This window comes from Pseudomonas sp. GW821-FHT04C07, from assembly GCF_059420325.1.
In genome coordinates, this window is record NZ_JBWKTM010000003.1 from 55,887 (window position 1) to 281,659 (window position 225,773).

Genomic DNA, 225,773 nt, shown 5'->3' on the forward strand with positions numbered 1-225,773 from the left:
GCTGAATGATCAGGAGCTGTTGCGCTATAGCCGGCAGATTTTGTTGCAGCATGTCGACATCGACGGTCAGTTGCGCCTCAAGAACAGTCGCATATTGATCGTCGGCCTCGGCGGTCTCGGTGCGCCGGTGGCCTTGTACCTGGCGGCGGCCGGGGTTGGCGAGCTGCATCTGGCGGACTTCGATACGGTCGATCTGACCAACCTGCAACGGCAGATCATTCATGACACGGACAGCGTTGGCCTGAGTAAGGTCGATTCGGCGATTCGTCGCCTTACAGCGATCAATCCAGAGATTCAGTTGATCGCCCATCGCTCGGCGCTGGACGAAGACTCGCTGGCAGCCGCTGTCGCTGCTGTCGATCTGGTTCTTGATTGCTCCGATAATTTCTCTACCCGCGAAGCCGTCAATGCGGCCTGTGTTGCGGCGCGCAAACCCTTGGTCAGCGGCGCGGCGATTCGCCTGGAGGGGCAGCTTTCGGTGTTCGATCCGCGTCGGCCCGAGAGCCCTTGTTACCACTGCTTGTATGGGCACGGCAGCGAAGCCGAATTGACCTGCAGTGAAGCCGGCGTGCTCGGTCCGCTGGTGGGTCTGGTCGGTAGCCTGCAAGCCCTTGAGGCGCTGAAATTGCTGGTCGGCTTTGGCGAACCGCTGGTGGGGCGCTTGCTGTTGATCGATGCCTTGGGTACGCGCTTTCGCGAACTGCGGGTCAAGCGTGATCCAGGCTGCGGTGTCTGCGGGCCAAAACATGCGTGAAGCGCCGATTGGTGTGTTCGACTCCGGTGTCGGCGGTCTGTCGGTGCTGGGTGAAATCCAGCGCCTGCTGCCCAACGAGTCGCTGCTGTACTTCGGCGACTGCGGCAACATTCCCTATGGCGAGAAGACTCCGGAGTTCATTCAGCAGCGCTGCAGCGTGATGGCTGAATTCTTCGCCCGGCAGGGTGCCAAGGCGTTGGTGCTGGCCTGTAACACGGCGACGGTGGCCGGTGTTGCGGACTTGCGTCGCGATTACCCGGACTGGCCGATCGTCGGTATGGAGCCAGCGGTGAAGCCGGCGGCGGCAGCGACCCGCAGCGGTGTGGTCGGCGTGCTGGCAACTACCGGGACCTTGCAGAGCGCCAAGTTTGCCGCGTTGCTCGACCGTTTCGCCACCGATGTGCGGGTCATTACCCAACCTTGCCCCGGGCTGGTGGAGCTGATTGAAGCGGGTGATCTGCACAGTGCCGTGCTTCGCCAGCTACTGCTCGGTTACCTTGAGCCCCTGTTGGCGGCAGGTTGCGACACCATCATTCTCGGCTGCACCCACTATCCCTTTCTCAAGCCATTGCTCAAGCAGATGCTCGCTGACGAGATCAGCCTGATCGATACCGGCGCCGCCGTGGCCCGGCAACTTCAACGCTTGCTCGCCGAGCGTGAAATGCTCGCCGAAGGCCCCGCACACGAAGCGAAATTCTGGACCAGTGCCAGCCCTGAGCATCTGAGAAATATCTTGCCGTTGCTATGGAATAAGTCTGGCGCTGTGCAAAGCTTCCCTTTGTAAAAAAATTAAAAAAAACGATTCAAAAGAGCTGAGCTTATACGTCAGCACCGAGTTCTATAGCTAGTCTGTTGAGTAGTACGAAAACCATACGAAATCGTTCGGAAAAGGATGTTTCTAATGAAGCGACTATTCTGTTTGGCTGCGCTTGCGGCCGCACTGTTGGGGCAAAGTTTTTCGGCACAGGCTGCTGGAGTGGAGTTCGCGATTGGCGAGACCAGCGACTCGACCCAGACCTACCGCCTGGGTATGCAACTGGATTGGGACAAGAGCTGGCTACAGAGTAATGTCGGTCGTCTAACCGGCTATTGGAGCGGCGCCTACACCTTCTGGAACGGCGACAAAAAGCCGAGCAACCACAGCCTGTCATTCTCTCCGGTACTGGTTTATGAGTTCGCCGGCGAAACCGTCAAACCTTATGTCGAGGCAGGGATTGGTGTGTCATTGTTCGCCCACACCGAGGTGGAAGACAACAAGTTGGGGTCGTCGTTTCAGTTCGAAGATCGCATCGGTTTAGGCCTGCGCTTTAGCGGTGGACATGAAATCGGTATTCGCGCGACTCACTATTCCAACGCCAGCATCAACAGCCATAACGACGGTATAGAGAGCTACGCGCTGCATTACACGATGCCGCTTTGATCTGAACACTGGCAAGGGAACTATTGTGGCGAGGGGCTTGCCTGCTCGCCACAAATGCTTACGTTTGAGATTCAACGATACGCGGTAGCAATCCCTTGGCGTTCGTTGATGCAATCCGCTTCACCCATCTCGAACTCCCGGCAGATCAGCGGGCGTTTCTCGTAGATGGTGCACATCATGCTGTTGCGGTCCAGCGCGGCGCACCAGCCATCATCCAGACGCAGCATGACTTCCCCGCCCCAATCGTCAGTGTCGATAAAGCGTTCAGGCACGCCGGTGTCGGTGATCAGCATGACTTCCAGTTGGCAGCAGCAGGCTGCGCAGGTGGAGCAGGTAATCGCCGGTTCGGCAATTTCGGTGAGGGGGATGTTGGTCATAGACGCGCAGTGTAAGGCAGTGGGCCCGTGCTGTGTGAAAGGCCTGACGGACGCCCGGTGAGCTAACGCTTGCCGAGCAGCGGTCGAGTGTCCACTGCCGATGATGTCGACATTTACGACTAGTCCTCGGTCGTCGGTCCGTTTCGGACCATGAGCTGGTCGATCGCCGGTTTCGTCTGGTTGGGAAGCGTTGACAGCGGCCAGAACTGCGCCATGAACAAGGCCGGAAAAGCGACCTCCAGGGGGCGATCCTGGATTTTCTCCAGGATATGCCGCGCGGCTTTGTCCACCGGCCAGCTCGTCGGCATGGGGACGTCGTTTTTATCGGCCAGTGGGGCGTCGACGAAGCCAGGACTGACCACGGTGACGGCGATGCTTTGCGGTGCCAAATCGACGCGCAGGGACTCGAACAGATAGCGCAAGCCGGTTTTGGACGCGCCAAAGGCTTCGGACTGCGGCAACGGCAGGTAGGTCACCGAGCTGGCGATGCCCACCAGGTGCGGTAAGTTCCCGGCGCGCAGCAGGGGGAGCGCAGCTTCGATGCAATAACTGCTGGCAAGCAGATTGGTGCGTATTACATGCTCGATGATCGATGCGTCTAACTGCCTGGCGTCGACGTATTCACAGGTCCCGGCGTTGAGGATCACCGTGTCGAGAGCCCCCCAAACCTCTGCGATGTGCTCGCCGACTTCCCGGACTTGCTGGCTGTTGGTGAGATCGGCGGGCACCAGCAGCACTTGCCCCGGGAAGCGCGTGGACAGTGCTTCCAGCGGCGCGACAGTTCGCGAACTGACAGCAAGATGCACACCGGACCTGAGCAGTTCTTCGGCCAACGCGGCACCGATTCCGCTGCTGGCCCCGGTCAGCCAGATACGACGTGCAGGTGTGCGACTCATCCCATTCTCCTTTTTAGCCATGCGATGGCTTGGCTAACCGCAGACAAAGTTTCATAACGCAGGGCCCTGGCATCGAAATAATATCACCATGACCATCCGCAGGCGGTTGTGCATCCATCCGGTTTCCAGCAATTGGCGCATGGCTGCGTCGATGATGGGTAACCCCGTCCGCGCCCGCTGCCAGGCGGCCAGTTCTTCGGGGGCTGCGATCAGTCGTGGCAGTGCGCCTTGCAGGCGGGAGTAGCAGACTTTGCGAAACTGGCTGAAGACCTGGAAATAAGTGCCCATTTTGGTCAGCACGCTGCCGGGCTTGAACAGCAATTGATCGAGATAGCTGTGAAAGGTGACGCCATGAGTTTGCAGCGCTTTGGCGACCGCCGCATCACGCTGGCTTTCATGAGTGCCGTATTCCTCGTTGGCGTGAACCGCGTCGATACCGAGTTGTTGGCATAACTCAAGTAGCACATGGGGTATTTGTGCCCAAGTAGGGGCATGGCGGATCAGCAAGGGGATATTCAGTTCGCCCAGGGCTTTGCCTAGCTCGTGTAGATTGCGCAGCCAGAAGTCGACTTTGCACGGAGCGTCGTCGTGGGCCTGCCATTGCTCCGGGCTCAGAAAGTACACGGCTACGGTCGGGCCGCACACTGCGGCGGCCGTAAGGGCAGTGTTGTCATGTAGGCGCAGGTCGCTGCGCAGCCAGATCAATTGCATGGTCGTTCCTTAAATTAGACCGCACTGAACCAGTCCCAGGTGAGTCGACAAAGGATCTTCGGCCAGGAATAAATCAGCAATTTCAGCGGTGCTTACGGACAACTCGGCGTGGTGGATGCACACCGTTGCTCCTGCAATGATTTTTGGGCAACTGATACCGTTCAAAATTTTCGGCAGTTGGCTCACATTCATGGCTTTGCTCGAATACAGCAGTACACCACGGGCTTGCAGATGATCGACTGCCATTGCCAGTTCGCCAGCGGGCAGTGGCCAATCGAAGACTTCCACGGGGCAATCGGCGCTGCTCACCAACCAGGCGGTGAGCCACAGATGGGGCTCCAGCGGCAGGTCCGAGTGGTTGATCAGCAGCAGCGGTGCCCCGCGCAACTGGCGGTTGTTGTGGTAGATCCTCGCGCCGAACTTGCTGCGCAGCCAGGAATAGAAAAACACCCGCTCCATCCGTGTACCGAACTGGCCCTGCCAACGCTGATCAAGTTCTGCCAGTAGCGGTATGAGCAGTTGTTCACACAACGTTCGCGGGGGATACAGCGACATGGCCTGGTTGAAGGTATCGTCGACCTGGCGTTCGGCCAACTGGCTGATGGCGTGCATCATGCTCTGACGCAGGGCGTGCCAATCGTTGTCGGCTGGCTGGGCGAAAGCCTGTGGGGTGTCGAGCAACTGCTTGACCTGACTGACGGCAACACCGCGATTGAGCCAGGTCAGAATCGTCAGAATGCGCTGCACATGCTCGGCCGAGAACAGCCGGTGACCTTTGGGCGTGCGCTGGGGCACGATCAAGCCGTAACGCCGCTCCCATGCCCGTAGCGTGACCGCGTTGACGCCGGTCTGGCGGGCGACTTCGCGAATCGGTAGCCAGCCTTCGTCCAGCGCCCTTTGGTAGTCGGGGGCAGGATCATCATTGGTTGTGGTGTCGGGCTTGGCCATGGTCTAAATCGCACTTTGCAGGCTGAGGTTTTCCGGGTGCGGTTGCAGATACACCTGCTGCGCCACATACGGATCGGGATGCTGGCGCAAGTGATGCTTGAGCAGCGTTAGCGGCACCACCAGCGGCACGATGCCGTGGCGGTACTGGCCGATGACATGCTGCAGTTCCTGCTTGTCTGCAGCGCTGATGGTTTGCTTGAGGTAACCACTGAGGTGTTGCAGAACATTGGTGTGGGTGCGGCGGGTGGCGCATTTTTTCAGCGCCACCATCAGCCCGCTGAAGTAGCGCGGGCCAAGCTGGCTGGGATCGCACTTGCCCATGCTGCCGAGCAGATTGCCCAGGGTTTTGTATTGCACCGGGTTATGGGCCATCAGCAGGTATTTGTAGCGCGAGTGGAACCCGGTCAATCCGTGGCGGCTCAGGCCGTCCTTGAGTAACTGCTGCCAGGCGGTATAGGCGAAAACCCGGGTCAGAAAGTTTTCTCGCAGTACCGCATCATTGAGGCGGCCGTCTTCCTCTACCGGCAAATCAGGGTGCAGCGCGCAAAACGCCTGGGCGTAAACACCGCGACCACCACCATTGATCGGCATGCCGTTGTCTTGATAGACCTTGACCCGTTCCAGCCCACAGGACGGCGACTTCTGCATGAAGATGTAGCCGCTGATGTCATTGAACACGAGCGCCATTTTCTGGCCGTAATCAGTCAATGGTTGGGTGACATTGATGTCGTGATGAACCGTGCCGACGGCGTGTGGTTGCCCAGGGTCACCTACCAATCGGACAGGTTCGCGGGGAATGCCCAGGCCAATGGCGACTTCCGGGCAAACCGGGATGAAGTCGAAATACTGAGTGAGGGTGCGACTGCACAGGTGCGACTGCTTATGCCCGCCGTTGTAACGCACCTCGGCACCCATCAGGCAAGCGCTGACAGCAATTTTCGGTCTGGTCGCAGCAAGGTCGCTGGGCATTGGAGAACCTCGGATCTATAGCTATACAAATCATTGTGTCTGTACAGCTTTTGTTCATCATAGATTCAAAGGTCTACAAGTCAAATTGTCTGTATAGGTATTTTTGTGGAGGTTTGCCGGGAGAGGTCGCGGTGGGCTGCTGTCCATTTCGACAGCAGCAATTTGCGCGCTTTGATGCGGTTTACTGCAGGTGTTCGTGCAAGCGTCGGGCGGCTTCCTGACCGCTGAGCCAGGCCCCTTCGACCCGCCCGGAAAGGCACCAGTCGCCACACACATACAGACCCAGATCGGCGTCGGCCAGCGCCCCCCATTCATGACTGCTGGCCGGCCGGGCATAGAGCCAGCGGTGGGCGAGACTGAAGGTCGGAGCGGGCATGGCGCTGTGCAGCAGTTCGGCGAAAGCGCCATGCAGTTGCTCGATCACTGCCTCTTTTGGCAGATCGATATGCTGCCGGCTCCAGCTACTCGTGGCGTGCAGTACCCAGGTATCGAGCGTGTTGTCGCGCCCCGGTTTACTGCGGTTGCGAGCCAGCCAGTCGACCGGGCTGTCCTGTATGAAGCAGCCTTCCATCGGGGTGTCCAGCGGTGTTTCGAATGCCAGGGCAATGGCCCAGGTCGGATCCATCTTCACCCCGGCAGCGACACCGGCCAGTTTCGGCGCGGAAGCCAGCAGGGCGGTGGCCTGAGGCGCTGGAGTGGCAATCACCACATGACTGAAAGGGCCATGGGTGAAGCCTTCGGCATCTTGCAGATGCCAATGTTGTTCGCCACGGTAGACCTCAGTGATGCGGCAGGAAAAATGCACTTCCATATCGCCGATCAGGGCACGGGTGATGGCGCTCATGCGTGGCGTACCGACCCAGCGAATCTGTTCGTCCGGCGAGGGGCTGAGCTGGCCGCCGTGGAAGTTATAGAGTTGCGGCAACCATACGGCGACCCAGCCATTGGCTTGCCAGCGCTGGACTTCGATGACGAAGCGGCGGTCGCGGGCGGTGAAATACTGCGCACCCATGTCCAGCGCGCCAGCGTCACTGCGCTTGCTCGACATGCGTCCGCCGCTGCCACGGCTTTTATCGAAAAGCTGCACTTCATACCCGGTATCGCGAAGTGCCTGGGCAGCTGAGAGTCCGGCGATACCGGTACCGATGATTGCGATGGGTACAGTCATAGGGGCCTCGCTTACCTTTCAGTACAGACTACGCCGTCGTTTAAACCTATACAATATTGTTTTTTGGTATAACTTTTGGCGTTCTCGGTCTTACAAGCTGTTCTAGATAGGTTGTCCTATTGTTAACCATAGGGCTTATCCGATTGAAAAGATCCCTGCTTATAAAAATAGACTAGTGATCCGGGTAAAACGCCATGCGAGGAAGATGTCATGCACATATTGCTGACCGGCGGTACTGGTTTGATAGGACGTCAACTCTGTCGACACTGGTTGACCCGGGGCCATCGTTTGACTGTGTGGAGTCGTCGACCCGACAAGGTGACCAAACTCTGCGGAGTCCAGGTACGTGGAATAGGTCGGCTCGAGGAAATCGGTCCGGATCCGGTCGATGCGGTGATCAACCTCGCCGGTGCGCCCATTGTTGATCGGCCCTGGACCCACAGGCGCAAGGCAAAGCTGTGGAGCAGCCGGATCAGCCTGACCGAAACCTTGCTCGCCTGGCTGGAAAGTCGCGAGCAGAAACCCCGTGTGCTGATTTCCGGTTCGGCGGTGGGTTGGTACGGCGATGGCGGTGAGCGTGTGTTGAACGAGGACTCGCCTCCGGTCAGTGAAGACTTCGCCAGCCAGTTGTGTATTGCCTGGGAAGAGACGGCACAACGTGCCGAGGCCATGGGCATTCGCGTGGTACTGATCCGCACCGGGCTGGTGCTGGCCGCCGAGGGCGGCTTTTTGTCGCGCCTGTTGTTGCCGTTCAAACTGGCGCTGGGCGGGCCGATCGGCAGTGGTCGGCAGTGGATGCCATGGATCCATATCAACGATCAAATCGCCCTGATTGATTTTCTTCTGAATCAGAATGATGCACGCGGTCCTTATAATGCCTGTGCGCCTGAGCCTGTGCGCAATCGCGAGTTTGCCAAGACCCTTGGCAGCGTGTTGCACCGACCGGCGATACTGCCGATGCCGGCCTTCGCTTTGCGAGTTGGCCTGGGCGAGTTGTCACTGTTGCTGCTGGGTGGCCAGCGGGCCATGCCGACGCGTTTGGTGGCGGCGGGTTTCACTTTCCAGTTCACTGATTTGCGCGCGGCCCTGGACGATTTATCCAGCCGCCTTTGAAATAGGACGTTGCATGACCGATCACGCGTTGCTCCTGGTCAACCTGGGTTCGCCAGCTTCCACTTCGGTGGCAGATGTGCGCAGCTACCTCAATCAATTTCTGATGGACCCTTACGTCATCGACTTACCCTGGCCGGTGCGGCGTTTGTTGGTCTCGCTGATTCTGATCAAGCGCCCTGAGCAGTCTGCCCAAGCCTATGCGTCGATCTGGTGGGATGAAGGCTCCCCGCTGGTGGTGCTCAGCCGCCGCCTGCAACAGGCGATGACCGAGCAATGGAAGCAGGGACCGGTGGAATTGGCGATGCGTTATGGCGAGCCGTCGATTGAAACGGTGCTGACTCGCATGGCTGCCCAAGGCGTGAAGAGCGTGACGCTTGCACCGCTCTATCCGCAATTCGCCGACAGCACCGTGACCACGGTGATCGAGGAAGCCAAACGCGTGGTGCTGGCTAAGAAACTGGCGGTGCAGTTCTCGATCTTGCAGCCGTTTTATGATCAGCCGGAATACCTCGACGCCTTGGTCGCCAGTGCCAAGCCGCATTTAGAGCAGGATTTCGATCACCTGCTGCTGAGTTTTCATGGCTTGCCAGAGCGGCATTTGAAGAAGCTTAACCCTGGCCATAGCTTCGAAGGGGGCGGGGATTGCTGCCGTGATGCACCGCCGGAAGTCGTGGCGACCTGTTATCGCGGCCAGTGTCTGCGCACCGCACAGGCCTTTGCGCAGCGCATGGGATTGCCGGAGGGCAAGTGGTCGGTGTCGTTCCAGTCCAGGCTGGGCCGCGCCAAATGGATCGAACCCTACACCGAAGCACGTCTTGAGGCGTTGGCGCAGCAGGGCGTGAAAAAAATTCTGGTGATGTGCCCGGCATTCGTCGCCGATTGCATAGAGACGCTGGAAGAGATCGGTGATCGTGGGCGAGAACAATTCCGCGAAGCGGGTGGTGAGGAGCTGGTGCTGGTGCCGTGTCTGAATGACAACCCGCAGTGGGCGCATGCGTTGAATGCGCTTTGCGAGCGGGCGCCGATTGTGTTGTAGGAGCAATGATCGTTCCCACGCTCCCGCGTGGGAATGCCTCACTGGACGCTCTGCGTCCGCTCTTACTGTGACGCGGAGCGTCACGGGCTGCATTCCCACGCAGAGCGTGGGAACGATCAAGGTTTAGAGCAACGACTCATCCGCCTTCTTGTGCTTCCAGCTATCGTTACCCGGCAGGATCAGGTTCAGTGCAATCGCCACCACGGCGCACAAGGCGATGCCTTTGAGGCCGAAGTCGTTCGGGCCTGTCCCGGTACCGATCAGCACGCCGCCAATCCCGAACACCAGGGTCACCGACACAATCACCAGATTGCGCGCTTCGCTCAGATCGATTTTGTGGCGAATCATCGTGTTCATCCCCACTGCGGCGATCGAGCCGAACAACAGGCAGAGAATCCCGCCCATCACTGGCACCGGAATGCTCTGCAACAACGCGCCGAATTTACCGATAAACGCCAGGCTGATGGCGAAGATCGCCGCCCAGGTCATGATTTTCGGGTTGTAGTTCCTGGTCAGCATTATCGCGCCGGTCACTTCGGCGTAGGTGGTGTTGGGTGGGCCACCCAGCAGTCCAGCGGCGGTGGTGGCGATGCCATCACCAAACAGCGTGCGATGCAGACCGGGTTTCTTCAAGTAATCACGGCCTGTAACACTACCGACCGCAATAACCCCGCCGATATGCTCGATGGCTGGCGCCAGCGCGACTGGAACGATAAACAGAATCGCCTGCCAGTTGAACTCGGGTGCGGTGAAGTGCGGCAGCGCGAACCACGGTGCTGCGGCAATCTTTGCGGTATCGACCACGCCGAAAAAGAACGCCATGGCGAACCCCACCAATACGCCGGAAATGATCGGCACCAGGCGGAAAATCCCCCTGCCGAACACCGCCACGATCAACGTAGTCAGCAGTGCCGGCATCGAGATCATCATTGCCGTCTGGTAGTGGATCAGCTCAGTCCCGTCGCCGGCCTTGCCCATCGCCATGTTGGCGGCAATCGGTGCCATGGCCAGACCGATGGAAATAATCACCGGGCCGATGACCACGGGTGGCAACAGTCGGTCGATAAAACCGGTGCCCTTGATCTTCACCGCAATGCCCAGAAAGGTATAAACGAAACCGGCCGCCATCACCCCGCCCATGGTCGCGGCGAGGCCAAACTGGCCCTTGGCGAGAATGATCGGCGTGATAAAGGCAAAGCTCGAAGCCAGGAACACCGGCACCTGGCGCCCGGTGGCTAGCTGAAACAGCAAAGTCCCCAGGCCCGCCGTGAACAGCGCGACGTTGGGGTCGAGGCCGGTAATCAGCGGCATCAACACCAACGCGCCAAACGCCACGAACAACATCTGTGCACCCGACAGAATCTGGCGCCAGAGCGGGTCGTTGAACTCGTCCTGCATGCTCAAGCGTCCTTCTGCTTGGTACCGAAAATCTTGTCGCCGGCATCACCCAGGCCCGGAATGATGTAGCCGTGTTCGTTCAGGCGCTCATCGATGGACGCGGTGTAGATGGTCACGTCGGGGTGAGCCTTCTCCACGGCAGCGATGCCTTCGGGAGCGGCGACCAGGACCATGGCGCGAATGTCCTTGCAGCCGGCCTTTTTCAGCAAGTCGATGGTCGCGACCATCGAACCGCCGGTGGCGAGCATCGGGTCGATGATCATGGCCAGGCGTTCGTCGATTTCCGGAACCAGTTTTTCCAGATAGGTATGCGCTTCGAGGGTTTCCTCGTTGCGGGCCACACCCACGGCGCTGACCTTGGCGCCCGGGATCAGGCTGAGGACGCCTTCGAGCATGCCGATACCGGCGCGCAGGATCGGCACCACGGTAATTTTCTTGCCGGCGATTTTTTCGACTTCAACGGCGCCGCACCAGCCTTCGATTTCGTAACTCTCCAGGGGCAGGTCTTTGGTGGCCTCGTAGGTGAGCAGGGCACCGACTTCCTGAGCAAGCTCACGGAAGTTCTTCGTGCTAATGTCAGCGCGGCGCATAAGGCCGAGCTTGTGGCGGATCAGCGGATGGCGGATCTCACGGATGGGCATGGGGAAAGGCTCCGGCGGCGGGCAAAAAAACCGGCCTAGGTTAATCTATCCGAGGGTGTTGTCCTATAGACATGCTGTACGTTAGTCCAGAAACGCTTGATCTGACTTCGCAGGATGCGTACCTTTGCCCGCTTTTCCGAAACAGCCACCCCCTTGGAGAACGCCATGTCCGCTGATCTCGAGCATATCCGTCAAATCATGCGAGAGGCTGACTGCCTGTACACCGAAGCTGAAGTCGAGGCGGCCATCGCCCGAGTCGGTGCGCAAATCAACTTCGAGCTGGCTGAGCGTAATCCAGTGGTTTTCTGTGTGATGAACGGTGGTCTGATTTTCTCCGGCAAACTGCTGCCCCATCTGAATTTCCCACTGGAAGCGTCCTACCTGCACGCGACCCGCTACCGCAACGAAACCAGCGGCGGCGACCTGTTCTGGAAAGCCAAGCCAGAAGTTTCGTTCATCGACCGTGACGTTCTGATCATCGACGATATCCTCGACGAAGGTCATACCCTGGGCGCGATCATCGACTTCTGTAAACACGCCGGTGCCCGTGCGGTGCACACCGCCGTGCTGATCGACAAGGATCACGACCGCAAGGCTCGCCCTGATCTGAAAGCAGATTACGTCGGCTTGCCGTGCATCGACCGCTACATCTTCGGTTACGGCATGGACTACAAAGGCTACTGGCGCAACGCTGCGGGTATCTACGCCGTCAAAGGTATGTAAGACATGGCGACAACGGGTTTTTTCGATCAGTCATTGTTCGCCGAGCTGGCCGAAAAAGCCGCGGCCAGCCCGCGCGGTCGCCATCACCACAACTTCCACCAGATGCAAGAACCCTGTCACCGCATGGCCATTGGGATGCAGCCGGGTACCTACGTCCCGCCGCACCGGCACCTGGGTATCGACAAAGCCGAAACCATCCTGGTGCTCAAAGGTTGCCTTGGTTTGCTGGTGTTCAGCGACTCGGGCGAACTGCTGAGCAAGCGTGTCATGCAGGCCGGCGGCGATTGCCTGGGTGTCGACCTGCCGCCGGGCGTGTTCCACAGCTTTGTGGTGCTGGAGGCCGATACGCTGATGTTCGAATGCAAGGCTGGGCCTTATCAACCCGTGGGTGAAGGCGAATACGCTGTTTGGGCGCCCCGCGAAGGTGAGGCGGGCGTGGCCGGGTATCTGGCCTGGATGCGCGCGCAGTTTGATTGAAGGCGGGCTGTGCAAACCCTGATTCCGCTCAGGTAAGGAATTTCTGGCTTCGCGTATTCCCCGTAGCAGCTGCCGAAGGCTGCGTTCGACCGCGAAGCGGTCGTAAAATCAGGCGTTGTGGTGTTACAGGTTAACCGCGGTTGCATGATTTGCGACTGCTGCGCAGCCGAACGCAGGCTTCGCCAGCTGCTACGGACCGCGTCGTCGCCTTAGCTGTCACGTCCCCACCCCTCCCGCGAACTCACCCCATCCACCAACCGTAAAATCCTCAACGGATTGGCGTTCTTCAGTGCATCCGGTAATAGCTCGTCCGGGCAGTTCTGATAGCACACGGGCCGCAAGAATCGATCGATCGCCAGGCTACCGACCGACGTCCCTCGTGCATCCGAGGTAGCCGGGTATGGACCGCCGTGAACCATGGCATCGCAGACTTCAACACCGGTCGGGTAGCCATTGAGCAGCAGGCGTCCGGCTTTTTGTTCGAGGATCGGCAGCAGGCTTGAGCACAACTCAAGGTCCGCCGGTTCGGCGATCAGGCTGGCGGTCAATTGTCCTTGCAGCGCGTGCAGTGCCTGTCTCAGCTCGGTCTCATCGGCCACTTCGATCAGGATGCTGGCAGGTCCGAAGACTTCCTCTTGTAGCAATTCATCGCCCTCGAGCAAGAGGCCGACATCGGCTTTGAACAGCTGTGGGCGGGCGTGGTTTCCTTGCGGGTCTTCACCGCTCAGCCGGCTGACCCGTGGATGCTGCAGCAAGCGTTGAACGCCTTGCTGGAAGCTGCGCAGCGTGCCGCTGTTGAGCATGGCCTGTGGCGGTTTTTCACGCATGTTCGCCGCGAGCTGTTCGCCGAAAGCGCTGAACGCCGACGAACGCAGACCGATAATCAGTCCCGGATTGGTACAGAACTGACCGCAGCCCAGCACGATCGACGCACTCAGCTCGCTGGCGATCGTTTCACCCCGTGCATGGAGAGCCGCCGGTAGCACCAGTACCGGGTTGACGCTCGACATCTCGGCGAATACCGGGATGGGTTGCGCTCTGGCTGCCGCCATGTCGCACAGTGCGCGGCCACCTTTCAGAGAGCCGGTGAAGCCAACTGCCTGGATCGCCGGGTGCTTGACCAGCGCCTCGCCAACGCCAGCTCCATAAATCATGTTGAACACGCCTTCGGGCATGCCACAGCGTTGGGCGGCGCGGATGATTGCCGATGCAACATAGTCGGCGGTTGCCATGTGCCCGCTGTGGGCCTTGAACACCACCGGGCAACCGGCGGCCAACGCGGCGGCGGTATCGCCGCCGGCCGTGGAAAACGCCAGCGGAAAGTTGCTGGCGCCAAACACCGCAACCGGTCCGAGACCGATGCGCCATTGGCGCAGGTCGACACGAGGCAGTGGCTGACGTTCAGGCAGCGCGCGGTCGATGCGCGCACCGAGAAAATCGCCTCGGCGCAAAACCTGTGCAAACAAGCGCAATTGACCGCTGGTGCGCGCTCGTTCACCCAGGATGCGGGTGGCGGGCAGGGCGGTCTCACGACAGACGATGGCGATAAAGTCATCGCCCAGGGCATCGATTTCCTCGGCGATGGTTTCAAGAAATCCGGCGCGAGCGGTGGCCCGCAGGTTGCGATAGCTCGGGTAGGCCCTGGCGGCGAATTGCGCAGCGTTGTTGACCTCTTCGGCGTTGGCCTGGCTGAAGCGATAGGGCAGGGCTTCGCCGGTGCTGGCGTCAAGGCTTTGCAGTTGCTGATCGCCCAACGCGCTGCGGCCGAAGCCGATGAAGTTGTGGCCGGTAATGATAAACATAAGCAGAAAATCTCGGCGGGGCCGCGCCCGGTGAGGCGCGCGGCGGTCAGGACGGATGTCGGTAAGCCAAGGCGCAGGTGGCGTCTTACAGACCAACGTCCGGCAGCGTTGGGCGGTTGGCGAGGGCAGTCTTGATCAGCGCCTGGACTTCGCTGCGTTCGTGGTCGAGCAAGCCCAGGCGTGGAGGGCGGGTCAGTGCCGAGCCACGGCCCATCAACTCTTCGCAGAGTTTGATGCACTGCACCAGATCCGGACGGGCATCGAGGTGCAGCAGCGGCATGAACCATTCGTAGATCGGCATCGCTTCCTTGAAGCGGCCATCGCGGGCCAGTCGGAACAACGTCTCGCCTTCTTTCGGGAACGCGTTGGACATCCCGGAAACCCAACCCACCGCGCCGACGGCGATGCTTTCGAGCACCACGTCATCGAGCCCGGCGAACAGCACGAAGCGGTCGCCGACCTCGTTGCGCACGTCAATGAAGCGCCGGGTATCGCCCGAGGAGTCCTTGAAGCAGACGACGTTGTCGCAGTCGGCCAGAGAAATCAGGATGTCCGGCGTGACGTCATTCTTATAGATCGGTGGGTTGTTGTAGACCATCACCGGCAGGTCGATGCTGGCGGCTACGCTGCGAAAGTGCGTGGCGGTCTCGAAGGGTTTCGAAGAGTAGACCAGCGCAGGCATGAGCATGATGCCGTCGGCACCAACCCGCTGGATTTCCTTGGCGACCTTGCTGGCGTTGGCGCTGGTGAACTCGGCGACGCCGGAGATCACCGGCACCCGACCGGCCGCGGCGTCCTTGGCGAGTTCTACCAGGCTGATTTTTTCTTCGGTGCTCAGCGAGGTGTTTTCGCCGACGGTGCCGCAGATCACCAGACCTGAAACACCGTCGCGAACCAGGCCGCTGATGACCTTGTGCGTGCCCTCGTAGTCGATGGAAAAGTCACTGTTGAATTGGGTCGTGACCGCTGGGAAAACGCCGCTCCAGTTAACGTGCTTGCTCATGTTGCCTCCGCTGATGGAATTTTAGTATTTCGTATACGTTAGTGTTGAGCACTGAAAGTGCCGTGTGGTTCAAAAGTCTTTGTCAGATTAGCGTGCTTCAGATGTTCAGTTCGACCGGCCAGGTATCGGACAGTCGATAACCGCCGGGCCAAGGGTCACTTGGGTCAAGCAGGTGCTGGTGAATGCCGGTGATCCAGGCGCGCCCGGACAGGCAAGGGACAATCGCCGGACGCCCGGCAATTTCGGTGATGGCGTCGATTCGGCAATGAAACTCTGAGCCGATGATCGAGCGCCCGATAAAGGCTTCGCCAACCTCAAGTTGACCTTTGGCATGCAACACCGCCATGCGCGCCGAACAGCCCGTCCCACAAGGCGAACGATCAATCTTTCCGGGGCGAATCACTACCGCGTTGGCAGCGTTGGCTACGCCATTGGCACGATTGACCGGTGCGGCGATCTGGCAGAAGGAAATGTGCTTCCAGTCCGGGTTCAGCGGATGGACGAAGCCCAGTTGTTCGTTGGCGGCCTGGGTGATTTTCAGCCCTGTGGCCACCAGATCCGCAGCTTCATCGGCGGTCAGCGAGAAGCCCAGGCGCTGAGCATCGACGATCGCGAAACTGTCGCCGCCATAAGCGGTATCGACCTGTACGGAGCCTAGCCCGGGGACTTCGATCCACGCGTCCAGTTTGTCGGCAAACGACACCACATTGCGCACTTCGACCCGCTCGGCTTTGCCATCACGGCATTGAGCGGTGACTTCGATCAGCCCGCCGGGCGCCTCCAGCACCAATCGGGTCACCGGCCCGGTCATCGGCAAAATCCCGCTGTCGAGCAGCACCGTGGCCACGCACAGGGAGTTGGAGCCGGACATCGGTGGTGTATCAGCCGGTTCCATGATGATCCAGGCCATGTCGGCTCGCGGGTCTTTGGCCGGAACCAGCAGATTGACGTGGCGGAATACACCGCCGCGCGGTTCGTTGAGGACGAAATTGCGCAGGGTCTGGTCTTGCGCAATCCAGCGCGATTGATCCCACAGGGTGGCACCGGGCGGCGGTGCGACACCGCCGACGATCACATCGCCGACTTCCCCTTCGGCGTGGCAACTCACCACATGAATGATCTTGCTTGAGCGCATGCTGGTCTCCTTTGAAGTCTCTGTGGGTTACACGACCGATTTGAGAAAGTCGGCGGTTTCCGGCCGTTGCGGCTGGCCGATCACCTGGTCTGGCGGGCCGATCTCATGGATCTTGCCGTTGCGGAAAAATGCCACGCGGTCCGAGACGTCCCGGGCGAAGCGAATCTCGTGGGTCACCAGCACCATGGTCATGCCTTCCTCGGCCAGCAGGCGCATGGTGTCCAGCACCTCGCCCACCAGTTGCGGGTCGAGGGCCGAGGTGGCTTCGTCGAAGAGCATGTAGTCCGGCGACATGGCCAGCGCCCGGGCAATCGCCATGCGTTGTTGCTGGCCGCCGGAGAGCTTGCTCGGGAAGACCTTGAGCTTGTCGCCGAGCCCGACGTGGGTGAGCTGGCGCACGGCGATCTCTTCGGCTTCCTGACGGCTTTTACCGAGGACTTTGCGCGGTGCGAGCATGACGTTTTCCATTACCGTCAGGTGCGGGAAGGCGTTCCATTGCTGGAAGACGATGCCGATCTTCTGGCGCAATTTGTTCAGGTCGGTCCCGGTGGCATGCACCGGTGTGCCGTCGACGCGGATCTGTCCACCCTGAATCGCTTCCAGGCCGTTGATGCACATCAGCAGGGTCGATTTACCCGATCCCGAGCCGCCGATGATCGACACTACTTCGCCTTTGTTCACCGTCAGGTCGACACCCTTGACCACTGCCAGATTGCCAAAGGACTTATGGACGTTCTCGATCTCAATCATTTTCCTGCCACCTCTGTTCGAGCCGCGCACCCAGACGGGCGATCACCAGGCTCATGACGTAGTAGATAAGGCCGGCCAGGGCAAGCACGAACAGCGGCTCCTGTAGCCGGGTGACAATGGTTTGCGAGGCACGCAACAGTTCGACGATGCCGATCCAGAGCACCAGCGAGGTGTCTTTCATGACCGCCAGGGTGAGGTTGATCCAGCCGGGAAACGCCACTCGGGTCGCCATCGGCAGGACGATGTGCAGCAAGTCCTGGGTGTGGCTCATGCCCAGCGAGCGCGCGGCACGGCGGGTGGTCGACGGCACCGAAAGCACGCCGCCACGGACGATCTCCGCGCAGTAGGCGGTGGCGTAGGTGCCGAGGATTACGCAGGCTACGCTGAAGGCGCTCCAGTTCAGGCCGATGATGGACTTGAACGAGTTGAGCAGAACGAACTGGATCAGCAACGGCACGCTGCGAAACACGTCCAGCACCCACGCCAGCGGCAGGCTCAGACGTGGTAACAGAGCACGAAACAAGCCGCAAACAACCCCCAGCAGTGTGCCGATAAACATTGCCCAGAAGGTCAGCAGCAGGGTGGTGCCAGCACCTTGCAGCAGGTACTGAACATCGCCCCAGGTCAAACTCGATGTGTACATGGTGGGCTCCTCAGTACCGGAACAAACGCCAGGCCAGCAGGCGGGCGATCAGCACCACCAGTTTGGCCAGGACGAAGTAGAGAACGGCGGCGATGGCGAAAAACTCGAACGTGCGGAACGTCTTCACGTTCAACGCCTGGGTGACCCCGGTGAGGTCGCTGGTCAGACCGACCACCACCCCGAGCGAGGTCATCAGCAGCGCCCAGACCATTTGATTGGTCAGCGGGTAAAACACCACGCGCAACAGCTGCGGCAGTACCACCAGGCGATAAGCTTGCGGTGCACTCATGCCCAGCGAGCGAGCAGAGCGCAGTTGGGTGTCGGGCACCGCGTTGAGGCCACCGCGAAAGGTTTCCGCCAGGTAGCCGGCGTTGTTGAAGGTGATACCGATCAGCAGCGCCAGCCACGAGCCCATATGAATGCCAAAGGCACCGAGGCCGAAATACAGGACGTAGACCTGGAACAGCGCCGGGGTATTGCGCGCTACGGATACCCAGCTGGCGGCAATCGCCCGAAACAGACGTCGGTGGGACTGCTGGCCGAGGGCGAGAAACATCGCGATCAGGGTGCCGCCGAGCATCGACAGCACGGCGATTTCCAGGGTGATCCGGGCGCCGTCGAGCATGTCCGGCAGCGCCTGAAAGGCCGCACGCCAATGGAAGGTGTAGTCGAACATCAAAGGAGTTCCTTGGGTTTCAACTGGTTTGGGCGTTGTCAGTTAAAGAAATGAGGTCCCTATGTAGGAGCGAGCTTGCTCGCGATGGGCGTTAACGATGACGCGTATTCTCTGAATCGACGCGCCGCCCATGAGTCCATCGCGAGCAAGCTCGCTCCTACACGAGGACAAACCCAATCCCACAGGTATTCGGTGCTTAGCGATACACCCCATTTGCCGTCAGCTCCGGCGCAGTCCCGCCGACCCACTGGGCGAACAACGCCTGATAGCGACCGGAGCGCACTTGATGGTTCACAAACAGGTTGAGGTAGTTGAGCAGACCGTACTCGCTGCGCTTGGCGCCCAGCGACACGTAGTCGATGTCATAGGGTGCGGTGCCCGCGACGCTGAGGCTTTTGTACTTGCCGGACTTGATCAGTGATGAGGCGACGGTGGAGGTCACGGTGGTGGCATCAATCTGCCCCTGGCTCAAGGCAAGTACGGCATCAGCCAACGATTGATAGGCGTGGAAGGCACCTTTGCCGTTGGCCCATTTCTTCACGTCGTTTTCCAGTGAGATCGCTTCGAACGTACCGGCCGGGCCGCCGACCGAGCGGCCCTTGAGGTCGTCGTAGGTTTTGATCCCGGCATCGGTGCGGGTCAGCACCACCATCTGGAAGGCGAAGTAGGGAATGGTCATGCCTACGGTTTTGGCGCGCTCCAGGGTGTCGGAGGTCGATGCCACGATCACATCGGCGCGGCCCGAAACCAGCGCTGGAATGCGGTCAGGGAAAGGCGTTTCGACGATCTCGGCTTTAACCCCGAGGGTTTTTGCCAAGTCATTGCAGTAGTCGACGTCGAACCCGGCCGGAGTGTTCTTCTCATCGCGGAACCCCATCGGCGGGAAGTCGAGCGTGACGGCGCAGCGCAGGCTGCCGGACTCAATGATGTCATCGAGTTTGTCGGCCTGGGCCTGGCCAATGAACGCAGTGCTCAGAACGGCGGTGAAGAGGACGGCGAATGCAGGGTTTTTCATAAGGGGCCTCGTTGTCGGATGGTGTCGAGCAGTGGGCAGTTCTTATCAAATTGGTATTTAGAATTTCGTATACGATATTTGATATGCACTGCGTGTGCCAAAAACACAGCGAAACCCCGGGACTGAATCCCGGGTTGGCTACGAAGCCCGAAACAGACGGCAAGAGAGAAAGTAAGGGATTACCGGGCCCGGTCAGGCAATCGGTGAGTGGACTGGGTGATGCGGCTACTCATGTCACAAAAGGGAGCAGGTTTGATCGGGGTGCTTCGTAACGGGTAACAGTCAACGATGGCTGTCGCGGTATTGGGTCGGGGAAAGGCCGGTGAGTGCCTTGAACTGACGGCTGAAAGCGCTGTGGTCGGTGTAACCGCATCGCAGAGCAATCTCGGTGATCGGCAGGTCGCCCGACAGTAACTGTGAGGCGGCGCCCAGCCGGGCCTTGTGGATCATCTGCCGGGGCGTCAACTGGAAGATGCGTTTGCAGTGCCGCTCCAGTTGCGCCACGGAAAACCCGGTGAGGGCGGTCAGATCGCTCAGCGCGATATTTTGCGCGTAGTGCTCGCGGATATGCCCGTCGACGGCGGCGAGTTTTTGATAGGCCGGATGATTGGACTGTGGCGCCAGCAGGTCATAGGAAATCCCCGCCATACCGATGATGATGCCTTGGGCATTGTGCAGCGCCAGCTTGTGGGTCAGGCACCAACCGGGCTCGCGGCCGGGGTATAGATGCAGTTCAAGCTGATCACTGAGTGGGCTACCGTCGTTCAGCACCCGGCGATCCTGTTCGGTGTAATGCGGGCCAAAGCGTGAGGGGAATACCTGCTCGGCCGTCTTGCCGAGCAACTCGCGGCCATCCCTGACACCGCAGCGCTGGGCCAGGGTTTGATTGATCAGCATGTAGCGCGCGGCGGTATCCTTGATGAAGAACACCACGCCGGGCATGGCGTCGAGCAGAGGCGCGATCAATTGCAGACTGCCCAGTAACTCGGGCAGATCTCGCGGGGAGGGCAACGACAGGGGGAACGTCATCAAGCAGCGGCCCTGGTGATGGAGGGCCTTACTCTACGGCGAGCGGATCCGGCTTGGGAAGCTCGGTGCTGTCGGCGAGTTGCAGCAAAGTGTCGATCCGCGTCGGAGAAAATGGCGGACGTGGCGCAGGTGTCGGCCAGTCGAACAGAAAACTCGTTGCCGCACCGCAGATCCGTCCCTGGCAGGCGCCCATGCCGCAACGGCTTTGGAGTTTGGCCTGGTTCCAGCCCGTGCAATCCTTGAGGGTGGAAAACGCTACGTCTTCACAACGACAAATCAGGGTGTCGGGTTCGGTCAGGTGCTTGAGCTCATCGCTCAAGGCGAAGGCACTGTTCAATTGATCGGCAAAAGACTGCCAGCGTTGACGCTGAGGCCAAAGGGCGCTGGCTTTTCGGGTTTCGCCGATTGCGTTCAAACCGGCGATGGTACCTTCCACCAACGCCAGTTCACTGCCGCCGAACCCGGTGCATTCACCGGCGGCAAAGTGATCGATCAGGCTGGTGGTCTGGGTGGCGTCAACGGCAATGGCCTGGTTCTTCAAGTCACATCCCAGCGCTTGAGCGAGCTGGGTGTTGGGGATCAGGCCGAAGCCGCAGGCCAATCGTTCGCAAGGGATTTCCAGCACCCGACCATTACGTTTCAGCCTGACGGCTTCAACGTGTTCGTCGCCAAGGGCGGCCAGCACATGGCTTGCGCAATGGTAATGGCGATCAAACAGCCGAGCGGCTTGCAGCAGTTTGCCTGGCCACTTCGGCAGATGCCGGGCGAACCCGGCGACGGCGCGCAATGGCGCTTGCTCGGTGATCTGCAGCACCCGGGCGCCGGCTTTTTTTGCGGTGGCGGCGCTGGCCAGTAACAGCGGACCGCTGCCGCCAATCACCAGACGTTCGCCTGCCACCGGCATCCCGCCCTTGATCAAGGCTTGCAGGCCACCGGCCCCGGTGACACCGGGCAAGGTCCAGCCGGGAAACGGCAGCAACAATTCGCGGGCGCCGGTGCAGAGAATCAGTTTCCGGTAATGAATTCGCCAGCCGTGTTCGGGGCCTTCCAACAACAGTTGCTTAGGGCCGGCAAGCGCTACCACTCGTGTCGAGTTGAACACCTGCACATTGCTCGCTGCGGCCAGTGCCTGGCGATGGCGCCGTGCATTGACCGGTAATTGCGCTTTCAGCCCATCGCGCCAAATCTGCCCGCCGGGTGCCGAGTTGTCGTCGATGATGACAATGTGTGCGCCACTGGGGGCGGCCGCTAGCGCAGCAGCCATGCCGGCCGGTCCGGCGCCGATGATCAGCAGATCAACCTTCATGCCCGGGTCTCCACGCACATACCGTTGCGGCACACTGTCTGGCAGGCGAGGCGGCGCTGGCCGTCGATCATCACCCGACACTCCTGGCATACACCCATCCCGCAAAACGGCGCGCGGCGCTGGCCGCTGACCGACGTCCGACTGTTGCCATCGCCACCGAGATAAAGCGCTGCAGCGACAGTGCTGCCTAAGTCGACCGTAACCGCCCGGCCGTCGAGCCTTAGTTCAATCATGAGGGGTTCAATCATGGGCGTAGCCCTTGTGTTGTGGATAAGAACCGCCCCGGCAGATACGGTGCTGGGTCGATAGCCGCGACGCTTTTGCACAACTGCGCCGCCAGCACGTGCGCGCTGCCGGGGGCGGTGGTGACGCCCAGACCTTCATGGCCGACCGCCAGCCACAAGCCCGGCTGTTGCGGATGTTCGCCGAGCAAGGGCAGGCCATCGGGCGTCGCTGCGCGCAGGCCGGTCCAGCTGCGGATGGCGTTCATCCCGGCCAGCTCCGGCAGATAGTCGAGGGCACGGCGCAACATACGCGCCAGCACAGCGCCTTCGACCTGCAGATCGGTGGTATCGAACTGACGGGAGGAACCAAGGAAAATCTGTCCGGTGGGCCGCGGTTGAGCGTTGAACGCAACCGAAGTGCCCTCGCTGGCGTGGGCACTGGTGACATATCCCAGTTCCACCAGTTGATGGTGGATCTTGCCGGGATAACGGTCAGTGATCAGTAGGTGGCCCTTCTTGGGGCGGATCGGCAGTTCCGCGCAGAGGTCGGTGGCCTGAATCCCGTTGGCCAGTACCACGGCTTCGGCGCGCAGGCGTTCGCCGGTGGTCAAGCGCAGCTGATTGCCACAGACCTCGGCGACTTCTACCGTGCGACGTGTGAGGCGTTTTGCTCCTTGTGTCAGCAACCATTGCGCCGCATTGGGTGCGTAAAGAATGCTGTCACCGCTGACTTTCAGCGCGCCACTCAAGCCCGGGCACAACATCGGCTCGGCGTTGTACAGCGCTCGGCTATCGAGCATCCGGCAGGCGATACCTTGAGCGCTGAGGGTCTGATGCTTGATCTCGGCGGCGGCCAACTCCTGCTCATTGGCCGCCAGCCACAGGGTGCCGCAATTGCTGTAGGCGCAACCGTCGTCCAGCCGCGGCGCCCATTGGCGCCACAGGTCAATGGAGTAGCGGCTCAGGGCCAGCTCCGCCGGATTGTCATCCATCGCCACCAAATGGCCCATGCCGACCGCTGTGGCGCCGCCGCGCTGGCTGTCGAGCACCAGCACGTCGAGGCCGCGTTGTGCCAGTTCATGGGCACAGGCGCTGCCGACAATACCGGCGCCGATGACGATGACGTCGGCATTCATGGACGAATGCCCCAGGCGAACGGATCGTCCTCTTCCAGCAACAAGTGGTTCTCACCGCTCATGTGGGCGCGGCCGCGAATGGTCGGGATGATGCGCTGCTCATCGAGTCGCTCATAGCTGGCTTCGAACTGGCTGCCGATGACGCTGGCCTGGCGCCAGACTTCGCCCGGCTGTAACTTGCCGTCCGCCGCCAGGCAGGCCAGTTTGGCGCTGGTACCGGTGCCGCAGGGTGAGCGGTCGTAGGCTTTGCCGGGGCAAAGGACAAAGTTGCGGCTATCGGCCTGCGGGTCGTCGGCGAACAGCTCGATATGATCGATCTCGCCCCCGTCCTCACCCCGAATACCCTGGTTTTCCAGGGCTTCGCGGACCGCCCGACTGTAGGCGGTGAGGGCGTCGAGATTGTCACTGGCGATGCGTTGGCCATGCTCGGCGATCAGGAAGAACCAGTTGCCGCCCCAGGCGATGTCACCACTGACCGCGCCATAGCCCGGCAGACTCAGCTTCACGGCTTTGCGATAACGGTAGGCCGGAACATTGCGCACGCTGACCGAGCGGTCCTCGTGCAAGGTCGCCTCGACCGTGCCGACCGGGGTTTCGATCCGGTGCATTCCGGGCTCAATGCGTTTGAGATACGCCAGTGACGCCACCAGGCCGATGGTGCCGTGGCCACACATGCCGAGGTAACCGCTGTTGTTGAAAAAGATCACCCCGGCGCAGGCGCTCGGGTCCTGGGGCTCGCAGAGCAGGGCGCCGACCAGCACGTCACTGCCACGCGGCTCCAGTACCGTAGCAGCGCGCCAGTCATCGTATCGCTCAGCCAGGCATTGTTTGCGTTCGGCCATGGAGCCGTTGCCGAGTTCCGGGAAACCGGCGATCACCAGGCGGGTCGGTTCACCGCCGGTGTGGGAGTCGAGGACATGGATGCGTTTCACGAGAGGCGCCACCTTGCACAGGAAATGTCTGTGCAAGACTGGCCTTTGAGGCGGCTTGCGGCTTGAGGGATTTACTCGGTGACGATGACGAAATCAGCACAGTGAGTCAGGTCCGCGCAGGTGCATTCGGCAGATGTTCATAGAGCGTGCGGCAGACGCCGATGATGTGTTGTTCGATCAGTTCGGCAGCCTTGTCGGCGTCGCCGGCACGGCAGGCCGCGAGAATGTCGCGGTGCTCATGGTCGGCGCGCTCCTTGCCTTCGGAGAGACTCATCTGCATACGCAGGTAGCGCTCGACCTTGTCGTGAATCGAACGAATCAGGTTGATCAGAAAGGGTCGTTGCGCGGGTTCGTACAAACAGGCATGCAAGGCCCAGTTCAATTCGGCCCAGCGACCGATATTATTTTCATCGATGAACTCGGCACAGATGCTTTCGGCGCGGGCGAAAGTGGCTTCGGTCATGTTCGGTACGGCGAGGCGAATAGCCTGGACCTCCAGCAGCACCCGGACTTCAAAGATCTGCGCCAGCTCAGGCTCGGAAATCTTCGTCACCACCGCACCCTTGTTGCGCTGGAACTGCACCAGGCCTTCAGCCTCAAGGCGTTTGAGTGCTTCGCGCACGGGAATTTTGCTGACGTTGAACAGGCGCGCGATATCGTCCTGCCGAATCGGCTCGTCTTCGGCGAAGTGCCCGCCGATGATCGCTTCACGTAAGTGTTTGGCGATGACTTCCGAGGCGGAAGGCGCAATGCCAAGATTGGGCGCATTGAAGCTCGGTAAAGGCAATTGAGTGAGTCCCGGCAGGCGTGGACGAATATTGTATACGAACACCGCAGGGCTCGACTCAGCGAATCAGTGCATCCTGCGTCAGCCATTGCTCGCTTTTACGCCTGGCTTGTTCAAGGGTTTGCACATAGACCAACCGACGTTGCTCTCGGTGAATCCCGGCACGGCGCAGCTTCAGACGGACACGTGGGTGGGTTGCCACCAGAATCAGGCCGATGCCATCGGCGCGGTAATCCTTGAGAATAGTGTCGAAGACTGACAGTGCGGTCATGTCCAGCATGGGGACAGCGCTCATTTCGACGATCACGACTTTGACTTCCGGGCTGAATTTGCGCAGTACGCTGAAGGCCTTTTCGGCGGCGCCAAAGAACAGCGGGCCACGTATTGCATAGCAGCGAACGTGCTCGGGCAAGTTGAGCAGTGCCTGATGGAAGTCACGGGGAAGTTCGGCGGTATCGGTCAGCTCGCTCATGCGCTTGATGAACAGTCCTGCCGCCAGCAGCAGGCCAACAGCCACGGCCAGCACCATATCGAACATTACCGTCAGGCTCAGGCAAGTCAGCAGTACCAGCACGTCGCTGCGCGGTGCGATGCGCAGCGTATGAATGACGTGCCTGGCTTCGCTCATGTTCCACGCTACCATCATCAACAGTGCCGCCAATGCTGCCATCGGCAGATAACTGAACAAGGGCGCGAACACCAGAATCGCGGCTAATACAACGCCGCTGTGAATGATGGCGGCAAGGGGCGAAAAGGCTCCGGCGCGCACATTGGTCGCCGTACGGGCAATAGCGGCGGTGGCGGTAATACCGCCGAACAGCGGTGCAATCAAATTGCCCAGGCCCTGGCCAAGCAGTTCGGCATTGGGGTCGTGTTTACTGCCGGTCATACCATCTGCCACAACGGCGCAGAGCAACGACTCAATTGCACCGAGCATGGCGATGGCAAACGCCGGGGCCATCAGTTGGCGGATCAAATCATAGGACAGCGGCAGCGACTGGCCATCGGCCCCAGGCAAGTTCCAGGGCCAGTCAAAACCTGGCAGGAACGGCGGAATGCCAGCATGGTTGACGCCGTCGACCAGATAACTGAAGCGTTCGCCAAGGGTGGCCACTGGCAGGCCATTTTTTTCCAGCAACACGCCCAGCAATGCGCCGACGGCCAGGGCAACCAGATGCCCGGGGATCTTTGGGACTACCCGTGGCCAGGCAATCAGAATGGCCAGGCAAGTGACGCCAGTCAGCCCGTCTCCAAGGTGCGCGCTGGGTAATGCCGCAAGCAGCGCACCAAGCTGTTCTACGTAGTGTTGCGGGTGGCTGGAGAGGCTAAGACCCAGAAAGTCTTTCAATTGCAATGTGGCAATGACAATACCGATCCCTGCGGTGAACCCCAGTGTGACCGGATAGGGGATGTACTGAATCAGGTGTCCGGCGCGAATAAGGCCGAGGGTGATCAGAATTACGCCGGCTAGCATTGTGCAAAGCAACAAGCCGCCAAGCCCGTATTGTTGGGTGATGGGCAGCAGTATCACCACGAAAGCCGCTGTCGGGCCGCAAACGTTGAAGCGGGAGCCACCGGTCAGCGCAATCAGCGGCGCCGCAACAAGCACCGTATACAAACCTTGCTGAGGTGCCACGCCGACGGCAATCGCTAACGCCATGGCCAGCGGAATGGCGATGATACCTACCGTCACCCCTGCGCTGAGGTCTCCGCGCAGGGCTTTGAAGGAGTAATTTGCGCGCCAGGTTTGGCGCCAGGCTGCAAATAACGGTGGAAAGGAGAACGCCATAGGTGCTCCGCGAGAAATGAGCTTCACCGCCAGTCGGTTGCTTGCAGTGTATGCGCGTATCGTCAAGTCAGCGTATTGATCCAGGTCGGTGGCGGGTGTGATCAGGCCTCGTGTAGAGTGTCTGGCCCCGTGTTCGGAACCTTATATGAGCCTTTTGATTCGCAAGGTGGTCACTTGTGTGCTGCTACTTGGCCTGCCACTGGCAGCTGCTCAAGCGTTGAGTGCGCCGATGCACGCGCAGTTCCTGCCGCCAGACGATCTGACCCTGCGTGACGCTCAGCCTGAGCAACAGCAACTGCTGCAAGTTACCGATTACTCGGTGGTGGTCGGCAGTCAGCGCCAGTCCAGTCAGCAGCCGATTCCGGTGACGTCACCGTTATTGATCCGCTTGAAGGGCAAACCGCTGAACAAGGGCGCGGCTATCAATCAGGTTCTGGTCAATTTCGATGGCGAAAGCAAAAGCCTGAAAAAGCCGGTATTCGACGACAAGACCAAGACCCTTACCCTGTATTACCCGCTGGTCCAATACCGCGCAGTGCTCGATCTGCTGCGCAACGACACGGTCTATTGCCAGTTCCTGAGCTATGCCAACGGGCATGTCTGGGCTGACTTGCACACCGGGGCCGTACGCGCGCGTTGAGCGCGAGGGCTGGCGAGGGGTAAACTGCCCGCCCCGTGAAAAGTCCGCGAGCTGGAGTCGGCAATGCGTAAAGATAAGAAACAGGTGATTGGTGACGAGATCGGCGATGCGCAGATCAAATTGTTCCTCGATTTTGAACCGGTCGACGCGACTTCACCGTCCTTGCACAAACTGATCAAGGCCTACCGTGGCCTGCGTATCGACGATTTCGAGCGCTTCCTGGTGTTCTTCATCGAAGCCGGTTTTGATCTGGATGGCAAAGACGAGCACGGCAAGGATTTCGTCGCGCTGATCCAGGATCAGCGTAACGCCGCCGACTACATCGAACTGATCCAGAAAGCTCGCGTGTAGGAGCCAGGCTTGCTCGCGAAGCAGGCGGCTCGACACTTCGGTATTGCCGGTGACAAAAAAACGCCCCGTTCTTGAAGAAGAGCGGGGCGTTTTTTGTGGGCGAAGACTTTAAGCGTAGCTTTCGGTCTCGCTGCTTTGTTCAACCAGTTCCAGGCTGAGGTTGTTCTGCGCGTTGATCTTGCGATACAGCGCAGCGTCGGTTTCCAGTACCTTTTCACGGGCCGGGAAGATTTCCTTGAGCTTGGCTGCCCATTCGCCTTTGGTCTTGCTCGGGAAGCAACGTTCAATCAGCTCAAGCATGATCGAAACGGTGACCGACGCACCAGGTGAGGCACCGAGCAGAGCGGCCAGTGAGCCGTCCTTGGCTGCGACCAGTTCGGTACCGAACTGCAGAACGCCGCCTTTCTTCGGGTCTTTCTTGATGATCTGCACGCGCTGACCGGCCACTTCCAGGCGCCAGTCTTCAGCCTTGGCTTCGGGGTAGAAGCGACGCAGCGAATCCAGACGTTGTTCCATCGACTGCATCACTTCGCTGACCAGATACCTGGTCAGGTCCATGTTGCTTTTGGCCACAGCCAGCATCGGGCCGATGTTGCCGACGCGAACCGACATCGGCAGGTCCATGAACGAACCGTGCTTGAGGAACTTGGTGGTGAACCCGGCGTAAGGTCCGAACAGCAGGGACTTATTGCCATCCACTACGCGGGTATCCAGGTGCGGCACGGACATCGGTGGCGAACCTACCGCTGCCTGGCTGTAGACCTTGGCCTGGTGATGTTTGACCACTTCCGGGTTGTCGCAACGCAGCCATTGGCCACTGATCGGGAAACCGCCGAAACCTTTGCTTTCTTCGATGCCCGAAGCCTGCAACAACGGCAATGCCGCGCCGCCAGCACCGAGGAAGACGAATTTGGCGTCGACATCACGGGAGTTGCCAGTATTCACGTCCTTGATGCTGACGGTCCAGCCGCCGTTGTTACGCTTGAGGCCGGTGACACGCTTGCAGTACTTGACCTGGGCATCGGCTGCGCTGGTCAGGTGCTTGAGCAATTGGTTGGTCAGGGCGCCGAAGTTGACGTCGGTGCCGTTCATCACGCGGGTTGCGGCAACGACTTCGTCAGCCGGACGACCAGGCATCATCAATGGCATCCACTCAGCCATTTTCGCCTTGTCTTCGGTGTATTCCATGTCCGCGAAAGCGTGATGCTTGTGCATCTTTTCGAAGCGTTTTTTCAGGAACGAAACGCCACTGTCACCCTGCACGAAGCTCAGGTGCGGCACCGGGCTGATGAAGGTTTTTGACGAGCCGAACGTGCTTTTACTGGTCAGATAAGACCAAAATTGCTTCGACACCTCGAACTGGGTGTTGATATGCACGGCTTTTTTGATATCGACGGTGCCGTCGGCGGCCTGAGGGGTGTAGTTCAGCTCACACAGCCCGGCGTGGCCGGTACCGGCGTTGTTCCATGGGTTGGAACTCTCCGCTGCACCCGAATCCATCAACTCGACGACTTCCAGCTTGATCGCGGGGTCGAGTTCTTTGAGCAGTACGGCGAGGGTGGCACTCATGATGCCCGCCCCAACCAATACTACGTCGACTGCTTCGTTATGCGCCATTAACGCGTCTCCAAAATCTGCAGCACCAAATTGACGGCATAGCTGCCAGGAGTTACGGGGCATGCTTCAAATAGAGCCCCAGGTCACCCATGGCCAGGATCGCCATGTCCGAATCTTCGCAATTTTTTGCAACTTCGACGGACGCTACCAACCGGGCCTGAGGTTCATATGAACTCACTTCAGTGCGGCGGAGGCAATTCGACTTATGGTCAAGGCGTCCGTTTGTGCAACCAAATCCGTAGCGGACAGGCTTCAGTCTCCAGTTCTAGAGGAGTGCTCGGTCCTGTGTGGTTGGGCTGTTGTAGACGCTAATAGTGCATTTTCAGACGCAAAGCTTTTCATTTGCTCGCCACACTCTTGTGAAGTTGTGAAAACCCGTTTTTTCACGCTCTTTTGAAGACGTGAACCTCAAAAAAGGGCTGCCTCAGCCTGGCACCGAGCCCGAGGAATAAATGCCGGCATGCAATACATGACAGGCAAAACGGGCAAACAACTCAGTGACCGAGCGCAATGGCAGCTCTGGCAGATTCGCGAAAAGTGGTGGATTGCAGGGTAAACAGCAAGCGCCGCCAGCTTCACTCGATCTGTGTGGGCGGCTCTCTGTGGGCGGTGCGGGGAGCTAATGCAAGCGCATTAGCGATGCTGCGAGGCCCGATCAGGAGACGTCCTTATAATCGGGGGGAGATTGTAGCGAAGAAACGTGGAGAAATGGTCCTGTTAAATGACTTTTATTAGCCGTTCGGTCAGGTGGTCAACACCTGTTGTAGCCGTGAGCGAGGAGTGCGCGGGCTGATACAGGCGCTGGCGGGTAGTGGTTTATGCAGCCAGTTGAGGCGAATTTCTTCGATTTCGAGCCAATCATCACCCATTGGCGGCAGGCTGCAGTGCTTGAAAGCCTGGCAGCACCCATCGCAGTCGAGCAGAGCGAAATAGCGGTATTGGCGTCTTGGGGTGAACAGTGACCAAAGGAATTGCTTGGCAACGTACCTGATGTCTTACTGCTTTGAAGCTTGCCAGTCTTGCATGACGTTGATGTTACGGGGGGGCCGCCAGGTATAACTTTGCAGATCTCTTCAGCAAGTGTTCAGGGTCGCTGGTTTGCTACGCGTGCCCACCGCTATACTGCGGGTCTGTGTGTGCCTGATTCTGGAGAGATGAGCATGTTGCAACGCCTGTTGTTCGGTTTGATCACTGTGACCAGTTTGACGCTGGTTGGCTGCGCCAACAGCCCGCAACAACTCAGCCCGCAACCGAAACTCACGACCCAGCTCGCACCTGTGGGTCAGGGGCAGCCGGTGGTGGTGAAAGTGGTTGACGGTCGTGCGTCGCAAACCCTGGGGACACGCGGCGGTCTGTACCCTGAAACCAGCGCCATCACCGTTGCCAGTGCCGACATCGTGCCTAAACTGCAAGCCCAGGCCGAAGCCGCCGTGCGTCTGCTGGGGTTCACCCCGAACCCGAACGCCCTGAATGCTCCGCAGTTGATCGTGACCCTGACCGAACTCAAGTATCAGTCGCCTAAAGAAGGCATGTATGTAACCGAAGCGACTATCGGTGCGATCTTCCGCTCCGATGTGTCGAACGCCAACCGTCGCTATAGCGGCCGTTATGGTTCATCTCTGGATCAGCGTTTCGGTATGGCACCGAACCAGGAAACCAACACCAAGCTGGTCAGTGACGTCCTGAGCGATGCCCTGACTCGAGTGTTCAAGGACCCGACCGTCGGCCAGATGCTGAGCCAGTAAAGCTCATCCAGGCGATATGCCCGCTACGAAAAAGCCCGGTTTCATCACTGAAACCGGGCTTTTTCATGGCTGTATGAATTCAGGCTGCTTCGACATAAAAATCGAGAATGCTCACGCCGGTCAGCAGGTCGGTTTCCGGCAGGTCGGCATGCTGATGGCCGCCCAGGGCGCAATACACCAGCCAATGGCGGTCCTGGACGTTGAAGGCCAGGCTGCCGACCAGCGCTTGTTGCTCATCGCTGGGGGAGATCAAATAAAGGCGATCCTGGTTTTCTGCGTGCAGCATGACAAGCTCCGTGTCGGTATCGAGGGGCAACAGACTGGCTTGTTTAGATGACGAGCGTGTGACGACATAAGTTAATCAGGCAATGGTTTGTTATTTGTCGGAAAAGGGCGGGCATGTGTCAGGGCTTCCGGTAGAATCCGCGCCGCGGGTGCTTGTTCGACGGCCCCTAAGGCATGTTTTACTCGAGGTTCATGATGTCGCTGCAACTGATTTGGTCCATGTTCAACGCCCACCCCGCCAAACTGATCAATGTCCTTGCCCTGCTGTTTGCCTGCCCAGGCGCCTGGCTGCTGCATGCGACCCGTCGCCGTGAACAACGCACGCTGGCCAGTCTGGAAGCGCAAAGCCAGAACCGCAGGCTCGACCAACCGGTGTTGCTGCCAGACGTTGCAACCTTGCGCATGAACCGTTTTTTCTACCGCTTCGGCTTCGCCTGCCTGGCGTTGGCGCTGCTGGTATCGTGGGTCAGCACCCGGATCTAAGGGCCGGCTAAGCCCTGTAGCAGTTGCCGAAGGCTACGTTCGGCTGCGCAGCAGTCGTGAAACCAGCAAACTCATTCTTCCTGATCAGGCGCGCTTTGCCATATTGCGACTGCTGCGCAGTCGAACGTAGCCTGGCGGCAACTGCTACGTTGGCCGCCCGCTCCAGAAAAAACAACGGCGCCCGAGGGCGCCGTTGTCGTATTCAGCAAAAGCCTTACAGCAGCAAACCCGCCTTGACCCGATACTGATTGCGTACCGGCGTTGCGTATTGCAGCACCAGAAACGGACGGTGCTCCGCCGGGCAGGCGTCCAGGCGGCGTTGCCATTCCTCCTGGGCCACGGCCAACTCCTCGGCCGGGAACACATCGGCTGCGGCCGGCACCTGCAATTGCGGGTCGGCGTCGCTCCATTGCGCGTAAGCGAGGTAGTGAACCGGGAACAAGCGATAGCCGCCGAGAATCTGCCGGTCCATTTCGATCGCCAGTTGCTTGGTGTCCTCGAAGAGCTCGGTGATCGGTGCGGCAAAATTCACATGCACGCGACCTTTGTAGCCGGTGATACCTTTGGCGATGCTGGCATCGTCCTCGCCCGGCACCTTGCTGTAAGAACCAGTGGTGGTGCGGATGTATAGTTCGCGGGCCTTGGCCTGGTCGCACGGGTCGTATTCGTAGCTGATCGACACAGGGGTCAGGTTCAGCGAACGGATGACCTCGGCGAACGGCTCGTCCTTGCGGCTCATGTGGAACATTTTGAGGATCGCCGACTCGGTGCGGTCATCCCCGTCCTTGGCGCGGCCTTCGGCCTGGGCGATCCAGATCGATTGGCAATCGTTGAGGATCGAATGGTTGATGTAGGCCGAAAGTAGCTGGTAGGCGGCCATCTTCTCGCGTCGGCCGTTGATCGAACGGTGCACGATAAAGCTCTTGTTCAGGCGCATCAGGTCGCTGACAAAGGGCTTTTGCAGCAGGTTATCGCCAATGGCGATGCGCGGTGTCGGCAGGCCGGCGTGGTAGATCGCGTAGTTGACGAAAGCCGGGTCCATGACGATGTCCCGGTGGTTGGCCAGGAACAGGTAAGCACTGCCGGACTTGAACTGCTCGACGCCAGTGTAGGTCACACCGTCAGTCGCACGCTCGATCGTGTGGTCGACATAAAACTCGACCTTGTCCTGCAAGGTGGCCACCGAAGTGATCCCGGCGAACTCACGGCGCAGCTGATGAGCTATAAGTGGTTTGAGCAACCAGCCGAGCAAGCCGGCAAAGCGCGGGAAGCGGAAGTGGGTGAGGATATCTAGAAGCGCCTTGTCACCGAGCAGTCGTGCCAGCACCGCTGGGACTTCGCTGTCGTCGTAAGGTCGGATGGTATCGAATTCGCCCATCATGCTCTCTTGTTGGAAACGGCTAGGGTAAGTAAAGGAATTGATCGAAACTGGCGGGGCACGGTTTGAAAATCAAGCTCTAACAAAAATGGCCCTGCAAATAGACCGGCGATTATACGCACAAGTCACTTGGAGACCGCGATGCTGGAAACTGCGCACTACGACTGCCCTTATTGCGGTGAAACGGTTGAGGCGGTTCTCGATCTTTCCGGGGGCGATCAGCAGTACATTGAGGATTGTCCGGTGTGCTGCCGGCCGATTGTTTTCACGCTGCAAACCGACGGTCAGGAATGGATGCTCGACGTTCACACTGAGAACGAGTGAAGGGTGAGCCTGTATGCAGCGAGTCTACGAACCGGAAAACCTGATGGAGGGCGAGTTGCTTCAGGGCATGCTGGCCAGCGAAGGTGTGGAATCCCATCTGGTGGGGCGGGATCTGCTGGGCGGTGCCGGTGAGCTGCCGGTGTTCGGTCTGCTGGGGTTGTCGGTGGATAACGATCAGGCGCAATACGCACGAGAACTGATCGCCGCGTACAATGCCGCACAGCCGCTGTCGGGCGATGAGCCGGAAAGCTTCCCTGGCGTTCTGGTCTGTTAGGCTGACGTTTGTTTTGTCCTGGAGTCGTGTTGCCCCATGTGTGGACGTTATGCCCTGTTTCGCTGGAACCCCGCTTTCGCGGCCTTGCCAGGATTCCCTGCGGATCAGCAGGCGCAATGGAATATTTCGCCCAACGATTCGGTGCTGATCCTGCGCGCGACCAACGGTCAGCGTGATCTGGCCCGCGCCCGTTGGGGCCTGACACCGCCGTGGTTAACCGATATGTCGCGTACTCCGGCCCATGCTCGAGCCGAAACCCTGGCCGAGCAGCCGATGTTTCGCGAAGCGTTTCGTTTACGCCGCTGCCTGTTGCCCGCCAATGGTTTCTACGAGTGGCGCGGGACCAGCCGCAAGCGCCCGTACTGGCTGACACCGGGGGAGGGCTCGGCACTGTACTTCGCGGCTATCTGGGAGGCTTATCCGGTGCAGGAGCAGGTCTGGTTGAGCACTGCGGTGGTCACTCAGGCCGCTTCGAGTCAGCGCCGCCCGCTGATTCTCGATGCCGCAGGCCAGGAAGCCTGGCTGAACCCCGAAACGCCACTGCACACCTTGCAGGCTTTATTAGCCAGCGAGCCGGCGCCTTTGCGCGAGCGGGTGCTGGCCAACCTGGTGAATGATCCGAAGCTCAATGCACCGGAGTGTTTGACGCCGGGTTGATTCAGCTTCAGACCGTGGTGCATTGATCGTTCCCACGCTCCGCGTGGGAATGCCGGCATGGACGCTCTGCGTCCGCTTCTGACGCTGTGACGCAGAGCGTCACGGGATGCATTCCCACGCGGAGCGTGGGAACGATCAGAAGCACGAGTGGGAGCAGAGATGTATCTGAAATGTACGTGTTACACGTCCGTTGTATCTGGCGCCGATACATTTCACCGCCTAGGATACGCGCCATGTTTTCAGGGAGCGTATTGATGAATAAGTCATTGGTTTTGTGTGCGCTGAGCGCGGCTCTGCTGCTCAGCGGTTGCGAGTCTGTCAACACCACCAACGGCGGCGCGGTGGGCGTTGAGCGCAAGCAGTACATGTTCAGCATGCTGTCGACCGACGAGGTCAACCAGATGTATGCGCAGTCCTACCAGAAGACGGTGGGGGAGGCGACCACGAAGGGAGTGCTGGACAAGACCAGTACCGAGGCCAAACGAGTCCGGGCTATTGCCGATCGACTGATCGCCCAGGCGCCGGTTTTTCGTCCGGATTCGGCCCAGTGGCAGTGGGATGTCAACCTGATCAGGAGTGACGAACTCAACGCCAACTGTGGTCCTGGCGGCAAGATCATTTTCTACAGCGGGCTGATCGACAGCCTGAAACTCACCGACGATGAAATCGCTGCGGTCATGGGCCATGAAATTGCCCACGCTCTGCGCGAGCATGGTCGTGAAGCGATGTCCAAGGCCTATGGCATTGAAATGGCGAAGCAGGGGGCCGGGGCGCTACTCGGTCTGGGGCAGGACAGCCTGGCCCTGGCGGACACCGTGGCCAATTACGGCATGACCTTGCCCAACAGCCGAAACAATGAAAACGAAGCGGATCTGATTGGCCTGGAACTGGCCGCCCGCGCCGGTTTTGACCCGAATGCAGCGATCACTCTGTGGAATAAAATGAGCAAGGCGTCGGAAGGTTCGCCGCCTGAATTCATGAGTACCCACCCGTCTTCCAGCAGCCGGATGGCTTCGTTGCAAGCGGCGATTCCGAAGGTCATGCCGCTTTACCTGAAGGCCAGGAAGCCCTGAGTCAATGATCGTTCCCACGCTCCCGCGTGGGAACGATCGGTGTATGTAATCAGACCCACCCGCTCATCTGCATCGCCTTGTACACCGCGACAACGGCAAGGATGAAGAACGCGGTGGCCGCCAGGCGACGGATCAGGGTCAGGGGTAGTTTGTCTGCCGCGAAGTTACCCGCCAGCACCACCGGTACGTTGGCAATCAACATGCCGAGGGTGGTGCCGATGATCACCAGCCACAGCTCAGGGTATTGAGCGGCGAGCATCACCGTGGCGATTTGGGTTTTGTCGCCGATTTCTGCGAGGAAGAACGCAATCAGCGTCGTCAGGAAAGGCCCGAATTTGCGGGCAGTGCTGGCTTCGTCGTCATCCATTTTGTCTGGCACCAGGGTCCACAGCGCCGTTGCGGTAAAGCTCGCGGCGAGGATCCAGTGCAGGGTGGCGTCCGAGAAGAAGCTCCCGAACCAGGCGCCGACCGCACCGGCTGCGGCATGGTTGGCCAGGGTCGCGGCAACGATACCGGCGATGATTGGCCAGGGCTTGCGGAAGCGCGCGGCGAGAATCAGGGCAAGCAGCTGCGTCTTGTCGCCGATTTCGGCCAAGGCAACGATTGCGGTAGGAACGAGTAGAGAATCCAGCATCAGGTATTTCCTAAGGGGCGGGTCGACACGGCTATGACACGTACAGCCTTCCCGCCCCGGGTAAGGTGTTCGTGTCATAGGTCTTGTCAAACCCTGCGGTCCGTCTGTGCGGACTCTGGGTCGCATACGCCATGGTCTGAGGACCAAGTATGTTGACGTATGCCGGACGAGCATGGCGCTCGTGGGAGACTACTCCCCTAGGACGGAGCGAATTCTGCCTAGGCAAAATCCATTCGGCAAGCCTTCTTTTCTAAAAGAGGTTTCAGCCGCGCTTGGCCCGATAGATGCGAAAGCCTTGTCCTTCGGCCTTGATCGAACACTGCCCCAGATGCTCTTCTATCAGTGGTTGATAACGCAGGAAGCTGTTGGCAACAAGGCGCAGTTCGCCACCTGTTTTCAGATGTTTTACCGCTTTTCGCAGCAGGTTTTCCGTTGCGTGATAATCGGTATGAACCCCGACATGGAACGGCGGATTGCTCAAGATCGCACTTAGACCCATGGGTGCTGCGTCGATTCCATCGCCGGTCAGAACCTCGGCTTCCAGGCCATTGGCGGCCAGAGTCAGCCGACTGCTGGCGGCTGCAAATGCATCGACGTCCAAAAGCGTGACGGTGTTGTGCGGATACCGACGTTTGACCGCGGCGCCCAACACGCCCGCGCCGCAGCCGAAGTCCAGCAAATGGCCGCTGGGCAGTTTGTCCAGATGCTCAAGCAGCAAGGCGCTGCCGCGATCCAGGCGACCGTGGCTGAATACACCGGGCAGGCTGATGACTTTTAGCGGTCCTTCGGCCAGCGGCAGTTCGTACTCTTGCGCAAGGCTTTCCAGCGTCACGGCTTGCGGCGCATTGGCCACGGTGACCTGCCAGAGCTGGCAATGCCGTGCGCTGTCGAGTTTGCGAGGTTTGCCGAAGGGGTTCAGTTGCTTGGCTGCGCCTTCGATACCGCTGCGTTTTTCACCGACCAGGTACAACTCGCGGCCGGCCAGGCGCGAGGCCAGGGCATTGAGCACGTAGTCGGTCAGGTCTTTGGATTTGGGCAGGAACACCACCGCTGTCTCGAACGGTTGTTGCGGCGCGTTCACACCAAAATGGCTGCGCTCGGCAAAGCGTGCGCCCAGCGCCGCCTGATCACCGGCATGCCAGCACCAGCCATGGGCGTTGGGCAATTTGCCCAGCAAATCATCGGCGGGTAAACCGGCCAGCAGCAGCGAGCCCTGGAATAACTCAGCCTGACGAAGCAGTACTTCACTGCGCGGATCCATGGTCTGCTCCTGAAAAAGTGGCGCAGTTTATCAATTGACGACCCGCAGCGCTGTACCGTTGAAAAACGCCTGGGCGTTTTCCGTCAACTGACCGACGATCCGCTGCCGTGCCTCGCGACTGCCCCAGGCGTTGTGCGGGGTAACTATCAGGCGTGGAATGTCGTTGGTCAGCAAGGGATTGCCGGCAGTCGGCGGCTCGACGCTCAGCACGTCGGTGGCCGCGCCGCCGAGGTGACCGCTGCGCAAGGCGTCGGCCAGAGCCTGTTCGTCGATCAAGCCGCCGCGAGCGGTGTTGACGATGAAGGCGCCGGGTTTAAGCAACGCCAGTTCGCGGGAGCTGATGAAGTTGCGCGTGTGTTCATTGAGCGGGCAGTGCAGGGTCAGCGCGTCGACTTGCGGCAACAGCTCCTCCAGCGGTAAACGATCGGCGCGGGCAGGGCGTCCGGGTAGTTGGCCGAGCAGTACGCGCATGCCGAAGGCTTCGGCCAGCCGCGCGACGGCGCTGCCCAGTTCGCCATGGCCCAACAGGCCGAGGGTCTTGCCCTCCAGCTCGACAATGGGGAAGTCCAGCAGGCAAAACTGCCTGGCCTGTTGCCAGCGGCCTTCGCTGACCGCTTTCTGATAGTCGCTCAGGCGCGTGGCCAGGGCCAGTAGTAGCATGATCGTGTGCTGGGCAACTGACGGTGTGCCGTAACCCTGGCAATTGCTGACGGTGATGCCATGGGCGCGAGCGGCGGCGAGGTCGACGTTATTGGTGCCGGTGGCGGCAATCAGGATCAGCTTCAGTTCGGGGCAGGCGGCTAACGTTTCGGCGTTGAGCATGATCTTGTTGCTGATGGCGACGTTGGCACCTTGCAGGCGTTCGATCACTTGATCCGGCGTGGTTTGTGCGCACAGCTGCAGATCGCTGAAACTGTTTCGCAGCGCACTGAGGTCAAGGTCGCCCAGGTCCAGGGAAGTGTGGTCAAGGAACACGGCGCGGCGATTGTTACTCATCAACTGTACCTTTTGTGCGGTTAACTGAAGGCGTAATGTGGCGAGCCTAACAGATGAAACAATTTGATACTCCCTGCCAAAAAGGAGCCCCCATGTACTGGACAGAGTTCTTGACCGTCGCCCTTATTCACCTGCTCGCTGTTGCAAGCCCCGGCCCGGATTTTGCTGTGGTGGTGCGCGAAAGCGTGACTCACGGTCGCCGTGCGGGTACCTGGACGGCCTTGGGCGTCGGTATGGCGATCTTCCTGCATGTGGGCTATTCATTACTGGGTATCGGCCTGATCGTGTCGCAGTCGATCGTCCTGTTCAATGCCCTGAAATGGCTGGCGGCCGCCTATCTGCTGTACATCGGTTTCAAGGCCCTGCGCGCCCAGCCGGCCAGGCCGGCGACTGAAGACCTGCACAAGGAAGCCGGCGAACGCACGGCTCGCGGCGCTTTCACCGCAGGTTTCGTGACCAATGGCCTGAACCCCAAGGCGACATTGTTCTTCCTGTCGTTGTTCACCGTAGTCATCAACCCGCAAACACCGCTGGCGATTCAGGCGGGTTATGGGGTTTACCTGGCCGTGGCAACCGGTTCCTGGTTCTGCCTGGTGGCCATGCTGTTCAGCCAGCAGCGGGTACGCGCCGGTTTCGCCCGCATGGGCCACTGGTTCGACCGGACCATGGGCGCGGTGCTGATCGCCATTGGCGTGAAGCTGGCATTCACCGAGATGCATTGATTGTACGACCGGAAATGAATGCTGGCGCAAGGCCAGCATTTGTACGGCTCTGCAAATCATTCCTTTGGCTGATTTGGCTGTCATAAAGGGGTTCTAAAGTGCAGATCTTTACAGCCAAGACCGTGCAGTCACAAAAGGGATTCTTATGTTGCAGACTCGCGTTATCCCGCCAGCCGAAGGCGCTTATCAATACCCGCTGTTGATCAAGCGGCTGCTGATGTCCGGCAGCCGTTACGAGAAAACCCGCGAGATCGTCTACCGTGATCAACTGCGCTATAGCTACCCGACCCTCATTGAGCGTGTCGCGCGGCTGGCCAACGTACTGACGGCAGCCGGGGTCAAGGCCGGTGATACCGTGGCGGTGATGGACTGGGACAGCCATCGCTATCTGGAGTGCATGTTCGCCATTCCGATGATTGGCGCGGTGATCCACACCATCAACGTGCGTCTGTCGCCTGAGCAGATTCTCTACACCATGAACCACGCCCAGGACCGCTTCGTGCTGGTCTACAGTGAGTTCACGGGGCTCTACCAGGCAATTGCCGGGCAGCTGACCACGGTCGAGAAAACCCTGCTGCTGACCGACGGAGCGGAAAAAACCGCGGACTTGCCGAATCTGGTTGGCGAGTATGAGCAACTGCTGGCCGCGGCCAGCCCGCAGTACAACTTCGAAGACTTCGACGAGAACTCGGTCGCGACCACTTTCTACACCACCGGCACCACGGGTAATCCGAAAGGGGTGTATTTCACCCATCGGCAATTGGTACTGCACACCATGGGCGTGTCGACGATCATGGGCAGCATCGACAGTGTGCGACTGTTGGGCACAAACGATGTGTACATGCCCATCACGCCGATGTTCCACGTACATGCCTGGGGCCTGCCGTATGTGGCGACCATGCTCGGGCTCAAGCAGGTTTATCCCGGTCGTTACGATCCGGAGTATCTGGTGCAGTTGTGGCGCAAGGAAAAGGTCACCTTCTCCCATTGCGTCCCGACCATCCTGCAGATGCTGCTCAATGCCAAGGCGGCCAGGGACACAGACTTCGGCGGCTGGAAAATCGTTATCGGTGGCAGCGCCCTCAACCGTGCGCTGTACGAAGCGTCCAAGGCCAAGGGTATTCAACTGACCGCCGCTTACGGCATGTCGGAGACCGGCCCGCTGGTGTCTTGCGCTCATCTCAATGACGAGCTGATGGCCGGTACTGAAGACGAACGCACCACCTATCGAATCAAGGCCGGTGTGCCAGGGCCATTGGTGGAAGCGGCGATTGTCGATGACGATGGCAACTTCCTGCCGGCTGATGGCGAGTCCCAGGGCGAGTTGGTATTACGTGCGCCATGGCTGACCGAGGGCTATTTCCGCGAACCGCAGAAGGGGGCTGAACTGTGGGCCGGCGGTTGGTTGCACACCGGCGACGTGGCCACCCTGGACAGCATGGGCGTGATCGATATTCGTGACCGGATCAAGGATGTGATCAAGACGGGTGGCGAATGGGTGTCGTCCCTGGCGTTGGAAGACCTGATCAGCCGCCATCCGGCGGTACGCGAAGTAGCAGTGGTCGGCATCCCGGATCCGCAATGGGGCGAGCGGCCGTTTGCACTGCTGGTAGTGCGCGAAGGGCACGCGATTGAAGCCAGGGAACTCAAGGAACATCTCAAGCCGTTCGTTGAATTGGGCCATCTCAGCAAATGGGCAATTCCTAGCCAGATCGCCCTTGTTACTGAAATTCCCAAGACCAGTGTCGGCAAACTCGACAAGAAGCGCATCCGCCTCGACATCACTGAGTGGCAGACCAACAACAGCACCTTCCTCTCGACGCTTTAAGCGTCCTTTGCCGTGCCCGAAAGGGCACGGCAAGCCCACCAAGCAAGCGCTTGGCTTGTCAAAACGTTATTTTCAGTCATCCTTGTCGTGCCGGCATCTGCCGGTTTGGCGAAAGGAGTGTTGCAGAGTGGGCGGGGCTGCAAATCACACTTTAGAGGGATCAAGCAGTACTACCTGCTGGCTATAGTCCGCTCAAGGATTTTTAAGAACGGGGCAAACGCACAAAACGGGGCGATGCAACTCTGACTGACTTTGGGACAACCTGGTTTCCTGTCACTCAGAGCGTTTTTAGAAGTGCTCACAGCCATAAAAATAAAGCACATGGAGTAGCGTCGATGACATCAGTAAACCAGTTCTGGCGCCGGGCGAAACTGCCCCTGGCGGTCAGTCTCGCCTCTACGCTTGCCGGGCCCGCATTCGGCGTCAGTTTCAACATCGGTGAAATAGAAGGTCAGTTCGACTCGTCTCTCTCCCTGGGTATGAGTGTGTCAACCCAGCAGCCGAACAAGAACCTGATCGGCGTCAACAACGGTGGGAAAGGCCTGTCCCAGACCTCCGATGACGGTCACTTGAACTTCAAGAGCGGGCAAGCCTTTTCGAAGATCTTCAAGGGCATCCATGACCTTGAACTGAAATACGGCGATACCGGCGTCTTCGTACGCGGTAAATACTGGTACGACTTCGCGCTGCAAAACCAGGATCTGGAATTCAAGAACGTCAGCAACGACGGACGTAAGGAAGGCGCCAAGTCGTCGGGTGGAGAAATCCTCGACGCCTTCGTCTACCACAACTACTCCATTGGTGACGAGCCGGGTTCCGTGCGTCTGGGCAAACAGGTCGTGAGCTGGGGCGAAAGTACCTTCATTGGCGGCGGTATCAACTCGATCAACCCGATCGATGTTTCCGCGTTCCGTCGTCCTGGTGCCGAGATCAAGGAAGGCCTGATCCCGGTCAACATGTTCTACATCTCGCAAAGCCTGACCGAGAGCCTGTCGGCCGAGGCGTTCTACCAGATCGGATGGGACCAGACCGTTGTCGATAACTGCGGCACCTTTTTCTCCCAGCCAGACATCATTGCCAACGGTTGCACCGACAACCTGCGTGTACTGAACAAGCGCTCCACTATCCCGGCAGTCGCATTGGGGCCATTGGCCGCCGCCGGCGTTGATGTCAACGAAGAAGGGGTGCTGGTTCGTCGTGGTGATGATCGCGAAGCCCGTAACAGCGGCCAGTGGGGCGCGTCCTTCAAGTACATGTTCGACCCGCTGGACACCGAGTTCGGTGCGTACTTCATGAACTACCACAGCCGGGCGCCGATCTTCAGTGCCACCGGGGCTCCGCAGTCGGTTTTCAACGGCGTCAAGGCCTTGCCGGGTCCATTCCAGGCCTTGGGGCCGCTGGTGGTCGCGGGTAACTCGCAGTATTTCGTCGAGTACCCTGAAGACATCCGCCTCTATGGTCTGAGCTTCTCAACCACCCTGCCTACCGGTACCGCGTGGAGCGGTGAGATCAGCTACCGTCCGAATGCCCCGGTGCAGTTGAACTCCACTGACATTCTGTTCGCTGGGGTTCGCCCACTGGGCGGTACGCTGACCAACGCCTCCTTGCTCACTGGCGTTCCGGGTGAAGACCTGCACGGCTATCGCCGCAAGGAAATCACCCAGATCCAGACCACCCTGACGCACTTCTTCGATCAGGTCATGGGCGCCCAGCGTCTGACCCTGGTGGGTGAAGTCGGCCTGACTCACGTCGGTGGCCTGGAAAGCACGTCCGACGTCCGTTACGGCCGCGATCCGGTCTTCGGCCCAGGCGAACTGCCAGCCACGGGTGGTCTGGACACCTGCTCGCAGATCCTCAACACCTCCACCATCAACGGTGCCGGTCCGGGTGCTTCGGCCAATAACCGTAGCAGCAACTGCAACAACAATGGTTTCACCACGGCCAACTCGTGGGGTTATCGCGGCCGCGCCATCTGGGAATACCCCGACGTGTTCGCCGGTGTGAACCTCAAGCCGAATGTGGCCTGGTCCCATGACGTCAGCGGCTATTCCCCTGGCCCTGGCGGTAACTTCGAAGAAGGTCGCAAGGCCGTGAGCCTTGGGGTCGATGCTGAATACCAGAACACCTACACCGCAAGCCTGGCATACACCAACTTCTTTGGCGGTAAGTACAGCACCGTGGATGACCGCGACTTCGTTGCGCTCAGCGTCGGCGTGAACTTCTAAGCACTGCATCTTGAGGACGAACAAAACTATGAAAATAACCAAGAGTCTGTTGCACGTCGGTGTCCTTGGGCTGTCGCTGCTGGCGACCAGCGTCATGGCAGCGGTTCCCGCGGCTGAAGCGGACAAGCTGGGCAAAAGCCTGACACCGATGGGCGCCGAGATGGCCGGTAATGCCGATGGCTCGATCCCGGCCTGGAAACCGATGGCCAGGAACGCCGGTAGCATCGACAGCAAAGGCTTCCTGTCCGACCCTTATTCCAGTGAAAAGCCGCTGTTCACCATCACCGCACAGAACGTCGATAAGTACAAAGAGAAGCTGGCTCCAGGGCAGTACGCGATGTTCAAGCGCTACCCGGAAACCTTCAAGATGCCGGTTTACCCGTCCCATCGCGGCGCCACTGTGCCGGATGACGTACTCGCCGCCATCAAAAGGAATGCCACCAACACCAATCTGGTCTCCGGTGGCAACGGTCTGGAGAACTTCGAGACCGCAGTGCCTTTCCCGATTCCAAAAAGTGGCGTTGAGGTTATCTGGAACCACATCACCCGCTATCGTGGCGGCAGCGTGACCCGTCTGGTGACCCAGGCCACGCCACAGCCAAACGGCTCGTACAGCATGGTGTACTTCCAGGACCAGTTCGTGTTCCGCGACAAGATGAAGGACTACGACCCGAAAAGCCCGGGCAACATCCTGTTCTACTTCAAGCAGAAAGTGACCGCTCCGGCACGTCTGGCCGGTGGTGTGCTGCTGGTGCACGAAACCCTCGACCAGGTGAAGGAACCTCGTTCGGCGTGGGTCTACAACGCCGGTCAGCGTCGCGTGCGTCGGGCTCCACAAGTGTCCTATGACGGTCCGGGTACCGCGGCTGACGGCCTGCGCACCTCCGACAACCTGGATATGTACAACGGCGCGCCAGATCGTTACGACTGGAAACTCGAAGGCAAGAAGGAGATGTACATCGCCTCCGACAGCTACAAGCTCGATTCACCGCAGCTCAAGTACACCGACATCATCAAGGCCGGTCACATCAACCAGGACCTGGCGCGTTACGAGCTGCGCCGCGTCTGGCATGTGGTTGCTACCCTGAAGGAAGGGCAGCGTCATATCTATGCCAAGCGTGACTTCTACATTGACGAAGACACCTGGCAAGCGGCGGTGATCGATCACTACGACGGTCGTAATCAACTCTGGCGTGTGGCCGAAGCCCATGCTGAAAACTATTACGACAAGCAAGTGCCGTGGTACGCCCTGGAAACCCTCTACGACCTGCAATCGGGTCGCTACCTGGCACTGGGCATGAAGAACGAAGAGAAACAGGCGTATGACTTCGGCTTTACCGCGACCACCAGCGATTTCACCCCTGCTGCACTGCGTCAGGATGGTGTTCGCTAATACGTTGTAAAACAGAGGCCGCATCCTCTGAACGCCCCGACTGGATCGGGGCGTTTTCTATTGGGCTCATCAAGGTAGGAGCGAGGCTTGCCCGCGAGGCATCGGCACAGGCGCCGAGGGGTTTCAGGTAAACCGCGTCGTCCCATTCGCGGGCAAGCCCGGCTCCTACGAAGAGCTATGCGGTTTTCTCTGGCTGGCCGGTGGTAACGGCAAACCGGCGCTGACAATTTTGGTTGTATTCTTTTTCTATCAATTTGTAGCGGAAATCTACAAAACGAGGCCTTTTACCGCTAGTCTGCGGACATCTGCAATGCCGACAACAGCACTTCAACAAGAGTTGGCTATGACTGACCTGTCCCGCTTACAAGGGCCTTCCGGTGTGGCGATTCCAGCACTGGAAGGGCGTTTTTACCGACCACCCTTGCCCGACGGCTATGTACTGCGGCCTCGCTTGTGCGAGCGCCTGAGTGCAGGCTTGAGCGGGCGCTTGCTGTTGGTCAGCGCGCCGGCCGGTTTTGGTAAAAGCTCCCTGGCGGTGGAGTTCTGTCAGAGCCTGCCTGCTCACTGGCAAAGCCTCTGGTTGGGACTGAGTCCTCGTGACAACGACCCCGGCCGCTTCCTCGAGCGCCTGCTCGACGGTCTTCAACAATATTTCCCGCAACTGGGCAGTCAGGCTCTTGGTCTGTTGAAAATGCGCCAGCGGCACCAGCCGTTTGCCTTCGAAGAATGGCTGGATGGTCTGCTGGATGAACTGGCCGAGCACCTCAGTGCGAGCAATCCGTTATTGCTGGTGCTGGATGACTACCATCTGGCCCAGGGACCGGTGCTCGATCGCTGCCTGCAATTTTTCCTCAATCATTTACCCGATGGCTTGCTGGTGCTGGTCACCAGCCGTCAGCGTCCGGACTGGCACCTGGCGCGTTTGCGGCTGTCCCGGCAATTGCTTGAGTTGCATGAGCAGGACCTGCGCCTGACTCACGACGAATCTCTGACATTGCTCGACAGGCACAGCAGTTCGCTGCGCGGTGAAGCCCTGGAAAGCCTGATCCAGCGCAGTGAAGGCTGGGTTGCCGGGCTGCGCTTCTGGCTGCTGGCGGCCTCCGAAGCCGGCAATGGCGGTGCTCTGCCTCAGGCGTTGCACGGCGGGGAAGGGTTGATTCGCGACTACCTGCTCGAAGAAGTCATCGATTGCCTGCCCGCCGAGGTGCAGTCATTCCTGTATGACACCGCGCCGCAGGAGCGTTTTTGCAGCGAGTTGTGCGACGCTGTTCGCGAAGCCCACGACAGCGCTGAAATTCTTCGGTATTTGCAGGCCCATCAGGTTTTTCTCGTGCCACTGGATGATCAAGGCCATTGGTATCGTTATCACCATTTGTTTTCCGACCTGCTGCGTACCCGCCCCACGACCAATGCGGTATTGCCGGCCGCCAGTCTGCACCTGCGGGCTTGCCGCTGGTTCAATGCCCAGGGCTTGCTCGATGAAGCGGTGGAACAGGCGTTGCGTGCCGGACACCTGGATGTGGCGGCGAATCTGGTGCAGAACCTTTCCGAAGAACAGCTGCTGGCCGAGCAAAACGTTGGCATGCTGCTGCGCTGGAAAATGGACCTTCCCGACAGCCTGCTGATCAGCACGCCGCGGTTGATCGTGCTTTATAGCTGGGCGCTTGGACTCGCCTGTCAGCTGGACGCCGCCGAGGAGCTGGCGAGTCATTTGAGTCGATTCCTGCCGGCACCTTCGGCGACCGCGCAGAAATCCATGCTGGCTCAATGGCTGGCGCTGAGCGGGATCATCGCCCGTGGTCGCGGTAACCGCGAGCTGACCCTGCTTTATTGCACGCAAGCGCTGGAGAGCCTGCCGCACAAGCGTTACGGGCAGCGCTTGATGTGTCTTTCGACGCTCTCCAATCTGGCAATTGCCGACGCCGACCTGTGGCGCGCCCGTGGTTTGAACCGTGATTCGCTGGAGTTGGCGCAACGCGTTGGCAACCCGCTTTTCGAAGCCCTGGCCCATTACGATCGGGCCCGGGTGCTGCAAGCCCGGGGGGAAATCCTCCGCGCGCTCGATGAGGTGCGCCAGGGTTTGCAACGCCTGCAGAAGTTGTCCCCGCAGCGGCTGTACGCAGTTCGCGCTCGCCTGACTCTGTATGAAGGATTTCTGCTGACCCTGCGCATGCAGCCCGAAGCCGGGCTCGCTCGATTGCAGGCCGGATTGGGCGAAGCGCGAGCCTGTCGGGATATCAGTGTGCTGATCGGTCATTGTGTGATCGCCAAGCTCGAAGGGCATAACGGCCAGTTCGCCAAAGCCTTTGCCGAACTGGCCGAAGCCGAGCGGTTGATGCACATCTGGGACGTGCCGCCGATCTACTACCTGGCGATGATCACCCTGGTCAAATGCGAGCTGTGGCTGGCTCAGGGCCGTACCGATCTGGCCGAAGCGTGGCTGGCGCGGCTAGGGCAGACCTATAACGGTGAAAAGGCGGCAGCGCCTCCGGAATTCCATCCACAACTGCCGATGCACATCGAACTGCAACAGGCCTCGCTGGACGTGATCCAGGGGCGGACCGCAGTGGCCGAGCAGCGGTTGAATACACTGGTCGAGCATGGGCAGCGAACCGGTCGGCAGATGCTCAGCGCGATGGCGTTGAATCAGAAGGTCACGTTGCTGCTCGGTAGCGGGCGCGAACCTGAAGCACGGCAAGCCTTGGCCCAGGCGTTTGAAGCGGCGGCGGGGGGCGTATTGCAACCTTTCGAGTGGTTGCTGGGTGGCCATCCCGACTGGCTGAGGGAGCAACTTCAGTTCAGTTCGCAACCTGCGCTGCGCCAAAGCTTGCTTGAGCGCTTGCCAGCGGCCGTAACCGTGGCCCGGGAGCCGGTCGAGCCGCAGCATCACACCGAAAGTCTGAGTGCCCGCGAAATGGCGGTCCTGCAATTGATCGCCCAGGGCTGCTCGAACCAGGAAATCAGCGATCGGCTGTTCATCTCCCTGCACACCGTAAAAACCCACGCCAGCCACATCAACAGCAAACTCGGCGTCGAGCGCCGGACCCAGGCCGTGGCCCGGGCGAAGGAATTGGGGGTGTTGGGGTGATCCAGAATGTCGGGCATGAACCCTGTGGCGAGGGAGCTTGCCCAACTTCCCGTAGCAGCTGGCGAAGCCTGCGTTCGGCCGCGCAGCGGTCGTAAATCCTGCCGCCACGGTTAACCTGAAAAAACGCGGTGCCTGATTTTACGACCGCTGCGCGGCCGAACGCAGCCTGGCGGCAGCTGCTACGGGCATGCGGGCAAGCTCCCTCGCCACAAGTGCTCGCCAGACCGGCATTGCTAAACCGCCTCCAACGCCTGTAACCCGCAAAATTTCCTCTGCGAATACGCCAGCGGCGCGCTTTCACTGCCATCACTTTGCCGATAAACACCGTGTGGGTGCCCAGGTCCATTTGGTGCTCGATGTGGCAATCAAAACTCGCCAGGGCATTGTCCAGTAGTGGCGCGCCCGTGGTGTGCGGGGGCCGGTGGCCCAGGTGTTCGCCGGGCAAAAAATAACTGGGTAAAACGCATCTTTACACCTCATCCAGACCCGCGATTTAAACGGGTCAAAAGGCTCTGCATCAGTTATTTATCTTCAATTACCAGCTTAATAATATTTTACCAATACAGGGGTGATCCCTAGTCTTGCGCCAAGAGATGACAAGCCATGTCCGACCTGAATCCAACTGCTTGTTAGAAGGGTGTAGAGATGACCATTGATAAAATAGAAATAGATACGCTTGTTGTTGGCGCCGGTCAGGCTGGGGTGGCCATGAGTGAACACCTGAGCAAACTCGGCGTGTCCCACCTCGTGCTGGAGCGCAATCGTATCGCCGAACGCTGGCGCACCGGACGCTGGGATTCGCTGGTTGCCAACGGTCCGGCCTGGCACGATCGTTTTCCGGGTCTTGAGTTCGACGATCTCAGTCCCGACGGCTTTGCCCCGAAAGAGCGGGTTGCGGATTATTTCGAAGCCTATGCCAGGAAGTTCAATGCACCCATCCGCACCGGCGTGGAAGTGAAGAAGGTAGAACGCAATGTTGGCCGGCCGGGCTTCACCATTGAAACCTCCGAGGGCGTGATCGAGGCCAACCGCGTGGTGGCCGCCACCGGACCTTTCCAGCGTCCGGTTATCCCGCCGATCGCTCCGAAAGATGAGCAATTCACACAGATCCATTCGGCCGAATACCGCAATCCAGCGCAGCTTCCCGAAGGGGCTGTATTGGTTGTGGGTGCCGGGTCGTCGGGAGTGCAGATTGCCGATGAGTTGCAGCGTGCCGGCAAGAAGGTTTACCTCTCGGTTGGCGCACACGATCGCCCGCCCCGCGCCTATCGCAACCGTGACTTCTGCTGGTGGCTGGGCGTTCTCGGTGAATGGGATGCGGCGGCCATGAAGCCGGGCAGGGAACACGTCACCATTGCCGTCAGCGGTGCCCATGGCGGCCGTACGGTGGACTTCCGCGGTCTCGCCCATCGCGGGATGACGCTGGTTGGCCTGACGCAAGCGTTCAATGGCGCCGTGGCGACCTTCCAGGCGAATCTTGCCGACAACCTGGCTCGCGGCGATGAGAACTACCTGGCGCTGCTCAATGCGGCTGACGCCTACATTGAGCGCAATGGTCTGGACCTGCCGGAAGAACCTGAAGCCCGCCATACCTTCGCGGATCCGGAGTGTGTGACCACGCCCATTCTTGAGCTCGACCTGGCCGAGGCCGGCGTGACATCGATCATCTGGGCAACCGGTTTTGCCGTTGATTACAGCTGGCTGAAGGTCGACGCCTTCGACGCCAACGGTAAGCCGCAGCATCAGCGGGGCGTTTCGAGCGAGCCTGGCGTGTATTTCCTGGGCCTGCCGTGGCAGTCGCGTCGTGGCTCCTCGTTCATCTGGGGCGTTTGGCACGACGCCAAGTATGTGGCTGACCATATCGCCACGCAGAGTAAGTACCTCGCCTACCGGGATGCCGCGCAACGTCAGGCAGAAGACTGCGAAACCGCCCCTACCGCCCCGGCCGTCAATAAAACAACCGTAAGCGCTTGATGCTCAAGATCCGCCCCGGCGGTTGAACCGCCGGGCCATATTTTGCCTTTCTTCCCCCAGGAGCGTCAGATGTCCAAGCCAACCCATACCCGTATTCGCATGTTCAACACCAAAGAAACCTACCCCAACCAGACCCTGGACAACGACCTCTGCCAAGCCGTCGTCGCCGGCAATACGGTGTATGTGCGGGGCCAGGTCGGCACCGATTTCGAGGGCAGGCTAGTCGGTCTGGGTGATCCACGGGCCCAGGCCGAACAAGCGATGAAGAACCTCAAACAGTTGCTGGAAGAAGCTGGCAGCGACCTGAGTCATATCGTCAAGACCACCACCTACATCACCGACCCGCGCTTTCGCGAGCCGGTCTATCGGGAAATCGGTAAGTGGCTCAAGGGCGTGTTTCCGATCTCCACCGGGCTGGTGGTTGCCGGCCTTGGCCAGCCTGAATGGCTGATGGAAATCGACGTGATTGCAGTGATCCCGGACCAGGAGGCGAGCAGATGACTTTTTCCATCGTCGGTCGTTGCGCTGAAACCGGGCAACTGGGAATTGCCATCAGCTCGTCGAGCATCGCCGTTGGTGCGCGTTGCCCCTGGTTGCGCGCGGGCGTCGGCGCGGTAGCGACCCAGAACATCACCTTGCCGGCCCTCGGCCCGGAAATTCTCGACCTGCTCGACGCCGGGGAAAGCGCCAGCGCGGCGCTGGACAAAGCCTTGACCCGCCACGGCTTCAGCCAATACCGCCAGGTCGCGGTGATCGATCATCACGGCGCCACGGCGCTGTTTACCGGCAGCCAGGCGCTGGGCGTGAACAACGCCGTCGCGGGTGAACAATGCGTGGCCGCCGGTAACCTGCTGGCGAACCCAGGGGTGATTCAGGCGATGGTTGACGCATTCGAAGTCACCGCCGGCGAGTTATTGGCCGATCGTTTGCTCGCGGCCATGCATGCGGCCATGGCGGCTGGCGGTGAGGCTGGACCGGTGCATTCGGCGGCGTTGTCGGTGGTCAGTGATCTGCTTTGGCCTATTGTCGATCTGCGGGTGGACTGGGCTGAACAAAACCCGATCGGTCAGCTTGATCAACTCTGGCAGGCTTATCGCCCGCAAATGGACGACTACGTCATCCGCGCGCTGAACCCGACGGTCGCGCCCAGCTACGGTGTGCCGGGTGATGAATGAGTGCCTTTAGAAGTCGTGCGTTGCTGGAGCGGCTGATCGGCTTCAATACCGTCAGCCGTGAGTCCAACCTGGCCCTGATCGAATTTATCCGCGACTACCTCGCGGATTTTGGCGTGGTCAGCGAAATGTTCTTCAATGCCGAACGAACCAAGGCCAACCTCTACGCCAGCATCGGCCCCACGGATCGACGTGGCATCGTGCTGTCCGGGCATACCGATGTGGTGCCCGTGGACGGTCAGCCGTGGACCGTCGAACCCTTTACCTTGAGCGAGCGGGAAGGGCGCCTGTACGGTCGCGGCACGGCAGACATGAAAGGCTATCTGGCTTGCGTGCTGGCGGCGGTTCCGGATTTTGTCGCTGCAGCGTTGCAGGTACCGGTGCATCTGGCGTTTTCCTACGATGAAGAAGTCGGCTGTCTCGGCGTGCGCTCATTGCTGGCCGAGCTTGCGCAACGCGACCCCAAGCCGCTGGCCTGCATCATTGGCGAACCCACCGAGCTGCGCCCGGTACTCGGGCACAAAGGCAAACTGGCAATGCGCTGCTGCGTGCAAGGCGCGGCCTGCCATTCGGCCTATGCACCGCAAGGGGTCAATGCCATCGAATATGCGGCACGGCTTATCGGCAAGCTGGGGCAGATCGGCGACGCGCTGGCGGAGAGTGAAGGCCTTGATCTGCGATTCGATCCGCCCTATTCAACCGTGCAGACCGGGGTGATTCGCGGCGGGACGGCGCTGAACATCGTGCCGGCGCAGTGTGAGTTCGACTTTGAAGTGCGGGCCTTGCCCAGCTTCAATCCGCAGCAGGTCGCGGACGCGTTGCAAGCCTATGCCGAGCAGGAATTGCTGCCGAAGATGCGGGTCGTACGGCCTGAAACGGCAATTCGCTTTCAGCCTTTGAGCGGTTATCCGGGACTGGCGACCGACCCCAAAGGTTTCGCGGCAGAACTCATCGCCCGGCTCAGTGGCTCCAGCGAATTCGGCACCGTGGCCTTTGGCACTGAAGGTGGGCTGTTCAGTCAGGCCGGGATTCCCACCGTGGTGTGCGGGCCGGGCAGCATGGACCAAGGTCACAAGCCGGATGAATTCGTGAGCGTCGAGCAGATGCAGGGCTGTGAGCAGATGCTGGAGCGGTTGGTGCAGTGGTTGCGTCAACCCACCTGAGTCTCGTTCCCACGCTCCGCGTACTGATCGTTCCCACGCTCCGCGTGGGAATGCAGCCCGTGACGCTCTGCGTCACATCCAGGAGCGGCAGCAGAGCGTGGGAACGATCATCAACCCTGTAGGAGCAGCCGGTCGACGCTCGATTGCTCGCGATGAGGGCCTAGAGATCACAAAGATCTTTCGGCCTTCGCTGTGAGCTGCTCCCGACAATAATCAGCAAACAGCTGCGCCGGTTTGGTCAGTTGCCCGCGCTTGAGCCAGGCTGCTACCAGACCTGAACCGGTGACGTCTTCGACGATATCCACGCACACCACTTTCTGCCCGTCATAGGTGCACTCCGAATGCGGCCGGGTCACCAGAATCGAAAAGCCGAAACCCTGGCCCACCATCCCCCGAACCATCTCGATCGACGGTGAGCTGAAGGCAATTCTGGGTGTCAAATCAAACTCTTCAAACAGACTGACGAAGTAGGTCCTGCTCGGCTGCACGTCCAGCAGAATCATCGGTTCCAGGCACAAGTCACGCAGGGAAACCTGCGCTTGCCGGGCAAAGCGATGGTCGGCCGGCAGCAATGCATAAGGTCGCTGCGCAGGCATCAGCGGTTCGGTCTGGATGGTGCCGTCCAGGTCGTGTTCATAGAGGATCGCCAGGTCAAAGGTGCCGGACGTCAGACCTTGCACCAGCTCCTGTTGTTCGCCGTCGCGGATACGGATCTCCACTCCCGGATAGAGCGCGGAAAAGCCTGCGATCAACTGCGGCAAATACAGCGGCGCCACGGTTTCGAAGCAACCGATATCGATCTGCCCGGCCACTACATCGTTGTCGGCCAGGGCGTTCTGTTCGAACTCCTTGGCCATGCGCAACAGCTCCTGAGCCTTGCGATAAAAGCGTGCGCCGCTGGGCGTCAGTGAAACCCCCTGGGCATGATGGCGGATCAGCAGTTGCACGCCAAAGCTGTCTTCCAGTCCCTTGATCGCCGTGGAGATCGATGGCTGTGCGATGTACAGCTTGCGCGAAGCCTCGGCGACGCTGCCGCATTCGACGGTGGTGATGAAGTACTTCAGTTGACGCAGATTGTAGGCAGCCACAGCGAACCTCGTTCTATGCCCCCGTTGCGGGGTGGGTGAATTCGAAGCCAGACATCTTCTGGCTCGACTTCTGTTGCTTAGAGCCTAAGCAAATTGCGCACCGCCACGTCCGCTTGGCGAGCGCTTTTCTTGTACCAGAACAATAACCACAAGGCGTGCGCTTGGGGTATTTAGCTGCCCAGTTTTTTCATGGCCTGCGAACACATATTTACTATTTTTCCTCGACCAAGGCCTGCGCCACTATCCACTCCAATAGTCAGCATCAGGGGAGTCTGAACGTGTTCGAGCTTGAATATTGGCAACGCCAGGCAGCCACGCTGCGCTTTCGTGATCAGGCACTGATTGGCGGCAAAAGCGTGTCTGCGCAGTCCGGGCAAACCTTTGCCGCGATCAACCCGGCCACCGGCGAGTGCCTGGCCCGGGTCGCCGCTTGTGGCAGCGAAGACGTTGATGCGGCGGTGCTCAGCGCGCGTCAGGCGTTCGAGTCCGGCAGTTGGTCGGCGCGCTCTCCCAGTGAGCGCAAGCAGGTGCTGCTGCGCCTGGCGGACTTGATCATGACCCACCGCGAAGAACTGGCGCTGCTCGACTCGCTAAACATGGGCAAACCGGTGATGGACGCCTACAACATCGACGTGCCGGGTGCCGCCGGCGTGTTTCGCTGGTACGCCGAAAGCCTCGACAAGCTCTATGACCAGGTCGCGCCAAGTGCGCAGAACGTGTTGGCGACCATCACCCGTGAAGCCCTGGGTGTGGTCGCGGCGGTGGTGCCGTGGAATTTCCCGCTGGACATGGCTGCCTGGAAACTCGCGCCGGCCCTGGCCGCGGGCAACTCGGTGATTCTCAAACCCGCCGAGCAATCACCATTCTCTGCATTGCGTCTGGGTGAACTGGCGCTGGAAGCCGGTTTGCCGGAAGGTGTGCTGAACGTGCTGCCGGGTCTTGGCGAACAGGCGGGCAAGGCGCTGGGTCTGCATCCGGACATCGATTGCCTGGTGTTCACCGGCTCCACCGAAGTCGGCAAGTATTTCATGCAGTACTCGGCGCAATCGAACCTCAAGCAAGTCTGGCTCGAATGCGGCGGCAAGAGTGCCAACCTGGTGTTCGCCGATTGCCAGGACCTGGAGCTGGCGGCGCAGAAAGCCGCGTTCGGGATCTTCTTCAATCAGGGCGAAGTCTGTTCGGCCAACTCGCGGTTGCTGGTGGAGCGCTCGATTCATGATGAGTTTGTCCAGCGCCTCAAGGCTCAGGTTGAACGCTGGCAGCCGGGCGATCCACTGGATCCTTCAAGCACCGCCGGGGCCATTGTCGACAGCCGTCAGACCGGGAGGATCATGACGTTTATCCAGGCCGCCGAACGGCAAGGCGCGCAACGCGTTTGCGGTGGTCAGCAACTGACCTTCAATGGGTCCCATAACTTTATCCAGCCGACGATCTTTACCGGCGTGAGCCCGGACATGCCGCTGTTTCGCGATGAAGTATTCGGTCCGGTGCTGGCAGTCACGGCCTTCGATGATGAAGCACGTGCCCTGCAACTGGCTAACGACAGCGTCTACGGTCTGGCCGCGTCGCTGTGGACCGATGATCTCAATCGCGCCCACCGCGTGGCGCGGCAATTGCGTGCCGGCACGGTTTCGGTCAATAGCGTCGATGCGCTGGACGTGACGGTGCCGTTCGGTGGCGGCAAGCAGTCCGGCTTCGGCCGCGACCTGTCGCTGCACTCATTCGATAAATACACCCAGTTGAAGACCACCTGGTTTCAACTGCGCTGACAATAAAAACGGAGAACTGGCGATGACCACCCTACGTGAAACCCGCGACTACCAGGCCGCCGATGCCGCGCACCACATCCATGCATTTGTTGATCAGAAAGCGCTCAACGACGAAGGGCCGAGGGTGATGGTTCGTGGCGAGCGCCTGCATTTGTGGGACAACGATGGCCAGCGCTACCTGGACGGCATGTCGGGTCTTTGGTGCACCAACCTCGGTTACGGGCGCAAGGATCTGGCCGCTGCGGCGAGCCAGCAACTGGAGCAGTTGCCGTACTACAACATGTTTTTCCACACCACCCACCCGCAGGTGATCGAACTGTCGGAACTGCTGTTCAGTCTGCTGCCGGGTCACTACAGCCACGCGATCTACACCAACTCAGGCTCCGAAGCCAACGAAGTACTGATCCGCACGGTGCGCCGCTACTGGACCATCCTCGGCAAACCCGAGAAGAAAATCATGATCGGCCGCTGGAACGGTTACCACGGCTCGACGCTAGCGGCCACGGCACTGGGCGGCATGAAGTTCATGCATGAAATGGGCGGGATGATTCCGGATATCGCGCACATCGACGAACCCTATTGGTTCGCCCATGAAGGCAACCTGACGCCGGCTGAATTCGGTTTGCGGGCGGCGCGGCAACTGGAGGATAAGATTCTCGAACTCGGTGCGGACAAGGTCGCAGCGTTTGTCGCAGAACCCTTCCAGGGTGCGGGAGGCATGATCTTCCCGCCGGAAAGCTACTGGCCGGAAATTCAGCGGATCTGCCGCAAATACGACGTGCTGCTGTGCGCCGATGAAGTGATTGGCGGCTTCGGTCGCACCGGCGAATGGTTCGCCCACAAGCACTTCGGTTTTGAGCCGGACACGCTGGCCATCGCCAAGGGCCTGACCTCGGGTTACATCCCCATGGGCGGGCTGGTGTTGTCCAGGCGCATGGCCGAAGTGCTGGTGGAGCAGGGCGGGGTGTTCGCCCACGGCCTGACTTATTCCGGTCACCCGGTGGCAGCGGCGGTGGCCATCGCCAACCTCAAGGCGTTGCGCGACGAGGGGGTGGTCACACGGGTGAAAGATGACATCGGCCCGTACCTGCAGCAGTGCTTGCGCGAGGTGTTCGGCAAGCACCCGTTGGTGGGTGACATTCAAGGTGTCGGCATGGTCGCCGCCTTGCAGTTCGCCGAAGACAAAACCACTCGCAAGCGCTTTGCCAACGAGAGCGACATCGCCTGGCGCTGCCGGACTCTGGGTTTTGAAGAAGGTGTGATCATCCGTTCGACCCTGGGCCGGATGATCATGGCACCGGCGCTGATCGCCAGCCGCGAAGAGATCGATGAACTGGTCGGCAAGACACTGAAAGCAGTGGATCGCACGGCGCAGGAGTTTGGCCGTCTCTGATATTGCCGAAGGTCCTGCGGACCTTATGATTGATCGTTCCCACGCTCCGCGTGGGAATGCATCCCGTGACGCTCTGCGTCACATCTCAAAGCAGACGCAGAGCGTCCATGGCGGCATTCCCACGCAGAGCGTGGGAACGATCTTCTTTTCCCCAAACCGCACCCACCCCGGGCGCCCCCGCCCACGGCGCCCTTTTGCCGTGCGCGCTACCGAGGTTTTTCATCGTTCCCGGCGACATATTTCCTCGTTTTCCTATCCCCGGGCTTGGGCCAACATCGACCACGCCAGTCAGCCGAACGCTGACCACTTCAAGGTCCAGACAGAGACCGCACGTTGCACCTGTTCAAGGCCGCTGGCCGTACTGCCCCGCAAGACAAAACTAAATCAATAGCTGTGGGAGTGCTTCATGATCAAGTCCTTGCTAATCCGTTTCGCCCATCCCCTGGCGATCACCGCCATCGCCACCTGCGTCGCCACCAGCGCCCAGGCCGGCACCCTGTCCATCGGCCATACCACCTGGGTCGGCTATGGCACCCTCTACCTCGCTCAGGATCTGGGCTACTTCAAGGAGAATGGCCTGACGGTCGAACTGCCAGTCGTTGAAGAGGCTTCGATGTACATGGCCGCTCAAGCTTCGGGTCAGCTGTCCGGCTCGGCCTCGACCATCGACGAAGTACTCAAGTACCGTCCGCAGTTCTGCTTCAAAGCGGTGGCGGCGCTGGATGAAAGCCATGGTGGCGACGGTGTGCTGGTCGGCAAGGACGTCAAGAATTTGCAGGAGCTCAAAGGCAAGGCCATCGCCGTGAACGAAGGCTCGGTGTCGCAGTTCTGGCTGTCGTACCTGCTGAAAAAGAACGGCATGAAAATGAGCGACCTGATCGTTCAGAACATGACTGCAGATGACGCTGCCACCGCGTTCATCGCTGGCCGAGTACCGGCTGCCGTGACCTGGGAACCCCATCTGTCGATGGTCCGTGACAAGCAACAAGGCAAGGTGCTGATCGACAGCAGTTCCACTCCCGGCGTCATTGTCGATGTGGTAGCGCTCAACTGCGCGGTCATTGAAAAGCAACCGCAAGACGTCAAAGCGTTGGTCGCCGGTTTATACAAAGCTGTGCAGTACACCCAGGAACATCCCGAAGAGGCCTACAAAATCATGGCCAAGGGTGTCGGCGGTTACCTGTCTGATCCCAAAGAACTGGCTGCCGCCGCCAAGGGTGTGCGCTTCTACGATCAGACTATGAGCGAGAAGCTTCTCGGCTCGCTGGGCAAACCGGGCGACAGCGCGGCGCTGATCAAACTGGCCAACGAAACTGCCAGCGAACTTCAGGGCAAACCCTACAACGTCAGTAATGACGACCTCGTGGACAACCGCTTCGTCACCCCGCTCTAGGAGGTCAGCATGTTCAAGCGAAATTCATGGTTGAGCCGCTGCGTCACGCCCAAGACCGGTCTGCCGGCGCAAATGATATTGAGTGCCAGCGCCATGGCCTGGGTGTTGTTGATCGGGTTATGGGCGGGACTGTCTTACGGCGGCGTGGTGCCGGGCATGTTTCTGCCGACCCCGGGGGCGGTGCTGGACGCCGCGCTGCGTCTGGGGCGCGACGGCACACTGGGGGTGCATGTGTGGGCCAGCCTGGAAGTGGTGATGGTTGGCTTCATCGTCTCGTCGCTGGTGGCAGTGCCCTTGGGTTTGCTGATGGGCAGCTTCCGTATCGTCCAAGCGTTCCTCGAACCCATGGTCAACTTCATTCGCTACCTGCCGGTGACCTCCTTTGTGCCGCTGTTCATCCTGTGGATCGGCATCGGCCTGGAGCAGCGGGTCTCGGTGATCATATTCGGGGTGTTCTTCCAGCAGCTGGTGATGATTGCTGATGTGTCAAAAGGCATATCGAAGGACCTGATCAATGCCTCCTACACCCTCGGCTCGAGCCGTCGCGATGCAGTGTTGCATGTCATCGCTCCGGCCTCGCTGCCGGGTGTGCTCGATACCCTGCGGGTCACCATGGGCTGGGCCTGGACCTATCTGGTCGTCGCCGAACTGGTGGCGGCCTCCAGTGGCCTGGGTTACCTGAGTCTGAAAGCCATGCGCGGCTTTCAGGTGGATGTGATCTTCCTGGCGATCGCGATCATCGGTCTGTTGGGCCTGATCACCGATCAACTGTTCCGCTTCCTTCGCTTGAGGATCGCCGCATGGGCTCAGTAACCGCTGCCAATCATCGCTTCGTCACCCCCGCTGCCACCCCGGTACAGGCCGCGCCACGGTTGCAAGTGGACAAGGTCAGCCTGCGCTACCAGAAGCCCGACGGCGGCATCTTCACCGCGCTGGAAAAGGTCTCGTTTGAAGTGCCGGACCAGCAATTCGCGGTGCTGGTGGGGCCGTCGGGCTGCGGCAAATCCAGCCTGCTGTACCTGACGGCCGGCCTGGCCGAACCCACGGAGGGGGAGATCTACGTGGGTGGTCAGCAAGTCGAAGGCCCCGGCGCCGATCGCGGCATGGTATTCCAGAGCTACACCTTGTTCCCGTGGCTGACGGTGCGGCAAAACGTCGAATTCGGCCTCAAACGTCGCGGCATGCCCGCTGCCCAGCGCAAGGAAATCGTCGACTACTACGTGAACGAAGTCGGCCTGACGAGCTTCGCCGACAACTATGCCAAGCAACTCTCCGGCGGCATGATGCAGCGCGTAGCCATCGCCCGCGCCCTGGCCAACGACCCGCAAATCCTGTTGATGGACGAACCCTTCGGTGCCCTCGACAGCCAGACCCGCTTGCAAATGCAGCAACTGTTGCTGCGGGTGTGGGGCAACAGCAAAAAGACCGTGCTGTTCGTCACCCACGACATCGACGAAGCCATCCTCCTGGGCGACCGGGTGTACGTCATGGGCGCAAAGCCCGGGCGAATCAAAAAAATCCTCGACGTACCCATCGACCGCCCGCGCACCCTGGACATGGTCATGGAGCGCTCGTTCATCGAAATGAAACGCGAGATATTCGGCTTGCTGCATGATGAGCTGGAGGAAGCGCACTGATCGGCTGCCCGCCAAGTACACGCATTGATCGTTCCCACGCTCTGCGTGGGAATGCCTTTGGGGACGCTCCGCGTCCCGTGACGCAAAGCGTCACAGCTGCATACCCACGCGGCAGCATGGGAACAATCATCAAATTCAACCGCAAGAAACGTAGTTCTTGCGGTTGAACCACAAATTATTGTGAATACGTCCTCTGACAAAGATGAACGATCGCCTTCACCGTCCAGCGACGTCTGAAGTGCCTGTCGGATCAAGGAGTCACCCATGTCGTACGTATTCAAACTGATGAACTCCCCCGTCGGCACACTCACCCTGGTGGCCAAGGGCAACAAACTCTGCGCCATCCTCTGGGAGAACGACAAACCCGACCGGGTTCGCTTCACCACCCTGCAAGAAGATATCCACAGCCCGGTTTTGCTGGAGGCCGAGCGCCAACTCAACGAGTACTTCGCGGGCAACCGCAACCGCTTTGAGCTGGAGCTAGACTTTGCCGGCACTGACTTCCAGCAAAAGGTCTGGCAAGCGTTGCTGACCATCCCGTTCGGTGAAACCCGCAGTTACAGTCAAATCGCCGTGCAAATCGGCAACCCAAAGGCGGTCCGAGCCGTCGGTGCGGCCAACGGTAAAAATCCCATCTCGATTGTCGCCCCTTGCCATCGAGTGATCGGCGCCTCGGGCAGCCTCACCGGGTTTGCCGGCGGTCTGGGCGCCAAGCAGTTTCTGCTGACACTGGAAGGCCAGGAGACGCCGCAACTGGCGTTCTGAAGGAGAGCGGCTGTGGATTCAGGATGAGTTCCGGCAGTCGCCTCGTGTTTTACCCATGGCGGCGAGCCCTGCGTGCTGTGCCAGAATAGGCCATCAATCTTTCCAGGAACGCCCATGGACGCTGCCAAACCCGCTCTCATCCGCGAAACCTTCCCCGTCGGCCCGTTGCAGTGCAACTGCACGATCATCGGCGACCCGATCACGAAAAAGGCTATCGTCGTCGATCCGGGTGGCAATCATGAGTTGATCCTGGCACGGCTCGATGCGTTGGGCCTGAAGGTGGTGAGCATTATCCATACCCACGCCCATCTCGATCATTTCCTCGCCTCCGGTCAATTGAAGGAAAAAACCGGCGCCACCTTGCATCTGCATAAAGAAGATCAGTTCCTCTGGGACAACCTGGAGATGCAGTGCAGCATGTTCGGCGTGCCTTACACTCCAGTCCCGTCGCCGGATCGCTGGTTGGCGGATGACGAAGAGCTGGCCTGTGGCTGCGGCGTTGCGCTGCACACGCCCGGTCATACGCCAGGTTCCATGAGCTTTTGGTTTTCTGAGGCTAAGCTGCTGATTGCCGGTGACACGCTGTTTCGTCGCGGAGTGGGGCGTACGGACTTGTGGGGCGGCGATCAGGCGACCATCGTGCGCTCGATCAAGCAGCGTCTGTATACCCTGGACGAGGAGGCGACGGTGATTGCCGGGCATGGTCCCGATACCCGTCTGGGTGATGAAATGCGGGAAAACCCTTTTGTGCGAGCCTGATTTTCTGGCGTGGACAGGCTTACGGAATTTTTACCGTCGGTCGTGTTCCAACGCCAGCACGGGTCTATTGCCAACGTCCGTTGCACCACAGAATGCAAAAAAGTAGGAGCTTTCCATGTTCACCTCGCGTCGTTTGATTATTGTCGCTACTGCCGTGGCCTTGTTGTCTGGCTGTGCGAACCAGAACCCGTATGACAACCAGGGTCAGGCCGACAGCTCCACAGGCTCCACGGGCATGAGCAAAACTGCCAAATACGGTGGTTTGGGAGCCTTGGCCGGTGCGCTGGCCGGTGCTGCCATTGACCACAACAACCGTGGCAAGGGTGCGCTGATTGGCGCCGCGGTGGTGGGTGCATCCGCCGCCGGCTATGGTTACTACGCAGATCAGCAGGAAAAGAAACTGCGTGCCAGCATGGCCAACACCGGGGTTGAAGTGCAGCGTCAGGGTGATCAGATCAAGCTGATCATGCCGGGCAACATCACCTTCGGCACCGATTCGGCGAACATCGCCCCGAGCTTTTATCAGCCGCTGAACAACCTGGCCGGCTCCCTCAAGGAGTTCAACCAGAATCAGATCGAAATCGTGGGTTATACCGACAGCACCGGCGGCCGTCAGCACAACATGGACTTGTCGCAGCGTCGCGCTCAAAGCGTAGCGACCTACCTGACGTCCCAGGGTGTCAGCGGTGCCAACCTGTCGGCTCGCGGTGCCGGTCCGGATGGCCCGATCGCCAGCAACGCCGACGTCAACGGCCGTGCCCAGAACCGTCGGGTAGAGGTCAACCTCAAACCGATTCCTGGTCAGCAGTATCAGCAGCAAGGTCAGCAGCAAGGCCAGCAATATCAGCAATAAGCCCTGACGCTCAGGTACAAAAAAGCCCGCCCGATCTTCAATAGATCGGGCGGGCTTTTTTTTACGCTTGAACCCTGATTATTTCTTCAGGCCGTAATGCTCATCGAGCATGCCGGGAGCGTTCGGCGATTTTGGCGCGTAATCTTTCGGCGCTTCCTGGCTGCGCGGTGGTGTCAGACGTTCCCGTGGCGCTTGTACCGAATCGGCGTGCAGAGCGGCCAGCAAGCGTTGGCGAGTCAGTTCGTCCAGGGCCAGACGGTTGGCGCCCTCGGCGAGATGCTCTTGTACGTCCTGATAGCTCTGAGTGAGCTTCTGTACCAAAGCTGCGGTGCTGTTGAAGTGGGTGACCACTTCATTTTGATAACTGTCAAAACGTTCCTGAATATCATCCAGCTGACGCTGCGTGCGGTTAGGCGCGGCATTGGGCAGCAGGCGAGCGACCAGGAATCCAATGACGACACCGGCAACCAGGGCAAGAGTCGGCAACAACCAAACTAAGAGCGAGTGTTCCACGAGTCCTTCCTCTATAAACGGCTTTGCTTTACGTTAACGGCTCGGACCTGCGCTGTATACCGCGACGAGATCGCAATCATGCCAGGCACAGACTTTTAGCTAGACGAGTCGACCCAATTCGAGGTCACGGAGTTCCTTCCTTGCTTATGCGCGAAACCCCTGTATTTATCGATGGCCCGGTTGGTCAATTGGAAGCCTTGCACCTGGATCAGCCCGACGCCCGTGGCCTGGCACTGATCTGTCACCCGAATCCGGTGCAGGGTGGCACCATGCTCAATAAAGTTGTTTCGACCCTGCAGCGCACCGCGCGTGACGCTGGCTTGATCACCCTGCGCTTCAACTATCGTGGCGTTGGCGCCAGCGCTGGCAGCCATGACATGGGCTGCGGTGAAGTCGATGATGCACTGGCGGCGGCACAATGGTTTCGGGCCCGGCATCCTGAGCTGCCCATCACCCTGTTCGGTTTTTCCTTCGGCGGTTTCGTCGCGGCCAGCCTTGGTGGTCGCCTGGAAGCCAAGGGTGAAACACTGGCTCACTTGTTCATGGTCGCACCTGCGGTCATGCGTCTGGGCGATCAGGATCAGTTGCCGCAAAACTGTCCGCTGACCCTGATTCAGCCAGAAACCGACGAAGTGATCGATCCGCAACTGGTCTACGACTGGTCCGATGCCCTTGATCGTCCCCATGAGCTGCTGAAAGTGGCAGAATGCGGACACTTTTTTCACGGCAAGCTGACGGACCTCAAAGATCTGATACTGCCGCGCCTTTCGAATTGATTGCAGTCTGACAAGCGATTACCCATGACTACTCGTACGCGTATCCTCACCGGCATCACCACCACCGGCACGCCGCACCTGGGCAACTATGCCGGGGCCATCCGTCCGGCGATCGTTGCCAGCCGCGACAGCAATGCCGATTCGTTCTACTTCCTGGCCGACTACCACGCCCTGATCAAATGCGATGACCCGCTGCGCATCCAGCGCTCGCGTCTGGAAATCGCCGCGACCTGGCTGGCCGGTGGTCTGGATGTGGATCGGGTAACGTTCTATCGCCAGTCCGATATCCCGGAAATCCCTGAGCTGACCTGGCTGCTGACCTGCGTCGCGGCCAAGGGCCTGCTCAACCGCGCCCACGCCTACAAGGCCTCGGTGGACAAAAACGTCGAAACCGGTGAAGACCCGGATGCCGGTATCACCATGGGCTTGTACAGCTACCCGGTGCTGATGGCGGCGGACATTCTGATGTTCAACGCGCACAAGGTGCCGGTCGGTCGCGATCAGATCCAGCACGTAGAAATGGCTCGCGACATCGGCCAGCGCTTCAACCACCTGTTCGGCCAGGGCAAAGAATTTTTCACCATGCCCGAGGCACTGATCGAAGAGAGCGTGGCCACGCTGCCAGGTCTCGACGGACGGAAGATGTCCAAAAGCTACGACAACACCATACCGTTGTTCAGCAGCGTCAAGGAAATGAAGGACGCCATTTCGCGGATCGTCACCGATTCCCGCGCCCCCGGCGAAGCCAAAGACCCGGACAACTCGCACCTGTTCACCTTGTTCCAGGCCTTCGCCACGCCGGCGCAGTCCGACGAATTTCGCAGCGAACTGCTGCAGGGGCTGGGTTGGGGTGAAGCAAAAAATCGTCTGTTCCAACTGCTCGACAACGAGCTGGGCGAATCCCGCGAGCGCTATTACCAGTTGATCGAGCGTCCGGCGGATCTGGAAGACATCCTCCAGGCCGGTGCCAGGAAGGCGCGCGCCATTGCAATGCCATTCCTCAATGAACTGCGTGAAGCGGTTGGCCTGCGTTCTTTCGTCAATCAGGTGCAAGTCACCACGACCACCAAGAAGAAAGCTGCGAAAGCCGCGCGCTTCGTCAGTTTTCGTGAAGACGACGGCAGTTTCCGCTTCCGTCTGCTGGCGGCTGATGGTGAGCAACTGCTGCTGTCGCGCAACTTTGCCGACGGTAAGGCAGCAGGCGCAGTGACCAAGCAACTGCAAGCCGGTCAGGCACTGGACCTGCGTAGCGACAACCTGAGCTTCAGTGTCTGGCTGGAAGGCGAGTGCGTGGCAGACAGCCCGACCTTCGCTGACAGCGCTGCTCGCGATGCTGCCATCGACGCCTTGCGGGTTGCTCTGACACCTGCGCAGGACTAATCGGAGGTCTGCCCGACTAAGGGTTGATTGCCATTCTCAAGGGCCGTCGCTACAGTGACGGCCCGTTTTTGTTGCCTTGCTAACGAATTATGAACCCCCTAGAACGATATCAAGCTGATCTGAAACGCCCGGAATTTTTCCATGATGCCGCCCAGGAAACTGCGGTACGTCATTTGCAACGCCTGTACGACGATCTGGTCGCGGCTTCGCATAGCAAGCCGGGCCTGTTCGGTAAACTGTTTGGCAAAAAAGATCAGGCGCCGGTCAAGGGGCTGTATTTCTGGGGTGGCGTCGGCCGCGGCAAGACCTATCTGGTCGATACCTTCTTCGAAGCCCTGCCGTTCAAGGAAAAGGTCCGCACTCACTTCCACCGCTTCATGAAGCGCGTGCACGAAGAGATGAAGACCCTCAGCGGCGAGAAAAACCCGCTGACCATCATCGCCAAGCGCTTCTCCGACGAAGCACGGGTGATCTGTTTCGATGAGTTCTTCGTTTCCGACATCACCGACGCCATGATTCTTGGCACGTTGATGGAAGAGCTGTTCAAGAATGGTGTAACGCTTGTTGCCACCTCGAACATCGTCCCGGACGGTCTGTACAAAGATGGTCTGCAACGTGCGCGCTTCTTGCCGGCTATCGCCCTGATCAAGCAGAACACCGATATCGTCAACGTCGACAGCGGCGTCGATTATCGCCTGCGTCATCTCGAACAGGCCGAGCTGTTCCACTACCCGCTGGACAAAGCGGCCAACGAAAGCCTGCGCAAGAGCTTCCGTGCCCTGACTCCGGAGTGCACTCAGGCCGTCGAAAACGATGTGCTGATGATTGAAAACCGCGAAATCCGTGCCTTGCGTACCTGCGATGACGTGGCCTGGTTCGACTTCCGCGAACTCTGCGACGGCCCTCGCAGCCAGAACGACTACATCGAGCTGGGCAAGATCTTCCACGCCGTGCTGCTCAGTGGCGTCGAGCAGATGACCGTCACCACCGACGACATCGCCCGACGCTTCATCAACATGGTCGACGAGTTCTACGACCGTAACGTCAAGCTGATCATCTCCGCTGAAGTCGAGCTCAAAGACCTCTACACCGGTGGTCGCTTGAACTTCGAGTTCCAGCGCACCCTCAGCCGTTTGCTGGAAATGCAGTCCCACGAATTTCTGTCGCGGGCGCACAAGCCGTAGGACGTTTCCGAAAATAAAAAAGGGCCTGCATTGCAGGCCCTTTTTTGTGCTGTGCGTCGCTCCAACTGATCGTTCCCACACAGAGCGTGGGAACGATCAGCTTGTTGGCGGGTGCTATGCCGCCTGCTGAAACTGCTGCCGATACTGATTCGGCGACAGCTCGGTGTGCTGGCGGAACAATCGAGCGAAGAAGCTGGCATCGTCATAGCCGACTTCATAGCTGATGGTCTTGATGCTTTTGCGGCTGGCCGAGAGCAGGCCCTTGGCGGTTTCGATGCGCAGGCGTTGCAGGTAGTGCAGCGGCTTGTCGCCGGTGGCGGTCTGGAAACGGCGCATGAAGTTGCGGATGCTCATCCCGTGTTCGCGGGCGACGTCCTCGAAGCGGAACTTGTCGGCGAAGTGTTCTTCGAGCCAGTGCTGGATCTGCAGGATGATCACGTCCTGGTGCAGTTTCTGCCCGCCGAAACCGATTCGGCCGGGGGCGTAGCTGCGTTGCACTTCGTAGAGAATGTCCCGGGCCACGGCCTGGGCGACGTTGGCGCCGCAGAAGCGCTCGATCAGGTAGATATAAAGGTCGCAGGCCGACGTGGTGCCGCCAGCGCAGTACAGGTTGTCGGCGTCGGTCAGGTGCTTGTCCTGATTGAGCTGGACCTTTGGGAAGCGTTCGCTGAAGGCATTGAAGAAGCGCCAGTAGGTGGTCGCTTCCTTGCCGTCGAGCAAGCCGGCTTCGGCAAGCCAGAACACTCCAGTGGCTTCGCCGCAGAGCACGGCACCGCGTGCGTGTTGTTCGCGCAGCCATGGCATCACTTGTGGATAACGCTGGCAGAGCGTTTCGAAGTCGTCCCAGAAGGCCGGGAGGATGATCACGTCGGTATTTTCCAGGCCGCCGTCCACCGGCAAAATCACATCGCTGAAGCTACACACCGATTGTCCATCGGGGCTGACCAGACGGGTTTCGAATGCCGGGGTCAGGCCGTGGCCGAGTTGTTTGCCATAACGCAGGCTGGCCAGATGGAAGAAATCCTTGGCTTGCATGAGGGTTGATGCAAAAACCCGATCAATAGCCAGGATGCTGACACGCCGCAGGGGCGTGGAGAGTTGGATAGACATAATTCAATTATTCTTATAGGGGAAAGTGGTCACCAAACGGCTGGATCGTCTTATTTTTTGTCGGATGTGTCCAGTGTCCTGTGATGGATAGGCGGCATAGGCTCTGTGAGTCAATCCCGGCTAACAATAATTACAGGTGTGTGCATGATCCCCAGAACCTTGTTCAGTTCCGAGCACGAACTCTTTCGCGACAGCGTACGTACCTTTCTCGAAAAAGAGGCTGTTCCGTTCCATGCGCAGTGGGAAAAGCAGGGGTACATCGATCGCAAACTGTGGAACAAGGCGGGGGAGGCGGGGATGCTCTGCTCGCATCTGCCGGAAGAATACGGTGGGCTGGGAGCTGACTTCCTCTATAGCGCAGTGGTGATCGAAGAGGTTGGTCGTCTGGGGTTGACCGGCATCGGCTTTTCGCTGCATTCGGACATCGTTGCTCCGTACATCCTGCATTACGGCAGTGAAGCCTTGAAGCACAAATACCTGCCAAAACTGGTTTCCGGCGAAATGGTCACGGCCATTGCCATGACCGAGCCAGGCGCCGGTTCCGACCTGCAAGGGGTGAAGACTACCGCGGTGCTGGACGGTGACGAGTACGTGATCAATGGCTCGAAAACGTTCATCACCAATGGGTTTCTTGCCGATCTGGTGATTGTCGTGGCCAAGACCGACCCCAAGGCCGGAGCCAAAGGTACCAGTCTATTCCTGGTGGAGGCGCAGACCCCGGGCTTCGTCAAGGGCAAGCGTCTGGAAAAGGTCGGCATGAAGGCCCAGGATACCTCGGAGCTGTTCTTCCAGGACGTGCGCGTACCCAAGGAGAACCTGTTGGGGCAGGCCGGGATGGGCTTCGCCTATCTGATGCAGGAGTTGCCCCAGGAGCGCCTGACGGTTGCCATAGGCGGTCTGGCGTCGGCCGAGGCGGCGTTGCAGTGGACCCTGGAATACACTCGCGAGCGCAAGGCATTCGGCAAGGCGATCGCCGATTTTCAGAACACCCGCTTCAAGCTGGCTGAGATGGCCACTGAAATACAGATCGGCCGGGTCTTCGTCGACCGCTGCCTGGAGCTGCACCTGCAAGGCAAGCTGGACGTGCCGACGGCGGCGATGGCCAAGTACTGGGGCACTGACCTGCAATGCAAAGTGCTCGACGAATGCGTGCAGTTGCATGGCGGTTACGGCTTCATGTGGGAATACCCTATCGCTCGCGCCTGGGCGGATGCGCGCGTGCAGCGGATCTATGCGGGGACCAACGAGATCATGAAAGAGATTATTGCGCGGTCTTTATAACGATCGTTCCCACGCGGAGCGTGGGAACGATCAGTGCTGAAAATTATGGCGCCGGGTTAGGGTGATCCTTGTGAATCGCCTCAATCCCTGCCAGGACTTCATCCGACAGCTTCAAATCGACACTGGCGATGTTGCTGTCCAGTTGCTCAAGGGTGGTGGCGCCAATGATGTTGCTGGTCACGAACGGCTGCTGGGTCACATACGCCAGGGCCATTTGCGCCGGATCCAGGCCGTGTTCGCGAGCCAGGGCGACATAACGGCTGCAAGCGGCTTCCGACTGTGGATTGAAGTAGCGGCTGAAGCGGCTGTAAAGGCTCAAGCGACCTTTGGCCGGGCGTGCCCCGCCTTCATACTTGCCAGAGAGGAAGCCGAATGCCAGCGGCGAATAAGCCAACAGCCCGCACTGTTCGCGGATGGCGATTTCCGCCAGGCCCACTTCAAAGCTGCGGTTGAGCAGGTTGTACGGGTTCTGGATCGACACCGCTCGCGGCCAGCCGCGGCTTTCGGCCAGCGCAAGGAATTTCATTGCGCCCCACGGGGTTTCGTTGGACAGGCCAATATGGCGGATCTTGCCAGCCTTGACCTGCTCGTCCAGCGCTTCAAGGATTTCCTCCAGTGGGGTGAAGTCTTCATTGGCCTTGTGCTTGTAGCCCAGTTGACCGAAGAAGTTGGTGCTGCGCTCGGGCCAGTGCAATTGATAAAGGTCGATCCAGTCGGTCTGCAAGCGCTTGAGGCTGGCATCCAGCGCTTCAACGATGTGCTTGCGGTTGTGCTTGAGCTGGCCGCCGCGAATGTAGTCGATTCCGTTGCCGGGGCCGGCGATCTTGCTGGCGAGCACCCAGTCGGCACGATCGCCGCGAGTCTTGAACCAGTTGCCGATATAACGCTCGGTGCTGGCATAGGTTTCGGCTTTTGGCGGCACCGGGTACATCTCGGCGGTGTCGATGAAATTGATCCCGGCACTCTTGGCCCGTTCGATCTGGGCAAAGGCCTCAGACTCGCTGTTTTGCTCGCCCCAGGTCATGGTCCCGAGACAGATGGCGCTCACATTCAGATCAGTTCGGCCTAGCTTGCGATAATCCATCGGGTGCTCCTTGGGCAAAACAATCATAAAAGCAGGTTGAAAATCTTTTCGCAATCTGCATAATTACGCACCTCTTTCTGCAGTGGAAGTGATGCGCCGCCGCCGAAGAATCTTGCCGTTGAACGGACGCGCCGACCCGAGCCCCCGAAAGCGTCTGTATCCGGCTGCCTTTGACTTGTCAAAGTACGCACTATTCAGTAAGATCCGCCGTCTAATTTACAGGGCGGCCCCTGAGGCTATAAAGAATGAAAACTTTTACTGCTAAACCGGAAACAGTAAAGCGCGACTGGTTTGTCGTCGACGCTGCTGGTCAGACCCTGGGTCGTCTGGCCACCGAAATCGCGAGCCGTCTGCGTGGCAAGCACAAGCCTGAGTACACTCCTCACGTTGACACTGGCGACTATATCGTCGTTATCAACGCCGAGCAGATCCGTGTTACCGGTGCTAAAACCACTGACAAAATGTACTACTCCCACTCCGGTTTCCCGGGCGGCATCAAGTCGATCAACTTTGAAAAGCTGATCGCCAAGGCCCCTGAGCGCGTGATCGAGACCGCGGTCAAAGGCATGCTGCCGAAGAACCCGCTGGGTCGCGACATGTACCGTAAGCTGAAAGTCTATGCGGGCGCTGTACACCCTCATACTGCTCAGCAGCCCCAAGAACTGAAGATTTAACGGAATAGTTCATTATGTCGGCGACTCAAAATTACGGCACTGGCCGTCGCAAGACCGCAACCGCACGCGTTTTCCTGCGTCCGGGCACTGGTAACATCTCCATCAACAACCGTTCCCTGGATAATTTCTTCGGTCGCGAAACTGCCCGCATGGTAGTTCGTCAGCCGCTGGAATTGACTGAGACTGTCGAGAAATTCGACATCTACGTCACCGTGATCGGTGGTGGTGTGAGTGGTCAGGCTGGCGCAATCCGCCACGGTATCACTCGCGCTCTGATGCAGTACGACGAAACTCTGCGTGGTGCTCTGCGCAAAGCCGGTTTCGTTACTCGCGATGCACGTGAAGTTGAACGTAAGAAAGTTGGTCTGCGTAAAGCGCGTAAGCGTCCGCAGTACTCGAAGCGTTAATTCGCTTTTGCGTTCAAAAGCGCCCAGTTTCCTCACGGAGCTGGGCGTTTTTTATGGGCGATGTTTTTTAGTGTGACAACTTGCCACATCCGTAGACCCCCTATACTACAAGGCTTGCCGCTGGGGCAGGATGGTAATTACCTTGTCAGAATAGGGGCTTTTCTTTACCATTCTGCAAAATTTTTATAAGTTCAGATTTTTACTTAGTAGATGCCTGATTTAACAGGCCACAAAGCTGATGGGAGAGGACTGAATGAGCAATGACGGCGTGAATGCAGGCCGGCGTCGCTTCCTTGTAGCAGCCACATCCGTTGTGGGTGCTGCAGGAGCGGTGGGGGCTGCGGTCCCGTTCGTGGGGTCGTGGTTTCCCAGTGCCAAGGCGAAAGCCGCAGGTGCACCGGTGAAAGTGAATATCAGCAAGATCGATCCAGGCCAACAGATGATTGCTGAGTGGCGCGGTCAGCCGGTATTCATCGTCCGCCGTACCGAGGAAATCCTTGGGAATCTTAAAAAGATCGAGGGGCAGCTGGTTGACCCGACCTCCAAGAACTCTACGCAACCGACCTATGTCGACCCGCAAACGCGGTCGATCAAGCCAGAAGTTCTGCTGCTGATCGGTATCTGCACACACCTGGGCTGTTCACCGACCTTCCGTCCGGAAGTGGCGCCAGCGGATCTGGGTAAGGATTGGGTGGGTGGCTATTTCTGCCCTTGCCACGGTTCTCACTACGATCTGGCCGGCCGCGTCTACAAGTCGCAACCTGCGCCGCTGAATCTGCCAGTACCACCGCATTCCTATGAGTCGGACAGCGTCGTTGTCATTGGTGTCGATACGGAGAAGGCGTGATGAGCAAATTCATGGATTGGATTGATGCACGCTTTCCCGCAACCAAAATGTGGGAAGACCACCTCAGCAAGTACTACGCCCCAAAGAACTTCAACTTCTTCTATTTCTTTGGCTCCCTGGCACTGCTGGTTCTGGTTAACCAGATCGTTACCGGTGTCTGGCTGACCATGAGCTACAACCCATCGGCAGAAGAAGCATTTGCTTCCGTCGAATACATCATGCGCGACGTCGAGTATGGCTCGATCCTGCGTCTGCTGCACTCCACCGGCGCTTCGGCGTTCTTTATCGTGGTCTATCTGCACATGTTCCGTGGCTTGCTCTACGGTTCGTATCAGAAGCCGCGTGAGCTGGTGTGGGTATTTGGCATGCTGATCTACCTGGCACTGATGGCTGAAGCCTTCATGGGCTACCTGCTGCCTTGGGGCCAGATGTCGTACTGGGGTGCTCAGGTGATCATCTCGCTGTTCGGTGCGATTCCGGTCATCGGCAACGACCTGACCCAGTGGATTCGTGGCGACTACCTGATTTCGGGTATTACCCTGAACCGCTTCTTCGCCCTGCACGTTGTCGCCTTGCCGATCGTGATTCTCGGTCTGGTGGTGCTGCACGTTCTGGCACTGCACGAAGTCGGTTCGAACAACCCTGACGGCGTGGACATCAAGAAGCACAAAGACGAAAACGGCGTACCGCTGGATGGCATTGCTTTCCACCCGTACTACACCGTGAAAGATATCGTCGGCGTGGTGGTGTTCCTGTTCATCTTCTGCTCGATCGTGTTCTTCTTCCCGGAAATGGGCGGCTACTTCCTCGAGAAGCCGAACTTCGAAGTGGCTAACGCCTTCAAGACCCCGGAACACATTGCGCCGGTTTGGTACTTCACGCCGTTCTACGCGATCCTGCGTGCGATTCCCGACAAGCTCCTGGGCGTTGTCGCCATGGGTGCTTCGATTGCCTTGCTGTTCGTCCTGCCCTGGCTCGATCGTAGTCCGGTCAAGTCCATGCGCTACAAGGGCTGGCTGAGCAGGATCTGGTTGTGGGTCTTCTGCATCGCCTTCGTGATTCTTGGCTGGCTGGGTGTCATGGCGCCAACTCCGGAACGTACGTTGCTGTCGCAGGTATGTACCTTCCTGTACTTCGCCTACTTCATTCTGATGCCGTTCTACACCAGGCTCGAGAAGACCAAACCGGTTCCGGAAAGGGTGACTGGCTGATGAAAAAGCTATTTGCTGTACTGATTCTTGCTGCTATGCCTGTATTGTCCTTCGCGGCCGAGCATGGTGGTCCTGAGCTGGAAAAGGTCGATATCGACGTCTCCGACAAGGCGGCAATGCAGGATGGCGCGCGTACGTTCGCCAACTACTGCATGGGGTGCCACAGTGCCAAGTTCCAGCGCTATGAGCGCGTCGCCGACGATCTGGGTATTCCTCATGATCTGATGCTCAAGAACCTGGTGCTCACTGGCGCCAAGATCGGTGACCACATGAGCACTGGCATGCAGCCTGCTGACGCAAAAGCCTGGTTCGGTGCGGCTCCGCCCGACCTGACCCTGGTGGCTCGCGTTCGTGGTACTGACTGGCTCTACGGCTACCTGCGTTCTTTCTACGAAGATCCGGCACGCCCTTGGGGTGTGAACAACAAGGTATTCCCGAATGTCGGTATGCCTAACGTTCTGGCGGGGCTGCAAGGCCGTCAGGTCGTAGGCTGCAAACAAGTTCAAATCGTCGAAAACGGCAAGAAGCAATTCGATCCGCTGACTGGTACGCCTTTGACTCATGAAGCGTGCGATCAGCTGACGGTATTGCCGAAAACCGGCACACTGAACCAAGAGCAGTTCGACGAGAAGGTCAAGAATCTGGTGACCTTCCTGGCCTATTCGGCCAACCCGGTGAAGCTGCAGCATCAGCGCATCGGTACGTACGTGTTACTCTACCTGGCCTTCTTCTTCGTATTTGCTTATCTGCTCAAGCGCGAATACTGGAAGGACGTTCATTGATAGAGCTGTAAGTAATTGCTGTTAATCGTGCGCGCCCAGGGGCGTCTCTAAACGTGTAACGTGTCTGGATCATCCAGGCGTTACGGGAGGCGCCCTTTGGGCGCGCTCGTTTTTCTGCTCCCGATAATTTCTACAAGCGAGGAGGACCGCCATGGGCGTGACCAATCGGTTGGCCTGTTACTCCGACCCCGCCGACCACTATTCCCACCGGGTACGCATCGTGCTCGCAGAGAAGGGTGTCAGCGCCGAGATCATTTCTGTAGAGGCGGGACGTCATCCGCCAAAGCTGATCGAGGTGAACCCTTACGGCAGCTTGCCCACCCTGGTCGATCGCGATCTGGCGTTGTGGGAGTCAACCGTGGTGATGGAGTATCTGGATGAGCGTTATCCACATCCGCCATTGCTGCCGGTTTATCCGGTGGCACGTGCCAATAGCCGTTTGCTGATTCATCGTATTCAGCGCGATTGGTGTGGGCTGGTGGATCTGATTCTGGATCCGCGCAGTAAAGAAGCCGCTCGCGTACAGGCGCGTAAAGAGTTGCGCGAAAGCCTCACCGGTGTTTCGCCACTGTTCGCCGACAAGCCGTTTTTCCTCAGTGAGGAACAAAGTCTGGTCGATTGCTGCCTATTGCCAATACTCTGGCGTTTACCGATTCTAGGTATTGAATTGCCGCGGCCAGCCAAGCCGCTGCTTGACTATATGGAGCGTCAGTTTGCGCGTGAGGCTTTCCAGGCGAGTCTGTCTGGTGTCGAACGCGATATGCGCTAAGGCTTAAGGAGCCGCTATGAACTCCAGTCGACCTTATTTGGTCCGCGCGCTCTATGAGTGGATTGTGGACAACGATTGCACCCCGCACATACTGGTCAATTCCGAGTACCCGTCAGTGCAGGTGCCTCAGGGCTTTGCCAGTGACGGACAGATTGTCCTGAACGTATCGCCCAGTGCTGTGAGGCATTTGCACATGGATAACGATGCGGTCAGCTTCGAAGGGCGTTTCGGCGGTGTGCCGCACACGCTTTACGTGCCTATAGCCGCCATCCTGGGCATTTATGCTCGCGAGAACGGCCAAGGCATGGTCTTCGATCTGGAATCGTCTATAGAGGACGATGACGAGGTTGGGCCGGATGATGACGGTTCGCCACCTGACAGCGAGCCACCGCGTCCAAGCGGTCGGCCAAGCCTGAAAGTGGTCAAGTAATAAAAAAGGCGATCCGCAAGGATCGCCTTTTTTATTACTGTAGGAGCACGGCTTGCCGGCGATGGCGATCTTCAGGGCGCTATCGCCGGCAAGCCGTGCTCCTACAGGGCGATGGCGATCTCAAGGACGTCATCGCCAGCAAGTCGGTGCGCAGATATCAGTCGATGTACTCGAACAACTTCACGATCTTCTGCACGCCGGAAACGCCCTGCACCAGGTTGGTGGCCTGGGCGGCTTCCTGTTTGGTTACCAGTCCCAGCAGATAGACGATGCCATTCTCGGTCACGACTTTGATGCGCGAGCCAGGAATGCTGGCGTCGGTAAGCATCTGGGTCTTGATCTTGGTCGTCAGCCAGGTGTCGTTCTGGCGCGCCAGGAGCGAGGAGGGCTGCAGAATTTGCAGCTCGTTGTGCACTGTCTTCACACGCTGGACAGAGCTGGCGGCTTGTTCGGCCTGGGCCTTGAGGTCGGCGCGCGGAGTCTGTCCGGCCAGCAGGACGACGCCGTTGAAACTGGTGACGACGATGTGTGAGTTGTTGTCCAGGTCCGGATTGGCCTTGGCGACGTTCACGCCGACCTTGGTTTCGATCAAGGAATCGTCGATCTTGCTGCCGATGGTGCGGGTGCCGCGATCATCTTCAATGGGTTTTTCGCGGCTGGCGCTAACCATCGTGGTGCAGCCGCTGATGCTCAGGCATAGAGTCAAGGCCAGTAGGCCGAGGCGATTAGGGGTCATTCTTCACTCCCGAACAGTTGGCTGTCGATCAAGTCGCAAAGGCAGTGGATCGCCAGCAGGTGGACTTCCTGAATACGTGCAGTGACATTGGCCGGTACGCGGATTTCGACGTCTTCAGGCAAGAGCAGCGAGGCCATGCCGCCGCCATCGCGTCCCGTCAATGCTACGACAATCATTTCGCGATCGTGTGCGGCCTGGATCGCTTGAATAATGTTCGCCGAGTTGCCGCTGGTAGAAATCGCCAGCAAAACATCGCCAGGTTGGCCGAGGGCGCGGATCTGTTTTGAGAATACTTCGTTGTAGCTATAGTCGTTGGCGATCGAGGTGATCGTCGAGCTGTCGGTGGTCAGTGCGATGGCTGGCAGGCTTGGGCGCTCGCGCTCGAAGCGGTTGAGCAGTTCGGAGGAGAAATGCTGTGCGTCGCCCGCAGAGCCGCCGTTTCCGCACGAGAGCATTTTGCCTTCGTTGAGCAGGGCGTTGACCATCACCTGGCTGGCTTGCTCGATGTGCGGTGCAAGTACGTCCATCGCCTGTTGCTTGGTATCGATACTGGCCTGAAAAAGCTGGCGAATACGGGATTGCATGTCCATCTGTGTGACCTTAAGTAGCGCGGCTTTCCGGCACATGAATGTGCAGCCCGCAAAGCAAAGAGCAAAATTGTTCAGTGAAAGTGTTCGGCTCGGCTTGAGCGCTTCGATCAGCTGTCAAAGGCATTCCGTAGCCAGTTCAAATGAGGTGCTGCGCCGGTGGTGCTGTCTATTGCGACCACATCGAAACGGCAGGGGTGATTGGCCCAGCGCGACTCGCGCAGCAAAAAATACTGCGCGGCGAGTATCAGCTTCTGGCGCTTGCGTGCATCGATGCTGCCGAGTGCGCCACCCCATTGCGTGTGTTGTCTATAACGGACTTCAACGAATACTACTGTATCGCCGTCAAGCATGACCAGATCAAGCTCGCCGCGTTTGCACAACCAGTTCTGCGCCAGCAGGCGCAGACCTTGTTGCTGGAGATGCTTGAGCGCCTGGCTTTCCGCATCTTTTCCGCTTTGTTGGCGTGACCTGTCAGGCATCAGTGTGGGGTATCCGGCAGGCGTTGAACCTGGCCGCTGACGAACTGGGCCCAGGGCAGCTGGCGCTGGACGCGTTGTGTCCGGCTCATGCTCAGGCTCCCTGACAGCCCTTCAATGCGGCTGTCTGGCAGTGACTTGAGCTGACCCAGGCGCGGCGCAAGGCGATAGGCATCGACGCCCATTGCGTACAGGCGACCCAGGCTGCCGCCGGCTTGTGGCCATTGTGCAGTCACTTGCTTGCGCAGTGGATCGTTGGCATCCAGCAGCCATGGTGTTTCGCAGAAGCGCACACCATTCATGTCGTTGTACTGGTTTTGATCGCCGCTGGCGCTGAATACGTGCGAGGTGGCGTAAACCGGCACATCACCTGCGTACTGGAAGTTCAGGGTCGGCTTGATCTGTTGGGCTTGCTGCGGGGTAGTGGCGAGGAAAATGAAATCGATGTCCTGGCGACGCGAAGGTTGTGCGGTCACCTGCGAACCTACAGTGTTTTGCAGGCTCTTGGCGCGACCTTCACTCTGACGCAGCTGGAACAGGTCGGCAATCTGCTGGGCCAGAGCAACCGGCTGGTCGACGTGTTCGACGCCGATCACGGTACCGCCGTTGGCTTCCCAATCCTGGCGGAAGGCTTTGAGTACGCGATCACCCCATTCACCTTTCGGCACCATGGCGGCAGCGCGATGCAGGCCATCGGCGCGGGCGCGGCGAGACACTTCGCGGGCTTCATCTTCGGCGGCAAGGCCGAACTGGAACAGCTGTGCCGGTCCTTGTTCGCTTTCGCTGTAGTTCAGAGCCAGAGTGGTGATCGGCAGTTGCGCACGAGCGCTGAGTTGTTTGACCAGCGGTTTTTCCAGCGGGCCGATCACCAGTTGCACGCCATCGGCCTGCGCCTTGCGATAGAAATCGTCCAGCGAGGTCAGGCGCGAACTGTCATAAAACTCGATGCTTGGCGGTTTCTGCCCGGCTTGTTGGGCCTGGTAGTGAGCAGCCACGAAGCCTTCGCGCAGAGCTTTGCCGACCGAGGCCAGCGGGCCGTCCTGTGGCAACAGCAGGGCGATTTTGCTCAGTGGTTGGCTGACCAGTTCCTTGAGCTTGGTCAATGGCAGTGGCAGTTGAATGGCGGCAGGGTGATTAGGGTGCTGCGCGCGCCATTTATCGATGGCGGCTTGTTGTTGTTCCAGAGTGCCGGCGTTTTTCACTGCCAGGGCCAGGCTCATCCAGCCACCGAGATCGTCATTGCTGGTGGGTTGCAATTGTTCGGCAGGCAGGGCGGCAATCAGGGCCCAGATCGTTTCGTGGTTTTTACTGGCGGCATCGCCGCTGAGCAACGGGGCGATGAGGGTGCGTTCCCGCGCGGCGGCCAGGGTCTGACCATCAGCCTCAAGCGCGAGAACGTGTACGCTGTCGGTGCGGATCTGTTGCTCGACCGGCAACTCGCCCAGACGCTGCAGACTTGGGTGGCCCAAAGCTGTCAGCGCCGCCTTGGGCTGGTTGCGGGTCATGGCCAGTTCGGCCGCCAGGGTGCTGGCGAAAACCTGTTGACCAGGCTTGAGTTGTTCCAGCGGGACTTGCGCAAGAATCTGCGCAGCCTGACCGGCCTTGTTTTGGTGATAGGCCAGGTCCGCCGCGCTCAAGCGCAGCAAGGCGGCTTTCTCGGGCGTTTTGTTGGCGGCGGCCTGTTCGAGCAACTGCTCGATACTGGCTTCCGGAGTTCGTGGAAGTTCGCCAAGGCTGGACGAGGGCGAGCTGGCGCAAGCCGCCAGCAGGGCAGCGAGGCAGAGGGCAGAGAACAGCCGCAGGCAAGCGATCATGTAAGTGTTCCTGATACTCGATCAAATTAGCGTGGAATTGTACCCAAGCACTGGCCGGGGCGCGATGTTACTGGCGTTAAACCGTTAAATTAGGTCGTGTAAATGTTGCAGGACTTCGGGAAAGACTGAAAAACGCAGGTCTACAAGGTGTCTGTGGAGCGCATTGCGAAGGCCTCAACAGGCTACAATGGCGCTTTTACCGATCAAGAGGTGTGCGCTTTGACTGCTCCAGGTGCTTTGAATTCCGCTGCTGGCTCGCTTTATGTGGTGGCGACGCCCATCGGCAACCTGGACGACATCAGTGCGCGGGCGCTGAAAATATTGCGCGAGGTGGCATTGATTGCCGCCGAAGACACGCGTCATTCCTTGCGGCTGATGCAGCACTTCGGTATTTCGACACCGCTGGCGGCGTGTCATGAGCACAATGAACGCGACGAAGGCAGTCGTTTCATTACTCGATTACTGGCCGGCGACAACGTGGCGCTGATTTCCGACGCGGGTACGCCGCTGATTTCCGATCCCGGCTACCATCTGGTTCGTCAAGCCCGGGCTGCCGGTATCAATGTGGTGCCTGTGCCGGGCGCCTGCGCGCTGATCGCCGCCTTGTCTGCGGCAGGTTTACCCTCTGATCGTTTTATCTTTGAGGGTTTTCTGCCGGCCAAGGCTGTGGGGCGTCGCGCTCGCCTGGAGCTCTTGAAGGAAGAGCCGCGCACACTGATTTTCTACGAAGCCCCGCACCGGATTCTTGAGTGCCTGCAGGATATGGAGCTGGTATTTGGCGCTGGGCGTCTGGCGTTGCTGGCTCGGGAGTTGACCAAAACCTTCGAAACACTCAAGGGTTTGCCGCTGGCGGACTTGCGGGCTTTTGTCGAAGGCGACAGCAATCAGCAGCGCGGTGAGTGCGTTGTGCTGGTGGAGGGGTGGTCCACGCCGGTAAGCGACGAGGCGGTCAGCGGCGAGGCGATGCGCATTCTCGATTTGTTGCTAAAAGAGATGCCGCTCAAACGAGCTGCGGCATTGGCGGCGGAAATTACCGGCGAGCGCAAAAATGTCTTGTATCAGGTTGCCCTGGACAAGCAGAAAGGCGAGTAGGTCGCAGGTCGCGGAGTGGCAAAAGGCTTTTAGCGCTTGTTCTTGAGCGGTTCTGCCGTTAATCTTTGCGACGGAGAGTCGATTGGACAGTCGCTGCCCTCTATGAAAATTAGGGGGGGGAGGAAAGTCCGGGCTCCATAGGGCGGAGTGCCAGGTAATGCCTGGGAGGCGTGAGCCTACGGAAAGTGCCACAGAAAATAACCGCCTAAGCACTTCGGTGCCGGTAAGGGTGAAAAGGTGCGGTAAGAGCGCACCGCACGACTGGCAACAGTTCGTGGCTAGGTAAACCCCACTCGGAGCAAGACCAAATAGGGTTCCAAGGCGTGGCCCGCGCTGGAACCGGGTAGGTTGCTAAAGATGTCCAGTGATGGCCATCGTAGACGAATGACTGTCCTCGACAGAACCCGGCTTACAGATCGACTCTCCACCTTTTTCCCTCCCTGCTTGGATCCATAGCAGAAGCGCTTTTGTAATACCAAAAAAATCTTACTCTTAACAAATCACTTTAACTTCTGATCGTAGCTTTATGAGCAGGTTGAAGTTAACGAGTTAAAACATCCGCCAAATTCTTTCTACCCCTCCCTTTAGTCTCCTAAATCTCCGATCTGTAAGGCTTTTCCGTCACTCCGCGCCTTGACGGTGTGGTGGGCGCATTCCTATAGTGTGCGCAAGTGGCGGAAAGTGGCATGAAGTGGGTTTTTTGAGCGCAAAACGCTAATATTTGGAGAAACGCTGACGTGTTTCGCGGAGCCAACGCTATCAGTCTCGATGCAAAAGGCCGTCTCGCCATGCCGAGCCGGTATCGTGACGAGCTCGTTTCGCGAAGTTCCGGGCAATTAATCGTCACCATCGATGCCGTTGATCCTTGTTTATGCGTTTATCCCCTCGATGAGTGGGAGCTGATTGAAACCAAACTGCGCGCACTGCCTTCGCTGCGCGAAGAAAACCGTCGCTTGCAACGTTTGCTGATCGGTAATGCCGTCGACCTCGAGCTCGATGGCAGTGGTCGTTTTCTGGTTCCGCCACGTTTGCGCGAATATGCCAGGTTGGATAAGCGCGCAATGCTGGTTGGCCAACTGAACAAGTTCCAATTGTGGGACGAGGATGCCTGGGACGCCGTTTCTGCTGCGGACCTGGCTGCCATTCAACAACCGGGCGCCATGCCTGATGAACTGCGTGATTTGATCCTGTGACTATTGATAGCGGCTTTAACCACATCACCGTACTGCTTGACGAAGCCGTCGAGGCTCTCGCCGTACGTCCTGATGGCTGCTATCTGGACGGCACGTTCGGGCGCGGCGGGCATAGTCGCCTGATACTCAGCCAGCTCGGCCCCGATGGTCGAGTGCTGGGATTCGACAAAGATCCTCAAGCGATTGCCACAGGGCAAGCGCTGGCGGCCGAAGACGGCCGCTTTGTCATTGTGCAGCGCAGCTTTGCCGAGATGGGGTCGGAAATTGCCGATCGCGGTCTGGCCGGCAAGATCAACGGCGTTCTGCTCGACCTGGGCGTTTCCTCGCCACAACTCGATGATCCAGAGCGTGGCTTCAGCTTCATGAACGATGGCCCGCTGGACATGCGCATGGACCCGAGTCGCGGTGTCAGCGCAGCCGAGTTTATCGCCACGGCCGCGGCGGAAGAAATCGCCCGGGTGTTCAAGGAATATGGTGAAGAACGTTTCTCCGGGCGCATGGCCCGCGCGGTCGTCGAGCGTCGTGTAATCAAGCCGTTCGAGCGTACCGGCGATCTGGCCGAAGTCCTGAAAGTCGCCAATCCGGCCTGGGAAAAGGGCAAGCACCCGGCTACCCGGGCGTTCCAGGGTTTGCGCATTCACGTCAATAACGAGTTGGGCGATCTGGAAACCGGCCTTGAAGCCGCGCTGGAAGCCCTTGAAGTGGGCGGCCGTCTGGTCGTTATCAGCTTCCACTCGCTGGAAGACCGCATCGTCAAACTGTTCATGCGTCGTCTGGTCAAGGGCGAAGCCGATAACCTGCCGCGTAACCTGCCGGTGCGTTTCGAAACCTTCGTGCCAAAAATCAAGATCCATGGCAAGGCGCAGTTCGCTTCCGAGGCCGAGCTCAAGGCCAACCCACGCGCTCGTAGCGCTGTCATGCGCGTCGCGGAGAAGCTTCGGTGAGCAAGCTCTTCGCCAAACCGCTTCCAGGCGGAAGCTTTTTCATGCTGCTGCTGTTTATAGGCGTGTTGGTGTCCGCGATTGCGGTGTCTTACAGCGCCCACTGGAACCGTCAACTGCTCAACGCCCTCTACAACGAGTTGAGCGTGCGCGACAAGGCGCAAGCCGAGTGGGGCCGGTTGATTCTTGAGCAGAGCACCTGGACCGCCCACAGCCGGATCGAAGTGCTGGCCTCCGAACAGCTGAAGATGCGAATTCCTGGCGCGGCTGAAGTCCGTATGGTGGCGCCATGATGAAACTCGAAGGCGCCCTTTATCCATGGCGCTTCCGCGTGGTGCTGGGTTTGCTGGCAGTGATGGTGTCGGCGATTGCCTGGCGCATCATTGACCTGCAAGTCGTTGACCGTGACTTCCTCAAGGGGCAGGGGGATGCGCGCAGCGTTCGTCATATTCCGATTCCAGCCCACCGCGGTCTGATTACCGACCGTAACGGTGAACCTCTGGCTGTCAGTACGCCGGTGACCACCCTGTGGGCCAACGCCAAGGAAATGCAACTGGCCAAGGACAAGTGGCCAGAATTGGCGGCTGCGATGGGGCAGGATCCCAAAGCGCTGAGCGAACGCCTCGAGGCGCAGGCCAATAAAGAATTTATCTATCTGGTGCGTGGTTTGACCCCCGAGCAGGGTCAGGCCGTGCTTGATTTGAAAGTGCCTGGTGTTTATGGCATCGAAGAGTTCCGGCGTTTCTACCCGGCCGGTGAGGTCACCGCGCACATGGTCGGCTTTACCGACATTGATGACCACGGCCGCGAAGGTGTCGAGCTGGCTTATGATGAGTGGCTGGCCGGTGTGGCGGGCAAGCGCCAGGTCATCAAGGACCGGCGCGGCAGACTGATCCAGGATGTCCAGGTCACCAAAAACGCCAAGGCTGGTAAGCCCTTGGCGTTGTCGATTGACTTGCGCCTGCAATATCTGGCCAACCGCGAACTGCGTAATGCCATTGTGGAAAACGGAGCCAAGGCCGGAAGCCTGGTGATCATGGATGTGAAGTCCGGCGAGATCCTGGCCATGGTCAACCAGCCCACTTACAACCCGAACAATCGTCGCAACCTGCAACCGATCATGATGCGTAACCGCGCCATGATCGATGTGTTCGAACCGGGGTCGACCATGAAGCCGATCTCCATGAGTGCAGCCCTGGAAACCGGGCGCTGGAAACCCAGCGATACGGTTGAGGTCTACCCAGGTACGTTGCAGCTTGGCAAGTACACCATTCGCGATGTTTCCAAGACTGAAGGGCCGGTACTCGATCTGACCGGCATTCTGATCAACTCCAGTAACGTGGGCATGAGCAAGGTTGCCTTCGATATTGGTGGTGAAGCGATTTTCCGCCTGATGCAGAAGGTCGGCCTCGGTCAGGACACCGGTCTGGGGTTTCCGGGAGAGCGTGTCGGCAACCTGCCGAACTATCGGGATTGGAAAAAGGCCGAGACGGCCACGTTGTCCTACGGCTACGGCTTGTCGGTGACTGCGATCCAGCTGGTTCACGCTTTCTCGGCGTTGGCCAACAACGGCCGGATTGCACCGCTGACCCTGATCAAGACTGACAAGGCTCCAGAAACAACCCAGGTGATTCCGGAGAAAGTCGCCAAAACCATGCAAGGCATGTTGCAGCAAGTGATTGAAGCGCCGCGTGGGGTGTTCCGCGCACAAGTGCCGGCTTATCACGTGGCCGGCAAGAGTGGTACCGCACGTAAGACTTCGGTTGGCACCAAGGGCTATGCCGAGAATTCATACCGTTCGCTGTTCGCCGGCTTCGGTCCGATGAGCGACCCGCGTTACGCGATCGTGGTGGTCATCGATGAGCCAAGCAAGGCCGGTTACTTCGGTGGTCTGGTTTCTGCGCCGGTGTTCAGCAAAGTGATGTCCGGGACCCTGCGCTTGATGAATATTTCACCGGATAACCTGCCGCCTGTGCAACAAGCGAATGCAGCACCAGCTAATGCAGCACCAGCTAAAGGAGGGCGCGGTTAATGTCTCTTAGCCTGAACAAGATTTTTGCCCACGCCGGTCGTGATCTGTTGATTCGCGAGCTGACGCTCGATAGCCGCAATGTTCGCGCAGGCGACCTGTTTCTCGCGGTCCCAGGCGGTAAAGTGGATGGCCGTGCACACATTGTCGACGCCTTGCAGCGCGGTGCGGCGGCCGTGGCCTATGAAGTCGACGGCGCTACTGTTCTGCCTATTACCGATGTGCCGCTGATTCCGGTCAAAGGCCTGGCGGCGCAGCTGTCGGATATCGCCGGGCGTTTCTATGGTGACCCGAGCCGCAACCTGAATCTGGTCGGTGTGACCGGTACCAACGGTAAAACCAGCGTGACCCAATTGGTTGCGCAGGCACTCGACTTGCTCGGCCAGCATTGCGGCATCGTCGGCACATTGGGTACCGGTTTTTACGGCGCGCTGCAAAGTGGCCTGCACACCACGCCCAATCCGATTGCCGTGCAGGCGACTCTGGCGGACCTGAAAAAGGCGGGTGCGAAAGCCGTGGCGATGGAAGTCTCCTCCCATGGTCTGGATCAAGGCCGCGTCACCGCTCTGGCGTTCGATGTGGCGGTGATGACCAACCTGTCCCGGGATCACCTGGATTATCACGGGACCATGGATGCCTACGCCGACGCCAAGGCCAAGCTGTTCGGCTGGGCTGATCTGAGCTGCCGGGTAATCAATCTCGACGACGATTTTGGTCGGCAACTGGCCGCCGAAAAACATGAGTCACGCCTGATCAGCTACAGCCTGGAAAATTCCAGCGCTTACCTGTATTGCCGTGAAGCGCAGTTCGACGACGAAGGCGTGCGCGCCACATTGGTCACACCTCAGGGCGAACACCATTTGCGCAGCACCTTGCTCGGTCGTTTCAACCTGAGCAACGTGTTGGCGGCTGTCGGCGCCTTGCTCGGTCTGGACTACGCGCTGGACGAGATCCTGCAAGTGCTGCCGAAACTCGAAGGCCCGGCCGGTCGCATGCAGCGCCTGGGTGGCGGCACTCAGCCGCTGGTAGTGGTCGATTACGCCCACACCCCGGACGCGCTGGAAAAAGTTCTGACGGCCCTGCGTCCTCATGCCAAGGGCAAGTTGCTGTGCCTGTTCGGTTGCGGTGGTGATCGCGATCGCGGCAAGCGCCCGTTGATGGCGCAAATAGTCGAGCGTCTGGCGGACGGTGTATTGGTCACCGACGACAATCCGCGCACCGAAGCTCCCTCGAGAATTTTCGACGATATCCGCGTCGGTTTCAGCGCTGTGGATAAAGTCACATTCGTGGCCGGTCGCGGCCAGGCCATTGCCCAACTGATTGCCAGTGCCTCGGCCGACGATGTGATCGTCCTGGCCGGTAAAGGTCATGAGGACTATCAGGAAATCAACGGCGTGCGCCATGACTTCTCTGATCTGGTGGAGGCCGACCGCGCCTTGACCGCATGGGAGGTGGCCCATGCTTAAAGCCTTGAAGTTGAGCGAAGTGGCCGGCCCGTTGGCCGGCCGTGTGCTGACTGCCGATTGCAATTTCGATGGCGTCAGCATCGACAGTCGGGCGATCAAGCCGGGCCAGTTGTTTGTCGCCCTGACCGGGCCGCGTTTCGATGGTCATGACTACCTGAACGACGTTGCCAGCAAAGGCGCGGTCGCAGCTCTGGTCGAGCGTGAAGTGGCGAACAGCACATTGCCGCAACTGCTGGTCAAGGATACTCGTCAGGCCTTGGGCGAACTCGGCGCGCTGAACCGCGCTGCGTATTCGAACCCGGTCGCGGCAATCACCGGCTCCAGTGGCAAAACCACGGTCAAGGAAATGCTCGCAAGCATCCTGCGCACGCGCGGGCCGGTACTGGCGACCCGTGGCAACCTGAACAATGACCTCGGCGTTCCGCTGACCTTGCTCGAGCTGGCCGCGGAACACACTGCGGCAGTCATCGAACTCGGTGCTTCGCGTATCGGCGAGATTGCCTACACCGTCGGCATGACCAAACCGCATGTGGCCGTGATCAACAACGCCGGGACTGCCCACGTCGGCGAATTCGGCGGGCCGGAAAAAATCATTGAAGCCAAGGGCGAGATTCTGGAAGGGCTGGACGCCGATGGCCTCGCCGTTCTGAACCTCGACGACAAGGCTTTTGATATCTGGAAGAAGCGTGCCGCCGGTCGCCAGGTGCTGACCTTTGCCTTGAACGACAGCCGTGCCGATTTCCATGCCAGCGATCTGGATCGTGACGCACGCGGTTGCCCGTCCTTCAAGCTGCACAGCCCGCAAGGTGTCGAGCACGTTCAGCTGAACCTGCTGGGCAACCACAACGTTGCCAATGCCCTGGCGGCGGCAGCGGCTGCCCATGCCTTGGGTGTGTCGCTGATCGGCATCGCCACGGGGTTGAATGCGGTGCAACCGGTCAAGGGCCGTGCCGTCGCGCAACTGGCGACCAACGGCATGCGCGTGATTGATGATTCTTACAACGCGAACCCCACCTCTATGTGCGCTGCCGTTGATATACTTGCCGGCTTTTCCGGACGCACCGTTCTGGTGCTCGGAGATATTGGCGAGTTGGGCGCGTGGGCGGAGCAGGGGCATCGTGACGTTGGCGCTTATGCCGCCGGCAAGGTTTCTGCGCTCTACGCCGTTGGGCCGATGATGGTTCACGCCGTGGCAGCTTTTGGCCAACAGGCTTATCACTTCGCCACTCAGGCCGAGCTGATCGAAGCGCTGGGTGCCGAACACGATACAAACACCACAATTTTGATCAAGGGATCGCGCAGCGCGGTGATGGAAAACGTCGTCGCGGCTTTGTGTGGTTCCAGCGGGGAGAAACATTAATGCTGCTGCTGCTGGCTGAGTATCTGCAACAGTTCTACAAAGGCTTCGCGGTCTTCCAGTACCTGACCCTGCGCGGGATCCTCGGTGTGCTGACCGCGTTGTCGTTGTCGCTGTGGCTGGGGCCATGGATGATCCGCACCTTGCAGAATCGCCAGATCGGTCAGTCGGTGCGTAACGACGGGCCGCAATCGCACCTGTCCAAATCGGGCACGCCGACCATGGGCGGTGCGTTGATCCTTTCCGCAATCGCTGTCAGCACACTGCTCTGGGCTGACCTGGATAACCGTTACGTCTGGGTCGTGCTGCTGGTGACACTGCTGTTCGGCGCGATTGGCTGGGTCGATGACTACCGCAAGGTGATCGAGAAGAACTCTCGTGGTCTGCCAAGTCGCTGGAAGTATTTCTGGCAATCGGTGTTTGGCCTGGGTGCAGCAGTTTTCCTATATATGACTGCGCCAAGCGCGGTTGAAACCACGCTGATCCTGCCAATGCTCAAAGATGTAAGCATTCCGCTGGGCGTCGGCTTCGTGGTGCTGACCTATTTCGTCATCGTCGGCTCGAGTAATGCGGTCAACCTGACCGATGGTCTCGATGGCCTGGCGATCATGCCGACCGTCATGGTCGGCGGCGCGCTGGGGATCTTCTGCTACCTCTCGGGTAACGTGAAGTTCGCCGAATACCTGCTGATCCCTTATGTACCGGGCGCGGGTGAGCTGATTGTGTTCTGCGGCGCGTTGATCGGTGCCGGCCTTGGGTTCCTCTGGTTCAACACCTACCCGGCACAAGTCTTCATGGGCGACGTCGGTGCGCTGGCGCTGGGTGCGGCGCTGGGCACCATTGCAGTCATCGTCCGTCAGGAAATCGTCCTGTTCATCATGGGCGGCGTGTTCGTGATGGAGACCCTGTCTGTCGTCATTCAGGTTGCTTCCTTCAAGCTGACCGGTCGTCGTGTGTTTCGCATGGCGCCGATTCACCACCACTTTGAACTCAAGGGCTGGCCCGAGCCGCGCGTGATCGTCCGCTTCTGGATCATCACCGTGATTCTGGTCCTGGTCGGCCTTGCCACCCTGAAGCTGAGGTAGAACGAGTGTCTCTGATCGCTTCTGACCACTTCCGCATCGTTGTCGGCCTCGGCAAGAGCGGCATGTCCCTGGTTCGCTTCCTGGCGAGTCGGGGGGTGTCGTTTGCTGTGGCCGATACGCGGGAGAATCCGCCGGAGCTGGTCACGCTGCGCCGTGATTACCCGCACGTGGACGTGCGTTGTGGCGAGCTGGACGTTGAGTTCCTGTGCCGTGCCGACGAGCTCTACGTGAGCCCGGGGCTGGCCTTGGCGACGCCGGCGCTGCAAGCGGCAGCAGCCCGTGGCGTGAAACTTTCCGGTGATATCGAGCTGTTCGCGCGTAACGCGAAAGCGCCGATCGTCGCCATCAGCGGTTCCAACGCGAAAAGCACCGTGACCACGCTGGTGGGTGAAATGGCAGCGGCGGCCGGCAAGCGTGTTGCGGTCGGCGGCAACCTTGGCACACCAGCGCTGGACCTGCTCAGCGACGACGTCGAGCTGTACGTGTTGGAGCTGTCGAGTTTCCAGCTTGAAACAACAGATCAACTCGGTGCGGAAGTCGCCACCGTATTGAACGTCAGCGAAGACCACATGGACCGCTACAGCGGTCTGCCGGCGTATCACCTGGCCAAACACCGGATCTTCCGTGGTGCCAGGCAGGTTGTGGTGAACCGTCAGGATGCCTTGACCCGTCCGTTGATGGGCGAGGGGTTGCCGTGCTGGACCTTCGGTTTGAGCCAGCCTGACTTCAAGGCTTTCGGTCTGCGTGAAGAGAACGGCGAGAAGTATCTGGCCTTCGAATTCCAGAACCTGATGCCGGTTCGCGAGTTGAAAATTCGTGGCGCTCACAATCAGTCCAACGCCCTGGCAGCCTTGGCCCTGGGGCATGCCGTGGGGCTGCCGTTCGACGCCATGCTGTCGAGCCTGCGCACCTTCGCCGGCCTCGAGCATCGCTGCCAGTGGGTCCGGGACCTGAATGGCGTGAGCTACTACAACGATTCCAAAGCCACTAACGTGGGCGCCGCTTTGGCCGCCATTGAAGGCTTGGGTGCAGACATCGCCGGCAAGTTGGTGCTGATTGCTGGCGGCGATGGCAAGGGGGCGGATTTCAAGGACCTGCGCGCTCCGGTTGCGGCCAACTGCCGTGCCGTGGTGCTGATGGGCCGTGACTCGGAGTTGATTGCCAAGGCGATCGGCGACGAGGTTGCGCTGATTCGCGTCAATTCGCTGATTGAAGCCGTTGAGCGCTGCAAGGCTGTCGCCGAACCGGGCGACGCTGTGTTGCTGTCTCCGGCCTGCGCCAGTTTCGACATGTTCAAGAACTACGAGGAGCGTGGGCACTTGTTCGCCCGGGCCGTGGAGGGCTTGAAATGATCTTTGCGAATATCATCAAGCCGTACCCATCGCCGATCATCACCGGTCGCGGTATCGACCTCGACTTCCCGATGCTTGCCGGTTGTCTGGCGCTGCTCGGTCTTGGCCTGGTCATGATCACATCGGCGTCCTCGGAAGTCGCCGCGGTACAGTCCGGCAACACGCTGTACCACATGATTCGCCACCTTGTTTATCTGGTCCTCGGCCTCGGTGCCTGCGTCGTGACCATGATGATCCCGATTGCAACCTGGCAACGTCTGGGCTGGCTGATGCTGATCGGCGCCTTCGGTTTGCTGGTCATGGTGCTGCTGCCCGGGATCGGTCGTGAGGTGAACGGCTCGATGCGCTGGATTGGTTTCAGCTTCTTCAACGTCCAGCCTTCGGAGATCGCCAAAGTCTTCGTGGTGCTCTACCTGGCCGGTTATCTGGTACGCCGTCAGAAGGAAGTCCGCGAAAGCTGGATGGGCTTCTTCAAGCCGTTCATCGTATTGCTGCCTATGGCTGGTCTGCTGCTGATGGAGCCGGACTTCGGGGCCACCGTCGTGATGATGGGCGCCGCAGCGGCGATGCTGTTCCTCGGGGGGGTCGGGCTGTTCCGTTTCACCTTGATGGTGGTGCTGGCGGTGGCTGCGGTGACGATTCTGGTTCAGGCCCAGCCCTACCGTATGGCGCGTCTGATTACCTTTACCGACCCGTGGGCCGACCAGTTCGGTTCCGGCTACCAGTTGACTCAGGCGCTGATCGCTTTCGGGCGTGGTGAATGGTTCGGCGTCGGCCTGGGCAACAGCGTGCAGAAACAGTTCTACCTGCCCGAAGCCCACACTGACTTCGTATTCTCGGTCCTGGCTGAAGAGCTGGGCGTGGTTGGCTCGCTGGCGACCATCGGCCTGTTCGTCTTCGTTTGCATACGTGGCATGTACATCGGGTTGTGGGCAGAAAAGGCCAAGCAATTCTTTGCGGCTTATGTTGCGTACGGCTTGTCGTTCCTGTGGATCGGCCAGTTCCTGATCAACATCGGTGTGAACGTCGGCTTGCTGCCGACTAAAGGTCTGACCTTGCCGTTCCTCAGTTATGGCGGCAGTTCCCTGGTTATTTGCTGCGCCTGCCTCGGTTTGTTGCTGCGTATCGAATGGGAAAGTAGAACTCATTTGGGCAGTGAGGAGATGGAGTTCAACGAGAGCGACTTCGCTGAGGAGCCGACTCATGGGCGCTAATGTGCTAATCATGGCTGGCGGTACAGGCGGGCACGTGTTCCCGGCGCTGGCCTGTGCCCGTGAATTCCAGACGCGCGGCTATACCGTGCACTGGCTGGGCACGCCACGCGGGATCGAGAACGAGCTGGTGCCAAACGCTGGTCTTGCCCTGCATCTGATCAATGTCAGCGGCCTGCGCGGCAAAAGTAAATTGTCCTTGCTCAAGGCGCCGTTCGTACTGCTCAAGGCGATCTGGCAGGCGCGCAAGATCATTCGTCAGTTGCAGCCGGTCTGTGTCCTGGGGTTTGGCGGTTATGTCACCGGTCCCGGTGGCGTTGCGGCCAAACTGGCTGGCGTGCCAGTAATCGTTCACGAACAAAATGCCGTCGCTGGTACCGCCAATCGGCTGCTGGTGCCGCTGGCTGCCCGAGTCTGCGAAGCTTTCCCGGATACCTTCGGGGCATCGAACAGCCGCCGGACCACCGGTAACCCGGTGCGTACCGAGCTGTTCCTCGAAACACCGCGCCAGGCTTTAGCTGGACGCAAGGCGCGTTTGCTGATCCTGGGCGGAAGCCTGGGGGCTGAGCCGCTGAACAAACTGTTGCCTGAAGCCCTGGCGCAAGTCTCTGTCGAGCTGCGCCCGGAAGTGTTTCATCAGGCTGGAAAAAATCATGATGAAGTGACCGCCGAGCGCTATCGCGCCGTTGGCGTCAATGCGCAAGTGCAACCCTTCATCAAAGACATGGCCCAAGCCTATGGCTGGGCCGACCTGGTGGTTTGTCGCGCAGGCGCGCTGACCGTCAGTGAACTGGCTGCCGCCGGTCTGCCCTCGTTGCTGGTGCCTTTGCCCCACGCAATCGACGATCACCAGACCCGCAATGCCGATTATTTGGCTCGTGAAGGCGCTGCCTTCCTGATGCCGCAAAGAACGACTGGCGCAGCCGATCTGGCTGCTCGCCTGACAGAGGTTTTGATGCAACCGGAACGACTCAATAGCATGGCGAGCGCTGCCCGTCGCCTGGCCAAACCCGATGCCACCCGTAGCGTGGTCGATATCTGCCTGGAGGTGGCCCGTGGTTGAGAATCAGAAAGCCATGCCTCAACCGGAAATGCGCCGTATCCGTCGTATCCACTTCGTCGGTATCGGTGGCGTCGGTATGTGCGGGATTGCCGAAGTGTTGTTGAACCTGGGCTATGAAGTTTCCGGCTCCGACCTGAAAGCTTCGCCGGTGACCGAGCGTCTCGAGTCTTTCGGTGCGCACATCTATATCGGCCACCGCGCCGAGAACGCGGCGAACGCCGATGTCCTGGTGGTTTCAAGCGCCGTGAACACTTCCAACCCGGAAGTCGCCACTGCTCTGGAGCGCCGGATTCCGGTAGTGCCGCGCGCCGAAATGCTCGCCGAGCTGATGCGTTATCGCCACGGCATCGCCGTTGCCGGTACTCACGGCAAAACCACCACGACCAGCCTGATCGCCTCGGTGTTCGCGGCCGGTGGTCTGGACCCTACCTTCGTCATCGGTGGCCGGCTGAATGCAGCAGGCACCAATGCACAGCTGGGCACCAGCCGTTATCTGATCGCCGAAGCTGATGAAAGCGATGCCAGCTTCCTGCACCTGCAGCCACTGGTAGCGGTCGTCACCAATATCGACGCCGATCACATGGCGACCTATGACGGTGACTTCAACAAACTGAAGAAAACCTTCGTCGAGTTCCTGCACAACCTGCCGTTCTACGGTTTGGCTGTGGTCTGCCTGGACGATCCTGTCGTGCGCGAGATCCTGCCGCAGGTCAAACGCCCGACGGTCACCTACGGCTTCAGCGAAGAAGCCGACGTGCGCGCGATCAATGTTCGCCAGCAAGGCATGCAGACCTTCTTCACCGTGCTGCGTCGTGACCGCGAGCCGCTGGATGTCTCGGTGAACATGCCGGGTAACCACAACGTATTGAACGCCCTGGCAACCATCTGTATCGCCACCGACGAGGGCATCAGCGATGAAGCCATCGTTCAGGGCCTGTCGGGCTTCCAGGGTGTGGGCCGACGCTTCCAGGTGTACGGCGAGCTGCCGGTGGAAGGCGGCAGCGTGATGCTGGTTGACGACTACGGTCACCACCCGACCGAAGTGGCCGCAGTGATCAAAGCCGTGCGCGGTGGCTGGCCGGATCGGCGTCTGGTGATGGTTTACCAGCCGCACCGTTTCAGTCGCACTCGTGACCTGTATGACGATTTCGTGCAGGTGCTGGCTGATGCCAATGTGTTGCTGTTGATGGAAGTTTACCCGGCCGGTGAAGAACCGATTCCAGGTGCCGACAGTCGTCAGCTGTGCCACAGCATTCGTCAACGCGGTCAGCTCGACCCGATCTACATCGAGCGTGGCGTCGAACTGGCACCGCTGGTCAAGCCGCTGCTGCGTGCCGGCGACATTCTGCTCTGCCAGGGCGCCGGTGATATCGGTGGTCTCGCACCAAAACTATTGATCAGTCCGCTGTTTGCGGGTGCCGTTGCCGCTGCCGGTCAGGGGAAGTTGAAATGACTGCTGCCTACGCTAACCTGTTCTCGACGATCGATCCGAAAGACTTCGGCCGCGTTGCCGTGCTGTTCGGTGGCAAAAGCGCCGAACGCGAGGTTTCGCTCAAATCCGGCAACGCCGTTCTCGATGCATTGCAAAGCGCGGGTGTGAACGCCTTCGGCATCGATGTCGGTGATGATTTTCTGCAACGTTTGCTGAGCGAGAAAATCGACCGCGCCTTCATCATTCTCCACGGTCGTGGCGGTGAAGACGGCAGTATGCAGGGCCTGCTCGAATGCCTGGGCATTCCTTACACCGGCAGCGGCATCCTCGCCTCGGCGCTGGCCATGGACAAGCTGCGGACCAAGCAGGTCTGGCACAGCCTGGGTATTCCTACGCCGCGTCACGCGGTACTGAGCAGCGAAGCCGACTGTATTTTGGCGGCGACGGAACTGGGCTTCCCTTTGATCGTCAAACCGGCCCATGAAGGTTCAAGTATCGGTATGGCCAAAGTGAATTCCACGCCCGAGTTGATCGACGCCTGGAAAGCGGCCAGTACCTACGATTCGCAAGTGTTGGTCGAGCAATGGATTCAAGGTCCGGAGTTCACCATCGCCACCCTGCGTGACCAGGTGTTGCCACCGATCGCCCTGGGCACGACCCACAGTTTCTACGACTACGACGCCAAGTATGTGGCTTGCGATACCCAGTACCGGATCCCGTGCGGCCTCGATAGCGCAAAAGAGCAAGAACTCATGGACCTCACGGCAAAAGCCTGTGAGGCGTTGGGTATTGCCGGTTGGGGACGGGCTGACGTGATGCAGGACGCCGAAGGGCAGTTCTGGTTTCTGGAAGTCAACACCGCACCGGGTATGACCGACCACAGTCTGGTCCCAATGGCAGCCCGTGCTGCCGGCCTGGATTTCCAGCAGTTGGTGTTGGCGATTCTGGCTGCAAGTGTTGCCAGTAACGCTGCCGGTAACAAAGAGCCGCGAGGTTAAGACCATGCAAGGCCACCAGCTACGTCATCCGCAACCCGCTCCTGGCCGTAAGCCGGTGCCGCGTGGTGCCAGCCGTATGGTGGCCAAAGAGCCGATGTCGGTGCGCCTGCCGAAAGCCAATTTCGGCTTTCTGAAAAGCCTGTTCTGGCCGGTGCTGTTGGTGGCTCTGGGCTTCGGTACCTACGAAGGCGCGCAGCGTTTGCTGCCTTATGCCGACCGGCCAATCACCAAGATCAACGTCCAGGGTGATTTGAGTTACATCAGCCAGCAAGCCGTGCAGCAGCGAATCGCCCCTTACGTGGCCTCGAGCTTCTTCACCATTGACCTGGCCAGCATGCGTACCGAGCTTGAGACGATGCCCTGGATTGCCCACGCCGAAGTGCGTCGCGTCTGGCCTGATCAGGTGGTGATTCGCCTGGAAGAACAACTGCCCGTGGCCCGTTGGGGCGACGAAGCACTGTTGAACAACCAGGGCGAGGCGTTCACCCCGCGTGAGCTGGCGAACTACGAACACCTGCCACAGCTGTTCGGCCCGCAGCGCGCTCAACAGCAGGTGATGCAGCAGTACCAGGTGTTGAGCCAGATGCTTCGGCCGATGGGTTTTTCGATTGCCCGTCTGGAGCTGCGTGAACGTGGCAGCTGGTTCCTGACCACCGGTGCCGGCAGCGCCGGTCCGGGGATCGAACTGTTGCTCGGTCGTGATCATCTGGTCGAGAAGATGCGCCGCTTTATCGCCATTTATGAAAAAACGCTGAAAGAACAGATTACGAACATTGCGCGCATCGATCTGCGCTATGCCAACGGCCTGGCCGTCGGCTGGCGGGAACCTGTAGCGCCCACGACGGCCCAACCCGCCGTCGCGAAGAATTAAGAAGAGGCAGGACCAATGGCTAATGTGCAAAGCGGCAAAATGATCGTCGGTCTTGATATCGGCACTTCCAAGGTGGTGGCACTGGTGGGCGAGGTCGCGGCCGATGGCACGCTGGAAATCGTCGGTATCGGCACTCATCCATCCCGTGGCCTGAAGAAGGGCGTGGTGGTGAATATCGAATCCACCGTGCAGTCGATCCAGCGCGCTATCGAAGAAGCGCAATTGATGGCCGGGTGCCGCATTCACTCGGCGTTCGTCGGTGTGGCGGGCAATCACATTCGCAGCCTGAACTCCCACGGCATCGTGGCGATTCGTGATCGCGAAGTCAGCTCGGCGGATCTGGAGCGGGTACTCGACGCGGCCCAGGCTGTGGCGATCCCTGCGGACCAGCGTGTCTTGCACACCTTGCCGCAGGATTACGTAATCGATAACCAGGAAGGCGTGCGTGAGCCTCTGGGCATGTCCGGCGTACGTCTGGAAGCCAAGGTCCACGTGGTCACCTGCGCCGTGAATGCGGCACAGAACATTGAAAAGTGCGTGCGTCGCTGCGGTCTGGAAATCGACGACATCATTCTCGAGCAGTTGGCCTCTGCTTACTCGGTGCTGACCGATGACGAGAAAGAGCTTGGCGTGTGCCTGGTGGACATCGGTGGTGGCACCACTGATATCGCGATCTTCACCGAAGGCGCGATTCGCCATACGGCGGTGATCCCGATTGCAGGCGATCAAGTGACCAACGACATCGCCATGGCGTTGCGCACTCCGACCCAGTACGCCGAAGAAATCAAGATTCGCTACGCCTGCGCCCTGGCCAAACTGGCCGGTGCCGGTGAAACCATCAAGGTCCCAAGCGTCGGTGATCGTCCGCCGCGCGAGCTGTCCCGTCAGGCCCTGGCTGAAGTGGTCGAGCCGCGTTACGACGAGCTGTTCACGCTGATCCAGGCCGAACTGCGTCGCAGCGGTTATGAAGACCTGATTCCGGCCGGCATCGTGCTGACCGGCGGTACTTCGAAGATGGAAGGCGCGGTGGAGCTTGCCGAAGAGATTTTCCACATGCCGGTCCGCCTTGGCGTACCCCATGGCGTCAAAGGCCTCGACGATGTCGTGCGCAACCCGATTTATTCCACCGGTGTGGGCTTGCTGATGTACGGGCTGCAAAAACAGTCCGATGGCGTGTCCTTCTCCGGGATCAGCAGCAACCGAGACAGCTACAGCAGTGACGAGGCCAAGACGCCTCTTTTCGATCGTCTCAGAAGCTGGGTTCAGGGCAACTTCTAAAGATTTACAGCAAGACAGTTTCAAAGTGGCAGCAGTAGGCGAAAAAACTAGAGAAATGAAAGGAGAGGGAAAATGTTCGAACTCGTAGACAACATCCCCGCAAGCCCGGTTATTAAAGTTATCGGTGTTGGCGGAGGCGGCGGCAACGCTGTCAATCACATGGTCAAGAGCAACATTGAAGGCGTTGAATTCATTTGCGCCAACACTGATGCCCAGGCGCTGAAGAGCATCGGCGCGCGGACCATCCTGCAACTGGGCACCGGCGTGACCAAAGGTCTGGGCGCTGGCGCCAATCCGGAAGTGGGCCGTCAGGCCGCTCTGGAAGACCGTGAGCGTATTGCCGAAGTGCTGCAGGGCACTAACATGGTGTTCATCACCACGGGCATGGGTGGCGGTACTGGTACCGGTGCTGCGCCGATCATCGCCGAAGTGGCCAAGGAAATGGGCATCCTCACCGTTGCGGTGGTGACGCGTCCGTTCCCGTTCGAAGGTCGCAAGCGCATGCAGATCGCCGATGAAGGCATCCGCCTGCTGTCGGAAAGCGTCGACTCGTTGATCACCATTCCCAACGAGAAACTGCTGACAATCCTCGGTAAAGACGCGAGCCTTCTGTCGGCTTTCGCCAAGGCTGACGATGTACTGGCCGGTGCCGTTCGCGGTATCTCCGACATCATCAAGCGCCCAGGCATGATCAACGTCGACTTTGCCGACGTGCGTACCGTGATGAGCGAAATGGGCATGGCGATGATGGGCACTGGCTGCGCCAGCGGTCCGAACCGTGCACGTGAAGCGACTGAAGCGGCGATCCGCAACCCGTTGCTCGAAGACGTGAACCTGCAAGGTGCACGCGGCATCCTGGTAAACATCACCGCCGGTCCCGACCTGTCTCTGGGTGAGTACTCGGACGTTGGTAGCATCATTGAAGCCTTCGCTTCCGAGCATGCAATGGTCAAGGTCGGTACTGTTATCGATCCCGACATGCGCGACGAGCTGCACGTGACTGTGGTTGCCACAGGTCTGGGTGCTAAAATCGAGAAGCCTGTAAAGGTCATCGACAATACCGTTCATACCTCCATGGCCGCTCAATCGCCAGCACCTTCGCGTCAGGAAATGCCGTCGGTGAACTACCGCGATCTGGACCGTCCAACCGTGATGCGCAACCAGGCTCAGGCCAGTGCTGCGACCGCGGCGAAGATGAATCCGCAGGATGATCTGGACTATCTGGACATCCCGGCATTCCTGCGTCGCCAGGCCGATTGATGGAATGTATCAGGGGTATTAGGGTGATTGGTGTTCAGCAAAGGCCTGGTCTGCTATTATCGCCAGCCTTTGTTGATACCAGTTCGCAATTTGCGCTGAAGCGGCCCAAGCCATGATTAAACAACGCACCCTGAAAAATATTATCCGTGCCACAGGTGTAGGTCTGCACTCCGGGGAGAAGGTATACCTGACCCTCAAGCCTGCACCTGTAGACACCGGCATTGTGTTTTGTCGTGCCGACCTGGACCCTGTGGTGCAGATTCCTGCTCGCGCGGAAAATGTTGGTGAAACCACTATGTCGACCACACTGGTCAACGGTGACACCAAAGTGGACACGGTGGAGCACTTGCTCTCGGCCATGGCTGGCCTGGGCATCGATAACGCCTACGTCGAGCTCTCCGCGTCCGAAGTCCCGATCATGGATGGTAGCGCTGGACCCTTCGTATTCCTGATTCAATCTGCCGGCCTGGAAGAACAGGACGCAGCCAAGAAGTTCATCCGCATCCTGCGTGAAGTGACAGTGGAAGACGGCGACAAGCGCGCCACTTTCGTCCCTTTCGAAGGCTTCAAAGTGAGCTTCGAGATCGATTTCGATCATCCGGTGTTCCGTGACCGCACTCAAAGTGCCAGCGTGGATTTTTCCAGCACTTCGTTCGTAAAAGAAGTCAGCCGCGCCCGGACCTTTGGTTTCATGAGTGATATCGAGTACCTGCGCAAGCACAACCTCGCACTCGGCGGTAGCGTTGAAAACGCCATCGTGGTCGACGCGGATGGTGTACTGAACGAAGACGGCCTTCGCTATGAAGACGAATTCGTGAAGCACAAGATCCTCGATGCAATTGGTGACCTCTACCTGCTGGGCAACAGCCTGATAGGTGAGTTCCGCGGCTTCAAGTCGGGGCATGCACTGAACAACCAGCTTCTGCGCAAATTGATTGAGCAGAAAGATGCCTGGGAAGTCGTGACCTTCGAAGATGCCAGCACTGCACCGATCTCTTACATGCGTCCCGTTGCGGCAGTGTAAGTAACACTCTCTTTCTTTAGTTTTTAAAGGCTGCCTTCGGGTGGCCTTTTTTTATGTCCGTAGGAGCGAGGCTTGCCCGCGATGGCGGCAAATCTGACACTCCGCGTCATCGTTCATCGCGAGCAAGCTCGGCTCCTACAGGTGTCCGCGTTTCCTTGCAGGCGCGAGGCTTGCCCTGGATGGGGCCGCTATTCGCAACGTGGATGTCAGCCTGTAACCACCCGATTTCGCCCACTGTATTTGGCCTGATAGAGCGCTGTGTCGGCAGCGAACAGCAGTGTCTCCAGGCTTTCCCCGGGCTCTCCCGACCAAGTGCCCAGGCCGATGCTCACGGTGATTGGCAAATTGTCGCCATTGATCGGTGCAAGCACTTCGACGGCGGCGCGGATGTTCTCGGCAATGCGCAACGCGCCAAGGGTATCGGTTTCGGCCAGGACCACGGCAAACTCCTCGCCGCCATAACGGGCGACAAGGTCCGCCGGGCGACGGATATGCTCGCTGATCACACTGGCGACCGTGCGCAGCGCCTCGTCACCGACCTGATGGCCGTGCCGGTCGTTGAAGGCCTTGAAATGATCCGCGTCGATCATCAGTATCGACAATGGCTTGCCCGAACGCTGTGCGTGAACCCATTCACGGTTGAGTACCTGATCCAGTGTTCTGCGGTTGGCCACACCGGTCAGTGCATCGGTTGCGGCCAATTGCGCCAGTTCCTGCTCGGCGTTGTGGCGCAGACGCAGCTCGCGGCACAGCAGCCAGGTCAGCCAGAGCAGGCCGATACAAAGCACGCCGGTGGCGCTGCTGATCAGTATTGTGGTGCGCTTCCATGAAGCAAGTACCTCATCGGTCGAGAGTGCTACCACGACGATTAATGGCAGTTTGCCAACCCGGGAGAAGGTGTACAGCCGCTGTCGGTGATCGAGGCTCGAGACACTGTTAAAGCTGCCATTGCCTTCTCGCAGAATGCGCATGAAGTTTGGTCGGTTACTGAAGTCCTTGCCGATCAGGTCATCGGCCAGGGGCGGCTCCTGGGCCAGCAGGACGCCGTCAGTGCTGATCAGATTGACCGAACTGTCACGATCGATACGCAAACTCCTGAACAGATGATTGAAGTAGCTCAGGCGCATGGCCGCTTGGGCGACACCGAGAAATTCGCCCTGTTGGGATGAAATGCGTCGACTGAAGCTGATGAGCCAGTCGTGATTGGCGCGTCTGGCCCTGAACGGCCGGCTGATAAACATTCCAGGGGCGGGATTGTTTACATGGGACTGAAAGTATTCACGGTCGGCGAAGTTACCCGTTCGAGGTTCAACTGAGGCCGAGTCGGCGAGGACGTCGCCGTGTTGATCGAGTAACAGAATGTCGCCTTTATGGGGGGCGGCAGTTGCTCGATCGAACATCGCCAGATGACGTATTTGCGGGGAAGCCGTCCTGAGGTCGGTACGCTGCGAAGCGGCAATCAATCCCAGCAAGGACAGGTCATAGAGCTCGACATTGCGCAGCACGTCGGCGTCGATCAACTGCACAATGTTGGAGGCAGCACGAGCTGCGGCTAACTCGGCACTACGGTGTTCGCGGATCAGCAGAAAGGTCACGATGCTCAGAATGGCAATCACAGTCAGCGAACTGCCGAGAATCAGGATCCACTCCGACCGGCTGACGGGGGGCGGGCGCGGGGATGTTGCACTGCTCACACTCATGGTTCTGACTTCTGCTGTCTGGGCGGTAATGAAGTTGTTGCGAGGGAAGCGGGCAGAGTGACAGAGACCTGTTGCGCCTATGGCGCATGTATAAATCCCGGGCATAAAAAAGGCCAGCAAAACGTGCTGGCCTTTTGCTTATATGAGCTTAGAACACATTCAACGGGTAATCGACGATCACTCGGTAATCGTCGACATCGCGCTTCCGGTGCCTGGCGTTCTTACCGTCGGCGCTGTACCAGGTCTTGAGCATCGAGCTTGAAGCAGGAACCTTCAACGAAGTCTTCGGTTGAGTCGTTTGCTGCATAGGCGTTTGGGGCGATCGTTACAGCAAGTGCAATGAACAGAGGGCTGAATTTGAATGCACGACTCACGTGAAGTAGAACGCCTTTGATCAATAATGGCCGTTGTTATTTTTTGCACCTGTATAAATACGGCGGGTGTTTCTCAAGAAAAAACCAGGCAGGTTGGTGTTTATACACAGCAAAAAAAAAAGCCGCTGATAGCAGCGGCTTTGAAGACAACTTCTCAGGAGAAAGAGCCCAGAGAAGTGTCGAGGGAAACAGAGCGATGGTGCTGATCAGCTGTCTTTCTCAACCTGTGGTTGCGCCTGATTGGCTGACGTTTGCCGGGATTGCTCAGGGTTTTGCGCCTTGGCAGTCAACTCGGCCTGGGACTTTTCGAAGGCATTGGCGCGTGCGGCATTTTGCGCAATGAATGCTGGAGACTCTTTGGCCATGGCGAAGGGTGACAGGAATAAAAAAGACAAAACGAAAGCGCTGGCAATACCCATGGCGTTGGACATCTTGAAGACCTTCTTGCAGAGCAAGTGTTAGTGAGTGCGGCAAAAGTAACGGTCTTCAAGGTCGGGAAAAAGAGCGGATTGCATAAAGGACTGTTGCCTTTACAGTAATAGTCAGGAGCCTGATCGTTCCCACGCTCTTGATCGTTCCCACGCTCCGCGTGGGAATGCGGCCCGTGACGCTCCGCGTCACAATCGAAGCGGACGCGGAGCGTCCAGTGAGGCATTCCCACGCGGAGCGTGGGAACGATCGCAACGATCATCAGGGGCTAAATCGGCAGGTAAATACCGAATGTATTCATTCCGTCATTGCTGCGCACAAACACATCACCGCCGTGCATCAACGCAATGGCCTTGACGATGGCCAGTCCCAATCCATGGTTGGCGCCGCTGTTGCTGCGCGAGGCATCGACCCGGTAGAAGCGTTCAAACAACCGCGACAGGTGTTCGCTGGCGATAGCCTTGCCGGGGTTGGCGACACCGATGGCAACCTGGTGTTCTTGCACCTCGATCTGTACACGGATGACTTGTCCGGGGGCGGTGTGTTGCACGGCATTGTTCAGCAGATTGATCAGCGCCCGACGCAGATGGGCTTTTTCGATTTGCACGTTGGCGTCGCCGCTGACTTCGACTTTCACCTGAGCGTCTTCGAGAATGAAGTCCAGATAATCCAGAGTCGTCGCGACTTCATCGGCCAGTGACGTCGGGGTGAGTTTGGTGGCTTTGCTGCCTTGGTCGGCGCTGGCCAGAAACAGCATGTCATTGATGATTGACCTCAGTCTCTCAAGCTCTTCAAGGTTCGATTGCAGGACTTCGAAGTAGTGCTCGGCCGAACGCCCGCGAGTCAGTGCGACCTGGGTCTGGCCAATCAGGTTGGTCAGGGGCGAGCGTAACTCGTGGGCCACATCGGCGTTGAACGACTCAAGGCGTGAATAGGCTTGCTCGACCCGTTCCAGTGTCGAGTTGAAGGCGCTGACGAATTGATTGAGTTCCGGCGGCAACGGTGACAGTTGCAGGCGTCCGGACAGCAACGGCGGCGCTAGACGTTGAGCTTCCTGGGACAACTTTATCAATGGCTTCAGACCGATCCGTGCGACCCAATAGCCCAAGACCGAGGCCAGTAACACACCGACGATGGCCAGGCTGATCAGGGCGATCAGCAAGTGATGCTGGGTCTGGGAGAAGGTCTCGGTGTCGATGCCGATCAGAAAGCGCAGCGGTGGTTGCTGGTCCTTGGCCGGGAGTTGGCTGACCAACACTTTCAGCGGATAAGGATGGTCCGGCAAGGTCAAGTCACGCATGCCCAAAGGTCCTTGGGCAAAGGCGCGAATTTGTGCGTCCGGGGCGCCATATTCATAGCTGGCATCACCGCTGACCACCCAGAAACGGATGCGTTTGTCTTCTTCGCCGAGCAGCTTGAGCTTGGCGTTGATCTTCACCCAGTGTTCGGGTGTGCCATCGCGGTTGAGGGCCGATTCGAGCACGCTGTAGCGCGCAACCAGTTCGGCTTCGGGCAGCAGGCCCAGGCCTTTGTCGACTTGTTGATAGAGCGCCCAGCCAATCAGCAGGAACACCAGCAAAGCCACCAGGGTGAACATGCCGCTCAGACGTAACGCAATGGAGTTAGACACCACGGCTCTCCAGCACATACCCCATGCCGCGAATGGTGTGCAGCAGTTTCTCTTCGAACGGTCCGTCGAGCTTGGCCCGCAGGCGTTTGATCGCCACTTCGACGACATTCGCATCGCTGTCGAAATTGATGTCCCAGACCATTTCGGCAATAGCGGTTTTCGAGAGGATTTCACCCTGACGCCGGGCCAGCACGCTGAGCAGCGAAAACTCCTTGGCGGTCAGGTCCAGGCGCGTGCCGGCCCGGCTGGCCTTGCGGCTGATCAAATCTATCCACAGGTCGGCGATGCTGATCTGCACCGGCTCATGACCGCCGCTGCGGCGGGTCAATGCCTGTAAACGCGCCACAAGTTCGAGAAAGGAAAAGGGTTTGCCGAGGTAGTCATCGGCGCCGTCGCGCAGGCCCTTGATCCGGTCTTCGACGCGCTCGCGGGCGGTGAGCATGATCACCGGGGTTTGCTTGCGCGCACGCAGCGCACGCAGCACGCCAAAACCATCGAGGCCGGGTAGCATTACATCGAGCACGATCACCGCGTAATCGCTTTCCAGCGCCAGGTGCAGACCTTCGACGCCGTCCCGGGCCAGGTCCACGGTGTAGCCTTGTTCGGTCAAACCGCGATGCAGGTAATCCGCGGTTTTGTCTTCGTCTTCGATAATCAGAACGCGCATGACCCCGCCTCAGTCAGTGGTCGCCAGCACTGGGGCTGGTTTGGGCCGATGGAATAGCCGCTCAAGCCACAAGTATATGACCGGTGTGGTGAACAACGTCAGCGCCTGACTCACCAGCAGTCCGCCAACCACGGCGATCCCCAGCGGCTGGCGCAGTTCGGCGCCGGTGCCATAGCCGAGCATTAGCGGCAGGGCACCGAGCAGCGCGGCGAGGGTGGTCATGATGATTGGCCGGAACCGGATCAGACAGGCCTGGTAGATGGCCTCTTGCGGCGCTAGCCCACCTTTGCGTTGGGCTTCGAGGGCAAAGTCGATCATCAGGATGCCGTTTTTCTTGACGATCCCGATCAGCAGCACCAGGCCGATCAACGCCATGACCGAGAAGTCCTGGCCCCAGATCCACAGCATCAGCAGGGCGCCAAGGCCGGCCGAGGGCAAGGTCGAGATGATCGTCAGTGGATGCACAAAGCTCTCATAGAGCACGCCGAGAATGATGTAGACCGCCACCAGCGCCGCGAGAATCAGCCATGGCTGGCTGGCCAGCGAGCTTTGGAACGCCTGGGCTGCGCCCTGGAAATTGCCAATGATCGAGGCGGGCACACCGATCTCGTTCTTCGCCTGGTTGAGCATGATCACCGCATCGCCCAACGCCACGCCGGGGGCGAGGTTGAATGACAAGTTGGCGGCCGGGAACATCCCGTCATGGGCAATGGACAGCGGCCCGACGGTGGGCGGATCGACCTTGGCCAGCGCCGACAACGGGACCATCTGGCCACTGAGGGGCGAACGCAGGTAGAAGTAATTCAGGCTTTCGGCCTTGCCGCGCTGCTTGGCGTCGAGTTCGAGGATCACGTTGTATTGGTTGGTCTCGGTCTGGTATTCGTTGACCTGACGCTGGCCAAACGCATCGTAAAGCGCTTGGTCGACATCGCTGGCATTCAGGCCAAAACGCGCTGCCGCGCTGCGGTCGATGCTGATGTGGGTAATGCTGCCGCCCAGTTGCAAGTCGTTGGAAATGTCACGGAACGCCGGGTTGGTTCGCAGTTTTTCCGTCAGACGCTGGGTCCAGGTATTCAGGGTTGGTCCATCGTTGCTCTTGAGCACGTATTGGTATTGGCTGCGACTCGGCCCAGAGCTGAGGTTGATATCCTGGCCGGCCCGCAGATAGAGGACGATCCCCGGAACCTTGGCCAGTTGCGCACGGATCCGGTCGATGAACTGGCTGGCGCTGACGTCGCGTTGACTGCGGTCTTTCAAGGCGATCCAGAAGCGGCCGTTGGCGATGGTCTGGTTGCTGCCGGTCACGCCCACGGAATGGGAGAACGATTGAACCGCCGGGTCCGCGTTGACGATTTTCGCCAGCGCCAGGTGTTTGGCCACCATGTCCGGGTAGGACACATCGGCCGCCGCTTCACTGGTCCCGAGCACGAAACCGGTGTCCTGCACCGGAAAGAAACCTTTGGGAATGATCACGTAACCGACGATCGCCATGGCGAACGTCAGGCCGAAAATCCCGAGCATCAGCCGTTGGTGGGCGAGGGCGCGCCGCAGGCCTTTTTCGTAGAGCGCCAGCAGTCGTTCGCCGAAGCCGGGTTTGGTATGGGCATTGTGTCCCGGGGCTCGCATGAACAGTGCGGCCAGGGTTGGTGCCAGGGTCAACGACACCACCACCGAAATCAAAATGGTCGAGGTCGCGGTCAGGGCGAACTCCTTGAACAGCCGTCCGACCACACCACCCATGAACAGCAACGGGATAAACGCCGCCACCAGCGAGAAGCTGATGGAGACCACCGTAAATCCGATCTCGCCGGCGCCCTTGATTGCAGCCTCGCGCATGCCGTCACCGGCCTCGAGGTGACGGTGAATGTTCTCCACCACAACGATCGCATCGTCCACCACAAAACCCACGGAGATCACGATCGCCACCAGGGTCAGGTTGTTCAGGCTGAAACCCATCGCGTACATCAGCGCTAAACTGGCGATCAGTGACACGCCAAGCACGCTGGAAACAATCATCGTCGCCGACCACTGGCGCAGGAACAGCGCCATCACCGCGATCACCAGAAACACAGCAATCAGCAGGGTGATTTCCACCTCATGCAACGAGGCGCGGATGGTCCTGGTCCGGTCCGAGAGTACGGTCACTTGCACCGTGGCCGGGAGCATCGCTTGCAGGCGCGGCAGTTCAGCCTGGATGCGGTCGACGGTCCCGACGATGTTGGCGCCGGGCTGACGGAAGATCACCAGGTTCAACCCTGGTTGATCACCGGACCAGGCCTGAACATAGGCGTTTTCCGAGCCATTGATCACCCGCGCGACATCTTTGAGGTGGACCGGTGCACCGTCCTTGTAGGAGACGATCAACTGCCCATACTCCTCGGGGTGAAACAACTGGTCGTTGGTCGACAGCGTGGAAATGCTCGACGGGCCGTATAGCGCACCCTTGGCCAGATTCAAGCTAGCCTGCTGCAGGGCTACCCGGATATCGGCCAGGGTCAGACCGACGGCCGCCAGTCTGTCCGGCGCGACCTGGACGCGGATGGCCGGGCGTTGCTGGCCAGTGACGTAGATCTGGCCGACACCGTCGATCTGGCTGAGCTGCCGCGCCAGCAGGGTTTCCACATAGTCGCTGAGTTCGGTGCCGGGCATCTGCGTCGAGCTGATAGCGAGGATCAGAACCGGGCTGTCGGCCGGGTTGAGTTTCCTCCAGGTCGGCAGGCTCGGTATGTCTTTGGGCAGCTTGCCGGAGGCGGTGTTGATCGCCGCCTGAACTTCCTGGGCTGCGGTGTCGATGCTTTTGTTGAGGGTAAATTGTAGCGTCAGGTTGGTAGAGCCCAAGGCACTGCTGGAGGTCATTTGGGTCATGCCGGGGATGGCGCTGAACTGTACTTCCAGTGGCGTGGCCACTGAGGAGGCCATGGTGTCCGGGCTGGCACCGGGCAACTGCGCAGTGACCTGGATGGTCGGAAACTCCGCTTCCGGCAACGGCGCGATGGGCAGTCGCGGGAAGGCGATCAGCCCCAGCAGCACCAGCGCAAAGGTCAGCAGAAGGGTAGAGACCGGGTGATCGATGCACCAGGCCGAAACCGAGCCATGGCCCTTCATGGTTGCAGCTCCGATTTCGCGGTTTGAATGACCGGTGTCGGCTCATTGAGTACCTCGATCCTGGAACCTGCCTTGAGCCGCGACTGGCCGTCGCTCACCAGCACATCACCGGGCTGCACACCCTTGATGATGTTCAGGTCACTGCCCTGATAAACCATCTGCACCGGCACCACTTCCACTTCGTCGGCTTTGACCCGATAGACGAAATACTGATCGAGCCCGCGTTGCACCACGGATGGCGGCACTACCAAGGCATCTTTGTCGAGGGCGGTCTGGATCTTGATGGTCACCAATTGCCCTGGCCAGAGCTTTTGCCCGGCGTTACTGAATTCGGCCTTGGCGCGAATGGTCCCGGTGTTGGTGTTGATCTGGTTGTCGATCAGGGTCATATGGCCTTCACCGAGCAAGTCGCCGGTTACACCATCGGTGTCGGCGCCAAGATAGGCGTTGACCTGGGTTTGGGTCTGGGCGCCGATCAGTCTTTGCAGGGTCGGCAGCATCTGTTGCGGCAGGGAGAACTCGACGGCGATCGGGTCGATCTGGGTCACTGAGAACAAGCCTTGGGTATCGCTCATGCGCAGAAAGTTGCCTTCATCGACGGAGCGAATGCCAACTCGACCGGTCACCGGAGAGTGAATTTGGGTGTAGGACAGTTGGACTTGCGCAGCGTCAATGGCCGCCTGATTGCCTTGCGCGGTGGCTTTCAACTGGTTCACCAGCGCCAGTTGCTGATCGTAGGTCTGCCTGGAGACGCCATCATCGACGCTTAGCAGTTTGTATCGCTTGAGATTGACCTCGGCCACTTGCAGCTGCGCCTGGTTTTGCCCCTGCTGAGCGCGGGCCTGATCGAGGCTGGCGCGAATCGAGCGATCGTCGAGGGTGGCCAGCAGATCACCGGTTTTTACCAGCTGGCCTTCCTTGACCCACAGTTTGGTCAGGATGCCATCGATCTGCGGCCGGATGATTACGCTGTGCAACGACAACACTGAGCCGATGCTGCTGACATAGCGTGGCACGTCCTTCTGCTCGACGCTGATCACCCGCACTGGAATCACGGTCGGCGCCGCCGGTTTGGCGGTGGTCGGCCCGGTCACAAACCAGGTGGCCATTGCGGCCAAGGCAATCAGCAATCCTGCGATCAACACCGTTTTTTTTTGAATACGCATGCTTGTAGGACGCCAGAGCAAAGTGGTCGAGGGATTTGGCCAGTATCAATGGCTTACTTATAGTCCTCAAACCCGGTCAGCAAAATGACTGCTAACTGACAACGCTGTCAGTAATGGCTGACCATTCGCGCGGTGCGCAGGTTAAAGATCGCAGTCGCACAGGTATACTGCCGGCTTCTGCGGCCCGTCACCCCGGCCAGATCCATTTTTACACCCTTGGAGCTTTCATGACTTCCCGTAAACAACCGCCTGCTGCTGACGTCCAGAGCGAGGAACAGGCTGACCTGCAAAACAGCGTCGACTCCAGCGCAGACACCGAAGACAAAGCCGCAATCCCAGCGTTCAAGTTCCCGTTCAAGCCGGGCGAGCTTGCCGCGGCGAAGAATGCCAGCCAGCCTTGGTATAAAAACGGTGCCAAGAACGGCCACACCAAGACTCCGGGCGCAGCGCCTCCCGGCACCCGTCGCTCGATGGGCAAGCGCTGAGTCATTGATCCGGATGGATCGTTGGATCGTTCCCACGCTCCTGCGTGGGAATGCCTCACTGGACGCTCCGCGTCCGCTTTCGGCAGTGACGCAGAGCGTTACGGCTGCATTCCCACGCAGAGCGTGGGAGCGATCACAGATGCATCAAGCCGCACGCAGCGAGATGAAGGCGTAGTTTGAAGGCTGCGTCGTTGCCACCTGCGCTCCGGCGGCCTGCACTTGTTCGGCGATATCTGTCCCGGATACATGGAACAACCACTCGCTGGTCGAACTCGCGGGTGGCTGCGCTTCAATCTGCTCGATGGCCATGGCGAACGCCGTCATGTCCGGCAGGTAAGCGGTAAAGCCGTCGCCCTTGAGCGCGGTAGTCCGAATGCCCAGCAGTTCGCAGATGGCTTCCTTGGTCTGGATGTCGTCCCGATCAGCCTGGCGCGAACGCTGGATCAAGCCGGCCAGTTCCCGGTCGACCAACTCGCCGCCAACAATCAGCTGCGGGCCTTTTTCCCAGGATTCTGGCGGGCAGTCCTTGGCGGCTGGCTTGAGTGCAATGTGTGGATTGATTTCCATGGGGTAAATGCGACACACCAAAGGCCGGCGTTCATAGATCCGGCAGAGGTTGTCTTCGTCAAGATTCCGGCAGGGGCCAACGTTGTACGCGGCGAAGGTGATCGCCACATAAGCCTCGGTCACACCGCTGGGCACCACACAGGAACGTCGTTCGGCATGCTCGCGTTGCTGCAAAGGCAAGCCCAGGCCATTGCCGAGAAAGCCTTCCACCAGCACGATCACGTTGCCGCCGTCAGCCGCCCACTGCCGGGCTTCGGCGAGGGTCAGGGGGACGTGATGGTCGGCGCAGCACTTGCCGCAACCTACGCAGGAAAACGTTGTATTCATTGAACGGCCGGCTGCAATTGATAGATGAGAGCGGTGACGGGATTACCCACAGAGTCACTGCAAAGGCCTGTTACGAAGCAAGTTATGCGCCAGTCATTCTTGGGTGGATCCCGGACCGCCAGGATCGCAGCCTGGGTTACGCTGGAACGAGTTCTCTGCGCACCAGACGCATGCCCGCGCTTTCATACAAGCGCCGGGCCCGATGGTTATCTTCCAGCACTTTCAAATCGACATACTCTTCGCGTTTTTGCTGGAAAACCCTGAATGCATGCAACAGCAAAGCCCGCCCAAGCCCTTGGCCTTGAGCCCTGGGATGCACCACCAGGTCTTTGATGTAGGCGCTTGTCCAGCACTGGGCGACGCCGACAATCCCTTGGGCGTGCGTGGCGATAAAACACAGGGCCGGGTCATACTCGGCATCGGTTTCGAAGCGTTCACGCCAAATGTCCAGTGCTGGCACGCTGCCGCCGCCCTGCCGATAACCCAGCTCCATCAGCCCATGAACCGTTTCGGCAAGCGGCGCACGGTAAACGGTCAGGCTGATGCCGGCCGGCCAGGCGACGGGCGGCAAAACCTTGGTGAGGTCTCGACGCAGCAGCAGGCAGTAGTCCTCGGCCAAGGCTCAAATACCCTGAGCCGCGACGGCTTTGGCGGCCTCGATCAGACACTTGGTGAGCTCCGGCGAGGAGAACTTGGTCAGCACCGCGTTGGCTCCGGCCAGTCGGGCTTTTTCGCTGTTCATCGCGCTGTCCAGGGAGGTGTGCAGCAGCACGTAGAGGTGTGCGAAGTCCGGGGTTTCGCGCAGGGTACGGGTGAAGGCGTAACCGTCCATCTCCGACATCTCGATGTCCGAGACGATCAGATTGATTTGCTGTTCAGTGCCCTGCAGGTCCAGCAAGCAATCGATGGCTTCCTTGGCGCTGCGCGCGGTGTGGCATTGCAGGCCGAGGTTGCGCAGGGTGTGCACCGATTGTTGCAACGCCACCTGGCTGTCATCGACCACCAGAATCCTGGCATTACCCAGCACTTCGGCATCTTCCATGCTCAGTTCGGTTGGTGCCATTTCGATTCGTACCGGGGCGATGCCGTGGATGACTTTCTCGATATCCAGTACTTGTACCAGGGTGCCGTCGACCTGGGTTACGCCAGTGATGTACGACTTGGCGCCGCTGGCACCGTAAGGAGGCGGGCGGATATCGGTGGTCAGGCAATGCACGATCTTGCTCACGGCCTGAACGTGCAGACCTTGCTTGGAGCGGCTGACGTCAGTGACGATCAGGCAGCCGCCGTCCGGGTCGACCAACGGTTTTTCACCAATCGCCCGGCTCAGATCGATCACCGACAGCGACGCGCCGCGCAGAGTGGCGATGCCTTTGACGTGCGGGTGCGACTCCGGCAGCTTGGTCAGCGGCGGGCAGGGAATGATTTCACTGACTTTCAGCAGATTGATCGCCATCAGCTTGCCACTGCGCAAGGTAAACAGCAGAAGCGAGAGTGAGTCTGCGCGGGCTTTATCGGAGGACATAAAAACCTTCTGTGGATAAGGTGGTTCGCGGAAACGGGGCCGTGAACAGCTATCGATAACGGGTTATCGACTTGTTCAGGGCTGGCTTTAGGGGTAATCCCGGTAAACCAGACCGGCGCGATCTTCGTAGCAGCTGCCGAAGGCTGCGTTCGGCTGCGCAGCAGTCGTAAAACCTGAAACCGTGGTGTAACAGGTAGAACACGGTGACCGTTTTGCGAGGACTTCGTCCTCGAACGCAGGCTTCGCCAGCTGCTACGGGGGATGTGTGTTATTTCATCCCCAGGCGTTTCGCCATTCGACCAAGGTTTGCCCTGTCCAGGCCTAGCTCACGGGCCGCGCTTGCCCAGTTGTTCTGGTGGCGCTCAAGGCAGGCGCTTATTAGCTGACGCTGGTAGTTCTCGGTAGCCAGGCGCAGATCCCCGGCGACGTCGGGTAAATCCACGGGGGCGCTGGCAGGCTCTGACGGGGATGCTTGCTGCGCGACATTCGGCAACTCCAGATCCGCCGCGCTGAGGCTGAGGATCTTCGGGCGCTCGCGGCAATTGCCCAGCGCCTTCAGCGCACTGCGACCAATCAAGTGTTCGAGTTCACGGACATTGCCCGGCCAGGCATAAGCCAGCAGCGCCGCCTGGGCATCGCTGGTCAAGCGCAAGCTGTTGAGGCCCATGCGCGAGCGGTTCTGCTCCAGGAAGAAGCCGCTGAGCAGCAGCACATCACGGCCGCGATCCCGCAGCGCCGGCACCAGCAGCGGGTAAACGCTGAGGCGATGATAGAAGTCGGCTCGATAGCGGCCGCTGCGCACTTCTTCGGCCAGATCGCGGTTGGTTGCAGCGATCAGGCGCACATCGACCTGATGTTCTTTATCCGAACCCAATCGCTGCAGCTGGCCGCTTTGCAGCACTCGCAGCAACTTGGCCTGAACGGTCAGCGACAACTCGCCAACTTCATCGAGGAACAGCGTGCCGCCATTGGCCAGTTCGAACTTGCCGCGGCGGTCGTTCATCGCGCCGGTGAAGGCGCCGCGCACATGGCCGAACAACTCGCTTTCCACCAGTGTGTCCGGCAGGGCGGCGCAGTTCAGGCTGATAATCGGTTTGTCGGCTCGCGGCGAAGCCGCGTGTATCGCCTGCGCCACCAGCTCCTTGCCGACTCCTGTCTCGCCGGTGATCAGCACCGTAAGGTCGCTGCCGCCGACCAGGCTGATCTCTTCCATCAGGCGTTTATGGGTTTTGCTTTGGCCGATCATTTCGCGGTTTTGCTGGCCGCTGGCCTGACGGTAAACCTCGGCACGCTGGTGTTCGTCCTCGACGCGCAGGGCCAGACGCTCCATACGCTCAGCGGCATTGACGGTCGCGGCGGCGAGGCTGGCAAAGGCCTGCAGGGCGTCCAGTTCGATGGGTTCAAAACGCTGCGGGTCCAGCGCATCGAGGGTCAGCAGACCCCAAGGGCGTTCGTCGATAAACAGTGGGCAACCCATGCAGTCGTGGACTTCCAGGTGTTCGTCGAGACCGTCCACCAGACCGTCGTAAGGGTCCGGCAACTCGCTGTCGCTGGCGAAACGGGTTGGCCCGGGACTGCTGAGCAACGCCTCGAAGCGCGGATGTTCGCTGACCTTGAAGCGTCGGCCCAGGGTGTCGGGGCTCAGGCCATCCACCGCCAGGGGCACCAGCCATTCGCCGTCGAGGCGCAAAAGGGCGGCGGCGTCACACGGCAGCAGAGCGCGCATGGCTTCGAGCAGGCGTCGATAGCGCTCGCCCTCCGGCAGTTCGCGGGACAGGTCGGAGACCAGAGGGAGCAGGGCGGTGAGCAGTGATTTTGCAGTCATATTGACTCCATATAGTCTTAATGACTATAAAGCAGGCATTGTCGATATGACTACTATTTTATTAACTTATTGATTTATATAGATTTAATTGTTGGCATGGAAACTGATAAGTAAAGGGTAGTCAGCTGGAAACCAAAAAGCTCAGGAGTTGCCCTTATGCTTAGCGTTCAAGACCGTGCCATCGTCAAATCGACCGTCCCTCTGCTGGAAAGCGGTGGCGAAGCGTTGATCACTCACTTCTATCGCATGATGCTTTCTGAATACCCGCAAGTGCGTCCGTTGTTCAACCAGGCCCACCAGAGCAGTGGCGATCAGCCTCGGGCACTGGCCAACGGCGTATTGATGTATGCGCGGCATATCGACCAGTTGGACCAATTGGGCGATCTGGTGGCGAAAATCATCAACAAGCACGTTGCCCTGCAAATCCTCCCTGAGCATTACCCAATTGTTGGCAGCTGCCTGCTGCGGGCCATTTCCGAAGTGCTCGGCAGTGAGATTGCCACCCCTGAAGTCATAAGCGCCTGGGGCGCGGCCTATAACCAACTGGCCGATATCCTGATCGGTGCTGAAACGGTGATCTATGACCAGAAGGCCGAAGCACCGGGCGGCTGGCGCGGTGAGCGGGAATTCAAACTGGTCGCGCGGGTCGAGGAAAGCTCGGAAATTACTTCGTTCTACTTCGAGCCTGCAGACAAGGGCCCGATTCTGGCGGCAGAGCCTGGCCAATATATCGGCATGAAACTGATCCTCGATGGCGAAGAGATTCGTCGTAACTATTCATTGTCGGCCCTGGCTGACGCCGGCCAGTACCGCATCAGCGTCAAGCGCGAAGCTGGCGGTCGTGCCTCGAATTTCCTGCATGACCGGTTCCATGTCGGCGCGAGCATCATGCTGTTTCCGCCATCCGGCGAGTTCACCCTGACCGCCAGCGACAAACCTTTGGTACTGATCAGTGGCGGTGTCGGCATTACACCTACTTTGCCGATGCTTGAAGCAGCTCTGGCGAGCAAACGCCCGGTGCACTTCATTCATTGTGCGCGTAATGGCGGTGTCCACGCCTTCCGTGATTGGGTGGATGGCCTGGCCGAGCGTCACCCGCAACTCAAGCGTTTCTACTGCTACGCCGAAGATGATGGCGTCAGTCCGGCGGCGCACCGGGTCGGGCTGTTGAGTCAGGATCAGCTTGCTGCCTGGATGCCTGAAGAGCGTGATCTGGACGCTTACTTCCTGGGTCCCAAAGGCTTCATGGGCGCAATCAAACGTCACCTCAAGGCGTTGGGCGTTCCGGAGAAACAAAGCCGTTACGAGTTCTTCGGTCCGGCTGCGGCGCTGGAGTAAACCTTTATTGAATGATCGTTCCCACGCTCTGCGTGGGAATGCAGCCCGTGACGCTGCGCGTCACAAAAGCGGACGCAGAGCGTCCGGTGAGGCATTCCCACGCGGGAGCGTGGGAACGATCAAAATCATCTCCAACGATTAATCCCCCGTTAATTCCCCTGCCGTTAATTCCTCCTGTTAAAACCACCGAACCGCCCGCGTGCGCTCACGGCCAGCGTGTAAACTTGCGGACAGACGAAAACCACCACTTTGGCAAAGGGATACGGGGATGAGTGACGAAATACTGCGTTTGGGGCGCGAGCGACGGTTTCTGGTCTTGCTGGGTGTGATCTGCCTGGCGCTGATCGGCGGTGCGCTGTACATGCAGGTGGTGCTGGGCGAAGCGCCATGTCCGCTGTGTATCCTGCAACGCTATGCCTTATTGCTGATTGCGATCTTCGCCTTCATCGGCGCGGCGATGCACACCCGCCGCAGTATTACCGTGTTCGAAGTGTTGGTGGTGCTCAGTGCCATCGCTGGCGCCGCGGTGGCTGGTCATCACGTCTACATCCAGTTCTACCCTGCGGTCAGTTGCGGAATCGACGTCCTGCAGCCGATCGTCGATGGCTTGCCGCTGGCTTCGATCTTCCCGCTGGGCTTTCGGGTCGACGGTTTCTGCGAGACGCCTTACCCACCCGTGCTGGGTTTGTCCCTGGCGCAGTGGGCGCTGGTGGCCTTCGTATTGACGGTGGTGCTGGTGCCGCTGGGTATCTCCCGCAATCGCAAAAACCTGCGCTGAAGTCATCCGCCACATCACATAGCGACACAAAAACGCCCTGGTCCTGCGTGTGAGGATCGGGGCGCTTTGCATTTCGGTGCCCTTGAAAAAAGAGTGTGGTTTGCAGCAGTGAAATGTGCGGCGCATGTGCGACACGTTGTCACACACCGGGTATGGCGAGACATTTCAAGTGGTCATGTTGGTGCTGTATGGCAGCCTGAATTTCTCCCCGTTCAGCGATCAAATTGCCGAAAGCCGCAAAACCCCATCAGGCAGATTTAACAGGCTCCAGGGAAACGCTGGAGGCCTTGTTTCAAGAGGTCTTGGGGCAAATTGAGGGGCAAGATCGGGCAGCGAAGCTGTCTAAAATGAGCGCATTAAGCCTACATTTTTTATGGTTATTGTTGCGAATGAAAAGCGATACGATCGCTGGGTGGTGCAATAATCGTTAATGATTATTGCCAGATCCGATAAAAATTATTTCGATATGAGACATGGTTTATAAAACGCTACATATCTACAATCGCACGCACTGAGTTTCCGGCGCTGCTCATTCTTCGTCAGGAGGGGAGGCGAGGGGCGGTTTGATTGCTCCATACGACTCCAGGTGTCGGCAACCTTCCAACTATCCGCACCAAATGGAATTGGTCTGTAACAAGGCCTTTGACCACGAATTCGAATAAGAATTACCGCTAGCCCAGGATTTGTCGATCAGCGTTTAGCGCGACGGGCAGGCCCTTATTCAATCGAAGAAAAAATGCCAACCCTTGGCAGGGTGAAGTGTTGGCGATCAAAACCCAACTGCATTGCGCAAGCTGCTTTAGAGGTCGTGAGATGAGTAAAAACAGGTACCCCAGATTCTTAGGCTTCTTGCCTCTGCTCGGCACGTTGTTGCTGGGTGGTTGCAATATGACCTTGCTCGATCCGAAGGGCCAGGTCGGCCTGGACGAGCGAAACCTGATCATCACCGCAACGCTGCTGATGCTGTTGGTCGTGGTGCCGGTCATCGTCATGACCTTCGCTTTCGCCTGGAAATATCGCGCATCCAACAAGGACGCGACCTACGCGCCGAACTGGTCGCACTCCACCAAGATCGAAATCGCGGTGTGGGCTGTTCCAGTGCTCATCATCATTGCCCTGGGTTACGTCACCTACAAGTCGACCCACGCGCTGGACCCGTACCGTCCGCTGGAATCCGACGTCAAGCCGATCACCATTCAAGTGGTCGCAATGGACTGGAAGTGGCTGTTCATCTACCCGGAACAAGGCATCGCCACCGTCAACAAGATGGTGTTCCCGGCCAACACGCCGGTTAACTTCAAAATCACCTCCGACACCGTGATGAACTCGTTCTTCATTCCGGGCCTGGGCGGTCAGATCTACGCGATGGCGGGCATGGAGACCAAGTTGCACCTGATCGCCAATCAGAATGCCGAGTTTGACGGTATCTCCGCCAACTACAGCGGTGCTGGCTTCACTGGCATGAAATTCAAAGCAATCGCCACCTCTCAGGCAGATTTCGATGCCTGGGTCAGTGATGTCAAGAAGGCACCTAAACAGCTTGAAAAAGCTGAATACGAAGCCCTTTCCAAACCAAGCCAGAACAACCCGGTTGAACTCTACTCCTCGTACGCGCCGAACCTGTTCCAGACCATCATCGACAAGTATGAAGGCATGAAACCGGGCCAGCCGATGCACCACGAGAAGGAAGGGAAGGAAGTGGCCGGTATGGAAGGGATGGACATGAGTTCGCATTCAGCTGCCGGGGCAGAGGAGTAAACGATGTTTGGTAAATTAAGTTGGGAAGCGATCCCGTTCCACGAGCCGATCGTGATGGTGACCATCGCCATGATCGCGCTCGGTGGTCTGGCGGTATTTGCTGCAATCACCTACTTCAAGAAGTGGACCTATTTGTGGACCGAGTGGCTGACGTCGGTCGACCACAAGAAAATCGGCGTGATGTACATCGTCGTTGCCATGATCATGCTGCTGCGTGGTTTTGCCGACGCGGTCATGATGCGCTCCCAGCTGGCCCTGGCCACCGAGGGTTCGCCTGGCTACCTGCCACCTGAACACTATGACCAGATCTTCACCGCTCACGGTGTGATCATGATCATCTTCATGGCGATGCCATTCTTCACCGGCCTGATGAACCTTGCAGTGCCGCTGCAGATCGGCGCACGTGACGTTGCCTACCCGTTCCTGAACTCCCTGAGCTTCTGGCTGCTGGTATCCGGCGTAGTGCTGGTCAACGTGTCCCTGGGTGTCGGCGAATTCGCCCGTACCGGTTGGGTTGCGTATCCACCGCTGTCGGAACTGGGCTACAGCCCGGGCGTGGGTGTGGACTACTACATCTGGGCACTACAGCTATCGGGTCTAGGGACGACGCTGACGGGGGTCAACTTCCTGGCCACCGTGCTGAAAATGCGTACCCCGGGCATGAAAATGATGGACATGCCGATCTTCACCTGGACCTGCACCTGGGCCAACGTACTGATCGTCGCTTCCTTCCCGATCCTGACCGCTACCCTGGCTTTGCTGACGCTTGACCGTTACATGGATTTCCACATTTTCACCAATGAACTGGGTGGAAATCCGATGATGTACGTCAACCTGTTCTGGGCCTGGGGGCACCCCGAGGTTTACATCCTGATTCTGCCGGCGTTCGGGATCTTCTCCGAAGTCATCTCGACCTTCTCCGGCAAGAAACTGTTCGGCCACCACTCGATGATCTACGCCAGCGGCGCGATCACGATCCTCGGCTTCATGGTCTGGCTGCACCACTTCTTCACCATGGGGTCGGGTGCCAACGTCAACGCCTTCTTCGGTCTGGCGACGATGCTGATTTCGATCCCGACGGGGGTGAAGCTATTCAACTGGCTGTTCACCATTTACCAGGGCCGTCTGCGTTTCACCAGCCAGGTGCTGTGGACCCTGGGCTTCATGGTGACCTTCGCCATCGGCGGCATGACCGGCGTACTGCTGGCCATTCCGGGTGCTGACTTCGTTCTGCACAACAGCCTGTTCGTTATCGCGCACTTCCACAACGTGATCATCGGCGGCGCCGTGTTCGGTTACATCGCCGGTTTCGGCTTCTACTTCCCTAAAGCGTTCGGCTTCAAGCTGCACGAAGGTTGGGGCAAGGCAGCGTTCTGGTTCTGGATCTCGGGCTTCTTCGTCGCGTTCATGCCGCTCTATGCACTGGGCTTCATGGGCATGACCCGTCGTCTGAACAGCACCACCAACCCTGAGTGGACGCCATACCTGCACGTTGCAATGGTCGGTGCGGTACTGATCGCCTTCGGTATTGCCTGCCAGTTGATCCAGTTGTACGTGAGTATCCGTGATCGCAAGCTGCCGCAGAACATGTGCGAAGCCGGCGACCCGTGGAATGCCCACACGCTGGAATGGTCGACCTCCTCGCCACCACCGTTCTACAACTTCGCTGTACTGCCGAAAGCCGACGGCATCGACCCGTTCACCGAAGCCAAGCAAAACGGTACTGCGTACAAGGCTCCGGCCCGTTACGAGCCGATCCACATGCCAAACAACACCGCGACCGGTCTGGTCATGGGTGCTCTGTTGACCGTGTTCGGTTTCGCAATGATCTGGCATATCTGGTGGATGGCCATCGCAGGTCTTGCCGGCACCGTGATCTATTTCGTGATCCACGCTGCCCGTGATGATCAGGGCTACATGGTGCCGGTCGATGTGATCGAGCGCATTGAAGCCGAGCAGCACAAGCGTCTGGTTGCGGCCAAAGCGATTCCGGCCACCGCCACCCGTGTTGAAACCTCGTTGGAACAGGCTTAAACCATGTCGAACTTAGTGACCAATGTTGGACACGCCCATGGTCATGACCATGGGCACGATGACCATCACCACGACTCGGGCGAGATGACCGTATTCGGTTTCTGGCTCTACCTGATGACCGACTGCATTCTGTTTGCGTCGATCTTCGCGGTGTACGCGGTACTGGTAAACAACGTAGCCGGTGGCCCGTCGGGCCACGACATCTTCGAACTGCCATACGTGCTGGGCGAAACCGCCTGCCTGTTGCTCAGCTCGATCACCTACGGCTTCGCCATGCTGGCGTTGTTCAAAGGCAAGAAGAGTCAGGTGCTGGGCTGGTTGGCCATCACCTTCCTGTTCGGTCTGGGCTTCATCGGCATGGAGATCAACGAGTTCCATACGCTGATCTCCGAAGGCTTCGGTCCGAACCGCAGCGGCTTCCTGTCCGGGTTCTTCACCCTGGTCGGTACCCACGGTCTGCACGTGACCAGCGGTCTGATCTGGATGGCGATCATGATGTATCAGGTCCAGAAGAATGGCCTGACAGCGACCAACAAGACCCGTCTGAGCTGCCTGAGCCTGTTCTGGCACTTCCTGGACGTTGTGTGGATCTGCGTATTCACCGTTGTTTACCTGATGGGGACTCTGTAAATGGCTAACGCAGCTCACTCACACAATGGCCACGATAGTCACGACGCCAGCCACGGCAGCGTCAAGTCGTACGGCATCGGCTTCATCCTGTCGGTGATCCTGACCATCATTCCTTTCGGCCTGGTGATGTACCCGTCGCTACCGAAAGACGTGACCCTGTTGATCGTACTGGCCTTCGCAGTGATCCAGGTGCTGGTGCACCTGGTCTACTTCCTCCACCTGGACCGCTCCGCCGCCCAGCGTAGCAACGTGATTGCGTTTGTTTTCGCGGCGCTGGTTATCCTCCTGCTGGTCGGGTTGTCGCTGTGGATCATGTACAGCATCCATTCCGTCATGATGGCGCACTGAGGAAAGTCCGGATGTCCCTAAAGCACTTTATCCAAATCACCAAACCGGGGATCATTTTCGGTAACGTGCTTTCTGTGGCAGGCGGGTTTTTCCTGGCCTCGAAAGGGCATGTCGACATCGCCCTGTTCCTGGCCGCAATGATTGGCACTTCGTTGGTGGTGGCGTCCGGTTGCGTGTTCAACAACTGCATCGACCGCGACATCGACCTGAAGATGGAACGCACCAAAAACCGTGTGCTGGTCCAGGGCCTCATCTCCCTGAAACTGGCACTGGTTTACGCCACCCTCCTGGGGGTCGCCGGTGTGGCTTTGCTGTACCGTGTGGCCAACCCGTTGGCGGCGCTGTTCGCGGTGATCGGTTTTGTCATCTACGTCGGCTTCTACAGTCTGTACCTCAAGCGCAAGTCGGTTCACGGCACGCTGGTGGGCAGTCTGTCGGGCGCGATGCCGCCGGTGATCGGTTACGTGGCCGTGAGCAACAGCTTCGACATGGCGGCGTTGACGCTGCTGGTGATGTTCAGCCTGTGGCAGATGCCGCATTCCTACGCCATCGCGATCTTCCGCTTCAACGATTACCTGGCCGCATCGATTCCGGTGCTGCCGGTCAAGCGCGGGATTGAGGTGGCCAAGCGGCACATCCTGCTCTACATCCTGGCGTTCCTTGTGGCGACCTTGATGCTGACCTTCAGCGGCTACGCCGGCATGAGCTACCTCGCCGTCGCCGCCGCCATGGGCATGTACTGGCTGTACATGGCCTGGACCGGCTACAAGGCCGTGGATGATCGAGTCTGGGCGCGCAAGCTGTTCGTCTTCTCGATCTTCACCATCACCGCGCTGAGCGTGATGATGTCCCTGGACTTCAAAGTGCCAAGTGAGTTGTTGCTGACTTACGCGCCTTGAGTTTGGACGCTGTACAAAAAGCCCCGCCTTCTATAGAAGCGCGGGGCTTTTTATTGCCATGAATTCGCGAGGTTTTGCCCCCCCCCCTGAGCTGCCGAAGGCTGCGATCTTTTGATCCTGGCGGCCTGACAGCCGACCAATCTTTCGCAGGTGTACATCAATTCAAACTGTGGGAGCGAGCTTGCTCGCGATGGCGGCCTGACAGCCGACCTATCTTTTGTGGATGTACATATCCATTCCTGCGGTAACGGCGGCTGGCGGTTTCGCCCTTACGGCGCCTCACTTTTTTACAAGCGCCTAAAAAAAGTAAGCAAAAAAACGCTCGCCCCAAGCGTCCGGCCCCTCGCCAAGGCTCGGCGTTCCCTCGCTCCGGCATTCATCCGGGGGCATCGCCTCCGGTCGGCTTCGCTTCGACCTCCTCTCGATGTATTCGGCTTCGCCGAACGGCGCTGCGCGCCTACCCCCTGATGAACACCTCCACTCGGCCTCCCGAAGGGGCGGGTAGATCAAGATCAAAAGCTGCAGGCGAGCTAACGCTCGGCCTGTTGAGTGGTGAAGGAGTATTCGATTTCTGTAGCTGTCGAAGGCTCGGGCCGCGTTCGGACGATCTTTTGATCCTTTGATCGTTCCCACGCTCCCGCGTGGGAATGCATCCTCTGACGCTCTGCGTCAGCTCACGAAGCGGAACGCGGAGCGTCCCTGGCGGCATTCCTACGCAGAGCGTGGGAATGATCAGCGTCAGCGGTTACTGCGCAGCGATGCTATAGCCATCAAACGCGGTCTGCTGTTGCAGAGCGGCGATAATGCTTTTTCGCGTGGCAGACTGTTCGGTGCCAGTGTTGTCGATGAATGTATCGGTTTCCAGTTCCGCTTGATCGCCTTCACCGACAAACGCAAAACCGAGGAATTCGAAGGCTTCACGGTCCATGTTCGGCTTGGAGCGAGGTGTGCGCAGGGGCAGGGTGACGCTCACGCCGTCCTTGCTGATGGAGAACACTTCGATTTCTTTCTTGGCGCGAGCCGTTTTGGTTTTGCCGCTGCTGGGGTTGCTGACCGCTTGATGGGTCTGGTTCAACACTTTCAGCGCCAGGCCATACACCAGCTCCTGGAACTCAGGATCGTCTTTGAAGCTGGACAGAATCCGGCTGATCGAGAACTTTGTGCTCAAGTCTTCCAGAGCGGCGATGTCGGCGGCCTCTGCGTCTTTAAGCTGTTTCAGCTCACCCATCAGTTCGTAGGCTTTGTCGTCGTCAAACTGGTCATGTGCCTGGCGAATCGCAATGCGTAAGTCACGAATCTGGTCGCTTTCCTTCGAGGTGTGAAAAGCATCGAGCACCATTTCACTGATGGTCTTGGCCTGCGGCACATGCTGCGAAAGATTGATGGCGTTTTCGTATTCCACTTTGGACGACAAGGTGATTACGGATTCATCGGTGTTGGATTCGGGCATTGAAATTTCACTACTTCATTTAACAAGGTTTGAGACGGGAAACGCGCCGGGCATTTTCAGGGTGCGTGTGCAGCGGCGTCAAGGAACCATGCCTGAGTGACGGTTTTTAACGGCTGTGCTGCCAGGATTGCGCTTGCAGTGATAACAACGCCCAATACAAGGTGATCGCCCGCCCGCAAAACAGACCGACCGTGAACCCCGAAGCCACTCCAGTCAGTGCCAGCATTTGCGTAGTCGCCGTCAACTCAGGGTGAACGGCATCCTGATAGCCGGTGTAGTACTTCACGGCGAAGAACAGCTGGGAGATAAGCAGGATCTTCAGGGTTCCGGGGACGATCAGCCCGTTGCCATCAGCCTCCAGTACGGTACCTTTGCGAGAGAACATGCCCATCGCCACCAGACTGCCAAGGGCCACGCCGCCCATCCAGAAAGCCGTCGACAAGGCGGTGTGATTCAGCGAAAACAGCGACCAGATAACCAGAATCAATGGGGTGATCAGCAACGATTTCCTGCTTTCCCTGCTGCTCGAGCAGGCCTTGAACCCGTAATAACAGAGCAGCAGATAAACAGCGAAAACCCACAGCGGCGTGCCTTGCAGGATATCGAGCATGAGTTATCCCCAGGGCGCTGAGCGAAGGGAGATCGAGAGGGCGCTACAGGTTTTCATCGTCAGCTTCCTTGCGTGGACGTTCAGTAAGGTGGCAACTGTTCGCGTCGCCGAGTGGAGAATGCCTGAAATCTGATGTTTGGGTTCAGTAGTGATATCGGCACATCAGTATCTGCATCTCATCGTCTTCTACCCCATAGACCAATCGATGTTCGGTCGTGATCCGACGCGACCAAAACCCGCTGAGGTTATGTTTGAGGGGTTCAGGTTTGCCGAGTCCGTCGAAAGAATCACGCTGGATCGCTTTGATCAAAAGGTTGATACGCTGGAGTCCGGCCTTATCGTTCTGCTGGAACCAGAGGTAGTCATCCCAGCCTTCAGGGGTAAAGAGAATCTTCATTCTTCAATCAGTTGCCTGGCTTTGGCTTTACCGGCGCGAAGGCTGTTGATCGATTTGATCAAGCGCTCGGCGTTGGCGGGGGAGCGGAGCAGGTAAGCGGTTTCTTCGAGGGCGTTGAATTCGGCCAGAGAAATCATGACGACCGGTTCGCCTTTTTGGCGTGTCACCAGCAGCGGAACACGATCTTCGTTTACTCGATCCATGGTTTCAGACAGGTGCGCACGGGCATTGGTGTAATTGATGGTTTGCATGACGGGGTCCTCGCTCAATGATTTAAACGTACAGAAATACGTACATATTGGCAAGGTGCTCCCTATGAGCGGTCGTTCTGCCGGGGAAGCGGGACTGGTCTGATCTTTCATAAGGGGACTTCGTGGAATTCAAAAAGAGGCTCAAAGACGCGCTTCAAGACGATGAAACCCAGCGTAGTACGGTGTGCGAAAGATATAAGGGGCTGACGTAGATCAGATTGTTGCGGGATATGCCGCCAGCCACAGCGGCCATGAGGTTCCTGCGTCGTTCACACTGCCTGAATATCCGCCAACCCCGCTTCCAATGTTTCACGAAGGCCACAGCCGCGGCGGGCGATGAACACCATTTGTACAGCGTGTTCCGGCGTTTGTCCGGTGGCCAGGCTGAACTGGCTGCGGGCACCGACATGTTGCAGCCAATAAGGCTGTTCGTTACCTTGCAGTTGCACCAGCCCCTTGAGGCGGAAGATATCTTTGGGAAGCCTGGCCAGCTATTCTCGCAGAGCTTTGGCCGGTGGCGGAGCGCGTGACTGTGCCGAAGTCCTGCAGCAACTGGCCGAGCGCCTGCAAGCGCCGGGGGCGTTGACGACGAATGCCCGGGGCTTGTTGCCGGTCGGCCATCCGTTGCTGCTCGACGGTGTGCAGTCGTCGGCCCATGGTCGGTCGCTGTTCGACGAGGCCGATGTGATCCTCGCCGTCGGTACTGAACTGGGTGAGACGGACTACGATTTTTTCGGCCTCGGGCCACTGAAATTCAAGGCGTCGTTGATTCGTCTGGACATCGATCCGATGCAGGTCATGGGCGTGCAGCGAGCTCACGTCGGATTGGTCGGCGATGCCCGCGAGGGCTTGCTTGCGCTATTGGCCAATGTTGCGGCGCCGGTTCAAAGTGGCCGTTGGGCGCTGGACAGTGTGCAGCGCGTCAACCAGTGCGAACGCGATAGCTGGACGGCCAAACAACAGGGGTTGCAAGGGCTGCTCGACCTGCTGCGTGACAGCCTGGTCGATCCGCTGATCGTCGGCGATTCCACGCAACCGGTGTATCAGGGCGCGGTGGGCTACCAGTCGCCGAAACCCAACAGCTGGTTCAACGCCGGCAGTGGCTATGGCACCCTTGGTTACGGCTTGCCTGCGGCGATTGGCGCCAAGCTGGCCAAGCCCGAGCGTGCGGTTGTCGCCCTGGTGGGGGATGGCGGCCTGCAGTTCTCCTGCGCTGAATTGATCGCTGCGCGAGAAGCGGGAGTGGGCGTCATCATGGTGCTGTGGAACAACCAGTGCTACGCCGAAATCCGCGACTACATGCAGGCCCGCGAGATCCCGCCACTGGGTGTAGACATCATGACCCCGGACTTCGCCGCCATGGCCCGCAGTTTCCACATCGACCACCATGCGCCGCAGGGGCCGGAGGCGTTGCGCACGTTGTTGCTGAAAATGGCGACCACCAAGGAGCCGGTGATGATTGAGCTGGATGCGGCGGTGTACCTGGCGTCATAGGGCGCTCATTCCCCGTAGCAGCTGGCGAAGCCTGCGTTCGGCTGCGAAGCAGTCGCCAATCAGGCCATTACGGTTAACCTGCAAAACTGCAGTGCATGATTTTACGACCGCTGCGCGGCCGAACGCAGCCTGTCGGCAGCTGCTACGGAGCGCGTAGCGGCTTAACTGACCGGTACCGGGGCAAGCCTCACTACTCACTATGTCTTGCGCGCTCTACTTCCCCGGCGAGTTCAAATTCATCGACCGAATCGCCAACTGAGCCGCTGTTTCCTCATCCACCGGCAGCGAGAAGCGGAAGGTCGCGCCCCGCCCGGGAACATCGATCAACCGGATCTCGCGACCATGCAGTTGCAGGATCCGGTGCACGATGCGCAAGCCCAGCCCGCCATCACGCCGTGCGCCACCGATGTTGAACGGGCGCAGGAACAACCCTTCACGCAATTGCGCAGCGATGCCCGGGCCGCTGTCGCTGATCGTCACGTCTACGAATGACCCTTGGGGCACGAGGCTGACTTCGACGTCTCCATTGATTGGCGTATGGCGCAACGCGTTGTCCAGCAGGTTGGTCAACACGCGTTCGATCAGGCCGAGGTCGGCACACACGGCCAACCCGCTAGGGGCGAAGTTGGCTTTCAGCGCAGTCTGTCGCGCCTCGGCAGTGAGTTCGAATTTCTGGAAGACGTCCTGCACCAGATCTGTCAGCGAAAATCGTTCCAGTACCGGCTGCACGAAGCCATGTTCCAGGCGCACCAGGTCCAGCAGCGATTGCGCCAGACCGCCAACCTTGCGGCTCTGATCCAGGGCGATGCCCAAGTAGCGGCGCCGCTCCTCCGGGGTCAGCGAGGCGTCCTTGAGTGACAGGGTTTCGAGATAACCATGCAACGACGCCAGCGGTGTGCGCAGGTCGTGGGAGATATTCGCCACCAGCTCCCGACGCTCCTGATCCTGGCGCGTCAGCGAGCGCCATTGTTCGCCCAGGCGGGTTTGCATTTGCCGGAACGCCGCGTCGAGCATGGCGATTTCGTCATGGCTGGCGGTCTTTTCCGGCTTGTCTGATGCAGGCGGTGAAGGAGGGACAACGGGGGCGCCGTCGATGTCGAAATGGGCAACGGTCTCGGTCAACCGACGCAAAGGGCGGGTGATCAGGGCAAACGCCGTGAGACCGGCAATCAGGCACAGTAGCGCAACCAGGCCAATCGACCAGAGCGCGGTATTGAGGGCCACGCTGGTCGCGCCGCGCTCGGCAAAGCGGTCGTGTTCCTCGCTGAGCAGCACCACATAGAGGTAGCCGGCCTGCTGACCGTTGACCCGTAACGGCGCGGCGCTGAACACCTTGCGTCCGTCGACACTGCGCGGGTCGTCGCCGAGAATCGGCAAAGCGTCGCCGTTGAGCAAACGATGCACCGGCGCCAGATCGACCTGTTCGCGGCGCATTCGTCCCTCTGGCGCGGCATTGCCGACGATGCGCCCGCTGGCATCAAGCAGATAGACCTCGACGCTGGGATTGACCAGCATCAACTGGCTGAACAGCTGGCGCACGGCGTTTGGCATCAGGCCGTTGGCGTCCATCAGTTGGGTGTCGTGGGCAATGTGCTGGGCCAGATCGCGGGACAGCCCTTGCACCACTTCAAGTTCGTGCATCTTGTTGGAGCGCACCTGCATCCACGCCGAGGTGCCGCAGCACACCAGCAACAGCAGGGCGAACACCGCCGACAGGCGCTGCGTGAGGGTCAGTCTCATGGCTGATCCTCCGGTGCCGCGAATTTATAACCTCGGCCCCACACCGTCAGGATCCGCACCGGTTGCGCCGGATCGGCCTCGATCTTGGCCCGCAAACGATTGATGTGGGTGTTGACCGTGTGCTCGTAGCCTTCGTGGCTGTAACCCCACACGGCATTGAGCAGGTCCATGCGCGAAAACACTTTGCCGGGTTGGCGGGCGAAGAAATACAGCAGGTCGAACTCGCGCGGCGTGAGATCCAGGTGCCGGCCGTCGAGTGACACATCGCGGGTCAACGGGTCGATAAACAGCCCGCCGGAGGTCAGGCTGCCGGCGTCCATTTTCAGGTTGCGCGCCATTGCGTCGACCCGTCGCAGCAGCGCCTTGACCCGCGCCACCAGCTCCAGCATCGAAAAGGGTTTGGCCAGGTAATCGTCGGCACCCAGCTCCAGGCCAAGAATGCGGTGCAGTTCGCTCGACCGCGCACTGGTGATGATGATCGGCGTGTAGCGAGCCATGGCGCGGGCGCGGCGGCAGATTTCCAGGCCATCGACACCGGGCAGCATCAGGTCGAGGATCAGCGCGTCCCAGCCGCCTTGCTCCAGCAGGCGCAAGCCTTCATTGCCATCGGCACTGTGCACGACCTCGAACTGCTCATCGCGCAGATGCAGCGAGATCAGGTCGGCGATGTGCATATCGTCCTCGACCACCAGGACACGTTTGGGCTGATCCATCGAAACTTAATCCTGCGCCAGGCAATGATCGGCATTGTGCGGCTTTTCCAGGGGCCGAGTTATCACGAATTGTTTAACTCTGCGTGAGGATTTAGCGACCACCTCAAGCCTAGGCTGTCTTCAATGCAAAACACTGCGATATTTTGGAGAGAGCCATGTTTTCTCGGCGACAGTTCCTGATAGCGGGCGGCGGCCTGGGCGTTGCGGCGCTGGCCATCGGCTTATTGCCAAAGTTTACCGCAAGCTCGGCACTGGTCAGCGATGCCAGCGCTGGCGAAACCTTTGAAGTCACCCATACCGATGCCGAGTGGCGGGCACTGCTCAGCGCGGGGCAGTACGACATTTTGCGCAAGGAAGGCACCGAGCGCGCCTACACCAGCCCGCTGAACGATGAACACCGCGAAGGCACCTTCGCCTGCGCCGGTTGCGACTTGCCGTTGTTTTCATCGAGCACCAAGTTCGACAGCCGCACCGGTTGGCCGAGCTTCTGGGCACCGTTGAACAACGCGGTGGCGACCCGCGAGGACCGTTCATTCGGCGTCTTGCGCGAAGAAGTCCACTGTCGGCGTTGCGGCGGCCATCTGGGGCATGTCTTCGACGATGGGCCAAAACCGACCGGTCTGCGCTACTGCATGAACGGCCTTGCGATGACCTTCGAGCCATTATCGGCATAAACCATGGGCATGCTTTTTCTCTCACCTCATTCGGGTCGACACTATGTGGCTTCTGGTTCTCGCGTATCTCGGTGGCGTGCTGACGATTGTCAGCCCGTGCATTCTGCCGGTATTGCCCTTTGTCTTCGCTCGCACCGGGCAGCCGTTTTTGCGCAGTGGCTTGCCGCTGCTGGCGGGGATGGCCCTGACCTTCGCGCTCGTCGCCTCACTGGCGGCGGTCGGCGGCGGTTGGGTGGTGCAAGTCAATCAGTACGGTCGCTGGCTCGCGTTGCTGTTCGTTGCGCTATTCGGGCTGACGCTGTTGCTGCCGCACCTCGCCGAGCGGCTGACCCGACCACTGGTGGCGGCCGGCGGTCGTCTGTCGCAAGCGGCGGGCGCCGATGCGCGACCACGTCCCGGCGCCTCGTTCTTGATCGGCGTCGCCACCGGCCTGCTCTGGGCACCGTGCGCGGGACCGATTCTCGGGTTGGTGCTGACCGGTGCAGCACTGCAGGGGGCCAGCATCGGCACTACCTTGCTGTTGCTGGCTTACGCCGCAGGTGCCGCGACCTCGCTCGCCGGTGCATTGCTGATTGGTGGTAAGGTTTTCGCGGCGATGAAGCGCTCAATCGGTGCCGGTGAATGGGTGCGCCGCGGTTTGGGCGCAGCGATGCTGGCAGGCGTCGTGGCCATCGCCCTGGGTCTGGACACCGGGATTCTGGCGCGGGTCTCGACAGCGTCCACCGGCGGTATCGAACAGGCGTTGGTCGGCCGTCTTGCCGGGAAAACGCTGGCCAGCAGCGGGGCGATGAAGGCGCAAATCCCTCAGTCTCAGGACGCCCTGCCGGGCTCAAGCATGATGGCCTCCGGCGGCGCCATGAAGATGGCGGCGAAAGAGGCTGCGGCGTTGCCAATCGAAGGCAATCTGCCGTCGCTCGACGGTGCCGTGCAATGGCTCAATTCGCCACCACTGACCACCCAGGCCTTGAAGGGTAAAGTGGTGTTGGTGGATTTCTGGACTTACTCCTGCATCAATTGCTTGCGCACGTTGCCGTACGTCAAAGCCTGGGCCGAGAAGTATCGCGATCAAGGGTTGGTGGTGATCGGCGTGCACGCCCCGGAATTCGCCTTCGAGCGTGACGTGGGCAACGTGACCAAAGCCATGAAGGATCTGGGCATCAACTACCCGGTGGCCATCGACAACGACTACAAGATCTGGCGCGCCTTCAACAACGAATACTGGCCGGCGCATTACTTTGCCGATGCTCAGGGGCGTATTCGCTATCACCATTTTGGTGAGGGCAACTACGCCGAGTCGGAGCGGGTGATTCAGCAATTGCTGCGCGAGGCCGGTGCCGCGAAAGTTGCCGATGGCCTGATCAATGCCAGCGCCCAGGGCGTGCAGCTGGCCCCGGACATGAAAGAAGTACAATCGCCGGAGACCTACCTTGGCTACCAGCGCTCCGAACATTTTGTCCCGGCCGACAGCCTGGCGCCTGATCAGGTAACGGCTTACAGCCCGCCGTCTGCACCGTCCCTCAACGATTGGGGGCTGGAGGGCAAATGGAACGTCGGCGCCGAGCGGGCCACGCTGGCAGCCCCGGCGGGCCGGATCGTCTACCGCTTCCATGCCCGGGACTTGCACCTGGTGCTGGGCCCCGGCGCTGACGGCAAACCGGTGCGCTTCAAAGTCACCGTCGACGGCCAGATGCCCGGCGCTGCCCACGGCACCGACGTAGCCCCCGACGGCACCGGCACCGTGACCGAGCAACGGCTTTATCAGTTGGTTCGCCAACCGGGTGATGTGGCGGATCGAACGTTCAGCATTGAATTCCTCGATCCGGGTGTGTCGGCGTATGCGTTTACGTTTGGTTGATCGCAAGTCCGACCACCGATTTCGTAGGAGCGAGGCTTGCCCGCGAAGGCGCCGTGACATGCAGCGAAGAGCTCTCGCCGGACCCATATATCAAGGAGTCAGCACCATGAAAAGCACATTCAATCTTTCACGCCCAATCTGGCGCCGGGCTCTTTTGGGTCTTGCCGCCGCCACCTTCATCGGCCAATGCTCTGCATTTTCCTTCGGCACCACGGAGGACGCAGTGCTTATCCCGCCGCCTGCCCTGGACGAGCCGGCGACTAAATCCAGCACCGAAACCGCAGTATTCGCCGGTGGCTGCTTCTGGGGTGTACAAGGCGTGTTCCAACACGTCAAAGGCGTGAAGCGAGCCGTCTCCGGTTACGCCGGCGGCGCTGCCAACACCGCACAATACGAGCGCGTCAGTGACGGCAACACCGGCCACGCCGAATCCGTCGAGGTCACCTTCGACCCCGCCCAAGTCACCTACGGCACCTTGCTGCAGATCTACTTCTCAGTTGCCCATAACCCGACTGAACTGAATCGCCAGGGCCCTGACACCGGTACTCAATACCGCTCGGCGATCTTCCCGGAAAACAGCGAACAGCAACGCGTCGCCCAGGCCTATATCACCCAGCTCGATGCAGCGCATTCGTTCAATAAACCCATCGTTACCAAGCTCGAAACCTACAAAGGTTTCTACCCGGCCGAGGCCTACCACCAGGACTTCCTGACCGAGCATCCGACGTATCCCTACATCGTGATCAACGATCTGCCCAAGGTGGCGCAGCTGAAACAGTTGTATCCCGAGCGCTATCAAGAGAAACCAGTGTTGGTGAAGGCGGGGAGGTAGCGGGCCAATCATTTAAGGACGAGCCGTCGCCTACCCTGTGGCGAGGGCGCTTGCTCCCTCGCCACAGGGTAGGCGCTCGATTCCTGTCAGGTTTTCAGGTTCTTGCGATATTCAGTGGTGGTCATTCCGGCATACCCCCAATTGTCGGTATCGATTTCCTCTATAACGATATGGGTCAGGTCAGGACGCTTGCCCAACACCCGCTCCAGGGTTTCGGTGATTTCGGCGATGACCTGGGCTTTTTGCTGCTGGGTAACACCGTCTCGGGTGATGCGCACACTGACGAAAGGCATGATCGTGCTCCTGTGATGTTATCGATAAGATCTGAACCAGGGAGCCGGTAGCGGCTCCCTGGTGTTTACCACTTGCCGCTGCTCATCCCGCCATCGACGGCTAAAACGATGCCTGCGGTGAAGTTCGCGTTGGTCAGGTAAAGCACAGCATCGGTAATTTCGCAATGCCTGGAGCCACGGCGTTGACCTTGATGTTGTAGGGGGCCAATGCCGCTCGATGTGCCAGTGATCACAACAGTTCTGGAACTTCAAAATAAGGATTCACGGGGTGTCCCGGAGTCCTTGCCTTCAAGTAGCTGCTCCGGTGAAACAACTGTATTTATTTACCTTTGTTTGATAGATACCAGTCAGAGCACTTCATTTGAACCATGGCGTAATCAATCATGAAGCGACAGTTCGACGACATTCTGCTGGGCAGCATCGAGTTGTTTTGCCTGGCGGCTGAATCAGGAAGCTTCACCACCGCGGCAGCGGTAGCCGGGGTAACACCAGCGGCGGTCAGTCGCTCGGTGTCGCGCATGGAGGCGCGCATGGGCGTGCGCCTTTTCACCCGAACCACCCGCAGCGTAAAACTGACGGAAAGTGGTCGAGCGTATTTCGAGCAATGCCGCCAGGCGTTGGCCCAGTTGGTCGAAGCCCAGCGTGAAGTGATGGGCAAGCAGCAAACACCTTCCGGGACCTTGCGTATCAGCGTGCCCACCACCTACGGCCATCACCGCATCTTGCCGTTGCTGCCGGCCTTTCGAGCGCGCTTCCCGGCGGTAAAGGTCGATGTAAACATCAGCAATCGTAACGTCGACTTCATTGAAGAAGGCTACGACATGGCAATCAGGGTCCGGGTCCTGCCCGACTCAGGATTGATCGCCCGGCACCTGGAAGACGCGCAACTGGTCACGATGGCGAGTCCCGAATACTTGCAGCGCGCGGGTAGACCGCAAACCCTGGATGACTTGCACAACCATGAGTGCATTCAATTCGAGCTGCCCAGCAGCGGTAGGCGCATTGCCTGGTTGTTCAAGGAAAACGCCAAGGACAAAGAGATACTCACTGAAGGCGGCTATAGCTGTTCGGACGATGTCCTGGGCGGCGTAACGCTGGCCAAACATGGTGCGGGCCTCTTTCAGACCTACAAATTCATCGTTGAAAAAGAGTTGGCAGAAGGCTCGCTGGTCGAAGTCCTTGAAGCGTTCAACGGACGATCCCGGCCATTTACGCTGCTCTACCCTGGCGGACGGCATACGCCTTTGCGACTCAGAGCCTTTGTCGACTTCCTGATGGAATACCGGGCGCAATGGAACGTACACGAAGGCGATCTACGGAGCTGACAGCGCACCCACCCGAGGACGACAACGTTTTCTACGCCGCCCCGCCTGCGGATTATCCCGACCCCTGTAGGAGCGAGCTTGCTCGCGATAGCGGCGCTACAGTGCCCATCTGATCTGACGGTGTACACATTCCTCTGCCATAACCCTTGGCATCGTCTTGCGCTCGCGCAGATCCCGTCGCACGAGCGCGTGGAAACTACTCGCCCGCCCCGGCTTTAGCCTTATCAATCGCCGCCTTGATATTCGGTACTGCGTAGTTGCTGTACCAATGATTCATACCGCGGATGGCCTGCTGCGCGGGCGCTGCGTCGTGCGCGCCGATCAGCTCGCCGCAGGCCTGGGCCATGGCGACCAATATGCGGGCGGCCTCAGGCACATAGGGCAGGGCAACGCACTTATCGTGGCGCTCCTGAATGATCCTGTAGCGAATGCTTTCCGGCAGCGTCCAGGCGCTGATCAGAAACTCCTGAACCGAGTATTCCTGGCCCTTGATCTCGACAGTGGCCGATCGATGCTGCTCGCTGTAACCCGCGTTTTCGATCTGCTCGCAGCTGTCGATAACGGTGTTCATCATTTCGCGGATCTGATTCCAGTCAGTTGCCATTTGAATCTCCATTTCAACTCTGGCCCGCCCGCCTCGATCGCGGGCGCGCTTGCTCTATCTGCCTACACCTTCACCGAATGCTCGCGATCCATCATTTTTTCGACCAGCAACAACCCCAACTCCATGAGGCTATAAATCGCCAGGGCGAGGTTGCGGTGTTTGCCCTCCAGATCTTCGGAAAGGTCCAGGGTCAGGGTGCTGGCCGAGCAGAAGGTTTCGTAGGTGTGGGCCATCAAGGCTTCGGGGTTGATGTCCGGGGCGACAGTGAAGAACTGGGGCGGACGCTCGTCGCTGGAACGCGGCTTGCCCGATGGCGGCGGGGTCAGGTAGTGATCGAGGGCCCGATGCGCGGCTTGGTGGAGATTTTTCGAATCGAGGGTTTCGTAGGGCGAAACGTTTGGGATTTCGGGTGGATTGGGGGTTACTTTGAACATTGACGATCTCCTGAATGGAGCTGCCACCGACTCGCTACTAAACGAAGGGGTGGCAGCTGTACGCAGGTTAGTAGACCGGGGAGATACGAAACCGGCGCGCCCGAGGGCGCCCTGCGCACAGCCACCATTGAGTACAGGGATAGGGAAACCTGACTGTCTGGAGCGCAATGCACCTTTCATACCTCCACGGGCTACTAAACCCGATCGCTGATGGGCAGCGACAGGAGAACCTTAGTGGCGTGGGGCAAGGCGCACAAGCGGGGCGATTCTGGGGGATTTGTAGGCAATGGCGCAAGGTGGTGTAGTCAGTGGATGACGCCGGAAAGTCGTTGGATCAAGTTGCTGTGGTTGGGGGGAGTTGCCGGGTGCGGCGGCGATCTGTGAAGCGCAGTGTGCGGTAAGTAAATTTGAGAATCCTCTGGCCGTCCTCCCCACTTCAGGGAGGACCGGGTCATTAAGCGCGATCCTGAGGAGCGATCTTTCAGTCCACCCGCTCACCGCACAGGTCGAGGGCGAACCAGCGTTCCACTTCGGCCTGCTCCAGACCTGCGCCTAGCAGGGCGAACAGCTTGCCCAGCGCCGCCTCGCGGGTCATGCCGCCCGCGCAAACCAGGCCGCTGGCGAGTAGCTGGCTGCCGGCGGCATAGATGCCGAACTCGACATGGCCATGCGGGCACTGGCTGATGGCCGCGAGCACCACGCCGCGCTCATGGGCTGCGTGCAGGACTGCCAGCAGTTCGGCGTTGTCCGAGGGACCGGTGCCGCTGCCGTAGCACTCCAGCAGCAGCCCGCGTACGCCGCTATCGAGCAGGGCCTGCACATGGCAAGCCTGGATGCCCGGGAAGAACGGCAGCACCGCGAGGTTCACCGGCTGGCGCGGCTGGAGGTAGTCCAGGGCCGAAGGGATCGCATCGGCGCGTTCGCCATCACGTTGCCGTGGCAGCACGGTGAAGGCGTTAAAGGCATCGCTGCGCAGCTTGCTGACCCGCGCGCCGTGCATCAGCTCGCCACTGAAATACAGATGCACCCCGGGCGCGATGCCCGCTTCCAGGGCCTGCATGGCGCCACACAGGTTGGACCAGGCATCACTGCCCTCGGCGCCGGCGGGCAGCATGGCGCCGGTCAGCACCACTGGCACCGGTAGGCCGAGCAGCAGGAAGCTCAGTGCGGCAGCGCTGTAGGCCAGGGTGTCGGTGCCGTGCAACAGTAGCACCGCGTCATGGCCGCCAATGGTCACCGCATCGACAATGACGTCACGCATGGCCAACCAGTTGGCCTGGCTCATGTTGGCGCTATCGAGCAGCGGCAGCAGGTCGTGAAACTGCCAGTTCAGGGCCGACGCCTGGCTTCCCGGGTGCGCACGCATACGCGCTTCGAAACCGCTACCAGGGGCCAGCCCTTGAGGAGTCTGCAGCATGCCGATGGTGCCGCCGGTATAGAGTACGAAAAGGTTTTTGACTGCGCTCATGCCGTAGTCCTTGGGAACTCGTGAAATGAAACAGGTGGGCCAGCATGCAGCGGATCGCTTTAGCGGATTCGGCCAGGGCCAGGGAGCACTGTTGTCTGATGCGACGATGCCACTCCCCCGCGCCAAGCGGGAAAGCGGCACCCTATGAAGCGTTGTTAAAGGGTTAGCGGCGGCTTTGCACCAGGCTCGCTACAGGTTGTTCTACGGGCGCCTCGGCGACCTGCCCGGCGGGCCAGGCGTCACGGTCGATGTCGAGGTCGGCGAACTTCGCCGAATCGAACACTGGGGTCTGGATCCCGGAGCGGCGCTGTTCGTCGTAGTCGCGCATCAACCGCAGACCGACCTTGAACAGCAGGGCCAGTGCGATCAGGTTGACGAAGGCGAGGCAGGTCATGGTGATGTCGGCAAAAGCGAACACCGTAGACAGGTTCTGGATGGAGCCCCAGAGGATCAGCACCACCACCAGGACACGGTAGCCGATGAGTGCAATACGGCTGCGGCCGAACAGGTATTGCAGGCTGTTCTCGCCGAGGTAGTAGTTGTAGAGGATTGAGGTGAACACGAAGAGCGCCAGCGCCACGCTGACGAAGATCCGCCCCCAGTCACCGACCACTGCGGCCAGGGAGTTCTGGGTCAGGACGATGCCGTCACCCTCGAAGCCCGGGGTGTAGAAGCCCGAGAGCAGGATCAGCAGGGCAGTGCAGGTGCAGATGACAAAGGTGTCGAGGAACACGCTGAACGCCTGCACCACGCCTTGTGCCACCGGATGGCGCACGGCAGCCACGGCGGCGACGTTGGGTGCGCTACCGAGGCCCGCTTCGTTGGCGAATACACCGCGCTTCACGCCCATCACGATGGCGCTGCCGATCAGGCCACCAAAGGCCGGATCGAGGCCGAAGGCACTCTTTACGATGGTCACAAGCATGCCCGGTACATGGTCGAATTGCAGCACGATCACGTAGAGGGTCACTGCGATGTAGATCAGGGTCTTGACCGGCACCAGTAGGTCGGCCACTGCGGCAATGCGCTTGATGCCGCCAATGAACACCAGGCACAGCAGCGCGGCCAGGGCGATGCCGCTGTACTGTACGGGGAAGGCGAAGGCGTTTTCCAACGAGTGAGTCACTGCGTGGGATTGCAGGCCGTTGAAGGCGAAGCCGAAGGTCACCAGCAGCAGGGCCGCGAAGACCATGCCCAGCCAGCGCTGGCCGAGGCCGTGCTGGATGTAGTAGGCCGGGCCACCACGGTAAAGGCCGTTGCCGTCACTGCGCTTGTAGAGTTGGGCCAGGGAACACTCGAAGAAGCTGCTGGACATGCCGACCAGCGCGGTCACCCACATCCAGAACACTGCGCCGGGGCCGCCCAGGGTCACGGCGATGCCAACGCCTGCAATATTGCCCGCACCGACACGGCCAGCGAGGCTGAGCATCAGCGCCTGAAACGAGCTCAACTGGCCGGAGCTGCTGCGCAGGGAGTCCTTGAACACGCTGAACATATGGACGAAGTGACGGAACTGGACGAAGCGGGAGCGTAGGGTGAAGTAGCTGCCCAACCCGACGATAAGCACGATGAGCAGTTTCCCGGACAGGAAATCGTTAAGCGCTTCGAGCATGGAGGATTCCTCGATTCTTATTGTTCGAATATGGACTGCACGACAACAGTGCCGTGAGTGTGGCGAGCATGATGGGCCAGCGCCGACGGTCAGGCCATTTCGCAGGTTTGCTTGATCTGATGCTAGTTGATGCTATATTCGCGCAGCTCGCATCACTGGAGGCCGGCGCATGTCGAACAACCTGGGCACCAATCTCAAGCTGTTGTGCAGCCATTACCGCTCGATCGCCGAGGTTTGTCGCAAACTGGCGATCCACCGCGCGCAGTTCAACAAGTACCTCAGTGGCCAGAGCCAGCCGACTGCCTACAACCTCAGGCGCATCGGAGATTTCTTCGGGGTCGAGGACTACGAACTGGGCCTGCCGCCTGAGCAGTTCGCCCGCCTCATCGGCGCGCGCAATACGGACAGCGCTTCGAGTCCGACCGATGACCCGCTCTACAGCCTGCTGCAACCACTGCGTGAGCACTCCAGTAGCCTTTCGCGCTACTGCGGCTACTACTTTGAATACGCCAATTGCATGTCGGTGCCTGGCAGCATCCTGTTGTCGCTGGTGCATCTGCGCGAGGAGCGCGGCAACTTCCTGTTCGAGCGCCAGGAACGCCAAGAGCGCTCCAGCAGCACTGACGTGCAGGCGGAAGACTGGGTGCGCTGCCGCTACTTGGGCGCGGCGTTCCACCTGCAGGACCGCTTGTTCCTCATCGACTACGAGTCGCTGACCGTCAACGAGATGAGTCAGACCATTCTCATCCCCAGCTTCAAGAGCCGCATCACCCGCTTGAATGGCCTGAAGACCGGTGTCTCCAGCGGCGACCGGCGTACTCCGGCCTGCACCCGCGTGGTTTGGGAGTACCTGGGGCCGGAGATCAACCGGGTCAGCGCCTACCGCCAGGTGATGCTCTATCGTCCGGACGATGCGCGCATCGATGAGGACATCCGCCAGCGCCTGGCCGCCACGCCGGTGCGCAACGGTCTGTTCGAGATCGAGTGACAGTTCATTGGATACCCGCGTTCGCGGGGATGTGCGCAGGCACTGGCTACGCAACGCGCAGGGTAGACAGTTTTGTTGCGCGCCCTGGAACTTGATGGCCAGGCGCCCGTTGATCACGCAGTGGCTGCCGTTGCCGTAGAGCGGCTTGCCCGCCGGGCACAGGCAAGAAAAGGGAAAGGGGATTTTTGGGTGGGAGAAAGAGAGGGAGGGTGCCGCTAGCTGTGACGCGGAGCGTCAACCATCAAGTGCAGGCGATAGGGAAACCTGACTGTTTGGAGCTCGATGCACTTTGTTTTAACCACGGGCTACTAAACCCGATCGCTGATGGGTGTCCCCGTTCGTCGCTCGGTCGGGCCGATGGCCTGCAAGATCTATGGCAAAATGCTGGTCTACCATGCCTGGTCGGATCGCCTTTTGAGTACGGACACTACCCCTCCCAAGATTTCAGAGCGGAAAGGTCAGCCCACCTGGCTGGACAGCAATCTGCCTGATTTGCGTACTCTGGAGCGCGAGCTACGTTCGCAGGCGATGGATGAAGTGCCGGCGGCCACGTCTCATGAGGATGCTATTGAGGTCGTTGCCCAGCACCTGGGCTTTGTTGATCCCGCGATTCTGTCGCTGGCAGTTAAAACGCCTATGGGGGCGGTGACGATCCTGCGCAGCAGCATCTATCACATCGTGGAAAAACGGATGGATGCCCGGGAGCGCTATGTGAAAATGGCCATGGATACTCTCTGTGGTCCACTTGAAGTCTGGAAGGTGGCATTTACAAACGAGACGTATCGGCTGGCCTTCATTGGCGCCTATGAGTCCAAGAGGCAAATGCTGGTGAGCGTGTCCCTCGTCGGGGGCCGGGTGATGTGGAACTTCATGCAGAGCGATGCCAAGGCGTTGAACAAGCACCGGCACGGTGAGTTGTTGTTCAAGCGCTACACACTTTTGTTACGGGCAAGAAAAAGGGCAGCTCATGAGGGCTGCCCTTAAAAGTTTTGCTTGATATTCATATACACACCCTCAAGCAGGGGTGTGGAGGTCTCACCCTGCGCTGATGTCCAGCCATCGACGGGGTTCCTACGCCAGTTATAGCCGCTGGAGGCAACTGGTTTCGCGCTCACAGTCATTCTCGAACGAAGTTGACACTTCCGTCAATCACTTTAGGTGTAAAACACCATCAGTGCGGCCCAATGAATATTGGGGTTTTCAGCTACTCCGGACGGGCTAGCGGTGTTCTGTGCCACCCCAGCCACCACCCTTGTCGTCTCGGGCGGCCCCATCATTCACTGAATGTCTTTCAGGTAGTCCTTGAGCGCGATCAGCGGGGTATCAAGCTGCGCCATGGTCTGAGCACCGCCGAAATCAGCTGATAACCTGTTCAGCTCGCGACCTAGCGGTGTATTAACACCGCCTAAAGCGTTCAGCGCCAAACCCAGGCATTGATCCACTTTAAGCTGGATAGCCTCGACATCACCCCGGCGCACCAGTAACTCGAAAACATCGCGCTGGTAATCGCTCATGATCAGATCGTCACGCAGGATCGGACTTTGATCTTCCGTCTCGTAAGCCAGCTTGAGGGAGAAGAGGGCGACGGTTTCCAGTGGCAATTCCATGAGGGGAATCCTTTTGAAATGTCCCAGTGGTGCGGGAGGTGTGGAAGGGCAAGATCAAAAGTCGCAGCCTTCGGCAGCTCCTGCACGGGGCGGTGGTGGCTTTTCTTTGGGCGAAAAAAAAAGGCCTTGCAAAGCAAGGCCTTTCTTGATTTTGGTGCCCGAGGGAGACTCGAATAATAGCATAGCTGTATGATTTAAATAGTTTTTTGTCTATGTACACTTCCACGTTGTACTGCGAAGTGTACACCCTACCTGCTTTCAATAAGGACTGGTGTGGATGAAAGTTTGATCGGATATCTCCATCCAATTTCCGACGAGCTGTCAATAATATTTTCACGAAACTGGTTAAGGATAGACTCCCTGGTCTGCCGAAAATGCCGAACCGGCACCTGGCGAATTTTCATGATTAGTCGGGCGTCATGAGCACACCAAGCTGACTACTGCAATTATGATGGTCTGGGTTGATCGTTAAATGCAGAATTTTTTGCGAACACCTCGGCGATGAAATCCATGAATACAATGGCCCTTTTGGGGAGAAGCCGGTCGGCAACGTAAATGACTTGCACGGGGACAGCCGGAGCTGCGTAGTCCCTAAGCAACACCCGCAGATTGCCATTTTTCAGCCCTTCCTCGTAAAGCCATTCGGGCCCCTGTGCGATCCCCAGTCCCTCGTTTACACACTCTCGTATGGCCTCAGGTGAGTTGACCCGAAGCCTGCCAGAAACGGGAACATCGATATCCCGAAAGCGCCATGTGGTGCCTGTCGACAGCAGGGTGTAGATCAGGCAATCGTGCGTTCTCAGATCATTGGGCGTCGTGGGGATTCCGCGTTTGGCCAGGTATCCCTTGCTGGCAACGCATACACGCTCGAACCAGCCTAGCGGCCGGGCACGCATTGCGCTGTCTTCCAGATGTCCGATGCGGATCGCCAGTTCAGCCCCTTCGTCGACCAGATTCACATAGCGATCATTGATCTGCAGGTCGAGCGTCAACTCTGGATAGCGCTCCAGAAATGTGGATACATGCGGCACCACGAATGCATGGGCTAGCGCGGTCGGGCAGGCGACTCGCAACAATCCGGACGGGGCGACGTTCTCCCTGAAGGACGACTCCGATTCTTCCACGGCATCGAGAATGCGCCGGGCATCTGCGTAATAGCGTTCTCCTTCGGGGGTGAGGGCAAGCTTTCGTGTGGATCGGTGAAGCAGCCTGGTTTGCAAATGATCTTCCAGCGCCGCCACATAGCGGCTGACGTTAGGCTGCCCCAGCCCCAGGTCACGCCCCGCAGCCGAGAAGCTTCCTGTCTCAACAGCGCGAACAAAGCAGGTCATCAGCAGTAGTCGATCCATCTAGGCCTCTCATTCATGCAATATAAGCATGAAATGTATTCGAATAGGCCATCTTATCAATGCACAGGTATGAATACATAGTTTCCCTCTGGCAGGTCAGTACATCGACTGACCGTGAAAAACCGAAAAGGAAACTTACATGTCCCGATTGCAAGGCAAACGCACTCTCATCACCGGCGGCACCAGCGGCATTGGCCTGGAAACGGCTAAGCAGTTCCTCGCCGAAGGCGCGCGCGTGATCGTTACCGGAGTCAATCCGGAGTCCATCGCAAAGGCCCAGGCGGAACTGGGAAGCGAAGTATTGGTACTGCGTGCTGACTCAGCCAGCATCGATGCGCAGAAGGAACTGGCGCAGGCCGTTCAGACTCACTATGGCCAACTCGATGTTGCCTTTCTCAATGCAGGCGTATCCGTTTGGCTGCCGATCGAAGAGTGGACGGAGGAAATGTTCGATCGCTCCTTCGACATCAACGTTAAGGGGCCGTACTTTCTGATCCAGGCATTGCTACCAGTCTTCGCGAACCCTGCGTCGGTGGTTCTCAATACCTCGGTTAGTGCACACCTCGGCGACGCGCGTTCATCAGTTTATGGCGCGACCAAGGCCGCGTTCCTGAACATGTCGAAGACGCTTTCTAGCGAACTGCTCCCGCGTGGTATTCGCGTCAATGCAGTCAGCCCTGGTCCGATTGATACGCCGCTTTACGACAAGCTCGGTATTCCCGATGCCTATCGCGAACAGCTCAACCAGGATATCGCAGCGACCATTCCGTTCGGCCGGTTTGGTACGCCCGAGGAAGTGGCCAAGGCCGTGCTGTACCTGGCGTCAGACGAGTCACGATGGACGGTTGGCTCGGAACTCATCGTCGACGGTGGCCGCTCGCTTTAGCTGCCAACGATACGCGAAGGAACGTCTCCTGCGCTTTTACGGAAAACTGATTGCCACTCAGGCTTTCTTGAAGTCACGGACGTTGCTTCTATACGGCCCGCTCCCACTCGTGGCGGCGGGCTTTGATTCTTCAGTGGGTCTATTCCAATGCCACAGTCACAGTTCACACTCGTCAGCCATCCGTTATGCCCATTCGTTCAGCGAGTGGCCATCGTGTTACTCGAAAAAGGTATTACCTTTCAGCGTATCGATGTCGATCTTCGCGACAGGCCAGACTGGTTTCTGGCGATGTCGCCAAGCGGTAAGGTTCCGCTGCTCAAGGTTCCAGACGGCAATGAAGGCGAGTCCGTTCTATTCGAGAGCGTCGCCATTTGCGAATACCTGGAGGAGGTGTACCCGGAGCCTGCGTTACATCCAATGAATGCGTTGATCCGAGCACAACACCGTGCATGGATCGAATTCGCCTCTGCCACACTGGCGGATGCATGGGGATTTTTGAACGCCACCGACCAGCAGACAGCCCTTGGCAAATCTGCAGCATTGAGAGGAAAGCTGGAGCGATTCGACAGTGAAATATTGGACGGCCCTTATTTCGTCGGCGAGAGGCTCAGCATGGTCGACATCGCCGTGGCTCCAGTTTTTCGCTACTTCGACATACTTGGATTCGAGCCCAATCATCAGTTGTTCGATGGACTGAATCGAGTGGCTGATTGGCGCCGTGCGCTGGCCAGCCGTTTCAGCATTCAGGCGGCAGTTGCAGAGGACTATGCCATCCGGTTCCGCAACCACTTGCAGGAAGCAAGAGCACTCTTGGCTACTGCATCGGAAACGCATCCCCTTTGAATGCCGATGCGATCGCGCCGCCGCTAGCTTGGCCAGCAGGGGCGCTGGCCAGGCTGGCCGGGGCAATTAAGCTCCTAATCGCCAGCGTGGTCGGTGCCGCCGTGCGCGGCGATGAACATGGCGACGGCCGCCCGGCAATAGGATTCGATTTCGTTGTCGTCCTCTGCTCTCTCCTCATCGAAGCGCGCGATCATCAGGAGATCGGATCCTTTGAATAGCGCGGCAAACAAACGGGCGGACCGCAGAGGATCGGGCACGTTCAGAATCGCCTTCGCGTGCAACTGACCCAACAGGGCCTCGATCTGGGCGATGACATAGGCGGGGCCGGCTTCGTAATGCAGCTTGCTTAACGACCTTTGATTCGTCTTGGCGGCCATGATCATGGCTTCGACACTGCGCACATCCGGGCTCAACAACGTGCGGAGCAGGGATGTTCCCACCGCCATGAGCTGATCTGCCGCCGAACCGCCGACGCCTTCAATAAGGGCCTGTGGTGCAAACTGATGGCAGTGGGCCGCGATGGCCGCACTGAACAGCGCCTCCTTGTTCTCGAAGTGCCGATAGATGCTTAGCTTGGATATCTTCGCCCGCTGGGCGACCTTGTCCATTGTCGTCGCTTGAAAACCCAATTCCGCAAAAAGTTCGCCCGCGGCGTCGATGATCGTCTGGCCTAGCGCATCGTTGGCGGGCCGGCCACGTCGGCCCTGACTGTTTTCGGTCATAAAATTCCAGTACTTGACAGTATCTAAATTCGTGAATTATGGTACTTCTTAGTATCTTAAGTGTGCAAGCCGATCTCCTTTCATCCACAGCGCGGAGCCCATCACCATGAATGACGTCATCATCATCGGTGGCAGTTTTGCCGGTCTTGCCGCCGCTTTGCAGCTCGGCCGTGCCCGGCGCAAGGTCACCGTTCTCGACACCGGCCTGCCGCGCAATCGCTTCGCCGACCACTCGCATGGCCTGCTCGGCCACGACCACAAGCCACCGCTGGAGATCCTGGTCGAGGCGCGGCAGCAGCTGGCGCGTTATCCCACGGTCAGGCTGGTCACTGCCTGTGCCGAGAGCGTCTGCGGCGCTATCGACGATTTCTCTGTCCTCACTGGCGATGGCGAAAGCCTCAGGGCGCGCCGCCTGATCCTGAGCTATGGCGTCGCCGACCAGATGCCTGAAGTTCCCGGCTTTGCCGAAGGCTGGGGCAGCTCCATCGTGCCTTGCCCCTATTGCGACGGCTTTGAAGTTGCCGGCCGGCATTGGGGCCTCGTCTGGTCCGGCCCGCCGTCGCACAACTACGTCAGGCTATACCACGACTGGACCGACACATTGACGGTCTTCGCCAATGGTCACGACATTCCACCCGACATCCGGGCCGATCTGGCGCGCCGCGGCATCCCTGTCGTCGATGGCCGGATCACCGAAATCGACCATGACGAGAGCCATAACACCACCGTCAGGCTCGACGCCGGCCCCCCTGTCGCGGTCGACATTCTGTTCGCGCATCCGTGCAACAAGCCGTCCGCAAGCCTGCATGAATCGCTGGGCCTCGCCACGGTCGATACACCCCTGGGCATCGCCCTCAAGGTCGACGAGCGCCGCGAAACCAGCATGCCCGGCGTCTACGCCGCCGGCGACCTCGCCAATCCCCTCATGCCCTCGGTCACCACGGCATCATGGCAAGGCGCGACGGCGGGCATCTCCGCCCAGCAGTCGATGTTGGTTTGAGAGCACAGGTTCCCTTCTTCGGTGGTTGCTGGTTTCTGAATGTTGCTTCGAAGCAGCATCGATCACGCCAGTTTCAATTTCACAATAGACAGGAGCGCCACCATGGCCGACCAAAAGCCGCAAGACCGTAAATTCAAACCGCTAGACGATAAATTCCCGCTTGAGCGCCAACTCGGCATCGCGGCCGCGCCAGTCGTGCTAATCAACCTCTTCACGCTCGATTACGCCGACGAAGCGGGCTTCCTGGACGCTTTCAAGGCGGCTGCCGAGATCATAACGAAGCAACCGGGCTTCATTTCCATGCAACTGCATCGAGCGATCGGCGATAGCCCGACTTACCTGAACTATGTGGTGTGGGAATCTACCGAGACGGTCCGCGCCGGCCTCACCCATCCCGAGTTCGTCGCGAAGCTTTCGGCCTATCCGTCATCCGTCGTAGGCAGCCCGCACCTGTTCCAGAAGGTCGCCGTTCCCGGCTTTTGCACGGCCTAGTTAAGAGCGAATCAAAACGAGGAGATGTCATGACAGAGCAAAATGCCTATCAGGTAGCTGACTGGAATGGCCAAAGTGGAGAGTACTGGGCCGCCAACCAGGCCCGGCTCGACGCCATGTTCGCGGTGTTCGGCCAGGCCGCGATAGAAGCCGCCGCGCCCGCGACGGGCGAACGCGTTCTGGACGTCGGCTGCGGCGCGGGCGCCTCGAGTCTGGCTCTGGCCGCTCGCGTCGGCGCGGGCGGCCATGTGCTAGGCGTGGACATATCCGAACCGTTGATCGGCCGAGCGCGTGCGCTTGCGCCGAAGGATACGCCGGCCCTGTTCCGGGTGGCCGACGCCAGCAGCGCCGAGCTGCCCGAGGGCGCGTTCGACATCCTGTTCTCGCGTTTCGGGGTGATGTTCTTCGACGATCCGACTGGGGCGTTTGCCCATATGCGGCGTGCGCTGCGGCCGGGCGGGCGGGTCGCTTTCGTCTGCTGGCGCGGCGTGGCCGAGAACGATTGGCTGCGCCTGCCGATGGGCGCGATCAAGGACATCGTCCCGCTACCCGCGCCGCCCGGTCCCGAAGCGCCCGGCCCGTTCTCGTTCGGCGACCGGGGACGGGTGACGCGCATCCTGACAGCGGCCGGCTTCACCGATATCGCTATCGCGCCCTTCGATGCTTGTATCCCGTTCGGTGAGGGCGGGACGCGAGACGCGGCGATCGATGACGCGGTGAAGATGGCGTTCGAGGGCGGCCCGCTGTCGCTTGCGCTCGCCGATCAGCCCGACGACATCCGCGCCCGCGCCTCGGCGGCGGTTCGTGGCGCTTTCGCCAGCCTTCCCGGCGAGCGGTCGGTGATGATCGACGGCGCGGCGTGGATCGTCATGGCACGCAATTCGGCAAGCTGACAGGGATTAACAGGGGAGGCGCCCCCGCTTATTAGATCGAGGCGTCTTTGGCCGGTCAGATTAATGTCCCTTATGGCTTGGCCATCCGTCCCCGGCAAAAGAGAGTACTCGCGAATGGCCCAAATCGGCCAGGAACTGTCTAAAAGTCTAAAAAAAACCGTGGCAATTCATAAATTATCGCCACTGATCGTGCGGGCTCGTAGCAGAGCTCAAGGAGCGAATCGCTGCATTGAAAGCCGAGTTGGGAATCATCGAAGAGTAGGATGATGAAATCATGGACGATATAAATATCGCCATTTACCGATTTTATCAGTTGCTGGAGCTATCCGTGGGTGTGCCGTAAGTATTCAATCGGCTGCCTTGGGTCGATTCTGTTGAAAAAGTCGGTTCTTTCAGACGGCCCGGATACTGACCGCTGAAAACACCTTTTTTGCGCGCTGCTACGCGAAATCGGAACCCGGAATCCACTGCTCAATGCAAAGATTTTAAGTTCTTGAGGGAAAGGGGACAGATTTATTTGTGGGCTTTGTCCCGTCCTGAATAAGGTTTACACCTGTTTCAGGACTAGACACTTGTCAACTTTTTGAAAAGTAAATCTGAGAATCATCTAGCCTGCCTGCCTGCCTGCCTGCCTGCCTGCCTGCCTACCGCTCGGCGCCACTGGCCCCAAACCCAAATCCCATCAACTTTGGTGCGCCCGCGCTCGACGCGGGCGCGCTTGCTCTACTTGCCTACACCTTCACCGAATGCTCGCGATCCAGTGCTTTTTCGACCAACAACAACCCCAACTCCATCAGGCTATAAATTGCGAGGGCGAGGTTGCGGTGTTTGCCTTCCAGGTCATCGGACAAATCCAGGGTCAGGGTGCTGGCCGAGCAGAAGGTTTCGTAGGTGTGGGCCATCAAGGCTTCGGGGTTGATGTCCGGGGCGACAGTGAAGAACTGGGGCGGACGCTCGTCGCTGGAACGCGGTTTGCTTGATAGCGGCGGGGTCAGGTAGTGATCGAGGGCCCGGTGCGCGGCTTGGTGGAGATTTTTCGAATCGAGGGTTTCGTAGGGCGAAACGTTTGGGGCTTCGGGTGGGTTGGGGGTGACTTTGAACATGGTTGGTGCTCCTTGAGTGGAGCCGCAACCACTTCGCGACTAAACGAAGGGGTGGCGGCTGTACGCAGGTTAGTCGACCGGGGAGTCACCATTACCGGCGCGCCGAAGCGCCCTGCGCACAGCCACCATCAAGTGCAGGGATAGGGAATGCCTGACTGAATGATGCTTGTACACCGTAATGACAACCTCCGGGCGACTAAACCCGATCGCTGATGGGCAGCGACTGGAGAACCTTAGTGGCGTGGGGCAAGGCGCACAAGCGGGGCGATTCTGGGGGATTTGTAGGCAATGGTGCAAGGAGGTGTAGTCAGTGGATGACGCCGGAAGGTCGTTGGATCAAGTTGCTGTGGTTGGGGGGAGTTGTCGGGTGAAGCGGCGATTTGTGACGCGGAGCGTCACGGGATGCGTTACCACGCGGAGCGTGGGAACGATCAAACTCCGGACGGGCTAGCGGTGTTCTGTGCCACCCCGGCCACCACCCTTGTCGTCTCGGGCGGCCCCATCATTCACTGAATGTCTTTCAGGTAGTCCTTGAGCGCGATCAGCGGGGTATCAAGCTGCGCCATGGTCTGAGCACCGCCGAAATCAGCTGATAACCTGTTCAGCTCGCGACCTAGCGGTGTATTAACACCGCCTAAAGCGTTCAGCGCCAAACCCAGGCATTGATCCACTTTAAGCTGGATAGCCTCGACATCACCCCGGCGCACCAGTAACTCGAATACATCCCGCTGGTAATCGCTCATGATCAGATCGTCACGCAGGATCGGACTTTGATCTTCCGTCTCGTAAGCGAGCTTGAGGGAGAAGAGGGCGACGCTTTCCAGTGGCAATTCCATGAGGGGAATCCTTTTGAAATGTCCCGGTGGTGCGGGAGGTGTGGAAGGGCAAGATCAAAAGTCGCAGCCTTCGGCAGCTCCTGCACGGGGCGGTGGTGGCTTTTCTTTGGGCGAAAAAAAAGGCCTTGCAAAGCAAGACCTTTCTTAATTTTGGTGCCCCGAGGGAGACTCGAACTCCCACTCCTTTCGAAAACGGATTTTGAATCCGCCGCGTCTACCAATTCCGCCATCAGGGCTCAATGGCGGCGAAGTATAGAGAGGTGATTACCGTTGGTCAATCACGTTTCGTGGTGAATTTTTACTATTTCCGCTAAACTTTCCGGCCCTGCTAGACGAACCCCATCATGCGCGTTGCTGACTTTACCTTCGAGCTCCCTGATTCCTTGATTGCTCGCCATCCTTTGGCCGAGCGTCGTGGTAGTCGCCTGTTGACCCTGGATGGGGTCAGCGGCGCCCTCGCACACCGTCAATTCACTGATTTGCTTGAGCATTTGCGCCCGGGCGATTTGATGGTGTTCAACAATACCCGGGTGATTCCGGCGCGGCTGTTTGGCCAGAAAGCTTCCGGCGGCAAGCTGGAAATTCTGGTCGAGCGGGTGCTCGACAGTCATCGCGTGCTGGCCCATGTGCGCTCCAGCAAGTCGCCCAAGCCAGGTTCCAGGATCCTTATCGACGGTGGTGGCGAAGCCGAGATGCTGGCGCGCCATGACGCGCTGTTCGAGCTGGGGTTTGCCGAGGAAGTGCTGCCGCTGCTCGATCGCGTCGGGCACATGCCGTTGCCTCCTTATATAGACCGCCCGGATGAAGGCTCGGACCGCGAGCGTTATCAGACGGTTTACGCCGAGCGCCTGGGCGCGGTGGCAGCGCCGACGGCGGGGTTGCATTTTGATCAGCCGCTGCTGGAGGCAATTGCCGCCAAGGGCGTCGAGACCGCGTTCGTGACCCTGCACGTCGGTGCCGGGACCTTTCAGCCGGTGCGCGTGGAGCGTATCGAAGATCACCACATGCACAAAGAATGGCTGGAAGTCGGTCAGGATGTGGTGGATGCAGTCGCCGCTTGCCGTGCCCGTGGCGGGCGGGTGATTGCGGTTGGCACCACCAGCGTGCGTTCGCTGGAAAGTGCTGCCCGCGATGGTGTGCTCAAGCCGTTCAGTGGCGACACCGATATCTTTATCTACCCGGGCCGGCCGTTCCATGTGGTCGATGCCCTGGTGACCAACTTCCATTTGCCCGAATCCACATTGTTGATGCTGGTTTCGGCGTTCGCCGGTTATCCCGAAACCATGGCTGCCTATGCAGCGGCCGTCGAACATGGGTACCGCTTTTTCAGCTACGGTGATGCGATGTTCATTACCCGTAACCCTGCGCCAACTGCCCCCAAGGGTTTGGCCCCTGAGGATCAAGCATGAGTCGTATGTCTTTTGAGTTGCTCGCCACTGATGGCAAGGCTCGTCGTGGTCGTCTGACCTTTCCCCGCGGTACCGTTGAAACCCCAGCGTTCATGCCGGTCGGCACTTACGGCACGGTCAAGGGCATGCTGCCGCGGGATATCTCCGCTACCGGTGCTGAAATCATCCTTGGCAACACTTTTCACCTGTGGCTGCGCCCTGGCACTGAAGTGATCAAGAAGCACGGCGACCTGCATGACTTCATGCAGTGGAAAGGCCCGATTCTGACCGACTCCGGTGGTTTCCAGGTGTTCAGCCTGGGCGCCATGCGCAAGATCAAGGAGGAGGGCGTGACCTTCGCCTCGCCGGTCGATGGCGCGAAAGTGTTCATGGGTCCGGAAGAGTCGATGCAGGTTCAGCGCGATCTGGGCTCGGACATCGTAATGATTTTCGACGAATGCACGCCGTATCCGGCCGATGAAGACGTTGCTCGGGTGTCCATGGAGCTGTCGTTGCGCTGGGCTCAGCGTTCGAAGAATGCCCATGCCGACAATACCGCTGCACTGTTCGGTATCGTTCAGGGCGGTATGCACCAGGACCTGCGCATGCGCTCCCTGGAAGGCCTGGACAAGATCGGCTTCGATGGCCTGGCCATTGGCGGTTTGTCGGTGGGCGAGCCCAAGCACGAAATGATCAAGGTGCTGGATTACCTGCCAGGCCTGATGCCCGCAGACAAACCTCGTTACCTTATGGGTGTTGGCAAGCCGGAAGATCTGGTTGAGGGTGTGCGCCGCGGTGTGGACATGTTCGATTGCGTGATGCCAACCCGCAATGCCCGCAATGGGCATCTGTTCATTGATACTGGCGTGCTGAAGATCCGCAACGCGTTCCATCGTCATGATGATTCGCCGCTGGATCCGACCTGTGATTGCTATACCTGCCAGAACTTCTCCCGCGCTTACCTGCATCATCTGGACAAGTGCGGCGAAATGCTGGGTAGCATGTTGAATACGATCCACAATTTGCGCCATTACCAGGTGCTTATGGCTGGTTTGCGCGAGTCTATTCAACAGGGTACATTGGCCGCCTTTGTTGATGCCTTCTATGCCAAGCGCGGGTTACCTGTTCCGCCTCTGGACTGAGTTTTAAAACGTTTAAGACCCTAATTTTGCAACTGGAGTGCTAAATGAGCTTTTTTATCTCTAATGCGATGGCTGACGCCGCTGCACCTGCTGCCGGCCCTATGGGTGGCGACTTTACGACGGGGATTTTCCTGGTCGGCTTCCTGGTCATCTTCTATCTGATGATCTGGCGTCCACAGGCCAAGCGCGCCAAAGAGCAGAAGAACCTGCTCGGTAACTTGCAAAAAGGTGACGAAGTTGTGACCTCTGGCGGTATCGCCGGCAAGATCACCAAAGTAGCTGATGATTTCGTTGTTCTCGAAGTTTCCGACTCGGTAGAGTTGAAGTTCCAGAAAGGCGCTATCGCTGCCACGCTGCCAAAAGGCACGCTGAAAGCGATCTAAGTTTCATCTTTTACCAATCGACGGGGCGCGCAAGGCGCCCCGCGTCATAAGCGGGCGGCGTGATGCTGAACAAATACCCTCTGTGGAAATACATACTGATCCTGGCGGTGCTGGCGATCGGCTCTATTTATTCCGCTCCCAATTTATATCCTGACGATCCGGCCATTCAGGTCAGTGGCGCAAGTACTGCGCTGCAGGTCAATCAGGCCGATCTGGATCGCGTAAGCAAAGCGCTTGCCGATGCCGGGATCACTGTAAAGGCCTCCTCCCTGGCCGCGAACGGCAAGGGCGGCCTGTTGCGTCTGAACAGGCAGGAAGATCAGCTTCCAGCCAAAGACATCGTGCGCAAGGCGTTGGGTGATGACTATGTCGTTGCACTGAACCTGGCACAGACCACGCCAAAATGGCTGCGCAGCCTTGGCGCGCACCCGATGAAGCTGGGTCTTGACTTGTCTGGTGGTGTGCACTTCCTGCTGGAAGTGGACATGGAAAAAGCCCTCGATGCACGCCTGAAAGTCTACGAAGGCGACGTCAAGAGCCTGCTGCGTAAAGAGCGTGTGCGCTATCGCAGTCTGCCGCAACTCGGCGGTGCCATTCAGCTGGGCTTCAGTGATGATGCTTCCCGCGAAGAGGCCCGTGCACTGGTTCGCAAGAATTTCAAAGATTTCGACATTGTTCCAGCCGACCTCAATGGTCAGCCGGTGCTGCGTCTGGCGATGACCCCGGCCAAGCTGGCGGAAATCCGTGAATACTCCATCAAGCAGAACTTGACCACGGTACGTAACCGCGTCAACGAGCTGGGTGTTGCCGAGCCTATCGTTCAGCGCCAGGGGCCTAACCGTATCGTGGTTGAGCTGCCGGGCGTGCAGGATACTGCCGAAGCCAAGCGAATCCTCGGCAAGACGGCCAACCTTGAGTTCCGTCTGGCGGCTGAGCCTGGCGCTTCGAAAGCCACTTCCGAGGAGTTCGAGTTCCGTGAAGGCAAGCGTCCTCCAGCGCTGATCGAGCGTGGCCTGATCATCACTGGTGACCAGGTGACTGACGCCAAGGCGGGCTTCGGCGAGCATGGCACACCAGAAGTGAACATCCGTCTGGATGGCCACGGCGGCGAGCTGATGAGTCGTGCGACTCGCAGCAACGTCGGTCGCAGCATGGCGGTGATCTTCATCGAACAGCGTCCGGTCACCACTTATGTCAAGCAAGTGGTCAACGGCGTCGAGAAAGACGTGCCGGTTCAGACGTTTAAAGAAGAGAAGAAGATCATCAGCCTGGCGACCATCCAGTCGCCACTGGGTGCGCAGTTCCGCATCACTGGCCTGAACGGTCAGGGCGAGTCTTCCGAGCTGGCACTGTTGCTGCGTGCCGGTGGTCTGGCGGCGCCGATGTACTTCGCTGAAGAACGCACTATCGGTCCGAGCCTGGGTGCTGACAACATCACCAAAGGTATCGATGCATCCCTGTGGGGCATGCTGTTCGTTTCGCTGTTCATCATGGCTATTTACCGCTTCTTCGGCGTCATTGCCACGGTCGCACTGGCGGTGAACATGGTGATGCTGCTGGCCTTGATGTCGCTGCTGGGGGCAACGCTGACCCTGCCGGGCATCGCCGGTATCGTATTGACCATGGGTATGGCGGTCGACGCCAACGTTCTGATCTTCTCGCGGATACGTGAAGAGATCGCGGCCGGCATGACCGTGCAACGGGCAATCAACGAAGGCTTCGGCCGGGCATTCACCGCGATTCTCGACGCCAACCTGACAACACTGTTGGTCGGCGGGATTCTCTTTGCCATGGGTACCGGCCCGGTCAAGGGTTTCGCCGTGACCATGTCCCTCGGGATCTTTACCTCGATGTTCACGGCCATCATGGTGACCCGCGCGATGGTCAACCTGATCTTCGGCGGTCGTGACTTCAAGAAGTTGTGGATTTAAGGGGCTGCCATGTTACGTACAATCAACTTCATGGGCGTTCGCAACTTTGCGTTCGGCGTCACATTGTTCCTTACCGCACTGGCAATGTTCAGTGTCTTTCATAAGGGCATGAACTGGGGCCTGGACTTCACCGGCGGTACGCTCATCGAGCTGACCTACGAGCGTCCGGCCGATGTCACCAAGGTGCGTGAGCAACTGGTTACAGCCGGTTATCACGAAGCCATCGTGCAGAACTTCGGTGCAACCACCGATCTGCTGGTGCGCATGCCTGGCGAAGACCCGCAACTGGGTCACCAGGTGGCTGAAGCGCTGCAGAAAGTCGGCGGCGACAACCCGGCTCAGGTCAAGCGTGTCGAGTTCGTCGGCCCGCAGGTCGGTGAAGAACTGCGCGACCAGGGCGGCCTCGGCATGCTGATGGCGCTGGGCGGTATCCTGATCTACCTGGCTTTCCGCTTTCAGTGGAAGTTCGCGGTCGGTGCCATTGTCTCGCTGATCCACGACGTGATCGTGACCGTGGGCATACTCTCGTTCTTCCAGGTCACCTTCGACCTGACAGTTTTGGCGGCGGTACTGGCGATCATCGGTTACTCGCTCAACGACACCATCGTGGTATTCGACCGGGTTCGTGAGAACTTCCGTGTGCTGCGCAAGGCCAGCCTGATCGAGAACATCAACATCTCGACCACGCAAACCTTGCTGCGGACCATGGCCACGTCGATCTCCACCTTGCTGGCGATCACCGCTCTGCTGTTCTTTGGTGGCGACAACCTGTTCGGCTTCTCCATCGCCCTGTTTATCGGTGTTCTGGCGGGTACTTACTCGTCGATCTACATCGCCAACGTGGTGCTGATCTGGCTGAGCCTGAGCACCGAGGATTTGATTCCTCCGGCTAATACCGAGAAGGAAATCGACGACCGCCCATAAGGGTAATTGTCTCTCTGGCTCCATCCAAAAAGGCGCGAGTATTGAACTCGCGCCTTTTTTTGTGCTCCAAGGCTAGGAGAAGCGCGGGCATGTCCCGCTTGTGATGGTCAGGAGGTTCATGATGAACAAGTCGTTACTGGTTGGTGCGGTACTGGGTGCTGTCGGTGTTACTGCCGGGGGTGCTGTTGCCACCTATAAGCTGGTTAAAAGCGGCCCTGAGTATGCGCAAGTGCTGGCTGTTGAGCCGGTCAAACAACAGATCAAGACTCCACGTGAGGTTTGCAGGGATGTCGCCGTGACCCGGCAGGCGCCAGTGAAGGATCAACACCAGATCCTGGGGACGGTGATCGGTGCTGTCGGCGGTGGTTTGTTGGGCAACATGGTGGGTGGCGGTAATGGCAAGAAGCTCGCCACCGTCGCAGGTGCAGTTGGCGGCGGTTATGCCGGCAACAAGGTCCAGGAAAACATGCAGAACAAGGACACCTACACCACGACTCAGACCCGCTGCAACACGGTCAATGACATCAGCGACAAGGTCGTGGGTTATGACGTGAGGTATTCGTTGAATGGCAAGGAAGGCAAGGTGCGTATGGATCGTGATCCAGGCAACCAGATTCCGGTCAACAAAGACGGTCAGCTGATTCTCGGTCAGAACCAGCCTGCCCAGTAAGCGAATGCGCTGGGGATCTAATGCTCGGGATCTAATAATGTAGGAGCGAGCTTGCTCGCGATATACGTTACCGATAACGCGCGTTTTCTGAATAAACGCGTCGCCTTTGAGTCCATCGTCGGAACGCCGCCCGGAGCAAGCTGGCTCCTGCAGGGGTTGTGGTGTGCAAGTTTAATACCCAAATCCTGGTCATAAAAAAAGCACCCCGAAGGGTGCTTTTTTTTTTGCCTGATGCTTAGCGTTTCAGCGAAGCCGGCAGGTGCGGCTGGATGGCCGTCAGTACAGCCTTGAAGCATTTGGTGTTGCCGGCAACAACGTGGCCTTTTTCAAGGAAGTCGTGACCGCCGGTGAAGTCGCTCACCAGGCCGCCAGCTTCCTGGATCAGCAGGGCGCCTGCAGCCATGTCCCACTCGGACAGGCCTGACTCCCAGAACGCGTCGTAGCGACCGGCGGCAACGTAGGCCAGGTCGAGGCTGGCGGCACCGGCGCGGCGAATGCCGGCGGTCTGGCCAACCAGGCTGCGGAACATGCCCAGGTAGTTGTCGAGGTTGTCCATCTGGTCATCACGGAACGGGAAGCCCGTGCCCAGCAGGGCGCCTTCAAGGCTGGTGCGACCGCTGACACGCAGGCGACGACCGTTGAGCTGAGCGCCGCGACCACGGCTGGCGGTGAATTCTTCCTGGCGAACCGGGTCCAGAACCACTGCGTGTTCCAGGCGGCCACGGTATTTGCAGGCGATGCTGACAGCGAAGTGCGGAACACCGCGCAGGAAGTTGGTGGTGCCGTCCAGTGGGTCGATGATCCACAGGTATTCTTCACCTTCGCCGCTACCGGCGTGCATACCGGTCTCTTCGCCGAGGATGGCGTGAGTCGGGTAAGCCTTGCGCAACGCGTCGATGATCTTCTGCTCGGCAGCGCGATCCACTTCGGACACGTAGTCCTTGGCGTCTTTTTCGTCGACCTTGATGGTATCCAGGCGCTCGATGGAGCGGAAAATCAATTCACTGGCGCTGCGGGCGGCGCGCAGCGCGATATTCAGCATGGGCTGCATGGATGTGTCACCTAAGGTTGTTAAAGAAAGCCGGGCATTCTATCAGAAACTTTCTACAGATGAAGGTCGACGTTCGCTTTCATAGCTTAACGGTGTGTCCCGCCTCGGAAATACGTTCATATTTTGACGAGTGGTCAATGTTGGCAGGCAAGGCGCCGCGCCGACTCATGGCTTGCTATGGGGAGAAGCGGCAACGCAGCATGCCGACATTTAGCGCCGTCAAAAGTGAACAGTTATTTTTGAGGCGGGACACTCTGATGCTCTGTAAGATTTGCTCCCCATTTCCCTGTCAGAGAGCGCCTCCCTTGCTGCAGAACATTCGTGTCGTCCTGGTCAATACCAGCCATCCGGGGAACATCGGAGGGGCTGCGCGTGCCATGAAGAACATGGGGCTGTCGCGGCTGGTGCTGGTCGAACCGCGCTTGTTCCCGCACCACGAGGCTGATGCACGGGCCTCGGGTGCCGGGGACATCCTTGAAAATGCGCAAGTCGTCACCACCTTGGAAGAGGCCTTGGTCGGCTGCAATCTGGTGTTCGGCACCAGCGCCCGTGATCGCCGCATTCCCTGGCCGCTGCTCGATCCGCGTGAGTCTGGTGTGAAGGTGGTCGAAGAAGCGGCGCAGGGCGCCGAGATTGCTCTGGTGTTCGGTCGTGAGGATTCCGGCCTGACCAACGAAGAGCTGCAGCGATGTCATTATCACGTGCATATCCCATCGGACCCTGAGTTCAGCTCGCTGAACCTGGGGGCGGCGGTGCAGGTGCTGAGCTATGAAGTACGCATGTCCTGGCTGGCGGCGCAAGGCCAGCCGAGCAAGCTCGAGAAGGAAGAAGTGGCGTCGACCAAGAGTGGCGAGTTGGCGACCATGGATGAGTTGGAGCGATTCTATGAGCACCTGGAGCAGACCCTGGTGGCCATTGAGTTTCTCGATCCTGAAAAACCGCGACACTTGATGGCGCGCCTGCGTCGGTTGTACGGACGAAGCTCGGTCAGTCGGGCGGAAATGAATATTTTGCGTGGCATCCTCACGGAAACCCAAAAAGCGGCCCGTGGTGAGCTTCTTAAGCGGAAGGATTAATGATGTTCGAGCGTTTGCGTGAAGATATCCAGAGCGTTTTCCACCGTGACCCGGCGGCGCGTAATGCGTTTGAGGTGCTGACCTGCTATCCCGGTATGCATGCGATCTGGATTCACCGCCTGGCATCGGCGTTGTGGGGGATGGGCTGGAAGTGGCTGGCGCGGGTAGTGTCGAACTTCGGTCGCTGGTTGACCGGGATCGAGATCCATCCGGGGGCCAGGGTCGGTCGGCGCTTCTTTATCGACCACGGCATGGGCATTGTGATCGGCGAAACCGCCGAGATCGGCAATGACGTCACGCTTTACCAGGGTGTGACCCTCGGCGGCACCAGCTGGAATAAAGGCAAGCGCCACCCGACGCTGGAAGACGGCGTAGTGGTAGGGGCGGGCGCCAAGGTTCTCGGGCCGTTCACGGTCGGTGCCGGGGCCAAGGTTGGTTCCAATGCGGTGGTGACCAAGGCGGTGCCGGCCGGTGCAACGGTGGTCGGCATACCGGGGCGGATCATCATGAAGTCCGATGACGAGCAGGAAGCCAAGCGCAAGGCGATGGCGGAAAAACTCGGCTTCGATGCTTATGGCGTCAGCGAAGACATGCCGGACCCGATTGCGCGGGCCATTGGTCAGTTGCTCGACCACCTGCAGGCCGTAGACGGTCGTCTCGAAGGCATGTGTGGTGCGCTCAAGGATCTGGGCAGTAATTACTGCGCCAAAGACTTGCCCGAACTGCGCGAAGAAGACTTCGCCTGTGTAAAGAACAAGGATGAAAGCAAGGCCAGTTGACCGCATGGTTTTCTGTAGCAGCTGGCGAAGCCTGCGTTCGAGCGCGAAGCGGTCGTGATTCGGTTGACGCAGTGTATCCGGAAGAATTCGCATACAGGTTTTGCGACCGCTTCGCGCTCGAACGCAGGCTTCGCCAGCTGCTACAGCTAAATGCCGCGTGTCGCTGGCGTGCCATTATGCTGCGGACTTTGCTATCATTCGCGCGCTATTTTTGCGGGTAAACCCGAGTAATTCACTAGGTCTTATAGTTGACTTGAATACTCGGGAATTGCATACTCGCCTCCATTCCGAACCTCCGCGGTACCTGTCCATGAGACTGACTACAAAAGGCCGATACGCCGTAACCGCCATGCTTGACCTGGCGTTGCACGCGCAAAACGGGCCGGTGTCCCTGGCCGATATCTCCGAGCGCCAAGGCATCTCCCTGTCCTACCTCGAGCAACTCTTCGCCAAATTGCGCCGTAGCAATCTGGTGTCCAGTGTTCGTGGTCCCGGTGGTGGCTATCAGCTGTCCCGCGACATGCAGGGAATCCAGGTCGCTCAGGTGATCGATGCGGTGAACGAATCGGTCGATGCAACCCGTTGCCAGGGGCAGGGCGATTGCCATTCCGGCGACACCTGTCTGACCCACCACTTGTGGTGCGATCTGAGCCTGCAGATCCATGAATTTCTGAGCGGTATCAGCTTGGCTGACCTTGTGACTCGCCGTGAGGTGCAAGAAGTAGCCCAGCGTCAGGACCAGCGCCGCTGTAATGGCAAGGCGTCACGTCTGGACAAGATTGAAGCGTCCGCCGTCGAATGACAGCCAAAGAGCTAGCGGCACGCCAGCCAGCCTGATTTAGGAGATAGTCCATGAAATTGCCGATTTACCTTGATTACTCTGCGACCACCCCGGTTGATCCGCGTGTCGCACAAAAGATGAGTGAATGCCTGCTGGTCGACGGAAACTTCGGTAACCCGGCGTCCCGTTCCCACGTATTCGGCTGGAAAGCCGAGGAGTCCGTGGAAAACGCTCGTCGTCAGGTCGCAGACCTGGTCAACGCCGACCCACGTGAAATCGTCTGGACCTCCGGTGCCACCGAGTCCGACAACCTGGCAATCAAGGGTGTCGCGCATTTCTATGCCACTAAAGGCAAGCACCTGATCACCACCAAGATCGAACACAAGGCTGTCCTCGACACCATGCGCCAACTGGAGCGTGAAGGTTTCGAAGTGACCTACATCGAGCCTCGTGAAGATGGTCTGGTGACTCCGGAAATGGTTGAAGCTGCACTGCGTGAGGACACCATCCTGGTGTCGGTCATGCACGTGAACAACGAAATTGGCACTATCAACGACATCGCAGCCATCGGCGAACTGACCCGTTCCAAAGGGATCCTGTTCCACGTCGACGCTGCGCAGTCCACCGGCAAGGTCGAGATCGACCTGTCGAAGCTTAAAGTCGACCTGATGTCCTTCTCTGCCCACAAAACCTACGGCCCTAAAGGCATTGGCGCACTGTACGTGAGCCGCAAGCCGCGTGTTCGCATCGAAGCGACCATGCACGGCGGCGGTCACGAGCGTGGCATGCGTTCCGGCACTCTGGCGACTCACCAGATTGTTGGCATGGGCGAAGCGTTCCGCGTAGCCAAGGAAGACATGGCTGCCGAAAACGTACGAATCAAAGCCCTGAGCGACCGTTTCTTCAAGCAGGTCGAAGAGCTGGAAGAGCTGTACATCAATGGCAGCATGACTTCCCGTGTACCGCACAACCTGAACCTGAGCTTCAACTACGTTGAAGGCGAGTCGCTGATCATGGCACTCAAGGATCTGGCGGTTTCCTCCGGTTCGGCCTGCACCTCGGCGTCCCTCGAGCCTTCGTACGTTCTGCGCGCCCTGGGCCGCAACGACGAACTGGCGCACAGCTCGATCCGTTTCACCTTCGGCCGTTTCACCACCGAAGAAGAAATCGACTACGCCGCGAAGAAAGTTTGTGAGGCCGTTACCAAGTTGCGCGCTCTGTCGCCGCTGTGGGACATGTACAAAGATGGCGTCGACATTTCGAAAATCGAGTGGGCGGCACACTGAATATAAGTCGCCGCAAAAGGGCTCTGTAAACCTGTCGAATACTGCGTTTTTACAGAGCCTCAAGAGCGACTCTCTGATGAGTGAGGATTAAGAATCATGGCTTACAGCGAAAAGGTCATCGACCACTACGAAAACCCGCGCAACGTCGGCAAGATGGACGCAGAAGATCCTGATGTCGGCACCGGCATGGTTGGCGCTCCAGCATGCGGCGACGTAATGCGCCTGCAAATCAAGGTCAACGAACAAGGCATCATCGAAGACGCCAAGTTCAAGACTTATGGTTGCGGTTCGGCCATTGCCTCAAGCTCCCTGGCGACCGAGTGGATGAAAGGCAAGACTCTGGACGAAGCAGAGACCATCAAGAACACTCAGCTGGCTGAAGAACTGGCCTTGCCGCCGGTAAAAATTCACTGCTCCGTACTCGCTGAAGACGCCATCAAGGCTGCCGTTCGTGATTACAAGCAGAAGAAAGGCTTGATCTGAGTTTTTTCCGGGGATCAGTTTTCAAAGATCCTGGTATCAAGTAAGGAGTCCCGATGGCTATCAGCATGACAGAAGCGGCTGCTCAACACGTACGACGCTCCCTTGAAGGGCGCGGCAAGGGTGATGGGATTCGTCTGGGTGTTCGCACCACGGGCTGTTCCGGCCTTGCCTATGTGCTGGAGTTTGTCGATAAGGCGGACGCCGAAGATCAGGTATTCGAAAGTCACGGCGTTAAAGTGATCATCGACGCGAAAAGCCTGGTTTACCTGGATGGCACCGAGCTCGATTTCGTCAAGGAAGGATTGAACGAAGGCTTCAAGTTCAATAACCCCAACGTGCGCGGTGAATGTGGCTGCGGCGAAAGCTTCAACATCTGAGGCTGGTCGTGGGTACTCTTTGTCATTTCGCTTTATTTGAACTGCAGCCGAGTTTCCGTCTGGATCTCGACCAGTTGGCTACGCGCTACCGTGAGTTGGCGCGCGGCGTTCATCCGGACCGCTTCGCTGACGCTTCCGAGCGTGAGCAACGGCTGGCGCTAGAGCAATCCGCGAGCCTCAATGAGGCTTACCAGACGCTCAAGAATCCCCCGAAACGCGCGCGATACCTGCTCGCCATGGGTGGTCGTGAGCTACCGCTGGAGGTCACGGTGCATGATCCCGAGTTTCTTCTGCAGCAGATGCAATGGCGCGAAGAGCTCGAAGATCTGCAAGACAGTGCCGATCTGGCCGGGATTGCGGTATTCAAGCGTCGCTTGAAAGTTGCTCAGGATGAACTGAACGAAAGCTTCGCGGCTTGCTGGAATGTTGCAGTGCAGCGTGAACAGGCCGAACGCCTGATGCGGCGCATGCAATTCCTCGACAAGCTCACCTACGAAGTGCGCCAGTTAGAAGAGCGCCTCGACGATTAACCCAGTGCCGCCTCGGTCGCACGCCTGATATACAGATAAGTCCAGATAAGCATGGCCCTACTGCAGATCGCCGAACCCGGCCAAAGTCCCCAACCGCACCAGCGTCGTCTGGCTGTGGGTATCGACTTGGGCACTACCAATTCGCTGGTCGCTGCATTGCGCAGTGGTCTTTCCGAACCTCTGGCCGACGCTGACGGGCAGGTCATAATGCCGTCTGCCGTTCGCTATCACGCCGATCGCATTGAAGTGGGCATGGCGGCCAAACTGGCTGCTGCAAGTGACCCGTTCAATACCGTGTTGTCGGTCAAGCGCTTGATGGGTCGTGGTCTGTCCGACGTCAAGCTGTTGGGCGAACAATTGCCGTACCGCTTTGTCGATGGCGAATCGCATATGCCGTTCATCGACACGGTGCAAGGGCCGAAAAGCCCGGTCGAAGTCTCCGCCGATATCCTCAAGGTGCTGCGTCAGCGTGCCGAATTGGCTCTGGGCGGCGAGCTGGTGGGCGCGGTGATTACCGTTCCGGCCTATTTCGACGATGCCCAGCGTCAGGCAACCAAGGATGCGGCCAAACTGGCCGGTCTGAATGTCCTGCGTCTGCTCAACGAGCCTACCGCTGCGGCGGTGGCTTATGGTCTGGATCAGCACGCCGAAGGCGTTGTTGCGATCTATGACCTGGGCGGCGGTACCTTCGATATTTCGATATTGCGTCTGACTGGCGGTGTTTTCGAAGTGCTGGCCACTGGCGGCGACAGCGCCCTGGGTGGCGATGACTTCGATCACGCGATCGCCGGCTGGATTATTGGGCAGGCCGGCTTGTCCGCCGACCTCGATCCAGGTGCTCAGCGCAACCTGTTGCAAACCGCTTGTGCCGCCAAGGAAAAGCTGACGGAATCTGATTCGGTCGAAGTCGTCTACGGCGACTGGCGTGCCGAATTGAGCCGTCAGGCGTTCGATGCGCTGATCGAGCCGATGGTTGCGCAAAGCCTGAAAGCTTGCCGGCGCGCTGTTCGCGATTCGGGTATTGAGCTGGAAGATGTTCAGGCCGTGGTCATGGTCGGTGGTTCTACCCGTGTTCCGCGTATTCGTGATGCGGTGGCCGAGATGTTTGCTCGTCAGCCGTTGACCGAGATCGATCCGGATCAAGTAGTGGCCATTGGCGCCGCGATCCAGGCCGATACCCTGGCCGGCAACAAGCGTGAGGGCGACGAACTGTTGCTGCTTGACGTGATTCCGCTGTCCCTGGGGCTGGAAACCATGGGCGGGTTGATGGAGAAGGTGATTCCACGCAACACCACCATCCCTGTCGCGCGGGCTCAGGACTTCACGACGTACAAAGATGGCCAGTCGGCCATGATGATTCATGTGTTGCAGGGTGAGCGCGAGCTGATCAGCGATTGCCGCTCCCTGGCGCGTTTTGAATTGCGCGGCATTCCGGCCATGGTCGCTGGCGCAGCGAAAATTCGTGTGACCTTCCAGGTCGATGCCGACGGCTTGCTCAGCGTTGCGGCCCGTGAATTGGGTTCGGGCGTTGAAGCCAGTATCCAGGTCAAGCCGTCCTACGGCCTGACTGACGGCGAAATCGCCCGGATGCTCAAGGATTCGTTCCAGTACGCCAACGACGATAAGGTCGCCCGGGTGCTGCGTGAGCAGCAAGTCGATGCCCAGCGCCTGATCGAAGCGGTGCAGGGCGCCCTCGATGTCGACGGCGAGCGCCTGCTCGATGCCGAAGAGCGCATGGTTATCGAATTGCAGATGCAAGAATTGACTGAATTGATGCAAGGCACCGATGGCTATGCCATCGAGCAGCAGACCAAGCGTCTGTCGCAAGTGACCGATGCCTTTGCTGCCCGCCGCCTGGACTCGACGGTGAAAGCCGCTCTGGCGGGGCGCAACCTGAATGAAATCGAGGAATAACTGATGCCGCAGATCATTTTTCTGCCACACGCCGAGCATTGCCCGGACGGTTTGGTTGTAGAGGCTGAGACCGGTCAGTCCATCCTCGAAGTGGCCCATGACAACCATATCGAGATCGAGAGCGCCTGCGGCGGCGTCTGTGCCTGCACCACCTGTCACTGCATCATCCGCGAAGGTTTTGACTCGCTGGAAGAGGCCGATGAGCTGGAAGAGGACTATCTTGATCGGGCCTGGGGTCTGGAAGCGCAGTCGCGTCTGACCTGCCAGGCAATCGTCGGGACTGAAGACCTGACTGTCGAAATTCCGAAATACTCGCTTAACCATGCAGCCGAAGCGCCGCACTGATTCAAGGAACCGTCATGAGTCTTAAATGGGTTGATGTACTGGAAATCGCGATCCAGCTGGCTGAGAGCAAGCCGGATGTTGATCCGCTTTCGGTCAACTTCGTCGATCTGCACCGCTGGGTTCTGGAATTGCCGGATTTCAGTGACGATCCCAAGCATGGCGGCGAGAAAGTGCTCGAGGCCATTCAAGCTGCCTGGATCGAAGAAGCAGACTGAACGCACCCTACGCAGTTAGGCAATCCCTCTAAACCCGCGTATAATTCGCGGGTTTAATTTTTCGCAAATTACCGTTTCTGGAGTTACACCATGGCTGTTCAACGTACTTTCTCCATCATCAAGCCTGACGCAGTTGCAAAAAACGTGACTGGCGAGATCATCACCCGTTTCGAAAAAGCTGGCCTGCGCGTTGTAGCTTCGAAAATGAAGCAACTGTCCAAAGCTGAAGCTGAAGGCTTCTACGCTGAGCACAGCGCTCGTGGTTTCTTCGGCGACCTGGTTGCTTTCATGATCTCCGGTCCGGTTGTCGTTCAGGTTCTGGAAGGCGAAAACGCTATCGCTCTGAACCGTGAGCTGATGGGCGCTACCAACCCTAAAGAAGCTGCTGCCGGCACCATCCGCGCTGACTTCGCTGACTCCATCGACGCCAACGCTGTGCACGGTTCGGACTCCGAAGCCGCTGCTGCTCGCGAAATCTCGTACTTCTTCGCAGCTACTGAAGTAACCACTCGCTAAGCATTGGCTTATGAGTGAAGGTGAATCCATGACTACATCGACTGCAAAAACTAACCTGCTGGGTCTGACTCAGCTGGAAATGGAAAAATTCTTCGACTCAATCGGGGAGAAGCGTTTCCGTGCCGGTCAGGTAATGAAGTGGATTCACCACCTTGGCGTCGATGATTTCGACGCCATGACGAACGTCAGCAAGGCCTTGCGCGACAAGCTCAAGGCTATTGCCGAAGTTCGCGGCCCCGAAGTGGTCAGCGAGGACATCTCCAGCGACGGCACCCGTAAGTGGGTGGTGCGCGTGGCGTCTGGCAGCTGCGTCGAGACCGTGTACATTCCCCAGGGCAAACGCGGCACTCTGTGCGTTTCGTCCCAGGCAGGCTGTGCCCTGGATTGCAGTTTCTGCTCCACCGGCAAGCAAGGTTTCAATAGCAACCTCACCGCCGCCGAAGTTATCGGGCAGGTGTGGATTGCCAATAAATCGTTCGGCAGCATCCCGGCAACCGCCGACCGTGCCATCACCAACGTGGTGATGATGGGCATGGGTGAGCCGCTGCTGAACTTCGACAACGTCGTTGCCGCCATGCACCTGATGATGGACGACCTGGGTTACGGCATCTCCAAGCGCCGTGTGACCCTGTCGACCTCGGGCGTGGTGCCGATGATCGATGAGCTGTCCAAGCACATCGACGTTTCCCTGGCGTTGTCCCTGCACGCACCGAACGATGCGCTGCGTAACCAGTTGGTACCAATCAACAAGAAGTATCCGCTGAAAATGCTCCTCGAGTCCTGCCGCCGCTACATGTCGTCCCTGGGCGAAAAGCGCGTGTTGACCATCGAGTACACCTTGCTCAAGGACATCAATGACAAGGTCGAGCATGCGGTTGAAATGATCGAGTTGCTCAAGGACACGCCTTGCAAGATCAACCTGATCCCGTTCAACCCGTTCCCCCATTCCGGTTACGAGCGGCCGAGCAACAACGCCATCCGTCGTTTCCAGGATCAACTTCATCACGCTGGCTTCAATGTCACCGTGCGTACCACCCGTGGCGAAGACATCGACGCCGCGTGTGGCCAGTTGGTAGGACAGGTGCTGGATCGCACCCGTCGTAGCGAGCGTTATATCGCTGTGCGTGAGTTGAACGCTGAGTCTGATATGCCGCAAAGCGCTACGAATCGTACTTAAGAGAGGATCTCTATGTCTCTGCGCGTCGCGCTGCTTGTGCTTTTCGCCAGTCTGTCGGCTGGTTGTGTTTCATCGGGTGATTTCAGTCCGATGAAAACGAGCAAGGGGCGGGATGAGGCGCGTGCGGCATACGTGCAGCTGGGTCTTGGGTATCTGCAGCAGGGGATGACCGAGCGAGCGAAAGCTCCGTTGAAGAAAGCCCTGGATCTGGATAGCTCGGACGCCGATGCGAATGCGGCCCTGGGGCTGGTGTTCCAGGCCGAGATGGAGCCTGAACTCGCTGACCAGCATTTTCGCAAGGCATTGTCCTCGCGTCCCGGTGATGCGCGTATCCTGAACAATTACGGCAGCTTTCTTTTTGAAGAAAAGCGTTATGAAGACGCTTACCAGCGCTTCGAACAAGCCGCTGCCGATACGCTTTATCCTGAGCGCTCGCGGGTTTTCGAGAACCTGGGTATGACTGCTTCAATGCTCGGTCAGCGTGATCTGGCCAGGCAGCAACTGGAAAAAGCCCTGCGTTTGAACCGCCAACAACCCCGCGCATTGCTGGAAATGGCTGAGTTGTCATTCGAAGACAGGCATTATGTGCCCGCGCGTGGTTACTACGATCGTTTTAGCCTGCTGGCTGAGCAAAATGCACGTAGTCTATTGCTCGGCGTTCGGCTGGCAAAAGTGTTCGAAGATCGCGACAAGGCCGCAAGTGCAGGCCTGCAATTAAAACGACTCTATCCCGGTACGCCGGAATATCAGCAATACCTGTCGGAGCAATGATGAAAGCGGCGCATCCCGAAGTTGTAGCAGCGACTCGCGTAAACCCTGGTGAGACCTTGCGTCAGGCCCGCGAAAGCAATGGTTGGTCGCTGGCGGAAGTGGCTCTGAAGCTCAACCTTACCGTAGGCTCATTGAGCAATCTGGAAACGGGTGCTTTCGACAAGTTGCCAGGGCATACCTTTGCCCGTGGCTATATTCGTGCCTACGCCAAGTTGCTGGGCATGGACCAGGCCGTATTGGTCCAGCAATTCGACCAATACTCCGGTACCGACGCCCAAGGCAGCAGCGTGCACAGCCTGGGTCGCATCGAAGAACCTGTACGGGTTTCCCACACCATTTTGCGTATCGTCAGCCTGCTGTTGCTGATTGCCGTGATCGGCGGCGGCTTTGTCTGGTGGCAGGATCAGACCTCCTTGCGCACCAAGGACCTGATTGCAATCACCCCGGAACACGTCGAAGTCGAAGGGGCCGATGGCACCACGCAGATTCACCCGCTCGACGAGCCGGAAGATCAAGCGGTAGTCGAAGCTCAAACCGAAGCTTCGACCAGTCTCGCTTTGCCTGAGGGCCAGCCGCCGGCTGAAGTCCAGGCCAATGCGGCTGCACCGGCTCCAGGCGCTCCAGTCGTCGTAGCGCCAAGCGTACCGACCGCTGCAACTCACACCGCACCTGTTCCGGTTGTTGCGACGCCAGCTCCTGCTGCGCCTGTGACTAAACCGGTAGTTCCTGCAGCGCCTGCGGCTGCCGCGACGGCGCCAGTTGCTGGTACCGGTCAGGTTCGGCTGCAATTTACCTCCGATTGCTGGGCCCAGGTTACCGACGGCACCGGCAAAGTGCTGTTGAGCGGTCTCAAGCGCAAAGGCTCGACCGCCGAGGTCAGCGGTAAACCACCGTTTTCCGTGCGTCTGGGCTATGCCCGTGGGGCGCAGGTCAGCTACAACGGCCAGGCGGTCGATATCGCTCCGTTCACCAGTGGCGAGACTGCTCGCCTGAAGTTAGGTCAATAAGTCATGCACGGCGAATCTCCAATCAAACGTCGCGAGTCCCGCAAAATCTGGGTTGGCTCCGTACCCGTGGGCGGCGATGCGCCCATCGCGGTGCAGAGCATGACCAACAGTGACACCAATGATGTCGCAGCGACCGTAGCCCAGATCAATCGCCTGGAAGCTGCCGGCGTCGATATCGTGCGCATTTCCGTGCCGGATATGGACGCCGCCGAAGCCTTTGGCCGGATCAAGCAACTGGTCAAAGTGCCTTTGGTCGCCGATATCCACTTCGACTACAAGATTGCACTGCGCGTGGCCGAACTCGGTGTCGACTGCCTGCGAATCAACCCGGGCAACATTGGTCGTGAAGACCGTGTGCGTGCCGTGGTCGATGCCGCCCGTGATCGCGGGATCCCGATCCGTATCGGCGTCAACGCCGGCTCGCTGGAAAAAGACCTGCAAAAGAAATACGGCGAACCGACCCCTGCTGCGCTGGTCGAGTCTGCATTGCGTCATGTCGAGCACCTTGAGCGCTTGAACTACAAGGATTTCAAAGTCAGCGTAAAAGCCTCCGATGTGTTCATGGCCGTCGAAGCTTATCGCCTGCTGGCCAAGGAAATCATTCAACCCCTGCACCTGGGTATCACCGAAGCCGGTGGTTTGCGTTCAGGCACAGTGAAATCTGCCGTGGGCCTCGGTATGCTGCTGGCCGACGGGATTGGCGATACTATTCGCATCTCGTTGGCGGCCGACCCGGTAGAGGAAGTGAAAGTCGGCTACGACATTCTCAAATCCCTGCACCTGCGGTCCCGTGGTATCAACTTCATCGCCTGCCCAAGCTGTTCGCGGCAGAACTTCGATGTGGTGAAAACCATGAATGAACTGGAAGTGCGCCTTGAAGACTTGCTGGTGCCACTGGATGTTGCGGTCATCGGTTGTGTAGTGAACGGTCCGGGCGAAGCCAAAGAGGCTCACATCGGCCTGACCGGTGGTACACCGAACCTGATCTATATCGACGGCAAGCCGGCGCAGAAATTGACGAATGACAATCTGGTGGATGAGCTGGAACGGCTGATCCGCCAGAAGGCGGCCGAAAAGGTCGAAGCCGACGCGGCGCTGATCGCCCGCGGCTGATCGAACGAATTTAAGGATTTATAGTGAGCAAGTCTCTGCAAGCCATTCGTGGCATGAACGACATCCTGCCCGAGCAGACCCCCCTGTGGCGTCATTTCGAAGGTACCGTCTCGCGTCTGCTGGATAACTACGGTTACAAGCAGATCCGCATGCCGATCGTTGAATTCACCGAGCTGTTCAAGCGCTCCATCGGTGAAGTGACCGACATCGTCGAAAAAGAGATGTACACCTTCGACGACCGCAACGGCGACTCTCTGACCCTGCGCCCTGAAGGCACAGCGGCCTGCGTGCGTGCTGTGCTTGAGCACGGCATCACCGGCGGTGGCCAGGTGCAGAAACTCTGGTACATCGGCCCGATGTTCCGCCACGAGCGTCCGCAGAAAGGCCGTTATCGCCAGTTCCACCAGATTGGTTGCGAGGTCTTCAACCTTGATGGTCCGGACATCGACGCCGAACTGATCGTGCTGACCTGGCGCCTGTGGGGCGAGCTGGGCATCCGTGACGCGGTCAAGCTCGAACTCAACAGCCTGGGCACCAGCGAATCTCGCGGTCGTTACCGCGAAGCACTGGTCGAGTACCTGACGGCACGTCTGGACCAGCTGGACGAAGACAGCCAGCGCCGTCTGAAAACCAATCCGCTGCGAGTGCTGGATACCAAGAACGCCGATACCCAGGCGGCACTGCTCGATGCACCGAAGATGGCTGACTACCTCGACGAAGAGTCCCTCACTCACTTCGAGGGCCTGAAGGCGCGTCTGGACGCTGCCGGCATTCCTTATGTGATCAACCCGAAGCTGGTGCGCGGGCTGGATTACTACAGCAAAACCGTATTCGAATGGGTCACCGACAAGCTCGGTGCCCAGGGCACTGTCTGCGCGGGTGGCCGTTACGACGGTCTGGTCGAGCAGATGGGCGGCAAGCCGACCCCGGGCGTTGGTTTCGCCATGGGCATCGAGCGTCTGGTGCTGCTGCTCGAAACCCTGGAGCAGATCCCGGAAGAAATCTCCCGTCAGGTTGATGTCTACCTTTGCGCCTTCGGTGAAGCTGCTGAACTCGCAGCGCTGGCATTGAGCGAGCGGGTACGTGATCAATTGCCAAACCTGCGTCTGCAGATCAACGCCGGCGCCGGTAGCTTCAAAAGCCAGTTCAAGAAGGCCGACAAGAGCGGTGCGCTGTATGCATTGATCCTCGGTGACGACGAAATGGCCCAGCAAGTGGTCGGTTTCAAACCCTTGCGTGGCCAGGGCGAACAACAAAGCATTGCCTGGGATGCGCTTGCCGCTCACCTGGCCACCTGCGTCGTGCAGGGTTGAAGCTGTCAAACAGCCGATTTAGCGAATAAGGAGTATTGGGGTGTCGAGTACCGAAGACGAACATCTGGCGGAATTCAAAGACTGGTGGCAGCGTAACGGCAAACCTCTAGTGACCGGCGGCCTGTTGGCGCTGGTCATCGTGTTCGGCTGGCAGGCGTTTCATAAGTATCAGAGCAACCAGTCGCAAGGTGCCTCGATGCTCTACCAGCAATTGCTGGAAACCACGCTGACCCCTGATGGCAAGCCGGATGCGGCCCGTGTTGCGGATCTGGCCGGCAAGCTCAACAGCGAGTTCGCGGGCACTGCCTACGCGCAATACGGCAGCCTGTTCGTGGCGAAAGTCGCGGTCGATACCGGCAAGCTGGACGACGCGGCGAGCGAGCTCAAAGCCGTCGCCGACAAACCGGCCAACCCGGCCCTGGGCGAAATCGCGCGTCAGCGTCTGGCTCAGGTGCTGGCAGCACAGAACAAGCCTGACGAAGCGCTGAAGCTGCTCGAAGGCGATGCTGACAAGGCATTCCTGGCCACTCGTGAAGAGCTCAAGGGTGACCTGCTGGTCCAATTGGGTCGTACCGACGAAGCCCATGCTGCGTATCAAAAGGCCAAGGCTGCGCTGTCTGATGAAGCAGCGGTCGATGGCTTACAAATCAAGCTGGACGACCTGGCCAAAGGGGATGCGTGACGTGATCCGTTGGAAACATGCAGCATTGCTGGCTCTGGCCATTCTGGCCGCGGGTTGCAGCAGCAACAGCAAAAAAGAACTGCCACCGGCTGAACTGGTCAACTTCAAAGAAGAAGTTGTTCTGCAAAAGCAGTGGAGCCGTTCGATCGGTAATGGCCAGGGCGATACCTACAACATGTTGGTGCCGGCTATCGACGGCGACACCCTCTATGCTGGCGATGTAACTGGCGTGGTGATGGCGCTGGATCGAAGCAATGGCGACGTCAAATGGAAGAAAAATCTTGATCTGCGTGTTTCCGGCGCCGTTGGCGTTGGTTACGGTCTGGTCCTGATCGGTACGCTGAAAGGCCAGGTGGTAGCGCTGGATTCCAGCACCGGTGAAGAGAAATGGCGCGCTCGCGTGACCAGTGAAGTCCTCGCACCGCCTGCCACCAACGGTGATGTGGTTGTGGTCCAGACTCAGGATGACCGTCTGATCGGCCTCGACGCTGCTACCGGTAATCAACGCTGGCTCTACGACAGTACCCCGGCGGTCCTGACCCTGCGTGGCACCAGTGCGCCGATCGTCACCAACCGCCTGGCGATTGCCGGCTTGTCGACGGGTAAAGTCGTTGCTCTTGATATTCGCAACGGCGTGCCGGTCTGGGAGCAACGCATCGCGATTCCGCAAGGACGTTCGGAGCTCGAACGTGTGGTCGACATCGACGGAGGCCTGCTGTTGTCCGGTGGCACCCTGTATGTGGCCAGCTATCAAGGTCGCGTTGCAGCTCTGGACCTGGAAAGCGGTCGTCCGCTCTGGCAGCGTGATGCTTCCAGTTATGCAGGCGTCGCTCAAGGCTTTGGCAGCGTTTACGTGAGCCTGTCTTCGGGTACCGTTGAAGGTGTCGACGAGCGCTCCACCACTGCATTGTGGAGCAACGACTCGCTGGCCCGCCGTCAACTGTCGGCACCGGAAGTGTTCTCCAGCTACGTTGCAGTCGGTGACATGGAAGGCTACCTGCACCTGCTGAGCCAGGTGGATGGCCGTTTCGTCGGCCGTGAACGCATCGACAGCGACGGCCTGCGTGCTCGTCCGCTGGTGGTGGGCGACACGATTTATGTGTATGGCAACAGTGGCAAGCTGGAAGCCCTGACCATCAAGTAAGAACTATGCTGGACCTATAGGTAGGAGCGAGCTCGCTCGCGAAGGACGTCAACGATAACGCGTACAGTCTGGATAAACGCGGTGTTGTGACGTTCTTCGCGAACAAGTTCGCTCCTACACGAGCACCAGCCGCTGCCTAGCAGCGGCTTTTGTATTTTCTGAAATAACGAAGTGGAGAGCCGCATGGTTCCCGTAATCGCCCTGGTGGGCCGACCGAACGTCGGCAAGTCCACCTTGTTCAACCGCCTGACCAGGACCCGTGACGCCATTGTCGGCGACCTGTCCGGTCTGACCCGTGATCGCCAATACGGTGAGGCAAAGTGGCAAGGGCGCTCCTACATTCTGGTCGACACCGGTGGTATTTCCGGTGACGAGCATGGCATGGACGAAAAAATGGCCGAGCAATCGCTGCTGGCCATTGAAGAAGCCGATGTCGTCCTGTTCCTGGTAGACGCCCGCGCAGGTTTCACTGCTGCTGACCAAATGATTGGCGAGCACCTGCGCAAGCGTAACAAGCGTTCCTACGTAGTCGCCAACAAGGTCGACAACATCGATCCTGAGCTGGCCCGCGCCGAGTTCAGCCCGTTGGGCATGGGCGACGCGATCCCGATCGCCGGTGCTCACGGCCGCGGCATCACTCAGATGCTGGAAATCTGCCTGCGCGAATTCCCCAAAGATGAGGAAGGGCCGGAAGAGGGCGAAGCTGAAATCGTCGAGGAAGGTCAGGAAGCCAAGCGCATTCCAGGTCCGAGCGAAAAAGACGGTATCAAGATCGCCATCATCGGTCGTCCGAACGTCGGCAAATCGACGTTGGTCAACCGTATGCTCGGTGAAGACCGGGTTATCGTTTATGACGAGCCCGGCACCACGCGCGACAGTATCTACATTCCCTTTGAGCGTAACGAAGAGAAGTACACGCTGATCGACACCGCGGGTGTGCGCAAGCGCGGCAAGATCCACGAGGAAGTCGAAAAGTTCTCCGTGGTGAAAACCCTGCAGGCGATCAAAGACGCCAACGTGGTGGTTTTCGTCATGGACGCCCGCGAAGGGGTGGTCGACCACGACCTCAACCTGCTGGGCTTCGTGCTGGAAGCGGGTCGTGCGCTGGTTATCGCACTGAACAAGTGGGATGGCATGGAGCCGAGCGAACGCGAGTTCGTGAAGATCGAGCTGCAACGCCGGTTGTTCTTCGTAGACTTCGCCGACATTCACTTCATCTCGGCCTTGCACGGCACTGGCGTGGGCAACCTCTATCAGTCGGTGCAGAACTCGTTCAAGTCCGCGGTTACCCGCTGGCCGACCAACCGTCTGACTCAGATTCTTGAAGATGCGGTGGGTGAACACGCGCCACCGATGGTCAACAACCGTCGGATCAAACTGCGTTATGCCCACTTGGGCGGAGCCAACCCGCCGATCATCGTGATCCACGGTAACCAGGTCGAGCGCGTTCCGAAGTCCTACGTCCGTTATCTGGAAAACACTTACCGCCGTGTCTTGAAACTGGTCGGTACGCCGATCCGGATCGAGTTCAAAGGTGGCGAGAACCCGTACGAAGGCAACAAGAACACGCTTACCGACCGCCAGGTCAACAAGAAGCGTCGTTTGATGACTCACCACAAGAAAGCCGAGAAGAAGCGTAAAGACAAACGCTGATTGGGCTATGTGAAATGATCGTTCCCATGCTCCCGCGTGGGAATGCATCTCGTGACGCTCCGCGTCACCTGGACGCGGAGCGTCCATGGCGGCATTCCCACGCAGAGCGTGGGAACGATCAATTGCTGCATCGGAAAAAGGGCGCCCATGGCGCCCTTTTTCATACCTGCCGTTTGGGCTATCCTCGGGCTCTCCCGTGCCGCCGTAGAGCCGGGTGTTCAGCAGGGAATTACCCATGATCACCAGTAAGCTGCCGAATGTCGGCACCACCATCTTTACTCGCATGTCACAGCTCGCGGTAGAAACCGGCGCGCTCAATCTGTCCCAGGGTTTTCCCGATTTCGACGGCCCGCAGGCCCTGCGTGATGCCGTAGGCCGGCATATCGCCAGTGGCCACAACCAGTATTCACCCATGACCGGCCTGCCGGCGCTGCGCCAGCAAGTCGCGGCCAAGATCGCCCGCAGCTATGGCTGCACGGTGGACGCCGACAGCGAAGTGACCATCACTCCCGGCGCGACTCAGGCGATTTTCTGTGCCATTCAAGCGGTGATCCACAGCGGCGACGAAGTCATCGTTTTCGACCCGTGCTACGACAGTTATGAACCGTCGGTGGAACTGGCTGGCGGTCGTTGCGTACACGTTCAGTTGGGCCTGGATGACTTCGCCATCGACTGGCAGAAGCTTGGCGAAGCGCTGAGTCCACGTACGCGGATGATCATCCTCAACTCTCCGCACAACCCAAGTGGCGCACTGATTACTCGCGCCGAGCTGGACCAGTTGGCGGCGCTGATCCGCGATCGCGATATTTATTTGATCAGCGATGAGGTCTACGAGCATCTGGTGTTCGACGGTGTGCCTCACGTCAGCGTGCTGGCCCATGAAGAGCTGTATCAGCGGGCCTTTGTCGTGAGTTCCTTCGGCAAGACTTACCACGTCACAGGCTGGAAAACTGGCTACGTGGTGGCCCCGCCCGCCTTGACCGCTGAGCTGCGCAAGGTGCACCAGTACGTCAGTTTCTGCGGCGTCACGCCGTTGCAATATGCCTTGGCCGATTACATGGCCGAACACCCTGAGCATGTCGAAGAACTGCCGGGCTTCTATCAGGCCAAGCGTGATCTGTTCTGCGACTTGCTGACACCTTCGCGGTTCAGTTTCACTCGGGTCGCCGGGACCTATTTCCAGTTGGTGGACTATTCGCGGATTCGCCCTGACCTTAATGACGTCGATATGGCGCTATGGATGACTCGTGAGCACGGTGTGGCGACGATTCCGATCTCGGTGTTCTACCAGAACCCACCGCAAGGGCAGCGTCTGGTACGTCTGTGTTTTGCCAAGCGCGAGGAGACGCTGCGCCAGGCTGCGGAAAAACTATGCGTGATCTGAGTGCACTACCAAATCTGAACATAGCGCTGATTCAGACAACGCTGGCCTGGCATGACCGTCAGGCGAACCTCGAGCATTTCGAGCAACTGCTCGAACAAGCCCGGGGCGCGGACCTGATCATTCTGCCGGAAATGTTCACCACTGGCTTTTCCATGGCGTCCGAAGCCCTGGCCGAGCCGGAAAACGGCCCCACCAGCAAGTGGCTGCGTAGCCAGGCAAAAAAGCTGGATGCGGTGATCACCGGTAGCGTGATTGTCCAGGCCGCCGATGGCAGCCATCGCAATCGCTTGCTGTGGGCGCGTCCCGACGGTGAAGTCTGGCATTACGACAAGCGCCACTTGTTCCGTATGGCCGGGGAACACAACCACTTCACGCCGGGCGAGCGTCAGGTGCAGTTCGAGCTCAAAGGCTGGCGGGTGCGTCCGCTGATTTGCTATGACCTGCGCTTCCCGGTGTGGAGCCGCGATGCTCAGGACACCGATTTGCTGCTGTACACCGCCAACTGGCCTGGCGCCCGGCGTCAGCACTGGAACCGCCTGTTGCCGGCGCGCGCCATCGAAAACCTCTGCTACGTGGCGGCGGTGAATCGGATTGGCACCGATGGCAAAGGCTTCGCCTATACCGGCGACAGCCAGGTGCTGGATTTCCAGGGCGAAACCCTGCTCAGCGCCGGGGAGGCGGATGGGGTGTTTCAGGTCTGCCTGAACGCTGCCGAGCTGGCGGCTTACCGGACGCGGTTTCCGGCTAACCTGGATGCGGATACCTTTCAGCTCACATAGGCGCTTCTAGATCATTCCCACGCTCTGCGTGGGAAAGCAGCCCGTGACACTGCGCGTCACATTCAGAGCGGACGCGGAGCGTCCAGTGAGGCATTCCCACGCGGAGCGTGGGAACGATCAGCCCAACAAAAAGGCCCCGAGGTGTTAACCCCGGGGCCTTTTGTATTTCAACTGGTTACGCCGCTTCTTGGGCTGGTGTCTGGCTCAGGGAGCGGTTCAGCGCGCTGAACAGGGCCTTGAAGCTGGCAGTGGTGATGTTTTCATCGATGCCCACACCGTGTACTGCACGTTCGCCGTTCACGCGCAGTTCAATGTAGGCCGCAGCCTTGGCATTGGTGCCCGCGCCGATAGCGTGTTCGTTGTAGTCCATGATCTCCACGGCAATCGGCAGACCGGCCACCAGGGCTTCCAGGGCGCCATTACCCTTGCCGCGCCAATGTTGGGTTTCTCCGTCGCAGTGAACCTCGATCTCGACTGTGCTGTGGCCGTTCTCTTCCTGCAAACGATGGCTGACCAGCGCGTAAGGCAGGTTGGCCTGCAAGTACTCGCTGTGGAGCAAGGCATGGATCTGCTGGGCAGTCATTTCAAGGCCCAGGCGGTCGGTTTCACGCTGTACCACCTGGCTGAACTCGATCTGCATGCGACGCGGCAAGTTGATCCCGTATTCCTGTTCCAGCAAGTAAGCGATACCGCCTTTGCCCGACTGGCTGTTGACGCGGATCACCGCCTCGTAGCTGCGACCGATGTCGGCCGGGTCGATCGGCAAGTACGGCACTTCCCAGAGGGTGTCCGGTTTTTGTTGAGTGAAGCCTTTGCGGATAGCGTCCTGGTGCGAGCCGGAGAATGCGGTGTGAACCAGGTCGCCGACATACGGGTGACGCGGGTGCACGGGGATCTGGTTGCACTCTTCAACGACTTTGCGCACGCCGTCGATGTCGGAGAAGTCCAGCTCGGGATCGACGCCCTGGGTGTAGAGGTTCAACGCCACAGTCACCAGGTCGACGTTACCGGTACGCTCACCGTTGCCGAACAGGCAGCCTTCGACGCGATCGGCACCAGCCATCAGACCCAGCTCGGTGGCGGCAACGCCAGTGCCACGGTCGTTGTGGGTGTGCAGGCTGATCACCACGCTGTCACGGCGGTGGATGTGACGACCGAACCACTCGATCTGGTCGGCATAGATGTTCGGGGTCGCGCATTCGACGGTGGCAGGCAGGTTGAGGATCACCTTGTTTTCAGGCGTCGGGTTCCAGACCTCGATCACGGCGTCGCAGACTTCCTTGGAGAACTCCAGCTCGGTGGCGCTGAAGGTCTCTGGCGAGTATTCGAAGGTCCACTGGGTTTCCGGCTGCCGGGCTGCGTATTTGACGAACAGCTTGGCGGCGTTCACGGCGATTGCCTTGATCCCTTCCTTGTCCTGATTGAAGACAATCTTGCGGAAGGATGGGCTGGTGGCGTTGTACAAGTGAACGATGGCTTTTTTCGCGCCGCGCAGGGATTCGAACGTGCGCTCGATCAGGTCTTCACGGCCTTGGGTCAGCACCTGGATGGTGGTGTCGTCCGGGATGTGGTTACCTTCGATGAGGGTCCGTACGAAGTCGAAATCGGTTTGCGAAGCGGCAGGGAAGGAGGCTTCGATTTCTTTCACGCCAACGGCGACCAGGGTTTTCCAGAAGCGCAGCTTCTTGACCGCGTCCATCGGCTCGATCAACGACTGGTTGCCGTCGCGCAAGTCGGAGCTGCACCAGATCGGCGCGGCGGTGATGGTTTTCGATGGCCAGGTGCGGTCCGGCAAGTTGATGGTAGGGAACGCGCGGTATTTCGAAGACGGGTCTTTGAGCATGGTCATCAGGAAATCCTTATTGAGTTGGCCGAAAAGAGGCGGCCTGCCGTTGAATCAAATTTTCTATGGATGAAGCAGGGGACGAGGCACCGCGATTCACCCTGGCAGTCGTGCACTGACGAGGCAGAGGCTGCGGTGTTGACGACGCTGAATGAGGGTGTGAGAGGTTTTCATGCCTTCAACCCTAACCATTGGTGTGAAGGATGGCAAGCTGGTGAAAAAAATTGAGATAATTTCTGTTTTTGAGGCATGTTTCGAGATTTTGTGGCGCTAAATTGTTCTTGTTGTTGGATTAATTGCGTTGATGTTAAAAGGTCAGCAATGATCGTTCCTGCGCTCTGCGTGGGAACGATCCCTGAATCGGCGGCGATTACGGCTGGAAGGCACCGATAAAGATCGCCGGATCAACCCGGGTGTCATTCAAACTTACGTTCCAATGCATATGTGGTCCAGTCGCCCGGCCGGTGGAGCCGACTTTGCCAACCACGCTACTGCGGGCCAGTTGCTGGCCTACCTTCACGTCGATTTTAGACATATGGCAGAACATGCTGATAAAGCCCTGGCCGTGGTCAACGAACACTGTATTGCCATTGAAGAAATAGTTGCCGATCAGGATCACCTTGCCGGCGGCCGGGGTTTTGATCGGTGTGCCAGCGGGCACGGCGAAGTCCAGCCCGGCGTGGGGATTGCGTTCCTCGCCGTTGAAGAAACGGCGCACACCAAACTTGCTGGAAAGCGGGCCATCGACCGGTTTGTCCAGTAACAGGTTGCTCGGTGTGTTCGGACTGAAGCTGCGGTAGGCGCGAATCTGTTCGGCCAATTCAGCGTCGATGCGTTTCAGATCCGCCGGGTTTGGATTGACCTGCCGCTGGTTTTTCAGGGTGATGCGCTGTTCCGGGTAGTGCTTGTTGCCGACGGTGAAACTCAGGCTGCGGCCGCCCGCGCTGATCTGCTGGCTGCCCGGTTTGGCCGTCAAAGGCACGCCAACAATCGCCAGCCAGTTGTTCTGTTCCTTGATCACCAGCAACGGTTTGTCCTGATAGCTGGCTTTTGGCACTTGAGCCGAAGGACCGAGATCGACGACTGCGACGCCACCGGGCACCGGTTTGTTCAGCAGACGGGTGATGTAACTGTCTGCATGGGCGTTGAAAGACAAGCAAAGTAACAGCAGAGAGCCAAGAAAACGCAGCATGGATCAATCCAGTAAAGAAAGGGTGACAGGCGTCAGGTGATTGTCTTCGACGCGCACCTGCAATTCACCTTCGCCGAGCCTGGCCTTCAGGCGCTGACCGGTGTGGGTCTGTGCGGCGCTGCGAATGGCCTGGCCGCGCTCGTCCAGCAATATGCTGTAACCACGGCTGAGGGTCGCCAGCGGGCTGACCACATGCAGCGTTTGCATCTGGCTTTGCAGTTGCAGGCGACGGGTCTTCAAACCTTCGCGCATCGCACGCGGCAAGCGTTCGGCGAGGCTTTCGAGGCGTTGGCGCAGCATGGCCAACTGCCGACCGGGATGCTGCCCGGCGAGGCGGGTTTCCAGGCGGATCAGCCGCTCGCGACGGATATTGAGGCTGCGCTCGAAAGCGCGGCGCATGCGCATGTCCAGGTCATCCAGACGTTGCGCTTGCTGGCGCAGGCGTTCGCCGGGATGACGCAAGCGACGCGCCATGCCTTCCAGGCGCAGGCGGTCGCGCATCAGCCGATCGCGAATACGCATCACCAGGCGGCGGTGCAGGCTTTCGACCCGGCGTTGTAGATCGCTGGAATCCGGTGCCAGCAATTCGGCGGCGGCGGAAGGCGTTGGCGCACGGACGTCGGCGACGAAGTCGCTGATCGACACATCGGTTTCATGGCCCACGGCGCTGACAATGGGTGTCACGCAGGCATCCACCGCACGGGCGACGGCTTCTTCGTTGAAACACCAAAGGTCTTCCAGCGAACCGCCGCCGCGCGCCAGGATCAGTGCATCGAAGCCGCGGGCGTCGGCCAGCTGCAGGGCGCGGACGATCTGCGCCGTGGCTTCACGGCCCTGCACGGCAGTCGGGATCAGGGTCAGCCGGACTTGCGGGGCACGGCGGCGGAACACGCTGATGATGTCGCGTATCACCGCGCCGGTTGGTGAGCTGATGATACCGATGCGTTGTGGATGGGCAGGCAGCGGCACTTTTCGTTCGGCGCTGAACAGGCCTTCGGCACTGAGTTTTTCCTTCAGTGCATCGAAGGCCAGACGCAGCGCGCCATCGCCGGCAGGCTCCACGGTGTCGAGAATCAGTTGATAGTCGCCACGGCCTTCGAACAACGAAACCTTGCCGCGCACCTTGACCGCCAGGCCGTCCTTCAACACCTGACGAACCCGCGCGGCATTCTGCCGGAACAGCGCGCAACGCACCTGGGCACCGCTGTCCTTGAGGGTGAAATACACGTGACCGGAGGCCGGGCGGGCGAGGTTGGAGATTTCGCCTTCGACCCAGATGTTGCTGAACACATCTTCCAGCAACACCCGTGCCCGGCCGTTGAGTTGGCTGACAGTCAGGACTTCGCGGTCGAGGCCGAGTCTTGCAAAGGGGTCTTTAATCATGGGGCGCATGATAAAGGCATTCGGCGGTCAATCTCCACGACTCTATGGGATCGCGCGATCCTGCGTCCGGCCGCGCAGTGGTCGCAATTCGGACACCTCGGTCTTGATTTAGTAACGGGGATTCAGGTTTTACGACCGCTGCGCGGCCGGACGCAGGCTGCGCCAGCTGCTACAAGTCATCCTGAAAAGGATCAAGGAAGTCGTACCAATGAGTGTTGTCGCACTGTTAAATCAATGGCCGTTCGGCGCGGTGGAATGGCTGGTGATCGAGCTGGGCATAGCCCTGGCCTATATCGTGTTCGGCATCGCCGGCTTCGGCACGGCGCTAGTGGCGGGACCGATATTGATTCTGTTCATGCCGCTGTCGAAGATTGTGCCGCTGCTGGTGTTGCTGGATTTTGTCGCGGCGTTTGGCAATTTGTTGCCTTCACGACGCAATGTGGTCAAGCCTGAGTTACTGAGGCTGCTGCCGTGCATGGCCGTGGGTTGCACCTTGGGGGTGATTTTTTTGCTCAATCTCAAAGCCGACGTGTTGTTGCTGCTCATGGGGCTGTTTATCAGTGCTTATGCGATCTACAGCCTGTCGGTGAAAATCCGTCCCGCCCAGCTTGCTGCCGGGTGGTCGATCCCGATGGGCACGGTAGGCGGGTTGTTTGGTGCGTTGTTTGGCAGTGGCGGCTTTTTATATGCGATCTATTTGAACAGCCGTTTGCCGAAGGATGCCGCGCGGGCGACCCAGAGTGCGCTGATCAGTTGCAGCACGGTGGTGCGTTTGAGTCTGTTTACGCTCGCGGGTGTGTATGCCGAACTACCCTTACTGTTGTTGGCTCTGTGTTTACTGCCAGCAATGGCGCTGGGGCTGTTGATCGGTCGCCGATTGACCATGAAGCTGTCCCGGGACGCCTTTGTGCGGCTGGTGACCTGGCTGGTACTGGCCAGTGGCATTGCCTTGATCACTCGTTATCTGAGTACTTGACCTGATGGTGTCAGGGATTAAGCTGCCGGCCGCCAGATCCATTCGCGGGCAAGCCTTGCTCCTGCAGATTTATCGATTCATGCAGGAGACTTGCCGGCGAGACGGCTGACCGGACAACGCGAAAATCTCATTCAACGCTTCAGGCCCCACCATGAACTCCCAAAGCATCATCGTCCCGAAAATTTCCACACTGCCGGTGCACGAACCCCGAGCGCGGGCGATCGTGCGTTGGCTGGTGCGCAAGAACATCATCGAAGAAGAACTGACCACCTGCGGTCGTACGGGCAACCGCATGGCCCATGCGATTGCGGCGGGGGCTTGCAGCGTGGTGCTGCACCCTGAGGCGTTACCTTTCGGTGAGCCGGTGAATGGTCTGGAGATCATCACCAAGCGCTGCATCTATACACCGGCCAAAGGCTTTCTCGAAGAAGCTGGCTGCGCTGAGTGCCGAAAAGAAGTGGGTGAAGCCCTGTTCGACAGCCTGGAAGACTGGATGCCCGGACGCACGGATAACTTCACCTGCCCGGAATGTGGCCATGAAGACGACATCAACGGCTTTCTGTTTTTGCAGGAATGCGGTTTTTCCAATCTGGGCTTCATCTTTAATAACTGGGCCGAAGCGGGATTCAAACAGAGCTTTCTCGATGAGTTTGCCGAATGGCTTGATCAGCCGGTGACCTGGGTCAAGGTCGAGCTTTAACCAGGTTAGAACAACGTCGCTCCTGCAGGAGCGAAGCTTGCTCGCGATGCAGACGCTGCGGTCTTCAAATGACCCTCCCATCACCCCGCCGATAATAGGCAGAGTTTTACATTGAGCCGAAGGGGGTGTCTGAGTATAATGGCGCGCTTCCATTTTCCCGCTCGGGAGCCCCCGCGATGCTGCGTATCAGCCAAGAAGCTCTGACCTTCGACGACATTCTCTTAGTGCCCGGTTATTCCGAGGTTCTTCCTAACGAAGTCAGTCTCAAAACCCGTCTTACCCGTGGCATCGAGCTGAATATTCCACTGGTTTCCGCCGCTATGGACACCGTCACTGAAGCCCGTCTGGCAATTGCCATGGCTCAGGAAGGCGGCATCGGCATCATTCACAAGAACATGACCGTCGAGCAGCAAGCTGCCGAAGTGCGCAAGGTCAAGAAGTTCGAAGCCGGCGTGGTCAAGGACCCGATCACCATCGAGGCTGACGCCACGGTACGTGATCTGTTCGAACTGACCCGCATGCACAACATTTCCGGCGTTCCGGTGCTGCACGATGGCGACCTGGTCGGCATCGTCACCTCCCGTGACGTGCGTTTCGAAACCCGTCTGGAAGCTACCGTTCGTGAAGTCATGACGCCGAAAGAGCGTCTGGTCACCGTTCGCGAAGGCGCCAACAAGAACGAAGTCCGCGAGCTGCTGCACAAGCACCGCCTGGAAAAAGTCCTGATCGTCGACGGCAAGTTTGCCCTCAAAGGCATGATGACCGTCAAAGACATCGAAAAAGCCAAGGCCTACCCGCTGGCCAGCAAGGACGACCAGGGTCGTCTGCGTGTCGGCGCTGCGGTCGGTACCGGTAAAGACACCGGCGATCGCGTCGCGGCACTGGTTGCTGCCGGCGTTGACGTGGTAGTGGTCGATACCGCCCACGGTCACTCCAAAGGCGTGATCGACCGCGTTCGCTGGGTCAAAGAGAACTTCCCTGAAGTCCAGGTGATCGGCGGCAACATTGCCACCGGCGCTGCTGCCAAGGCCCTGGCCGAAGCCGGCGCTGACGCGGTCAAGGTCGGTATCGGCCCTGGCTCGATCTGCACCACGCGTATCGTTGCCGGTGTTGGTGTGCCGCAAATCAGCGCCATCGCCAACGTCGCCGCTGCCCTTGAAGGCACTGGCGTCCCTCTGATCGCCGACGGCGGCATCCGTTTCTCCGGTGACCTGTCCAAGGCCATCGTTGCCGGTGCTTCCTGCGTGATGATGGGCTCGATGTTCGCCGGTACCGAAGAAGCTCCAGGCGAGATCGAACTGTTCCAGGGCCGTTCGTACAAGGCATACCGTGGCATGGGTTCGCTGGGCGCCATGTCCCAGGCTCAAGGCTCCTCCGACCGTTACTTCCAGGACTCCTCCGCGGGTGCCGAGAAGCTGGTTCCGGAAGGCATCGAAGGGCGTGTTCCGTACAAGGGCACCCTGAGCGCCATCATCCACCAGCTGATGGGCGGCCTGCGTTCTTCCATGGGTTATACCGGTAGCGCCAACATCGAAGAGATGCGTACCAAGCCAGAGTTCGTGCGCATCACTGGCGCTGGCATGGCTGAATCGCATGTCCACGACGTGCAGATCACCAAAGAAGCGCCAAACTACCGCGTAGGTTGATGCTTCCAGCAAAACGTTAAGTAACCGGGGCTGTTTTCAGCCCCGAGTTGTTTCTGAATCAAGACTGTTTTTGAATTACTTAGACGAGACTGAATCATGGCCCTCGACATTCACGCTCACCGCATCCTGATCCTCGACTTCGGTTCCCAGTACACCCAGCTGATCGCCCGCCGCGTGCGTGAAATCGGCGTTTACTGCGAGCTGCATCCGTTCGACATGGACGACGAAGCGATCCGCGAATTCGCGCCGCGCGGGATCATCCTCGCCGGCGGCCCGGAGTCCGTGCACGAAGCCGACAGCCCACGCGCGCCACAAGCGGTCTGGGACCTCGGCGTACCGGTTTTCGGTATCTGCTACGGCATGCAGACCATGGCCGAGCAACTGGGCGGCCGTGTTGAAGGTTCCGAGCTGCGTGAGTTCGGTTACGCCCGTGTCGACGTGGTCGGCAAGAGCCGCGTCCTGGACGGCATCGAAGACCATGTCGATGCCGATGGCGTCTTCGGTCTCGATGTGTGGATGAGCCACGGCGACAAAGTTACCGAAATCCCGAAAGGCTTCCACATTCTGGCCAGCACCCCGAGCTGCCCGATCGCCGGCATGGCCGACGACACCCGCGGCTACTACGGCGTGCAGTTCCACCCGGAAGTGACCCACACCAAGCAGGGCGGTCGCATCCTTTCGCGTTTCATCCTCGACATCTGCGGCTGCGAAGCCCTGTGGACGCCGTCGCACATCGCTGATGACGCCATCGCGCAAATCCGTGCCCAGGTTGGCACCGACAACGTGCTGCTCGGCCTGTCCGGTGGTGTGGATTCCTCGGTGGTTGCCGCGCTGTTGCACAAAGCCATTGGCAACCAACTGACCTGCGTCTTCGTCGACAACGGCCTGCTGCGTCTGCACGAAGGTGAGCAAGTGATGGCCATGTTCGCCGAGAACATGGGCGTCAAAGTGATTCGCGCCAACGCTGAAGAGCAGTTCCTGAACAACCTGGCCGGCGAGTCGGACCCTGAGAAGAAACGCAAGATCATCGGCCGTACGTTCATTGACGTGTTCGATGCCCAGTCCAACAAGCTGGACAACATCAAGTACCTGGCCCAGGGCACCATCTACCCGGACGTGATCGAGTCGGCTGGCGCGAAAAGCGGCAAGGCTCACGTGATCAAGTCGCACCACAACGTGGGTGGCCTGCCGGACGAAATGAACCTCAAGCTGGTTGAACCCCTGCGCGAGCTGTTCAAGGACGAAGTCCGTCGTCTGGGCCTGGAACTCGGCCTGCCGTACGACATGGTCTACCGTCACCCGTTCCCGGGCCCGGGCCTGGGCGTGCGGATCCTGGGTGAAGTGAAGAAGGAATACGCCGACCTGCTGCGTCGCGCGGACCATATCTTCATCGAAGAGCTGCGCAAGGCCGACTGGTACCACAAAGTCAGCCAGGCCTTCGTAGTGTTCCAGCCGGTGAAATCGGTAGGCGTGGTCGGCGACGGCCGTCGTTACGCCTGGGTCGTGGCCCTGCGTGCAGTAGAAACCATCGACTTCATGACCGCACGTTGGGCGCACCTGCCTTACGAGCTGCTGGAAACCGTCAGCGGCCGGATCATCAATGAAATCGAAGGCATCTCCCGCGTCACTTACGACGTGTCGAGCAAGCCGCCTGCGACCATCGAGTGGGAATGATTCAGACCGGCTCATCGGCCTGTGATCTGCGCGTTTAAACAGCGGCGATCGGCACCTTGGTGTCGATCGCCGCTGGCGTTTCAGCTGCTGTAAAAACCCTTCGCAATACTCTGAAAGACATAGGCCAAGCCTGCTATCAGTCTCGTCTGTACGCTCTCCAGATAATCTTCCAGCCCTGTCCGAGCGGCCTTGGCAGCTCAAGTTTCGGGAAAGGGGCGGTGGATTTTGGTTGGTTGTCATTTGACAACCTTGCAGTTCTTGACGAGACTGGAGGCTATGGATGGCTCGTGCATCTCACCCTGAAAAAGAAATCGAAATGGCCCTGCGTCATGCCGAAGAACAAGGCTGGCGGATAGAAGTCGGTGGCAGCCACGCCTGGGGAAAGATCTACTGCCCTTTCAGACATGACCTTTGCCGCTGTGGTGAATTCTGTATTACCAGCGTGTGCAGCACACCGAGAAACTCGTTCAATCACGCGAGGGCGCTACGGCGGGTGGTTGATAACTGTACGACGCAGCAGGTGATTGACGGGAAATCAGCACCTCGACTCAAGGAGTAAATCAATGGACTACATTTTCACCCTCAAGTATCAGCTCGCGCAGTGCGATTGCGATCCCGACCAGTTGGTCGAACGTCTATACGCGGCAGGCTGCGATGATGCGTTGGTCGGTATCGGATTGCCGGGCCGGTTGGCCTTGGCGTTCACCCGTGAGGCCGCGACTGCGGAAACGGCGCTGTTGAGCGCACTGATGGACGTCAAGCGCATCATTCCTGACGCTCGTCTGGTGGAGGTGGCACCGGACTTCGTCGGTCTGACGGATATTGCCGACATCGTCGGCGTTTCGCGGCAGAACATGCGCAAACTGATGCTGACCCATTCCAACAGCTTCCCGTTGGCCGTTCATGAGGGCAAGACATCCGTCTGGCACCTGGCTGAGGTATTGAGCTGGCTGGATGCAAAGGGCGGCTACAGCCTCGAACAACCGGTGATCGACGTCGCCCGGATCGCGCAAAGCGTCAATCTCGTCAAGGAGTCACGCCGGGTTGTGGCCCTGAGCGCCGAGTGGCAGGCGCTGGTTTGACGCTCCCCTCTCAGCGCCGCGCAACGTCCGAGAAGTAGAACTTGTCCAGTGTATGCCGTGATTCGGTGTACTCGAACTGGCGACCGTCCTGCAGAAAGGTCTGGTTGCTGACCACGATGACATGGCTCTGGCCCTCAAGATCCAGGTGTTGTTGGTCATCCTTGCTACGCGGTACCGCTTCGATGGTCCGCTGGGCATAGCTGATTTGCAGTTGCAGGGTTTGCTCGATGAAGGCGTAGATCGAGTGCTCGGCGATCTCGCGATTCAGGCCTGGGATCACATCGGCGACAAAGTGGTTGATGTCGAGGATCACTCGCTTGCCGTCGATTCGGCGTACGCGCTTGATACGGGTGATCAGGCTGCCTTCTTGCGCCTGGATGTGTTCGAGCAGGGCGCCTTCGAGGGGGAACTGGCTGAACTCGACCACCTCGGTGCTGACGTCGTTGCCCAGCCGCGGGTAGGTTTCCTGGAAACTGACAATTCCGCCCAATTGGAATTCGATCGGGTTGGGTGACAGAACAAAGGTGCCTTTGCCGTGGATTTTCTGGGCGAAGCCGCGTTCCTGAAGTTGCTCTATGGCCTTGCGCACAGTGCCGCGACTGGCCTGGTAGCTGTCCATCAATTCGGTTTCAGAGGGCAGCCGCGCGCCACGTTCCAGACGTTCGGTGGTGATGCTGGCAAGCAGATCGGTGTAGATCTGGTTGTATTTACTCATGGGATGGCTCTGTGCCCGCTGCGCTCAAGGTCTGGAACCTTAAGGGCAGAGTTGGGGTTTGTCCATGTAGATGGATCGCACAGGAAAACTCACCGCTGGTCGGGTTCAGGATAAACAAATTGTAACTCGTCTGTACGAGTTGTTGCTTTAACTCGTACAGACGAGTACTTTTCACTTCGGCGTGCTGCCAATAGCGCTCTCCAATAACAAGAATCCAAGTGGAAGAAAAAGCATGAGCCACGATTATCCGAATATCGCCAGCGAGATCCTTCAGAGCCTCGGTGGTGCAGACAACCTCGAACAAGCTGCGCACTGTGTCACCCGACTGCGGCTGGCGCTCAAAGACCCGAGTCGGGTCGACAGCGCGACGCTGAACCAGATCGATCTGGTCAAAGGCTCGTTCTTTACCGGTGGCCTGTTTCAGGTCGTCATCGGTCCCGGCGAAGTGGAAAAGGTTTACGCGGCCCTGCGTCAGCAGACCGGTCTTGCGGCGTCGACCATCGCGGATGTGAAACAGAAGGGTGCTGACAAGACCAACGCCATGCAGCGGCTGGTGCGAGTGTTCTCCGATGTGTTCATGCCGATTCTCCCGGCACTGATCATTGCCGGCCTGCTGATGGGGGTGAACAACCTGATCGGTGCCAAGGGCATGTTCATCGAGGGCAAGACCCTGCTTGAGGCTTACCCGACGCTGGACGGCGTGTGGAGCCTGATCAATCTGATGGCCAACACCTCGTTCGTGTTCCTGCCGGCGCTGGTGGGCTGGTCGGCGGCCAAGCGTTTTGGTGGCAGCGAGATCCTCGGCATCGTCCTGGGCCTGATGCTGGTGCACCCCGATCTGCTCAATGCCTGGAACTATGGCAAGGCGGTAGCGGGGCTGGACGGCCAGAGCCTGCCGTACTTCGACATATTCGGTTGGTTCCAGATCGAGAAAGTCGGTTACCAGGGGCAGATCCTGCCGATTCTGCTGGCGGCGTGGGTGATGAGCACCCTCGAAAAATGGCTGCGAGCGCGTATCCCGAACGCTATTCAGCTGCTTGTCGTGCCGATCACCACCATCGTGGTGACTGGCGTGTTGGCGCTGGCCGTGATTGGCCCGGTCACGCGGCATCTGGGGATCCTCATCACCGAAGGCGTGGTCACCCTGTTCGATCTGGCGCCGATGGTCGGCGGGGCGATTTTCGGTCTGCTCTATGCACCGCTGGTGATCACTGGCATGCACCATATGTTCCTCGCCGTGGACCTGCAGTTGATCTCGACCCAGGGCGGCACCTTCATCTGGCCGATGATCGTCATGTCCAACCTGGCCCAGGGCAGTTCGGCGCTGGCGGTGTTCTACATGAGCCGTAATGCGCGGGATCGGAGCATGGCCTCGACCTCGGCGATTTCCGCCTACTTCGGTATCACTGAGCCGGCGATGTTCGGCGTCAACCTGCGCTACAAATTTCCGTTCTACGCCGCCCTGACCGGTTCGGCGCTGGGCGGCATCTTTCTTTCTCTGAACAAGGTCCAGGCCTCGGCGATTGGCGTCGGCGGGCTGCCAGGGTTCATTTCGATCATTCCGCAATTCATTCCGATGTTTGTGATCGGCATGGTGATCGCGATGGTGGTGCCGTTCGTGCTGACCTGTGGCTTGAGCATGAAGATCGTCCGGCCTGGGTATCGAGTCGCCTGATGGATCGCTATCGCGAGCAAGCTCGCTCCAGAAGGGGGATGCGGTGATCCGCAAATTTTGGGGGCGATCGGTCTCCCGTAGGAGCGAGGCTTGCCCGCGATGGGGCCTGACCTGCCACCGCAAAACTAAATGAAGGAATACGCAATGCAGAACTGGCAGCGTTCGGTGATCTACCAGATCTACCCGAAGAGTTTTCACAGCCACGCAGGCAACGCTACGGGCGATTTGCTCGGTGTGGTCGCCAAGCTCGATTACCTGAAATGGTTGGGCGTCGACTGCCTGTGGATCACGCCGTTCCTGCGTTCGCCACAGCGCGACAACGGTTACGACATCAGCGATTACTACGCCATCGACCCGAGCTACGGGACCATGACTGACTGTGAGCTGTTGATTGCCGAGGCGGGCAAACGCGGTATCAAGTTGATGCTCGATATCGTGGTCAACCACACCTCCATCGAACACACGTGGTTCCAGCAGGCCCGCAGCAGTCTCGATAATCCGTACCGCGACTTTTATATCTGGCGCGATCAGCCGAACAACTGGGAATCCAAGTTCGGCGGTTCGGCCTGGGAATACGAGGCACAAACCGGTCAGTACTATCTGCATCTGTTCGACCACACCCAGGCGGATCTGAACTGGGACAACCCGCAGGTGCGTGCTGAAGTGTTCAAAATGATGTGCTTCTGGCGTGACAAGGGCGTCGGCGGGTTCCGTCTGGACGTGATCAATCTGATCTCGAAACCGGCGGACTTTCCCGAGGACAACAGTGACGGTCGACGCTTCTATACCGATGGCCCGAACGTCCACGACTATTTGCAGGAAATGCACCGCGAAGTCTTCGAAGGTAGCGACCTGATCAATGTTGGTGAGATGTCCTCCACCAGCCTCGAACACTGCATTCGTTATTCGCGTCCCGACTCGAACGAGTTGTCGATGACCTTCAACTTTCACCATTTGAAAGTCGATTACCCGAACCAGCAGAAATGGATACGCGCCGATTTCGATTTCCTCGATCTCAAACGCATCCTCTCCGATTGGCAGACCGGCATGCAGGCCGGCGGTGGCTGGAATGCACTGTTCTGGTGTAACCACGATCAACCGCGGGTGGTCTCGCGTTTTGGTGATGACGGTGAACACCGAGTGGTCTCGGCGAAGATGCTCGGCACCGCGCTGCACTTCCTTCAGGGCACGCCTTTTGTGTATCAGGGTGAAGAGCTGGGCATGACCAATCCGGGCTTCGAGCACATTGAGCAGTACCGCGATGTCGAGACGCTGAACATCTATCGCCTCAAGCGTGAGGCCGGTGAATCCGAGGCTGAAAACATGGCGGCGATCACGCAGAAGTCCCGCGACAACAGCCGCACGCCGATGCAATGGAACGCTCAAGCCCACGCCGGTTTCAGCACTGCCGAGCCCTGGATCGGCGTGCCGGAAAACGCGGCGCTGATCAACGTCGAACAGCAGTTCGACGACCCGGCGTCGGTGCTGCATCACTACCGCCAACTGATCGCTTTGCGCCGCACCGAGTCGCTGATTCAGGACGGCGTGTATCGCCAGCTCCTGGCCGACCACACCCAGGTCTGGGTCTACCTGCGCGAAGGTGACGGTGAACGCTTGCTGGTGGTGAACAACTTCTATGCCGCGGCCTGCGAAGTTGATTTGCCGGAAGGGGTGATCACTGACGGGATGGGGCAGCGCCTGGTGATCAGTAACTATGGCGACTGCCCAACGCGCAGCCGACAGCTCTTCTTGCGGCCTTACGAGTCGTTCGTCCTGCACCTGACCGACCACTGACAAGCACTGTTTCAAACAACTCGCAGAGCGCCGAGCGGGGGAGTGTTGCGCGCCGCTTTTGCAGAGCAAACACAATAAAAATAATGGGGTGGCTCATGAAAACAACCATAAATCGCAGCCTTGCAGCATCGTGCGTGTGCCTGGCATTGCCGTTCTCGGCCCAGGCCCTGGAGTTCGCCGGTTACTTGCGCAGCGGCGTGGGGACCTCGGTCAACAGCAGTTCGCAGTCGTGCTTTCAATTGCCCGGCGCGCAGTCGAAATACCGGCTCGGCAACGAATGCGAGCAGTACGCTGAGCTGGAGTTGCGTCAGGACTTGTTTACCCTCGACGACGGTTCGGTGCTCAGCGTCGATGGCATGGCGTCGCTGTTTAACCAATACGATCGCAGCCTGACGTTCGAGGGCGACAACGGCTCGGTGCGCATGCCGCAGATGTACGCCCAGTGGTCGAAGATGCCCAGCCTGAACGGCGGTTCGTTGTGGGCCGGTCGGCGTTACTACAAGCGTAATGACATCCATATTTCCGACTTCTACTACTGGAACCAGAGCGCCACGGGCGGTGGGGTCGAGGACGTACTGATCGGCGATCTGAAGTACAGCTACGCCTTCTCGCGCAAGGACAACCTGTTCCAGAAGGACTACATCAGCCGGCACGACTTCAACGTCGCCGGGTTCAAGACCAACCCCGGTGGTGAGCTGGAGTTCGGCCTGAGCTACATCGACAAACCGGGCAGTCGCGACGCTCACAGTGGCTGGGCGATTACCACCCAGCATGTGCAGAAAGACTTTTTGGGCGGCAAGAACAAACTGGCATTCCAGTACGGCGAAGGTCCTGGCACCGGGTTGGGCTATACCGGCAATGTCGGCCTCGACGACAGCAACAAGAGCTACCGTGTGGTGGAATTCTTCGACTGGCAAGTGACACCGCGCTTCGGTGGCCAGGTCGAAGCGGTCTATCAGAAAGACATTCGCCCGGACGGCAACGATCAGAACTGGATTTCCCTCGGCATTCGTCCGGCCTATGCCATCACTGAACAGTTCAAACTGGTCACCGAACTCGGTCACGATCAGGTCGAGGCCCCCGGCGGCACGCGTAAATTGAGCAAGTTCACCTTCGCCCCGACCTGGTCGCCCAAGGGCCCGGATTTCTGGGCGCGCCCGGAAGTGCGCCTGTATTACACCTATGCCAGCTGGAACGAAGCAGCCAAACGCGCGGCGAACGAATTGGCGGCGGGTTCGGCATTGTCCGATACCGGCGCTTTCGGTACGGCGTTGCATGGCTCGAATGTCGGTTTGCAGGTCGAGTACTGGTGGAAATAAGCGATGCTGTCGGGGCGCGTGCTCCATCAGCACTTAAAAGAACAAAACAGCAGGTGAAGTCATGGCCACAACCCAACATTTGCAACTGCTAGCGCCCTTGTCCGGGGTGCTGATGCCGCTCGATCAAGTGCCGGACCCGGTGTTTTCCAGCCGTCTGATCGGTGACGGCCTGTGCATCGATCCGACGTCGCAAACCCTCTGCGCGCCGCTGGCCGGGGTGGTCAGCAATGTGCAACAGAGTGGCCATGCGGTCAGCATCACCGACGACAGCGGTGTGCAGGTGTTGATGCACATTGGTCTGGACACGGTGAACCTTGCCGGCAAGGGTTTCAAACGGTTGGTGGAAGAGGGCCAGCGGGTTGAGGCCGGGCAGGCATTGATCGTGTTCGACGCCGACTACGTTGGCTTGCATGCCCGCAGCCTGCTGACCTTGATGCTGGTGGTCAGCGCTGAGCCCTTTACGGCACTGACGTCGGACACGGGTTTGGTCGAGAGCGGTCAGCCGTTGTTGCGTCTGAGTCCGGGCGATCAGGCCTCGGATGCTGTGGTGGCGCCAGAGGGCGAAGCGCGGTTCTCCAAACCGCTGACCCTGCCCAACCTGAACGGTTTGCATGCACGTCCTGCGGCGGTATTTGCTCAGGCGGCGAAGGGGTTTTCGGCGAGCATTTGTCTGCATAAACAACAGGCCAGTGCCAACGCCAAATCCCTGGTGGCGATCATGGCGTTGCAGACTGCGCAGGGCGATACCTTGCAGGTCAGTGCGGCGGGCGAGGATGCCGAGCTGGCGATCAAGACCCTTGCCGAGTTGCTGGCGGCGGGTTGTGGTGAAACGATCGTTGCGGTGGCGATGAGTGAGCCGGTTGCGCTGGTTGAAGCGTCTTCGGCGAAGCTGTTGCGTGGCGTCTGTGCCTCGCCGGGCTCGGCGTTCGGGCAGGTCGTCCAAGTGGCGGAGCAGACCCTTGAAGTGGTTGAGGCAGGCTCGGATCAAGCCGAAGAGCGCAGGCTTCTGGAGCGTGCATTGCTCCAGTCTGCGCAAGCATTGCAACGCTTGCGCGACAACGCGACAGGCAGTGCGCAAGCGGAGATTTTCAAGGCGCATCAGGAATTGCTGGAAGACCCAGGCTTGCTGGAGCAGGCCCACGCCTTGATCGCTGAAGGGAAAAGCGCCGCGTTCGCCTGGCGCAGTTCGACCGAGACGACTTCGCAGCTGTTCAAAAGCCTGGGCAGTCCATTACTGGCCGAGCGCGCTCTGGACCTGGCGGACGTTGGCCAGCGGGTGCTCAAACTGATTCTCGGTGTGCAAGACAACGCCTGGGTCTTGCCGGAGCAGGCGATCCTGATCGCCGAACAACTGACGCCTTCGCAGACCGCAGGCCTTGATACCGGCAAGGTGCTGGGCTTTGTCACCGTGGGCGGCGGCGCCACCAGTCATGTGGCGATTCTCGCCCGGGCCTTTGGCCTGCCGGCCTTGTGCGGGTTACCGGCGCAAGTGCTGCAGCTTGCCAGCGGCACTCAAGTCTTGCTCGATGCCGACAAGGGCGAGCTACACCTGGACCCGGATCTGTCGGTTATCGAACAGTTACAGACCAAACGTCAGCAGCAACAGCTACGGCGTCAGCGCGAACTCGAACAGGCTTCACTGGCAGCCTGTACCCGTGACGGTCATCACTTCGAGGTGACGGCCAACGTCGCTTCGCTGCCAGAGGTTGAGCAGGCGGTGACGCTGGGCGGTGAGGGTGTCGGTCTGCTGCGTTCGGAGTTTCTCTATCTGGAGCGCAACAGTGCACCAAGCCATGATGAACAAGCGGTCACCTACAGTGCCATCGCCCGCGCGTTGGGGACGGAGCGCAATCTGGTGGTGCGCACCCTGGACGTTGGCGGCGACAAACCGCTGGCCTACGTGCCGATGGAGAGTGAGGCCAATCCGTTCCTGGGCATGCGCGGGATTCGCCTGTGCCTGGAGCGTCCCGAGCTGTTGCGTGAGCAGTTCAGAGCGATCCTGACCTGCGCCGGGCTGGCCCGTTTGCACATCATGCTGCCGATGGTCACCCAGCTGTCCGAGCTGCGCCAGGCCCGGCAGATGCTCGAAGAGGAAGCGCTGACACTGGGGCTCAAGGCATTGCCCAAGCTCGGCATCATGATCGAAGTTCCAGCCGCGGCGTTGATGGCCGATCTGTTCGCTCCCGAAGTGGACTTCTTCTCCATCGGCACCAATGACCTGACCCAATACACCCTGGCCATGGACCGTGATCATCCGCGGCTGGCCAGCCAGGCCGACAGTCTCCATCCGGCAGTGCTGCGCCTGATCGCCAACACCGTGAAAGCCGCTCACGCCCACGGCAAGTGGGTCGGGGTGTGCGGCGCACTGGCCTCCGAGACCCTGGCGGTGCCGCTGTTACTGGGGCTGGGGGTGGATGAACTGTCGGTCAGTGTGCCGTTGATTCCGGCGATCAAAGCGACAATCCGCGAAGTGGACCTGAGGGAATGCCAGGCCATTGCTCAACGGGTCTTGAGCCTGGAAAGCGCCGAGCAGGTGCGTGAAGCCTTGCACTGGCATCAACAGACGGCAGTCGTCACCTCATTGGTTCTGGAGAACTGAATATGTTCGAGAAATTGCAGCGGGCGTTCTGGAAAGCCCTGACACCGGATCTGGTGGTGGATCAGCCCAAGGTTGTTATTGATCCGCAAAGCTCTTCATTGTTGGAGCCAGAAGTCGTGGCCGCATTGGGTGGTGCCAATAACCTCAAATCCCGGCAACGAATTGCCCTGACGCGGGTGCGGGTGGAGCTGCACGATGACACGCAAATGGACCCGGTGGCCTTGCGTGCGGCCGGTGTCCCGGCGGTGATGGTGTTGGCGGGTGGGGTGGTGCATTTGGTGGTGGGGTTAGAGGCGTAACCGCAGAACGGCTTTTGTGGCGGGGCTTGCTCCCGCCGGGCTGCGAAGCAGTCCTGAAATCTACCACCGCGGTTTGTCAGACAGAACGCATTCACCGGTTTTACGACCGCTTCGCGGCCGATCGCGGGCAAGCCACGCTCCCACATTAGATCGCAGTCTTAAAGGGGGAATGCGATCAAGTGTGGGAGCGTGGCTTGCCCGCGAAGGCGTCCTGTCAGACGACACAAACCTTTGCGCCCTTACTGTTTCTCATCTGCAGGTGTATCGTATTCGCCTTTTTGCGGGCTCAGGCCCGCTGCTGATACGTGAGGTAGTTGAATTCATGTCCTTTTCCCGTCGACAGATACTCGGTGGTCTGGCCGGTCTTGTAGTGGTTGGCGTCGGGGCTGGTGGCGCGTCGCGCTATTGGCTGGGGAAGATGGCTGACGCCGATGCAGGCCACGACTACGAGCTGATCGCCGCCCCCCTGGACGTCGAACTGGTTGCCGGGCACAAAACCGAAGCCTGGGCCTTTGGCCCCTCGGCGCCGGGTACCGAGTTGCGAGTGCGCCAGGGCGAGTGGCTGCGGGTGCGCTTCATCAACCATTTGCCGGTCGCCACCACCATTCATTGGCATGGCATTCGCCTGCCGCTGGAGATGGACGGCGTACCCTACGTCTCGCAATTGCCGGTCTTGCCCGGCGAATATTTCGATTACAAATTCCGTGCGCCGGACGCCGGCAGCTTCTGGTATCACCCGCATGTGAACAGCAGCAAGGAGCTGGGCCGCGGGCTGGTCGGGCCGTTGATCGTCGAAGAGCGTGAACCCACCGGTTTCAAGTACGAGCGGACCCTGAGCCTGAAGAGCTGGCACGTCGACGAAGAGGGCGCGTTCGTTGCCTTCAGCGTTCCCCGCGAAGCTGCACGTGGCGGGACGGCCGGCCGGCTGGCGACCATCAACGGCGTATCGCAGGCGGTGGTCGACCTCCCGGCCGGGCAGGTCACGCGGGTGCGTTTGCTCAACCTCGACAACACCCTGACCTATCGGATCAACATTCCCGGCGTCGAAGCGCAGATCTACGCGCTGGACGGCAACCCCATCGAGCCTCGACCGCTGGGCAAGGAATACTGGCTGGGACCTGGCATGCGTATCTGCCTGGCGATCAAGGCACCGCCAGCCGGCGAAGAGCTCTCCCTGCGCAACGGGCCGGTACGTATCGGCACTTTCCGTTCGGTGGCCAACACTGATGCCCCGACCCAATGGCCACCGGCGCTGCCGGCCAATCCGATCTCCGAGCCGGACATTGCCAACGCCGAGAAACTCAACTTCAACTTCGAGTGGGTTGGCTCAGTCTCGGTGAACGTGGACAATGGCAAACCGCCGAGTCTGTGGCAGATCAACGGCAAGGCCTGGGACATCACCGACAAGACCTGCGCCGACCGCCCGATTGCCACGCTCAAGAAGGGCAAAAGCTACATTTTCGAATTGAAAAACATGACTCAGTATCAGCACCCGGTCCATTTGCACGGCATGAGCTTCAAGGTCATTTCCTCGAACCGCAAGACGATCATTCCGTACTTCACTGACACCTACCTGCTGGGTAAAAACGAGCGCGCCCGTGTCGCGCTGGTGGCGGATAATCCGGGTGTATGGATGTTCCACTGCCATGTGATCGACCATATGGAAACCGGTCTGATGGCCGCCATCGAGGTCTCCTGATGCGCCAGATGCGTCAACCGCAAATCATTGATCGCAGCCGTGATCAGGACTTCATGCGCGAAGCCCTGGCCCTGGCCGCCGAAGGCGCCGCGCTGGGTGAAGTGCCAGTGGGCGCGGTGCTGGTGCAGGACGGTGAAATCATCGGTCGCGGCTTCAATTGCCCGATCAGCGGCAGCGACCCCAGCGCACACGCCGAGATGGTCGCGATCCGTGCTGCGGCGCAGGCTGCGAGCAATTACCGTCTGCCGGGCAGCACGCTGTACGTGACGCTGGAGCCGTGCAGCATGTGCGCCGGTTTGATCGTGCATTCGCGAATTGCGCGGGTGGTGTATGGGGCGCTGGAGCCCAAGGCGGGGATTGTGCAAAGCCAGGGGCAGTTCTTCAGCCAGGACTTTCTCAACCATCGGGTGTTGTTCGAAGGTGGGGTCCTGGCCGAAGAATGCGGCACGGTCCTGAGCGAGTTTTTCAAGGCGCGCAGGGCGAAACCGGCGGACTAACTCAGGAATGCACTCTTTAAAACAGCGAGGATCGAGTGTGGGAGCGGGCTTGCTCGCGATGCAGGCACCGAGGTGTATCTGAACGACCGCAGTGATGCTATCGCGAGCAAGCCCGCTCCCACATTAGATCTCCATAATTCCTATTTGCGGGCCACAATCACCGCACGCATCGGCGCTGGAAGACCTTCAATGGTTTTGCTGTGATCATCGGGATCAAGGAAGTCACTCAGCGACTGGTACTTCATCCACTCAGTCCCGCGTTGTTCCTCGACACTGGTCACACTGACATCCACGCAGCGCACATCGCTGAACCCGGCGCGGCGCAGCCATAGCATCAGTGCCGGCACCGACGGCAGGAACCAGACATTGCGCATCTGCGCGTAGCGGTCTTCCGGTACCAGCACTTGATGAACATCGCCTTCCACCACCAAGGTCTCCAGCACCAGCTCACCACCTTTTACCAGGCAATCCTTGAGCGCCAGCAAATGCTCGATCGGCGAGCGCCGGTGGTAGAACACCCCCATGGAAAACACCATGTCGAAGCCTTCCAGATTCGCTGGCAGGTCTTCAAAGGGAAACGGCAGATGCCACGCCGACGGTTCTGACAGATAACGCTGTACCGCTTGAAACTGACAGAAGAACAGCCAGTTCGGATCGACGCCGATCACGCTGTCGGCGCCGGCGCCGAGCATGCGCCACATGTAGTAGCCGTTGCCGCAGCCGACATCCAGCACCCGTTTGCCCTTGAGGTCCAGATGCGGGGCGACCCGTGACCATTTCCAGTCAGAGCGCCATTCTGTGTCGACGTGTACACCGAACAGGTCGAACGGCCCCTTGCGCCACGGGCACAGGCCCATCAGCGCGGTGCGCATCTGCGCGCGGGTTTCGTCGTCGCAGTCGGTGTCGAGGGTCAAGCCGTCCAGCAAGTCGATCTGGCTCGGCATAATCTTCGGCAGTGCATCCAGCGCACTCTGCCAGCGCTCCAGGTCGCCGTGACCCTTTTGCATTTTGGTGTCCAGTTGCGCTTGCAGGCCGTTGGCCCATTCGGCCAACGGGGTGCCGGCCAGACGGCGGGCGAGAGGAGACAGATCAATCATGGCAAGGCAATCAACGAGGCAAAGTTAAGACACTGGAACCACGGCACGACTTTCGAGAACCCGGCCGCCAGCAGGCGTTCGCGGTGTTCTTCGAGGCTGTCGGGTTTCATTACGTTTTCAATGGCACTGCGTTTCTGGGCAATTTCCAGTTCGCTGTAGCCGTTGGCGCGTTTGAAGGCGATATGCAGGTCGGTGAGCAGCGCATGCTCCTGGGCGTCAACGAAGCGCAGCTTCTCCGAGAGAATCAGCGCGCCGCCCGGCAACAAGGACTGGCGAATACGGCTCAGCAGCGCCAGGCGCTGTTCAGGGGCAATGAATTGCAGAGTGAAGTTCAGCGCCACCACCGAGGCCGGTTGGAACTGCAGCGCGAGGATATCGCCCTCGATCACTTCTACCGGCAGCAGCTCCTGGAACATCGAGTCCTGCCCGTTCAGGTATTCGCGGCAGCGCTCGACCATCGCCGCCGAGTTATCCACTGCGATCACCCGGCAACCGTCGGTGCGCACGTGACGGCGCAAGGCTTGGGTCACTGCACCGAGGGAGGAACCCAGGTCGTACAGCACGCTGTTGGGCTGGGCGAACTGTGCTGCCAGCACGCCCAGGTTCTCGACAATGGTCGGATAACCCGGCACAGAACGCTTGATCATGTCCGGGAACACCCGCACCACGTCCTCATTGAAGGCGAAGTCCGGCACCTGAGGCAGGGGCTGGGCGAAAAGGCGATCGGATTCTTTGCTCACGGCGGTTCCAGCGGTGTAGGTGGAAAAGGCCGGCATTTTAGCCGGGTTAACGAGGTGATGCGCGTCCTGTCTGATAAAGCGCCGGGTTCACACAATGATCGTTCCCACGCTGATCGTTCCCACGCTCTGCGTGGGAATGCCTCACTGGACGCTCTGCGTCCGCTTCTGTGACGCGCAGCGTCACGGGCTGCATTCCCACGCGGGAGCGTGGGAACGATCTAATCTAAACCTGCTCGTGGCGAGGCTGCGCAAACGCCGACGCCGCAATCCCCCATTGCCCCAGCCAGTAACTGAGGATGATCAGGTACGGCGCGGCCTCGAAGGGAAAACAGCCAGCCGATGATCAGTTAACCAAAATCGGGCAGTCGAAGGTTTCCACCGCCGGCACCTCCGGCGCCCATGGCTGTGAATAAGTCAGACGCAAGCGTCCGTTACCGGCCGCGAAGCTCTGAAAACGCCAGGTCGACTGCCCGCCGCTGCCTACCAGCCCTGTGTCTTGCGGGTTGCTATAGACCTCGGGGCTGAGGCTGCGCAGCACGCCCCCAGCCGAGTCCTGAATCGCCCAGCGATAGCCAGTGGTCGGATTGCTCGGCAGGGTCAGGATCAGGTTCTGCCCGGTCTTCAACTGCACAGGGCACTCGCTCTGTTTATCCACAGTGACATTCTGCCTGGGTTGACTGGCGCAGGCGGCGAGCAGGGCGAGGCTGAGGGGGAGCAGCAGGCGGGTGGGGGACATGGGTCAGAAAACTCCGGTCATACACGACGAACGGCGAGCATAACCGAAGATAAGACAAAGTGTGACGAGCGGGACGGGCGACGGTTCATCATCGGCAGTTATGACGTCATCGCGAGCAAGCTCGCTCCTACAGGGTTAACGCAATCCATGTAGGAGCGAGCTTGCTCGCGATAGCGTCAGCCTAGGCACCGCAGCTCTATCAGAACAACACCTTTGCCACATCCGCAAAGCGCTTGGCAAAGTGCACGGTAATCCCTTCCTTCAGATATTCCGGCAGCTCTTCGAAGTTTCCGCGGTTGGGTTCCGGCAGGATCAGTTCGTGGATCTTCTGTCGTCGTGCGGCGATGACTTTCTCGCGCACGCCGCCGATCGGCAGTACATGGCCGGTCAGGGTCAGTTCGCCGGTCATGGCCACACCTTTTTTCGGTGGCTGGTTGCGTGCCAGCGACAGCAGTGCGCTGGCCATGGTTACCCCGGCGCTTGGGCCGTCTTTCGGTGTGGCACCTTCGGGTACATGCAGATGGACAAAGGCTTCGTCGAAGAACTTCGCATCACCGCCGAACTGCTTGAGGTGGGAGCTGATGTAGCTATAGGCGATCTCGGCTGACTCCTTCATCACGTCACCCAGTTGCCCGGTGAGTTTGAAGCCGCGATTAAGCGTGTGAATCCGCGTTGCTTCAATCGGCAGGGTCGCGCCGCCCATGCTGGTCCACGCCAGCCCGGTGATCACCCCGGTGCCACTGAGCACTTGCTCATTGCGAAACACCGGCATGCCGAGGGAGGCTTCCAGGTCCTTGTTGCCGATCTTGATCAGCGCGTTCGGATCGTCGATCAGCTTCATCACCGATTTGCGCACCAGTTTGCCCAGTTGCTTTTCCAACTGTCGCACCCCGGCTTCGCGTGCATAACCGTCGATCACCGCGCGCAGGGCGCCGTCGCTGATGGACAGACTGCCTTTGGATACACCGGCCTTTTCCAGCTGTTTTGGCCACAGGTGGCGCTTGGCGATGGCGATCTTTTCTTCGGTGATATAGCCCGACAGGCGGATCACTTCCATGCGGTCAAGCAGCGGACCGGGAATCGAATCCAGGGTGTTGGCCGTGCAGACGAACAGCACTTTCGACAGGTCCAGACGCAGGTCCAGGTAGTGGTCGAGAAACTCTACGTTCTGTTCCGGATCGAGGGTTTCCAGCAGTGCCGAGGCCGGGTCGCCCTGGTAGCTCTGGCCCATCTTGTCGATCTCGTCGAGCATGATCACCGGGTTCATCACTTCGACTTCTTTAAGTGCCTGCACCAGCTTGCCCGGCAGGGCGCCGATGTAGGTCCGGCGGTGGCCTTTGATCTCCGCCTCATCGCGCATGCCGCCGACACTGAAGCGATAGAACGGCCGCCCGAGGGATTCGGCGATGGATTTGCCGACGCTGGTCTTGCCCACACCCGGCGGCCCCACCAGCAGCACGATGGAACCGCTGATCTCGCCTTTGTAGGCGCCCACCGCGAGGAATTCGAGGATCCGGGTCTTGATGTCGCCGAGCCCAGCGTGGTGTTGATCGAGCACTTTGCGTGCGTATTTGAGGTCGAGTTTGTCCTCGCCATACACGCCCCACGGCACTGCGGTTGCCCACTCCAGATAGTTGCGGGTCACTGCGTATTCCGGCGAGCCGGTTTCGAGGATCGACAGCTTGCTCATTTCCTCTTCGACACGTTTTTGCGCTTGAGGCGGCAGGACTTTGCCCACCAGCCGCTGCTCGAATTGTTCAATATCGGCGCTGCGGTCGTCCTTCGTAAGACCTAGCTCCTGCTGGATGACCTTGAGCTGTTCCTTGAGGAAAAACTCACGTTGGTGCTCGCCAATCTTGCGGTTCACTTCGGCAGAGATTTCTTTCTGCAACCGCGCGACTTCGACTTCCTTGCGCAGCATCGGCAAGACTTTTTCCATGCGCTTGAGCATCGGTACGCAGTCGAGCACTTCTTGCAGCTCGTTGCCGGTGGCCGAGGTCAGTGCCGCGGCGAAGTCGGTCAACGGTGACGGATCGTTGGGGCTAAAGCGGTTGAGGTAGTTCTTCAACTCTTCGCTGTACAGCGGGTTGAGCGGCAGCAGTTCCTTGATCGCGTTGATCAGCGCCATGCCGTAAGCCTTGACCTCGTCGGTCGGATCGCTCGGTTGGTGCGGGTATTCGACTTCCACCAGATACGGTGGGCGATGGTGTTTGAGCCAGGTGCGAATGCGCACGCGAGTCAGGCCTTGGGCGACGAATTGCAGTTTGCCGCCCTCGCGGCTGGCGTGATGGACCTTCACCAGGGTGCCGTAGAGCGGCAGGCTCGAGGTGTCGAAATGCCGAGGATCCTCCTGGGGGGTGTCCATGTAGAACAGGGCCAGGGAGTGATGATCGGATTTGCTGACCAGGTCCAGGGTTTCGGCCCAGGGCTCTTCGTTGACGATCACCGGCAACACTTGCGCGGGGAAGAACGGCCGATTATGGATCGGGATGATGTAGACCTTGTCCGGCAGATTCTGCCCGGGGAGGGCCAGACCGGTGCCCGTGGCGTGGTGTTCGGCGTTTTCTGGATCGGCGTAGTCGCTCGGGTTTTCCGGGAATTCTTGCTGGTCGCTCATGGGGGCACCTGCACAATTGGGTATGGAAGATAGATGGGGCAGGTGAGCGGTGGTTTCAATGGGGAGCGGTTGTCAGCAGGTATTTCATGCAAGGCTGCAGGTGGCAGACAGGTTCGCCGCAGGCCGTGATCTTTAGCCATCGCCCGGAAAAAAGGCGGCCACTTCTCGGTAGCCGCCCTTCCTTTACTGCCGCCAGGGCTTAATCCGGCAGTTTGAACGCCAGGACGTAGTCGCCCTGTTTGGTGCCCAGCGAGCCGTGACCGCCAGCCATGACCAGCACGTATTGCTTGCCATCTTTACCGGTGTAGGTCATCGGGGTGGTTTGGGCACCTGCTGGCAGGCGACCTTCCCACAGCTGCTTGCCGTTTTTAACGTCGTAGGCACGCAGGTACTGGTCGAGGGTGCCGCTGAGGAAGGCAACGCCTCCTGCGGTGGTGAAGGTCCCGCCCAGACTTGGCACGCCCATGCTCAGAGGGATCGGAATCGGCGAGCTGTCACGTACGGTGCCGTTTTTGTGTTTCCAGATGGTTTTTTGCGTGGTCAAGTCCACTGCGGCTACATAACCCCAGGCCGGAGCCTGGCAAGGCAAGCCCATCGGCGACAGCAGCGCTTCGAGGATCACGCCATACGGCGCGCCTTTGTTCGGCTGGACGCCTTGGGTTTCGCTTTTGCGTGGGCCTTGGGCGGCGATTTGCGCAGCCGGGATCAACCTGGATTTGAACGCCATGTAGCTAGGGTTCACGAAGGCGATTTGCCGCACCGGGTCGATAGACAAACCGCCCCAGTCGAACACACCGAAGTTGCCGGGATAGATGACCGAACCTTGCAGCGATGGCGGGGTGAACGGGCCGTCATAACGCATGGATTTGAAAGTGATCCGGCAGAGCATCTGATCGAATGGCGTCACGCCCCACATATCGCGCTCTTTGAGGGGCGGCGGCATGAAGTTCAGGTCGGACCTGGGCTGAGTCGGGGAGGTATGGTCGCTAGCTACCGCGCCTTGCGGAACCGGCACTTCATTGATCGGGACAATCGGTCTGCCGGTGCTGCGATCCAGCACGTAGATGCTGCCTTGCTTGGTCGACGCGAGGACCGCCTTTTTTACACCGTCAGTGGTTTTCATGTCCACGAGCGTAGGTTGACCACCGACGTCCATGTCCCACAGGTCATGGTGAGTGAACTGGAAGGTCCAGCGTACGTGGCCGGTGTCGATGTCGAGTGCGGTCAGGCCCGCGCTGTATTTTTCCGATTCAGGGGTGCGACCACCGCCCCACTGGTCAGGTGTCTGGTTGCCCATCGGCAGGTAAAGCATGCCGAGTTTTTCGTCGACGCTGAACATGGACCACATGTTCGGTGAGTTGCGGGTGTAGGTCTGGCCTTCAATAATCGGGGTGGTGTTTTCCGGATTGCCGCTGTCCCAGTTCCACACCAGGCGACCGGTGTGCACGTCGAACGCGCGGATCACGCCGCTTGGCTCATCGGTGGAGACGTTGTCGGTGACGTGGCCGCCAATGACCACCAGGTTCCTGGTCACCGCCGGTGGCGAGGTGGAGTAGTAGCCGCCAGGGGCGAAGGTGCCGATGTTGGCGCGCAGGTCGACTTGACCCTTGTCGCCGAAGTCTTCGCACATCTTGCCGGTGTCGGCGTTCAGGGCGATCAGACGCGTGTCGGCGGTCGGCAGGAATATGCGCCGCGGGCACACGTTGGCGACAATCGCAGCGACTGGAATGGCAGTTGGCGTTGCAGCTGGCTTCCTGGTCGCTGGCTTGGTCGCTGGCTTGGCCGGGATTTTCTTAGTGGCAGTGGCGGCGTAGGCAGCGTCATCGTGGTATGACACGCCACGGCAGGTCATGTGTGCCCAACCTTTGAAGTTCGCCGCATTCTGCGTGCTCAACTTCGGATCGAAGCGCCAGATTTCCTTGCCGGTGTCCGGGTCCAGTGCGATCACCTGGCTGTGGGGCGTGCAGACATAGAGCATGCCGTTGACTTTCAGCGGGGTGTTTTCGGCGGTGGTTTCACCTGGATCGCCAGGCCCTGGGAGGTCACCGGTGCGATAGGTCCAGGCCGGCACCAGCTTACTGACGTTTTGCACGGTGATCTGCGTCAGCGGCGAGTAACGGTCGCCATGAGCGCTGCGACCATAGGAATTCCAGTCACCGTCGGGCATGGCCGGGGCGGTGTTGGTCATGCCGGGTACCGCATCGCGCTCCAGCTGGCCCTTGATTTCACCTGGGTTGGTGTACTGGCTGGCCAGCGCCGTAGCGCCGGCGAGGACCACGGCCATGCTCAGCGCGCTGGTACCCATCGTCGCGTTTTGGCCGCTCTGCAACGGACGGCGCAACCACGGCAGCAGCAGAACGATACCGAAGGCAAACAACAGCGCCAGACGTGGCACCAGTTGCCACCAGTCCAGGCCGACTTCCCACAATGCCCACACCGTACTGGCGAACAGCACCAGTGCGTACAGGCTCAGAGCGGCACGGCGTGCAGCGAGCAGCAAAAAACCGGTCACGACCAGGCCGATACCGGCCAGCAGGTAATACAGCGAGCCGCCGAGCATGCTCAGCTTGATCCCCCCGGCCAACAAGGCCAAGCCCATTAGCAGCAGCAGGATACCGAGCAGGCTCGGCGGCAGGCGGCTTGGACTGAAAGGACCGTCAGTGCTCATAGTGTGGTTCTCCGTGACGTTAAGGGTATTCCCACGCATGTTTACTGTAGATGAGGATCAGGCGCGGGCCTGGTTGATGAGCTGCTGCACACCCAGCCAGACCCCGTGTTTACTCGAACTGCTGCGATAGGCTTGGCCATTCAACGCAGCAGGCTGGTCGTTGCGGTCTTTATAAACGTCAGTGGCCTTGGCATTACCGTAGTAGTAACCCGCGCGATATCCCCCGGCAGGCCATTGATCGTTGGTGTCCAGACCCGCTCTATCGGCAGGATCGCCCCCTGGACGCGGCTGCCTTTGAACTTGAGACCGTTGCCGCGATCAAGATACGACGGGTTTTGTTCGTAGGCCCCCGACCTGCGCATAGGGTTCGGGCGCCGATCTTTTCCATTTCACCTACAGTTCACTTTCTAGCGCATAGAGCCCTTCCACCCGACGATGCCCTCGGCTAAGGTGCGCGGCTTCCTTTTCTTTCTTCGTTCAAAGGCCTGGCATGACTGCACCGAACAACAACCCGCTGCACGGCGTGACCCTGGAACAGATTCTCACCGCACTGGTTGAACACTACGGATGGTCGGGGCTGGCCGAGCGCATTGATATTCGCTGCTTCAAGAGCGATCCGAGCATCAAATCGAGCCTGACCTTCCTGCGCAAAACTCCATGGGCGCGTGAGAAAGTTGAAGCCTTGTACGTAAAATTGCAGCGCACAAAACGCCCAATCTAGGGAAAAGGGATGCACAACGGACAATCTCAGCCTTCACGCCGGATGCGTGGTTTTATAGCGGTTGCCGCAGTGTTGGGCTGGTCGGGACTAGTCATTCAGCAGTATCTGATCCTTTACTCTCGCTGGACGGCTGAAGCCAGCCTGCTGGGCGGGCTGGTGAACTTCTTCAGTTTCTTTACAGTACTCAACAACACGCTGGTCGCAGTGGTGCTGACCTACGCGCTGAGCACGCGAGTGTCGAAGGGACGGGATTTCTTTCTTCAGCCGTGGGTCAGCAGCGGGATCGCGGTAAGCATTGCGGTGGTCAATCTGGCTTACAGCCTGTTGCTGCGCCATCTCTGGCATCCGCAAGGCTGGCAACTGCTGGCTGACGAGTTGTTGCATGACGTGATGCCCGCGTTGTTCATCCTGTATTGGTGGTGGTGTGTACCGAAAGGGACATTGCGTCTCAAGCACATCGCAGGGTGGGCGATCTACCCGCTGGTGTATTTCGCCTACGCCCTGCTGCGCGGGCATTCGTTGGGGTTGTACCAATATCCCTTTATCGATGTTGACCGGTTGGGTTACCCACAGGTGTTCATCAATGCCGGTGGGATATGGATGGGGTTTGTGCTGGTTTCGCTGGTGCTGGTTGGGGTGGATCGGTGGCGGGGGAGACGTTAAGCGATGCAAGTCCTGTAGCAGCTACCGAAGGCTGTGTTCGCTTCGCAGTCGCGTTCGAGCGCAGCAGTCGTTAAAAACCATGCTGCGTTTCGACGTGAAGATTGAGTCGTCTGGATTACGACCACTTCGTGGCCGAACGCAGCCTGGCGGCAGTTGCTACAACAGATCCTTTCGGAGTCACTCTTCGTCACTGCCCTCCAATCGCCAATACCCGACGGCCTTGACGAACGCTTCATTGAGCCGGTGTTCATCGAGCAGCACCCGGCGAATCTGTCGGGACACCTTGGTTTCAGTCGCCACCCAGGCATAGAGCTCGCCGGTCGGCATTTGCAGTTGCTGCACGGTGCTCAACAGATCCTGTTGACCGCCCTGGCGCAGCACCCAGATCACCTCGACCTGCGCGGCGCTGTCCAGTGTTTGCTGTTCGGCAGCGTTTTCCACTTCAACGACCACAAGCGCGCGACGATTGGCACTCAGGCCTTCAAGGCGGCGGGCGATGGCGGGCAGGGCGGTTTCGTCGCCGATCAGCAGATAGCTGTCGAAGATGTCCGGTACAACCATCGAACCGCGCGGCCCACCGATATGCAGGTACTGGCCGGGCTTGGCCAGCTCGGCCCAGGTCGACGCAGGGCCGTCGCCGTGCAGGACAAAGTCGATGTCCAGTTCAAGGGTTTCCAGGTCATAGCGTCGTGGCGTGTAGTCGCGCATGGCAGGCATTGGGCCGCCATCTTTGCCAGCGCCGAGCACCAGGGTTTCCAGCGCTGCCTGTTCGGCGGCCGTCTGGGGGAATAGCAGCTTTACATGATCATCGGTGCCCAGGCTGACAAACCCGGCCAGCTGCGGCCCACCCAGCGTGATCCGGCGCATGCGTGGCGTCAGGTCGACTACTCGCAGCACTTCCAGGCGACGACGTTTGATCTCATGGCTGACACGGTGAATCGTTTGCACATTAATCGTTTGCACATTAACTGCAGTCATTCGGCTTTCTCCGGTGCAGATTGAACGGCCGGGCCGTCGACGATGGCCTTGGCGGTGTTGTTCAGCAGGTCGCGAACACGCAGGATTTCTTCCGGGCTCCAGCGCCCGTGATGCATATGCAGGGCATGGCGCAGGTTGTGCACGGCTTCGTGGATCTCCGCCGGACGGTCATGCCCGCGCAATGAGCGCTTGCTGACATCAATGCGCATGCGCACGCCATCCAGGGCAATCGCTTGCTCGCTTAAAGAAAGACGACCGGCGTCGGTCACGCTGTAGCGTTTTTTCCCGCCTTCGGCGTCACCCAGAATCAGTTCGCTTTCTTCCAGGAAGGTCAGCGTCGGGTAAATCACGCCCGGGCTTGGGCTGTAGGCGCCCTCGAACATGCCTTCGATCTGGCGGATCAGATCGTAGCCGTGGCACGGCTGTTCGGCGATCAGCGCCAGCAACAACAATTTCAGATCACCGGGGGCGAAGACCCGCGGCCCACGGCTACCGCGTAAACGCCCGGGGGCGAAGCCGTCGCGGCCGTCAACGTGCTCTCGATGGGGATGATGCTCTCTCATTTTCCCGTTCTCTCTTCGGGTTTAGATACAACTTAAGATATATCTTATTGAGAAAGCAAGAAGACAAGACCGGTGGTGTTTTTTGAGTGCATGTGAGGGGGCGTGGGGCTCTTCTTCTGACTGAGGGATCTCGACAGACTTGCGCGCAAAACCTGTGGGCCCTCGATCAGGTACTTCATTGATCGGATTCACGAATTGCTCGGGGTGCCATATTGCTTGGGCGAGGCATCGATTGCAGCCGCGTGACTGTTTCAGAGTTCAGAGCGAGGCTGGAGTAAAACTGCCGCTCACCGTTGCAGCGATGCAGCGTTTACGAGGCGATACGGTCGATCAGCAAGATCCGCGCCGGCTGATGTTGTGTTTTTCACGCGCAAGGTTGGGGCCGGATCAACCCGGCCTCAACGTCCTGCCACCGTTCCTTTGCATAACGTGTTGCCACCTGGCAGCAGGTAAGGCGTGAGAATCGGCGCCATACCTTTGAGCACTTGCACTGGCAACGCGGAGGTGAATTTGTAGGCTTGGGCCGAGGCGCCCGGAACGAACGCGGTCAACGTGCCAAAGTGATGCTCACCGATGTAGAACACAAAGGTCGCGGTGCGGTTGATCGACTTGGAGCTCAGAACTCGCCCACCGGGGCCGAAGGCTTCAATGCGGTTGTCGCCAGTGCCGGTCTTGCCACCCATGGCCAGTGGTGTGCCATTAGGCAGTTTGAAAGTGCCGGCGACCCGTTTCGCGGTGCCGGCATCCACCACTTGCGACAACACTTCGCGCATCGCCGTCGCCACTTCCGAAGGCATCACTCGCTTACCTTTGTCCGGGTCATTGACCAGCCAGGTTTCGTAGGGCGTGCCGGCGGCGAAGTGCAGGCTGTCGATGCGCAGGGTCGGCATACGCACGCCATCGTTGAGGATGGTGCCGATCAGCTCTGCCAGAGCCGCCGGGCGATCGCCGGAGCTGCCGATGGCGGTGGCCAGTGACGGTACCAGGTGATCGAATGGGTAGCCGACTTTCTGCCAGCGCTGATGGATATCGAGGAACGCCTCTATCTCCAGCATGGTGCGGATCCGACTGTCGCGAGCGCTCTTGTGTTTGCTCTTGAACAGCCAGCTATAGACTTCCTGACGTTCGAATTCACTGGCTTTCACGATCTGGCTGAACTTGGCGTCAGGGTTGTTCAGCAAATACCCCATCAGCCACAAGTCCAGAGGGTGAACTTTGGCAATGAAGCCCTGATCCGGCAGGTCATAGGTACCGGGGCCGTAGCTTCGATAGAGCTTTGCCAGGCGCTCGTCAGTGAGTTTCTCGGTGACCTTTTTGTCTTTGTCGATGCTCTTGGCGGTTTTCAAATGCGAGCGCACGAAGCGGTTGAAGCTCTCCTGACTGGCCTCCGGCAGCAGGTAGCGGTGTACCGCTGCGAGGCGGATCGGTGTCGGGTGCATGCCGTCCAGGAAGGTCTCGAGGCGGGCCTGGGTGTCCTTTTTCTGGTATTTCTTCCAGAAGCGCAACAGGAACGCAGTGCCCTCGCGGTCGGCGAATTGGGCCAGATACTCCTGACGCCGTGGGTCACCGTCGTCCTTGAGCAATAGGGCGCTGCTATTGGGGCTCGAGTAGGTGCTGTAGCGCACCAGGTCGCGCATCAAGCGAATGAACGGCAGGTTGATCGACTCGCGTATGGCATCGCGCAGGGTCGGGCTGCGACCGTTGTCTTCGCTGCGGAAGTTGTGGAACGTGTGTAGCCCGCCGCCGGTGAAAAAGGCCTCGCCGGGGCTCGCCGAGTATGTGCGATCGAGGGCCGCGGAGAGCATTTTTGGCAGGCTGCGGTCGGTGTTCTGGATCATGTAGTCGACAGCCCAGCGGGTGATCCGGTCCTGGTCGGCGACTTCGGTATTTTTCAGCTCTGCCGGGGTTTTCTCTCCATAACGGTCGTGCAGTTCGGAGATGATTTGCAGGTAAGTGGTCAGTACCCGCAGCTTGGCGGTGGAGCCCAGCTCCAGCTTGCTGCCTTCGTTGATATCGAACGGCTGATCGGTGCTGTCGGTCTGTACCCGGACCCGCGAACCGTCGGGGGTGCGTTCGAACAGGGTGAAGCTGTAGCGCACTTGCGTGGTGCTGGTGGGCGTCAGCAGGTGTTCGCCAAACAGGCCCAGTTGTGCGGCGTACGCCGGGTCGGCCAGATGCTTGAGGTACGCGGTGGCCTTGGTTTGCAGTTCGTTCTGCAAGGTGCTCGTGGCGGACAGGTCAAGGCGGTCCAGGTCATACAACGGACGGTTGAGCATGGCCGCCAGACGACTGCGGGCAACGCTGATGCCCTTGTTGGATTCAATCGGCTGGATGGTCGGTTGTGTCTGCCAGTCGCGGTAAGTCACCTTGCTGGCCAGGGCTGCGGCCGACAACTGATCATCTATCACGCCGTTTTGCGCGAGCAGGCGGATGTGGCTGTCGGTGAGGTCCGCCAGTTCATTGCGACCCTTGGCCAAGTAATGCGAAGGTCGGCGCTGGGCGATCATCAGCGACAATACCTCACGCAAGGCCAGACCTTTTTTCGCCAGACTCTTCGGATCGCTCGCGTTGCTGGCCAGGTCCTGGTTGACCTGATTGAAGTCCGCGCCATACCAGACCCGCAGGCCCTCGGCCATGCCATGCACTTCACCATGGCCAGGCACCGCTGACAGCGGCACGCTGTTGAGGTAGTCGCGGACGATGTTTTGCCGTGCCTCAAGAGTTTGCGGGCCATCCTGATAGGCGCGCACGCTGGCGGAGATCATTTGCCGGATTTTCTCGCTGCCGGAAACGGTCAGACCGTCCGGAGAGTGCCGATACTTCTCGAGTTGCGTGGCCAGAGTACTGCCGCCAGCAGTCTGGCCGGGTAAATGAAGCAGTTTCGCCACTTGTGACCACGCCGCTTTGCCAAAACGCGGCCAGTCCACCGCCGGGTTGGCCAATGGCTGTTGGGGATCGAGCAGATCGCGGTTTTCGATAAACAGCAGGCTGTTTATCACCAGCGGTGGAATCGCCGAAAAGCTTGAATAGAGCTGCTGCGGATAGTTGTACTGGTACAGCGGCGCAGCGCGGCAATCGGTTATCGACAGCCCGGCCTGGATTTTCTCCGTATACGGCACAAAGAAGCCTTTTTCGCTGTAACCGAATAACGCCGGGGAAAAACGGGTCTGCGACTGGATCATATAGTTGCGCTTGAGCAGCCGCGGCAGGAATTCACCCAGGGAGCTGTAGCCCAGGCGTTTGTCGAACGGGCCGGCGCCCGGATAGAAAATCGAATCGCTGGCGCCGGGCTCGATGGAGTAACTCAGCGACGAGGCGAATTTGCTGAACTCGCGCGCCTGCACTTTCGAGGTTCGCATCTCCTTGGTGGCGGCGAAGCCCAGAACAATCAAGGTAATCAGCAGTAACAACCAGAACAGCCGCCACCAGTGCCAGCGGCGACGAGGTCTTTTCTGTATAGGCGCTTCATCCACGCGGTCAGTTGGCTCCATAGTTTTACTCGAATCGGATTGCCACAAAGCGCCCATAGTCGACTGATCCATTCACGCAGATTTATCGGACTTGTTTGAAGCTTAGACGGTGGTTGGAACTGGTGAAAAATATGTGAAGGAGAATGTGTTTTGAGACGACCACTCACCACAGGGGGGAGCACTTGGCTTGACAGGTCATGCCCCTGGAAGCATTTGAATAGAGCCATCGCTCAGACAAATACGGCGTAGGTAGGGGGCATTGCGATGCACCATTTCTGTGCAATACTCGATGCCGTTTTGCAGACACGAGGAGGCCCGAAACCCAGGTAATGCCCCCTCCGTTCAAGCGGCTTATACCGCGAGTTCTCGCTGAATCCAGTCGTTTATATAGTGAAAAGCCCTGATAAGAGCTTTTTATACTGCACGCCCGCTGATCTTGCAGGATTTGCCCTGCAAGACGTGCCAACCCACGAAGTTGGCCCGGTATCAGGAAGTACAGGCTTATCGGTCGGTATTTCGAATACCAGTGGTTCATATCCAATAACAAGACGAGGTTGTACCCATGCCAGTTGGCAATCATCTGCCCCACGGCGAGACCGCTCAGGGCGGCCCGCTCAAACGCGAACTCGGTGAACGGCATATTCGCTTGATGGCGCTTGGCGCCTGTATCGGTGTCGGTTTGTTCCTGGGTTCGGCCAAGGCTATCGAAATGGCCGGCCCGGCGATCATGCTGTCCTACATCATCGGCGGCCTGGCGATTCTGGTGATCATGCGCGCCCTCGGTGAGATGGCCGTGCATAACCCGGTAGCCGGCTCTTTCAGCCGCTACGCTCAAGACTACCTTGGCCCGTTGGCGGGTTTTCTCACTGGCTGGAATTACTGGTTCCTGTGGCTGGTGACCTGCGTCGCGGAAATCACAGCGGTCGCCGTTTACATGGGCATCTGGTTCCCCGATGTGCCGCGCTGGATCTGGGCGTTGGCGGCGTTGGTGAGCATGGGCTCGATCAACCTGATCGCGGTCAAGGCCTTCGGTGAATTCGAGTTCTGGTTTGCCCTGATCAAAATCGTCACGATCATCGCGATGGTCGTCGGCGGCATCGGTGTGATTGCTTTCGGTTTCGGCAACGACGGCGTGGCGCTGGGGATTTCCAACTTGTGGAACCATGGCGGTTTCATGCCTAACGGCATCCAGGGTGTGTTGATGTCCCTGCAAATGGTGATGTTCGCCTACCTGGGCGTCGAGATGATCGGCCTGACCGCCGGTGAAGCGAAGAACCCGCAGAAGACTATTCCGAATGCAATCGGCTCGGTGTTCTGGCGCATCCTGCTGTTCTACGTCGGCGCGCTGTTCGTGATCCTGTCGATTTACCCGTGGAATGAAATCGGCACTCAAGGCAGCCCGTTTGTGATGACCTTTGAGCGTCTGGGGATCAAGACTGCTGCCGGTATCATCAACTTCGTGGTGATCACTGCGGCACTGTCCTCCTGCAACGGCGGCATCTTCAGCACCGGTCGCATGCTCTACAGCCTGGCCCAGAATGACCAGGCCCCGGCAGTCTTTGCCAAGACGAGCAACGGTGTGCCACGTCGCGCGTTGCTGCTGTCGATCGGTGCTTTGCTGCTGGGCGTGTTACTCAACTATCTGGTGCCTGAGAAGGTCTTCGTCTGGGTTACCGCGATTGCCACCTTCGGCGCAATCTGGACCTGGGTGATGATCCTGCTGGCACAGCTCAAGTTCCGTAAAGGCCTGAGCCCGGCTGAACGTGCGGGTCTCAAATACCGCATGTGGCTGTACCCGGTAAGTTCGTACCTGGCGCTGGGGTTCCTGGTGCTGGTGGTGGGCCTGATGGCTTACTTCCCGGATACTCGCATCGCCCTGTATGTCGGCCCGGCGTTTCTGGTGCTGCTGACGGTGCTGTTCTACGTGTTCAAGCTGCAACCGGCCAATGCGCTGCAGGGTGCGGTGCGTTCGGCGTCGTAATTGGTAGATTGAGAAAAGCAAAAGCCCCGGCCGAGTGATCGGGGCTTTTTGTTTTTCAAGATATTTTGACGTTAAGCCGCTACGACCTGTACCGGGCGGTTCAAGCGCTTGTTCAAGTCCAGCCACGCCGCCAGCACGGCCATCAATCCCACCCCCAGCACGGCGCTGAATACCTGCATCGCCAAGGTATCTCCGGCCAGGGCGTTGAGCATGTCCGCCAGCGGCGCGAGCAGCACGCCGAAACAAAATACCTCCAGCGAATAACGACCCATGCGGCAGCTTTGCTGCGCCAACCAGTTTTGTGTCCAGCCGCTGCTTGGCAACAGCTTTGCGGTGACGTAGGCGAGGGCCAGGAAGTGCAGCAGACGCGTCGGCGAAAGGTTGGTCTTGCTGATCGGGTAGAGCCATTCACCGAGCATTTTTGGCATGAAGGCGTCATGTACGGTCGGCCATTTCCACGAGAGTGCGATCAACCCTGTGATCAGCAGATAGATCGCCGCTGCGACAAACAACGGCTGGCGAGGCAAGGAACGGTTTTGCGGCATGGCTGGCCGCTGCCCGTGAATTGCCGCTGCACCACCGAGGATAAACAGCAGTTGCCAGGCCATCGGATTGAAGAACCACACGCCGCCGTCCGTAGCCGCCAGGTTCCACTGGAACCACGGCGCCAGCAGATACACTGCCACCGATAGCAGCACCACGTATTCAGCCTTGTGCAACAGCATTGGCAAAACCAGCGGCAAGCCGAGCAACAACAGGATGTACAGCGGCAGCGGGTCCATCAGGTTCGGTTTGAAGCGCAGCAACAGCTCATCGACCAATGCTTGCTGCGGATTGCTCAGGAAATACTGGAGACCCATTTCCTGCACCAGATCGCGGGTTTGCACATGGCTGTTGGCGAAAAATACGATGCCCATCAGCAGCGCCAGCAGGAAGATATGCACCACGTACAGCACCCAGGCGCGTCGCAGGATCTTCACACCGGCGATCAGATAACCATCGCGCTGGACGATCCTGCCGTAGGCCAGTACCGCTGCATAACCTGCCAGAAACACGAAGATTTCCGCCGCGTCGCTGAAACCGAAATTGCGCACGGTGAAATGGGCGAGCGGACTTTGCGGCACGTGATCCCAGAAAATGAAGATCAGCGCCAGGCCGCGAAAGAAATCTATGCGAGGGTCGCGTCCGTTAAGCATCACAGCGGGCTCTTGAGCGAATATTAAGCAAGGAGTGGCGGACAAAACAAAAGATTGCGTGCCGCACATCGGCGGCGCGCAGGGTGGCGTGGTTCGCCGGCAATTGCAAAGGTTGGGTATTACTGGATGTCTCAGACGCAGGAACGCAGGGGGCTGTCAGTGATCTGTTAATTAAAACGAGTCGGTAGAATGGCGTTTTGTCCACTGGTCTAATTGCGGGTCTGAAAGTAGACAAGTGGGCGCAGGGTGCCTAGCGTGGAGTACAGACCGCTCTTGTCTGAAAGCCGCAGTAGTGTTCGCAAAGAACGGTGCGTACGTCATATCTCCTGGAGCAGGAAGGTGTCGTTCGGTGAGTCGTGGATTGACCACTCAAGTCAATGGAACAGGTGCCAGCAGGTTAATCGGAAATAAACGCCATGGCCATGGATGTAAAGCCTGTGTTTCACGGCTTTTACAGATTCGTCTCAGTCGGTCTTCTTAATACGTTGATTCACTGGTCGACGTTTTTTGTTCTACACGCGCTCATGGGCTTTCGTCAGGCGCCAAGTAACCTCGCAGCCTTTTGTGTGGCAGTTTCATTTTCCTTTTATGCCAATGCGCGATACACCTTCAAACTAAAAGCCACTGCTTCGCGCTATCTGCTGTTTGTCGGGTTTATGGGCGTGTTGAGTCTTGGCGTGGGTTATGCGGGGGACCGATTACAGCTGCCGGGGTTGATCACCCTGGTTGTCTTTTCCGCCATCAGTCTGGTGTGCGGTTTCTTTTACTCGAAATTCTTCGTTTTCCAGGAGCGTGAGACGTGAAAGTTTCGCTGATCGTTCCAGTGTTCAATGAGGAACAGGCGATTAACCTGTTTTATAACGCTGTCCGCCAGCAATTGTCGCTCGATGAGTGCGAGGTCGAGATCGTTTTTGTAAACGACGGCAGTTCGGACCAGACCGCCGAGCAGGCCAAAGCCCTCGCGTTGGCCGATGACAATGTGTTGGTCATCAATTTCTCGCGCAACTTTGGCAAGGAGCCGGCGTTGTTTGCCGGGCTTGAGTATGCCACAGGGGACGCTGTGATTCCGATGGATGTCGATCTGCAGGACCCGATCAATGTAATTCCTCAGTTGATCCAGGAGTGGAAGAACGGGGCCGATGTGGTTCTCGCCAAACGTCATGGTCGCGCCGCCGACGGTTATCTGAAACGGCATAGCGCGGCACTGTTTTACCACCTGCTAAACAGGATCGCCTACACCAGGATCGAAGAAAACGTGGGTGATTTCCGGCTGATGGACCGCAAGGTCGTGAATGTGATCCGCACGCTTCCGGAACACCAGCTATTCATGAAGGGCGTCCTGTCGTGGGCGGGATTCAATACCGTGGTCATCGAGTATGAGCGGGCCGAGCGAGTGGCGGGAACGAGCAAGTTCAACGGTTGGAAACTGTGGAACCTGGCGCTGGAGGGTATTACTTCTTTCAGTACTGTGCCGTTGCGGTTGTGGACTTATATCGGTACCGGGATTTCCTTGTTTGCGATCCTTTACGCGATTTATATGGTGCTGGATAAAATTTTCTTTGGTAACAGTGTGCCTGGCTACCCTTCGTTGATGACCGCTATTCTGTTTCTGGGCGGTGTGCAGCTTATTGGTATCGGCATACTCGGTGAGTATGTCGGCAGAATTTATATTGAAGCGAAGCATCGGCCCAGATACGTGGTGAAGGATGTCATAGGCGGCAAAAACAGGCCAGGGCTATAAAAAATCCAGTGAAGTTCAGGGCTGAGAAAGGAGCGCTGAAATGAGTGTGGTCAGTTTTTTGGACAAGAAACTGGATGGGCGTGAAGTACGGGTGTTTTTTTTGATCAGCGCTTTCATTTACATATTTCCTCTGGTTCTGACGGATTACTATTATATTGACGATAACTGGCGGTCATTGGCTGCCGGAACAGCCTGGGCAGGTCAGGGGCGGTTATGGGCTGATCTGTTTTACAATGCGTTGACGTTTTCGTCGGGCGCGCCAAATATTTTCCCATTACCACTTTTAATTGCAACGTTCGCAATGGCCCACGCCTTGACGAGCCTGACGATGCACTACTACAAAAAAATCACCGTTTCATGTTGCTTTGTGCTGTTACCCCTTTGGTATAACCCGTTTTTCCTGCAGAACCTGTCTTATCAATACGATGGACCTGCCATGACGTTGAGTCTGGTCGCCATTATTTATGCGATGACCTTTCGGGCGAAGTCTGCGGTGCTGCAAGTTGTGGTGCCCGGCATACTGATAGCAACGGGGATAGGGCTTTATCAGTTGAGTATTAATGTATTTCTGGGACTTTGCTGTGTCGAACTGATCAGGGCTGTCAATGACGAAGTGTCATGGGGTTCGTTATGTTCGTTGGTTAAGTGGAAAATTGCACAGTTGATGGTGGGCGGGGTTGTTTATTACGTGGTAGCTTATCCATTTATTATTCAGGAACGCTTGCCACTGCTGGAATGGAGTATGAATGGATTTCTCCAGGTTGAAACCAGTCTCGGTGTCCTGGCAAACAAAGTTGCTCTGCTTTTTCATGGAGGGAATTTCTGGTTGCTTTGGGCTGTGCTGCTTTGTGCCGGAGCCGGGACAATACGGGTCGGGTTCACCATAGTTAAACGGAAAGAGAGTGTTCTGAAAAAAATAATACTGAGTTTGATCTGTCTCCTGACCCTGCCTGTTCTGCTGTTGCTTGTTCCGGGTGCCACGCTGGTTTTCAGGGATTTCAATGAGGGCGCAAGAACCTTGATGGGCTTTGCCGTATTGCTGGTGTTTTTGTTTTATTTGAGTCATCTGGTGCTGGAGGTTATTGATCCGCGACTGAGCGTTCTGCTGGCGGTACCTCTGCTAAGCATGCTTTCTCTGTCCTATGCGTATGGACGCGTTCTGAATGTGCAGAAAGAATTCGCCACCAGTGCACTGTTTTCGCTCGAACATGACATCGCGTCCAATCAGCGCCTGCGAGAAGCCAAACGAATATATATGTCGGTTACTTATTCCGATCACTGGCTGTCGGGTGCGACAGGCTCTTTTGAGTTGATGCCGGTGCTGGCTTATGTTTTAAATGTGGACTTTTTCATGTTGTCCGAAAATTTGCCCAGGGTAGGCATCACTAATGTGGTCACCGAAGGAGAACGGAGAAATGCGACGCGGGTAGGTTATAGAGGCTATCCAGCGGTGGTGGATAGCAAGTTCTATAACATCTACCTGGTGGGCGACTATGGTTTCATTGTCATGAAAGAACCACCATGAATCGAAAAGTTCATATGTAAATAGCGCTAGGCGCAATAGTGCGTCAAATGAACGAGCCTTTCTGAAAAGGATTGTTTAACGCGATGAGACTTTATTCCGTTGATCAAGCAAACCCTCGGCAGCTGTTCGTCGACGGCCTTGGCCTGGTCGCTATAGTCACACTCGCGTTGATTGTGCGCTTCCACGGTATTAGCGTGCCGGGCATCTGGTATGACGAAGCGTACAGCCTGCTGCTAAGCGAAAAGTCTCCCAGGCTGATCTGGTTCAATACTGCGCGGGACGTTCATCCACCTCTCTATTATCTCCTGCTGCATTACTGGATGAGATTGTTTGGAAACAGCGTCGTGTCTGTACGAGGTCTGAGTGCGCTGGTCGATGTGGGAACGCTGTTGCTCTGCATGAAACTGATGAGTCTGGTTGCAACCCGCAGAGCAACCTGGATGGCAGCCTTGCTGCTGGCGTTGCTGCCGATCTCGGTTCGCTACAGCCAGGAAGTTCGAATGTACACGATGGTGGGTTTTTGGCTCATGGGCGCAACCGTGGCTTTTGTGTGTTGGGTCAAAACACCGCAGCACATACGTTATCCGGTTATTTATGTGTTGCTGATGACGTCCGCGTTTTATACGAATTACTTCGCGGCTCTTTGCGCATTGGTTCATTGGCTTTACTGGTGGAGGGGGCAAATCGCTGGTCGTGGCACGGCGCTACCCGCCCGGGCATGGGGACTGGCTAATGGTGCAATTGCCTTGCTCTATTTACCGTGGCTGCCCCATTTCATTGATCAACTGCTACATATCGGCGGGCTCGGATGGATACCGCCTGTCACCTGGCAGACATTGTTGGGCGCTGTAGCGCAATTCACCGTGATGAAGGATGCTGCGGATGGCTCGGTGTTGTGGGCAATAGTCCTGTCAGCGTTAGTCGTTTTGGCGGCGGCAATGGTGGTCCTGAAGGATCGCAACGATCAAAGGTTCAGTCTGTTGCTGGTCGGTTATTTTTTTGTGCCGGTACTCACTGTCTTTCTGATGTCCTTGGTCGTTCCAGTGTTTGTCGCCAGGTACCTGGTGTTTGCGGCCGTCGGATTGCCCCTCATCGCAGCGGTTGCGCTGGATGCATTGGCCGAACGACGAGCGGTCATCGCGTTTATTGCCATGGTTGTTTTTGTCATGGGGGAAATACAGGGGCTGCTGATTGTCTATGAGCAAACGGATGGGCTGAACGGGACATCCGTTCGCAAAGTGGCCAGGCTGGACACTGTGGCGGCCGGTATCAATCGCCAGGCTCGTCCAGATGACGAGATCGTGGTCGACGGTTTGTACTGGTATTTACCGTTCATGTACTACAACACTACGGGCATCCAGCCGAGGCTGTACGTTTCCAGATCGTCATCCGGTGAGTCCCGAGGACCTTACAATTACGGTGGATGGGTGCTCATCCCCCAACGTCTGGACTGGATTTTTTTTAACGACGTTTCCGCGTTGAAACTGAGTGCCGGCAGAGTCTGGTGGGTGACGGGAAAACCCCAGCCCGAAGATGTCGTGACATTTCCAATGGAGTGGAAACAGACGTTGACGATCAAGGGCGGGGAGGTCGAAGCCCGTCTTTTTATCCTTGGAAGCGGGCGCTGACGTGACTGTCAATCGCCCCCTTGTAGGAGCGAGCTTGCTCGCGATGGACGTTAACGATAACGCATGCTTTCTGAATAAACGCGTCGCCCTTGAGTCCATCGCGAGCAATCGAGCGTCGACCGGCTGCTCCTACAGCGTCAGGCACTCTGCGCCTGGAGAAATATCGAGAACAGCTCGGACTGGGACTTGATCCCCAGCTTGCTGTACATGTGTTTCTTATGGACCTTCACGGTTTCGACGGAGATTTCCAGTTTGCGGGCGATTTCCTTGCTTGAGCAGCCGCTGAGCATCAAACGCCCGACATCCAGCTCGCGGGCCGTCAGTTGCGCGCCCTTGAGCTGCTGCACCGAAGCTTCCAGCTGAATCCGCCAGTCGCCCTGTGGCGCGGTTTGTGGTGCCACCAGCACTTCGTTGATTTCATAGGGTAAGCGCTGGCGCAACAGGCCAAGCACCCAGGGCTGGATCAGCGACAACAGGGCGATCTGCTCGGGGCTGAAGCATTGCCGGGAGCCCAGCGACAGGCACAACGTCCGGTCGCCATCGAGCTGGCAATTGAACTGGATTTCATCGGCCACCACATTCAGACGAAAGTAGCGCTGGTAATACTCGGTCAGTTCGAAGTGCTCTGGCGCGACTTCGGCCAGGCGATAGAGACCCGTTTGGGATTGCTCGCGGCTGGCGATGTAGAACGGGTCGAGCAGGTACAGGCCCTTGAGGTAATCCTGAAACAATTGATCGGGGCTGCCGTCCTCGCCCGGGCATTCGGCGAACACTTGCGGGCGCTGAGCATTGCTGAAAAGCAGCGCGACCCAGCTGTCGAAGGCCACGTACTGATCGAGCAGGCGCACCAGTTGCGTCCAGAAGTTGGGTTTGTCGAGGGTATCGATCATTTGCCCGACCGAGCGGTGCCAGGCGATGTCTTCAAGCGTGAGCGTCATACGTCTACCCCTATCGGGTTACCCCAGCCGCGTAATTCCCCCGGCTGCTTGCAGCTGCGCATACTGAACGCAGATCCAGTGGCCGGGCAACATTCTGCCAGTCCGGCGAATAGAACAAGGAAAACCCATGAAGGTCGAATTAGCCCAATTGGCGGGCCGTGACAACGGCACAGCTTACAACCTTGAGCGAGCCTTGGTGGCGATTGCTGCCTGCGCCGTCGATACGCAGTTGATTGTGTTCCCGGAAACCCACTTGATGGGCTTCCCGTCTGCCGAGACCGTGGCCCGGATCGCCGAGCCGCTGGACGGTCCGACCGTCACTGCCGTGCTGCAGGCCGCGCGTGAGCGCAATATCGCTGTGGTGATCGGCGTCGCGGAGAACGATCACGGGCATTTCTACAACACCACCTTGCTGATCACGCCTGAAGGCATCGCCCTGAAGTACCGCAAGACCCACCTCTGGGCCTCGGATCGAGGGGTGTTCAGTGCCGGTGATCGTTACGCGACCTGCCAGTGGAACGGTGTGCGGGTGGGCTTACTGATCTGCTACGACATCGAATTCCCGGAAACCGCCCGTGCGTTGGCGCAGCTGGGGGCTGAGCTGCTGATTGTCACCAACGGCAACATGGACCCCTACGGTCTGACCCACCGCACCGCGATCATGGCTCGCGCCCAGGAAAACCAGGCGTTTGCGCTGATGGTCAACCGGGTGGAAGAGGGTGATGGCGGGCTGCTGTTTGCCGGTGGCAGTGCGCTGGTGGATCCGTTCGGCAGCCTGTTGTTCGAGGCTGGACGGGAAGAAGGGACATTCGCTGTTGAGCTGGATGTGAGTCGGCTGGCGGCAGCGCGGCGCGATTATCGGTACCTGGATGACCAGCGGCTCAGGTTGCCTGGTGAGGTGATTGAGCATGCTGATGGGCTGCGGGAGTTGATGATTCCTGCGGCATAGATCGTTCCCACGCTCTGCGACGGATCGTTCCCACGCTCTGCGTGGGAATGCAGCCCGTGACGCTCCGCGTCACAGAAGCGGACGCGGAGCGTCCTTAGAGGCGTTACCACGCGGAGCGTGGGAACGATCAATAACAACTAGCAACACCTGCTGTTTTCGCCGAACTCGGCTCTGCCATAAATCTAATAAATCGGAGTAGTCGCTCATGGCTCGTTTGCAACGCACCCTGTCGTTAGGGTCGGTGGTGCTGTTTGGCATCGCTTATATGACGCCGATCATCGTTCTCGGCACCTTTGGCATTCTCGCGCAATCCACCGCCGGCATGGTCCCGGCCGCGTATCTGGCGGCGCTGGTGGCGATGTTCTTTACCGCCATGAGCTACGGGCGAATGGCTGCGGCGTTCCCGGTTGCGGGGTCCGCTTACAGCTATGTGCGCAAAGCCATCAGCCCCAAACTCGGTTTCATCGCTGGCTGGGCGGTGTTGCTCGATTACCTGTTCCTGCCGATGGCAATCTGGTTGATCGGTGCGGCATACCTGAGCTCGGCATTCCCGGCGGTGCCGCAGTGGATCTGGGTGTTGGCGTTCATTGGGATCACCAGTGCGATCAACATCGTCGGCCTGAAACTGGCCAACGGTATCAACGCCTTGCTGATGGTGGTGCAGTTTCTGGTGTTGGTGGCATTCGTCGCGCTGTGCATCCATTACATCGGTGATGACGCCAGCAAACCGTTGTGGACGGTTGCACCGTTCTTCAGCGGCGACATGCAGATGCCGCTGGTCATGAGCGGGGCGGCTATCGCCTGTTACTCGTTCCTCGGTTTCGATGCGGTCAGCACGCTCACTGAAGAAACCCGTGAGCCTCGTCGCACCATCCCCCGGGCGATCATGTTGATCACTCTTATCGGCGGGCTGATTTTCGTCGGCGTGTCGTACTTCGTGCAGATCGCACATCCGTCGTTTCAGTTCGACAACGCCGACTCGGCGGCCTATGAGATTGCCCGCAACGTTGGCGGTGATCTGTTCGTTTCGATCTTTCTGATCGGTCTGATCGTCGGCCAGTTCGCTTCGGGCCTGGCGGCGCAGGCCAGCGGTTCGCGTCTGCTGTTCGCCATGGGGCGTGACGGTGTATTGCCCAAATCCTTTTTCGGCGCCTTGCATGAGCGCTTCGACACACCGGTCAACAGCATCCTGCTCTGTGCCGTGGTGGCTTTGCTGGCATTGAAACTGGACGTGACGACCTCCACCTCGTTCATCAACTTCGGTGCGTTTCTGGCGTTCAGTCTGGTGAATCTGTCGGTGATCTTTCACTACTGGATCGGTGGCGACAAACGCGGTCCGCGCGAGTTGCTGCTGTTTCTGATTTTTCCGTTGATCGGGCTGGTGGCGGACTTGTGGCTGATGGTCAGTCTCGATCATCTGGCGATTTATCTGGGGGGGAGTTGGCTGGCGATTGGTTTCGTGTATCTGGGGGTGCTCACCGGCGGTTTCCGTCGCCAGCCACCGGAGATGGATTTCCAGGAAGCGGCGTAAGCTGTCTGATACACCGCGATGCTTTTGAACGGTTCATTCAATCGTTCAAAAGCATCTGTCGGACCGGCAATTGAACCCGAAACGTTGTTCCCACACCGACTTCACTGCGCACTGAAATATCCCCGCGATGCTTTTTCACAATACCGTAGGACAGTGACAGGCCTAGCCCGGTCCCTTGCCCTATCGGTTTGGTGGTGAAGAAAGGATCGAAGATTTTCTGCAAACTCTCCGGCGCAATGCCTGAGCCAGTATCGGCGACCTCCAGCCAGACGGATTCCCCTTCAATGCCGTTGCGCAGCGTGATCGTGCCCCGTTCAGGCCCCATGGACTGAGCGGCGTTGACGATCAGGTTCATGATCACCTGATTGATCTGTGATGGCAGGCATTCGATCTCGGGGAGATCTTGATACTCCTTGACCACGTCGGCCTTGTACTTGAGTTCGTTGGCGACGATGTTCAGGGTCGAGTCGATGCCATGCTGCAGATTTGCCCACTGCCACTGCTGGCTGGCATCCACCCGGGAGAAGTCCTTCAAGTCTTTGACGATTTGTCCAACCCGGCCAATACCTTCCTTGGACTCCTTGATCAGCAATGGAATGTCTTCCATGAGGAAGTCCAGTTCGATCCGCTCACGCAGGCTTTTCAGGCGTTCAAGACGCTCGTTTGAACCGATGGCTTCTTCGGCACTGTGATAAGCGTCGAGCATTTCCTGCAAATGGTTGAAGTAGCCGCTCAGCGTGCCGAGGTTGGAGGAAATGAAACCGATGGGGTTGTTGATTTCATGGGCGACACCGGCCGCCATTTGGCCAAGGGAGGCCAGTTTCTCCGATTGCACCAACTGGTCTTCCAGTTGTTTACGCTCATCGGTTTCCCGTTGCAGGGCGTCGCTGGCCATTTTGAATTGCTGAGTCCATTGCTCGACCATCTGTTCCAGATGGCTCATCTGCATCTGCGCTCGCTCGGTCATTTCCCATTTGGTGGTGAGGATATTGGCCATCTGCTGAACTTCGATATTGTCGAAGGGCTTTTTCAGGATCAACAGCCGGTCGTGGGCCAGCAGCCGGTCGAGCAGTTCTTCCCAGGAATAGTCGGAATAGGCGGTGCAGACCACCACTTGCAGGCGCGGATCTTCTTTCCACAAATGTTCGATGGTTTGCGCACCATCCCAGCCCTCGGGCATGCGCATATCGACGAAGGCCAGTGAGTAAGGCCGATCGTTTTTCAAGGCTTCGCAGAGTTTGCTCAGACCTTCCTGACCTCCATAGGCCGAATCCAGTTCGAACGCGGTGCTCGAGCGCTTGACCTCGCTGCCGAACAGCGCGGCTTCCATCAGCTCCAGATCGGCGTTTTGCTGCGCCTGCGGGCTGAGGATCTTGCGAAAGTCCTCATGGATCGAAGGTGTGTCATCGATCAGCAGGATGCGTCGGTTCGACAGGTTGTTCATGCTTGACCTGCTACGGTTTTCAAAGGGATTTGCAAGGTGAACAGCGCACCCTTGCCCGGCCCGTCGCTATGGGCGGTGAGGTGGCCGTTCATCTCGATTGCGGCCAGGGCGCAGCTGTGCAGGCCGAAGCCGTGACCCTCCTTGCGGGTGGTGAAACCGTGGGCAAAGATCCGTGTCATGTTTTCGGGTGCGATCCCCTCGCCTTCATCCTTGACGCTGACCTGCAACGTTTCATCGTTGACGACCCTCACCCCCAGGGTCATTTGCCGAGGCCGGTCACTGAGGTCAGACATCGCGTATTTGGCGTTGCTGATCAGGTTGATCAGAATCAACAGCAGCCGGTGTTTATCGCCCATCACCTGTGGCACATCGCTGTAGTCCTTGATCACCGTTACATGGTGCCGGGTCAGGGCGCCGGAGTTCATGCGCAGGGCGTCTTCGAGCAGGTCACTGACCTGCAGCGGTTCCACCAGGCTGGAGGCACCGGCGTAGGACTGTTGGGTCGAGACGATGTCTTTGATGTGATCGACGCTTTTGCTCAACTGGGTCAATTCGTCGGTGATGCTTTTTTGCTCGATGGCGATGGCGTCGACCAACTGGTTCAGGTATCCCGGCAGCAGCTTGCCTTTTTCGTCCCGGGTGATGAATTCGCCGAGGTCGTGCGAGTGTTCGTTGATCAAATGCATGGCCTTGCCCAACCCGAGCGCCTTGCTGGTGCGCAGTTTGCGGGTGACCAGGTCAGCAGAGATATTCACGCTGTTGAGCACATTACCGACGTTATGCAGCACATTGGTCGCAATCTCCGCCATTCCGGCCTGGCGCGCCGTATGCAGTAATTCGCTCTGGGTGTCTTTGAGCTCACGTGTGCGCTTTTCTACCCGTTGTTCGAGCTCCTCGTTGGCCGATTGCAGGTCCTTGTTGACGCGATTGATCACCGCGAAACTACGCAACAGCCGAATCGCCAGGTACAGCAGCAAGACGACCAGCAGGGTCGAGAACAGCAGCATGTAGAAGTGGTATTTGCGGTCGCTGATGTCGTTCTGTTGCTCGTCTTTGTTGAGCAGGTTGGTGATGTCATCCAGGCGCTCAGCCACAGGGATCGCGGCGATATTATCCAGCAAGGAGTTGACCACCGGCTGTTCGCGCAGGATCAGCGCGATGTGGTTGCCCAGAATTTCCACCGGGCCGTGGAACGCCACCGGTAGACGCTCCCGGTCCACCGACAGTTTGTTCAGGCCGACCTGGATATCGGCAGCTTTGTCATCGGAGGTGACCTGGGCGAATTCAAGGCTGCTGAGCAACAGGTCATAGGTGTCGGTGGCAACGTTTTGCAGCCGCAGCTTGTCACTGTCCTGGACGCGGGCGAGCTGGCCCTGAATATCGTCCTCGGCGGTCGGCAGAAACGCCAGGGAGTTACGCAACACGGCGTTGTGCGATTTGAACCGCTCCACCAGCCGGGTTTTTTCCTTGATCGCGTTCAGGTAGGCGTCATGACTGGCTTGCCATAACACTGAGTCATTGCGGCCATGGCTGGACTCCATCAGGTCGAACCTGTCCCAAAGGCGGGTCATTTCGGTCAGCGGCGAAACCAGTGGATCGTAGTTGTGGGTGATGGCGACTCTGGCCTTGAGCACCTCGGTTTCCCACTGCGCGTTCAACTGCTTTATCTGTGCGATCAGATCCCGTGATTCGGTATAGGTCGTGGTTTGATCGGAGCTGGACTTGAGGTACAGGAACAGCAGAATCGAGGCGAGCAGCAGGGACATACCAGTGAGCAACGCCAGGCTGAGGCTGCGGGACATTTTCATAACGGCTTGCCTTCCCATTCACCGGTCAGGGTTTTGAGGAATTTGATGATCAAGGTCTTGTCCTGCTCGGAAGGGACGCGCCCCAGCTGGTACTTGAACATCACGTCCACCGCGTCTTCGAGTGTCCTGGCCGACGCGTCGTGAAAGTACGGGGCGGTAACCGCGACATTACGCAGACTGGGAACCTTGAAGACATTGCGGTCCTCTTCATCCTTGGTCACCAGGTAACGTCCCAGATCGGACTCGGTCGGGTTGCCCCGGGCCTGGAAGTAGTCGCCCATCACACCGAACTTCTGGAACATGTTGCCGCCAATGTTTACGCCCTGATGGCAGGCGATGCAGCCGTAATCCTTGAAACGCTGGTAACCGTACTTTTCATCGAGGGTCAGAATGTCGGTGTTGCCCAGCAGGTATTGGTCGAAGCGAGAGCGGCTGCTCAACAGGGTGCGTTCGTAGGTCGCCAGAGCATTCTGCACATTAGCGACTGTCACGCCGTCGGGGTAAGCCGCACTGAAGGTCGAGTGGTAGGCCGGGTCGGCGGAAAGTGTTTCGACCACGTTCTTCCAGTTGCTGCCCATTTCGGTGGGGCTTTGCACGACGTTGTGGGCCTGCGCTTCCAGGGTATCGGCCCGACCGTTCCAGAACTGTCTGAAATTCAGGCTGGCATTCAACACGCTAGGGGTGTTGACCGCCAACGGCTTGCCGTCGAAGCCGAGGGAAAACGGCTTGTCATCGGCACCGCCTTTTTCCAGGTGATGACAGCTGGCACAGGACAGGCTGTTATTGACCGATAAACGTGTTTCGTTGAACAGCCGGCGGCCCAGCTCTACGCGTTGGGGATCCTGGTGAGGGATCGGCGGCAGTGGTTTTAGCGGCTCGTCGAGTGGTTCGGCACTGGCTGTCAGGCAAACCCCAATCAACAGGGCGCCGATCAGGTTGGGACGGTATGGCGACATCTGATGATTCCTTGGCCGGGTACCTGAGTGTCGTTAAACCTGAAGGGGCAAAGCGTTGATCTATTCGTCCGGTGGTGCAGGTTGCGCATCGGCCTTGAGCAACTGGGCAAACGCCAGAGGTTCTACCGCTTTGCTGAAGTAATAGCCCTGACCTTCCTCACAGTGATGGGTCTTGAGGAAGTCCAGTTGCTCAAGGGTTTCCACACCTTCGGCGATGATGTTCAGGTTGAGGCTTTTGCCCAGGCTGATGATGGCGCTGACCAGCGCTGCGTCATTGCTGTCGTTGCTCAGGCCGCGAACGAAGGACTGGTCTATTTTCAAGACATCGATGGGAAAGCGCCGCAGATAACTCAGACTCGAGTAACCGGTGCCGAAATCATCGATGGCCAGCCGGACTCCCAGCGCCTTGATGGACCGCAGGGTTGCCACGGTGGCGTCGACGTTTTGCATCAGTACGCTTTCGGTAATCTCAAGTTCGAGCAGCGTCGGATCGAGACCGGTTTGTTCGAGTATCTGCACTATGCCGTCGACATAACCGCGCTGACGAAAATCGATGGCGGAAACGTTCACCGAGATGCTGATCGGCGGCAGCCCGGCCGCCTGCCAGGTGCAGGCTTGACGGCAGGCCTCGGCCAACACCCATTTGCTCAGCGGGACGATCAGGCCGCTGTCTTCGGCAACGGAAATGAAGTCCGACGGGTAGACCCAGCCGTGCCCGGGTTTGAACCAGCGAATCAGCGCTTCGGCGCCGACCACTTTGCCGGATCTGAGGTCGAGTTTGGGCTGGTAGTGCAGGACGAACTCCTTGCGTTCCAGGGCCAGGCGGATGCCGGACTCGATACTTTGCTGTTCACGGGCGCGCTGATTCATGTCGTCGATGAAAAAACCGAAATCGTTAGGCGCGTTTTCCTTGATGTTGCGCATGGCGGTTTCAGCTTTCTTGATCAGCACCAGGGCATCGAAGCCATCGTCGGGATAAATGCTGATACCCAGGCTGGCGGTCACGCTCAGGTCATGACCGGCAATGTGCTGAGGGGTATTCACCGCGCTCAAGAGTTTCTCGGCGATGCCTTTGGTCTGCTGGGGATGATGGACATCGGCGAGGATCACCACGAACTCGTCGGAACCGTAGCGAAATACCGAATCGGACTCACGCACGGTCGCTGCCAGGCTGCGGGCAACCCGTTTGAGCATTTCATCGCCAATCGGATGCCCCAGGGCGTTGTTGATACGCTTGAAGCGATCCAGGCCCAGGAACATCACTGCCAGTTGCTTGTCATGGCGCCTGGAGAGCGCCAGGGATTGGGTCAGCCGGTCGCCGAGCAGGGTGCTGTTGGGCAGCTCGGTGAGCACGTCGTACTGCAACAGATGAGAGACTTTCAACAGCTCATGGACGCGGTCTTCGATGGTTCGTTCCAGGCTGAGCATTTTTAGCGCCGCATCCTGAGCCATCTGCCATTTCCAGGTCAGCGCACTGGCCATCTGGCGTATTACCAGGCTATCGAAGGGTTTTTTCAGCACCAGTAACTGGTCGCTGAACTCCAGGCGTTCGGCCATGGCTTCCCAGGAATAGTCGGAGTAGGCGGTGCATAGCGCGATCTGCAGGTTAGGGTCGGTCTTCCATAGATGTTCGATGGTTTCCAGTCCGTCCCAGCCAGTTGGCATGCGCATGTCGGTGAACGCCATGGCGTAAGGCCGGCCCTCGGCCAGGGCGCGCGTGACCAGCTCCAGAGCTTCCTGGCCCCGATAGGCCGAGTCGACCTCGAAGGTCGGGCGTACAGGCTGAGCAGTGCCGAACAGGGTCTCTTCGGTGCCGGCCAGGGGCTGTTCACCCGCAGGTACAGGACTGAGGATCTTGCGAAAGTCCTCATGGATCGACGGTGTGTCGTCAATGATCAGAATGCGCCGGTTGGTAATGGCTAACGATGGCTTCATCTCGCGGCCTCCGGTGGTCGGTGCGAGTCTTCGACCGCAAGGGTTGCGGTGTCGGCAGGGGGCGTCGGCACGATGCTGCCGTTCATCAACAGTTGCGCGGCCTGCTGGCTGCTGACCGCATTACTGAAGTAGTAACCCTGAGCATTCATCGGCGAGCCGGTAGAGATCAGGGAGGTTCGTTGCTCTTGGGTTTCCACCCCTTCGGCGATGATGCCGATGCCGACTTCGCGGGCGAAATTGATGATGGCACGCAGGGTCGTCGCGCTGGCCGGATCCCGCGTGGCGCTGTCGATAAACGCCTGGGCAATCTTCAGGTGGTTGACCTGGTACGTCTTGAGGTAGTCGAACGAGGAATATTCGGTGCCGAAATCGTCGATGGCGATTTTCACTCCTAGCTCTCGCAGGCGCGGC

General features: G+C 59.0%; 215 protein-coding genes, 1 tRNA gene, 1 other RNA gene, 3 pseudogenes and 1 riboswitch (3 of these 221 running past the window's edge). Of the genes and pseudogenes, 131 read left to right on the forward strand and 89 right to left on the reverse strand.

Going from position 1 to position 225,773, the window contains the following annotated elements; genetic code table 11:
• On the forward strand, positions 1–5 hold the final stretch of the coding sequence (gene prmC / locus AC07UI_RS06930; RefSeq protein WP_494991784.1) for a peptide chain release factor N(5)-glutamine methyltransferase. It extends 826 nt beyond the left edge of the window; the window shows 5 of its 831 coding nt (coding positions 827–831); its start codon lies beyond the left edge, outside the window; its stop codon occupies positions 3–5.
• Positions 1–754, forward strand: the 3' portion of a protein-coding gene (locus AC07UI_RS06935; RefSeq protein ID WP_494991785.1) for a molybdopterin-synthase adenylyltransferase MoeB. The gene continues 2 nt to the left of window position 1, outside the view; 754 of the gene's 756 nt are visible here — the last part of the coding sequence; its start codon straddles the left edge of the window (only 1 of its three bases is visible, at position 1); the stop codon is at positions 752–754. Before prmC ends, AC07UI_RS06935 begins: the two co-directional genes overlap by 7 nt.
• Positions 747–1,538, forward strand: a complete 792-nt coding sequence (murI, locus tag AC07UI_RS06940; RefSeq protein WP_494991786.1) for a glutamate racemase — start codon at positions 747–749, stop codon at positions 1,536–1,538. The genes AC07UI_RS06935 and murI overlap by 8 nt, the downstream gene beginning before the upstream one ends.
• A gap of 117 nt (positions 1,539–1,655) precedes the next feature.
• Positions 1,656–2,174, forward strand: a complete 519-nt coding sequence (locus AC07UI_RS06945) for an acyloxyacyl hydrolase (protein ID WP_494991787.1) — start codon at positions 1,656–1,658, stop codon at positions 2,172–2,174.
• Positions 2,175–2,245: 71 nt separating this feature from the next.
• Here AC07UI_RS06945 and AC07UI_RS06950 read toward each other — a convergent pair whose 3' ends face one another.
• The 6 genes from AC07UI_RS06950 to AC07UI_RS06975 all read right to left on the reverse strand — a co-directional run bounded on the left by AC07UI_RS06950 (position 2,246) and on the right by AC07UI_RS06975 (position 7,243).
• The gene (locus tag AC07UI_RS06950) at positions 2,246–2,551 is read right to left on the reverse strand and encodes a YkgJ family cysteine cluster protein (RefSeq protein ID WP_494991788.1); all 306 of its coding nucleotides are present in this window, start codon (positions 2,549–2,551) and stop codon (positions 2,246–2,248) included.
• A gap of 119 nt (positions 2,552–2,670) precedes the next feature.
• Positions 2,671–3,447: an SDR family NAD(P)-dependent oxidoreductase gene (locus AC07UI_RS06955; protein WP_494991789.1), complete on the reverse strand. Its 777-nt coding sequence runs from the start codon at positions 3,445–3,447 to the stop codon at positions 2,671–2,673.
• A 51-nt stretch (positions 3,448–3,498) separates the two neighbouring features.
• Entirely contained in the window at positions 3,499–4,158 is a 660-nt protein-coding gene (locus AC07UI_RS06960; protein WP_494991790.1) for a deoxyribodipyrimidine photo-lyase, read from the reverse strand.
• Between the two features lie 9 nt (positions 4,159–4,167).
• Entirely contained in the window at positions 4,168–5,106 is a 939-nt protein-coding gene (locus AC07UI_RS06965) for a MerR family transcriptional regulator (RefSeq protein ID WP_494991791.1), read from the reverse strand.
• A gap of 3 nt (positions 5,107–5,109) precedes the next feature.
• Positions 5,110–6,075: a YbgA family protein gene (locus AC07UI_RS06970; RefSeq protein WP_494991792.1), complete on the reverse strand. Its 966-nt coding sequence runs from the start codon at positions 6,073–6,075 to the stop codon at positions 5,110–5,112.
• 181 nt (positions 6,076–6,256) lie between these two features.
• Complete coding sequence (locus AC07UI_RS06975; protein ID WP_494991793.1) at positions 6,257–7,243, reverse strand: NAD(P)/FAD-dependent oxidoreductase; 987 nt, start codon at positions 7,241–7,243, stop codon at positions 6,257–6,259.
• Positions 7,244–7,453: 210 nt separating this feature from the next.
• Between AC07UI_RS06975 and AC07UI_RS06980 the strand changes: the two genes are divergently transcribed.
• Both AC07UI_RS06980 and hemH read left to right on the forward strand, forming a co-directional pair.
• A complete protein-coding gene (locus AC07UI_RS06980; RefSeq protein ID WP_494991794.1) occupies positions 7,454–8,356 on the forward strand; it encodes a TIGR01777 family oxidoreductase in 903 nt (300 codons plus the stop codon).
• A gap of 13 nt (positions 8,357–8,369) precedes the next feature.
• Positions 8,370–9,392, forward strand: coding sequence for a ferrochelatase (hemH, locus tag AC07UI_RS06985; RefSeq protein WP_494991795.1), 1,023 nt, complete (start codon positions 8,370–8,372; stop codon positions 9,390–9,392).
• A 123-nt stretch (positions 9,393–9,515) separates the two neighbouring features.
• Here the strand turns inward: hemH and AC07UI_RS06990 are convergent, their stop codons facing one another.
• Positions 9,516–10,790 (reverse strand): uracil-xanthine permease family protein, encoded by a 1,275-nt coding sequence (locus tag AC07UI_RS06990; RefSeq protein WP_494991796.1) that lies wholly within the window; start codon positions 10,788–10,790, stop codon positions 9,516–9,518.
• A 2-nt stretch (positions 10,791–10,792) separates the two neighbouring features.
• The gene (gene upp / locus AC07UI_RS06995; RefSeq protein ID WP_494991797.1) at positions 10,793–11,431 is read right to left on the reverse strand and encodes a uracil phosphoribosyltransferase; all 639 of its coding nucleotides are present in this window, start codon (positions 11,429–11,431) and stop codon (positions 10,793–10,795) included.
• Positions 11,432–11,596: 165 nt separating this feature from the next.
• On the opposite strand from upp, the gene AC07UI_RS07000 reads away from it, so the two are divergent.
• Positions 11,597–12,154 carry a hypoxanthine-guanine phosphoribosyltransferase gene (locus tag AC07UI_RS07000; RefSeq protein WP_494991798.1) on the forward strand — a complete coding sequence of 186 codons (558 nt, stop codon included), beginning with the start codon at positions 11,597–11,599 and terminating at the stop codon, positions 12,152–12,154.
• A gap of 3 nt (positions 12,155–12,157) precedes the next feature.
• A complete protein-coding gene (locus AC07UI_RS07005; protein WP_494991799.1) occupies positions 12,158–12,631 on the forward strand; it encodes a WbuC family cupin fold metalloprotein in 474 nt (157 codons plus the stop codon).
• A 209-nt stretch (positions 12,632–12,840) separates the two neighbouring features.
• Here AC07UI_RS07005 and AC07UI_RS07010 read toward each other — a convergent pair whose 3' ends face one another.
• The 14 genes from AC07UI_RS07010 to dauA all read right to left on the reverse strand — a co-directional run bounded on the left by AC07UI_RS07010 (position 12,841) and on the right by dauA (position 26,858).
• On the reverse strand, positions 12,841–14,433 hold the full coding sequence (locus AC07UI_RS07010; protein WP_494991800.1) for an aldehyde dehydrogenase (NADP(+)): 1,593 nt from the start codon (positions 14,431–14,433) through the stop codon (positions 12,841–12,843).
• A gap of 85 nt (positions 14,434–14,518) precedes the next feature.
• Positions 14,519–15,436 carry a dihydrodipicolinate synthase family protein gene (locus tag AC07UI_RS07015; protein ID WP_494991801.1) on the reverse strand — a complete coding sequence of 306 codons (918 nt, stop codon included), beginning with the start codon at positions 15,434–15,436 and terminating at the stop codon, positions 14,519–14,521.
• Between the two features lie 97 nt (positions 15,437–15,533).
• On the reverse strand, positions 15,534–16,571 hold the full coding sequence (locus AC07UI_RS07020; RefSeq protein ID WP_494991802.1) for a trans-3-hydroxy-L-proline dehydratase: 1,038 nt from the start codon (positions 16,569–16,571) through the stop codon (positions 15,534–15,536).
• Positions 16,572–16,598: 27 nt separating this feature from the next.
• Positions 16,599–17,321, reverse strand: coding sequence for an amino acid ABC transporter ATP-binding protein (locus AC07UI_RS07025; protein ID WP_494991803.1), 723 nt, complete (start codon positions 17,319–17,321; stop codon positions 16,599–16,601).
• Positions 17,314–17,964: an amino acid ABC transporter permease gene (locus tag AC07UI_RS07030; RefSeq protein ID WP_494991804.1), complete on the reverse strand. Its 651-nt coding sequence runs from the start codon at positions 17,962–17,964 to the stop codon at positions 17,314–17,316. Before AC07UI_RS07030 ends, AC07UI_RS07025 begins: the two co-directional genes overlap by 8 nt.
• Before the next feature lie 10 nt (positions 17,965–17,974).
• Positions 17,975–18,640 carry an amino acid ABC transporter permease gene (locus tag AC07UI_RS07035; RefSeq protein WP_494991805.1) on the reverse strand — a complete coding sequence of 222 codons (666 nt, stop codon included), beginning with the start codon at positions 18,638–18,640 and terminating at the stop codon, positions 17,975–17,977.
• Positions 18,641–18,836: 196 nt separating this feature from the next.
• Positions 18,837–19,655: an ABC transporter substrate-binding protein gene (locus tag AC07UI_RS07040; protein ID WP_494991806.1), complete on the reverse strand. Its 819-nt coding sequence runs from the start codon at positions 19,653–19,655 to the stop codon at positions 18,837–18,839.
• A gap of 282 nt (positions 19,656–19,937) precedes the next feature.
• Positions 19,938–20,684 carry a helix-turn-helix domain-containing protein gene (locus AC07UI_RS07045; protein ID WP_494991807.1) on the reverse strand — a complete coding sequence of 249 codons (747 nt, stop codon included), beginning with the start codon at positions 20,682–20,684 and terminating at the stop codon, positions 19,938–19,940.
• A gap of 28 nt (positions 20,685–20,712) precedes the next feature.
• Positions 20,713–21,990, reverse strand: a complete 1,278-nt coding sequence (locus AC07UI_RS07050; protein WP_494991808.1) for an FAD-dependent oxidoreductase — start codon at positions 21,988–21,990, stop codon at positions 20,713–20,715.
• Positions 21,987–22,223, reverse strand: coding sequence for a (2Fe-2S)-binding protein (locus AC07UI_RS07055; protein ID WP_494992135.1), 237 nt, complete (start codon positions 22,221–22,223; stop codon positions 21,987–21,989). Before AC07UI_RS07055 ends, AC07UI_RS07050 begins: the two co-directional genes overlap by 4 nt.
• 11 nt (positions 22,224–22,234) lie before the next feature.
• Positions 22,235–23,350, reverse strand: coding sequence for an NAD(P)/FAD-dependent oxidoreductase (locus AC07UI_RS07060; RefSeq protein ID WP_494991809.1), 1,116 nt, complete (start codon positions 23,348–23,350; stop codon positions 22,235–22,237).
• Positions 23,347–24,282: a 4-hydroxyproline epimerase gene (locus tag AC07UI_RS07065; RefSeq protein ID WP_494991810.1), complete on the reverse strand. Its 936-nt coding sequence runs from the start codon at positions 24,280–24,282 to the stop codon at positions 23,347–23,349. Before AC07UI_RS07065 ends, AC07UI_RS07060 begins: the two co-directional genes overlap by 4 nt.
• Before the next feature lie 106 nt (positions 24,283–24,388).
• On the reverse strand, positions 24,389–25,069 hold the full coding sequence (locus AC07UI_RS07070) for a GntR family transcriptional regulator (protein WP_494992136.1): 681 nt from the start codon (positions 25,067–25,069) through the stop codon (positions 24,389–24,391).
• 58 nt (positions 25,070–25,127) lie between these two features.
• On the reverse strand, positions 25,128–26,858 hold the full coding sequence (gene dauA, locus AC07UI_RS07075) for a C4-dicarboxylic acid transporter DauA (protein ID WP_494991811.1): 1,731 nt from the start codon (positions 26,856–26,858) through the stop codon (positions 25,128–25,130).
• A 145-nt stretch (positions 26,859–27,003) separates the two neighbouring features.
• Here dauA and AC07UI_RS07080 point away from each other — a divergent pair, with 145 nt between their 5' ends.
• A complete protein-coding gene (locus tag AC07UI_RS07080) occupies positions 27,004–27,498 on the forward strand; it encodes a hypothetical protein (RefSeq protein ID WP_494991812.1) in 495 nt (164 codons plus the stop codon).
• Positions 27,499–27,561: 63 nt separating this feature from the next.
• Positions 27,562–27,849 (forward strand): PA4642 family protein, encoded by a 288-nt coding sequence (locus AC07UI_RS07085; RefSeq protein ID WP_494991813.1) that lies wholly within the window; start codon positions 27,562–27,564, stop codon positions 27,847–27,849.
• 108 nt (positions 27,850–27,957) lie between these two features.
• On the opposite strand, the gene mqo is transcribed toward AC07UI_RS07085, so the two are convergent.
• Complete coding sequence (mqo, locus tag AC07UI_RS07090; RefSeq protein WP_494991814.1) at positions 27,958–29,466, reverse strand: malate dehydrogenase (quinone); 1,509 nt, start codon at positions 29,464–29,466, stop codon at positions 27,958–27,960.
• 743 nt (positions 29,467–30,209) lie between these two features.
• Entirely contained in the window at positions 30,210–30,458 is a 249-nt protein-coding gene (locus AC07UI_RS07095; RefSeq protein WP_494992137.1) for a hypothetical protein, read from the reverse strand.
• Between the two features lie 168 nt (positions 30,459–30,626).
• Here AC07UI_RS07095 and AC07UI_RS07100 point away from each other — a divergent pair, with 168 nt between their 5' ends.
• Positions 30,627–31,211 carry a YajG family lipoprotein gene (locus AC07UI_RS07100; protein ID WP_494991815.1) on the forward strand — a complete coding sequence of 195 codons (585 nt, stop codon included), beginning with the start codon at positions 30,627–30,629 and terminating at the stop codon, positions 31,209–31,211.
• Between the two features lie 79 nt (positions 31,212–31,290).
• Here the strand turns inward: AC07UI_RS07100 and AC07UI_RS07105 are convergent, their stop codons facing one another.
• Complete coding sequence (locus AC07UI_RS07105) at positions 31,291–31,497, reverse strand: hypothetical protein (protein ID WP_494991816.1); 207 nt, start codon at positions 31,495–31,497, stop codon at positions 31,291–31,293.
• A gap of 194 nt (positions 31,498–31,691) precedes the next feature.
• Here AC07UI_RS07105 and AC07UI_RS07110 point away from each other — a divergent pair, with 194 nt between their 5' ends.
• Entirely contained in the window at positions 31,692–31,979 is a 288-nt protein-coding gene (locus AC07UI_RS07110) for a hypothetical protein (RefSeq protein WP_494991817.1), read from the forward strand.
• 214 nt (positions 31,980–32,193) lie between these two features.
• On the opposite strand, the gene AC07UI_RS07115 is transcribed toward AC07UI_RS07110, so the two are convergent.
• A complete protein-coding gene (locus tag AC07UI_RS07115; protein ID WP_494991818.1) occupies positions 32,194–33,360 on the reverse strand; it encodes a 1-acyl-sn-glycerol-3-phosphate acyltransferase in 1,167 nt (388 codons plus the stop codon).
• Between the two features lie 138 nt (positions 33,361–33,498).
• Between AC07UI_RS07115 and AC07UI_RS07120 the strand changes: the two genes are divergently transcribed.
• The 4 genes from AC07UI_RS07120 (at position 33,499) to AC07UI_RS07135 (ending at position 35,685) form a co-directional block, all read left to right on the forward strand.
• Positions 33,499–33,681 carry a CPXCG motif-containing cysteine-rich protein gene (locus AC07UI_RS07120; protein ID WP_489072338.1) on the forward strand — a complete coding sequence of 61 codons (183 nt, stop codon included), beginning with the start codon at positions 33,499–33,501 and terminating at the stop codon, positions 33,679–33,681.
• 13 nt (positions 33,682–33,694) lie between these two features.
• Positions 33,695–33,955, forward strand: a complete 261-nt coding sequence (locus tag AC07UI_RS07125) for a putative signal transducing protein (protein WP_494991819.1) — start codon at positions 33,695–33,697, stop codon at positions 33,953–33,955.
• A 36-nt stretch (positions 33,956–33,991) separates the two neighbouring features.
• On the forward strand, positions 33,992–34,612 hold the full coding sequence (locus tag AC07UI_RS07130) for an SOS response-associated peptidase (protein ID WP_494991820.1): 621 nt from the start codon (positions 33,992–33,994) through the stop codon (positions 34,610–34,612).
• A gap of 254 nt (positions 34,613–34,866) precedes the next feature.
• Positions 34,867–35,685: a M48 family metallopeptidase gene (locus AC07UI_RS07135; RefSeq protein ID WP_494991821.1), complete on the forward strand. Its 819-nt coding sequence runs from the start codon at positions 34,867–34,869 to the stop codon at positions 35,683–35,685.
• A gap of 49 nt (positions 35,686–35,734) precedes the next feature.
• Here the strand turns inward: AC07UI_RS07135 and AC07UI_RS07140 are convergent, their stop codons facing one another.
• The 3 genes from AC07UI_RS07140 to AC07UI_RS07150 all read right to left on the reverse strand — a co-directional run bounded on the left by AC07UI_RS07140 (position 35,735) and on the right by AC07UI_RS07150 (position 38,576).
• Positions 35,735–36,319 (reverse strand): TMEM165/GDT1 family protein, encoded by a 585-nt coding sequence (locus tag AC07UI_RS07140; RefSeq protein WP_494991822.1) that lies wholly within the window; start codon positions 36,317–36,319, stop codon positions 35,735–35,737.
• Positions 36,320–36,407: 88 nt separating this feature from the next.
• Positions 36,408–36,529, reverse strand: a riboswitch (yybP-ykoY riboswitch).
• Positions 36,530–36,581: 52 nt separating this feature from the next.
• Complete coding sequence (locus AC07UI_RS07145; protein ID WP_494991823.1) at positions 36,582–37,580, reverse strand: methyltransferase; 999 nt, start codon at positions 37,578–37,580, stop codon at positions 36,582–36,584.
• Positions 37,581–37,610: 30 nt separating this feature from the next.
• Positions 37,611–38,576, reverse strand: coding sequence for a 2-hydroxyacid dehydrogenase (locus tag AC07UI_RS07150; RefSeq protein WP_494991824.1), 966 nt, complete (start codon positions 38,574–38,576; stop codon positions 37,611–37,613).
• Between the two features lie 92 nt (positions 38,577–38,668).
• Here AC07UI_RS07150 and AC07UI_RS07155 point away from each other — a divergent pair, with 92 nt between their 5' ends.
• From AC07UI_RS07155 to AC07UI_RS07175, 5 genes are all read left to right on the forward strand, one after another.
• Positions 38,669–39,298 (forward strand): LysE family translocator, encoded by a 630-nt coding sequence (locus AC07UI_RS07155; protein WP_494991825.1) that lies wholly within the window; start codon positions 38,669–38,671, stop codon positions 39,296–39,298.
• 145 nt (positions 39,299–39,443) lie between these two features.
• Positions 39,444–41,126, forward strand: a complete 1,683-nt coding sequence (locus tag AC07UI_RS07160; RefSeq protein ID WP_494991826.1) for a fatty acid--CoA ligase — start codon at positions 39,444–39,446, stop codon at positions 41,124–41,126.
• Between the two features lie 335 nt (positions 41,127–41,461).
• Entirely contained in the window at positions 41,462–43,351 is a 1,890-nt protein-coding gene (locus AC07UI_RS07165) for a DUF1302 domain-containing protein (RefSeq protein WP_494991827.1), read from the forward strand.
• A gap of 28 nt (positions 43,352–43,379) precedes the next feature.
• Complete coding sequence (locus AC07UI_RS07170) at positions 43,380–44,744, forward strand: DUF1329 domain-containing protein (RefSeq protein ID WP_494991828.1); 1,365 nt, start codon at positions 43,380–43,382, stop codon at positions 44,742–44,744.
• A gap of 343 nt (positions 44,745–45,087) precedes the next feature.
• Positions 45,088–47,832, forward strand: coding sequence for a winged helix-turn-helix domain-containing protein (locus AC07UI_RS07175; protein WP_494991829.1), 2,745 nt, complete (start codon positions 45,088–45,090; stop codon positions 47,830–47,832).
• Here AC07UI_RS07175 and AC07UI_RS07180 read toward each other — a convergent pair.
• Complete coding sequence (locus AC07UI_RS07180; protein ID WP_494991830.1) at positions 47,759–48,277, reverse strand: flavin reductase family protein; 519 nt, start codon at positions 48,275–48,277, stop codon at positions 47,759–47,761. The two genes, AC07UI_RS07175 and AC07UI_RS07180, sit on opposite strands and share 74 nt — an antisense overlap.
• A gap of 200 nt (positions 48,278–48,477) precedes the next feature.
• Between AC07UI_RS07180 and AC07UI_RS07185 the strand changes: the two genes are divergently transcribed.
• The 4 genes from AC07UI_RS07185 to argE all read left to right on the forward strand — a co-directional run bounded on the left by AC07UI_RS07185 (position 48,478) and on the right by argE (position 52,141).
• Positions 48,478–49,806, forward strand: a complete 1,329-nt coding sequence (locus AC07UI_RS07185; protein ID WP_494991831.1) for a flavin-containing monooxygenase — start codon at positions 48,478–48,480, stop codon at positions 49,804–49,806.
• 69 nt (positions 49,807–49,875) lie between these two features.
• Entirely contained in the window at positions 49,876–50,307 is a 432-nt protein-coding gene (locus AC07UI_RS07190; protein WP_494991832.1) for a RidA family protein, read from the forward strand.
• Entirely contained in the window at positions 50,304–50,981 is a 678-nt protein-coding gene (locus tag AC07UI_RS07195) for a DUF1028 domain-containing protein (protein ID WP_494991833.1), read from the forward strand. The genes AC07UI_RS07190 and AC07UI_RS07195 overlap by 4 nt, the downstream gene beginning before the upstream one ends.
• On the forward strand, positions 50,978–52,141 hold the full coding sequence (gene argE, locus AC07UI_RS07200) for an acetylornithine deacetylase (protein WP_494991834.1): 1,164 nt from the start codon (positions 50,978–50,980) through the stop codon (positions 52,139–52,141). The genes AC07UI_RS07195 and argE overlap by 4 nt, the downstream gene beginning before the upstream one ends.
• 167 nt (positions 52,142–52,308) lie before the next feature.
• On the opposite strand, the gene AC07UI_RS07205 is transcribed toward argE, so the two are convergent.
• Positions 52,309–53,229, reverse strand: a complete 921-nt coding sequence (locus tag AC07UI_RS07205) for a LysR substrate-binding domain-containing protein (protein WP_494991835.1) — start codon at positions 53,227–53,229, stop codon at positions 52,309–52,311.
• 278 nt (positions 53,230–53,507) lie between these two features.
• Here AC07UI_RS07205 and AC07UI_RS07210 point away from each other — a divergent pair, with 278 nt between their 5' ends.
• The 8 genes from AC07UI_RS07210 (at position 53,508) to AC07UI_RS07245 (ending at position 61,798) form a co-directional block, all read left to right on the forward strand.
• Complete coding sequence (locus AC07UI_RS07210; protein ID WP_494991836.1) at positions 53,508–54,998, forward strand: aldehyde dehydrogenase; 1,491 nt, start codon at positions 53,508–53,510, stop codon at positions 54,996–54,998.
• Between the two features lie 22 nt (positions 54,999–55,020).
• Positions 55,021–56,391, forward strand: coding sequence for an aspartate aminotransferase family protein (locus AC07UI_RS07215; protein ID WP_494991837.1), 1,371 nt, complete (start codon positions 55,021–55,023; stop codon positions 56,389–56,391).
• Positions 56,392–56,797: 406 nt separating this feature from the next.
• Positions 56,798–57,784: an ABC transporter substrate-binding protein gene (locus AC07UI_RS07220; protein WP_494991838.1), complete on the forward strand. Its 987-nt coding sequence runs from the start codon at positions 56,798–56,800 to the stop codon at positions 57,782–57,784.
• A 9-nt stretch (positions 57,785–57,793) separates the two neighbouring features.
• The gene (locus tag AC07UI_RS07225) at positions 57,794–58,597 is read left to right on the forward strand and encodes an ABC transporter permease (protein WP_494991839.1); all 804 of its coding nucleotides are present in this window, start codon (positions 57,794–57,796) and stop codon (positions 58,595–58,597) included.
• The gene (locus tag AC07UI_RS07230; RefSeq protein ID WP_494991840.1) at positions 58,585–59,421 is read left to right on the forward strand and encodes an ABC transporter ATP-binding protein; all 837 of its coding nucleotides are present in this window, start codon (positions 58,585–58,587) and stop codon (positions 59,419–59,421) included. The genes AC07UI_RS07225 and AC07UI_RS07230 overlap by 13 nt, the downstream gene beginning before the upstream one ends.
• Before the next feature lie 264 nt (positions 59,422–59,685).
• A complete protein-coding gene (locus AC07UI_RS07235; RefSeq protein ID WP_494991841.1) occupies positions 59,686–60,186 on the forward strand; it encodes a methylated-DNA--[protein]-cysteine S-methyltransferase in 501 nt (166 codons plus the stop codon).
• Positions 60,187–60,300: 114 nt separating this feature from the next.
• Positions 60,301–60,945 (forward strand): MBL fold metallo-hydrolase, encoded by a 645-nt coding sequence (locus tag AC07UI_RS07240; protein WP_494991842.1) that lies wholly within the window; start codon positions 60,301–60,303, stop codon positions 60,943–60,945.
• 115 nt (positions 60,946–61,060) lie between these two features.
• Positions 61,061–61,798: a YiaD family glycine zipper/OmpA-like lipoprotein gene (locus AC07UI_RS07245; RefSeq protein ID WP_494991843.1), complete on the forward strand. Its 738-nt coding sequence runs from the start codon at positions 61,061–61,063 to the stop codon at positions 61,796–61,798.
• Between the two features lie 78 nt (positions 61,799–61,876).
• On the opposite strand, the gene AC07UI_RS07250 is transcribed toward AC07UI_RS07245, so the two are convergent.
• Positions 61,877–62,311, reverse strand: a complete 435-nt coding sequence (locus AC07UI_RS07250) for a Z-ring associated ZapG family protein (RefSeq protein WP_494991844.1) — start codon at positions 62,309–62,311, stop codon at positions 61,877–61,879.
• A 146-nt stretch (positions 62,312–62,457) separates the two neighbouring features.
• On the opposite strand from AC07UI_RS07250, the gene AC07UI_RS07255 reads away from it, so the two are divergent.
• From AC07UI_RS07255 to zapE, 3 genes are all read left to right on the forward strand, one after another.
• Positions 62,458–63,087, forward strand: coding sequence for an alpha/beta hydrolase (locus AC07UI_RS07255; protein WP_494991845.1), 630 nt, complete (start codon positions 62,458–62,460; stop codon positions 63,085–63,087).
• 24 nt (positions 63,088–63,111) lie between these two features.
• Positions 63,112–64,467 (forward strand): tryptophan--tRNA ligase, encoded by a 1,356-nt coding sequence (locus AC07UI_RS07260; RefSeq protein WP_494991846.1) that lies wholly within the window; start codon positions 63,112–63,114, stop codon positions 64,465–64,467.
• 89 nt (positions 64,468–64,556) lie between these two features.
• A complete protein-coding gene (zapE, locus tag AC07UI_RS07265) occupies positions 64,557–65,651 on the forward strand; it encodes a cell division protein ZapE (RefSeq protein WP_494991847.1) in 1,095 nt (364 codons plus the stop codon).
• 114 nt (positions 65,652–65,765) lie between these two features.
• On the opposite strand, the gene AC07UI_RS07270 is transcribed toward zapE, so the two are convergent.
• Positions 65,766–66,662 carry a GlxA family transcriptional regulator gene (locus AC07UI_RS07270; RefSeq protein ID WP_494992138.1) on the reverse strand — a complete coding sequence of 299 codons (897 nt, stop codon included), beginning with the start codon at positions 66,660–66,662 and terminating at the stop codon, positions 65,766–65,768.
• 243 nt (positions 66,663–66,905) lie between these two features.
• Here AC07UI_RS07270 and AC07UI_RS07275 point away from each other — a divergent pair, with 243 nt between their 5' ends.
• Positions 66,906–68,042: an acyl-CoA dehydrogenase family protein gene (locus AC07UI_RS07275; protein WP_494991848.1), complete on the forward strand. Its 1,137-nt coding sequence runs from the start codon at positions 66,906–66,908 to the stop codon at positions 68,040–68,042.
• A 43-nt stretch (positions 68,043–68,085) separates the two neighbouring features.
• Here the strand turns inward: AC07UI_RS07275 and AC07UI_RS07280 are convergent, their stop codons facing one another.
• Positions 68,086–69,126: an NADP(H)-dependent aldo-keto reductase gene (locus tag AC07UI_RS07280; protein WP_494991849.1), complete on the reverse strand. Its 1,041-nt coding sequence runs from the start codon at positions 69,124–69,126 to the stop codon at positions 68,086–68,088.
• A gap of 245 nt (positions 69,127–69,371) precedes the next feature.
• Between AC07UI_RS07280 and rplM the strand changes: the two genes are divergently transcribed.
• From rplM to AC07UI_RS07315, 7 genes are all read left to right on the forward strand, one after another.
• Positions 69,372–69,800, forward strand: a complete 429-nt coding sequence (rplM, locus tag AC07UI_RS07285) for a 50S ribosomal protein L13 (RefSeq protein ID WP_494991850.1) — start codon at positions 69,372–69,374, stop codon at positions 69,798–69,800.
• Positions 69,801–69,814: 14 nt separating this feature from the next.
• Positions 69,815–70,207 carry a 30S ribosomal protein S9 gene (gene rpsI, locus AC07UI_RS07290; protein ID WP_002555064.1) on the forward strand — a complete coding sequence of 131 codons (393 nt, stop codon included), beginning with the start codon at positions 69,815–69,817 and terminating at the stop codon, positions 70,205–70,207.
• Between the two features lie 253 nt (positions 70,208–70,460).
• Entirely contained in the window at positions 70,461–71,054 is a 594-nt protein-coding gene (gene petA, locus AC07UI_RS07295) for a ubiquinol-cytochrome c reductase iron-sulfur subunit (RefSeq protein WP_494991851.1), read from the forward strand.
• A complete protein-coding gene (locus tag AC07UI_RS07300; protein WP_494991852.1) occupies positions 71,054–72,265 on the forward strand; it encodes a cytochrome b in 1,212 nt (403 codons plus the stop codon). The genes petA and AC07UI_RS07300 overlap by 1 nt, the downstream gene beginning before the upstream one ends.
• Entirely contained in the window at positions 72,265–73,047 is a 783-nt protein-coding gene (locus AC07UI_RS07305) for a cytochrome c1 (protein ID WP_494991853.1), read from the forward strand. The genes AC07UI_RS07300 and AC07UI_RS07305 overlap by 1 nt, the downstream gene beginning before the upstream one ends.
• 151 nt (positions 73,048–73,198) lie before the next feature.
• Positions 73,199–73,816 (forward strand): glutathione S-transferase N-terminal domain-containing protein, encoded by a 618-nt coding sequence (locus tag AC07UI_RS07310; protein ID WP_494991854.1) that lies wholly within the window; start codon positions 73,199–73,201, stop codon positions 73,814–73,816.
• 16 nt (positions 73,817–73,832) lie between these two features.
• Positions 73,833–74,246 (forward strand): ClpXP protease specificity-enhancing factor, encoded by a 414-nt coding sequence (locus AC07UI_RS07315; protein ID WP_494991855.1) that lies wholly within the window; start codon positions 73,833–73,835, stop codon positions 74,244–74,246.
• A 157-nt stretch (positions 74,247–74,403) separates the two neighbouring features.
• Here AC07UI_RS07315 and AC07UI_RS07320 read toward each other — a convergent pair whose 3' ends face one another.
• The 4 genes from AC07UI_RS07320 to AC07UI_RS07335 all read right to left on the reverse strand — a co-directional run bounded on the left by AC07UI_RS07320 (position 74,404) and on the right by AC07UI_RS07335 (position 77,862).
• A complete protein-coding gene (locus AC07UI_RS07320) occupies positions 74,404–74,982 on the reverse strand; it encodes a BON domain-containing protein (RefSeq protein ID WP_494991856.1) in 579 nt (192 codons plus the stop codon).
• Positions 74,979–75,572: a phosphoheptose isomerase gene (locus AC07UI_RS07325; protein ID WP_007928463.1), complete on the reverse strand. Its 594-nt coding sequence runs from the start codon at positions 75,570–75,572 to the stop codon at positions 74,979–74,981. Before AC07UI_RS07325 ends, AC07UI_RS07320 begins: the two co-directional genes overlap by 4 nt.
• A 107-nt stretch (positions 75,573–75,679) precedes the next feature.
• A complete protein-coding gene (locus tag AC07UI_RS07330; protein ID WP_494991857.1) occupies positions 75,680–76,051 on the reverse strand; it encodes a YraN family protein in 372 nt (123 codons plus the stop codon).
• Positions 76,051–77,862, reverse strand: a complete 1,812-nt coding sequence (locus AC07UI_RS07335; RefSeq protein ID WP_494991858.1) for a penicillin-binding protein activator — start codon at positions 77,860–77,862, stop codon at positions 76,051–76,053. Before AC07UI_RS07335 ends, AC07UI_RS07330 begins: the two co-directional genes overlap by 1 nt.
• 219 nt (positions 77,863–78,081) lie before the next feature.
• Between AC07UI_RS07335 and rsmI the strand changes: the two genes are divergently transcribed.
• The 18 genes from rsmI to lpxC all read left to right on the forward strand — a co-directional run bounded on the left by rsmI (position 78,082) and on the right by lpxC (position 97,514).
• Complete coding sequence (gene rsmI, locus AC07UI_RS07340) at positions 78,082–78,954, forward strand: 16S rRNA (cytidine(1402)-2'-O)-methyltransferase (RefSeq protein ID WP_494991859.1); 873 nt, start codon at positions 78,082–78,084, stop codon at positions 78,952–78,954.
• Positions 78,955–79,028: 74 nt separating this feature from the next.
• Positions 79,029–79,382, forward strand: an RNA gene (gene rnpB / locus AC07UI_RS07345) — RNase P RNA component class A.
• 309 nt (positions 79,383–79,691) lie between these two features.
• Entirely contained in the window at positions 79,692–80,147 is a 456-nt protein-coding gene (gene mraZ, locus AC07UI_RS07350; RefSeq protein WP_493136269.1) for a division/cell wall cluster transcriptional repressor MraZ, read from the forward strand.
• Positions 80,144–81,091 carry a 16S rRNA (cytosine(1402)-N(4))-methyltransferase RsmH gene (gene rsmH / locus AC07UI_RS07355; protein WP_494991860.1) on the forward strand — a complete coding sequence of 316 codons (948 nt, stop codon included), beginning with the start codon at positions 80,144–80,146 and terminating at the stop codon, positions 81,089–81,091. The genes mraZ and rsmH overlap by 4 nt, the downstream gene beginning before the upstream one ends.
• Positions 81,088–81,381 carry a cell division protein FtsL gene (gene ftsL, locus AC07UI_RS07360; RefSeq protein WP_494991861.1) on the forward strand — a complete coding sequence of 98 codons (294 nt, stop codon included), beginning with the start codon at positions 81,088–81,090 and terminating at the stop codon, positions 81,379–81,381. The genes rsmH and ftsL overlap by 4 nt, the downstream gene beginning before the upstream one ends.
• Positions 81,381–83,120, forward strand: a complete 1,740-nt coding sequence (locus AC07UI_RS07365; RefSeq protein WP_494992139.1) for a peptidoglycan D,D-transpeptidase FtsI family protein — start codon at positions 81,381–81,383, stop codon at positions 83,118–83,120. The genes ftsL and AC07UI_RS07365 overlap by 1 nt, the downstream gene beginning before the upstream one ends.
• Positions 83,120–84,583, forward strand: coding sequence for a UDP-N-acetylmuramoyl-L-alanyl-D-glutamate--2,6-diaminopimelate ligase (locus AC07UI_RS07370; protein ID WP_494991862.1), 1,464 nt, complete (start codon positions 83,120–83,122; stop codon positions 84,581–84,583). Before AC07UI_RS07365 ends, AC07UI_RS07370 begins: the two co-directional genes overlap by 1 nt.
• Entirely contained in the window at positions 84,576–85,943 is a 1,368-nt protein-coding gene (locus tag AC07UI_RS07375; RefSeq protein WP_494991863.1) for a UDP-N-acetylmuramoyl-tripeptide--D-alanyl-D-alanine ligase, read from the forward strand. Before AC07UI_RS07370 ends, AC07UI_RS07375 begins: the two co-directional genes overlap by 8 nt.
• Positions 85,943–87,025 carry a phospho-N-acetylmuramoyl-pentapeptide-transferase gene (mraY, locus tag AC07UI_RS07380; protein ID WP_494991864.1) on the forward strand — a complete coding sequence of 361 codons (1,083 nt, stop codon included), beginning with the start codon at positions 85,943–85,945 and terminating at the stop codon, positions 87,023–87,025. Before AC07UI_RS07375 ends, mraY begins: the two co-directional genes overlap by 1 nt.
• A gap of 5 nt (positions 87,026–87,030) precedes the next feature.
• Complete coding sequence (murD, locus tag AC07UI_RS07385; protein WP_494991865.1) at positions 87,031–88,377, forward strand: UDP-N-acetylmuramoyl-L-alanine--D-glutamate ligase; 1,347 nt, start codon at positions 87,031–87,033, stop codon at positions 88,375–88,377.
• Positions 88,374–89,591 (forward strand): putative lipid II flippase FtsW, encoded by a 1,218-nt coding sequence (gene ftsW, locus AC07UI_RS07390; protein WP_494991866.1) that lies wholly within the window; start codon positions 88,374–88,376, stop codon positions 89,589–89,591. Before murD ends, ftsW begins: the two co-directional genes overlap by 4 nt.
• Positions 89,581–90,651, forward strand: coding sequence for an undecaprenyldiphospho-muramoylpentapeptide beta-N-acetylglucosaminyltransferase (gene murG / locus AC07UI_RS07395; RefSeq protein WP_494991867.1), 1,071 nt, complete (start codon positions 89,581–89,583; stop codon positions 90,649–90,651). The genes ftsW and murG overlap by 11 nt, the downstream gene beginning before the upstream one ends.
• Positions 90,652–90,664: 13 nt before the next feature.
• Positions 90,665–92,104, forward strand: a complete 1,440-nt coding sequence (gene murC / locus AC07UI_RS07400; RefSeq protein WP_494992140.1) for a UDP-N-acetylmuramate--L-alanine ligase — start codon at positions 90,665–90,667, stop codon at positions 92,102–92,104.
• Positions 92,101–93,081, forward strand: a complete 981-nt coding sequence (locus AC07UI_RS07405; protein ID WP_494991868.1) for a D-alanine--D-alanine ligase — start codon at positions 92,101–92,103, stop codon at positions 93,079–93,081. The genes murC and AC07UI_RS07405 overlap by 4 nt, the downstream gene beginning before the upstream one ends.
• 4 nt (positions 93,082–93,085) lie before the next feature.
• The gene (locus AC07UI_RS07410; protein WP_494991869.1) at positions 93,086–93,952 is read left to right on the forward strand and encodes a cell division protein FtsQ/DivIB; all 867 of its coding nucleotides are present in this window, start codon (positions 93,086–93,088) and stop codon (positions 93,950–93,952) included.
• 15 nt (positions 93,953–93,967) lie between these two features.
• The gene (gene ftsA / locus AC07UI_RS07415; RefSeq protein WP_489376406.1) at positions 93,968–95,230 is read left to right on the forward strand and encodes a cell division protein FtsA; all 1,263 of its coding nucleotides are present in this window, start codon (positions 93,968–93,970) and stop codon (positions 95,228–95,230) included.
• Between the two features lie 72 nt (positions 95,231–95,302).
• A complete protein-coding gene (gene ftsZ, locus AC07UI_RS07420; RefSeq protein WP_489073363.1) occupies positions 95,303–96,490 on the forward strand; it encodes a cell division protein FtsZ in 1,188 nt (395 codons plus the stop codon).
• 112 nt (positions 96,491–96,602) lie between these two features.
• Entirely contained in the window at positions 96,603–97,514 is a 912-nt protein-coding gene (gene lpxC / locus AC07UI_RS07425) for a UDP-3-O-acyl-N-acetylglucosamine deacetylase (protein ID WP_494991870.1), read from the forward strand.
• A 206-nt stretch (positions 97,515–97,720) separates the two neighbouring features.
• Here the strand turns inward: lpxC and AC07UI_RS07430 are convergent, their stop codons facing one another.
• The 7 genes and pseudogenes from AC07UI_RS07430 to AC07UI_RS07460 form a co-directional block, all read right to left on the reverse strand.
• Entirely contained in the window at positions 97,721–99,214 is a 1,494-nt protein-coding gene (locus AC07UI_RS07430) for a diguanylate cyclase (protein WP_494991871.1), read from the reverse strand.
• Positions 99,215–99,362: 148 nt separating this feature from the next.
• Positions 99,363–99,455: pseudogene (locus AC07UI_RS07435) on the reverse strand (hypothetical protein); the annotation flags it as partial.
• Positions 99,456–99,794: 339 nt separating this feature from the next.
• A complete protein-coding gene (locus tag AC07UI_RS07440; RefSeq protein WP_494991872.1) occupies positions 99,795–100,019 on the reverse strand; it encodes a hypothetical protein in 225 nt (74 codons plus the stop codon).
• A 266-nt stretch (positions 100,020–100,285) separates the two neighbouring features.
• Positions 100,286–101,650 carry a heavy metal sensor histidine kinase gene (locus AC07UI_RS07445; protein WP_494991873.1) on the reverse strand — a complete coding sequence of 455 codons (1,365 nt, stop codon included), beginning with the start codon at positions 101,648–101,650 and terminating at the stop codon, positions 100,286–100,288.
• Positions 101,640–102,314 carry a heavy metal response regulator transcription factor gene (locus tag AC07UI_RS07450; protein WP_494991874.1) on the reverse strand — a complete coding sequence of 225 codons (675 nt, stop codon included), beginning with the start codon at positions 102,312–102,314 and terminating at the stop codon, positions 101,640–101,642. The genes AC07UI_RS07445 and AC07UI_RS07450 overlap by 11 nt, the downstream gene beginning before the upstream one ends.
• Positions 102,315–102,323: 9 nt before the next feature.
• A complete protein-coding gene (locus tag AC07UI_RS07455; RefSeq protein ID WP_494991875.1) occupies positions 102,324–105,419 on the reverse strand; it encodes a multidrug efflux RND transporter permease subunit in 3,096 nt (1,031 codons plus the stop codon).
• The gene (locus AC07UI_RS07460) at positions 105,416–106,585 is read right to left on the reverse strand and encodes an efflux RND transporter periplasmic adaptor subunit (RefSeq protein ID WP_494991876.1); all 1,170 of its coding nucleotides are present in this window, start codon (positions 106,583–106,585) and stop codon (positions 105,416–105,418) included. The genes AC07UI_RS07455 and AC07UI_RS07460 overlap by 4 nt, the downstream gene beginning before the upstream one ends.
• Positions 106,586–106,812: 227 nt before the next feature.
• Between AC07UI_RS07460 and AC07UI_RS07465 the strand changes: the two genes are divergently transcribed.
• Positions 106,813–107,070 carry a hypothetical protein gene (locus AC07UI_RS07465; RefSeq protein ID WP_494991877.1) on the forward strand — a complete coding sequence of 86 codons (258 nt, stop codon included), beginning with the start codon at positions 106,813–106,815 and terminating at the stop codon, positions 107,068–107,070.
• Between the two features lie 144 nt (positions 107,071–107,214).
• Here the strand turns inward: AC07UI_RS07465 and AC07UI_RS07470 are convergent, their stop codons facing one another.
• The 4 genes from AC07UI_RS07470 to norR form a co-directional block, all read right to left on the reverse strand.
• Positions 107,215–107,964, reverse strand: a complete 750-nt coding sequence (locus AC07UI_RS07470; protein WP_494991878.1) for a YkgJ family cysteine cluster protein — start codon at positions 107,962–107,964, stop codon at positions 107,215–107,217.
• A 136-nt stretch (positions 107,965–108,100) separates the two neighbouring features.
• Positions 108,101–108,583 (reverse strand): GNAT family N-acetyltransferase, encoded by a 483-nt coding sequence (locus tag AC07UI_RS07475; RefSeq protein WP_494991879.1) that lies wholly within the window; start codon positions 108,581–108,583, stop codon positions 108,101–108,103.
• A gap of 3 nt (positions 108,584–108,586) precedes the next feature.
• Positions 108,587–109,489, reverse strand: a complete 903-nt coding sequence (locus tag AC07UI_RS07480) for a chemotaxis protein CheV (RefSeq protein WP_494991880.1) — start codon at positions 109,487–109,489, stop codon at positions 108,587–108,589.
• Positions 109,490–109,757: 268 nt separating this feature from the next.
• A complete protein-coding gene (gene norR / locus AC07UI_RS07485; RefSeq protein ID WP_494991881.1) occupies positions 109,758–111,314 on the reverse strand; it encodes a nitric oxide reductase transcriptional regulator NorR in 1,557 nt (518 codons plus the stop codon).
• Between the two features lie 156 nt (positions 111,315–111,470).
• On the opposite strand from norR, the gene hmpA reads away from it, so the two are divergent.
• The 7 genes from hmpA to cyoE all read left to right on the forward strand — a co-directional run bounded on the left by hmpA (position 111,471) and on the right by cyoE (position 119,099).
• Positions 111,471–112,652, forward strand: coding sequence for an NO-inducible flavohemoprotein (hmpA, locus tag AC07UI_RS07490; RefSeq protein ID WP_494991882.1), 1,182 nt, complete (start codon positions 111,471–111,473; stop codon positions 112,650–112,652).
• Between the two features lie 268 nt (positions 112,653–112,920).
• On the forward strand, positions 112,921–113,430 hold the full coding sequence (locus tag AC07UI_RS07495) for a disulfide bond formation protein B (protein ID WP_494991883.1): 510 nt from the start codon (positions 112,921–112,923) through the stop codon (positions 113,428–113,430).
• Positions 113,431–114,243: 813 nt separating this feature from the next.
• Complete coding sequence (gene cyoA / locus AC07UI_RS07500; RefSeq protein WP_494991884.1) at positions 114,244–115,188, forward strand: ubiquinol oxidase subunit II; 945 nt, start codon at positions 114,244–114,246, stop codon at positions 115,186–115,188.
• Between the two features lie 3 nt (positions 115,189–115,191).
• A complete protein-coding gene (gene cyoB, locus AC07UI_RS07505; protein ID WP_494991885.1) occupies positions 115,192–117,222 on the forward strand; it encodes a cytochrome o ubiquinol oxidase subunit I in 2,031 nt (676 codons plus the stop codon).
• Between the two features lie 3 nt (positions 117,223–117,225).
• Positions 117,226–117,852, forward strand: coding sequence for a cytochrome o ubiquinol oxidase subunit III (locus AC07UI_RS07510; RefSeq protein WP_494991886.1), 627 nt, complete (start codon positions 117,226–117,228; stop codon positions 117,850–117,852).
• A complete protein-coding gene (gene cyoD, locus AC07UI_RS07515; RefSeq protein ID WP_494991887.1) occupies positions 117,853–118,200 on the forward strand; it encodes a cytochrome o ubiquinol oxidase subunit IV in 348 nt (115 codons plus the stop codon).
• Between the two features lie 11 nt (positions 118,201–118,211).
• The gene (gene cyoE / locus AC07UI_RS07520) at positions 118,212–119,099 is read left to right on the forward strand and encodes a heme o synthase (protein ID WP_494991888.1); all 888 of its coding nucleotides are present in this window, start codon (positions 118,212–118,214) and stop codon (positions 119,097–119,099) included.
• A gap of 745 nt (positions 119,100–119,844) precedes the next feature.
• On the opposite strand, the gene AC07UI_RS07525 is transcribed toward cyoE, so the two are convergent.
• From AC07UI_RS07525 to AC07UI_RS07545, 5 genes are all read right to left on the reverse strand, one after another.
• Entirely contained in the window at positions 119,845–120,549 is a 705-nt protein-coding gene (locus tag AC07UI_RS07525) for a hypothetical protein (RefSeq protein WP_494991889.1), read from the reverse strand.
• Positions 120,550–120,655: 106 nt separating this feature from the next.
• Positions 120,656–121,159 (reverse strand): hypothetical protein, encoded by a 504-nt coding sequence (locus tag AC07UI_RS07530; protein WP_494991890.1) that lies wholly within the window; start codon positions 121,157–121,159, stop codon positions 120,656–120,658.
• A gap of 142 nt (positions 121,160–121,301) precedes the next feature.
• On the reverse strand, positions 121,302–121,556 hold the full coding sequence (locus AC07UI_RS07535) for a Txe/YoeB family addiction module toxin (protein WP_494991891.1): 255 nt from the start codon (positions 121,554–121,556) through the stop codon (positions 121,302–121,304).
• Positions 121,553–121,807: a type II toxin-antitoxin system prevent-host-death family antitoxin gene (locus tag AC07UI_RS07540; RefSeq protein ID WP_494991892.1), complete on the reverse strand. Its 255-nt coding sequence runs from the start codon at positions 121,805–121,807 to the stop codon at positions 121,553–121,555. The genes AC07UI_RS07535 and AC07UI_RS07540 overlap by 4 nt, the downstream gene beginning before the upstream one ends.
• 269 nt (positions 121,808–122,076) lie before the next feature.
• A complete protein-coding gene (locus AC07UI_RS07545; protein WP_494991893.1) occupies positions 122,077–122,256 on the reverse strand; it encodes a hypothetical protein in 180 nt (59 codons plus the stop codon).
• Between the two features lie 25 nt (positions 122,257–122,281).
• Here AC07UI_RS07545 and AC07UI_RS07550 point away from each other — a divergent pair, with 25 nt between their 5' ends.
• Positions 122,282–123,301 carry a thiamine pyrophosphate-dependent enzyme gene (locus tag AC07UI_RS07550; protein ID WP_494991894.1) on the forward strand — a complete coding sequence of 340 codons (1,020 nt, stop codon included), beginning with the start codon at positions 122,282–122,284 and terminating at the stop codon, positions 123,299–123,301.
• 213 nt (positions 123,302–123,514) lie between these two features.
• On the opposite strand, the gene AC07UI_RS07555 is transcribed toward AC07UI_RS07550, so the two are convergent.
• Positions 123,515–125,041 carry a sensor histidine kinase gene (locus AC07UI_RS07555; RefSeq protein WP_494991895.1) on the reverse strand — a complete coding sequence of 509 codons (1,527 nt, stop codon included), beginning with the start codon at positions 125,039–125,041 and terminating at the stop codon, positions 123,515–123,517.
• Complete coding sequence (locus tag AC07UI_RS07560) at positions 125,038–125,754, reverse strand: response regulator transcription factor (RefSeq protein ID WP_494991896.1); 717 nt, start codon at positions 125,752–125,754, stop codon at positions 125,038–125,040. The genes AC07UI_RS07555 and AC07UI_RS07560 overlap by 4 nt, the downstream gene beginning before the upstream one ends.
• 155 nt (positions 125,755–125,909) lie before the next feature.
• Here AC07UI_RS07560 and msrB point away from each other — a divergent pair, with 155 nt between their 5' ends.
• The 3 genes from msrB (at position 125,910) to msrA (ending at position 129,115) form a co-directional block, all read left to right on the forward strand.
• Positions 125,910–126,428 carry a peptide-methionine (R)-S-oxide reductase MsrB gene (msrB, locus tag AC07UI_RS07565; protein ID WP_494991897.1) on the forward strand — a complete coding sequence of 173 codons (519 nt, stop codon included), beginning with the start codon at positions 125,910–125,912 and terminating at the stop codon, positions 126,426–126,428.
• Between the two features lie 43 nt (positions 126,429–126,471).
• Positions 126,472–128,283 (forward strand): cytochrome c biogenesis protein DipZ, encoded by a 1,812-nt coding sequence (locus AC07UI_RS07570; protein WP_494991898.1) that lies wholly within the window; start codon positions 126,472–126,474, stop codon positions 128,281–128,283.
• A 106-nt stretch (positions 128,284–128,389) separates the two neighbouring features.
• Positions 128,390–129,115 (forward strand): peptide-methionine (S)-S-oxide reductase MsrA, encoded by a 726-nt coding sequence (gene msrA / locus AC07UI_RS07575; protein WP_494991899.1) that lies wholly within the window; start codon positions 128,390–128,392, stop codon positions 129,113–129,115.
• Between the two features lie 86 nt (positions 129,116–129,201).
• Here the strand turns inward: msrA and AC07UI_RS07580 are convergent, their stop codons facing one another.
• A complete protein-coding gene (locus AC07UI_RS07580) occupies positions 129,202–129,408 on the reverse strand; it encodes a tautomerase family protein (RefSeq protein WP_494991900.1) in 207 nt (68 codons plus the stop codon).
• A 383-nt stretch (positions 129,409–129,791) separates the two neighbouring features.
• Between AC07UI_RS07580 and AC07UI_RS07585 the strand changes: the two genes are divergently transcribed.
• The gene (locus AC07UI_RS07585; RefSeq protein WP_494991901.1) at positions 129,792–130,733 is read left to right on the forward strand and encodes a LysR family transcriptional regulator; all 942 of its coding nucleotides are present in this window, start codon (positions 129,792–129,794) and stop codon (positions 130,731–130,733) included.
• Positions 130,734–130,929: 196 nt separating this feature from the next.
• Here the strand turns inward: AC07UI_RS07585 and AC07UI_RS07590 are convergent, their stop codons facing one another.
• From AC07UI_RS07590 to AC07UI_RS07605, 4 genes are all read right to left on the reverse strand, one after another.
• On the reverse strand, positions 130,930–131,337 hold the full coding sequence (locus AC07UI_RS07590) for a hypothetical protein (RefSeq protein WP_494991902.1): 408 nt from the start codon (positions 131,335–131,337) through the stop codon (positions 130,930–130,932).
• A 62-nt stretch (positions 131,338–131,399) separates the two neighbouring features.
• Positions 131,400–131,771 carry a DUF6124 family protein gene (locus tag AC07UI_RS07595; protein WP_494991903.1) on the reverse strand — a complete coding sequence of 124 codons (372 nt, stop codon included), beginning with the start codon at positions 131,769–131,771 and terminating at the stop codon, positions 131,400–131,402.
• A gap of 481 nt (positions 131,772–132,252) precedes the next feature.
• Positions 132,253–133,239, reverse strand: a complete 987-nt coding sequence (locus AC07UI_RS07600) for an asparaginase (RefSeq protein WP_494991904.1) — start codon at positions 133,237–133,239, stop codon at positions 132,253–132,255.
• Between the two features lie 163 nt (positions 133,240–133,402).
• A complete protein-coding gene (locus tag AC07UI_RS07605; RefSeq protein ID WP_494991905.1) occupies positions 133,403–134,851 on the reverse strand; it encodes an alanine/glycine:cation symporter family protein in 1,449 nt (482 codons plus the stop codon).
• Positions 134,852–135,020: 169 nt separating this feature from the next.
• Here AC07UI_RS07605 and AC07UI_RS07610 point away from each other — a divergent pair, with 169 nt between their 5' ends.
• Positions 135,021–135,839, forward strand: coding sequence for a helix-turn-helix domain-containing protein (locus AC07UI_RS07610; protein WP_494991906.1), 819 nt, complete (start codon positions 135,021–135,023; stop codon positions 135,837–135,839).
• A 324-nt stretch (positions 135,840–136,163) separates the two neighbouring features.
• Positions 136,164–136,823: a PBECR2 nuclease fold domain-containing protein gene (locus AC07UI_RS07615; protein WP_494991907.1), complete on the forward strand. Its 660-nt coding sequence runs from the start codon at positions 136,164–136,166 to the stop codon at positions 136,821–136,823.
• 293 nt (positions 136,824–137,116) lie between these two features.
• Here AC07UI_RS07615 and AC07UI_RS07620 read toward each other — a convergent pair whose 3' ends face one another.
• Both AC07UI_RS07620 and AC07UI_RS07625 read right to left on the reverse strand, forming a co-directional pair.
• The gene (locus AC07UI_RS07620; RefSeq protein ID WP_494991908.1) at positions 137,117–137,446 is read right to left on the reverse strand and encodes a hypothetical protein; all 330 of its coding nucleotides are present in this window, start codon (positions 137,444–137,446) and stop codon (positions 137,117–137,119) included.
• Positions 137,447–137,892: 446 nt separating this feature from the next.
• Positions 137,893–138,795, reverse strand: coding sequence for a LysR family transcriptional regulator (locus AC07UI_RS07625; protein WP_086946341.1), 903 nt, complete (start codon positions 138,793–138,795; stop codon positions 137,893–137,895).
• 139 nt (positions 138,796–138,934) lie between these two features.
• Here AC07UI_RS07625 and AC07UI_RS07630 point away from each other — a divergent pair, with 139 nt between their 5' ends.
• Together AC07UI_RS07630 and AC07UI_RS07635 are read left to right on the forward strand one after the other, a co-directional pair.
• Entirely contained in the window at positions 138,935–139,681 is a 747-nt protein-coding gene (locus AC07UI_RS07630; protein ID WP_494991909.1) for an SDR family oxidoreductase, read from the forward strand.
• 147 nt (positions 139,682–139,828) lie between these two features.
• The gene (locus AC07UI_RS07635) at positions 139,829–140,524 is read left to right on the forward strand and encodes a glutathione S-transferase family protein (protein ID WP_494991910.1); all 696 of its coding nucleotides are present in this window, start codon (positions 139,829–139,831) and stop codon (positions 140,522–140,524) included.
• A 74-nt stretch (positions 140,525–140,598) separates the two neighbouring features.
• On the opposite strand, the gene AC07UI_RS07640 is transcribed toward AC07UI_RS07635, so the two are convergent.
• On the reverse strand, positions 140,599–141,246 hold the full coding sequence (locus tag AC07UI_RS07640) for a TetR/AcrR family transcriptional regulator (protein ID WP_494991911.1): 648 nt from the start codon (positions 141,244–141,246) through the stop codon (positions 140,599–140,601).
• A 106-nt stretch (positions 141,247–141,352) separates the two neighbouring features.
• Between AC07UI_RS07640 and AC07UI_RS07645 the strand changes: the two genes are divergently transcribed.
• From AC07UI_RS07645 to AC07UI_RS07655, 3 genes are all read left to right on the forward strand, one after another.
• Positions 141,353–142,246 (forward strand): NAD(P)/FAD-dependent oxidoreductase, encoded by an 894-nt coding sequence (locus AC07UI_RS07645; RefSeq protein WP_494991912.1) that lies wholly within the window; start codon positions 141,353–141,355, stop codon positions 142,244–142,246.
• 102 nt (positions 142,247–142,348) lie between these two features.
• Positions 142,349–142,738 (forward strand): antibiotic biosynthesis monooxygenase family protein, encoded by a 390-nt coding sequence (locus AC07UI_RS07650; protein WP_054984084.1) that lies wholly within the window; start codon positions 142,349–142,351, stop codon positions 142,736–142,738.
• A gap of 29 nt (positions 142,739–142,767) precedes the next feature.
• Positions 142,768–143,631 (forward strand): class I SAM-dependent methyltransferase, encoded by an 864-nt coding sequence (locus AC07UI_RS07655; RefSeq protein WP_086946347.1) that lies wholly within the window; start codon positions 142,768–142,770, stop codon positions 143,629–143,631.
• A gap of 731 nt (positions 143,632–144,362) precedes the next feature.
• On the opposite strand, the gene AC07UI_RS07660 is transcribed toward AC07UI_RS07655, so the two are convergent.
• From AC07UI_RS07660 to AC07UI_RS07670, 3 genes are all read right to left on the reverse strand, one after another.
• Complete coding sequence (locus AC07UI_RS07660; RefSeq protein WP_494991913.1) at positions 144,363–144,734, reverse strand: DUF6124 family protein; 372 nt, start codon at positions 144,732–144,734, stop codon at positions 144,363–144,365.
• A gap of 506 nt (positions 144,735–145,240) precedes the next feature.
• Positions 145,241–145,570 (reverse strand): hypothetical protein, encoded by a 330-nt coding sequence (locus tag AC07UI_RS07665; RefSeq protein WP_494991914.1) that lies wholly within the window; start codon positions 145,568–145,570, stop codon positions 145,241–145,243.
• A 151-nt stretch (positions 145,571–145,721) separates the two neighbouring features.
• Positions 145,722–145,806: transfer RNA gene (locus AC07UI_RS07670), tRNA-Leu, on the reverse strand.
• Positions 145,807–145,914: 108 nt separating this feature from the next.
• Between AC07UI_RS07670 and queA the strand changes: the two genes are divergently transcribed.
• The 6 genes from queA to AC07UI_RS07700 all read left to right on the forward strand — a co-directional run bounded on the left by queA (position 145,915) and on the right by AC07UI_RS07700 (position 152,008).
• Positions 145,915–146,979, forward strand: coding sequence for a tRNA preQ1(34) S-adenosylmethionine ribosyltransferase-isomerase QueA (gene queA / locus AC07UI_RS07675; RefSeq protein WP_494991915.1), 1,065 nt, complete (start codon positions 145,915–145,917; stop codon positions 146,977–146,979).
• A gap of 5 nt (positions 146,980–146,984) precedes the next feature.
• Entirely contained in the window at positions 146,985–148,100 is a 1,116-nt protein-coding gene (tgt, locus tag AC07UI_RS07680) for a tRNA guanosine(34) transglycosylase Tgt (protein WP_494992141.1), read from the forward strand.
• Positions 148,101–148,144: 44 nt separating this feature from the next.
• Positions 148,145–148,483 carry a preprotein translocase subunit YajC gene (gene yajC, locus AC07UI_RS07685; protein ID WP_494991916.1) on the forward strand — a complete coding sequence of 113 codons (339 nt, stop codon included), beginning with the start codon at positions 148,145–148,147 and terminating at the stop codon, positions 148,481–148,483.
• A 62-nt stretch (positions 148,484–148,545) separates the two neighbouring features.
• Positions 148,546–150,414, forward strand: a complete 1,869-nt coding sequence (gene secD / locus AC07UI_RS07690) for a protein translocase subunit SecD (RefSeq protein WP_494991917.1) — start codon at positions 148,546–148,548, stop codon at positions 150,412–150,414.
• A 9-nt stretch (positions 150,415–150,423) separates the two neighbouring features.
• Positions 150,424–151,338 carry a protein translocase subunit SecF gene (gene secF / locus AC07UI_RS07695; RefSeq protein WP_494991918.1) on the forward strand — a complete coding sequence of 305 codons (915 nt, stop codon included), beginning with the start codon at positions 150,424–150,426 and terminating at the stop codon, positions 151,336–151,338.
• Positions 151,339–151,459: 121 nt separating this feature from the next.
• Positions 151,460–152,008 (forward strand): glycine zipper 2TM domain-containing protein, encoded by a 549-nt coding sequence (locus AC07UI_RS07700; RefSeq protein WP_494991919.1) that lies wholly within the window; start codon positions 151,460–151,462, stop codon positions 152,006–152,008.
• A 235-nt stretch (positions 152,009–152,243) separates the two neighbouring features.
• Here AC07UI_RS07700 and suhB read toward each other — a convergent pair whose 3' ends face one another.
• A complete protein-coding gene (gene suhB, locus AC07UI_RS07705; RefSeq protein ID WP_494991920.1) occupies positions 152,244–153,059 on the reverse strand; it encodes a type III secretion system regulator SuhB in 816 nt (271 codons plus the stop codon).
• A gap of 305 nt (positions 153,060–153,364) precedes the next feature.
• Here suhB and trmJ point away from each other — a divergent pair, with 305 nt between their 5' ends.
• The 21 genes from trmJ to AC07UI_RS07810 all read left to right on the forward strand — a co-directional run bounded on the left by trmJ (position 153,365) and on the right by AC07UI_RS07810 (position 172,384).
• Positions 153,365–154,135 carry a tRNA (cytosine(32)/uridine(32)-2'-O)-methyltransferase TrmJ gene (trmJ, locus tag AC07UI_RS07710; protein ID WP_494991921.1) on the forward strand — a complete coding sequence of 257 codons (771 nt, stop codon included), beginning with the start codon at positions 153,365–153,367 and terminating at the stop codon, positions 154,133–154,135.
• A gap of 2 nt (positions 154,136–154,137) precedes the next feature.
• Positions 154,138–154,914 carry a serine O-acetyltransferase gene (gene cysE, locus AC07UI_RS07715; protein ID WP_494991922.1) on the forward strand — a complete coding sequence of 259 codons (777 nt, stop codon included), beginning with the start codon at positions 154,138–154,140 and terminating at the stop codon, positions 154,912–154,914.
• Positions 154,915–155,224: 310 nt separating this feature from the next.
• Complete coding sequence (gene iscR, locus AC07UI_RS07720; RefSeq protein ID WP_494991923.1) at positions 155,225–155,716, forward strand: Fe-S cluster assembly transcriptional regulator IscR; 492 nt, start codon at positions 155,225–155,227, stop codon at positions 155,714–155,716.
• A gap of 50 nt (positions 155,717–155,766) precedes the next feature.
• On the forward strand, positions 155,767–156,981 hold the full coding sequence (locus AC07UI_RS07725; protein ID WP_494991924.1) for an IscS subfamily cysteine desulfurase: 1,215 nt from the start codon (positions 155,767–155,769) through the stop codon (positions 156,979–156,981).
• A gap of 96 nt (positions 156,982–157,077) precedes the next feature.
• A complete protein-coding gene (iscU, locus tag AC07UI_RS07730) occupies positions 157,078–157,464 on the forward strand; it encodes a Fe-S cluster assembly scaffold IscU (RefSeq protein ID WP_003443374.1) in 387 nt (128 codons plus the stop codon).
• Positions 157,465–157,517: 53 nt separating this feature from the next.
• The gene (gene iscA, locus AC07UI_RS07735; protein ID WP_494991925.1) at positions 157,518–157,841 is read left to right on the forward strand and encodes an iron-sulfur cluster assembly protein IscA; all 324 of its coding nucleotides are present in this window, start codon (positions 157,518–157,520) and stop codon (positions 157,839–157,841) included.
• A gap of 8 nt (positions 157,842–157,849) precedes the next feature.
• A complete protein-coding gene (gene hscB / locus AC07UI_RS07740; RefSeq protein WP_494991926.1) occupies positions 157,850–158,371 on the forward strand; it encodes a co-chaperone HscB in 522 nt (173 codons plus the stop codon).
• Positions 158,372–158,422: 51 nt separating this feature from the next.
• Positions 158,423–160,285, forward strand: a complete 1,863-nt coding sequence (gene hscA / locus AC07UI_RS07745) for a Fe-S protein assembly chaperone HscA (RefSeq protein WP_494991927.1) — start codon at positions 158,423–158,425, stop codon at positions 160,283–160,285.
• A 3-nt stretch (positions 160,286–160,288) separates the two neighbouring features.
• Positions 160,289–160,630 carry an ISC system 2Fe-2S type ferredoxin gene (gene fdx / locus AC07UI_RS07750; protein ID WP_494991928.1) on the forward strand — a complete coding sequence of 114 codons (342 nt, stop codon included), beginning with the start codon at positions 160,289–160,291 and terminating at the stop codon, positions 160,628–160,630.
• A gap of 14 nt (positions 160,631–160,644) precedes the next feature.
• Positions 160,645–160,845 carry a Fe-S cluster assembly protein IscX gene (gene iscX / locus AC07UI_RS07755; protein WP_419118411.1) on the forward strand — a complete coding sequence of 67 codons (201 nt, stop codon included), beginning with the start codon at positions 160,645–160,647 and terminating at the stop codon, positions 160,843–160,845.
• Between the two features lie 90 nt (positions 160,846–160,935).
• Entirely contained in the window at positions 160,936–161,361 is a 426-nt protein-coding gene (gene ndk, locus AC07UI_RS07760; RefSeq protein WP_347901853.1) for a nucleoside-diphosphate kinase, read from the forward strand.
• 28 nt (positions 161,362–161,389) lie between these two features.
• The gene (rlmN, locus tag AC07UI_RS07765) at positions 161,390–162,538 is read left to right on the forward strand and encodes a dual-specificity RNA methyltransferase RlmN (protein WP_494991929.1); all 1,149 of its coding nucleotides are present in this window, start codon (positions 161,390–161,392) and stop codon (positions 162,536–162,538) included.
• 12 nt (positions 162,539–162,550) lie between these two features.
• Entirely contained in the window at positions 162,551–163,309 is a 759-nt protein-coding gene (gene pilW / locus AC07UI_RS07770; RefSeq protein WP_494991930.1) for a type IV pilus biogenesis/stability protein PilW, read from the forward strand.
• Positions 163,309–164,316 carry a RodZ domain-containing protein gene (locus AC07UI_RS07775; RefSeq protein ID WP_494991931.1) on the forward strand — a complete coding sequence of 336 codons (1,008 nt, stop codon included), beginning with the start codon at positions 163,309–163,311 and terminating at the stop codon, positions 164,314–164,316. The genes pilW and AC07UI_RS07775 overlap by 1 nt, the downstream gene beginning before the upstream one ends.
• 3 nt (positions 164,317–164,319) lie before the next feature.
• Complete coding sequence (gene ispG / locus AC07UI_RS07780) at positions 164,320–165,429, forward strand: flavodoxin-dependent (E)-4-hydroxy-3-methylbut-2-enyl-diphosphate synthase (protein WP_494991932.1); 1,110 nt, start codon at positions 164,320–164,322, stop codon at positions 165,427–165,429.
• A gap of 23 nt (positions 165,430–165,452) precedes the next feature.
• Entirely contained in the window at positions 165,453–166,742 is a 1,290-nt protein-coding gene (hisS, locus tag AC07UI_RS07785) for a histidine--tRNA ligase (RefSeq protein WP_494991933.1), read from the forward strand.
• 40 nt (positions 166,743–166,782) lie between these two features.
• A complete protein-coding gene (locus AC07UI_RS07790; RefSeq protein ID WP_494991934.1) occupies positions 166,783–167,424 on the forward strand; it encodes a tetratricopeptide repeat protein in 642 nt (213 codons plus the stop codon).
• Positions 167,417–168,568 carry an outer membrane protein assembly factor BamB gene (gene bamB, locus AC07UI_RS07795; protein WP_494992142.1) on the forward strand — a complete coding sequence of 384 codons (1,152 nt, stop codon included), beginning with the start codon at positions 167,417–167,419 and terminating at the stop codon, positions 168,566–168,568. The genes AC07UI_RS07790 and bamB overlap by 8 nt, the downstream gene beginning before the upstream one ends.
• Before the next feature lie 183 nt (positions 168,569–168,751).
• Positions 168,752–170,221: a ribosome biogenesis GTPase Der gene (gene der, locus AC07UI_RS07800; RefSeq protein ID WP_494991935.1), complete on the forward strand. Its 1,470-nt coding sequence runs from the start codon at positions 168,752–168,754 to the stop codon at positions 170,219–170,221.
• Positions 170,222–170,456: 235 nt separating this feature from the next.
• Positions 170,457–171,605 (forward strand): pyridoxal phosphate-dependent aminotransferase, encoded by a 1,149-nt coding sequence (locus tag AC07UI_RS07805; RefSeq protein WP_494991936.1) that lies wholly within the window; start codon positions 170,457–170,459, stop codon positions 171,603–171,605.
• Positions 171,593–172,384, forward strand: coding sequence for an amidohydrolase (locus AC07UI_RS07810; RefSeq protein WP_494991937.1), 792 nt, complete (start codon positions 171,593–171,595; stop codon positions 172,382–172,384). The genes AC07UI_RS07805 and AC07UI_RS07810 overlap by 13 nt, the downstream gene beginning before the upstream one ends.
• A gap of 175 nt (positions 172,385–172,559) precedes the next feature.
• Here the strand turns inward: AC07UI_RS07810 and leuA are convergent, their stop codons facing one another.
• The 3 genes from leuA to xseA all read right to left on the reverse strand — a co-directional run bounded on the left by leuA (position 172,560) and on the right by xseA (position 176,802).
• Complete coding sequence (gene leuA / locus AC07UI_RS07815) at positions 172,560–174,233, reverse strand: 2-isopropylmalate synthase (protein WP_494991938.1); 1,674 nt, start codon at positions 174,231–174,233, stop codon at positions 172,560–172,562.
• A 364-nt stretch (positions 174,234–174,597) separates the two neighbouring features.
• The gene (locus AC07UI_RS07820) at positions 174,598–175,419 is read right to left on the reverse strand and encodes a peptidoglycan DD-metalloendopeptidase family protein (protein ID WP_494991939.1); all 822 of its coding nucleotides are present in this window, start codon (positions 175,417–175,419) and stop codon (positions 174,598–174,600) included.
• Between the two features lie 3 nt (positions 175,420–175,422).
• Positions 175,423–176,802: an exodeoxyribonuclease VII large subunit gene (xseA, locus tag AC07UI_RS07825; protein ID WP_494992143.1), complete on the reverse strand. Its 1,380-nt coding sequence runs from the start codon at positions 176,800–176,802 to the stop codon at positions 175,423–175,425.
• Positions 176,803–177,010: 208 nt separating this feature from the next.
• Here xseA and AC07UI_RS07830 point away from each other — a divergent pair, with 208 nt between their 5' ends.
• The 6 genes from AC07UI_RS07830 to AC07UI_RS07855 all read left to right on the forward strand — a co-directional run bounded on the left by AC07UI_RS07830 (position 177,011) and on the right by AC07UI_RS07855 (position 182,880).
• Complete coding sequence (locus tag AC07UI_RS07830; RefSeq protein WP_494991940.1) at positions 177,011–177,778, forward strand: sulfite exporter TauE/SafE family protein; 768 nt, start codon at positions 177,011–177,013, stop codon at positions 177,776–177,778.
• Between the two features lie 151 nt (positions 177,779–177,929).
• The gene (locus AC07UI_RS07835; RefSeq protein ID WP_494991941.1) at positions 177,930–178,478 is read left to right on the forward strand and encodes a sugar ABC transporter ATPase; all 549 of its coding nucleotides are present in this window, start codon (positions 177,930–177,932) and stop codon (positions 178,476–178,478) included.
• 176 nt (positions 178,479–178,654) lie between these two features.
• Positions 178,655–180,124 carry an IMP dehydrogenase gene (gene guaB, locus AC07UI_RS07840; RefSeq protein ID WP_494991942.1) on the forward strand — a complete coding sequence of 490 codons (1,470 nt, stop codon included), beginning with the start codon at positions 178,655–178,657 and terminating at the stop codon, positions 180,122–180,124.
• A 96-nt stretch (positions 180,125–180,220) separates the two neighbouring features.
• Positions 180,221–181,798 carry a glutamine-hydrolyzing GMP synthase gene (gene guaA, locus AC07UI_RS07845; RefSeq protein ID WP_494991943.1) on the forward strand — a complete coding sequence of 526 codons (1,578 nt, stop codon included), beginning with the start codon at positions 180,221–180,223 and terminating at the stop codon, positions 181,796–181,798.
• A gap of 280 nt (positions 181,799–182,078) precedes the next feature.
• Positions 182,079–182,357, forward strand: a complete 279-nt coding sequence (locus AC07UI_RS07850; RefSeq protein ID WP_494991944.1) for a hypothetical protein — start codon at positions 182,079–182,081, stop codon at positions 182,355–182,357.
• A gap of 4 nt (positions 182,358–182,361) precedes the next feature.
• The gene (locus AC07UI_RS07855) at positions 182,362–182,880 is read left to right on the forward strand and encodes a helix-turn-helix transcriptional regulator (RefSeq protein WP_494991945.1); all 519 of its coding nucleotides are present in this window, start codon (positions 182,362–182,364) and stop codon (positions 182,878–182,880) included.
• Between the two features lie 10 nt (positions 182,881–182,890).
• Here the strand turns inward: AC07UI_RS07855 and treR are convergent, their stop codons facing one another.
• The gene (treR, locus tag AC07UI_RS07860; protein WP_494991946.1) at positions 182,891–183,595 is read right to left on the reverse strand and encodes a trehalose operon repressor; all 705 of its coding nucleotides are present in this window, start codon (positions 183,593–183,595) and stop codon (positions 182,891–182,893) included.
• A 232-nt stretch (positions 183,596–183,827) separates the two neighbouring features.
• On the opposite strand from treR, the gene treP reads away from it, so the two are divergent.
• The 7 genes from treP to tadA all read left to right on the forward strand — a co-directional run bounded on the left by treP (position 183,828) and on the right by tadA (position 193,477).
• Entirely contained in the window at positions 183,828–185,270 is a 1,443-nt protein-coding gene (gene treP / locus AC07UI_RS07865; protein WP_494991947.1) for a PTS system trehalose-specific EIIBC component, read from the forward strand.
• 144 nt (positions 185,271–185,414) lie between these two features.
• On the forward strand, positions 185,415–187,064 hold the full coding sequence (gene treC / locus AC07UI_RS07870; RefSeq protein ID WP_494991948.1) for an alpha,alpha-phosphotrehalase: 1,650 nt from the start codon (positions 185,415–185,417) through the stop codon (positions 187,062–187,064).
• Positions 187,065–187,159: 95 nt separating this feature from the next.
• On the forward strand, positions 187,160–188,383 hold the full coding sequence (locus AC07UI_RS07875) for a maltoporin (protein WP_494991949.1): 1,224 nt from the start codon (positions 187,160–187,162) through the stop codon (positions 188,381–188,383).
• A gap of 61 nt (positions 188,384–188,444) precedes the next feature.
• The gene (gene ptsP / locus AC07UI_RS07880) at positions 188,445–190,982 is read left to right on the forward strand and encodes a phosphoenolpyruvate--protein phosphotransferase (protein ID WP_494991950.1); all 2,538 of its coding nucleotides are present in this window, start codon (positions 188,445–188,447) and stop codon (positions 190,980–190,982) included.
• A gap of 2 nt (positions 190,983–190,984) precedes the next feature.
• Positions 190,985–191,281 carry a PTS sugar transporter subunit IIB gene (locus AC07UI_RS07885; RefSeq protein WP_494991951.1) on the forward strand — a complete coding sequence of 99 codons (297 nt, stop codon included), beginning with the start codon at positions 190,985–190,987 and terminating at the stop codon, positions 191,279–191,281.
• A 322-nt stretch (positions 191,282–191,603) separates the two neighbouring features.
• Complete coding sequence (locus AC07UI_RS07890; RefSeq protein WP_494991952.1) at positions 191,604–192,980, forward strand: multicopper oxidase family protein; 1,377 nt, start codon at positions 191,604–191,606, stop codon at positions 192,978–192,980.
• Positions 192,980–193,477: a tRNA adenosine(34) deaminase TadA gene (gene tadA / locus AC07UI_RS07895; RefSeq protein WP_494991953.1), complete on the forward strand. Its 498-nt coding sequence runs from the start codon at positions 192,980–192,982 to the stop codon at positions 193,475–193,477. The genes AC07UI_RS07890 and tadA overlap by 1 nt, the downstream gene beginning before the upstream one ends.
• Before the next feature lie 140 nt (positions 193,478–193,617).
• On the opposite strand, the gene cmoB is transcribed toward tadA, so the two are convergent.
• The 7 genes and pseudogenes from cmoB to AC07UI_RS07930 all read right to left on the reverse strand — a co-directional run.
• Positions 193,618–194,574, reverse strand: coding sequence for a tRNA 5-methoxyuridine(34)/uridine 5-oxyacetic acid(34) synthase CmoB (cmoB, locus tag AC07UI_RS07900; protein ID WP_494991954.1), 957 nt, complete (start codon positions 194,572–194,574; stop codon positions 193,618–193,620).
• The gene (gene cmoA / locus AC07UI_RS07905) at positions 194,571–195,350 is read right to left on the reverse strand and encodes a carboxy-S-adenosyl-L-methionine synthase CmoA (protein ID WP_494991955.1); all 780 of its coding nucleotides are present in this window, start codon (positions 195,348–195,350) and stop codon (positions 194,571–194,573) included. Before cmoA ends, cmoB begins: the two co-directional genes overlap by 4 nt.
• 187 nt (positions 195,351–195,537) lie before the next feature.
• Positions 195,538–195,639: pseudogene (locus tag AC07UI_RS07910) on the reverse strand (lysoplasmalogenase); the annotation flags it as partial.
• 18 nt (positions 195,640–195,657) lie between these two features.
• Complete coding sequence (locus AC07UI_RS07915; RefSeq protein WP_494991956.1) at positions 195,658–196,050, reverse strand: protease inhibitor I42 family protein; 393 nt, start codon at positions 196,048–196,050, stop codon at positions 195,658–195,660.
• A 199-nt stretch (positions 196,051–196,249) separates the two neighbouring features.
• A complete protein-coding gene (gene lon / locus AC07UI_RS07920; protein ID WP_494991957.1) occupies positions 196,250–198,667 on the reverse strand; it encodes an endopeptidase La in 2,418 nt (805 codons plus the stop codon).
• Between the two features lie 199 nt (positions 198,668–198,866).
• Positions 198,867–201,374 carry a glucose/quinate/shikimate family membrane-bound PQQ-dependent dehydrogenase gene (locus AC07UI_RS07925; RefSeq protein WP_494991958.1) on the reverse strand — a complete coding sequence of 836 codons (2,508 nt, stop codon included), beginning with the start codon at positions 201,372–201,374 and terminating at the stop codon, positions 198,867–198,869.
• A gap of 36 nt (positions 201,375–201,410) precedes the next feature.
• A pseudogene (locus tag AC07UI_RS07930) lies at positions 201,411–201,707 on the reverse strand (carbohydrate porin); the annotation flags it as partial.
• 118 nt (positions 201,708–201,825) lie between these two features.
• Here AC07UI_RS07930 and AC07UI_RS07935 point away from each other — a divergent pair.
• The gene (locus tag AC07UI_RS07935; protein WP_494991959.1) at positions 201,826–202,056 is read left to right on the forward strand and encodes a VF530 family protein; all 231 of its coding nucleotides are present in this window, start codon (positions 201,826–201,828) and stop codon (positions 202,054–202,056) included.
• 9 nt (positions 202,057–202,065) lie between these two features.
• A complete protein-coding gene (locus tag AC07UI_RS07940) occupies positions 202,066–202,719 on the forward strand; it encodes a Pr6Pr family membrane protein (RefSeq protein ID WP_494991960.1) in 654 nt (217 codons plus the stop codon).
• Between the two features lie 177 nt (positions 202,720–202,896).
• Here AC07UI_RS07940 and AC07UI_RS07945 read toward each other — a convergent pair whose 3' ends face one another.
• The 3 genes from AC07UI_RS07945 to AC07UI_RS07955 all read right to left on the reverse strand — a co-directional run bounded on the left by AC07UI_RS07945 (position 202,897) and on the right by AC07UI_RS07955 (position 207,787).
• Positions 202,897–203,697 (reverse strand): siderophore-interacting protein, encoded by an 801-nt coding sequence (locus AC07UI_RS07945; RefSeq protein ID WP_494991961.1) that lies wholly within the window; start codon positions 203,695–203,697, stop codon positions 202,897–202,899.
• Positions 203,694–204,260: a PadR family transcriptional regulator gene (locus AC07UI_RS07950; RefSeq protein WP_494991962.1), complete on the reverse strand. Its 567-nt coding sequence runs from the start codon at positions 204,258–204,260 to the stop codon at positions 203,694–203,696. Before AC07UI_RS07950 ends, AC07UI_RS07945 begins: the two co-directional genes overlap by 4 nt.
• Before the next feature lie 398 nt (positions 204,261–204,658).
• A complete protein-coding gene (locus AC07UI_RS07955) occupies positions 204,659–207,787 on the reverse strand; it encodes a biosynthetic peptidoglycan transglycosylase (protein ID WP_494991963.1) in 3,129 nt (1,042 codons plus the stop codon).
• A gap of 505 nt (positions 207,788–208,292) precedes the next feature.
• Here AC07UI_RS07955 and AC07UI_RS07960 point away from each other — a divergent pair.
• On the forward strand, positions 208,293–209,711 hold the full coding sequence (locus tag AC07UI_RS07960; protein WP_494991964.1) for an amino acid permease: 1,419 nt from the start codon (positions 208,293–208,295) through the stop codon (positions 209,709–209,711).
• Positions 209,712–209,782: 71 nt separating this feature from the next.
• On the opposite strand, the gene AC07UI_RS07965 is transcribed toward AC07UI_RS07960, so the two are convergent.
• On the reverse strand, positions 209,783–210,907 hold the full coding sequence (locus AC07UI_RS07965) for an OpgC family protein (RefSeq protein WP_494991965.1): 1,125 nt from the start codon (positions 210,905–210,907) through the stop codon (positions 209,783–209,785).
• 422 nt (positions 210,908–211,329) lie between these two features.
• On the opposite strand from AC07UI_RS07965, the gene AC07UI_RS07970 reads away from it, so the two are divergent.
• The 4 genes from AC07UI_RS07970 to AC07UI_RS07985 all read left to right on the forward strand — a co-directional run bounded on the left by AC07UI_RS07970 (position 211,330) and on the right by AC07UI_RS07985 (position 215,801).
• On the forward strand, positions 211,330–211,710 hold the full coding sequence (locus tag AC07UI_RS07970) for a GtrA family protein (protein WP_494992144.1): 381 nt from the start codon (positions 211,330–211,332) through the stop codon (positions 211,708–211,710).
• The gene (locus tag AC07UI_RS07975; RefSeq protein WP_494991966.1) at positions 211,707–212,648 is read left to right on the forward strand and encodes a glycosyltransferase family 2 protein; all 942 of its coding nucleotides are present in this window, start codon (positions 211,707–211,709) and stop codon (positions 212,646–212,648) included. The genes AC07UI_RS07970 and AC07UI_RS07975 overlap by 4 nt, the downstream gene beginning before the upstream one ends.
• 40 nt (positions 212,649–212,688) lie before the next feature.
• On the forward strand, positions 212,689–214,173 hold the full coding sequence (locus AC07UI_RS07980; RefSeq protein ID WP_494991967.1) for a glucosyltransferase domain-containing protein: 1,485 nt from the start codon (positions 212,689–212,691) through the stop codon (positions 214,171–214,173).
• Positions 214,174–214,256: 83 nt separating this feature from the next.
• Positions 214,257–215,801: a glycosyltransferase family 39 protein gene (locus tag AC07UI_RS07985; protein ID WP_494991968.1), complete on the forward strand. Its 1,545-nt coding sequence runs from the start codon at positions 214,257–214,259 to the stop codon at positions 215,799–215,801.
• A gap of 137 nt (positions 215,802–215,938) precedes the next feature.
• Here AC07UI_RS07985 and AC07UI_RS07990 read toward each other — a convergent pair whose 3' ends face one another.
• A complete protein-coding gene (locus AC07UI_RS07990; RefSeq protein WP_494991969.1) occupies positions 215,939–216,739 on the reverse strand; it encodes a helix-turn-helix transcriptional regulator in 801 nt (266 codons plus the stop codon).
• A 127-nt stretch (positions 216,740–216,866) separates the two neighbouring features.
• Between AC07UI_RS07990 and AC07UI_RS07995 the strand changes: the two genes are divergently transcribed.
• Complete coding sequence (locus tag AC07UI_RS07995; RefSeq protein WP_494991970.1) at positions 216,867–217,688, forward strand: carbon-nitrogen hydrolase family protein; 822 nt, start codon at positions 216,867–216,869, stop codon at positions 217,686–217,688.
• A gap of 205 nt (positions 217,689–217,893) precedes the next feature.
• A complete protein-coding gene (locus AC07UI_RS08000) occupies positions 217,894–219,219 on the forward strand; it encodes an APC family permease (protein WP_494991971.1) in 1,326 nt (441 codons plus the stop codon).
• A gap of 37 nt (positions 219,220–219,256) precedes the next feature.
• Here AC07UI_RS08000 and AC07UI_RS08005 read toward each other — a convergent pair whose 3' ends face one another.
• The 5 genes in view from AC07UI_RS08005 to AC07UI_RS08025 are tightly spaced (at most 60 nt apart) and all read right to left on the reverse strand, a layout consistent with a single transcriptional unit that may run on beyond the window.
• Positions 219,257–220,663: an ATP-binding protein gene (locus AC07UI_RS08005; RefSeq protein WP_494991972.1), complete on the reverse strand. Its 1,407-nt coding sequence runs from the start codon at positions 220,661–220,663 to the stop codon at positions 219,257–219,259.
• On the reverse strand, positions 220,660–222,471 hold the full coding sequence (locus tag AC07UI_RS08010) for a DAHL domain-containing sensor histidine kinase (RefSeq protein WP_494991973.1): 1,812 nt from the start codon (positions 222,469–222,471) through the stop codon (positions 220,660–220,662). Before AC07UI_RS08010 ends, AC07UI_RS08005 begins: the two co-directional genes overlap by 4 nt.
• A complete protein-coding gene (locus tag AC07UI_RS08015; protein WP_494991974.1) occupies positions 222,468–223,427 on the reverse strand; it encodes a cytochrome-c peroxidase in 960 nt (319 codons plus the stop codon). The genes AC07UI_RS08010 and AC07UI_RS08015 overlap by 4 nt, the downstream gene beginning before the upstream one ends.
• A 60-nt stretch (positions 223,428–223,487) precedes the next feature.
• Entirely contained in the window at positions 223,488–225,362 is a 1,875-nt protein-coding gene (locus tag AC07UI_RS08020; protein WP_494991975.1) for an EAL domain-containing response regulator, read from the reverse strand.
• Positions 225,359–225,773 carry the 3' portion of a GGDEF/EAL domain-containing response regulator gene (locus tag AC07UI_RS08025; RefSeq protein WP_494991976.1) on the reverse strand. Its footprint extends 1,892 nt past the window's final position, so the window shows 415 of its 2,307 coding nt (coding positions 1,893–2,307); the start codon falls outside the window, past its right edge; the stop codon is at positions 225,359–225,361. Before AC07UI_RS08025 ends, AC07UI_RS08020 begins: the two co-directional genes overlap by 4 nt.

What these genes read in the sequence shown, in the direction of transcription:
- murI (WP_494991786.1), top strand. Translation starts at nt 747, where the DNA reads ATGCGTGAAGCGCCGATTGGTGTGTTCGACTCCGGTGTCGGCGGTCTG.
- AC07UI_RS06945 (WP_494991787.1), top strand. Translation starts at nt 1,656, where the DNA reads ATGAAGCGACTATTCTGTTTGGCTGCGCTTGCGGCCGCACTGTTGGGG.
- AC07UI_RS06950 (WP_494991788.1), bottom strand. Translation starts at nt 2,551, where the DNA reads ATGACCAACATCCCCCTCACCGAAATTGCCGAACCGGCGATTACCTGC.
- AC07UI_RS06955 (WP_494991789.1), bottom strand. Translation starts at nt 3,447, where the DNA reads ATGAGTCGCACACCTGCACGTCGTATCTGGCTGACCGGGGCCAGCAGC.
- AC07UI_RS06960 (WP_494991790.1), bottom strand. Translation starts at nt 4,158, where the DNA reads ATGCAATTGATCTGGCTGCGCAGCGACCTGCGCCTACATGACAACACT.
- AC07UI_RS06965 (WP_494991791.1), bottom strand. Translation starts at nt 5,106, where the DNA reads ATGGCCAAGCCCGACACCACAACCAATGATGATCCTGCCCCCGACTAC.
- AC07UI_RS06970 (WP_494991792.1), bottom strand. Translation starts at nt 6,075, where the DNA reads ATGCCCAGCGACCTTGCTGCGACCAGACCGAAAATTGCTGTCAGCGCT.
- AC07UI_RS06975 (WP_494991793.1), bottom strand. Translation starts at nt 7,243, where the DNA reads ATGACTGTACCCATCGCAATCATCGGTACCGGTATCGCCGGACTCTCA.
- AC07UI_RS06980 (WP_494991794.1), top strand. Translation starts at nt 7,454, where the DNA reads ATGCACATATTGCTGACCGGCGGTACTGGTTTGATAGGACGTCAACTC.
- hemH (WP_494991795.1), top strand. Translation starts at nt 8,370, where the DNA reads ATGACCGATCACGCGTTGCTCCTGGTCAACCTGGGTTCGCCAGCTTCC.
- AC07UI_RS06990 (WP_494991796.1), bottom strand. Translation starts at nt 10,790, where the DNA reads ATGCAGGACGAGTTCAACGACCCGCTCTGGCGCCAGATTCTGTCGGGT.
- upp (WP_494991797.1), bottom strand. Translation starts at nt 11,431, where the DNA reads ATGCCCATCCGTGAGATCCGCCATCCGCTGATCCGCCACAAGCTCGGC.
- AC07UI_RS07000 (WP_494991798.1), top strand. Translation starts at nt 11,597, where the DNA reads ATGTCCGCTGATCTCGAGCATATCCGTCAAATCATGCGAGAGGCTGAC.
- AC07UI_RS07005 (WP_494991799.1), top strand. Translation starts at nt 12,158, where the DNA reads ATGGCGACAACGGGTTTTTTCGATCAGTCATTGTTCGCCGAGCTGGCC.
- AC07UI_RS07010 (WP_494991800.1), bottom strand. Translation starts at nt 14,433, where the DNA reads ATGTTTATCATTACCGGCCACAACTTCATCGGCTTCGGCCGCAGCGCG.
- AC07UI_RS07015 (WP_494991801.1), bottom strand. Translation starts at nt 15,436, where the DNA reads ATGAGCAAGCACGTTAACTGGAGCGGCGTTTTCCCAGCGGTCACGACC.
- AC07UI_RS07020 (WP_494991802.1), bottom strand. Translation starts at nt 16,571, where the DNA reads ATGCGCTCAAGCAAGATCATTCATGTGGTGAGTTGCCACGCCGAAGGG.
- AC07UI_RS07025 (WP_494991803.1), bottom strand. Translation starts at nt 17,321, where the DNA reads ATGATTGAGATCGAGAACGTCCATAAGTCCTTTGGCAATCTGGCAGTG.
- AC07UI_RS07030 (WP_494991804.1), bottom strand. Translation starts at nt 17,964, where the DNA reads ATGTACACATCGAGTTTGACCTGGGGCGATGTTCAGTACCTGCTGCAA.
- AC07UI_RS07035 (WP_494991805.1), bottom strand. Translation starts at nt 18,640, where the DNA reads ATGTTCGACTACACCTTCCATTGGCGTGCGGCCTTTCAGGCGCTGCCG.
- AC07UI_RS07040 (WP_494991806.1), bottom strand. Translation starts at nt 19,655, where the DNA reads ATGAAAAACCCTGCATTCGCCGTCCTCTTCACCGCCGTTCTGAGCACT.
- AC07UI_RS07045 (WP_494991807.1), bottom strand. Translation starts at nt 20,684, where the DNA reads ATGACGTTCCCCCTGTCGTTGCCCTCCCCGCGAGATCTGCCCGAGTTA.
- AC07UI_RS07050 (WP_494991808.1), bottom strand. Translation starts at nt 21,990, where the DNA reads ATGAAGGTTGATCTGCTGATCATCGGCGCCGGACCGGCCGGCATGGCT.
- AC07UI_RS07055 (WP_494992135.1), bottom strand. Translation starts at nt 22,223, where the DNA reads ATGATTGAACTAAGGCTCGACGGCCGGGCGGTTACGGTCGACTTAGGC.
- AC07UI_RS07060 (WP_494991809.1), bottom strand. Translation starts at nt 23,350, where the DNA reads ATGAATGCCGACGTCATCGTCATCGGCGCCGGTATTGTCGGCAGCGCC.
- dauA (WP_494991811.1), bottom strand. Translation starts at nt 26,858, where the DNA reads ATGGCGTTCTCCTTTCCACCGTTATTTGCAGCCTGGCGCCAAACCTGG.
- AC07UI_RS07080 (WP_494991812.1), top strand. Translation starts at nt 27,004, where the DNA reads ATGAGCCTTTTGATTCGCAAGGTGGTCACTTGTGTGCTGCTACTTGGC.
- AC07UI_RS07085 (WP_494991813.1), top strand. Translation starts at nt 27,562, where the DNA reads ATGCGTAAAGATAAGAAACAGGTGATTGGTGACGAGATCGGCGATGCG.
- mqo (WP_494991814.1), bottom strand. Translation starts at nt 29,466, where the DNA reads ATGGCGCATAACGAAGCAGTCGACGTAGTATTGGTTGGGGCGGGCATC.
- AC07UI_RS07100 (WP_494991815.1), top strand. Translation starts at nt 30,627, where the DNA reads ATGTTGCAACGCCTGTTGTTCGGTTTGATCACTGTGACCAGTTTGACG.
- AC07UI_RS07105 (WP_494991816.1), bottom strand. Translation starts at nt 31,497, where the DNA reads ATGCTGCACGCAGAAAACCAGGATCGCCTTTATTTGATCTCCCCCAGC.
- AC07UI_RS07110 (WP_494991817.1), top strand. Translation starts at nt 31,692, where the DNA reads ATGTCGCTGCAACTGATTTGGTCCATGTTCAACGCCCACCCCGCCAAA.
- AC07UI_RS07115 (WP_494991818.1), bottom strand. Translation starts at nt 33,360, where the DNA reads ATGATGGGCGAATTCGATACCATCCGACCTTACGACGACAGCGAAGTC.
- AC07UI_RS07120 (WP_489072338.1), top strand. Translation starts at nt 33,499, where the DNA reads ATGCTGGAAACTGCGCACTACGACTGCCCTTATTGCGGTGAAACGGTT.
- AC07UI_RS07125 (WP_494991819.1), top strand. Translation starts at nt 33,695, where the DNA reads ATGCAGCGAGTCTACGAACCGGAAAACCTGATGGAGGGCGAGTTGCTT.
- AC07UI_RS07130 (WP_494991820.1), top strand. Translation starts at nt 33,992, where the DNA reads ATGTGTGGACGTTATGCCCTGTTTCGCTGGAACCCCGCTTTCGCGGCC.
- AC07UI_RS07135 (WP_494991821.1), top strand. Translation starts at nt 34,867, where the DNA reads ATGAATAAGTCATTGGTTTTGTGTGCGCTGAGCGCGGCTCTGCTGCTC.
- AC07UI_RS07140 (WP_494991822.1), bottom strand. Translation starts at nt 36,319, where the DNA reads ATGCTGGATTCTCTACTCGTTCCTACCGCAATCGTTGCCTTGGCCGAA.
- AC07UI_RS07145 (WP_494991823.1), bottom strand. Translation starts at nt 37,580, where the DNA reads ATGGATCCGCGCAGTGAAGTACTGCTTCGTCAGGCTGAGTTATTCCAG.
- AC07UI_RS07150 (WP_494991824.1), bottom strand. Translation starts at nt 38,576, where the DNA reads ATGAGTAACAATCGCCGCGCCGTGTTCCTTGACCACACTTCCCTGGAC.
- AC07UI_RS07155 (WP_494991825.1), top strand. Translation starts at nt 38,669, where the DNA reads ATGTACTGGACAGAGTTCTTGACCGTCGCCCTTATTCACCTGCTCGCT.
- AC07UI_RS07160 (WP_494991826.1), top strand. Translation starts at nt 39,444, where the DNA reads ATGTTGCAGACTCGCGTTATCCCGCCAGCCGAAGGCGCTTATCAATAC.
- AC07UI_RS07165 (WP_494991827.1), top strand. Translation starts at nt 41,462, where the DNA reads ATGACATCAGTAAACCAGTTCTGGCGCCGGGCGAAACTGCCCCTGGCG.
- AC07UI_RS07170 (WP_494991828.1), top strand. Translation starts at nt 43,380, where the DNA reads ATGAAAATAACCAAGAGTCTGTTGCACGTCGGTGTCCTTGGGCTGTCG.
- AC07UI_RS07175 (WP_494991829.1), top strand. Translation starts at nt 45,088, where the DNA reads ATGACTGACCTGTCCCGCTTACAAGGGCCTTCCGGTGTGGCGATTCCA.
- AC07UI_RS07185 (WP_494991831.1), top strand. Translation starts at nt 48,478, where the DNA reads ATGACCATTGATAAAATAGAAATAGATACGCTTGTTGTTGGCGCCGGT.
- AC07UI_RS07190 (WP_494991832.1), top strand. Translation starts at nt 49,876, where the DNA reads ATGTCCAAGCCAACCCATACCCGTATTCGCATGTTCAACACCAAAGAA.
- AC07UI_RS07195 (WP_494991833.1), top strand. Translation starts at nt 50,304, where the DNA reads ATGACTTTTTCCATCGTCGGTCGTTGCGCTGAAACCGGGCAACTGGGA.
- argE (WP_494991834.1), top strand. Translation starts at nt 50,978, where the DNA reads ATGAGTGCCTTTAGAAGTCGTGCGTTGCTGGAGCGGCTGATCGGCTTC.
- AC07UI_RS07215 (WP_494991837.1), top strand. Translation starts at nt 55,021, where the DNA reads ATGACCACCCTACGTGAAACCCGCGACTACCAGGCCGCCGATGCCGCG.
- AC07UI_RS07220 (WP_494991838.1), top strand. Translation starts at nt 56,798, where the DNA reads ATGATCAAGTCCTTGCTAATCCGTTTCGCCCATCCCCTGGCGATCACC.
- AC07UI_RS07225 (WP_494991839.1), top strand. Translation starts at nt 57,794, where the DNA reads ATGTTCAAGCGAAATTCATGGTTGAGCCGCTGCGTCACGCCCAAGACC.
- AC07UI_RS07230 (WP_494991840.1), top strand. Translation starts at nt 58,585, where the DNA reads ATGGGCTCAGTAACCGCTGCCAATCATCGCTTCGTCACCCCCGCTGCC.
- AC07UI_RS07235 (WP_494991841.1), top strand. Translation starts at nt 59,686, where the DNA reads ATGTCGTACGTATTCAAACTGATGAACTCCCCCGTCGGCACACTCACC.
- AC07UI_RS07240 (WP_494991842.1), top strand. Translation starts at nt 60,301, where the DNA reads ATGGACGCTGCCAAACCCGCTCTCATCCGCGAAACCTTCCCCGTCGGC.
- AC07UI_RS07245 (WP_494991843.1), top strand. Translation starts at nt 61,061, where the DNA reads ATGTTCACCTCGCGTCGTTTGATTATTGTCGCTACTGCCGTGGCCTTG.
- AC07UI_RS07255 (WP_494991845.1), top strand. Translation starts at nt 62,458, where the DNA reads ATGCGCGAAACCCCTGTATTTATCGATGGCCCGGTTGGTCAATTGGAA.
- AC07UI_RS07260 (WP_494991846.1), top strand. Translation starts at nt 63,112, where the DNA reads ATGACTACTCGTACGCGTATCCTCACCGGCATCACCACCACCGGCACG.
- zapE (WP_494991847.1), top strand. Translation starts at nt 64,557, where the DNA reads ATGAACCCCCTAGAACGATATCAAGCTGATCTGAAACGCCCGGAATTT.
- AC07UI_RS07275 (WP_494991848.1), top strand. Translation starts at nt 66,906, where the DNA reads ATGATCCCCAGAACCTTGTTCAGTTCCGAGCACGAACTCTTTCGCGAC.
- AC07UI_RS07280 (WP_494991849.1), bottom strand. Translation starts at nt 69,126, where the DNA reads ATGGATTATCGCAAGCTAGGCCGAACTGATCTGAATGTGAGCGCCATC.
- rplM (WP_494991850.1), top strand. Translation starts at nt 69,372, where the DNA reads ATGAAAACTTTTACTGCTAAACCGGAAACAGTAAAGCGCGACTGGTTT.
- rpsI (WP_002555064.1), top strand. Translation starts at nt 69,815, where the DNA reads ATGTCGGCGACTCAAAATTACGGCACTGGCCGTCGCAAGACCGCAACC.
- petA (WP_494991851.1), top strand. Translation starts at nt 70,461, where the DNA reads ATGAGCAATGACGGCGTGAATGCAGGCCGGCGTCGCTTCCTTGTAGCA.
- AC07UI_RS07300 (WP_494991852.1), top strand. Translation starts at nt 71,054, where the DNA reads ATGAGCAAATTCATGGATTGGATTGATGCACGCTTTCCCGCAACCAAA.
- AC07UI_RS07305 (WP_494991853.1), top strand. Translation starts at nt 72,265, where the DNA reads ATGAAAAAGCTATTTGCTGTACTGATTCTTGCTGCTATGCCTGTATTG.
- AC07UI_RS07310 (WP_494991854.1), top strand. Translation starts at nt 73,199, where the DNA reads ATGGGCGTGACCAATCGGTTGGCCTGTTACTCCGACCCCGCCGACCAC.
- AC07UI_RS07315 (WP_494991855.1), top strand. Translation starts at nt 73,833, where the DNA reads ATGAACTCCAGTCGACCTTATTTGGTCCGCGCGCTCTATGAGTGGATT.
- AC07UI_RS07320 (WP_494991856.1), bottom strand. Translation starts at nt 74,982, where the DNA reads ATGACCCCTAATCGCCTCGGCCTACTGGCCTTGACTCTATGCCTGAGC.
- AC07UI_RS07325 (WP_007928463.1), bottom strand. Translation starts at nt 75,572, where the DNA reads ATGGACATGCAATCCCGTATTCGCCAGCTTTTTCAGGCCAGTATCGAT.
- AC07UI_RS07330 (WP_494991857.1), bottom strand. Translation starts at nt 76,051, where the DNA reads ATGCCTGACAGGTCACGCCAACAAAGCGGAAAAGATGCGGAAAGCCAG.
- AC07UI_RS07335 (WP_494991858.1), bottom strand. Translation starts at nt 77,862, where the DNA reads ATGATCGCTTGCCTGCGGCTGTTCTCTGCCCTCTGCCTCGCTGCCCTG.
- AC07UI_RS07365 (WP_494992139.1), top strand. Translation starts at nt 81,381, where the DNA reads ATGAAACTCGAAGGCGCCCTTTATCCATGGCGCTTCCGCGTGGTGCTG.
- AC07UI_RS07370 (WP_494991862.1), top strand. Translation starts at nt 83,120, where the DNA reads ATGTCTCTTAGCCTGAACAAGATTTTTGCCCACGCCGGTCGTGATCTG.
- AC07UI_RS07375 (WP_494991863.1), top strand. Translation starts at nt 84,576, where the DNA reads ATGCTTAAAGCCTTGAAGTTGAGCGAAGTGGCCGGCCCGTTGGCCGGC.
- mraY (WP_494991864.1), top strand. Translation starts at nt 85,943, where the DNA reads ATGCTGCTGCTGCTGGCTGAGTATCTGCAACAGTTCTACAAAGGCTTC.
- ftsW (WP_494991866.1), top strand. Translation starts at nt 88,374, where the DNA reads ATGATCTTTGCGAATATCATCAAGCCGTACCCATCGCCGATCATCACC.
- murG (WP_494991867.1), top strand. Translation starts at nt 89,581, where the DNA reads ATGGGCGCTAATGTGCTAATCATGGCTGGCGGTACAGGCGGGCACGTG.
- murC (WP_494992140.1), top strand. Translation starts at nt 90,665, where the DNA reads ATGCCTCAACCGGAAATGCGCCGTATCCGTCGTATCCACTTCGTCGGT.
- AC07UI_RS07405 (WP_494991868.1), top strand. Translation starts at nt 92,101, where the DNA reads ATGACTGCTGCCTACGCTAACCTGTTCTCGACGATCGATCCGAAAGAC.
- AC07UI_RS07410 (WP_494991869.1), top strand. Translation starts at nt 93,086, where the DNA reads ATGCAAGGCCACCAGCTACGTCATCCGCAACCCGCTCCTGGCCGTAAG.
- ftsA (WP_489376406.1), top strand. Translation starts at nt 93,968, where the DNA reads ATGGCTAATGTGCAAAGCGGCAAAATGATCGTCGGTCTTGATATCGGC.
- ftsZ (WP_489073363.1), top strand. Translation starts at nt 95,303, where the DNA reads ATGTTCGAACTCGTAGACAACATCCCCGCAAGCCCGGTTATTAAAGTT.
- lpxC (WP_494991870.1), top strand. Translation starts at nt 96,603, where the DNA reads ATGATTAAACAACGCACCCTGAAAAATATTATCCGTGCCACAGGTGTA.
- AC07UI_RS07430 (WP_494991871.1), bottom strand. Translation starts at nt 99,214, where the DNA reads ATGAGTGTGAGCAGTGCAACATCCCCGCGCCCGCCCCCCGTCAGCCGG.
- AC07UI_RS07440 (WP_494991872.1), bottom strand. Translation starts at nt 100,019, where the DNA reads ATGTCCAACGCCATGGGTATTGCCAGCGCTTTCGTTTTGTCTTTTTTA.
- AC07UI_RS07450 (WP_494991874.1), bottom strand. Translation starts at nt 102,314, where the DNA reads ATGCGCGTTCTGATTATCGAAGACGAAGACAAAACCGCGGATTACCTG.
- AC07UI_RS07455 (WP_494991875.1), bottom strand. Translation starts at nt 105,419, where the DNA reads ATGAAGGGCCATGGCTCGGTTTCGGCCTGGTGCATCGATCACCCGGTC.
- AC07UI_RS07460 (WP_494991876.1), bottom strand. Translation starts at nt 106,585, where the DNA reads ATGCGTATTCAAAAAAAAACGGTGTTGATCGCAGGATTGCTGATTGCC.
- AC07UI_RS07465 (WP_494991877.1), top strand. Translation starts at nt 106,813, where the DNA reads ATGACTTCCCGTAAACAACCGCCTGCTGCTGACGTCCAGAGCGAGGAA.
- AC07UI_RS07470 (WP_494991878.1), bottom strand. Translation starts at nt 107,964, where the DNA reads ATGAATACAACGTTTTCCTGCGTAGGTTGCGGCAAGTGCTGCGCCGAC.
- AC07UI_RS07480 (WP_494991880.1), bottom strand. Translation starts at nt 109,489, where the DNA reads ATGTCCTCCGATAAAGCCCGCGCAGACTCACTCTCGCTTCTGCTGTTT.
- norR (WP_494991881.1), bottom strand. Translation starts at nt 111,314, where the DNA reads ATGACTGCAAAATCACTGCTCACCGCCCTGCTCCCTCTGGTCTCCGAC.
- hmpA (WP_494991882.1), top strand. Translation starts at nt 111,471, where the DNA reads ATGCTTAGCGTTCAAGACCGTGCCATCGTCAAATCGACCGTCCCTCTG.
- AC07UI_RS07495 (WP_494991883.1), top strand. Translation starts at nt 112,921, where the DNA reads ATGAGTGACGAAATACTGCGTTTGGGGCGCGAGCGACGGTTTCTGGTC.
- cyoA (WP_494991884.1), top strand. Translation starts at nt 114,244, where the DNA reads ATGAGTAAAAACAGGTACCCCAGATTCTTAGGCTTCTTGCCTCTGCTC.
- cyoB (WP_494991885.1), top strand. Translation starts at nt 115,192, where the DNA reads ATGTTTGGTAAATTAAGTTGGGAAGCGATCCCGTTCCACGAGCCGATC.
- AC07UI_RS07510 (WP_494991886.1), top strand. Translation starts at nt 117,226, where the DNA reads ATGTCGAACTTAGTGACCAATGTTGGACACGCCCATGGTCATGACCAT.
- cyoD (WP_494991887.1), top strand. Translation starts at nt 117,853, where the DNA reads ATGGCTAACGCAGCTCACTCACACAATGGCCACGATAGTCACGACGCC.
- cyoE (WP_494991888.1), top strand. Translation starts at nt 118,212, where the DNA reads ATGTCCCTAAAGCACTTTATCCAAATCACCAAACCGGGGATCATTTTC.
- AC07UI_RS07525 (WP_494991889.1), bottom strand. Translation starts at nt 120,549, where the DNA reads ATGCCCGAATCCAACACCGATGAATCCGTAATCACCTTGTCGTCCAAA.
- AC07UI_RS07530 (WP_494991890.1), bottom strand. Translation starts at nt 121,159, where the DNA reads ATGCTCGATATCCTGCAAGGCACGCCGCTGTGGGTTTTCGCTGTTTAT.
- AC07UI_RS07535 (WP_494991891.1), bottom strand. Translation starts at nt 121,556, where the DNA reads ATGAAGATTCTCTTTACCCCTGAAGGCTGGGATGACTACCTCTGGTTC.
- AC07UI_RS07540 (WP_494991892.1), bottom strand. Translation starts at nt 121,807, where the DNA reads ATGCAAACCATCAATTACACCAATGCCCGTGCGCACCTGTCTGAAACC.
- AC07UI_RS07555 (WP_494991895.1), bottom strand. Translation starts at nt 125,041, where the DNA reads ATGAGACTGACCCTCACGCAGCGCCTGTCGGCGGTGTTCGCCCTGCTG.
- AC07UI_RS07560 (WP_494991896.1), bottom strand. Translation starts at nt 125,754, where the DNA reads ATGGATCAGCCCAAACGTGTCCTGGTGGTCGAGGACGATATGCACATC.
- msrB (WP_494991897.1), top strand. Translation starts at nt 125,910, where the DNA reads ATGTTTTCTCGGCGACAGTTCCTGATAGCGGGCGGCGGCCTGGGCGTT.
- AC07UI_RS07570 (WP_494991898.1), top strand. Translation starts at nt 126,472, where the DNA reads ATGTGGCTTCTGGTTCTCGCGTATCTCGGTGGCGTGCTGACGATTGTC.
- msrA (WP_494991899.1), top strand. Translation starts at nt 128,390, where the DNA reads ATGAAAAGCACATTCAATCTTTCACGCCCAATCTGGCGCCGGGCTCTT.
- AC07UI_RS07580 (WP_494991900.1), bottom strand. Translation starts at nt 129,408, where the DNA reads ATGCCTTTCGTCAGTGTGCGCATCACCCGAGACGGTGTTACCCAGCAG.
- AC07UI_RS07585 (WP_494991901.1), top strand. Translation starts at nt 129,792, where the DNA reads ATGAAGCGACAGTTCGACGACATTCTGCTGGGCAGCATCGAGTTGTTT.
- AC07UI_RS07590 (WP_494991902.1), bottom strand. Translation starts at nt 131,337, where the DNA reads ATGGCAACTGACTGGAATCAGATCCGCGAAATGATGAACACCGTTATC.
- AC07UI_RS07595 (WP_494991903.1), bottom strand. Translation starts at nt 131,771, where the DNA reads ATGTTCAAAGTAACCCCCAATCCACCCGAAATCCCAAACGTTTCGCCC.
- AC07UI_RS07600 (WP_494991904.1), bottom strand. Translation starts at nt 133,239, where the DNA reads ATGAGCGCAGTCAAAAACCTTTTCGTACTCTATACCGGCGGCACCATC.
- AC07UI_RS07605 (WP_494991905.1), bottom strand. Translation starts at nt 134,851, where the DNA reads ATGCTCGAAGCGCTTAACGATTTCCTGTCCGGGAAACTGCTCATCGTG.
- AC07UI_RS07610 (WP_494991906.1), top strand. Translation starts at nt 135,021, where the DNA reads ATGTCGAACAACCTGGGCACCAATCTCAAGCTGTTGTGCAGCCATTAC.
- AC07UI_RS07615 (WP_494991907.1), top strand. Translation starts at nt 136,164, where the DNA reads ATGGGTGTCCCCGTTCGTCGCTCGGTCGGGCCGATGGCCTGCAAGATC.
- AC07UI_RS07620 (WP_494991908.1), bottom strand. Translation starts at nt 137,446, where the DNA reads ATGGAATTGCCACTGGAAACCGTCGCCCTCTTCTCCCTCAAGCTGGCT.
- AC07UI_RS07625 (WP_086946341.1), bottom strand. Translation starts at nt 138,795, where the DNA reads ATGGATCGACTACTGCTGATGACCTGCTTTGTTCGCGCTGTTGAGACA.
- AC07UI_RS07630 (WP_494991909.1), top strand. Translation starts at nt 138,935, where the DNA reads ATGTCCCGATTGCAAGGCAAACGCACTCTCATCACCGGCGGCACCAGC.
- AC07UI_RS07635 (WP_494991910.1), top strand. Translation starts at nt 139,829, where the DNA reads ATGCCACAGTCACAGTTCACACTCGTCAGCCATCCGTTATGCCCATTC.
- AC07UI_RS07640 (WP_494991911.1), bottom strand. Translation starts at nt 141,246, where the DNA reads ATGACCGAAAACAGTCAGGGCCGACGTGGCCGGCCCGCCAACGATGCG.
- AC07UI_RS07645 (WP_494991912.1), top strand. Translation starts at nt 141,353, where the DNA reads ATGAATGACGTCATCATCATCGGTGGCAGTTTTGCCGGTCTTGCCGCC.
- AC07UI_RS07650 (WP_054984084.1), top strand. Translation starts at nt 142,349, where the DNA reads ATGGCCGACCAAAAGCCGCAAGACCGTAAATTCAAACCGCTAGACGAT.
- AC07UI_RS07655 (WP_086946347.1), top strand. Translation starts at nt 142,768, where the DNA reads ATGACAGAGCAAAATGCCTATCAGGTAGCTGACTGGAATGGCCAAAGT.
- AC07UI_RS07660 (WP_494991913.1), bottom strand. Translation starts at nt 144,734, where the DNA reads ATGTTCAAAGTCACCCCCAACCCACCCGAAGCCCCAAACGTTTCGCCC.
- AC07UI_RS07665 (WP_494991914.1), bottom strand. Translation starts at nt 145,570, where the DNA reads ATGGAATTGCCACTGGAAAGCGTCGCCCTCTTCTCCCTCAAGCTCGCT.
- queA (WP_494991915.1), top strand. Translation starts at nt 145,915, where the DNA reads ATGCGCGTTGCTGACTTTACCTTCGAGCTCCCTGATTCCTTGATTGCT.
- tgt (WP_494992141.1), top strand. Translation starts at nt 146,985, where the DNA reads ATGTCTTTTGAGTTGCTCGCCACTGATGGCAAGGCTCGTCGTGGTCGT.
- yajC (WP_494991916.1), top strand. Translation starts at nt 148,145, where the DNA reads ATGAGCTTTTTTATCTCTAATGCGATGGCTGACGCCGCTGCACCTGCT.
- secD (WP_494991917.1), top strand. Translation starts at nt 148,546, where the DNA reads ATGCTGAACAAATACCCTCTGTGGAAATACATACTGATCCTGGCGGTG.
- secF (WP_494991918.1), top strand. Translation starts at nt 150,424, where the DNA reads ATGTTACGTACAATCAACTTCATGGGCGTTCGCAACTTTGCGTTCGGC.
- AC07UI_RS07700 (WP_494991919.1), top strand. Translation starts at nt 151,460, where the DNA reads ATGAACAAGTCGTTACTGGTTGGTGCGGTACTGGGTGCTGTCGGTGTT.
- suhB (WP_494991920.1), bottom strand. Translation starts at nt 153,059, where the DNA reads ATGCAGCCCATGCTGAATATCGCGCTGCGCGCCGCCCGCAGCGCCAGT.
- cysE (WP_494991922.1), top strand. Translation starts at nt 154,138, where the DNA reads ATGTTCGAGCGTTTGCGTGAAGATATCCAGAGCGTTTTCCACCGTGAC.
- iscR (WP_494991923.1), top strand. Translation starts at nt 155,225, where the DNA reads ATGAGACTGACTACAAAAGGCCGATACGCCGTAACCGCCATGCTTGAC.
- AC07UI_RS07725 (WP_494991924.1), top strand. Translation starts at nt 155,767, where the DNA reads ATGAAATTGCCGATTTACCTTGATTACTCTGCGACCACCCCGGTTGAT.
- iscU (WP_003443374.1), top strand. Translation starts at nt 157,078, where the DNA reads ATGGCTTACAGCGAAAAGGTCATCGACCACTACGAAAACCCGCGCAAC.
- iscA (WP_494991925.1), top strand. Translation starts at nt 157,518, where the DNA reads ATGGCTATCAGCATGACAGAAGCGGCTGCTCAACACGTACGACGCTCC.
- hscA (WP_494991927.1), top strand. Translation starts at nt 158,423, where the DNA reads ATGGCCCTACTGCAGATCGCCGAACCCGGCCAAAGTCCCCAACCGCAC.
- fdx (WP_494991928.1), top strand. Translation starts at nt 160,289, where the DNA reads ATGCCGCAGATCATTTTTCTGCCACACGCCGAGCATTGCCCGGACGGT.
- iscX (WP_419118411.1), top strand. Translation starts at nt 160,645, where the DNA reads ATGAGTCTTAAATGGGTTGATGTACTGGAAATCGCGATCCAGCTGGCT.
- ndk (WP_347901853.1), top strand. Translation starts at nt 160,936, where the DNA reads ATGGCTGTTCAACGTACTTTCTCCATCATCAAGCCTGACGCAGTTGCA.
- rlmN (WP_494991929.1), top strand. Translation starts at nt 161,390, where the DNA reads ATGACTACATCGACTGCAAAAACTAACCTGCTGGGTCTGACTCAGCTG.
- pilW (WP_494991930.1), top strand. Translation starts at nt 162,551, where the DNA reads ATGTCTCTGCGCGTCGCGCTGCTTGTGCTTTTCGCCAGTCTGTCGGCT.
- AC07UI_RS07775 (WP_494991931.1), top strand. Translation starts at nt 163,309, where the DNA reads ATGAAAGCGGCGCATCCCGAAGTTGTAGCAGCGACTCGCGTAAACCCT.
- ispG (WP_494991932.1), top strand. Translation starts at nt 164,320, where the DNA reads ATGCACGGCGAATCTCCAATCAAACGTCGCGAGTCCCGCAAAATCTGG.
- bamB (WP_494992142.1), top strand. Translation starts at nt 167,417, where the DNA reads ATGCGTGACGTGATCCGTTGGAAACATGCAGCATTGCTGGCTCTGGCC.
- der (WP_494991935.1), top strand. Translation starts at nt 168,752, where the DNA reads ATGGTTCCCGTAATCGCCCTGGTGGGCCGACCGAACGTCGGCAAGTCC.
- AC07UI_RS07805 (WP_494991936.1), top strand. Translation starts at nt 170,457, where the DNA reads ATGATCACCAGTAAGCTGCCGAATGTCGGCACCACCATCTTTACTCGC.
- AC07UI_RS07810 (WP_494991937.1), top strand. Translation starts at nt 171,593, where the DNA reads ATGCGTGATCTGAGTGCACTACCAAATCTGAACATAGCGCTGATTCAG.
- leuA (WP_494991938.1), bottom strand. Translation starts at nt 174,233, where the DNA reads ATGACCATGCTCAAAGACCCGTCTTCGAAATACCGCGCGTTCCCTACC.
- AC07UI_RS07820 (WP_494991939.1), bottom strand. Translation starts at nt 175,419, where the DNA reads ATGCTGCGTTTTCTTGGCTCTCTGCTGTTACTTTGCTTGTCTTTCAAC.
- xseA (WP_494992143.1), bottom strand. Translation starts at nt 176,802, where the DNA reads ATGATTAAAGACCCCTTTGCAAGACTCGGCCTCGACCGCGAAGTCCTG.
- AC07UI_RS07830 (WP_494991940.1), top strand. Translation starts at nt 177,011, where the DNA reads ATGAGTGTTGTCGCACTGTTAAATCAATGGCCGTTCGGCGCGGTGGAA.
- AC07UI_RS07835 (WP_494991941.1), top strand. Translation starts at nt 177,930, where the DNA reads ATGAACTCCCAAAGCATCATCGTCCCGAAAATTTCCACACTGCCGGTG.
- guaB (WP_494991942.1), top strand. Translation starts at nt 178,655, where the DNA reads ATGCTGCGTATCAGCCAAGAAGCTCTGACCTTCGACGACATTCTCTTA.
- guaA (WP_494991943.1), top strand. Translation starts at nt 180,221, where the DNA reads ATGGCCCTCGACATTCACGCTCACCGCATCCTGATCCTCGACTTCGGT.
- AC07UI_RS07850 (WP_494991944.1), top strand. Translation starts at nt 182,079, where the DNA reads ATGGCTCGTGCATCTCACCCTGAAAAAGAAATCGAAATGGCCCTGCGT.
- AC07UI_RS07855 (WP_494991945.1), top strand. Translation starts at nt 182,362, where the DNA reads ATGGACTACATTTTCACCCTCAAGTATCAGCTCGCGCAGTGCGATTGC.
- treR (WP_494991946.1), bottom strand. Translation starts at nt 183,595, where the DNA reads ATGAGTAAATACAACCAGATCTACACCGATCTGCTTGCCAGCATCACC.
- treP (WP_494991947.1), top strand. Translation starts at nt 183,828, where the DNA reads ATGAGCCACGATTATCCGAATATCGCCAGCGAGATCCTTCAGAGCCTC.
- treC (WP_494991948.1), top strand. Translation starts at nt 185,415, where the DNA reads ATGCAGAACTGGCAGCGTTCGGTGATCTACCAGATCTACCCGAAGAGT.
- AC07UI_RS07875 (WP_494991949.1), top strand. Translation starts at nt 187,160, where the DNA reads ATGAAAACAACCATAAATCGCAGCCTTGCAGCATCGTGCGTGTGCCTG.
- ptsP (WP_494991950.1), top strand. Translation starts at nt 188,445, where the DNA reads ATGGCCACAACCCAACATTTGCAACTGCTAGCGCCCTTGTCCGGGGTG.
- AC07UI_RS07885 (WP_494991951.1), top strand. Translation starts at nt 190,985, where the DNA reads ATGTTCGAGAAATTGCAGCGGGCGTTCTGGAAAGCCCTGACACCGGAT.
- AC07UI_RS07890 (WP_494991952.1), top strand. Translation starts at nt 191,604, where the DNA reads ATGTCCTTTTCCCGTCGACAGATACTCGGTGGTCTGGCCGGTCTTGTA.
- tadA (WP_494991953.1), top strand. Translation starts at nt 192,980, where the DNA reads ATGCGCCAGATGCGTCAACCGCAAATCATTGATCGCAGCCGTGATCAG.
- cmoB (WP_494991954.1), bottom strand. Translation starts at nt 194,574, where the DNA reads ATGATTGATCTGTCTCCTCTCGCCCGCCGTCTGGCCGGCACCCCGTTG.
- cmoA (WP_494991955.1), bottom strand. Translation starts at nt 195,350, where the DNA reads ATGCCGGCCTTTTCCACCTACACCGCTGGAACCGCCGTGAGCAAAGAA.
- AC07UI_RS07915 (WP_494991956.1), bottom strand. Translation starts at nt 196,050, where the DNA reads ATGTCCCCCACCCGCCTGCTGCTCCCCCTCAGCCTCGCCCTGCTCGCC.
- lon (WP_494991957.1), bottom strand. Translation starts at nt 198,667, where the DNA reads ATGAGCGACCAGCAAGAATTCCCGGAAAACCCGAGCGACTACGCCGAT.
- AC07UI_RS07925 (WP_494991958.1), bottom strand. Translation starts at nt 201,374, where the DNA reads ATGCGTGGGAATACCCTTAACGTCACGGAGAACCACACTATGAGCACT.
- AC07UI_RS07935 (WP_494991959.1), top strand. Translation starts at nt 201,826, where the DNA reads ATGACTGCACCGAACAACAACCCGCTGCACGGCGTGACCCTGGAACAG.
- AC07UI_RS07940 (WP_494991960.1), top strand. Translation starts at nt 202,066, where the DNA reads ATGCACAACGGACAATCTCAGCCTTCACGCCGGATGCGTGGTTTTATA.
- AC07UI_RS07945 (WP_494991961.1), bottom strand. Translation starts at nt 203,697, where the DNA reads ATGACTGCAGTTAATGTGCAAACGATTAATGTGCAAACGATTCACCGT.
- AC07UI_RS07950 (WP_494991962.1), bottom strand. Translation starts at nt 204,260, where the DNA reads ATGAGAGAGCATCATCCCCATCGAGAGCACGTTGACGGCCGCGACGGC.
- AC07UI_RS07955 (WP_494991963.1), bottom strand. Translation starts at nt 207,787, where the DNA reads ATGGGCGCTTTGTGGCAATCCGATTCGAGTAAAACTATGGAGCCAACT.
- AC07UI_RS07960 (WP_494991964.1), top strand. Translation starts at nt 208,293, where the DNA reads ATGCCAGTTGGCAATCATCTGCCCCACGGCGAGACCGCTCAGGGCGGC.
- AC07UI_RS07965 (WP_494991965.1), bottom strand. Translation starts at nt 210,907, where the DNA reads ATGCTTAACGGACGCGACCCTCGCATAGATTTCTTTCGCGGCCTGGCG.
- AC07UI_RS07970 (WP_494992144.1), top strand. Translation starts at nt 211,330, where the DNA reads ATGGATGTAAAGCCTGTGTTTCACGGCTTTTACAGATTCGTCTCAGTC.
- AC07UI_RS07980 (WP_494991967.1), top strand. Translation starts at nt 212,689, where the DNA reads ATGAGTGTGGTCAGTTTTTTGGACAAGAAACTGGATGGGCGTGAAGTA.
- AC07UI_RS07985 (WP_494991968.1), top strand. Translation starts at nt 214,257, where the DNA reads ATGAGACTTTATTCCGTTGATCAAGCAAACCCTCGGCAGCTGTTCGTC.
- AC07UI_RS07990 (WP_494991969.1), bottom strand. Translation starts at nt 216,739, where the DNA reads ATGACGCTCACGCTTGAAGACATCGCCTGGCACCGCTCGGTCGGGCAA.
- AC07UI_RS07995 (WP_494991970.1), top strand. Translation starts at nt 216,867, where the DNA reads ATGAAGGTCGAATTAGCCCAATTGGCGGGCCGTGACAACGGCACAGCT.
- AC07UI_RS08000 (WP_494991971.1), top strand. Translation starts at nt 217,894, where the DNA reads ATGGCTCGTTTGCAACGCACCCTGTCGTTAGGGTCGGTGGTGCTGTTT.
- AC07UI_RS08005 (WP_494991972.1), bottom strand. Translation starts at nt 220,663, where the DNA reads ATGAACAACCTGTCGAACCGACGCATCCTGCTGATCGATGACACACCT.
- AC07UI_RS08010 (WP_494991973.1), bottom strand. Translation starts at nt 222,471, where the DNA reads ATGAAAATGTCCCGCAGCCTCAGCCTGGCGTTGCTCACTGGTATGTCC.
- AC07UI_RS08015 (WP_494991974.1), bottom strand. Translation starts at nt 223,427, where the DNA reads ATGTCGCCATACCGTCCCAACCTGATCGGCGCCCTGTTGATTGGGGTT.
- AC07UI_RS08020 (WP_494991975.1), bottom strand. Translation starts at nt 225,362, where the DNA reads ATGAAGCCATCGTTAGCCATTACCAACCGGCGCATTCTGATCATTGAC.